The sequence below is a fragment of the Streptomyces sp. NPDC091377 genome (assembly GCF_044757045.1).
Classification (GTDB): Bacteria; Actinomycetota; Actinomycetes; order Streptomycetales; family Streptomycetaceae; genus Streptomyces.
In genome coordinates this window covers 57,672-252,817 of the sequence record NZ_JBIVUE010000013.1, presented here as the reverse complement: position 1 = coordinate 252,817, position 195,146 = coordinate 57,672, and the positions used below count along the sequence as shown (strand labels likewise).

Sequence of the window (195,146 nt, the reverse complement as noted above, 5' to 3'; positions counted from 1 at the left end):
GCCCTGTACCTCGCGGTCCCGCTGGGTCTGCTGTTCTACGCCCGTCACCGTATCGGCGCGAACACCTGGCGGCGGCTGCACCGGTTCGTCATCGTGGTGTATGTGCTGAGTGTGTGGCACACGCTGCTGTACGGGACGAACGTCTGGTACGGGGAGTGGCCGCGCACGGTGCTGTGGGTGCTTCAGCTGCCGGTGGCGGTGCTGTTGCTGGTGCGGTTGCTGAGTCCGGCCCGGCGCTCGGAGCGGCTCGCCTCACCGGGCGGGAGCGGGCGGGGGAGGAGCGCGTGGCCTGCGTGGGGGTTGCGGGCCGTGGGGCGGGTGGCCGCCGCGGCGGTGGTCGTGGGGCTGATCGTCGTCGTCGCCTCCGGGAACGACGGCGGACGCGAACGCCCCACCGAGCCGACCACGACCGGCCCGCACGCCGAGGAGACCGAGTGAAGGGCCCCGGACCCCGGGTGAGATGATGATCGGCAATCAGGCGACGGAGGTCCGAGGAAGCCGGTGCGAATCCGGCGCGGTCCCGCCACTGTGATCGGCGAGCGCGGCCCGACCGGCCCCCGCCCCGCGAGGGGCAGGAGGTCAGGAAGGCGGCACTCACCGAGAGCCAGATGACTCACTCCGTCGCCTCCTCGATGCGACACCGGGGCGGATCTCCCCGGGAGGGGAGGGGCGTGGCATGGCCACAACTCCGGCCGGAACGACCTCCGGCGAGCGGGCGGACACGGGTTCCGGGACGACGACCCGGCCGGCGACGACGGCGACCCGGACCGCGACGCCGGTACCTGGCGCGAGGGAACCGCGGGCGACGGAACTCCGGGCGAAGGAACCCCGCGCGACGGAAGCCCGAGCGACGGTACTCCGGGCGACGGAAGCCCGTGCGACGGAAGCCCGCGCGACGGAACTCCAGGCGACGGAACCCCGCGCGACGGAACTCCGGGAGCCCGAAGGCCGTACGGCCGAAGCGGTGCCGTGCCGGGTCGTCGTCTGCCGTGACTGCTGCTGCGGCAGCCCCAAGGTGACCGGCGTCGATCACGCGGACCAGACCGCCCGGTTGAGGGCCGGGGCGCCCGTGCGGATCTCCGCGTGCCTCGACGTCTGCGACCAGGCCAACGTCATCGTCGTACAACCCTCCGCGGCGGGACGGGCCGCGGGCGGTCGGCCGGTGTGGCTGGGGCTGGTCAACGACCCCGACGCCACCGAGGACATCCTCACCTGGGTCCGCGCCGGCGGCCCCGGCGTGGCCGCGCTCCCGGAGATCCTCGACCTCTACACCTTCACTCCACCACGCCGCACCACGCTCTGACTGACTGACTGACTGACTGACCCGACCCGACCCGACCCGACCCGATCTGACCGGACCGGATCTGATCCGGTTTGACCCGCGCCGGGCCGCGCCCCCGGCCGGACCCCAGAACCGCCCCGCCCCTCACGGACACCGAGAGGACCCCATGCCTGACTCGGTCATGTACGGCTCGGCCCGGGCCCCCGCCCCCGCCGTGGCCGCCGCGCTCGACTCCGTCGCGGCCCGGGGCGGCTTCTTCGCGCTGCGCGTCGGCGGCCCCGACGACGGGTGGCACCCCCTCGCCGACTCCTACGCCCGCGGTTTCACCGACCTGGCCCACCGGGTCGCCGCCCGCTACGACACCGGCGAACTCCGCATCGGTGTCTCCATCGCCCACCTCGGTCACGCGGCACGCCTCTGGTCACCCGTACTGGCCTGCACCCTGCTGCACGGCATCGTCCCGGACCTGACGGAGTTGCAGCGGGCGGACGACGGCCCCGCGCTCCGGCTGCCCCGCCCCGCGGGCTGGTACGCCGACCGACTCCCCGACGCCACCGCCGTCCTGGGCGACCAGGTGATGGGTCACCTGCACGCCCTCGCCGCCGGACTCGACATCAAGGTCGCCCCCCGGCTGCTCGACGGCAACGCCGGCTCCGCGCTCGCCGAGGCGGGCCGGGCCCTGCTCGATCTCGACCCGGCTCTGCGCGATCGGCTCACCGACCTCACGACCCGACTGCTCGCCACCGGACGCCTCGCCGGTACGGGGCGCCTCACCAGCCCGGACCTGGACTTCCGTCGCCGCAGCTGCTGTCTGTACTACCGCACGCCGACCGGCGCGAAGTGCGGAGACTGCTGTCTGGCCGACTGAGGCCGGAGCGGCGGCCGGGTCGCCGACCCCGAGGTCATGACTCCAGCCGCCCGAGCCACACCGTCAGCAGCCCTTCGAGCGCCTCGGCCTCCGTCGGTTCCAGCAGCCCCAGCAGTCGACGCTCGTTGCGCATGTGGTCGGTGAACGCCCGGTCGATCAACTGGCGGCCGGGTGTGGTCAGCGCGACGATCCGCCCGCGCTGGTCGTCGCCGGAACGCCGCCGGGTGACCAGTCCGGCCCGCTCCAACCGGTCGATCCGCTTGGTCATCGCCCCGGTGGTGACCATGGTGTGCGCGGCCAGTTCCCCGGGCGCCCGCTCATACGGCTCCCCGGCCCGCCGCAGCGCGCACAGCACGTCGAACTCGCCCTCGCCGAGGCCGTGACGACCGTAGACGAGGGTGAGTTCCTCGGTGAGCCGGTCGGCGAGCCGGTGCAGCCGGCCGATCACCCCCTGCGGGCCCACGTCGACATCCGGCCGCTCCCGACGCCAGTCGGCCTGGATGCGGGCCACATGGTCCGGCGGTCGCCCGGAACCGTCGTCCTTCGAGGTGTCTTCCATGGAAGGTACATTACCTTCCATGGAAGACAATGCGCAGGGTGCCGCGCGCTGGGTGGCGCTGACCGCGATCGCACCGGTGGCATGGGGGACCAACTACTACGTCACCCATGCCTACCTCCCGGCCGACAGCCCGCTCTACGGCGCCGCACTGCGGGCGCTGCCCGCCGGGCTGGTCCTGCTGGCGATAGCCCGCAAGCTCCCGCGGGGTGCCTGGTGGTGGCGGTCCGCCGTGCTCGGGCTGCTCAACATGAGCGTGTTCTTCGTCCTCGTGTACGCCGCCTCCCAACTCCTGCCGACGAGTGTCGCCTCGACCGTCATGGCGGTGTCCCCGCTGGCGATGATGCTGGTCGCCTGGCCTCTGGTGGCCGAACGGCCGCGCGGCGCCCATCTCGCCGGTGCCGCGATCGGTCTCGCCGGGGTGTGTCTGATGCTGCTCACCGGAGGGGAGGGGGTGAGTGTGCCGGGTGTCCTCGCCTCGGCCGCGGCCATGCTGGTGTCGTCCTTCGGGTACATCCTGGCCAAGCGCTGGAGCGCCGGTACGGACATACTCGCCTCCACGGCCTGGCAACTCACCGCCGGGGGAGTGTTCCTGCTGCCCGTCGCCGCGCTGGTGGAGGGGGCTCCGCCCCGACTCCCCGCCCCGACGCTCCTCGCCTTCGCCTATGTCGCGGTGATCGCCACCGCGCTGGCCTTCGTCGTCTGGTTCGCCGGGCTGCGCCGGCTCCCTTCGGGGACCGTCGGGCTCGTCGGACTCCTCAACCCCGTCACGGGTGTGCTGCTCGGCGTGGCGGTGGCGGGGGAGCCCTTCGCCGTTCAGCAGGTGTGCGGGCTGGCGCTGGTCCTGGCCGGGGTGGTGCTGGGGCGGCCCCGGAGTGCGGGCCGTGCCCGCCGGGAGGGCTGACCGGCCGCGTCGCCGCCGTCGGTCGCGGTGGCCGGCCGGTCGTATCCGCACCGTCACGCCTTCTCGCGGACCGTGCCCTCTCATCGTCATCAGCAAGATCGTCGCTGGAAGGCGGAAGTTTCTTCTGTCGCGGTCATTGACATCCACCGCTCCGCACCGCGAAGCTCCCTCCACGTCATGTTAACGATAACACGCCATGGAAGATCCCCGAGGGAGCCGCCCATGTCCGGTCGTCACCCACCCATCGGCACCACACCAGCCACATCTGGCACCTCTGCCACAGCAGCCACATCTGGCATTCCTGCCACATCAGCCATGTCTGCCGCTTCAGTCACACCAGACACAGGCACAGGCACATCAGTCACCTCAACCACCTCAGCCACACCGGACCCCGCGTCCGACCCCTTCCCTTCCTCCCGTCCCTCGCACCCTCTCCGCCCCTCCCCTCCCTCCCCTCCCTCCCCTCCCTCGCTCCTTCCCCGTCCCTCCCGTCCCTCCCGCCCCTCCCGCCGCTCCGTCCTCCGCATAGCCACCGGGGGAGCGGTCGCCGTCGCGACCGGCGGGTTCGCCACCGCCTGCGGGACCGCCGCAGGACAGCCCGCCGGGAAGGTCGGGGTGCACGGCGACAACCCGGCGTGGGCCGCGCCGATGAAGGCCGCGGGCCAGGCCATGCGCACGGTCGGGGGAGTGGAACTCGTCCCCGAGGTCATCCCGTCGCTGGAGTCGTTCGAGCAGATCGTCAAGTCGTCCCTGCGCACCAGCAAGACCCCGGACATGCTCAAGTACTGGTCCGGCTACCGTCTCCAGGACCTCGCCCGCACCGGCGGCATCATCGACCTGACCAGCCAGTGGGACACCGCCGAGGGCAAAGGGTGGGTCGACCCCTCGCTGCGCCCCGCCTTCACCTACCGGGGCCGGGTCTACGGACTGCCCATGAACCTGGCCTACTGGGTCTTCTACTACAACCCCGAGGTCTTCCGCGCCAACGGCCTGCGCAAGCCCGAGACCTGGGACGACTTCCTGACCGCCGCCGCCCGGCTCAAGAGCGCTGGGATCACCCCGCTGCACGGCACCACGGCCGGGCGCTGGCCGTCGTTCATCTGGTTCCAGGAGGTGCTCAGCCGTCAGGACCCGCAGTTCTACGAGGACCTGATGAACGGGCGTGAACGGTACACCGACCCCCGTACCGAACAGGCCATGCGCACCATCGCCTCCTTCTTCGACAAGGACTGGTTCACCTCCCTGGACATGGACCACACCATGGGAGCGAGCGCCCTCGTCCACGGCAAGCTGGGCATGATGCCGATCGGCACCTGGCTCGGCTCGACCCTGGCGGGCGCGGGCGGTGAACCCGGCAGTACGGTCGACGCGTTCGTACTGCCGATGCAGAGCGGCGGGGCCCGCCCCAGCACGATCTTCGAGTCCAGCGCCCTCGTCTCGACCGTCAAGGGCCCCGACCGCACCGAAGCCCTGCGCGCCGCCGGAGCCTGGACCCACCCCCGGGTCATGACGGCGTTCGCGCACTCCCTCCAGGACGGCAGCCCCAACCCCACCGTCCCCGCCGCCAACTCGATCATCGCCGGGATCGCCGGAACCGTACGCGACCGCAAGGTCCGGCTCCTCAACCGCTTCTGGGAACTCGGGCCGCCCGAACTGGTCGAGGCCACCGTCGACGATCTCGCCGGATTCATGCTCGACCCCTCCTCGTACCGCGGGGTGCTACGGACCATGCAGGACCGCGCGGACGAGGCGTGGAAGGTGTGGCGGGAGGCGGAACAGACATGAGCGACGCCGTGCACGCACCCGCCCCCGCGAGCCCCGCCCGAAGCGCACCACCGGCCACCGGCCGCCGCCGCGGCATCCCCACCCGCACCCCCCACCAGGTGCCCGGCCGGGGCCGCATGGGCGGACCGCTCACCGGGATCCCCTGGGCCCTGCCCGCCGTCCTCCTCGTCGGAGTGCTGCTGGTCTACCCCTTCTTCCGCAGCGTCTACGGCAGCCTCTTCGAGGACAACGGCTTCACCAGCTCCTTCACCGGCCTCGACAACTACACCCGGCTCGCCGACGACCCCATCTTCGGCCGGTCGCTGCTGAACACCGTGATGTGGGTGGCCGGCACCCTGCTGCTGCCCGTAGCCGCCGGACTCGCCATCGCCGTCGCCACCCACCGGATGCGCTTCGGCCGGCTCGCCCAACTCGTCATCGTGCTGCCCTACGCCATCTCCGGCGCCGCCACCGCCGTCCTGTGGAAGTTCATCCTCACCACCGACGGCGCCCTCAACGAGGTGCTGCGCGCGGTCGGCCTGGACTCCCTCGCCCAGGGCTGGCTGCTGGAGTGGCCGCAGAACACCCTCTCCATGATCGTGGCCAGCACCTGGCAGGCCACCGGACTCAACGTCGTGCTCTTCGCGATCGGCCTGAACGCCATCCCGCGCGACACCGTGGAAGCCGCCGAACTCGACGGCGCCGGCGGCTGGCGGATGTTCCGCCACATCACCCTGCCCCAACTGCGGGCCGTCAGCGTGGTCGTCGTCGGCATGGCCATCGTCAACAGCCTCAAGGCGTTCGACATGATCTGGGTCCTCACCCAGGGCGGCCCCGCCCGCTCCTCCGAGACCCTCGCCCTGACCATGTACCGCGAGGCGTTCCGCCTCTTCCACGTCGGCTACGGCTCCGCCATCGCCCTGGTGCTCTCCGTCATCGTCGTCGCCTCGTCCTGGATGTACCTGCGCCGGCAGATGCCCGGCACGTCCGCCCCCAAGAGCTGACCCACCGGCCATGGAAAGGAGCGACCGCCCATGGGACGGACCGTGCGCAACCTCTTCGTCAGCGCCTGCGTGGTGCTCTGGCTGATCCCCCTGTACCTGCTGACCGTCAACGCCCTCACCCCCGCCGGCGAGTACACCGGCACCCCCGACTGGAGCCCCCGCGGCTTCGCCCTCCTGGACAACCTCTCCACCGCCTGGAGCGAGGCGGGCATCGGCGACAGCTTCCTCAGCTCCCTGCTGTACGCCGTGGTGTGCGGCGCGTTCGCCGTGGTCGTCGCCGCGATGGCCGCCTTCGCCGTCGTCGTCCTGCCCCTCCCCAAGCCCACGTTCTGGTTCTGGCTCATCTACTCCGGGACCCTCTTCCCGCTCCAGATGTTCCTCGCCCCGCTGTTCGGGATGTACGCCGACGGCAACCTGTACGACACCCGGCTCGGCCTGATGCTCGTCTACGCGGCCTGGGCCGTCCCCTTCGCCTTCTTCCTCATCCGCAACCAGATGACCACCATGCCGCCGGAGGTCACCGAGGCGGCCATGCTGGACGGCGCCTCCTTCCGCCGGATCTTCTGGCGCATCCACGTCCCCCTGATGAGGGCCGGTCTGGGCGCCGCGTTCATCTTCCAGTTCACCGCCGTCTGGAACGACCTGCTGTTCGGCATCACCCTCAGCCGCAGCCCCGACATCCAGCCCGTCATGGCGGCCCTCACGACCCTCAACAACGCCTACGCCTCCTCCGGCCCGCCCGTCATCCTGGCCGGCGCGCTCATCGTGTCCCTGCCCACCCTGATCGTCTTCCTGGTGTTCCGCGGCCTGTTCCTGCGCGGCATCACCGCGGCCACCCGCTGAGCCCCAAGCGACTCTGGAGAGGAACCACATGACCACCCGGGCGCTCGTCCGCACCACCGACTGGGACAACAACCGCATCCGCGACAGCCTGCGGTCCTCCGTCGTCAGCGCCGAGGGCCCCCTCGGCTCCGCCGATCTCCGGCTGACCGTGGAACCACTGCTGCGCCGGGCCGAGGACGGCGGACTGCTCCAGTCGCTGCGCGTGGAGGCCGCCGACGGCTCCCCGCCGCCGGAGCGCCTCGCCGTACACACCGCCTCCGGCACGGCCCTGCCCGCCGAACGCGTGCCTGGGCCCGGGAACTCCGTCCGCCTGCTGCTGCCCGCCGTCGACACCGAACAGCGGATCGCCCTCACCCTGGCCGACAGCGGCAGTCAGGGTGCGGGCGGCGCTGCGGCGCTTGAGGTGACCCTCACGCCTCAGCGCCGGTGGACGCTCCACCTCGTCCACCACTCCCACCTGGACATCGGCTACACCGACCCCCAGGGCCGTGTCCTCGCCGAACACCTCTCCTTCCTGGACTCCTGCCTGGAGCTGACCGCCGCCACCGACGACTGGGAGCCCGAGTCCCGGTTCCGCTGGTGCGTCGAATCCCTGTGGTCCTTCCAGCAGTGGGCCGCCGCCCGCCCCGCCGAACAGGTCGAGGAGTTCGTACGACGGGTGCGCGAGGGCCGTATCGAGCTGACGGCCATGCCGTTCAACCTGCACACCGAGACCTGCTCCACCGACGAACTCCACGAACTGCTGCGCTCCGCCCACGAGGTCCGCGACCAGTACGGCGTCGACTTCACCTCCGCCATGCAGACCGACGTCCCCGGCTCCGTCGTCGGACTGGTCGACGCCCTCGCCGCCGCCGGGGTCAAGTACCTCTCCGTCGCCCACAACTGGGCCGGCCGCTCGGTGCCCCACCTCGTCGGCGGTGAGAAGCTGCCCCGCCTCTTCCGCTGGCGCGCGCCCAGCGGCAACAGCCTCCTCGTGTGGGTCACCGACACCCCGCACGGACTCGCCTACATGGAAGGCCCCCTGCTCGGCTTCGACACCGACTACGGCAGCGTCGACGATCTGCTCCCCGCCTACCTCACCTCACTCGCCAGCAACCCCTACCCCTACCGCGGCGGTGTCTTCGGCTGGGCCATGGACCAGGACGAGATCAAGCGCGAGCCCTACCCCTGGGACATCCTCCATCTGCGCGTCCAGGGCAAGTTCGGCGACAACGCCCCGCCCCGCCGGATCATCGCCGACACCGTGCGCCGCTGGAACGAGACCTGGGCCTACCCCCAGCTCAGGCTCTCCCGCAACGAGGACTTCTTCACCGACGCCGAAGCCCGGCTCGGCGACGCGATCCAGACCTTCGAGGGCGACTGGACCGACTGGTGGGTCGACGGCGTCGGCTCCGGCGCCCACCCCCTGTCCATGGCCCGCACCGCCCAGTCCGTCGTCGCCGACGCCCAGACCCTCGGCACCTTCGCCGGCATCCTCGGCGCGTCCGGCGCCGCCGACGACACCCGCGACGCGGCCGGTGTCTACGAGGCCGTCTCCCTCTTCGACGAGCACACCTGGGGCGCGGGCGACCCCTGGACCCACGGCGACCACGGTGGCCACTCCGGCGAACAGCAGTGGCACTGGAAGTACGGCCAGGCCCTGCGCGCCCACGACGACGGCCACTCCCTGCTCGACCGGGCCGCCGCCCGGCTCGGCCAGCGCCTGCCCCGCCCCACCGGGGCCCTCGCCGCCTTCCATGTCGTCAACACCTGCTCCTGGCCGCGTACCGACGTGGTGACCCTCTTCCTCCCGGAGTCCAGCGTCCCGCTGGAGCAGCCCGTCGCCGTCCACGACGCCCGTACCGGCGCCCGCCTCGACCACGAGGAACGCGCCCAGAGCAACGAGGAACACCGCGACGCGGGCCGCTTCCTGCTGGTCCGGGTGGCGGACGTCCCGGCGGCGGGCTCCGTCCGCCTCGACCTCCGGCACACCCCCACGACCGACGGCCACACCCACGAGGACACGGAGGGCGCGGAGGGTACGGAGGCCACGGAAGGCAGCGTGAGCACGGAGGGCAGCGTCGGCACGGAAGGCACGGAAGGCACCGAGGTCGCCGAGGCCGCGGAAGACACCCAGGCCACCCAGGCCGCGGAAGACACCCGGGCCACCCAGGCCACCTCCCTGAAGGCCGCCACCGGCTGGAACCCCACCGGCGGCACCGAACAGGAGGACCCCGCCGAGACCGCCGCCGCGGCCCACGCGCGCGCCGACCCGCTGCTCCTGGAGAACGAGCACCTCGCCGTCCGCGTCGACCTCGCCCGCGCCTGCATCGCCTCCGTCACCGACAAGGCCACCGGCCGTGAACTCGTCCGCGCCGACGCGATCGCCGGCTTCAACGCCTATGTCCACGACCGCTACACCACCGCCGGAGCCTTCAACCACAACTCCAGCCGCACCACCGCCTCCGACCGCCTCGAACACCTCGGCAGCCGTGCCGTGGCCCCGCCCGCCGCGCTCATCGCCCGCCGGACCACCGTCACCGCCGAGACCCTCACCTACGAGACCCGCCCGATCGGCGCCGAACGGGTGCGCACCACCCTCACCCTGCCGCACGGCGTGGCCCGGCTCGACATCGAGAACCGCGTCGACAAGGACCACACCCTCGGCAAGGAGAGCGCCTACTTCGCGTTCCCCTTCGCCTTCGACGCCCCGACCGTCCGCATGGAGGCATCCGGCGGCGCCACCGGCACCGGACTGCCCGTCGTCCCCGGCTCCGCCCTCCACATGCGCGCCGTACGGCGTTGGATCACCCTGGCCGACGACGGTCTCGCCGTCGCCTGGGCCACTCAGGACGCCCCGCTCGTGCAGTTCGGCAACATCGCCCTGCCGTACGCGCCGTTCCCCAAGACCCTCGGCCACGACGAACCCGCCACCGTCTTCTCCTGGATCCACAACAACCTCTGGGACACCAACTTCCCCAGCAGCCAGGCGTTCGAGTTCACCTTCCGCTACAGCCTGTCCTGCGCCGCCGACGCCACCGGCCTCGGCCCGCGCACCTCCGCCGGACTCGCCCGCCCGCTGCACGCCGTGCGCGCCCGCGGCCCCGAGTCCGCCGACGCCCCCGCCGGGCTCGCCTTCGCCGAGATCGGCGACCCGCGCGTCCGCCTCGTCGGCGCCACCACACCCGATGCCGACGGCACCGTCCTGCTGCGGCTCCAGTCCTTCGCCGAGGAACCCGTCCGCTGCCCGGTGCGCGCCCTCTTCCCCGTCACCGGCGCCCACACCGCCGACTACCTCGGCCGCACACGAGACACACTCGCCGTCCGGGACGGACAGGTCACCGTCGACCTCCCCGCCCACGGCACCACCGCGGTCCGCTTCGAGCGCCCCTGAAGAACCGCACACACCGCCCGCACACACCGCCCGCACAGACCGCCCGCACAGACCACCCAACACCGCCCCCCGCCCCCCCCACACGTACCGCCCACCCCCACGTCAAGCCCCCGTCCCGCAGAAGGAGAAAGCGTGTACCGGCTCGACCCCCGCTACGCCCCCGCCCCCCAGGCCGTCCTCCGCACGGGCTGGCGGGCGGTGGCCGCCGCGCTCCCCGACGGCCCGGTGGTGGTCGCCGTCGAGGGACCCCCGTCCGTCGACTGGGAGGAACTCGGGGACCGCCTCGGCCGCGAACTCACCGTCCGGGGCACCCCCGTCGCCCGTCTCGACGTACGCGGCCACTACGCCCCGCCCCACGAGGTACGCGACCGCACCGAGCACCCCGCGTCCCGTGACGACCCCTACTACAGCAAGCTCGCCACCAATCCCCTCGACGACCTCTTCGACCATCTCCCGCCCGTCACCCGGCCGCGGGAGGGACTCCTGCTCGTCCACGGTCCCGGCGCGGCCCTCCTCCCGCACGACGTCCTCTGGTACGCCGACACACCCAAGCGGTACGCCGAGGCGGCCGTCGCCGCCGGAACCCGGGGCATCAACCTCGGCCTGCCCGGGGAGGAGTCCGACCCGCGGCGGCTGTTCTACATCGACTGGCCGATGCTCGACCGGCACCGCGACGCGCTCGCCCCCCGGATCGACGGCTGGCTCGACGTCCAGGACCCCGACCGGCCGACCTGGATCGACGGCGACGGGCTGCGCGCCACCTACGCCGCCCTCGCCCGCCGGCCCGTGCGCACCCGCCCCTACTTCAACTCCACGCCCTGGGGCGGCCACTGGGCCCGGCGCGCACTCGGCTTCGACCCCGGCGGACGCAACACCGCCCTCGGCTACGAACTCATCGCCCCCGAAGCGGGCATCCTCATCGGCACCGGCCCGGACGCCCAGGCCGAGGTCCCCTTCCAACTCCTGTGCGTCCTGGAACCGCACAGCGTGCTCGGCCCCGAGGTGCACGCCCGGTACGGCACCTCCTTCCCGATCCGCTTCGACTACCTCGACACCGTCGGCGGCGGCAACCTCTCGGTGCACTGCCACCCCAAAGAGCCCTACATGAGGGAGCGGTTCGGCTGGCCCTACACCCAGCACGAGACCTACTACCTCACCCTCACCACCCCCGGCTCCCTGGTCTACCTCGGGCTGCGGGAGGACGCCGACCCCGACACCTTCCGCAAGGAGGTCCACCGAGCCGTCACCGAGGCCGTCCCCATGGACCCCGAGGACCATGTGCTCACCTTCCCCGCCGAACAGGGCAGGCTCTACCTGATCCCCGCGGGCACCCCGCACTCCAGCGGCGCCGGCAACCTCGTCCTGGAGATCAGCGCCACGCCGTACCTGTACAGCCTGCGGTTCTACGACTGGCTGCGCCCCGGCACCGACGGCAACCCCCGCCCCCTGCCCTACGAGCACGGCTTCGCCAACCTCGACACCGACCGGCGCGGCGACGCCGTCGCCCGCACCCTGGTCCAGGAACCCCGCACCCTGCGCGAGGGCACCGGCTGGCGCGAGGAGGTCATCGGCGCCCTCGACGAGATGTTCTACGAGGTCAGACGCTTCGTCCTGGACCCCGGGGCACGGGCCGACGACCACACCCGGGGACGGTTCCACGTCCTCAACGTCGCCCAGGGCGAGGGAGTGACCCTGGAGACGGAGGCCGGCCACATCCACGACCTCCACGGCGCGGAGACCCTCACCGTCCCCGCCGCCGCGGGCCGCTACACCCTGCGTGCCAAGGGCGACGCACCGGTCCTGGTGGTGAAGGCACTCGTACGATGACATCCCTCCCGGAGCTGCCATGCCCCCTGCCGCAGACGCAGACGCAGCCGATGCCCGTGCCGGAGACCCCCATGCCCCCCGCGCCGGAGACTCCCGTGACCCCCCTGCCGGAGACGCCGTGATCCCCGTGCTGGAGATCGGCGGCACCCATGTCACCGCCGCCCTCGTCACCCCCGACGCGAGCCGGGTGACGGGTCAGACGCGCCGACCGCTCGACGCGCAGGGCAGCGCCGCCGCCGTCCTCGGCACCGTCCTGCGCTGCGCCCGCGCACTCCACGTCCCCCCGGGAGCGCGGTGGGGCGTGGCGATACCCGGGCCGTTCGACTACTCCAAGGGCATCGCCCTGTTCGCGGACGTCGGCAAGTTCGACGCCCTCAACGGCCTCGACCTGCGTGCCGCCCTCCTGGACGGGCTGCCCGGTCACCCCGCCGACGTGGTGTTCCTCAACGACGCCCATGCCTTCCTGATCGGCGAGTGGACCGCGGGAGCCGCCCGCGGCCACCGCCGCGTCGTCGGGATCACCCTCGGCACCGGTGTCGGCTCCGCCTTCCTGGCCCGGGGCCGCGTCCGCACGTCGGGGCCCGGCGTCCCGCCCGAGGGCCGTATGGACCTCACCGAGGTCGACGGCAGACCCCTGGAGGAGACGGTCTCCCGCCGCGCCATCCGCGCCCGGTACGCGGACCCGGACGCCGATGTGCACCACATCGCGGAACGCGCCCGCGCGGGGGAGGAGCGGGCCCGGCGGGTGCTGACCCGGGCCTTCACCGCGCTGGGCGCCGAACTCGGCCCCCGCCTGCACGCCTTCGGCGCGAGCGCGCTGGTCGTGGGCGGGTCCATGGCCCACTCGTGGGACCTTGTCGCACCCGCCCTGCACACCGGCCTCACGGCCTGGAACCGGCCGCCCGGCCCGCCGGGCACACGGCATACTCGTGCGGTGGAACCGGCCGTCCTCGACGGGCACGCCGCGCTCATCGGCGCGGCCCGCGCGGCCGGCCCCCGCACCGGCACCATGGAGGCCGGCATCCGGAACGCAAGAGACTGAAGAAGGGCCCCGGCGACAGCATGGCGGAGACGAACGGGCCGAACACCCCGCAGCCGACCCTGCGGGACGTCGCGGAGCGCGCGGAGGTCAGCGCGATGACCGTCTCCCGCGTGCTGCGCGACGACCCCAAGGTGCTGCCCGCGACGGCGGCACGGGTCAGGGCGGCCGTCGCCGCACTCGGCTACCGCCGCAACGAGGTGGCCCGCAGCCTGCGGCTGGGCAGCGGCACCGGCTTGGTCGGCGTGGTCGTCACCAACCTCGCCAACCCCTTCTACTCACGGCTCGCCCTCGGCGTCGACTCGGTCCTCGCCGAGCACGGTCTGAAGACGGTGATCGGCAACACCGGCCAGGACCCCGACGCCGAACGGAGCCTGGTCGAGGACCTGGTCGCCCGCCGCGTGGACGGCATCATCGCGGTCCCCGCCGAGGCCGACCAGCGGCATCTGGCCGCCGCCGCGACCGAGGGCGTCCCCGTCGTCGTCGCCAGCCGCCCGCCCGGCGGCTTCCACGCCGACTGCGTCCTCGTGGACGACTACGGAGGCGCCCGCGCCGCTACCGAGCGCCTGCTCGACGCCGGCCACCGCCGGGTCGGCTTCCTCGGCTCACCACCCGCCGTCTACACCGGCACCGAGCGGCTGCGCGGCTTCACCGACGCCCTGAGTGCCGCAGGACTGCCCGTCGACGCCGCCCTCGTTCGCCTGGGCCAGCAGCAGGCCGACGAGGCGGCGGTCGCCGCCGCCGGGCTGCTCGCCCTGGCCGACCCTCCGACGGCCCTGTTCTGCTCCAACAACCGCAACACCATCGGGGCCTTCCGCGCCGTCCGGGACGCGGGCACCCCCACCGCCCTCGCCGGCTTCGACGACTTCGAACTCGCCGACGCCCTCGGCCTGCCCCTCACCCTGGTCGCCTACGACACCGACGAACTGGGCCGCGAGGCGGGCCGCCTGCTCATCTCCCGGATCCGCGAGGGCGGCACCCGGCGCAAGGCCCGCCGCACCGTCATCCCCACCCGGCTCGTGCACTACGGCCCGCCCACCCCCCGGGCACCCTGACAGACCCCGGGCCGAACGCGGCGGTCCTCCGGTCCGGCCCGGCCGGGCCGAGTCCCGGTGGGTTCCGCCTCGAACGGCGAACTCCAGGTGCGTACGTCGGGAGCGCCCTGCCGTGACTGATGCTCCGCTCCGGCGTGCCGAACTCCTCCTCGAACATCTCACGAACGAGATGGTCCCGCGCCGCCGGACCCGCGTGCGAACACGCCTCGTGGGCCTCCCGCGCCCCGCCCGTCCCCGTGCGGACGGCACGGTCGGCCAGACGCAGGCGTCATGTGCGAACCCCACCCATGAGACATGACATCGGGGACTGTGCCGCCCCGGAGATCACTGGAAACGTCATGCAGGTCGAGCCGCAGTGGCCATGACCATGGAGGAGGGCGAGTTGAATCCGGAGTACGGCGCGTACTGCCAGAGCGACGGTGACTTCTACGACGCACCGCAGCGCCTGGCCGACGCGGACCTCCCGGACGCCGCCCTGTACGCCCCGGCCCTCGAACCCGTCCCCGACGGCTGGACCACCAGCCGCTCCGGGGACTGGCTCTCCTACCTCCCGGCCGGGGCCGCACTGCCCGCCCAGGGCTGGAAGATCCATGTGTCCGCCGCCCTCGACAACGCCGAGTCGATCCTGCGCCGGGTGCACACCCACTGTCTGGAGCGGGGCGTCCCGCACAAGTTCGTCCCCGGACCGCGGCTGCTGAAGCTGCGCAACGCCAAGTACGCCGACCGGGCAGGCAGCGGCAAGTTCATCACGGTCTACCCGCCGGACGAGGAGTCCTTCCCCGGCCTGTGCCAGGACCTGTCCGCCCTGCTCGCCGGGGAGCACGGCCCGTACGTCCTGAGCGACCTGCGCATCGGGGACGGCCCGGTCCACGTACGCTACGGCGCCTTCGCCGCCCGCTACTGCCTCGGCACCGACGGCCGGCCCGTCCAGGCCGTCGAGGACCCCACCGGCACCCTCGTGCCCGACCCCCGGGGCCCGCGCTTCACCCTCCCCGACTGGGTCACCCCGCCCGCCTTCCTGCGCCCGCACCTGGACGCCAGGACCGCCGTCGGCGTCCACGACATGCCCTACGAGATCCAGGGCGCCCTGCACTTCTCCAACGGCGGCGGCGTCTATCTCGCCCACGACACCCGCACCGGCGAACGGGTCGTCCTGAAGGAGGCCCGGCCCTACGCCGGTCTCGGCACCGACGAGGCCGACGCCGTCACCCGGCTCGACCGCGAGCACAGCGCGCTCCAGCAACTCGGCGGACTGGACTGCGTGCCCCGTGTGCTGGACACCTTCGACATCGGCGAACACCGCTTCCTCGCGATGGAGCACATACCCGGCCGCACCCTGAACACCGTCATGGCCCGCCGCTACCCGCTCTCGCTGCCCGCCCCGACCCCCGAGGACCTCGCGGAGTACGCGGCCTGGGCGGAACGCATCCACGAGCGCGTGGAACGGGCCGTCGCCCAGGTCCACGCCCGCGGACTCGTCTTCAGCGACCTCCACATGAGCAACATCATGGTCGTCGAGAGCGACGAAGGCGACCACGCCGACCACGCCGACCACGGCGAAGGCGGCGAGCGCGTCGTGCTCCTCGACTTCGAGGCCGCGTTCCCGATCACCGAGGACGGACGCCACCAGGTCGTCGCCAACCCGGCCTTCGTCGCCCCCGCCGACCGCACCGGCGCCGCCGTCGACCGCTACGCCCTCGCCTGTCTGCGCCTGGCCCTGCTGCTCCCGCTGACCACCCTCTTCATGGTGGACCGCGACCGCGCACCCCGCCTGGCCCGCCACATCGCCGCGACCTTCCCGGTCCCGGAGACCGCGCTGCTCTCCGCCGTACGGGAGATCCTGCCCACCGCGCCCCCGCCCGCGGACCGGCCCCAGGCACCCGAGGCCGACGACTGGCCCCGCAGTCGCGACTCCATGGCCCGCGCCATCGCCGCCTCCCTCACACCCGACCGCACCGACCGCTGCTTCCCCGGTGACATCGCCCAGTTCGCCAACCCGGCGGGCGGCCAGTGCTTCGGCCACGGCGCGGCCGGAGTGCTCTACGCCCTCCACGAGACCGGCGCCCCCGCCTGCCCCGAAGCCCTGGAATGGCTCCTGGACCGGGTGAAGTCACCCGCCCCCGGCACCCCGCCCGGCTTCCACGACGGCCTCGCCGGAATCGCCTGGACCCTGGACCGACTCGGCCACCACGCCCAGGCGGCGGAACTGGCCCACCTGGTCGTCCGCCAGCCCCTGGAGCACCTCCCGCCCGACCTGCACGGCGGACTCGCCGGGATCGCCCTCGCCCTGTACGACCTCGCGGCCACCGCGAGCGGCTCCGAGGCCGCCGAACTGACCTCCGCCGCCGACCGCTGCGTCCGACGCGCCGCCCACGCCCTCACCGACGGCCCGCCGTCGTCCCGCACCGGCCTGCTGCACGGCGCCACCGGCCTCGCCCTGCTCTTCGTCCGCCGCTACGAGGCCACCGGCGACCCCGCCCTGCTCGACCTCGCGGCGACCGCCCTCCGCCGCGACCTGGACCGCTGCAAACACGCACCCGGCGGCGGACTCCACGTGATCGAGGGCAGACGGCTCATGCCGTACCTCGGGGCCGGAAGCGCCGGAGTGGCCCTCGTCCTCGACGACTACCTGACCCACCGCCCCGACGACGGCCTCACCGCCGCCCGCGAGGCCATCGAACCGGCACTGCGCTCCCGCTTCTACATCCAGCCCGCCCTGTACCGCGGGATCGGAGGACTCGTCCTCCATCTCGCCCGCACCCAGGTCGGCGACCCCGCCGAGCGCCGCCACGTCATCGACCGGCACATCGGGCTGATGAACCTCGAAGCCACCCCGTACGCCGGCGAACTCGCCTTCCCCGGCGAGCAGATGATGCGCCGCTCGATGGACCTGTCCACCGGCACCGCCGGCTGCCTGCTCGCCCTCGGCGCCGCGCTCGCCGACGACGGCCCGGTCTGCCTCCCGTTCCTCCCGCCGCTCGGAGGAACCCCCTAGACGCCCACTGCCTGGACCGGGCGTCACAGCCTGCCCCGGCGGAGGGTCGCACCACCCAGAAGAAACGTCCCCGCGAAAAAAGGAGCATGTCATGGCCCTTCTCGACCTGCAGACCCTGGACATCGCCGACTCCGCCGAAGAGGCGGTCGGCGACCTGGAGACCGTCAGCAGCGCGAGCCTGCTGATCTGTCAGGGCAGTTCCCTCAGCCTGATCCAGTGCGTCTGAGCCCAGCCGACCGCACATCGGTCCGCTGAGCATCTGAACCGCACAGCGGCCGAGCCGACGGGCCGCTGAGGCACCGTGGTAGAGACCGGCCCCGGACGCGCGCTCCGGGGCCGGTCCCCGCACCGGACGGGACCGCGTCGAGGAAGGCCCGTACCCATGCCCACCACCGGACGACGGCCCGGCGCCACGGCGCCGCACCCGGCCGCACGCGCCGGGCGCCGCTCCCTGGTCTGCCTCGTCCTGTGCACCACGGGCGGCGCCCTCGCCGCCCTCGCCCTGCCCGCCGCCCTCGGCACCGCGCTGGACCGGGCCTTGAGCGACGGCCGCGTCCCCTGGACCGCCCTGGCACTCTGCGCGACCCTGACGGCCGCCGAGGTCGGGTTCGACGCGCTCGTCACCCTTCTCGGCGGCACCAGCACCGCCGTCCGCGCGGGCCGGCTGCGCACCGCCCTGCTGGACCGGCTGCTGCGCACCGAACCCCGCCACGCCGCGGCCCACACCCCCGGCGACCTCACCACCCGCCTCACCGCCAACGTCGCCGAGGCGAGCATCGTGCCGGTCGCCCTCGCCCAGACCGTCGCCGGGATCCTCGTCCCGGTGGGCGCCACCGTCGCGCTCTTCGCCCTGGACCCCTGGACCGGCGTCGCCCTCCTCGTCGGCTTCCCCGCCTTCGTCGTGCTGCTGCGCGCCCTGATCCGCCGTACCTCCGCCGCGGCCACCGCCTACCAGCACGAACAGGCCCTGATCGCGACCCGCCTGACGGAGGCGCTGGACGGCGCCGCGACCCTGCGGGCGGCCCACACCGCCGACCGGGAACACGCCCGGATCACCGAACCCCTCACCCGGCTCGCCGCCCACGGCCGCCGCACCTGGGACGTCCACGGCCGGGCCGCCGCCGGAGCGGCCGTCCTGCTGCCGCTGCTCACCGTCCTGGTGCTGGCCGTGGCCGGACTGCGCACGGCGGCCGGCGCACTCGGCGTCGGGGAACTCCTCGCCGCCTCCCGCTACGCGGTCCTCGCGGTCGGACTCGGCGTCCTCACCGGCTCCCTGAGCGCCGCCGCCCGGGGCCGCAGCGCCGCCCGCCGCCTCGACACCCTCCTCACCCTGCCCGCCGTACCGCACCGCTCCCTGACCCTGCCGCCCGACGGACCCGGCACCCTGGAACTGCGCGACGTGGCCGTGCGGCGCGCCGGACAGCACCCCCTCACCGGCGTGTCCTTCACCGTGCCCGGAGGCACCTCGGCCGCCCTGGTCGGCCGCTCGGGCGCCGGGAAGTCCCTGGTGGCCGCCGTCGCCGGCCGGCTGACCGACCCCGACACGGGAACCGTGCGGCTCGACGGCGTCCCCCTCGACGGCGTGGCCCCCGAGCGGCTGCGCCACGCCGTCGCCTACGCCTTCGCCCGCCCCGCCCTGCTCGGCACGACCGTCCGGGACACCGTGACCATGGGCCCCGACCGCCCCACCGAGCGGGCCCTGGCCGACGCCCTGCGCGACGCCTCCGCGGACGGCTACATCGCCCTCCTGCCCCGGGGAGCGGACACCGCCCTCGCCGACGCGCCGCTCTCCGGCGGCGAGTACCAACGCCTCGGTCTGGCACGGGCCTTCGCGCGCGGCGGACGCCTGCTGATCCTGGACGACGCCACCTCCAGCCTCGACACCGTCACCGAACACCGCATCCAGCGCGCCCTGTCCCGCCACGCCGGGGTCCGCACCCGGCTCGTCGTCGCCCACCGCGCCACCACCGCCGCCGCGGCCGACCGGGTGATCTGGCTGGCCGACGGCACCGTACGGGCCGTCGGACGGCACACGGAACTGTGGCGGGACCCGGAGTACCGCACGCTGTTCACCGCCCCAGACGCGCCGTCGGGGCAGGCCCCGGCCCCGGCGGCGCCCACCGGCGAGGTCACCCGATGAAGGGAACACCGGGCGCGGCGGTCGGCAAGGAGACCGGGGCCCTGCGCCGGGTCGCGCGCGAGGGGCGACCGTTCCTGCGCGCCCGGCGCCGCGTCCTGCTGCGGCTCACCGGCTGGTCCCTCGTCGAGTCCGCGCAGACCTTCGTGGGCGGCCTCGCCGTCGCCCGCGCCCTGGACGACGGCTTCCTCTCCGACGCCCCCGCCACCGGACTGCTGTGGCTGGCCCTCGCCGCCGTCGCCCTGATCCCGGCCCTGTTCGCCACCCGGGGCGTGTTCCGTGAACTCGCCGAGCTGGTCGAGCCCCTGCGGGACGGCCTGGTACGACGAGCCGTCGCCCGGTCGCTGCACACCGGCTCGGCCGCCCCCGCCGCCACCGCGCGCGCGGTCTCCCAGGTCACCCACCAGAGCGAGATCGCCCGCGACGGCTGGGCCGGACTGGTCCTGGCCGCCCGGGGTTTCGCCTTCACCGCGGTCGGCGCCCTGGCCGGCCTGGCGACCCTGTCACCGCTGCTCCTGGCGGTCGTCCTGCCGCCGCTCCTGCTCGGCGCGGGACTGTTCCTGGCCACGCTGATCCCGATGGGGGCCCGCCAGCGCGTCTGTCTCGATCTGGACGAGGAGTACACCGCCCACGCGGGACAGGCCGCGGGAGCCCTGCGGGACATCGCGGCGGCGGGCGCGTACGGTCCCATGACCGAACGGGCCGCGACCCTGACGGCCCGGCAGACCCGCGCGGCCCGCTCCCTCGCCCGCTGGTCCGCCGCCCGGCTCGTCGCCCTCGCCACCGCCGAACGGCTCCCGCCGCTCCTCCTGCCGGCCGCGGCGCCCTGGCTGATGCGCTCAGGAGTCACCACCGGCGCCCTGGTCGGCGCCTTCACCTATCTGACGGTGTCCTTGGCCCCCGCGCTGAACGCCCTCCTGACCGCCGTGGGCACGGTGGGCGGCAGACTGGTGGTGGTGCTCGACCGCTTCACCGACGGCACGACGACAGCGGACGCCGCGACGACAGCGGACGCCGCGACGACAGGGCCCGCCGCGAAGGCGCCGGCGGAGCGGGGCACCCTCCCGACGGGCACGACCCCCCGACCCCGGCTCCCGAACGCGCCCCGCGCCGAACTGCGCGCGGTCTCCTTCGCCTACGGCCCCCACGCCCGCCCCGTCCTCGACCGGCTGGACCTGGTCCTGCGCCCCGGCGACCGACTGGCCGTGGTCGGCCCCAGCGGCAGCGGCAAGTCCACCCTGGCCTCGGTGCTCGCCGGAGTGGTGGCCCCCACGCGGGGCGAGGTGCGCTGGCTGGGGCGTCCGACGGCCGACTCCGACCCCACCGCCGTACGGACCCTGCTGCCGCAGCAGCCGTACGTCCACACCGGCACCCTGCGCGAGAACCTGCGCTATCTGCGCCCCGACGCGACAGCCGCCGAGGTGGCGGCGGCGGTGACAGCTGTCGGGCTCGACGCGCTGGTGGCCCGGCTCGGCGGCCTGGACGCGCCGCTCTGCCCGCAGCACCTCTCCCGTGGGGAGTGCCAGCTCGTCGCCCTCGCCCGCGCCCATGTGGCGACCGCGCCACTGCTCATCCTCGACGAGGCGACCAGCCATCTGGACCCGGCGGCGGAGGCCCGCGCCGAGAACGCGCTGGCCGCCCGCGCCGAGACCCTGGTGGTCATCGCCCATCGCCTCAGCTCGGCGGGGCGCGCCCGGCGGGTGCTGGTGATGGACGGCACCCGCACGGACCTCGGCACCCCGGCCGAACTGCTCCACCGGTCCGCGCTCTTCCGCGAGTTGTCGGGTCACTGGGGCGGGATCCCGGAACGGGTCGCTGACGGCAGGGCGTCCCACCCCGACGGCACCGAGGCCCGTGTGGGGGGCACCTGACGAACCCGTGGGCGGGGGAGGGGCTTGCGGCGGTCAGAGCCCGCTCACAGCCAGCCGAAATCCCGGGAGAGCCTTATGGCGTCCATCCGGTTGCGTCCGCCGGTCTTGCGTATCGCCGCCGCGAGATAGTTGCGCACGGTGCCGCTGGCGAGGTGCAGGGCACTCGCTATGGAACTGACCGACTCACCCTCGGCGGCCAGGGCGAGCACCCGTAACTCCCGTGGCGACAGCGGGACTTCGGTGGCCCGCAGCAGTCCGAAGGCGAGGGACTCGTCGATGTGCCGGCCGCCCGCCGCCACCTTCCGCACCACCTCGCCCAGATTGTCGACCGGGCCGAGCTTGTCGACGTACCCCGTGGCCCCGGCGTCACCGGCCCGCCGCAGATCCCCGGGTCGGTCCCCGCGCGCCAGCACCACCAGCGCCGGGGTGTGCTCGGCCGGCGCCCGCAGGGACTCCATGAAGGTCAGCACTTCCATGGAGTGGGGACACTCCAGGTCGGTCACGACAACATCGGGCGGACAGCCCTCCATGCAGGTGTGCACCCCACCCTTGTCCGTGGCCCGCACGTCGAGCAGCGGATCCGTGCGGAGCAGGCAGGACAGGGAGGCACGCCACAGGGACACCGCGTGGACCAGCAGAACGGTCGTCATGTGAAGCTCCTCAGCTCGGCTATGGCTCTACAGCCCGGGTTCGACCCTCGGCTCGGGGCCGGGTTCTTCGCTCACTCTCCGCGCGTCGCACACGCTCTGTGCGCATCTGCTCACCAGTTGAGCACGGCTGAAACGCAGGCCACTGACAAAATGCCTAATACGCCAGGTCCTGCGGAAGAGCTGGCCGGAAAGAGCGGCCACGGCGGTGCCGCGTCCGAACGGACCCACCGCTCAGCGGCCGGGACAGGCGACAGAACGTGACCGAAGATCGCCTCTTCGTGCGCGACGAGGGCTCAAAAACCTCTAAGTTGTGGGGTGACGAACGGTCAACTCGTGGAGCCTCCATGTCACTCAAGCGCTCGCGCATCAACAGCAACGTGCCGCACTCCGCCCGCATCTGGAACTACTGGCTCGGTGGCAAGGACTACTACGAGGTGGACCGGCGCGTCGGTGACCAGATCGCGGCGGCCAATCCGGCGATCCTGGAGATAGCCAGGGTGCAGCGGGCGTTCCTGGTCCGGGCCGTCGAGTACCTCGTCCGCGAGGCCGGCATCCGCCAGTTCCTGGACGTGGGCACCGGACTGCCCAGCGCGGACAACACCCACGAGGTGGCCCAGCGCCTGCTTCCCGAGGCGCGCATCGTCTACGTCGACCACGACCCGGTCGTCCTGGTCCACGCCGAGGCCCTGCTCACCAGCACCCCCGAGGGCGCGACGGACTACATCGACGCCGACCTGCGCGACCCCGAGGCGATCCTCCGAGAGGCGTCCAGGACACTGGACTTCGCGCAGCCCGTCGGCCTGATCATGCTGGGCATCGCCGCCCATGTCACCGACGACTCGGTCTACGACATCGTCGGCCGCCTGGTCGAGGCGCTGCCCTCCGGCAGCCATCTCGTCTTCTGCGACTCGACCGAGGTGTTCCACCCGGCCCGGATGCGCGCCATGGTCGAGCAGTGGAACGCGGCCAGCGAGAACCCGCGGGTCAACCGCAGCCCCGAGCAACTGGCCCGGTTCTTCGACGGCCTGGACCTCCTGGAGCCGGGCCTGGGTTCGACCTCCCGCTGGCGCCCGGCGGCCGACGGCTCAGGGCGACTCGCGGGGTCCGGGGCACCTTCGGGATCCCTTGAGCACCTGGAACCCCTTGAGCCCGTTGAGCCTCTTGAAGTGGACAACTTCGGCGGCGTGGCAGTGAAGCGCTGACCGCGGTACGCGATCCACGGCAGGCACCCCCCACCTCCACAGGAGAGACACTCATGACCGACCAGGACCAGTCGTTCTTACGGATCGACACCAGCAAGCCCCACCCCGCCCGCATGTACGACCTGCTCCTGGGGGGCAAGGACAACTACCCGGTCGATTCAGAGGCCGTCACCCAGGTCCTGTCCCTCTTCCCGCAGGCACCCGAGTTGGCACGGGCCAACCGGCGTTTCATGCACCGGGCCTCCCGCCTCGTCGCCGACCTGGGGATCCGCCAGTTCCTCGACATCGGAACCGGGATCCCCACCGTGCCCAACCTCCACCAGATCGTCCAGGAGGTCGCCCCCGAGTCCAGGGTCGTGTACGTCGACAACGACCCCATCGTCCTGCGCCACGCCCAGGCCCTTCTGAAGAGCACCGCGCAGGGGCGGACCGACTACATCCAGGCCGACGCCCGCCAGCCGGAGCGGATCATGGAGGTCGCGGGCAAGACGCTCTCCTTCGACGAGCCGATCGCCCTCTCCATGATCGCCCTGCTGCACTTCATCCCGGACGAGGACGACGCCCTCGACGTCGTACGCCGGCTGCTCGAACCGCTTCCGCCGGGAAGCTGTCTGGTGCTCTCGCACGGCACCGCCGACATCGATCCGGAGATCTGGCACGCCGTGGTGGATGTCTACCGCAAGAGCGGCACTCCCGTGCAGGTGAGGTCGAGAGCCGAGTTCGCGCGGTTCTTCAGCGGCCTCCATCTCCTCGACCCGGGCATCGAGTTCGTGACCGACTGGCGCCCGGAGTCCGCCGAGGAGATGCAGGGGGAGCGCCTGCCGCTGTACGCGGGGGTGGCCCGGAAGTAGAGAAGCCGAGGGGGAGCGGCCCCGGGGGAGCCGCTCGCCCTCGACACACGGCGTACGCCGCCGGCCGGACCCGCCTTGAGTCCTGAGCCCCCGCAGGACTAGGCGCAGGCGCCGAGGTCCTCCCAGACACCCCACTGGCCGGTGGTGCCGGGCTGCTCACCCGACACCCACCACTTGGCGCGCCAGGTGTGGTTGCCGAGTGAGACCGTGTCGCCGCCGTTGTAGACGGTGCCGGCGCTCCACGCCGGAGCGGCGCAGGTGGTCGGCTCGCCACCGCCGCCCCCGCCTCCTCCGGTGCCACCGATGTTGACGTCGACGCAGGCGTAGAAGGCGTTGCCGGTGTCCGACACGTTCCAGACGGCGAGCACCTTCTGACGGCCGGTGAAGCTGCCGAAGTTCACCTGGTGGCTGACGTCCGCCGGGGGCTGCGCGCTGTTGCCGGTGAACTCGGCGATCTTCGTGCCGCCGATGTAGTACTGCCAGTTGGCCGTCGCGTGGCGGGCCGTGTGGTGCCAGGTGAAGGTGTGGGTCGAGGCGACCGGTGTGACGCGCCAGCCCTTGCTGTCGTCGTCGAGTTCGGAGAACTGCGCGTTGCCGCCGCTACAGCTCCGCAGGCCCTTGGGCCCCTCGACGCTCTGCGGCTCGTACTTGATCTGGCCGCAGGAGACGGTGCCGTCGACGCACTGGTCCTGCCGGCTCCCCGGGTCGGTCACCCAGCCGTGGGCGCCGGCCGAGCCCGCCGGGAGGCTGATCGCGAGGACCGGGGCGAGCAGGGCCCCGATGGCACAGGCCACTCGTCTTTTCGTGTTCATGCCACGCCTTCTTTCGGACGCACGGACGATGAGCTATGGTCTAGACCTGCATCGGTCAGGTCTAGACCATAGCTCGAAATGCGCCACGGTCAAGAGGTTGCACCAAGCCAACTCCCTGTCCCCACAACAGAGTTACAGCCGAGTCACCACCGCGTCGCTCCGCGTCCGGTCCGCACCAAGTTCTTGGGCTATTGGTCTAGACAAGAGTGTCGAGCGTGGTGAACAGTTTTTGGAACGAGGCCGTCCGCCGGACCACGGCCGTGCCGCACCGTGCCGCGCATCCCCTCCTCAGAGCGCGGCGACCGCCGTGCGCCGCCGTCCGGGACCGGCGTGCCCGCAACCGGAGACCAGCCCCGCACCACCCCCCACCACGGCCCCCCGCTCGGGGCGTCGTGCGAGAGAGGAGTCCCACCGATGGAATCGCTGGAGAAGAGCAGAGAGTATGTGCTCGCGCTCTTCCGCATCGTCGTCGGCCTGATGTTCGCCTGCCACGGGGCCGCCACACTCTTCGATGTCCTGGGCGGTCCCCATGGAGCCAAGCCGGAGATCGCGGCCTGGCCCGGTTGGTGGGCCGCCGCCATCCAACTCGTCGGCGGGGGACTGGTGCTGTTCGGCGCCGCGACCCGCCCCGCGGCCCTGGTGTGCTCCGGATCCATGGCGTACGCCTACTTCGTCGAGCACCAGTCCGACGCGCTGTTCCCCATCGAGAACGGTGGCGAGGCCGCGGCCATGTTCTGCTGGTCGTTCCTCCTCATCGCCGCCCTCGGCCCGGGCCGTTGGAGCCTGGATCCCGTGGTCCGCCTCGGCCGCCGGACGGGCAACCGTCCGGTAGCGACCAGGTAGCGACCCGACCAAGTCGCCCCGGACGGCGCCCGGCCCCCACCCACCCTGCCGGTCGCCGTCCGGGGTCCGCCCGTACCGGGAGCCCACCGACCCGTTCAGAACGCGAGGCGAATTCCGGAGAACAGGGGCACGGGCCGTGCCTCCCGCCGCGTCGGGTCATGCAGGGGCGGGCTTCTCCCAGACGGACACATGCCGACGGCTCTCGCTCGTGAAGGCTTCCCGTGTCCAGCCCTCCCAGCGCTCCCGCAGCCGCAGCCCGGCGAGCCGGGCCATCAGGTCGAGTTCCGACGGCCACACGTACCGGAAGGGGATCGACCTGTACTCGCCCCGGCCGTCGACCAGATCGACGTAGTGCGAACTCGTCGCCTGGGTGGCGACGTCGTAGAGGTCGACGGCCCATCGGGTCGGACCCACCTCGTAGGGGACGGCGTTCTGCCCGGGCGGGAGCCTGCGCAGTTCGGGGACCATGACCTCGACGACGAAGCAGCCCCCCGGCGCGAGATGGGCCGCCGCGTTGCGGAAACAGTCCACCTGCTCGTCCTGCGTCGTCAGATTCATGATCGTGTTGAAGACGAGGTAGGCGACGGAGAACGTCCCCTCCACCCTGGTCGTGGCGAAGTCACCGATCGTGACGTCGATCGCGTCACCGCCCGGCTTGGCCCGCAGCCGGTCGACCATCGCCCGGGAGAGGTCGATGCCATCGACCGGGACCCCGCGCCGCGCCAGCGGCAGGGCGATACGCCCCGTCCCGATGCCCAGTTCGAGAGCCCGGCCGCCGTCGGCGAGAGCGGCCAGGAAGTCGGCCGTGGTGTCCACGACGCCGGGGACGAACATGTCCCCTTCCTCCTCGTCGTACGCCGCCGCGACCTGTGCGCCGAAGAATCCGTCCCGATCGTCCATGGCGGGACCGTACTGCGCGAGCCTGGGGCGGCGCCCACCGTTTTCTTTCGGCCGTGGCCCGATCAGACGCCGGCGGTCCTGCGTTCCCGGTCGGTGAGGGGCGCCGAGTCAAGACGTGGCTTGCGGGGTCCGAACACCATGGGGATGAGCATGTCCGGTGAGAACAGCCTGGTCGCCGGCTTCTCCATGCTCATCACGTCCAGCAGGGCGCCGAGGGCCCGCGGATTGCCGGCCCCGGTCTCCACGGCCCGGTCGATGAAACGGGCGAGGAACCGCTCGACGCCGTTCGGGGGAACCTCGGTGGCTCCCGGGTACAGCGCGTCCTGGCCGACGGCGAGGTCCCACGCCGCGGCGACGGGCCGGGTGGCCGCACGCTGGAGCCGGCGGGCCGTGCCCGGGGCGGTGAGCCCGCCGGAGCGAAGGACGGCACGCAGGGCGAGCGCGCTCTGGGCGGCGACGGTGAGGCCGTGGCCGTATACCGGGTTGTAGGTGGCGACGGCGTCGCCGAGCACGACGAAACCGTCCGGCCAGCGCTTCACGGACTCGTAGTGGCGGCGGCGGTTGGCCGTGGAGCGCGTGGTGACGACCGTGCCGATCGGGTCGGCGTTCTTGATCAGGATTCCGAGTACCGGGTCTGACAGACCGAGAGCGAACTCCGCGAACGCCTCCGCCTCACCGCTCGGTTCGCCGTTGCGGCTGCCGCTGAGGGTGACGATCCAACGATCGCCCTCGACGGGCAGGATGATCCCGCCCCGACCGGGCGCCCTGGCCGGGTTGGCCTGCACATTGACCAGCGGGAACGCGATGTCCGCGGTCGAACCGGGCGCGCGGAAGTGCCGGGTGGCGTACACGACACCCGCGTCGACCTCGCGTTCGGCGACCTTCGGGACGCCGAGATCCTGGAGCCACACCGGGGCGCGGGAGCCACGCCCGGACGCGTCCACGATCAGCTCCGCGGCCAGGGAGGACACCTCGCCGCCGGCCCGGACCCGGACACCGGTGACCCGGCGCCGGCTGCCGTCCAGAGTGAGGGCGGTCGCGTCCTGACGGAGCGTGATCCGCCGATCGGCCAGCACCCGCTCACGCAGGACCGAGTCGAGAAGGTCCCGGGAACAGACCAGGTTGCGGTGGTGAGTGGCGGCGAACCGGCGGAACCACACCTCGTTGGGGGCCCGGGAGACCATGTCCCGCATGATGTGCACCAGCCGTCCGCCCCGGGCCACGATGTCGCCGACCAGCCCCGGCAACAGCTCGTCGAAGGCGCGGACACCGCCGCTCCACACCAGATGGGCGTGGCGGGCCTGGGGCACCCCGCGACGGGGTTCGGGCCCCTTGGGCAGGACGTCCCGCTCGACCAGGGTGACATCGGCGAACTCGGCGAGGACGCCGGCCGCGAACAGACCGGCCGCGCTGGCCCCGATGACGACGGCTCTCGGTCTGCGGGGGGTGACGGGCTCAGACATCGGAGGTCACGCTCTCTGTGCTGGTCGCCAGCCGGTGGACGCTGTGGACGAGACGGGGGTGGTGCAGTGCCTGCGAGATGGCGTCGATCTGGTCGCTGATCTCCGGACCGACACGCGAGGGCCGCGCCCCGGCCGTGAGCGGGGTGCTGTCGCGGCACGCGCCGATCGCGCTCTGCAGGGCGACGGCACCCGCGACGGCCCGGGCCTTGGGATCGGGGTGCTCCTTGGCCGCCGCCCGGTGCGCCCGCTGATAGAGGGCCGTGTCGTAGTACGGCGCGAGGATGCGCAGCGCGTCGTGGATGCGCTGCCGACGCTGCAGGAGACGGAGGTCCACCGGCGCGAACGGCCCGATCCGGGCGTCGGCCGCGCCCGGCCCGAGGGGGCGGACCGCCCGCCACAGCGGACGCAGCCGCCGGTGGTCGCGCTGGTCGCGGGTCCAGCGCTGAAGGAACGGCCCTATCTGCGGGGCGATGAAGCCGACCGCGACGAGGACGGCTTCCGCCAGGGCGAAGGGCGGGGCCGCGACCGTGCTCAGCTCGTCCAGGTCGGCTCCGGCCCAGCGGGCGGTGACGGCGGTGAGCTTCGTGGCGTCGAAGACGAGCCCGGTGGCGAAGCCGAGCTGGAGGCAGATGACACTGCTCCGCAGCCAGCGGTTCTCGATCTCCGGGAACCACTTCCACAGCATCGCGGCGGCGACCAGGCACGACACCAGATGGGCGACCACGTACAGCAGGACGAGTTCGCGGATCCAGGGGGTGGTGGCGTAGTAGGTGTCGAAGTCGTAGATCCTCGGGGTGGGGGCGTCGCCCACCACGAAGGTCACCCAGATCGCCGCCACGATCCCCGTGTAGATGGCGTAGATGAGCCGGATCCGGCGTCGGCGGCGCGCGGAGGGCTCCTCCCGCCACCGCATGATCATGGTGAGGCTGGTGGCGCAGAACGCGGTCAGGAACGTGTACGCGAAGGGCGCCGCCAGATTGGGTACCCCCGTCACCCGGTTGATCAGGTCGATGTTGACCGGGACGAGGATGACCAGACACGCGGTGGCCCAGAACAGCATCAGCGTGATCGCCCGCACCTCGGGATCACGCCACGTCCGCACGGACGTCGGCAGCTTGAACGCGAGCGCGACCGCCAGCAGGACCGTCGGCAGGAGATACGGGATGTGGAACTGCGGACTGATCACAGGAACCGCCCCCCTCGGTGCAGGAGGGACAGATTGATCCGCCCTTCGAGCGTCGTCGGGGTCACGGGCCCCTGCGCGTAGCGCCCGGTCACCCAGGTACGGACCTCCCGGCCGAAGAGCAGGCCGAACGTCTCCGCCTCCACCTCGTGGGCGTCCCCCGATTCGGCCCGGGCCGCCACGGTCAGGATGACATCCAGCGAGACCTCGTCCGCGTCCAGAACCTGCCGTACGGCCCGGCGGAGCGCGTCCGGCGTCTGATCGGCGGGCAGCGCGCGGGCGGCGGCCGGCAGACCGGCGACATGATGACCGCAGTCGCCCTGCTCCTCGTGCCACAGCTCGTGCCCGAGGATCACCAACTGGGCCTCCGGTACGGTTCCCGCCTCGACCACGATGATGGAGCGGTCCCCCAGATCCAGACGCATCCCGGAGACGGGCAGGTCGGGCGGGAAGACCCGGAAGACGAGCTGGACCGGCCGGCCGGTGCGTACGCTCATCGCGCGGCAGAACTCCCGCATGATGACCGCCGGTTCCGCCGGCCGCTGCACCGACCGGGCCGCCTCGGCGGCCAATGCGGCCAGCAGGTCCTTCATCGCCCTGGCCGTCATCGCCCTGGCACTCATCGGCGGCAGTCCCTCTCGGGGGCGAGCACCGAACGCAGCACACCCTGCACCGTGCGACCGTCGCACACCTGCCGCGCCCCATGCTCCGAGACCCCGAGTGCGCGGCTGATCCGCGTCACGAGATCCGCCGTCGCCCGCCGGGGGCGTCGAGATGCCGCAGGGTGCCGGCGAGTCGAGTGGCGGCTGCCTCCACCGTGGTACTCCCGGAGGTGAGGGTGCGATAGCGGGTGGCAGCCGCAGCCTATGCCGCCCTCATTCGGTCGACAACGATCGTTTCGGCCAACGCAGTTGGGTCGTTGCCGCCTACAACCGACCCTTGCCGTACGGCTGCCGACCGCTCCTGCCTACTGCCGACCGACCCCTGTCGTACGGCTGCCGACCGCCCCTCGTCGGCCTGCCGTACGGCTGCTTCCGTCGGGAGCCTACGCCTCCACCACGAGCACCACATCGCGCTGGGTGACCTGAGGCCGGTCCGCCACCACGCTGAGCACCCATGTCCCCGGCCCGGCGACCAGTTCACCCCGCAGCTCACCCGGCTCGCCCGGTGCGAGGTCCGTCCACACCGCGGGCCCGGCGTCCCCGCTCCGGTGCAGCCCCATCCGTACCGTGCGCCCCCGTTCCACCCCGACCGCCGTCACCTCGAACGGCGCGCCCGACACGGCGAGTTCCGGTACGACGATGCCGAACTCGTCGTCGGCGGCCAGGGTCTCGCGCGCGGACTTCCCGTGCAGCACGGCGGTGAGCTGATGCCCGAACGCGTCGGCACTGGTGAGATTGGCGTGCCGGTGACCGTTCCACACCGCCTCGTCCATCCCCCGCAGCGCCCAGCGCGCGAACGCCGACTCCTCCGGGACCGTGCCGTCCCCCGTCCACGGCTCCTCGTCGTCCAGGGCCAGGGAGAACTCGATCTTCTCCGGTGCGACGACCACACCGTGCACGGTCGGATGGGACCGCCCGCCCAGACAGTGCACCCGGTACGGAAGCTCACCGTCGTCGCTGTTCCTGCGGTTCTTGCGGACCGCGTCCTCGAACTCGCCGTGGAAGTCGAACGCGTCCGCCACCAGCGCGGAAGGCAACCCCACGTCGATACTGGTCAGATGCTCGTGGTGCCCCTCGGGGAACTCGGGGCGGCGCACCGCCGCGTAGACCGGCAGCAGCTGACCCATCGACGGGAAGGTCCGGCACAGCTCCGCGAGTTGCTCATTGACCCGTCTCGCGGCGGCCCCCGCCAGGCTTCTCCGTACGGCCCCCCAGCCCTCGGTGGGCACGCCGTGACCGGTCAGGAAGCGGACCGCCTTGGCCGCGCCGCGGTGCGGGGTGCCCAGGGTGACCAGCGCACGCGTGATGTCCCGTCCACCGAGGCACTCCAGGTAGTACCGGCCGACGAGACCCCCCATCGAATGGCACAGGAGGATCACCCGGGGCGGGTCCTCGGCGCGCGGGTGGAAACGCTCCACCTGGCCGCGCCACCGGCTCAGCTCCCGCTCCACGAACGTCCGCAGGCTGTCGGCCGTGACCCGGTTGGACAGCCGCCAGTCGTAGGGGAAGAGCGCGTACTGCTCCGGCACCAGCCCGGTGAGCATGGTCCTGGCGTCCGGATATCCGAGGTGGGCCAGGAAGCCCGGCAGGGCCTCCGGCGACTTCACCAGTTCCGTCGCCTCGACCGCCCAGGGCTCCTCCGGCCGGTGGTCGCCGATGTCGTCGGGCAGCCGCAGACGCTCCACCGCCCTGCTGAACGGCAGCGCGCCGAGCAGCGCCTGCCGTGACTGGTGCCAGAGGTCCTTGCCGTCACGGGTGAGCCGGGTCCCCGTGATACCCGGGACGAAGACCACCAGGTCGTGCTTCAACCGACCGCTCCTTCACTGATGTGCCAGATCGGCAGGATGGTTCCTGCCGTACAACCGCTGGGGGCGCCGGGCGACGACCACCGCGGACCGCCGGAGGCCGCCGGAGGTCGCCGGGGGCCGCGAGGCGCCGCCCGTGCCGGCCCGCTCACAGCCGGGGGCCGCTCCGCCGGCCCTTCACGGGCCGCAGCGCCGACGCCTTCAGCAGGATCCGGTCGCAGCGCTGCCGGCCCTGGAGCGCCAGCGTGATGCCCGACGTCTCCTGGAACAGCGCGTCCGCCGCCTCCACGTCCAGACCCCGCCACGGCACGACCGCCTGCTCCAACGGACGCCAGTGCACCGCGTCCAGGACCGCCAGGGTGCGCCGCCCTCCGCACACCACCAGCAGCGGGCGCTCCGGACTGCCGCTGAACAGCAGCGCCGTGGGACGCCCGCCCGCGTACGGCACCTGCTCCCGGACCCAGCGCGACCCCTTGCAGCGGGCGACGGCCAGCCAGTCGCCCTCCGCCCAGGCCAGCAACGGCGTCGACTCACCCATCAGATGATGCTCGCCCAGAGCGACGGACACCGTCCGGCTGCCCCGCTCGTCGAGCGCGGGCAGCTCCCGCCAGTCCGGGCCGCCCGTCTCCCACATACGGAAGCCACGGCCGGTGTCGACCACCAGACGGGTACCGCCGTCGGCCATGGTCCGCGCCCGTACGGCGTGCGCCACCACCGGCACCCTCGACTCCACCCGCCACCGGCCGTCGCGCAGCGTGCGGCAGACCACCTGACGAAGATCCGGGAAGTACAGCCGGGGCACCCCGTCCGCGAGGACGAGTTCCAGACCCCGTACGAGATCGCCGTCGTCCCCTACGAGGGGGATGTCCTGATCGATCCGGTACCCGCCGAGATCCTCGGCCACCGACCAGACGCGCACGGTCCGGCCGAAGGCGGTCGCGACGAGCCAGCGGTCGCCGTACCGGAGCGCCCGGACCGCGGCCACCTGCCCATCGTGCCGCAGCACCAGGTGACCGCGCTCGGTGCCGTCCGCGGCGACCTGACTCACCAGCACCTCACCGCCCGCGGCCCGGCACAGCAGCGGCGCGGCGCCGGGAGCCCCGGCCGCCAGCGCCACCATGAGCCGCTCCGTGTGGCCCCGGCGCAGCGCGTCGCCGCGCGCCCGGACCGTGGACCCCACGTCCAGGATCCGCACGTCCGGGCCGTCGGCGACGGCGATCCTGCCGTCTCCGCGCGGATGACAGGCCAGCGCCTGTCCGTGCCGGTGCCCGTCCACCGGGAAGACACACAACGGATCCCGAACACCGGGCGCGCCCCCACCGACGCTCTCCGCCCCGCTCCCGCCGGCCTCCGGGGCGATCTCGTGCACGACGACCTGATGGTCCTCGTGCAGCGCCAGCAGGGGACCGTCCTTCCAGCGGCCGAGCGCCAGCCCCCGGGCCGGGGTGCGCAGCGCCAGGACGGGCTCGACCTTCACGCCCCGCCCGTCCGGCTCCAGCCGCCACACGGTACCGGTGCGCCCGTCGGTGCACGCGAGCCACGCGAGCGGGGCGGCCGGCCCGTCCGCCGGGGGTGCGGTGAGCGCGGCCACGGCCCGGGCGGGCAGCGTGTTCGCGCCGAGCGTCCAGGCGGCGCCCAGCAGGCCGTCCGTCTGCGGATGCACCTCGTGCAGCACCGTCTCGTGCCCCGCGGCCAGTAGGAAGTGACGGTTACCCAGCGAGAACAGGGCGATCCGGTCGGCCCGCAGCGGCAGTACGTCCGCCAGCACCGCGCGCCCCGCACTGCCCCCGGCGTCCCACTGCCAGGCCCACACCCGGCGACCGTCCGCCGCCATCAGCAGGGCCCGGTTGCCGCACTCCTCGACCGCGAGCGCGGCGGGCGCGCCGCCCCAGCCGAACACCCGGGCGGGATGCGCCGCGAGATCGTCCCAGAGCAGCACCTCCTGGCTGTCACTGGCGGCCGTGAGCCGCCGCCCGCCGACCAGCGCCCCCGTCACCTGGGTGAGGACCCGGTGCCGGTCCGGTGTCCTGCGGGTCAGCCGATGCTTGCCGGTCTCCGGCTCATGGACCACCACCCCGCCGGGCACCGCCGCCGAGAGGGCCTCCTGGTCCGCGTCGGCCGACCAGTGCAGGGCCCGGGCCCCGCCGGGCGCGGTGGGCCAGCGCAGATCGAGGGGGACCGGCCGGGCGTCCGTCCACTGCTCCGTCCACGGCAGCGCCGCGAAGCCGGGCGTGGTCATCGTCCGGTAGCTGCCCGTCCGATGGCTGACGAACGCGGCGCTGCGCAGCAGGGACCTGCGTTCCACGGGGTCACGCCGGACCCGGAACGCGTCCGCCACCCGCACGTACAGAGCAGCCCCCTCGCACCCCCGCAACTGGGCCGCGGCCAGCGGCGCCACCGCGTCGGGATCGGTGTGGACGAGGAACTCGGCGTCGTCCAGCAGCCGATGCAGCCGCTCCTCACCCGCCTGTGCCGCGTGCACCGCGAGAAACGCCTGGGTGTAGCCGTCCGCGCGGGCCCAGTCGGCGGCGCCGCGCCCGCGCAGGGCGTCGTGCAGCCGCCGGTGCCCCTCGGCCGGGGTCAGCCCCGCCCGTTCCAGCACATGCGCGCCGAACCCGGCGTGGGCCAGCCGGTAGGTGCCCGACTCCACGGTGATCAGGCCGCCTTCGGCCAGCGCGAGGACGTCCGCGACCTCGTCCCGGGTGAGCGGGGCGCCGGGGTCCTGCTCCCGGCCGTCGAGGGCGTTGGCCATGGACACCAGCAGTGTCAGGTCCCGCACACCACCGCCGTGCACCAGCGCCAGCGGCGCCAGCACCCTGACCGCCGGCCTCGCCCCGTCGCCCTCCAGATGGGTCAGCTCCCGGTCCACCCAGGGACGCAGCCCCGTGCCCGCCTCGGTGAGCCGCGCCGAGAGTTCCTCCTGGAGGAGCGGACGGGACCCGCGCACGAGCTGGCCGGAGATGAGCCGGGCGACCAGGAACAGCCGGCCGCTCTCCTGCGCGATCGTCTGCGCCGCGTCCCCGCGCAGCGCCGCCCGGCGGTCACCGGCGTACGGCCCCCGGGAGGCGAGGACCGCCTCCGCCATCACCGCGATGTCCCGCTCCGTGTCGTCGTCCTCGTCGAGGGCGAGCGGGGTGGCCGACCGGTTCAGCACGTCCAGCAGGCTCTCGCCCGGCGCCGATCGGGCGAGCTGTCTCCGGGGTCGCGGCCGGGTCGCGACGACGACCTTGACGCCGGGGGTCTCCGCCAGCCGGTTCAGCAACTGCCGGGCGATCTCGTGCGCCTGGCCCGGCATCGCCTCGTCCAGTCCGTCGAAGACCAGGTTGAGGGCGCCCTTCTCCCGGTGGGCGAGATCGCCGACGGCCCGGGCGCACTCGGCCGGGTCCGCCAGGGCGTCCGGTCGGGGGCGCATCCCGTCGAAGGAGCCCAGGGCGGACCAGAGCGCGCCCACGACCGCACCCAAGGACTTGTCCCGGCAGGTGATCAGGGCGTGCACGGTGCCGGGCCGGGGGCACACCTGCGGCGCCGGCTCCGGAGTCAGCCGCTGTCGGCGGCGGGCCACGGACAGCAACGTCAACATGCCCACCAGCGCCGTCTTGCCCGAGCCGCCGGGACCCGTGACGACCTGCATGCCGTGCGAGACGGTGTCCAGCCACCGCACGAGACGGCTCAGTACGGCCTGCCGTCCGGTGAAGTCCCGCTCCAGCGCGCCGCCCTCCTCCAGACCGAAGTGCTGTCCCTCGGTCCAGGGCAGCGGGGCGTCGTCGGCCAGCACCGCCTGGCGGGTCCAGCGGTCGTCCGCGTCCCGGTCCTCGTCGCTGAAGTACGGGTTGTGCAGGAAGCTGTTGGGCAGCGGGCGCACCACCTCGTGCCCGGGCCGCTCCTCACGGGTCTCCAGCCCCTCGGCCGCCGCCTGCTGGTCGACAGCTTGCACCAGATACGGCACCGGGACGTAGAGAGCGGAGCGGTCCAGCGGCCGGGAGTGGTCGGCGACCTCGATGTCCGGGTCGTCCAGCACCGCGGTCACCCAGCGCAGCCACAGCCCCTCGCGGATGGTCTCGCCCACCCCCGACGTGCCGATCACCTCGAACCCGCCGCCCCGCGTCTCGTACGCCTGGGCCACCGAGGCACGCTCCTTGCTCACCGCACGCCGCAGCGCCTGCGGCAGATGGCCGTGCGACGAACAGGCGTCCAGGACGAGCAGGGTGTGCGCCTGGCCCGGCGCGTCCAGGATCCGGTCCACGATCTCGCCCAGCGCGAACGCGCGCCCCGGGTCGAAGGGGCCGCGCGCCCAGCTGTCCCGGCAGGCCAGATGGAAGCCCTCGGCGGCGTCCACCCCGTGCCCCGTCCAGTACAGGATCTTACGTTCGGCCCGGCGCTCCAGAAAGGCGTCCAGCCAGGCCGCGATCCCCTCCCGCGTCCGGTCCTCGGGCGGCGACATGACCTCGCCGAACCCCAGCCTGCGCGAGGCGAGGGCGGCGAACCGCTCGCTCTCCTCCCCGATGTGCGAGAGGACCTCGCGTCCCCCGTGCCTGGCCTCGTTGTCGTAGGTGTCCACCGCCAGCACGGCGACCAGACCGGACCCACGCGCAGAGTCCCTTCCCCGTTCGCGGGACACCGCCCCACCCCCGCTTCCGAGCCCTGTCCGTCCCGATCCCCCATTATCGTTTTCAACTCATTCATATGTAAGGGGAGTTCATGGCACAGCGCGACAGGTTCACCCTTCTGGGACAGGTGACCGACTGTCATGTCTACGAAGGTGACGGGACCCGGCCGATCAAGGAGGAGAACGTCCGCGTCCTGTACGAGAACCGGCGCGTCCGGTTCCCCGACGAACTGGGCCTGTGGCGGCGCGAGATCGAGGACGAGGAGGCCCGCCGCCAGGCGGCGGGGGAGTCCTACCGGTGGAACAACCCCCGCTTCGCCGTGGAGAGCCTGGTCGTCTCCCGTACCCACACCGCGGAGGAGCCCCAGGTCACCCTGTCGTTCCTGGACGCCGATTATTACGACTACCTCACCACGTCCATCAACCTCGACCGCACCCTCGCCAACGGCTCGACCCTGCGCCGCCAGTACCTCCAGGACCGCGACCCGCTGGACGCACCCGCATGGATGTTCTGCAGCTTCGGCGTCAACGTCGCCGTGGAGACGGGCGTGGACCGCAAGATGCTGTTCTCCCGGCGCAGCGCCAAGGTCGCCGGCCCCAACGCCCGGCGCTGGAACTCCTCCGCCAACGAGGGCGCGGCGGCCCATCACGACCTGTCTCCCACCGGCGGCGTCAGTCTGCACGCCATCGCCCGCCGCGCGATGCGGGAGGAGTTGGCCGTGCAGGCGTCCGACCGGGTCGACCTGGAACTGCTGGGCTTCGGCCTCGACCTGCTGAACAACCAGTGGGCCGGGTTCTTCCGGGCCGTGCTGACCGACCTGGACGAGGACGAGCTGAGGTCCCGCTGGAGCCGGGGCATTGAGGACAAGTGGGAGCACGAGGAGTTCGCCTTCGTCCCCGCGGACCCGGCGTCGGTCCTGGACTTCATCCACCGCACCGACGCCTGGACCCCCTGCGCCCCCGCCCTCTTCTATCTCGCCCTCGTCCGGGGCGCCGTACGCGACCAGGGCGAGAACGCGGACGGACGCCTCCTGGTCGACGAGACCGCCCGCGCGATCCTGCGCCGGGGCACGGCGGACCTCCACTGACACCTGCACGGCAGGTTCTCAGGCCCCGGCTGACCGGCGGGGTCGGACCACCTCCCGGCGAGGTGCCGACCCTACCGGCGGTCCTCGTCCCCGGCGCCGGGCGCCTGCCGACGCGCCTGCCGGCCGAGCGCCTCCAGCGCGGGCAGCGCCGCCCGCAACCGCCCCCGCTCCTCCTCGTCCAGCCGCGCGATCTCCCGGCACAGCGCACTGGTGGTCTCGCTGCGCGCCGCCCCCAGCACCGAGCGCCCTTCGGTGCTCAGCGCGATCAGACTGGCGCGCTGGTCGCGGGGGTCGGGGCTACGGCTGATCCAGCCCGCCGCGGCGAGGAGGTCGACCATGCGGGACGTGGTGGACAGCGAGATCCCCATCCGTGCGGCCAGCTCACCGATCCGCACCGGACTGTGCTCGTCCAGGACACCGAGCGCGGTGAGTCTGCTGGGGGTCAGATCGCGGTGGGTGCGCTGATCGCCCCTCAGCAGCGGCGCCAGATGCTGGATCGCCATCCGCAGCCGCCCGGCGGTCTCGGCGTCGCCCGCCCCGGCCGTACCGCCGGCGGCCGGCCGGTCACCCTCACGGCCGCTCATCACGCACCTCCGGCCGCCGTGTCCGCGGCGACGGCCCGCCCTCGTCGCCGGGATCGTCGTGGACGTACTTGCCGCCCCGCATCAGCGACGCCAGCGCGGCGATCACACACGCGGCGATCGCGAAGCTGAACGCCACGGTCAGTCCGCTGTGGAACGGCCCCGAGATCAGCTGCGGGAAGAACTCCCGGCCCGACAGATACCCGGCCCGACCGGACGGAAGCCGGTCCAGGACCTGGGCGCCGAGCAGAGTCTGTACGGGGTTGTACCCCAGCAGCGAGGCGAACAGCACGCCCACCGGCGGCAGGGCGGCGACCCGGGCCGCGTCCGCCGCGGGCACCCCCTGGGCGGTGAGTCCATGGGTCAGCGCGGAGGGCAGCGCACCGGCCAGCCCCGTGATCATCAGTGAGAAGAACACCCCGATGGACAGCACGATCGCCGAGTTCTGGAACGTCGTGCTGATCCCGGCGCCCACACCTCGCTGGTCGGGCGGCAGACTGTTCATGATCGCGGCCCGGTTGGGCGCGGCGAACAGCCCCATCCCGATCCCGTTGAGCAGCAGGATCAGCGCGAAGTACGGGTAGGAGAAATCCACCGGCAGCGCCGCGAGCGCGGCGAAGGTGGCCGCCGCCAGCAGCATGCCGCCGGTGGCGAAGGTCCGCGCCCCGAACCGGTCGGAGGCCCAGCCGGAGACCGGCCCCGCGACCAGGAAGCCGAGGGTCAGCGGCAGCATGTAGATCCCGGCCCACAACGGGGTCTCGGCGAAGCTGTAGCCGTGCCGGGGCAGCCAGATGCCCTGCAGCCAGATGATCAGGATGAACATCAGCCCGCCCCGCCCCAGCGAGGCCAGCAGCCCCGCCACATTGCCCGCCGTGAAGGCCCGGATGCGGAAGAGACCGAGGTGGAACATCGGCGAGGCCACCTTCGTCTCGATCACACAGAACAGCACCAGGACGACGATCCCGCCGCCGATGGCCCCGAGGACCACCGGGTTGGTCCAGCCCATGGGATGGCCGCCGTAGGGCTGGATGCCGTAGGTGATTCCGGCCAGCACCGCTATCAGACCGATCGCGAACGTGGCGTTGCCCCACCAGTCGAGCCGGGCGGGGGCCCGTACCCCCTGGTCACGCAGCATGAGATAGGCCCACACCGTGCCGAAGACCCCGAAGGGCACGGACACCAGGAACACCAGCCGCCATTCGATCGGCCCCAGCAGTCCGCCCAGCAGCAGCCCGAGGAAGGACCCCGCGATGGCGGCCACCTGGTTGAGCCCCAGCGCGAGCCCGCGCCGCTGCGGCGGGAAGGCGTCGGTGAGGATGGCGCTGGAGTTGGCCATCAGCATGGCGCCGCCGACCCCCTGGAAGACCCGCATGGCGATCAGCCACAGGGCCCCGGCCGTGCCGTGCATCCAGGTCACCGAGAGCAGCACCGAGAAGAGCGTGAACACGGCGAACCCGGCGTTGTACATCCGGGTCCGGCCGTACATGTCCCCCAGCCGCCCGAAGGTGACCACCAGCACGGCGGTGACGACCAGATAGCTCATGATCAGCCAGAGCAGCAGCCCCGTGTTGCCCGGCTGGAGCGGGTCGACGCCGATCCCCCGGAAGATGTCCGGCAGGGCGATCAGCATGATCGACATGTTGATGGAGGCCATCAGAACGCCGAGCGTCGTGTTCGACAGGGCGATCCACGGATAACCGGGCCCCGGCGGTCGGCCCGCCCCTCGCCGGAACGGCACCGCGGTACGGACCTCGCTCGTCCCCATGGAGATCACTTCCAGCGGAACGTCTTGCTTGCTTGCCTACAACCAACCTAATACGCGGACGGCCGCCCGGCCACCGACGAAGCACGGCGTCGGGATGTGTCGGAACGTGCGCCCGAAGGCAACAAGTTCCGATAGTCCCACACGCTCACCGGGGCATTCGGGCGTGCCCCGTGTCGCCCCCCGGGCCCGCTGTATAGCTGGGTCCATGGCAGATGTCCGGGTGGCCTCCCCACAGGGCAAGTGGCTTCTGTGTACCACCGTCCTGGGCTCCAGCATGGCCCTGCTGGACTCCACCGTCGTCTATGTGGCCCTGCCACGGATAGGCGAGGACCTGGACACGGGGCTCGCGGCGCTCCAGTGGACCGTCAACGCCTACATGCTGACGCTGGCCGGGCTGATCCTGCTCGGCGGCTGCCTCGGCGACCACTACGGGCGCCGCAAGGTCTTCGTCACGGGTGTGGTGTGGTTCGCGGTGGCCTCCCTGCTGTGCGGGCTGGCGCCCACCGCCGAGGTCCTGATCGCGGCCCGGGCACTGCAAGGGGTCGGCGGCGCGCTGCTCACCCCGGGCTCGCTGGCGCTGATCCAGGCGTCCTTCCATCCCGACGACCGGGGCCGCGCGGTCGGCCTCTGGGCCGGGTTCGGCGGCGTCGGGGCGGCGGTCGGCCCCTTCCTGGGCGGCTGGCTGGTCGACGGCCCCGGCTGGCGCTGGGTGTTCCTGCTGAACGTCCCGTTCGCCCTGCTGTGCGTTCCGTGCGCGCTGCGCCACGTACCGGAGTCGGACGGCACGGGGCGGGCGGGGGCCGCGCCACAGGGCCGCTTCGACGTGCTCGGCGCCTGCCTCGGCGCGCTGGCGCTGGCGCTGGTGACCTTCGCGCTGATCGAGGCGCGCACCGGCACGGCGGTTGTCGCCGTCACCGCGGTCGCGGGCGTGGCGGCCGGGGTCGCGTTCGTCCTGGTGGAGCGGGCGCGGCCGGATCCGATGATGCCGCTGGACATCTTCGCCTCCCGCCGCTTCACGGCGGTCAACCTCGTCACGATCTGCTCGGACGGGGCACTGGCCGGCTTCTTCTTCCTCGCGGTCCTCCAACTCCAGGTGGTGGCGGGGTACTCGGCGCTCGCGGCCGGTACGGCGCTGCTGCCGACGACGGTGATGATGCTGCTGTTCTCGGCGCGCTCGGGCGAACTGGCGGAGCGGATCGGCCCCCGGGTCCCCCTGACGGTCGGGCCGCTGCTGTGCGCGGTGGGCATGCTGTTGATGCTGCGGGTCGGCCCGGACGCCTCGTACCCGGTGGACGTCCTGCCCGCGCTGCTGGTGCTGGGGCTGGGCATGGTCACCCTGGCCGCCCCGCTGACGGCGACCGTGCTGGCGTCGGTGGACACCGCGCGGGCGGGGCTGGCCAGCGGGGTCAACAACACCGCGGCCCGTGCCGCGGGCCTCATCGCGGTGGGCGCGCTGCCGCTGGTGTCGGGGATGAGCGAGACCGCCTATCGCTCGCCCGGTGCCTTCGACACCGCGTTCCGGCGGGCGATGCTGGTGTGCGCCGCGGTGCTGGTGGTCGGCGCGACCGTGGCCTTCACGGCGGTACGACACCTCGCGTCGGACGTCGCCCGGCCGACGGGCGGCCCACCCGGTGGGGCGATGGCACCCGCGCCGCCGGGAGCGGGGGAGAAGTCCACCACGGGGCGGCGGTGGACGGCGTAGGCATCCCGCTCAGGAAACCGCCTTGCGGGCGTGGAGCACATGGCCGTCCAAGGGGAGCGGCCCATGGGACACCAGGCTGAGGCCCACGGCGGACAGCAGGTCCGCGTAGTGGGACGCGGTGCGTTCACGGCCGCCGACATTGCACATCATGTGGAGGTCCCAGGAGACGGCGAGTGACGGGGAGCCGTCGGTGGGCAGGAGGCGTTCGACGATGAGCAGGTCCGCGTCGGCGGGCATCGCGCGGGCGCAATGGCGCAGGATCTCCCGGCAGCGGTCGTCGTCCCAGTCATGCAGGACCCGGGACAGGAGATAGACCGCGCCACCCCCGGGGACGTCCGCGAAGCCGCCGGCCAGACAGGTGCATCGGTCGCCGCAGCCGGCCGCGGCGAAGGTGCCGCGGGCGGCCTCCACGACATGGGGGCGTTCGAGGAGGACACCGTGGAGGCGCGGGTGCGCGGTCAGGATCCGGGCGAGCAACTCACCGTTGCCGCCCGCGATGTCGACAACGGTCGTGGGCCCCGGGGCCGCGCCCGCGGCGGTGATGACCGGGTGACGGGTGAGCGGCTCGAACATGCGGGCGCTCGCCGCCATGGACCGGTCGAAGAGGTCGGCGAGTGCGGGGTGGCGGGCGAAGTGGTCGAAGTGATGCGCGCCGAAGTGGTGGTCGAAGGCGGTCCCGCCGGTGCGTACCGTGTGACCGAGGGCCCCGAAGGACGCGTAGAACGGACCGCCGTACAGCAGCGCGAGGGGGCGCAGGGACCCCGGGGTGTCCGCGCGCAGCAGGGCGCCGAGCGACGTGAGCCGGAAACCGCCCCGCCCGTCGTGCGCCGCCACCCCCAGCATCACGAGGTACCGCAGGAGCCGGGCCAGGCTCTCCGCCTGCGCGCCGACCCGTTCCGCGAGCGGCCCGGCGGTGACACCCCGCTCCGTGCTCATGGCGTCGGGGATCCCGAGTTCGGCGAACACGGCGAGGGCCTGGGTCGTCCAGGCCCCGGTCAGCAGCCGCAGGAGCGTTTCGGCGGACTCCTCGTCGGACGCTTCCCCGAGGACAGCGAGATGGCTGCCGAGGACGGCTCGGTGGTCGCCCGGCGCGAACAGTTCCACCCTCCGGTATCCGGTCGCCGAGCCGTCAGGGACGAGGAAGTAGAACACCGTGCCGTCCTCGTGGGCGTTGTAGCCCCCGCCGTCCGGGACCGCGCCGCGACGGGTGAGGATCGCGCACATGCCGTGCAGCACCAGCGGCTCCGGCCGCCGCACCTCGAACGCCAGATGCGCCTCGTGTTCATGGGCGCGCTCGTGGGCGGCGAGGGGGGCGAGACGGGAGCCGGGCGGCACGGTCAGAGTGAACACCTCGACGGTGCGGTCGGTGCCGAGCGGCCCGTCGACCGACGGGCGCAGGATCCGGACGTCCAGCTCGGCGGGGTCACGTCCGTGCCGCGCGGCCAGCCGGTCCCGTACGACGGCACTCGGCACCGATTCGGCGGTCGGGTCCACCCTCAGGCCGTGGCCGGCCAGTTCGGTGTGGAGCGTGGGGAGATCGGGAGGGAAGACACTGAGCGCGGCGTGCGAGAAGTGACAGCGGTCCACCAGCGCCCGTGTCTCCGGACCGTCGAGACCCGGGAGCAGGGACGACAGCAGGGCGGCGGTGTCGTGGACCCGGACGAAGTAGATCGCGGCACGCAGGCGGGCCGAGTCGCTGGGATCCATGGTCGTCGAAGGCGTGGGCGTCATGGGGGTGTCCTGTGGGTTCGGTGGGCGGGGAGCGGCGGCCCGGGGAGGGAGGAGCGGGGGAACGCGACGGGGGCTCAGATCCCGACGTAGTTCTCGGCGAACCAGTCCTGTTCGGCGCGCGAGGTGCGCAGCGTCTCCAGGCAGGCGGGCTTGGTGAGGTCGTCGGGGAACGGCGAGGGTGAGCCTGCTCCGGTGCCGGGGATGTCCGGGGGCGAGCCCTCGTTCGTGCCGGGAACGTCCGGGGGCGAGTCCTCGCCCGCGCCGGGGATGTGGGGTAGTGGGCCTGCTCCCGTGCCGGGGATGTCCGGTAGTGGCCCTGCTCCCGTGCCGGGCATGTCCGACAGCGCGCCCGCTCCCGTGTCGGGGACGTCGTGCAGCAGCCGGATCATCCATCGGGAGAACCGCTGGGCCCGCCTGATGTGGGGCAAGCACCGCGCGGAGTAGGCATCGAGGCCCTCGTGGTCGCCGTGCGCGAGCGCCCGGATCAGCGCGTGGGCGAGCAGCTCGGCCTCCAGCACGGCGAGGTTGGCGCCCTTGGCGGCGGAGGGGCTGAGCAGGCCGGCGGCGTCGCCCGCGAGGAGCAGGGTGCCGTGACGCAGCGGTTCGAGCACATCGGACTCCAGGTCGAACACGGTGCGCTGGAGGAGCGGACCCCGGCGCAACGGGCCGTAGCGCTCCGCGCGCATCCGCAGGTCCAGCTCGGCCCAGACCTGGTCGTCGGACCAGGCGTCGGCCGGGGTGCCGCGCGGGCACTGGAGGTAGTAGCGCGTGACGTCGGCAGTACGGGCCATGTGCCCGGCGAACCCCCGGTCGTGCACCGCGTATCCCACGGCGTCCAGACTCGGCGGTGCCTCGGCGAGGAGACCGAGCCAGGACACCCCGTGGTCGCGATGCCGCCGCCGGACCGCGCCGGGCGGTAGGGAGCGCCGGGCGGCACCGTGGCGGCCGTCGCACCCGGCGACGTATCTGCCCTCCCAGCGCCCCGGCCGCCCGTCCGGGCCGCGCACCGTGACCGAGGGCCGTGCCCCGTCGGCGTCGAGCACGGCGAGGGCCTCGGTCCGGAACCGGATCCGGCCGCCCAAGGCCGTGTACCGCGTCACCAGGTCCGTGACCAACTCCTGCTGGGGGTAGACGGTGTGCCGTTCACCGCGCCCGAGGCTCCCGTAGTCCAGCCGGAACCGCCGCTCCTCGGTCCGGAACTCACAGACGGAGTGCGGGCGTCCGCGCCGGTGCAGTCCCTCGGCCAGACCGTGCCGGTCCAGGATCCGTACGGTGTTCGCGGCGAGGAACCCGGCCCGCGCCCGTGTCTGTACGTCCGCCCCGGCGGCCCGCTCCAGCACCACACAGTCGATCCCGGCCGCGGCCAGCAGATTCCCGAGCACCAGCCCCGCCGGGCCGGCGCCGAGAATGATCACGTCGGTCGATTCACGGAAGGCACCCGCCCCCTGACTTTCCCTCACAGAGACGGATCGTAGGGACCCGTGAACCCGCTGAAGCGCGACATTCATTCGTATGGGTTCAATAACGCGATACGCGTGGATGTACCCCTTGAGGGGGCGTACCGCGATATTCGGACGTCTCGGTGACGCGGAGGTGTCGTGACGGGTGTCAGTGACGGGGGCCGGTGACGGGTCGGCAGCGGCAGGGCGGGGGCGGGGGCGTCAGCGAGGGGGAGACGTCAGGCCGCGCGGGACCCGGGAGACGTCCCGAACGCCGACAGCAGGGCGTCGGCCTGGGCGGCCCCGCTCTCCGCCGCGACCTCGTCCACCGTCTGGGCCTCCCTGATCACCGCGAAGGACACCTCCCCGTCCCGCTCCAGGAATCCGTGGACGGCGGGCCTGGGCAGGCTGTTGTAGGCCCAGTGCGCCGAGAAGTAGTAGGCGCCGGTGTCGTGCAGGACGACCAGGTCGCCCTCGGCGAGTTCGGGAAGGGGCCGTTCGCTCGCCACCAGGTCCCCGGCGAAGCACAGCGGCCCGGCGATGTCCTGGGGCAGCACGGGCGCCGACTTGAGCGTTCCGTCCGGGCGGTGGGCGGTGATGCGCACGGGCCAGGCGTCCGGCATGAACACCGTCCGGACCGCCACCTGGGCCCCGGCGTGGGTGAGCGCGATCCGGCGGCCCCCCGCCTCCTTGACGTACTCGACGGCCGCCGCGGTGAAGCCGTTCTTGGCGAGCAGCGAGCGGCCGAACTCGGTGACCACCTGGTACCGGCCGTCCAGGAGGGCCGGTTCGGCCTCCGTCAGGGCGCTCACGTAGTCGGCGTAGGTCGGGGTCGTCGTGTCGTCGGTGAAGTTCACCGGCAGCCCGCCGCCCAGGTCGAGGCTGGTGATCTGGCGCCGCCCGGCCCGCTCGGCGATCTCCTCCGCGAGCCGGTGCACCGCCGCCAGCCCCTCGGCGATCAGCGACAGGGGGCACCCCTGGGAGCCGATGTGCGCGTGCAGCCGGGTCACCCAGGGGCGCTGTACGACCGCCTCGACCACCTGCTCGCGCACCCCGGGGTCGGCGAGGGCCACACCGAACTTGGAGTGGGCCGTCGCCGTGCTCATCGCGGCGATGGAGCCGCCGCCGATCTGCGGGTTGACGCGCAGTCCGACGACCGACCGGGACCCGGCCGGGCGGAGTCGGCCGACGCGGTCGAGTTCGGTGAGGTTGTCCGCGTTGACCGCGATCCCCCGTTCCAGTGCCTCGCGGATCTCGGTCCGGGTCTTGGCGGGCGAGTCCAGCACGATCCGCTCGGGCGCGAACCCGGCCGCCAGCGCCAGCCGGGTCTCCCCGGGGCTCGCCACCTCGCAGCCCATCCCGGCGTCCGCGAGCAGCCGCAGCACCGGGACCAGCGGACATGCCTTGGCCGCGAACGCATGGAGCACGTCGGGCACCCGGGCGAAGGCGTCGTGCAGTCCCGCGACGGTGTCACGGACTCCTCGCACATCGATGAAGCCGGCCACCGGCCGGTCCTCTCCCACCAGACCGTCCGTCACGGCTTGCCGGAGGGCGGCTTCCACGTTCTCGACGCGGAGCGGCATCGTGTACTCCTTCGTTCCCGGCACGCGGCGGCCTCGGCCCCGTGCGGATCGAGTGGGCGAGTACTCAACGTGCCGTGCGTACCCACCTGTCGTCTTCGGTGGCGGGGACAAGAACGACCGGGTTCTTCGTGCCGCCGCACAGCAGGGGTCGGCGCGGGCCGGCACGGGGCGCCAGGGATCAGCAGGGGGCGGCCCCGCGCTGTCCGGCGGCGACCCGCACGGCCAGGGCGATCAGCAGGGCCGTGTCGGGTTCGTCCAGGTCCACCCCGTACCGCTCCCGCACCCGGCGCAGCCGGTAGCGCAGGCTGTTCGGGTGCAGGGAGAGCCGACGCGCGGCCTCGGGGACGTCACCGGCGGAGTCGAAGTAGGCGGCCAGCGTCCGTACCAGTTCACCGCCCGCGGCACGGTCCGCGCGGATCATGTCGTGCACGGGGCTGTGCCCGGAGTCCCACACCGGCCGTACCGCGTCCAGCACGCGCAGCACCTCCACCGTCGCGCCCAGGGCGGTCGACTCCGCGCACCGATCCGGCCGCGGCGTCCCCGCCGCCGCCGCCCTGACCTCCCGGACACGCAGGGCCCGTACGGCGAGACAGGCCCGGTCGTACGACTCGTCCACCCGCTCGATCGGCACGGTGGGGCCGATGCCCACCCGGACGGTGACGGGGTCCGGCAGGGAGGCGACCGTCTCCCGGAGTCCGCGTACCGCCGCGTGCACGGCCCCGGCACCGGACGCCGTACGGCTCTCGCCCTTGAGGAGCATCGCCATCCGGTCGCCGTCCCGCAGGGTCACCGCGCCCGCCGGATGCGCGGACGCCTCCAACGCCAGCAGGTCGAAGGAGCGGTCGTCGTCCGGTCCGGACCGCTCCCGTTCGGCGACGGCCACCGCGTACGGGGCGTCCCCCGGCAGTCCCAGTGCCCAGGCGTGCGTACGTCGGTCGCCCAGCCCGTGGAGCAGCCCCCGCAGCGCCGCCTCCCGCTGCCGGGTCTCGCCGCTCTCCCTGAGCCGCTCGCGCACGAGCAGGGGAGCCGCCAGCGCGGCGGCGTGCCGCAGATGGCGGGCGGCGTCCGGGGCCATGGCGTCGGAGTCCGCGGCGGCCCAGATCGAGCCCAGCAGTTCACGCCCGTCGCGCACCGCGACGACGAGCCGCTCGGGATCCTGGTCGCTCGCGGGCCGGTGCAGAACCTCGGACGACGTCCAGAGCCGGCGCAGCAGCCCGCTGCGGCGTAGCTCCGCGACCCGCCACGCGGGCACCCGCCCCTGGAGGACGACGGACTGTCGCAGCGGGTCGGCCCCGGGCCGGGTGGGGGAGTGGGCCAGCACCCGCAGTCCGGTGTCCTCGATGGTGACGGCTCCCTGGACGGACGCGGCCACCCGCGCCGCGAGGGCGGTCAGCGACGAGGCCGTCCCGAGGTCCGGGAACGGGTCGCGGGCGGGCTCCCGGGCGGCGGCCCGGGCGTAGGTCAGGGCCGAGCGGAGCAGCGCGGCGATCTCGCCCCAGCCGGTGCCGTCGGCCCGGGCGAGCACCGCGACGCCCGTCTCCCGGGCGGCGTCGAGCAGTGCGGGCGGCACCTGGTCGTCGGGGTCTCCCGGCTCCCCGGGGACGTGGGAGAGCACCACCGCGCGGGCCCCGCGTCGGGCCGCCTCACGCACGGTCGCGGCGTCCGGGGCGGCTCCCACGGCCAGGAGCAGACTGCCGGAGCCCGCCGGCCCCGTGTCCAGGTCGTCGAGGCCGACGGTGACCGTGCGGACCCGGGCGCCGGGATCGGCGGGCGCGCACAGCGTCCTCAGCAGTCCGGTGTTCTCGAACGCGAGCAGGGACCGCAGGTCGGCGGCGCCGTCCTCGGCGGCCTCGTTCACCTCGTGCACGGCCACACCCTCCCGGCCCCGTACGGACCGACCTCGTACGGACCGACTTCCTACGGACCGATCTCCTACCGACCGACCTCATGCGGACCGATCTCCTACGGACCGACTTCCTACGGACCGACCTCATGCGGACCGATCTCCTACCGACCGACCTCGGACGGACCGATTCTCCTACGGACCGGCCTCGGACGGACCGGCCTCGGACGGGCGACCCTCGCCGTCCGAGTCTCGCCGAAGGCACGGCCGGCTCCGTGGGCCGGGGTGCGGTCCGGTTCACCTCAGCCGTTCAGGAGCGGCCGGATCACGGTATCCCCAGTTCGAACAGCGCGTAGCCCGCGTAGGAGCCGGACGCCAGGGCCGCGATGCCCAGCAGGGTGCACATCCGCGGCAGGCTCAACCGGCGCAGGGCGAACGCGAGCGGCAGGAACAGCGGGAAGCAGGGCAGCAGATAGCGGGAGATGTTGGCGACGATCTGCTGATTGGTGAGGACCATGACGAGCGTGATGACCGTGTACAGGACGAGCACCGCGGGCGGACGCATCCACAGCAGCGGCGGCAGCAGAGCGAAGGCGAGCAGGATCACGGCGACCGAGATGACATCGGCGAAGGGGTACGCGAAGAGGTAGTCGAACTTGCCCACCGGCACGGACGTCAGCACGTCCAGGGTCTGTCTGCCGAAGTCGAACTCGCGCGCCCAGGCACCGGACTGGAGCGCGAAGTAGCCGGTCAGTTGCCCCATGCGGTTGCCCACCCAGAGCAGATAGCCGAGTAGGCCGAGCGGGGCCAGTGCCGCGGCCAGCAGCGGACGCAGGACGCGCTCCTCGCGGCCACGCAGGGAGAGCAGGGCGGCGACGCCGAGCGCGGCGATCAGCGCGCCGGCCGTGGGCCGGTTGAGCCCGGCCGCGCAGGTGAGCAGACCGGCGGTCAGCCAGCGGTCGGCGAGGACGGCGTGGCACGCCCAGGCCGCCAGGGCCACGTACAGGGAGTCGGAGTACACCGCCCACTCCACGCCCGAGCCCGGCCACACCGCCCACAGCCCGGCCGCCGCCAGCCCGGCCCGCCGGCCGCCGAGCCGCTCCGCGATCGCGTGGATGCCGAGGGCGGCGGCGAAGGAGGCGACGATCGAGACGAGCAGCCCGGCCCCGTAGGAGCCGAGGCCGGTGACCTCGGAGGTCAGCCGTATCAGGGCGGGATACAGCGGGAAGAACGCCGCCGAGTTGCCCTCCAGGGTGATCAGACCGGTGGCGTCGGGGATCTCGACCAGCTTGGGGTCGTAGCCGTGCACCGCGATCTGCTGGTACCACCAGCCGTCCCAGGTGGCCAGCACGTCCCAGGGGCGCGCGCCTCCGCCGAACCGGGGGTGTTTCGCACGGTAGTCCCCGCTGGAGGACAGCAGGAACATGAAGGAGCAGAACCCGGCCAGCTTCAGGGTGCCGAAGACGGCGAGGACCGGTCCGTAGCGGCGGGCGGCGTCGCGGATCCGCACCATGCCGGGCGCGATGCGGGAGGCCGCCGTCTCCGTGGAGGTGCCCCCGCTGTCCGCCCCGTCCTCCCTTGTCGCCCTGGCCGTTCCGTCCGTGTCGTCCGCTCGGGGGTGGAGCGCGGTCACCGGGCCACCGGCCCCGGGCAGGGGCGGGTCAGGGTGCGGCGCATCCGGGCGATGCCGCGCAGGTCCGCGAGCGCGGTGGCGAGCAGGTCGACACTGCTGTCCGGGTCGTCGACCCAGTCCACCGGCACCTCATGGATCCGCAGCCCCGCCCGCTCGGCGAGCACCAGCAACTCCGTGTCGAAGAACCACTCCCCGTCGCGCACCAGCGGCAGCAGGCGCTTGGCGGTCTCCCGCCGGACCGCCTTGAATCCGCACTGCGCGTCGGAGAAGCCGACGGCGAGGGTGCAGCGCAGCAGGACGTTGTAGCAGCGGGAGATGACCTCCCGTTTGGCGCCGCGCACCACCCGTGCCCCCGGCGCGAGGCGGGTGCCGATGGCGAGATCGGAGTGGCCCGAGATGAGCGGGGCGACCAGCGGCAGCAGAGCGGTGAGCCCGGTGGACAGATCCACGTCCAGATACGCCAGCACGGGTGCCCGGGACTGCGACCAGGCGGCCCGCAGCGCCCGGCCGCGCCCCTTCTCGGGCAGCCGCAACGAGGTCACCTCGGTGAGTTCACCGGCGAGACGGGCGGCGATCACCGGGGTGCGATCGGTGCTCGCGTTGTCGGCGACGGTGATCCGGAACGGGTACGGGAAGCTCTCCCGCAGATGCGCGTGCAGCCGCCGGACGTTCGGCTCCAGGTCCTTCTCCTCGTTGAACACCGGCACGACCACATCCAGGACGGGCTCCCCCTCCTGGTCCGTCCGCGGGGAGGCGAGCCGGGGCGCCGGCACCCCGGCCGACGGCCGGCTCGATCGGATACGTGTCACTTTGATCCCGTTTGTCCTTGTTTCAAGGCATGCCAAGGGCATGCGGGGGCTGGGTGAGGCGGTGCGAGGTGAAAGCGGTGCGAGGTGAGGCGGTGCGAGGTGAGGCGGTGCGAGGTGAAAGCGGTACGAAGTGAAGGCGGTGCGAGGTGAAGGCGGTGCGAGGTGAGGACGGCGCGAGGTGATGGCGGTGCGAGCAGAAGACGGAGCGGCGTGGCGCGGGCGGTGCGCCCCGGGCCGACCGCCGGTGACGGGTCGTCCGCCCCCGCTCCGGACCCGACCGCCGCTACTGGGCCGGCTGTGTGCTGCCGCCGTCCTGGCCGGTCGCCGAGGCGGGTGGCGGCTCATGGGTGTCGGTGGCCGGGGGCCCGCCGGTCGTGCCGGGGGCGGAAGTGGTCGCGTCGCGGCTCGGCGTCGGCTGTTCCTCCGCAGTCGTGGACGGTCCGTCGGGTGTCCGGGACGGCGGCCGGGTGGACGTGGTCCCGGTCGGCCCGGGCTGACTCGTCCCTGTCCCGGTCGGTGCGCCCCGTGTCTCGGGCGGCAACTCGGACCGCGACGGTGTCGGCGTCGCACTCGGTGACGGGCCGGGGCTCGTCACCGGCCCCGGACGCGGTGTGGTCGGCGCGTCGTCGGTCTGGCCCTGCGGCCACAGGAACAGCCCCAGAGCCAGCCCGGCCGCCGCCAGGACGGACCCCGCCGACCGGCGGGCCGCCCGCACCCGGCGCCGGGTCCGGACACCCGCGCGCAGCGCGTCCCGGTGCCGTGCCTCGAAGGACACCGGCTGCCGGTCCTGGCGCATGAGCCGGGACAGCTGCCGCTCGAAGTGATCCCCGCCGTACGGCTGATCCGCGTCGTCCGGTCGTTCCTCGCGGTTCGTGTGATCCATGCGGTCCATCCCCCTCACCCCACCGGCTCGATGACGTCGGCCAGCAGCCGGCGCAGCCGGGCCACACCCCGCGAGGCATGGGACCGGGCCGTGCCCACTGGGCAACCCAGGGTCTCGGCGACCTGCCGGTCGGGCAGGTCCTGGTAGTAGCGCAGTACGACGGCGGCCCGCTGCTGCGGCGTCAGTTGCGCGAGCGCCGCCTCCAGCCGGGAGCGCTCGGCGACGGTCGCCGACAGATCACCGGCCGCCGCCGTCTCGGGCAACTCCTCGACCGGGCGCTCACCCCACCAGCGCCGACGGGCCGAACGAGCCGCGGCCCGCGCCAGCGACTTGCGCACATACGCCTCCGGCGCGCCGTCGGCGACCTTCGGCCACACGAACCACAGCTTGACCAAGGACTCCTGCAACAGATCCTCGGCGCGGTGCCGGTCGCCCCCGGTGAACAGACGGGCCAGATGGAACAACACCGACCAGCGGGCCGCCACGAAAGCGTCGTACTCATCGGCCCTGGCCTGCTCCATCCTCGCGGTCCCCGTTCTCTTCGGCTGCCTACACCAGGAGAAAGACCCTGGACCCCCGGCAACGCTGCACCCGTCAGGCGTGTTCTACGTCACACGAGCGCGCCGTGTCGACCGAGGCGCCCCACGGCCCCGTCGCGGATGTGACCAGCGACGGGGCCGTGGGGCGCGCACGGCGCCGACCAGGGGAGATTCCCTAGCGCGTGGCGCGCAGCTTGAGAATGTACATCGCCGTCAGCGCGACGCCCTGGTCCTCGTCCCGGGACAGATCCGCGAGGGCCCGTGACGCCGGCTCCCCGGGGATGTCCGCGAGGGCCTGGGTCAGCCGTCGGCGTGCCGACGATCCACCGGCGCCGTGGGCGAGGAGGTCGACCAGCCGGGCCGCGATCCGCTCCGCCAGCACCGGATCGTCCGCCAGCGCGCTGAGCGCGTCGGCCGCGTCGACGTCGTTCACCTCCTCGACGATCATGTCGATCAGCGTGGGGACCGCGTCGGCCGTTCCCCGCGCCCCGAGCGCCAGTGCCGCGTACCTGCGGACCACGACGTCCGGGTGGGTGAGGGCGCCTCGCAGCAGCGCGGTCGCCTCGTCGTGCGGCAGCTTGGCGAGGGACCGGACGGCACGTCTGCGCACCTCGGCCGAGGCGGAGTCGAGGCCCTCCGCCAGCAGCGCGGGACCCTCGTCGCCCGACTGTGCCAGAGCCCAGCGCAGGGCTCCGGCGACATTCTGGTCCGACTCGCCCAGCACGGCCTCGACCAGCGCTTCCACCGGCACCGGAACCCGCTCGACCGCGGACAGCGCCGCGCGCTGCCGGGCCCCCGGGCTCGGCGATCCCAACCCCCGCAGCAGCGCGACGACCTGGAGGACGTCCGCCCAGTCGGCGGGTTCCACGGCGCCGATCCGGCGGAGCCGGGTGAGCAGCTCCGTCTCCGCCGCGATCCGGTCGCGCGTCCGGCGGATCAGGTCGTCGACCAACTCGGCGGGCGCGAAACGGGGGTCGTCCAGCGCGCGCTTGATCTCCCGCAACGACAGCCCCAGGGAACGCAGGCTCTCGATGTGGAAGATCTGCCGGATGTCGTCACCGGAGTACTCCCGATAACCGGAGCCGGAACGCCCCGTCGGCCGCAACAGGCCCAGCGACTCGTAGTGCCTGAGCATGCGCGCGCTGACCCCGGACCATCGCGCGACCTCGCCGATCAGCACCGCCTACCGCTCCTTCTGCCCGGCCCCGCCGAGGGCCACGACGCGCTTCGCCTCCTCGATCGCGCTCGCGAATCCGCTGTCCGGGTCGCGCCACAGCCGCTCCGTGGCGATCGCGTGCGCACGTACGCGGGGGTCGGGATCCGTCTGCGCGGCGCCCACCATCGGCAGCATGACCTCCCCGAGCGCGACCAGCGCCCGGCTGAGGCTCAGCTGCGTCTCGCGTCCACCGCGCCCGAGCTGCGTCGCCAACCTTACGACCAGCTCGTGCTCCGCACCCTCGGGTACGAGCACCACCGCCGCCCGCCAGGCGGCGCGCGCCACCTCGTCGTCGACGTCGGACAGCAGCGCCGGTGTGATCGCGGGCCACGCCCGCCGGTCCGCGATCTTGGACAGGGTATGCAGCGCCTGACTCCGCGCCTGCGCCCGCCGCGAGCGGACCGCGTCGAGGAGCAACGGCACCGTCGCCGAGGCCGGGTGCCGGGTCAGCGCCCACGTCAGCATCTCCCGCACGGAGAAATCGGGTTCGACCCCGCATCGCTCGACGAGCCTGCCGACGCACCCGGGATCCGGGACCGTACCGACCGTCAGCGCCGCCCGCAGCCGGACCGAGGCACTGCCGTGCTCCAGCTCTCGAAGAGCGCGCACCGTGGCCGGATCTTCCTTCTTCCGCAGGGTCATGGGGACCACCACCTCCTCGGCCACAGTGAAGACCCTGTCACGGTGTGAAGGTCAAGCACGGCCGGGGGAGGAAGGCGGAGCCGTGTGCGGCGCCGGTACGGGATCGATGGCGTGGACGAGCCGCGCAGATCGAGTGCGAGGCGCCGCGCATGAATCGATCGCCGGAGCAGGCGATTCACGCGCAATCCCTTGATGCGTCGACATATTCAAACGTACGCTGCCCGCATTCCGTCGTCTCCCCGCCCGAGGTGCCCATGGACCGCTCCCGTCTGCCTCACCTCCTCGCCCGGGAGAGCGCCGAGGCCGAGCGCCGCAACCCCCGCTCCAGGGCCGCCTACGCGCGGGCCGACCACCTCTTCGGCCGGGTCCCGATGACCTGGATGAACAAGACCGCCGGATCCTTCCCCCGCTATCTGGCCACGGCCCGGGGCGCCCGGGTCACCGACATCGACGGACACGAGTACGTCGACTTCTGCCTCGGCGACACCGGCGCCATGGCCGGCCACTCGCCCGCTCCCGTGGCCGAGGCGGTACGGCGCCGGTTCACCGAGCAGGGCGGGGCCACGGCGATGCTGCCGACGGAGGACGCCGAGTGGGTCGGCGCCGAACTCACCCGCCGCTTCGGGCCGGCCCGCTGGAGCTTCTCGCTGACCGCCACCGACGCCAACCGGTGGGCGATCAGGCTGGCGCGGGCCGTGACCGGCCGTTCCAAGATCCTGGTGAACAGCTACAGCTACCACGGCAGTGTCGACGAGTCCCTCATCGTCGTCGGCCCGGACGGCCGCGGCACCGCACGGCCGGGCAACGTCGGCGCCCCCTGCGATGTGACGCTGACCAGCCGCGTCGCCGAGTTCAACGACCTCGCCCAGTTGGAGCGCAAACTCGCCCACGGTGATGTCGCCGCGGTCCTGATGGAGCCCGCGCTCACCAACATCGGCATCGTGCTGCCCGAACCCGGCTACCTGTCCGGCGTGCGTGCCCTCACCCGGCGGTACGGCACCCTGCTCATCAACGACGAGACACACACCTTCTCGGCGGGTCCGGGCGGCTGCACCGCGGCCTGGGAACTGGAACCCGACCTGCTCACCATCGGCAAGGCCATCGGCGGCGGCATCCCCGCGGGCGCCTACGGCCTCTCCGCCGACCTCGCCGACCGGCTGCTCGCCCGGGCCGACCTGGACCTGGTCGACATGGGAGGCGTCGGCGGCACCCTGGCGGGCAACGCGCTGTCGGTCGCCGCGACACGGGCCACGCTGGAACACGTGCTCACCGACGACGCGTTCGCCCGGATGACGCAGCTGTCCGAGCGCTTCGAGGCGGGCGTACGCGCCGGTGTCGAGGCCCACGCCCTGCCCTGGTCGGTCAGCCGCCTCGGCGCCCGCACCGAGTACCGGTTCGCGGACCCCGCGCCTCGCACGGGAACCGAGTCCGAGGCCGCCGGGGACGGGGAACTGGAGGACTTCCTCCACCTCTACCTCGCCAACCGCGGCATCCTGCTGACCCCGTTCCACAACATGGCCCTCATGTGCCCCGACACGACCGAGCAGGACGTGGACACCCACACGGAGATCTTCACCGCGGCCCTGGCCGAACTGACGGAGAGCCCGAAGTGAGGCGAGGGCCCGGACCGGCCGAAGGTCCGAGCTGACGGAAAGTCTGAGCTGACGGAAAGTCCGAGCCGACGGAGGGTACGACGTGGACGAGATCGACCGGGCCATCCTGCGCGAACTCCAGAGCGACGGCCGCGTCGCGTACGCCGACCTCGGCCCGAAGGTCGGTCTGTCCGCGTCCGCCGCCCGCCAGCGGCTCCAGCGGCTCCTGGACTCCCGGGTCGTGCAGGTCGTCGGCGTCACCGACCCGATGGCCATGGGCGGTCAGGCCATGGCCATGCTGGGCATCACGGTCGACGGCGACCCGCGCGCCGTCGCCGACACGTTGGCCGGGCATCCCGAGGTGATCTACTCCGTGTTCACCTCCGGGGGCTTCGACCTGTTCGCCGAGGTGGTCACCCCCGGCCCGAAGGACCTCCTCGACTTCGTCAACGACGTGGTCCGGCCGATCGAAGGCGTACAGGACGTCCGGTCGTTCCCGTACTTCGGCATCCACACCCACCGCTTCCTGTGGGACGTGGGCTGACCCGAGACGGGCGGAGCGGGGAGGCGGGCGGGACGTCAGCCGGGGCCGGCGGGCAGCGGGGTCAGGACGAGCATCGTGGCGTCGTCCCGAATCTCACCGCAGTACTCCAGCAGGTCCTCCCACACCCGGGAGGTCAGCCCGGCCGGATCCCCGCCGGCGAGCGCCCGCAGCCGCGTCGGCAGCGGGTAGTAGGCACCCGAACCGTCCCTGGCCTCCCACACCCCGTCCGAGGCCAGGAACAGCCGGTCGCCCGGCTCCAGCCCCAGGGTGATCTCCTTGGGCGGATCGACCCCGAAGGAACCGATGCCCAGGGGGGTGCCCGCGGGGACCCCGATCTCGCGGGCCTGTCCCTCGCGCAGCAGCACGGGCGGCGGATGGCCGCGCGCCATGATCCGCACCGAGCGGACATCGGCGGAGAACTCCATCAGTACGGCGGTGGCGAACATCTCGGAGGTGCGTACGTCCGAGGCGTCCACCGTCAGTCTTCGGTCCATACGGGCCGCCACCCGCTCCAGATCCGGTTGATCGAGCACCGCCTCCCGGAAGGCCCCGAGGAGTGACACCACGGTGGGGACGGTCGCCAGCCCGTGGCCCTGCACGTCGGCCATCACCGCCCGGGTCCCGTACGGGCCCTCGCGCACGTCGAAGAAGTCGCCGCCGACCAGCGTGCCGCGCTGGGCGGCCCGGTACAGCCCCGAGCAGCCGACGCGTGCGACGTGGTCGGGCAGCGGCGGTGCGACGGCCCGCTGCACCGCCTCCGCGACCGTCCGCTCGGTGACCAGCTGGGCGTCCCGGTGACTGCGCACGTACGACACGAACACACTCAGTAGTACGACGAAGACGAGGGCGAGCAGATCGGTGTTGCCGGGATGGTTCAGATGGGTCCTCGGCACGTTCAGCACGGTCACCACGAGTCCGCCCATGACCGCCGTCGCCAGCGGACCGTAGGTCAGGACGGTGAGTGGCGGTATGGCCCCCAGCACGAAGCCGATGTCGAGCGCGTTACGGCTGATCAGCGTCGCCGCCGCCACCCCCACGAACAGGGCGACGGGCAACACCCGCACCCAGCGCGGCGGCTCCGCTCCCCGCAGCCAGTCACGCTCGTCCCGGTGCCGACGCCAGGGCCGGCTCCGCACCGAACTCACATACCCAAGCTACGCCCGCCCCCACCGACCACGACCCACGGACCGAGCCGCTCCGGCCCCGACCCGACCGGGTACCGGGCCGGGTACCGGGCCGGGTACCGGGCCGGTCACCGAGAGTGCCGGACCCGCCGGACCACCCCGGAGCACCGCTGGGAGCGGAGGGCCCCCTCCGGCGGCGTCACCGTGTGACTGCTGTCGCGATGCCAACGCGGCGGAGCGAGGCCAGGCCGGGTCCCTCATCGCCGGTAGGCGTTCCGATTGTGGTGGGTCACCTTGCCCGCCGGGAGTGTGGTCGGCGCGAAGAGCTGATCGACGGTCACGAAGTGGAAACCGCGGTCCTTGAGCGCCGTGATGATGCCGGGCACCGCGTCGACCGTCGTCTTGTGTATGTCGTGCAGCAGGACGATGTCACCCGGCTTGGTCTGCGCCTTGACGGTCCGGATGATCCTGGCGGCGTCCCGGTATCTCCAGTCCAGGGTGTCGACACTCCAGTGGACCAGCGGCCGACCCGCGGCCTGGCGGACGGTCGCGTTGTGGGCGCCGTACGGGGCGCGCAGGGTGCTGGGCTTCTTGCCGGTGGCCTGCTTGACCACCGTGTCCGTACGGGAGAGCTGCGACTTGATCTTCGCCGCGCTGAGCCTGGTCAGGTCCGGGTGGTCCCAGCTGTGATTGCCTATCTGATGGCCGGCGCCCGCCGCGGTGCGCACGATCGACGGGTTCGCCTGGACGTTCTTGCCGACGACGTAGTAAGTCGCCTTGACGTCGCGGTCCTTGAGGATGCGCAGCAGTCGCTGGGTGTCGGAGACGGGCCCGTCGTCGAAGGTGAGCGCGACGCACTTCACCCTGCGGCAGTCGATCGCCCCGGGCGCGGCGGCGGGCGTGGCGGCGGAGGCGGGCACGGCGGTGCCGGCCAGCAGGGTGCCGTACAGGGCGGCGATGACGGCTGAGGCGACGAGGCGACGGTCCATCAGTTCCTCCAAGGGAAACGGAGCTTCCCTTGTGAGACCCGCTCCACGTGCCCTTGGATGTATGGATGTGCGCGGGAATCCGGACCGGAGCGGAGACAGGGGCGTACGACGGCCCGCCGTACGCCCCCGGACTCAGATCCCCTGTGAGGCCATCTCGATGATCGAGCGGTAGTAGGCCGCCGTCGAGACCACGCACGCCTTGTACTGCCGGTCCCCGCGTACGGCCAGGAAATAATCCCGGATGTTCTTCCAGTACGAGACCAGATAGCCGAGTCCGGGGCGGAAGCCCGGGGGCTTGGGCACCAGCGCGTAGGCCGCGGAACACTGGATGATGCGGTCGGTGGCCTCGGAGAGCACATCGGCGACCGCCGCGTTCATGTTCCAGCCCGCGGCCAGCTCCGGGGTCCAGATGGAGGCCGCGATCTCCCGCAGCTTCTCCTGCTCCTCCGCCGTGGGTTCGCTCTGCAACTCGACCTGCGCGGCCGGGGCGTGGCCACCGGACGGCGCGGCCTGCGCCTGGCCGACCGAGCCGACGGCGAGCAGCGCGCCCGACACCGCCAGCGCGACCGATGAGACGAGCGCGTGTCTGCGCATACGGGAACTCATGAGGACCCCTCCCTGTCGCCCGCCGTGTCGGCGGAACTCCGTACAGTCAGCTGTGCGCTGCACGCTGACACGTGCCCCATCCGCCGTCAACGGCGCCTTGTCGGCCGGTGGCGTGGAGGTGCCGGTGGGGCCGGACGCCTCCGGTGCGATGAGGCGGTCCGCCTGGGGCGAGGGCGTCTCAGTGGGACGCGCCCCCTGGGGACCTGCCCAGACGTGCGGCGGCGGGGTCCGGGACGCTGTGCCGCGTCCGTGCCCAGAGCGCGAACGCGAGGCAGCTGATCGCGGCGCCCAGTACGCATACGGCGCCCCAGCCGGCCGCGGTGTGCAGGGAGGTCGCGGCGATGGCGCCGGTGGCGCTGCCGACCGAGTAGAAGACCATGTATCCGCCGATCAGCCGGCTGCCCGCGTCGGGGTGCAGGGCGTATATCAGGGTCTGGTTGGTGACATGGACCGCCTGTACGGCGAGGTCGAGGAGGATCACGCCGACGACCAGGGCCCACAGGGAGGTGCGAGTGAGGGCCAGGGGGATCCAGGAGGCGGCGAGCAGCGCCAGCGCGATGCCGGTGGTGCGCTGGGAGAGCCCGCGGTCGTTGAGGCGGCCCGCCGTGGTCGCGGCCAGGGCGCCCACGACGCCGACCAGCCCCAGCGCCCCGATCGCCGTGTGGGAGAGGGAGTACGGCGGCTCGCTGAGCGGCAGCGCGATGCTGCTCCACAGGGTGCTGAAGGCCGCGAAGATCAGCAGGCCGAGCAGGGCCCGGAGCCGTACGAGCCGCTCCCGGGCGAAGAGGGTGATCGTGGAGCGCAGGAGCTGCCCGTACCGCAGGGAGGCAGGCGCGGCCTCGGCGCGGCGCGGCAGCACGCGGTGCAGGACCAGGGCGAACAGCGCGGTGAGCGACGCCGAGAGGAGATAGACGGAACGCCAGCCCGCGAGATCGGCCATGAGGCCGGACACGGTCCGGGCGAGCAGGATCCCGACGACCACGCCGCTGGTCACCAGGCCGACGACGTGTCCGCGCCGGGCGGGAGCGGCCAGGGACGCGGCGAAGGCCACCAGCGTCTGTGTGACCACCGCGAGAAGCCCCATCCCGGCCATGCTCACGAGCAGGACCAGCGCGGTGTGGGCGGTGGCGACCGCCAGCAACGCCCCCACCAGCAGGAGCAGTTGGGCCACGATCAGCCGTTTGGGGTCGGCCACGTCGCCGAGCGGTACGAGGAAGAAGAGCCCCAGCCCGTATCCGACGTGCGTGAGTGTGACGACGCTGCCGACCAGTGCCGGGCTCATGCCGAGGTCGTGGCCCACGGTCACCAGGAGCGGCTGGGCGAAGTAGACATTGGCCACCGCGGTTCCGCAGGCCACGGCCAGCAGCAGGACAAGACCGCGGGACAGGACGAACCCGGAACCCCCTCCGCTCCGGGCCGCGGCCGGTGATGTCACGGCCTCATGGTCGCCGAGCATGCAGTGCCCCCTCCACCAAAATGGTTTCAACTTGCCACCAGTCGGGACCGTAGCTTTTTTGGTAGCATCTTGCAACCAGCTTGAGAGTGGGGAACGACATGGTGACAAGGACACGCCTGGACGACAGCGACTGCCCCGTCGCGCGATCGGTGGACGCGATCGGCGACTGGTGGTCCCTTCTGATCGTGCGGGACGCCTTCGACGGGAGCCGCCGCTTCGGAGAGTTCCAACGCAGCCTCGGCGTCGCGAAGAACATCCTCACGGCACGCCTGCGCGCCCTGGTCGCCGGCGGTGTCCTCGCATCCGTCCCCGCCTCGGACGGCAGTGCCTACCGCGAGTACGTACTGACCCCGAAAGGCAGGGCCCTCTTCCCCGTCATCGTGGCGCTGCGCCAGTGGGGCGAACAGAACTTCTTCGCCCCCGGCGAACCACACTCACAACTGCTCGACAACCGACAGGGACTGCCCCTGCGCGCACTGGAAGTCCGCTCGGCGGACGGCCGACTGCTGCACCCCGACGACACCACCGTCCACCAGGTCCCCACCCACTGACCGGCGCCGCGTGCCCGAGCGGATCCACACAGCTCCCGAACTCGGCGACAGCGCGTCCGGCGCCGCAGCCGACGTCCACGACAGCCGCTCACTCCCTCGCCCCGCGGTGAGGGCCGCGCAGATTCGGCCCGGGACCCGACGGCTTTGTGCCATTGATCGGCAACCTGCCCTCAAGCGCCCTCGATCCACCGCTACACAGGAACCCCGGGGGCCGGTCCACTCCTGTCCCCGTGGGCCGGCGGTCGGTGGGGGAGGGCTGAAGGTTGCTGACCATCAATGTGGCGGTACTGCTCACGGTGAGCGTCGTTCTCCGACTGCGGCGGCGTACGCAGGCCGGCCGATGAGCCCCCGCAGGCGCGGGGGCCGGGCACCGGCGACGAGGCGCCCGCCCGCACGGAGGCGAAACCGCAGGCCGGTGAGGGCGGGCAGGCCGGTCGGGCGGCGGCAGCGCGCGGACGACCGGCTGACCGGCCTCCTGGTGGCCGCTGTCTTCGCCGTCACGTTGGCGGTGGCCGTCGTCGACTGGCTGCTGGCCCACTGGTGGATCCTGATCGTCACCGGCGTGCTCGCGGCGCTGGCCGGCTGCGCCTGGCTGTTCCACAAGAAGCGGCAGGCCCAGTGGGAAGCGGTCCGCACGCAGGGCCTGCGCTACGACCTCTCCCGACTGGACGCCCTCCACCACTCCCGGTTCGAGGAAGCGGTCCGCGATCTGATGCGCCGGGACGGCTGCCCGGACGCGGTCCGTGTCGGAGGCGGCGGCGATCTGGGCGCCGACGTGAAAGCCACCGACCCCTACGGGCGGCACTGGGTGATCCAGTGCAAACACCGGCGCAACGGCCTCGCCGGCTCCGCCGTGGGCACGCCGGACCTCCAGATCCTCAACGGCACCGCCCGCCAGGTCCACGGCGCCGACGTCGCGGTCATCGTGACCAACGGACGGGTCACCGCACCCGCCCTCACCTTCGCCGAACAGCAGCGCCTCCACGTCGTCGACCGCCACACCCTCGCCCTGTGGGCCGCCGGTGCGCGCCCTCTGTGGGAGCTGCTCCGCGCCGTCCCGCCACCCCGCAGGCCGACGACTCTCTCCTGACCGCACGTTCGGGCTCGGCCGGGCAGAACGGATGCCTTGCGCCGGCTCGCTCAGGACCACCGTGCGCTCGTCGGAGTGCCGGAGTGCCGGAGTGCCGGAGTGCCGGAGCACCGGTGTCCGGGGGCGAGGCCGGTGAGCTGACCGGGGAGACGGTGGACAGCGCGGGCCCGCGGCGGGGTGTCACGCAGCCGCGGGAGGGTCGACGGCCATGTTCTGCCCGGCCGCGATGGACCAGCCGTCCGCCTGCTCGGCGATCACGTAGAGGGTCGCTCCCCGCGGACCCTGGACGGGGTTGCCCGCGCTGTCGGTGGGTGTCTGTGCCACGTTCACCGCGATCACGCCGGGCGCGATCTCCAACATCTTGAGTACGTCGTACCGGGCGAACGCATCGCGAAGGAAGCCCTTCATCGCCGGAGCGCTGAACTCGACGATCGCCTCCCTGCCGTCAAGACGCGTGCCCTTCGCGTTGGTCCAAGAGGCAAGCCCGGCGAACTGCTCACCCAGCGCGACCGGGTCCTTCGCGTTGAAGGCGTTCTCCAGCCCCTTCACCACGCCGGCCACCGCGGCCTGCGTCTCCGGCGAGATCGCCCCTACCACCAGAATGTCGCTCGTCATGGGTGGTGCCCTTCATCCGTTACGGACTGCTGATGCGGTGGCGGCGACCGCCACCACGACCTACCCAACAACCTCAACAATGGTTGAGGTCAAGTCTGTTCGCGGTGCGGGACACCCGACCGAACTTGACGACGGGCAGCGCTTGCTGTCCGGAGCGCGGCGTCACGGTCCTCGCTGTGTGACAGATGGGGAACGGCTGTGCCACATGAACGTCAATCGGGTGTGGGGGCAGGCCCGTTGCTCTCTAGCATCGGTGCCGACACCTGACGAGCTGATGGTCGAGGGGGATCCGTGGTCCTGCGGGGTGGAACGGCACGCCTCGGCGGTGCTGTCGTGGCGGGCGGATTACTGCTGGTCGCCTGTACGTCCGGCGGCGGCGACCCCGACCCACCGGCGACGGACAGACGGGACCGCACCCAGGTGCCCCAGTCTCCGCCCCCGTCCCCGTCCCCGTCGCCGTCCCCTTCCCCGTCGCCGGGGCAGGTCGTGGACATCGACCCCGCCAAGGTCCCCCGCACTCCGGCCCAGGCCAACGCCCTGATCCGGGACATCATCGCGAAGCCCGCCGCCTTCGGTCCCGGCACCGAGCGCCGGAGCCCGTACGAGAGCGATCCCCAGCGCTGGCCCGTCCTCGGCGACGACTGCGCCTGGGCACAGCGCCCGCTCCCCGACGATATCCTCGCCACCCTCACTCGCTCCTACGAGATCCCGGCGGCCGACGGCAAAGGCCCGCTGCGGCTCAGCGCCGTCGTCACCGTGCACCGCACCGCCGAACAGGCCGACTGGGAGAACGCCGAGGTCCTGGAGGAGATGATGCGCTGCCCCACCCAGCGGCTGCGCTCCGACGAGACCGTCACCTCCCTCAACGACGTCCCCGCCGCCCTCGGCGATCTGGGCAACGGGTTCGCCGACGACTCCCTCACCGAGATCGGCGAGTACACCCGAGCCCAAGAGGGCGGCTCCCACCCCTACATCTGGCGGCAGACCCGCATCGGCCAGTTCACCCTCGCCGTCTCCGCCAAGGGCGCCGAGGGCTGGTCGCGGACCGAACTGCTCGACCGGGTGCGTGATCCGCACATCGACATGGGCACCGGTCTCCGGGCCGCCGTCGAACGCGACCCGTCATCACCCGGCGTGAGCACCCCGCGGAGCGGAGACAGGGGCGAGACCGACGGCACCGCGGAAAGCGGCGCCTCATGACCCAGAAGCTCACCCCCACCGACCCCACCCGCATCGGTGGTCACCGGCTGCTCGCCCGGCTCGGCGCCGGCGGCATGGGCGTGGTCTACCTCGGCCGCGCCGAGTCCGGCGAACTCGCCGCCGTCAAGGTGATCCTGCCCGAGTACGCCGATCAGCCCGAGTTCCGCGCCCGCTTCCGCCGGGAGGTCGCCGCCGCCCGCCGGGTCGACAGCCCGTGGGCCGTGCCGGTCACCGGCGCCGACCCGGACGCGCCCGCGCCCTGGCTGGCCACCGCGTTCGTGCCCGGCCCCGCACTCGCCGAGGCCGTCGCGAACTGCGGCCCGCTGCCCACCCACAGTGTGCGGGCGCTCGGCGGGATGCTGGCCCGCGCGCTCACCGCCGTCCACGACGCCGGGCTGATCCACCGCGACATCAAGCCCGGCAATGTCCTGCTCGCCGTGGACGGGCCCCGCCTCATCGACTTCGGGATCGCCCGCGCCGCCGAGGAGACCGCGCTCACCTCGGCCGACATGGTGGTCGGCACCCCCGGCTTCCTCGCCCCCGAGCAGGCCCGCGCCGAGCCCGCCACACCCGCCAGTGATCTCTTCGCTCTGGGCTGTCTCCTCTCCTACGCCCGCACCGGCCGCCCGCCCTTCGGCACCGGGGCCGTCGATGCCCTGCTCTACCGCACCGTCCACGACGCGCCCGACCTCGACGGTGTGCCCGACGACCTGCGCCCGCTCCTCGAACGCTGCCTCGCCAAGGACCCGACCGCCCGGCCCACCGCCCGGGAACTGGACGACGCCCTCGCCGACGAGACGCCCGAGGCCACCGGCGACTGGCTGCCCGACCCCGTCGTACGGCTGATCGCCGACCGCTCCGCCGCGATGCTCGACCTCCCCGACATCGAAGCGACGGCACTCGATTCCTCAACGGACGGGCAGAGGCAGGAAGTTCCCCCCATCGGCCCGCCCACCCCGCACGCCGCCCCGTCCACCGACCCCTCCACCGACCCGTCCACCGCCCCGTCCACCGAACCCTCCACCGACCGCCCCGACACCGCACCACCCCCCGACCACCCGCGGCCGTCCCGCCGCCGCTTCCTCCTCCTCGGCGGAGGAGCCACGCTGCTCGCCGCCGGTGGCGGGGCCGCCGCCTGGGCCGCCCTGCGCGACGACGACCCCGGACCGGCCGCGTCCGGCGCCCGCCGCTGGGTGCTCGGCGTCCAGGCCGACCTCACCGGCCCCCAGCGCACCGTCGGACAGGCCCAGGAACGCGGAGTGCGGCTGGCCGTCGACGAGTTCAACGCCCGCGACGACAAGCCCTTCACGCTCACCCTCGGCACCGCCGACGACCGGGGCGACCCGCAGCGCGCCGCCACCGTCGCCCGCGAACTCGCCGCCGACCGCGACCTCCTCGCCGTCATCGGCTCGACCGGTGACGCCACCACCGGCGCGAGCCTGGACAGCTACGACGAACGGCTCGTCCCCCAGCTCACCGCCTCCTCCGCGCAGTCCGTCTACGGCACCTCCGAACCCCGCCACTTCCTCCAGGCCGTCCCCGGCTACACCCACCTCCCCACCACGGCCGCCGTCTCCCTGCACACCCAGGGCGCCCGGAGCGTCGGCGTCCTCATCGACCGCAGTGGCGGGACCCCGGCCTGGGAGCTGGGCCACGCGCTGTTCCAGAGCCTGGGCCTGCTGAAAGTCACCACGGAGCCGAGAGTCGTCCCCCGACTGGCCCAGGATCTGCGGCCGGTCGTCACCGGACTGCTCGCCGCCCGTCCCGACGCCGTCGCCTACACCGGCACCCCCGAGCGCGCCGCCACCGTCGCCCGCGCCCTGGCGGAGGCGGACTACGACGGACTGCGCGTCCTCGGCCACCCCGCCGCCCAGCCGCAGTTCCTCACCGCCGCGGGCGCCGCGGCCGACGGCTGGCAGACCTTCACCCCGTACATCGACCCGGGCGCCGAGCCCGTACGCGCCTTCGCCGCCGCCTACCGCGAGCGCTACGACGCCGCGCCCCCGTACTGGGCGGCCGAGGCGTACGACGTGGCCCGGATGGTCATCGCCCGGATCACCGAGGCCGGCGGCCGACCGTCCCGGAACCGGCTCTACGACCTGCTCGTGGGCGGCACGTACCGGGGCCTCGTGCGGACGTACGCCTTCGACAAGACGTACCGCTGGCTCACCGGTTACGAGGTCTTCCGCTACGAGGTGAAGGGCGGCCGGTACTCCTACGCGGGCAAGGTCGACATCTGATGCGGCCCCTGGTCGCCGACGACGCCGAGGAGATCGGCGGGCACCGGCTGCTGGCCCGGCTCGGCGCGGGCGGCATGGGCGTGGTCTACCTCGCCCGTACGCCGGGCGGGAGGCTCGTCGCGCTCAAGACGATCCGGGCCGAGCACGCGGCGGACCCGGCGTTCCGGGTGCGGTTCCGGCGTGAGGTGAACGCGGTCCGCGGACTGCGGGAGGCCCACGGGCCGGGCGCGCGCTGGGTGGTGCCGGTGCTCGCCGCCGACCCGGAGGCCCGGGAGCCCTGGCTGACCACGGAGTTCGTGCCCGGACCCTCCCTGGTCGAAGCAGTCGAAGCAGTCGAAGCAGTCGAACCGGTTGAACCGGTTGAACCGGTTGAAGCAGTCGAACTAGTCAAAGCAGACGAAATGCACGGCGGCTTCGGCGCGCTGCCCCCCAAGGCCGTACGCGCCCTGGGCTCCCGGCTCGCCGACGCGCTGGCGGCCGTCCACGACGCGGGGCTCGTGCACCGGGACGTGAAACCCGCCAACGTCCTGCTCGCCCTCGACGGACCCCGGCTCATCGACTTCGGGATCGCCCACGCCTCGGGCGCCACCGCGCTCACCGCCCCCGACGCCGTCGTCGGCACGCCCGGCTTCCTCGCCCCGGAGCAGGCCCAGGCCCGCGCCGGGGCGGTCGGCCCGCCCAGCGACGTCTTCTCACTGGGTGGGGTCCTCGCCTACGCCGCCTCCGCCCGCCGTCCCTTCGGCACCGGACTCGCGGCGGGCGTCCTCTTCCGTACCGTGCACGAGGCACCGGACCTCACCCGGGTCCCCGCCGAACTACGGCCGGTGATCGCCGCCTGTCTCGCCAAGGACCCCGCCGAGCGGCCCACCGCACAGCAACTCGCGCGAGCCCTGCGTGACCCGCGTGTCCCGCTCGGCCAGGACGGCGACGACTGGCTCCCGCCCGCCCTGCTGCGGGCCGTCGCCACCCGCTCGGCCCAGGCGCTGGACATCCCCACGCCACGCCGGGCCCCCCGCCCCCCGGCCACCCGCGAGGCACCAGCGGCACCGGCCCCCGTCCCCCAGGAAGCCTCCCGGAACGCCCCCGCCCCCTCCCGGCGCCGCGTCCTGCTCCTGGCGGGCGCGGCGGCCTCCGTGCTGGCCACCGGCGGCGGGATCACCGCGTACCGCGCCGCCACCGGGAACGGCGGCGCGGGTTCCGGAGCCGGCCTGCCGGTGCACACCCTCGGCTTCCAGGCCGACCTGAGCGGAGCGGGCGAGACGGACGGCGTGGCACAGGAACGCGGTGCCCGGCTCGCCGTACAGGCGCACAACGCCCGCCCCGGCATCACCTTCCGGCTCGCCCTGGAGCCCGCCGACGACCGCGGCGACCCGGCCCGCGCCGAACAGGCGGCCCGGCGGCTCATCGACGCCGGGGCGAGCGCGGTCCTCGGTCTCGCCACCCCCGCCGCGGCCGTCGCCGCCGCCCCGCACTACCAGGACGCCCGCACGGCCATGGTCCTCATCTCGGCGGACGGCGCCGAACTCACCGCACGGGACGAGCGGCTGACCACCCTGTGCGTCACCCGGGCCCCGGAGTCCTACCTGGTGCTGCCCCTGGCGTCGTATCTGACCGCCGAGCGACCCGTCGACCGCACCGCCGTGATCGACGACCGCGCGGCGGGCGGGACGGGCGCGGCCCTCGCCGCCCGGCTCGACCGGACCCCACCCAACGAGGGCGCGACCGGCGTCCACCCCGTGGCCGCCGACAGCGACGACTTCGTACCCGCCGTCCGCGCGGCCCTCACCGCGGACGCGCAGGCCGTCGTCCTCACCAGCACCTCGCCCGAACGGGCCGCCCGCTGTGCCCGCGCCCTCGCCGACGCGGACTTCACCGGACCGCGGCTGGGCACCTGGCACCTCATGCGCCCGGCCTTCCTCGAACAGGCCGGGGCAGCGGCTGAGGGCTGGCTGTTCGGTACGCCCTTCACCGACCCCGCGAGTGTCGCCGCCGGCTTCCGCACCGCCCACCGCGAGGCGTACGGCACCGCACCCGCCCGCTGGTCCCCGGAGGCGTACGACGCCGTGGGCCTCGTCGCCCGCGCCTTGGAGGAGCTGGGCGCGGGCTCCGACGTCGATCCGGGGGCGGTGGCGCAGCGCCTGTTCTCCGTCTCCTACGACGGCCTCGCCAAGCCGCTCCGCTTCACCGGCGACGGCACCCGCACCCTGGAACAGCGGACGGGCTACTTCCTCTTCCAGGCGCGGGACGGCGCGTTCCGCTTCCTGGGCCGCTCCGACGAACTCGGCTGATCCGCACCCCGAATCCCGAATCCCGCATCCCACATCCTGCCCGGCTGCCCGGCTGCCCGGCTGCCCGGCTGTGGCGCGGTCTCAGTACAGACCGCTCGTGTCCTCCCGGTAGGTGTTGTCGAGGATGTCGCTGAGGAAGGTCCCGAACTCCGACCGGAGGTGAAGGCCGCCGCCGCCCGGCTCGTAGGCGAACAGCCCAGGGCAGACCCTGTCGTCGAGACTGCTGTCGACGAAGAGGGCGTACGAGAAGCGGTCGGGCTTGGCCCCGCCGCTCGGTGGCTGGCGCACCACACGGTGGGCCACCGCGGCCACCGGTGTGGCGGTCCGCCGGGTCAGGATCTCCATCGCGCAGCCGAAGTTCACGATGAAGGTGCCGGGGACCGGGTCGATGGGCTGCCACTCGCCGTCCCGGTCCACCTCCAGTCCGCGCTCGGTGGAGCGCAGAACCGTCACCCAGCCGGAGTCCTTGTGGATGTTCAGGCCGCGCGCGGCCACCTCCGGACGGAAGTGGTTGAAGGTCAGGGTGTGGGTGCCGTGCGCGGTCATGCTGTGTCCGGTGGCCCGGTCCCAGAGTTCACGTGGCAGGTCGAGACGGGCGAGCACCGCGCGCTGCACGTCGAGCGCGAAGTCACGCATGCGCTCGGCCTGCCGGGCGAGCGAGGCCGGATAGACCTGGTCCCACCAGGCGCTCTCCAGGAAGAACTGTTCGGTCTGGTCGGCGTCGCGGCAGAAGTAGCCCTGGTGGCGGCCGAGCTGCTCGGCCGTCCAGCGGCGGAAGCCCCGGTACGGGTCCGGGTGCTCCACGGCGGGGATCGCCGGGTCCTCGGCCGGGAGGTAGAAGGAGCGGGCGAAGCGGTCCCCCGCCGACAGGTCCGTGCCGGCGGGCTGCCGCACGTAGAAGAAGCCGTCCTTCAGCGCGCGCTGGAGTCCGTCCTCGACGGTGAAGTGCAGCTCACCGGCGCGCAGTTCGGCCAACTGCCAGCCCTGTAGCGCGAGGGGACGCGGGTGTCCCGCGGCCGTGCTCATACGCGGGAGTGGAAGTCGTAGCCGAGCCTGCCCGCCTTCTCCACCGAGAAGTCGCGGAAGCTCTGGTACTCCTGCAGTCTTCCCGCGGTGTCGTACTGGTAGAGCGGCATGTCGTAGCGGGGTCCCATGTAGACCGTGAACGAGGAGCGGTCCGGGATGCCCGCGTCCGGGCGCAGTTCCGGCACCCGGTGGTAGACGGCGGTCACCGGCCCGGGAAGTTTCCTGGTCAGCACCCGGAAGGCGTCGCCGAGGTTGACGGTGAAGTGGCCGGGGCGCTCGCGCACCGGCAGCCAGCGGCCTTCGTGGAGGATCTCGTAGCCGGGCTGGTCGGTGCAGATCGTGGTGATGAACCCGCTGTCGGAGTGCTCGACGATCCCGGCGCGGTCACTCAGACCCGCGCGGTAGTGGTTGACCGTCGTGTAGCACAGGCCGGTGTCCTGCGGGGCGCCACCGGTGATGACGTCCCGGTCGCCCTCGGGCACTCCGGCCGCGTCGAACACACCGTAGAGGATGTCCAGGGTCAGCCGCCGCATGCGGCGCAGCACCGCGGTGACCTCGTCCGGCAAGTACTCCTGCCACAGGAAGCTCTCCAGTTGGAGCTGTTCGACCTGGTCGGGCCGGTCCTCGTAGCCCAGCTTGGAGGCGGGGTGGCCGTGGTCGCGGTGGCCCCGGTGGCGGTCGGCCGGATCACCGGTCCCCGGCTGGTAGAAGGTGCGGCAGAAGCCGAGTCCGGCGCGCACGTCGAGATCCTCGGGGACGGCCACGTTGAACGCGCCGATGGAGAGCGCCCGTTCGGTGTCGTCCGCGGTGGCGAACCGCAGGGTGCCCGCGTCGACCTCGGCCGCGGGCAGGACGAGGTGTGCCTCCTCCCGCTCCTCCCGCCGCGCCTGTGCCGTGTCCGTCATGGTGCCACTCCCGTCCTGATCGGATTCCAGCGGTGCCGTGCCCGGGGCGTCCGGGTCGCCCGCGCTACAGCGCGCCGTCGTTGTCATAGGTCCGGCTCACCTCCTGGGCGGCGAAGTCCGCGACCGACTGCACGGGGTGTGCCGTGCCGTTGTCGAGCCGGTAGACGGTGCCGTCGAGGGCGGAGTCCAGGAACGTCACGTACGAGATGCGGTCGGCCCGGCCCGCCGGGCGCTCGGTGGAGACCACACCGTGCACGTTCGCCCGCACGGGCCGTGGCAGGCCGGAGGTGAGGACTTCGAGCGAGCTGCCGAAGTTCACGATGAAGTGGCCCGGCTCGGGGTTGATGGCGCCCAGCTCGCCGTCGATGAGCGCGAGGAGGCCCGGCTCGAAGGAGCGGAGCACGGTCACCCACCCGGAGTCCCGGTGGAACTTGCAGCCGCGGGTCTCCTTCCGCGAACGGAAGTGGTTGAAGGCGAGCATCTGGTGGCCACCGTTGTCGCACAGGCCGCCGGACACCTCGCTCCACAGGTTCCGCGGCACCTCCACGTGCCGCAGCACCGCGCGCAGGACGGCGACGCCGAGGCCGGTCATCCGATGGCCGAGCCCGGTGACCTCGGGCGGCAGCAGCGCCCAGTTCGCCCGCTCGATGTAGAAGTTCTCCCACTGGTCGTGCTCGCGGTCGAAGTAGCCCTGGTAGGTGCCGGGGACGTCGGTGTGGCGGTAGCCCCGGTAGGTGTCCAGGTCGTCGCCGGCCGGCTCCTCGTGGAAGTGCGCGGCGAACCGGTCCCCGGGGCCGGTGTCGAGACCGTCGGGGATGCGCAGCAGGAAGAAGCCCTGGGCCAGGGCGCGGTCGAAGCCTCCCTCGCGTTCGAAGAGCAACTCGTCCCCGTCGAACCAGGAGCGTTCGAGGTCCACCGGCGGATAGGTGGCCCGGGCCTGCCGCTCGCCGGGCATCGGCGGCAGCCGGACCGGGGCCCTTACGGTGGGGGAGTCGGCGGTGGTCATGGGGTGGGCTCCCTCGGGGTCGCGGGATCGTGTGGTGTGCCGGGACCGGGCAGCGCGCCTGGCTCGGGTGGTGTGGCTGACTCGGGTGGCGCGCCTGGCTTCGGTGGCGCGCCTGGCTTGGGTGGTGTGGCTGACTGGGGCAGCGTGCCTGGCTCGGGCCGGATCGTGATGCTTCCCGGTCGTGCCGGGCGTGGCATGGACGCGTGGTGCTTCAGCCGGAGATCGGTGTCCCGCGTGCTGACCGCGTAGCGGCCGTACAGCTCCGTGAGGACCACGGACTGCATCCGCACGGAGAAGATCCGGCCGGGACACTTGCGGGGGTTGCGGTCGGCGTTGACCATGCTGAACGAGTTGATCTCGTAACGGCCGCGGGAGAGCAACGAGGAGACCGTCTCCCGGTCGGAGCGGACGATGGCCTCGATGTTGGCCGGGGTGAAGCGCCGCGGCTCGGGGAAGACGGCGGGGTCGCGGTTGGCCTGCCGCCGGTCCAGCCACATCATGGTCCCCGCCGGCACGGTCACCGAGACGCCCCGGTGGCGCAGGGCGAACGGCTCGGTCGTACGGCGCCACAGGGCGCTGGGATTGCTGCCGCCGAGGCGTACGGCCTCCAGGACCGCGAGGTCGATCACGGACGGTGCGGCGCCCGCGCGCGGAAGCGGATCCGCGTACGGGCAACCCGCCCCGGCCGCCGCCGCCCCCGTGCCGCGCCGGGCCTCCGCCACGACGGCGTCCTTGACCCGGGGCGCGGCCTCCACATAGCCGATCGCCCACATCAGGCTGAGCGCCGTCGTGTCGTACGTGGCGACGATCACCGTGCCCAGCTCCTTGACCCGCGCCGCGTCGAGCGCGGCCACGGACCGCCGGGTGAAGGGCAGTTCCCACAGGTCGAAGTGGCGCCGGATCAGGTTGGACCCGGGCGCGTCGGCCAGGGCGTCGAAGTTGTCCGTCAGCAGGTCGCGCACGAACGGCACGATGACGTCGAACTCGCGCATCGCCGCCGGGTTGTCGTTGCTGATGACGTCGGAGGCGAGGTCGAAGAAGCCGCGCACCACACGGCCGTACTCGGCGGAGTCCAGGTACGCGGGCAGCGGTCGTTGGGTGAGATCGAGGACGCCGGGGATCATGCTGTCCACGTACGCCGTCAGGGACAGTGTGAAGTCGTCCAGCGGGACGGTCCGACCGGCAGCGCCGCGGAGGTGGTCGGCCGTGTACCGCCGGACGGCGGGTTCCAGGCGCTCGACGAACTTGGCGCTGCCGAGGGAGCGTTCGACCACGGCCCGCTTCCCCGGGCGGTCCGGGTGGTCGTGGGGCAAGGAGCCCATGAAGTCGCCGAACAGCTCGCGGTTGGCGTCGGTGGAGGGCGCGAGGGCGTCGTCACCGATGAGCGGCGCGTTGGTGATCTGGTAGACGGCGAGCTTCCGGCCCATCCAGAAGGTGCACAGACCGCCGTTCTCCTCGGCGCGGGCGCTGATGCCGGAGGCACGGAAGTAGTGCGAGGCGGGCTCCCCGCGCACCACGGTCGCCTCGTGGAACGCCGGGGCGTGGCCGTGCAACCGGCTGGGCCCGTCGTGGTGGGCGACGACCCCGGGGAAGGGTGGGCCGGGTGACTGCGGCAGGGCGATGGTCCCGCCCTGGCGCGGGGCGCCGCGGCGGTCCGCCGAGAGGCTCATGTCGTACCGCCTCCGCCCGCGTCGACGGCCTCGGCGATACCGAAGTCGGCGTGCCGGTCGGACCAGGTCCGCTCGTTGAACTCACGGAGGAAGTCCTCGGAGCTGCGCACCGGTGCGGCCGAGCCGTCCTCGCGCACCTGGTGGAGGTCACCTGTGGCGGGGGGATTGGCGAAGGCCGCGAAGGAGAAGCGGTCCGCGGCGCCCGGGACCGGGGCGCACTGCCGCACCTGGTGCAGAAGGGCCCGCACCGGGCGGTCCAGGGCGGCGGTGAGCAGTTCGAACGCGCCGCCGAAGTTCACCACGAAGTGGCCGGGCACCGGGTCGACGGGCACCCAGACGCCGTCGACGGACGCCTCCAGGCCGGGCTCCTCGTTGTAGAGCACGGTCACGAATCCGGTGTCCTTGTGCGGGGCGCAGCCCAGCTGGGCCCGCTCCGACCGGTAGTGGTTCGCCGCGAACCAGTGGGTGCCGAGGCCGTCGACGGCACCACCGGTGACCTCGCTCCACAGCTCGGGCGCGATACCCAGCTCGGTCATCGCCGCACGCAGCACCAGCAGCGTCAGCGCACTCATCCGCTCGGCCATGGCGTGCAGTTCCGGTGGGAAGTGCCGGGTCCGGCCGGGGCCGTCGATGAGCACGTGCTCGGTCTGGAAGTGCTCCCGGTCGAAGTAGACGCCCGGCACCTCCTTGAAACCGCGGTACGCCCGGGTGGCCGCGGGGCCGTCCTCGGGTGCCCGGTGGAACTCGCGGCACAGGGTGATGCCCGGCCCCGGATCGAACCCGGCGGGCAGGGCGAGCAGGAAGCACCCGTCCCGCAGGGCCCGGGACAGGCCGTCGGCGGCGTCGAAGCGCAGGCCGGTCCCCGACCCGGCGGCACGCTGGAGGGTCATCGTGTCTACGGTCATCGGCGGACGTCCTTCGCGATGGGGCGCCCCTCGGCGCGGCCCGGGGCGGTGGGGGTGCCCGACCCGCCCGGCGAGTCCGGAGCGTGCGGCGAGTCCGGTGCCCCCGGGGATTCCGGTGCGCCGGAGGAGTGCGGTGAGCCCGAGGAGTCCGGTGTGTGCGGTCGGTCCGGCGCGTCCGTGCCGGCGTAGATCTCGTAGTCGTTCTCGTCGATGAGTTCACGCGAGCCGCAGACGCGCTCAAGGCCACCGCTGTGTACGTAGCGGTAGATGCCCTCGTCCTCCCCGGGCAGGCAGCCGCTGGAGCTGAAGTGCCCGAAGCTGGAGCGGTCGTCCTGCTGGCGGGCGACCCGGTGCATGATGGCGGCCACGGGCATACGGCTGCCCGCGGTCAGGATCTCCATGGACAGGCCGAAGTTGACGATGAAGCAGTCCGGCTCGGCCGGGACGGTCTCCCAGTGGTCCTCGCGGCTGACTTCGAGGCCCGGGGCGGTCGTCCGCAGAATGGTGAGGAACCCGTCGTCCTTGTGAGAGCTGAGCCCGATGTCCTCATGCGCGGGCCGGTAATGATTGAACGTCAGATGGTACGAGCCGGCGCACTGTGAGCACCCGCCGGTCGCCCGCCGCCAGTCGCGCTCCGGTATGCCCACGGCGGAGAGCACGGAACGCAGAACCTGCCGCGACAACCGGGTGAGCGACTCACCCAGGTCGGTGATCTCCGGCGGATAGACGCCGGCCCAGAACCGGCGTTCGAGGAGGAACTGCTCGATCTGGTTGATCCGCTGGTGGAAGCCGAGCAGCGGATCCCCGAAGTGGTCGCTGCCGAGGTCGCGGAACCGGCCGTACGGCGCCGCCACCGGACCCTCGTAGAACTGACACGCGAACGCGTCGCCCGCCGACACATCGATCTCGGCCGGGATCTCCAGGAGGAACACGCCGTCCCGGAATGCCCGGCTGCGCGCCCCGGAACCACCGAAGTCCAGCACCCCGTCCACCGCACGGGCCCTTTCGAGGAATGCCTCTCCGAGCGCGGGTCGGTCGGGCGAGCGTTTCTCGTAGACGTCCCGGTATATCTTTCCCCGGCGTATTTCAGGGATCAGGTCATGAGCTTCGGCTGCCATGCTCACCGGCCTTTCAGATGGAGGGAGACCACGACGAGGTCACGCAGCTCTTCCGGGGCTCCCGGATGCTCGCCCTTGGCTATCTCGGACAGGGTGCTGAACGATCCCGGATACACCATGACCGGCAGCCCTTGTTCTTTGAGGCAGGCGAAGACGGCGAACTCTTCGAGAAAGTAGTCGCTGGACATCCGGATGCGTTTTTCCCATTCGGCCTCACTGATGCCGTCGGCCCGCTTCCGGTGATAGGCGTGACCGAACGACTCGACCGAGGAACGGAACGCGTCATCCTCGTCGAAGAACGCCCGCAACTTGCTGTGGAACTCGGCGTACCTCTCGCCGGCCTGTACTTCACCGCAGGTCAGGACGGTGAACTCGGTGCTCTCGCGGTACTCTTCGAAGACCTTCTCCGTGGCCTCCACGAAGCGCCGGCCAAGCTCCAGAGCCTGTTGACCGGCACGGTCGGGAGGAAGCCCCTGAGCCGACTCCAGAGTGAGCCGGTGAATGCTGTCGCCGATGAGAACGGTGCATCGCCCGAACCTTCGGGAGATCCACTTGACCATGCTCGTGAGTTTGGGGATGGTGAAGTTGCTGTTCTCCAGGCTGACACCCAGAAAACATGTTTCGTACTGCTCGAAGGTGTCCCTGCTCGAATCCGGGGAAACCGAGGCGATCTCCGCCTTGTAGCGCGTCCTGCGGGTGGGGGCTATCCGGCGTACCGGAGAAGCGGTCCGCTGCGCATCTAACGACATCACATCCGCCTGATCCATGGGGGGAGTGGTGCAGGAATGGAATTCGTCTGCCGCATGAAATTACTAACAGGAGGTCGAACCCAAAGCCAAGGCCCAGGGTGGCGATCAGGCCGCCCCGCCGAGCGGTCGAGTTTCTCGACCGATTTACGGTCACTGACCAGGTACTTGGTCGACGCGACGGCATGAACCCGACCGGGCGGTACGGACGGTGACCGCCTGGGCGTGCCAGGTGTGATCGGTGGGGCGGTGGTGAGAGTGCACTCGATCCCGCCGGACGGCCGGGGCGCGGCGCTCAACTGGGGTTTTCGTGGCGCGAAGGTCAGCAGAGCGACTCCGCGCGTTCGGGAGCGAGGAGCACCCCGAGGTGACCGGAAAGTCACAGTCCGCTGCGGGGGCGGAGATGGCCGATTACTTTCCTCCCGCCTGGCAGAAAGTCATATAGCGGCAGTTCGGCGCTGATTCATCACATCTACCGAATTCTGCCGAACTCCGGGTCCGCTCAGGGACGGGTTGGCAAGCGCCCGAGGGTCGGTTACGGTGATCTCGTCCCGACCGTCCGTCAGAGCACGGACCTGCGTAAGTGACCCATGCATCGGTCCCGTCGACGTGACACATCGGACTTCCCGTGGGCAGCCCCTTCATCCCGGCCCCACTTCTTCGCCCTCTCCCTCTCCCGCAGCGGCGCTCCGTGCCGAAGAGCGCACGTCAGCTGCGACCTCCCCCCCGCCTCACCAGCGTCCCCTGCCGCCGCACGGCCATGCGACGGCAGCAAGAACCACCCCCCCCGGAGGGGCCGACCATGAGGAGAAGTGGGCCATCGTGAGCAAGGGCGCGACCTTGAGAGACGGTGCCGGCGACGCGACGACGCCGTCCTTCGCCACCCGGCGCTGGGCACTCGTCGCCATGTCCGTGGGCGTGTTCTGCATCCAGCTCGACTCGTTCGGTCTCAACCTCGCCCTGCCGCAGATCGGCCGCGACCTACACGCGGGCGGAGACGGTCTCCAGTGGGTGATCAGCGCGTACCTGCTGTCCACCGGCACACTGATGCTGGGGGCGGGACGGCTCGGCGACCTGTTCGGCCGACGGCGGCTCCTGGTCGCGGGACTCGCCGTGTTCGGCGCCTCCTCGCTGGCCTGTGCCCTCGCCCCGACCCTGCCCGTCCTCGTCGGCGGCCGGGTGGCCCAGGGCGCCGGGGCCGCGATGATCATGCCGGTGGGGCTCTCCCTGCTCACCAACGTCTACCCGGCCGAACTACGCGGACGTGCCACCGGCTGGGCCCTCGGCATCGGCGGGATCGCCACCGCCTGCGGCCCGTTCATCGGCGCTGCCCTGACCGAGTCGGTGTCCTGGCGTGCCGTGTTCTGGCTCAACGTCCCGCTCGCCGTGGTCGGCGCGGTCTGCGCCTCACGTACCGCCGAGAGCTACGACACCAGCGCGCCCCGCAGCGTCGACTGGAGCGGCTTGGCCGGTGGCACCGCCGCGCTCGCCGCGCTCTGCGTCGTCATCGACCGCGGACCGCGCTGGCCCTGGCCCGCCGCGCTGGCGGGCGTGGCCGCCGCGGCGGCCCTGCTGCTCCTGTTCGTACGGCGTGAGCGGACCGCGACCCATCCGCTGGTGGAACTGAGCCTGTTCCGCAACGGGCCCTACATGGCACTCACCCTGGCCGGTGCCGCGGCCAACACCACCACCGTGATGTTCCTGTTCGTGGTACCCCTGACGCTCCAGGGGCAGTGGGACCTCTCGGTCGTCCTCGCGGGCACCGCGTTCCTCGCCCCCGCACTGGCCATGGCGCTCGCCGGACCACTGGCGGGCCGGGTGCCGCCACGGGCCGCGGTACGCCTGATGGCAGGCTGCCTGGGCGCGGGCGCGCTGGTGCTCGCCTGCCTCGCCGGAACCTCCTCCCTCACCTGGTACGTGGCCGTGGCCACCGTGGGCGGCGCGGTCCTCGGAGTGGCCAACTCACTGACCCTCATCGCCACCCAGGCCGTGATCCGGCCGGAGCGGGCCGGAGAGGCGTCAGGAGTCACCAAGACGGTCATCACCGTCGCCGCCGGCCTCGGCGTCGGACTGGCCGGGGCCGTCACCGACCCGAACCGCGGCGTGGGCGCGGAAGCAGCCGCCGACACGGCACTGCTGGTCACCGCGTCGGGCTGTCTCGCCGCGTGTGTGCTCCTCGCCGTGTGGAGCAGGCTGCGGGAGGGCGTGGCACGGGCCGGGTCGGGGGAGTCAGGGAGGTGATACAGGGCCACGGACGTCACGGAGGGGAGGCGTCGACCGGCCTCACCACGTGCCGTCCTGCCCCGGCCGTGCGACCTGCGCGGGACCCGTTACTCTGCCCGCGTGAACGGTACGGATGAGGTGCAAGGTACTCCCGACTGGCGTGTGCTCGTCGTCGGGGGCGCGTCAGGGATGGGGAAGACGGGTGTCGCCCGGGCACTGGCGCGACGGTACGACGTCCCCGTCGTGGAGGTCGACGACATCGTGGAGGCGCTCCTCGCGGTGACCCTGCCCGAGCACCTGCCGGAGGTCCACTTCTGGCGCACTCACCCGGAGGCCGCCCGTCAGGCGCCCGCGTCGGTGGTCGAGCGGCAGATCGCGATCGCCGAGGCGCTCGCTCCGGCGGTCGAGGCGGTGGTGGCCAACCATGTGGACACCGACACCCCGGTGATCCTGGAAGGGGACTACGTCCTGCCCGCCCTGGCGACGCCCGAAGGCCCGGTCCGTGCCGTCTTCCTCCATGAGGACGACGAGGCACAGGTGGTGGCCAACTACCTGCGCCGCGAGCCGGACGCGGGACCCCAGCATCACCGCGCACGCGTCAGCGTCCTGTATGGCCGATGGCTCGCCGCGCAGGCGAGGGCGATCGGCGTCCCGGTCATCGCTCCGCGCCCATGGGAAGACCTGGCCGTCCGCGCGGCCGAGACGGTAGCGGGTGCGGCACACCACCGGTAGCGGGGTGAGGGAGGGGGCCATGGCGGTGGCCCGGGCGCCCAGGGATGCCCGCCGCCTTCACGCGGACACAGGGGCTGACCCTGTTGGCGCACCGCCCAACTCATCGGCCCCTTCGCGGACCAGACCCTCGGAGTCACGCAGCAGCAGCGTTGCCCGCCCAGACCCGATGGCCCTTAACAGCGCGGAGCAGTACGGCTGCGAGGACCGCGGTGACCACCAGGACGATCGTCGCGATCACCGCAACGACGGCAAAGCCGTGGCCGTAAGCCTGCCGGGCCGCGTCCGTCACACCGTCCGCGATCGTCGGCGGCAGCCGGGATCCGAGATCCTCGGCGGCGGCGAACGACTCACCGGCGGTGACCTGTTCATCGGGTCCGAGGCCGGCGACCGACGGCATCGTGGTGCGGTGGACGAAGGCCATGACGGTCCCGAGGACGGCGACGCCGAGGCCCGCGCCGAGTTCGAAGGAGGTCTCCTGGATGGCCGCCGCCTCTCCGGAGCGTTCGGGGCGGGCCGCGCTCATGACGGCGTCGGCGCCCGGGGTCATGACGATCCCCGCGCCGTATCCGGCGGCGAGCAGCGCCGGGAGGAGCCGGTCGTAGTGATCGGTGTCGCCGGTGGCGGCGATGATGCCGTACGCGAGGGCGAAGAGCAGCGGTGCCGCGGTGGCATCAGGGAGAGACCCGCACGCAGCGCGGAGTCTCCGCCGACCTGCTGCAACCACTGGGTGAGGAAGAACAGCAGGGCTACGTAGCTGCCGAAGCAGCCGAGGTCCCAGCGTCGGGGGTCGGGATTCTTCGACTCGGGAATGACATGTGCTCCGACGATCAGGATGATGACAACGACGGGAACATTCACCAGGAAGACGGCGCCCCAGCCCCACCGCTCGGAGACCAGCCCACCGAGCAGCGGCCCGATCGTCGCTCCGACGCGGTGCGGAGGTCCACACGCCGATCGCGAAGGCCCGCTCACGGTCGTCGGTGAACACGACCCTGATGATCGCCACGGTCGAAGCCATGATCATCGCCGCGATCGAGTTCGCCATGGAGGTCCTCGGCGGCCGTTGGAAATTGGCGATCTGCCGCCGACCGGAGGCCAGGTGGGCGGCAGCCCACGGCGCTTCAGTCAGGTGTGGCTACGAGCGCCCCCCCACGACCACCTGCCATGCGCGGTGCTCCCCGCCACCAGGCAGGTTCGCTACCCCCGCCCCCGGTTCTGCCCGCCATGGCTACGCGCACCGTGATGGGGGAGGTATGCGCCTGATCCTGATTCCCGGGAGGTGCGGTTCTCCCTTGGAGCGGTGGGTTCCATCGAAGGGCCCCCAAGGTTGGCGGCCGATGCCACATGACTCTGCGAATAGCCGGGCTGCTCCTGCGTCGAGGAGGGTGTGTAAGGGACCGTCGGTCCCGTTTGCACCGGTTCCCCTTGGGGGTCGAACCCGAACGGCGTGGTGCTGTCGATGTATTGGTCTCGAACACCTTTGTAGAAGACGACCTCTGCCTGGTCCGGATAGGACTGCGTGCCGAGGGAGGCGGTCACGTCGTAACCGCCGGGCGCTGACATGTTGAAGCGATGGATAGGAGCGTCGGGACTCCGATCCGGGTCATACTCACGCGAGAGCGAGTCTGTCCGATCAAGCATTTCGCCCGAAGGGATCGGGTCGCGGGTGAAGCTGACGAACGCGGAGTGCTGGGTGGTGTTCTGGTACGACTGCAAGCTCACGGGCAACCTGTCGCTTGACGGTCGAAACCCACCGGCCGCTCTGATCTGATCCGGAGTGCGTCCGTCAAATCGGAAAAGCGGCTCGGAGTCCATCCGGGACACGGCTGACCGTCCGGCGGCCCCACCGGTCCGGGCTACGACGACATCGCTCGGGTGGGGTCCATAGGTGCTGGATCCGAAGCCGACAGCCGGAGGGGGATCGTGGCTGACAGTGCGGTTGAATCGCTCATAGTGTTCCCTGAATTCCTCCAGCGGGACATCCTGATCGAAAGAACCCTCACTGCCCTCCGGATCGGACGAGTACAGCGGGGGAGAGTAGTCCGGATTCTGCATGACCGCTCCTTCTGTTCTGTGATCGCATGTCAGATGGCGTACCACGTGATGTGAAGGTGCATCGTTCACCTGTCAAGCTCGGCCGATACCTCACACCGTCACAACGTCCAGAGCCTGGCTCCGGTTCACCTCATGCCTGCGGCTTCTCAGCGGCCCGAGGACAGGCAGGACGGTGCCTCAGACGTGAGGGGCATGCGGTTGCCGCCCGTGAGGACACAGCAGAGCGATGGTGTGCGGGCCGGTGCGTACGTGCTGCCGACGGTCAGCCGTCGAAGCGGGTCCAGTCGATGGGGTGGTCGGCCAGCGGGGCCAGCGCGCTTCGGTGAGTGGCCCCGGCCCAGACATCGTAGGCTCCGCTGTACCCGGCGCTGACGTGCAGGACGAGGCCGGGTGCCACATGGAAGCGGGTGGGGGCCCAGGGCCAGAACGCACGCAGCGGCACGGGATGCAGCGGCCGGACGAGCTGCTCGACCTGCGCCGCCGGGAGGTTCCCGGACATGGCTGTGTACTTGGCTCCGACAGCCGCTTCGAAAAGCGAGAACTGGATCAGGAAGCCGCTGAGGGGTTCCTGTTCCGTCACTGGTTCCTCGTCGGGTTCGAGGAACCAGACAGCCGGATCGGCCTCGGACCCATCGGGCGGCCACCGGAGACACCAGTCGAAGCCCCCCTGGTTCTCGGTGCCGAAGACGAGCATCTTCCCGAGCCGAGTGGTGCGCAGGTCCGGCCCGGGCAGGATCCCGTTCTGGACACCCAGTACCTGGGGACGTGCTTCCGCGAGCCGGTAGAACTGCCTCAGCCCGGCGGGCAGCGCGCCCGTCGGCGCGGACGGCGATCCAGCCGTGACCGGGCCGTCGGCGGGATACCACCCGATGACGAACCGCTCCAGCGCCGCCGCACGGTCCCCCTCGACCTCTCCGAGCCACTCCAGTCCGGGAAGGTCCGCCGACGGAAGCGGCGGACGGACCCGGTCGAGGACATCGGCTCGTAGCGGCGAGTCGAGGCGCAAAGCGCAGTCTGTCAGCACCTCACCGGTCAGACAGGCTCTCCCCACCCGCGCGGTGCCGAGGTACAGGATCCCTTCCCCGGACCGGACCGCGAGGTGAATCGGCAACGGGCTTCCCGTCCGGCCCCCGGGCTGCCCCACCAGCCGTTCCCGGACGGGATCGGGCGCCGGACCGATCAAACGAACCTCCCCGGCGCTCCACACCCCGCTCCGGTCGGGTACGTCCCACGCCTCCGCGATGATCACGGTTCCGGCCGATCCCATGACGACGTCGGCACCACCCACCGCGAAACGGCCCGTCACAGGGCCGCCGACGAGCCCGGGCACCCGCTCCCCGTCGAACACCGACGCCGGGATGGCGGGGGGAACCAGATGAGTCATCCACACATCATCCTCCACCCGCACGCCGCACCAGTACGTCGACCGCCTGAACCCGCACCGATGAGAGGGCGAAGGCGTCCTTCGAGCAACCGCGCGGTCCTGCCAAGGACTGAGTGCCCGGTGTCTATACCTTGCTCGCGACCACCATGTAGTTCTCGGCCTCAGGATCGAACGTGCTCATTTCCGTCCGGAGTCCGACCCGGTGCAGCTCGACTTCGAGTTCCTCGTACCGGTAGGGCCAGCAGGACAGCAGTTCCGAGCGGACAAGAACCAGCCCCGTCGCATCAACTTGGGCGATCGCAATCTCGATGTGGTGCTCATCCTCCCAATGCGGCGCAATCTCCCAGCGGTAGATTACGACGGCATCGCGACCGTTTCGTCGGACGAGTCGGTCCCTGATGTCCAGCCGGGAACCTCTGGCCCTCACGAGTTCCCAAGTGCGGGATGTGAGCACCAAGCGCCCGCCAGGGCGCAGAAGCCGTGACATCGACTCCAGAGCAGCACCCCTGCCCGTCGCGCCCGCGGCATGGTGAAGCGAGTTGCCGACGCAGAACACCATGTCGAACGTGGCGTCCTCGAAATGACCGGGCAACTCTTCCCAGTTCGCCCGCACGGCACGGAGGGAGGCCCCGAACTCCTCAGACAGCTCTGCGGTCCGGCGAACCATCGCTTCGCTGGCGTCGGTTGCGACAACCTGAATGCCTCGACCGGCGAGGCCAACCGCCAACTGTCCGGTTCCGCACGAACAGTCGAGGACGCGAGCGTTGGACGGCAGGAGACTGAGGACGTCATCGAACGACGCAGCGAACTCGGCAGGAGGCAACCTTGCATCCGAGATGAGCCATTCGTACACCTCGGCAAGGACGTCGTATTCCGTCACAGCCATTACCTCCGTCACCCCGCAGACTCACGGCGGGACGTCAGTCCACCAGAGGAGCAAGCCGGGCACCAATGGATTTCGCAAGGACAACCCGTATCGCGAGCGGGTCCCCCCCCGATGAGCCCTGGTATTACTGAAACTCGCCACAGCCTCAACGTCAGCGGTCGGTTGCCGGATTTTCGATCCTGTCCACACCGGCGCCGCTGGTCCTGCTGGGCCACCCTCCGCTCGGGCTGCGCACGAGGTACCCCCGGCTGGTGGCCCGCGCCCAGCACTCCGCGGCGGAAGGCTTCGCCACGGCCACCATCGAGCTACCCAGAAGCGGTGACCGGCCCCGTTGCCGTTGACCTCAGCCGGACTCCGGCCGCGCATGTGCTGCCGTTACCCCTGCTCCGACCACCGCGATTGGTAGGGCATCCCGCGATCACCGCGGCTCCACGCGTCGGCGGCGACGATGAGGCACGCGACGATCAGAATCACGTTCTTCACGACATACTGCCCCTCCATGGTCGGAATGAGCGAGCCGGGCTGCCACATGGTGTCGGGCAGTAGCACCAGTGTCGAGAAGACCCCGCCCATGTGGAGGAAGAAGGCGACCAGCGCGGCTCGCAGCATCCATCCGGTGATCAGACTGAACCCGATGGCCACCTCGAACACGGCCAGCCCAGGCAGGAGAACCGCCCGAGGCACAAGGTCCAGAGTCAGTATCGAGGCCGCCTCAACAGCCGTCCGCTCCGCCGGACTCACCGATGGAAACAGCTTCAGAGCCCCGAAACCGAGGAAGACGACACCCACCGCCACCCTCAGCAACAACGGGGTGCACGCGGTGATGCGCGCTGCCCACCACTGGATGCCCCCTCGGTTGTCGGTCGCCGTACCACCCCGCCGCAAACGGGGCCCGCGAAGTCTGCGGGGCACGGGCTCGGGATCACCCACCGACGTCAGGACCGGCATGGTGCTCTGGCTCCTCATAGGCGCTCTCCCGCTCTGTGTAGGAGGTGAAGGGGAGGGACAGACGACACGGGTCGCGTGCGCCGGTGAGTCCGGGGCGACAGCACCCCAGCTCACCGGCGCACGCGATCGGGACCTCCCGTTTGGATCCGCCTTCGCAGTGACTAGCGGATGTTGACGTCGATGCAGGCGTAGAAGGCATTGGCGGTGTCGGCGATGTTCCACACCGCCAGGACCTTCTGCTTGCCCGAGATCCCGCCGAAGTTCACCTGGTGGCTGACAGTCGCTCCGGGCTGCGCGCCGCCGTCGTTGAACTCGGCGATCTTTGTTCCGCCGACGTAGTACTGCCAGGTGCTGGTGGCGTGCCGGGCCGTCAGACGCCAGTTGAAGCTGGTGCTGCGGCTGACGGGGGTGACGGTCCAGCCCTTGGAGTCATTGTCCAGTTCGGAGAAGGACGCGTTGCCGCCACTGCAACTGCGCAGCCCCTTGGGACCCTCGACGCTCTGCGGTTCGTACTTGATCGCACCGCAGGAGACAGTGCCGGCGGCACACTGTGCCTGTCGGCTGGGCGGCGAGGAGATGTAGCCGTGGGCTTGCGCCGTGCCGGCGGACAAGCCGACCGTCAGGAGGGGGGCGACGCACGCGCCCAGGACTACAGCGAGTGTCCTTTTGCTCTTCATGCGTTCTCCTTGGTGGGGGGATACCGCTCTCGTACCTGGTGCACACCTCACGTCACGGGCGGGAGCAGACAGCACACCGTCGCGCACTGTCACCAGTTCAGGCACCAAGCCTTCCCGGCTGCGACTTGGTCTAGACCATACGGGAGGGGGGTGGGAGGTCAAGGGGGTAGTGGCACGGCAGGGCCGGGCGAGACGATTTCCCGCCAACCCTCACAAGCGCCCCCGGCCGGGGCAGCCTTGAGCCGTGCGGGGCCAACGGCCACCGCCGGGGTGAGTGGGACGGGGACGGCTCACCGGCCGATCCGATGTGGCCGACAGCTTCAGTGCTTCCCTGTGCCGACCAGGACTTTTCCCGTCCTCATACGCACCTTTGGCCCGGCCGAGGACCGGGCGGAAGCGCCGCAGGGCCAGCCGTAGGGCATCGCCGAGGGGTGCTCACTCCGAACGGCACGGCATGGCTGGCTCGGCAGGACAAGACCGCCGGTTCATCCGACTGGAATTCACCCGTCCACATCGCGTGGATGGGTACTCGATCCACCACCCGTCAGCCTGCCGACGCCGCGCGGCCCTACCTGAATCGAACGACACCCCCTCGGAACCGATGTCGACGCACGACATGACCGGAGACGCCAGGACCCAGGCTGCCTCCCGAAGCGTTGAGCGCTGCGGGGCTGCCCCGCGCCCGACCGCCTCAGCTGGACCGACCGGTCAGCGCCGATCGTAGGCGGCCAGATCGACCGGTCAGCGCCGACTGTAGGAGGCCAGACCAACCGGTCAGCGCCGACCGTAGGCGGCCAGACCGACCGGCACCTGGGCCCCCACTTCCTCGATCACGGCCTCGGCGACCTCCGGCCCTGGCGCTCCGTAGACCTCGATGAGGGCGAGCCCGGAGCGGAGTTCGGCGACGACCTCGACGGCCGCCTTCGCGTCAGGCACCGCGACGATCGTGACCGGACCGCCACTGGGCTTCTCGTGACGCACCCGGTGGCGCTCGGGGTCAGCGCCCTGGTGAACGACGAGGAAGACGTCGGTCAGCGTCTCGCCCGCACCGAAACGCTCCTTGTAGGCGGCGATCGTGGTCAGCGACTCGAAGCCGTAGTAGATCGCGCCGACCCGGGCCCGGGCCCCCACCGCGCGGGCCACCCGTGCGTGCCACACCGCGCCGAAGCTGCCGCACAACTCGATGAAGTCGGCTCCCTCCGCCACGAGTCGGACGGCAAGGTCGACGGCCTGCGCTGGGTCGCCCACGGCACGGACCCGTGTCCGCCCGTGCTCATTGGTGACCGTCAGGAGGTCCAGGGACGGATCGCCACCCTCCTCCTCGTAGATGACGACCCTGTCCTGTGCGCTCTCGGTCGCGGGCATGACGTTCCCCTCCGTTGGACGGCGCCGGATCGCGCCCTAGGAACCATCCTGAGACCCCAACCAAACTTGAGGTCAAGCCGGTTGGTGCGGACGTCCCCACCTGCCCGGTCAGTTCCGTCCGGCAAGTCCCTCCAGGGTGCGGGCGACGGGCCGCACCCCGTCCTCGGTGGCCAGCCGCTCGGCGACGCTCCGGGCCGCCACGCGGTACGGGGAGCCTTCGGCGGTGGCGCGGACGAGGGCCGCAGCCAGGCGCCCGGCGGTGAGATTCCGCAGCGGCACGACGGTGGGCGCCACGCCGAGAGCGCACTGTCGTGCCGCCCAGAACGCCGCGTCGAACTGCACGGGCACCGGCACCGAGGGCACGCCCGAACGCAGGGCCGCCGCCGTGGTTCCGGCACCCCCGTGGTGGACGATCGCCGCCATCCTCGGGAAGAGCAGCGCATGCGGCAGTTCGCCGACAGTCAGCATGTCGTCGCCGTCCGGTCGCCCGGCGGTGTCCAGGCCACTCCAGCCGCGTTGGACCACGCCGCGCAACCCCGCAGAGCGCAGGGCCCGCACCACCGTCGCGCTGAACCGTGCCGGATCGGGCACGGTGGCACTGCCGAGTCCGACGTAGACGGGTGGCGGCCCAGCGGCGAGGAAGGCGACGACCTCGTCGGGGAGGCGGGCGTCCGGCGGGTCGTGGGGCCACCAGTAGCCGTCGACGGTGAGAGCGGGCCGCCAGTCGCGGGGGCGGGGCACCACGAGTGGGCTGAAGCCGTGGTGCACGGGTGACCCGGCCCGCTCGCGGGCGCGACGGGCGGCGTGCATCCCGACAGGCGGGGCCCCGAGCCTGGCCCGTACGGTGCGGGCGGTGGCGGCGAAGAGGCGATCGAGCCCGATGTGCACCAGGTGCGCGGCGAGGCGGTTGCCGACCGGGCCGAAGGAGCCGGCGGACAGCATCGGCGGGGCGAACACCCGGGTGGGGGAGAGGGGTTGAAGGTGCACCTCCACTGCCGGTACCCCCAGGCCGGCCGCGATGGCGTGCCCGAGCGGGGCGACCGCCGGGGCCAGCAGGAGGACGTCACTGGTCTCGGCGGCACGCACCAGGTCGTCGGCGAGCACACCGACGCGGTCATGCAGCAGCGCGAACAGCCGGTTCAGCCGGCCGATTTCGTTTCGGGTGCGATGCAGCCCCTGACCGGCGGCGGAGGCGAGTTCGGCTCGGGGGTCGAGGGGCAGGGAGTGGAATCCGAGCCCGGCCTCGGAAGCGAGGGGCGCGAAGCGTTCGTGGGTCACGAGGGTGACGTCATGACCGGCCCGCGTCAGCCCGTGCCCGAGCCCGGTGAAGGGGGCTACGTCACCCCGGGAGCCCGCTGTCATCACTGCTACCCGCACTGTCCCATTATGGCGGAGCGGGCGCCCGGTGACCCAGTGGCTCACCGCGGCGACCTGGAGGGGACGCGCGCAACCCTTGGCAAACGATGGGCGTTCATTGATGATCTTCGTATGAGACCCACCAGCCGTCGTGCTGTCCTGACCTCCGTGGCGGCTGTTGCCGGCCTGCCCCTGTTGAACGACGTGGCGGGACGGGGCCATACCGCCATGGCGGCACCCGCGGCGCCCACTGCCGTGCCGCAGCCGTCCTACGCCTCGTACACCGACTTGTTCAACAGGAAGCTCCACACGGAGGGCAAGCACTGGGCACGGCGTTTCCGTCGGGTGCCGTTCGAGCTCATCGACAATGCGAGTGCCACCAGTGAGCCCATCCGCAGTACGGCGATCATCGCGCCGCACGGCGGTGGTATCGAGGACGGCACCAGCGAACTGTGCCTCGCGATAGCCGGCTACACGCTCACCGGGTCGGGAACCACCCCTCCGGCCCCGCTGCCGGGAGTTCCGCAGCGCGACTACTGGATGTTCGAAGGGCTGGAGGACTCCAAGAACCTCCATGTCACCTCCACCCTCTGCGATGACCCGGCCGCCCTCCACATCTGCGGCAGCAGCATGTACGCCGTGTCCGTGCACGGCTTCGACGACGGCGACGCGGCCAAGAAGATCATCATCGGGGGTGCCGCCGAAGACCCCGACAACCCCGACCTGAACCACCCCGTCCCCGGCAGACCCGACAAACCGCTACAGCTCAAGAAGAACCTGAGGGCCGCCCTCGCCAGGCACTACGCCGCCGGTGGAAGCGATCCCGCCCGGGCTGTGGAGATCGTCATCGCGAGCCCTGGCCACCGGCTGGACGGCGACGACCCGGACAACATCGTCAACCGCACCCGCACGGGATTCGGCGCTCAACTGGAAATCTCCCGGGGTCTGCGCACGGCGATGTTCGGAGACATCACCAGCGCCGCCGCCCGCAGAAGCACCGCAGGTGTGGGCACCCGCGACGAGAGCTACTTCTGGAACGGCCTCGTCAACGCCGTGCGCGAGGCCGTCGACGACTACGAACGCGGCATCGTCACCGCCTGACGGAGTCCTACTGAGGGCTGTTCCGTGAATGATCTTTGTGCTCCTCTTTGCAGTCCGGGGTTCGATCCGGGCGCGTTCGCGGTGATGCGGAATCCGGTGGTGCGGAACGGTTCTGGGGTCGAGAATCACCGGATGCGTGAGGTGAAGCTGTCCGACGGGACCATCACTCTGTCTCCGCTGCGCCTGGACGATGTCGAGGCGCACCTTGCCGGGGAGGACGAGCTGCTCGTTCGTTGGCTCAACGGCGGTCCGGGCACACGGGCGGGCGTCGAGGCGTATGTCCGGTACTGCCGTGAGCAGTGGGACACCGGCGGGCCGCTGCGCGCGTTCGGTATCCGGGTGGGTGCCGGTGAGGTACTCGTGGGCACGGTCGACCTGCGGTTCGCGGGGGAAGGTCTGGCACCCGGCCAGGTGAATGTCGCCTACGGCCTCTATCCGTCCTGGCGGGGGCGTGGCCTGGCCACCCGCGCGGTCCTGCTGGCGTGCCGGTACGCGGCGGGTGAGGGCGGGGCGGAGGCGGTGATCCAGGTGGAGCCGGAGAATCCCGCATCTGCCGCGGTCGCGCAGCGGGCAGGGTTCACCCCCTCCAAACCGATGCCCGGCACGGACGCCACCCGCCTCGACTGGTACATCCTGGACCTCCACACCACCGCCCGCTGAAACCAACAGGTGCCGGACAGCCCTTGGGTGATCATTCACTCCCTCCAGGTCCGTGTGCTCGTCCCGCCTCACGACGCGGACGGCGGTGACGCGTGCTGCCCAGCCTGCGCCACATGCTCCGACCTCGGCGTCGCCCACGAGATCGAGATGGACGAACCGTCCCTGCACCAGCAGCTCGTAGACCCGTGCCGCCTCAGACGCGGTGGCGGTGAGCCCGATGTCGGGCATCCGCCGCCCCACCAGACGGTCGGCCCCGGCTGCCGTCGGCGGATAGGCGATGCCGAGCGCGGAGACCTCGGCGGCGAGCCTGCGGTTGACCTCCTCCACGCGCAGAAGTTCGTGGAAGAGCTTGCGCAGCGCCGCGGCGGGACGCTGGTACTGCCGGACCAGCGTCAGTTCCGCGAGCAGTGTCTGCACCTCCGTGTTCTCGGTGACCGCCCGGCCGACCGGGCTGCGCTCCCGGGAAGCCGATTCCCGCGGCCTCCCGCACGGCGCTGCGCCCACCGTCACAGCCGACGCGTACCGGGCGCGCGCGGTTGCGACACCTGCGGGGCCCCGCACCTGCGCCTCGACGCCGTCGTCGTCCTGGCGCAGACCGGCGACCTCGTGCCCGCGCAGGATCCCCACACCCACCTCGTGGGCCCGCTCCGCGAGCAGCGCCTCGGTGCGTGCCTGGGGGAGGAAGAGCGTGTGGCCGTGCCGGGAGTCCAGGGGACGGAGAAGTCCAGGGGGTGGGGAGCTGGGCGAAGTGCCAGCCGGGCACGGTCCGGCCGAGCGGCAGGAAGCGGTCGAGCAGCCCGCGCTGGTCCATCAGCTCCAGGCAAAGCAGGACCTGCTGACGGCGATGGCCGAGCAGATGACGGAGGGCGTCGCGGATGCCACCGCCGAGGCGCGCGGCGGCGACTGGAGCGAGCGACTTGCCGTCCTCGCCCGTGCGATGCGCGCGGCCCTGCTCGCACGACGTGACGGGGCGCGGGTGTTCGCCTGTACGCACTCGACCGGGGCGAACATCCTGGGCCTCCCCGACACGATCGTGGGCGTCCTGCGTGAAGCGGGCTTCTCCGACGACGATGCGGCGCGCGCTCTACACCGTGGCCAACCTGACCGTGGGACACACCCTGGAAGAGCAGGCCGCCCTCCACCCGGCGGACGGCGGCCCGGCGGATCCGGGCGCCCTCGCCGACGCGGTGGAAGCCGGGGCGTACCCGCATCTCAAGCCCACCCTGCCCGCGCTCACCAGCACGGACTTCACCCGGCTCTTCGAGTTCGGACTGGACCTGCTCATCGAGGGACTGAAGGCACGCCGCTGAGCCGCGGCCGACATCTGTGAGCCGTCAGTCGCCTTGTCCGTCACGCTGGAACGTCTACGTCCGTCAGCCTGGCGACGCCCCTCGGGGACCGCGCCTCAGCTGTCGGATCACCGGGTTGCCGGTTCGGGTGGGACGTGTGCTCGGTCCAGGGAGCGTCATCCGAAAGGTGGGATTGGCGGTCGCGCCTGTTTCCCGGGTTCATGGCTGGCAAGCAATCAGCGTGGCCGTGGACCAGGCATTTCCACGGCCGCCCCGTCCCGCGATGCAGAGAAACTGAGGTGTCGTCATGCGTACACGTCACAAGGCGCTGACCGCTCTGGCCGTCATGGCCGCCGCCCTGGGGGTCGTCACGGGTGCGGGTGCCCAGGCCGCACCGGAGTCCGCGGTACAGGACGATCCGCCGGGCACCCAGGTCACGGTCGAGACCTTCGCCGCCAAATGCCTCGATGTGCGGACCCCGGACAGTGGTGCGCCGCTTGTCCAGGCCGACTGCGACCCCGCATCGCGCACGCAGCGGTTCTGGGTGAACACCGTGGCGGGCGGGGTGGAGTTCCGTACCGCCGACAACCTGTGTCTCGACCTGGAGGCCGCGAAGCGAGGCAACGGGACACGGATCATCCAGTACCCCTGCGGAACGCAGCCCAGGTTCAGCCAGACGTTCCTCACCTTCCCGGCCGGCGAGGGCCTGTCCACGATCCACACCATCGACCTCCGGTGCTTCGATGTCGAGAACGCCGACGACGCCGCTGGCGCGGGCATCATCCAGTACGGCTGCAGCGGCAACTCCAACCAGAGCTTCAGGCTCCGCGAGGTCTGACCTCACGACCGCGGTCTCTGAACCGCGGTAGGAATCGGCAACCCGCCTTCCCGGCCCGGGAGTCACTCCGGGCCGGACACGGGCCCGGATACGGAGTCGGCGCACCGGCCAGGTCCCGGGGTTCAGCCAAAGCCCGGCAGGGGCGTGCGCGGGGCGTGCCCGGGTCATGCCTCTGCTCCTTGCCGCAGGTGGACGGACTGCCATGACGGACAGCAGACACCGCCGGAACCGGACATGTCCCCTGTTGTGGGGTATTCGGGGTGGTGCGGCGCTGTCAGACTCCCGCCCTGACGGATTTCTTCCCCCGGGCCTCAGGGCCTTCGAGAGGAGAACACGCCATGGGTTTCCTGCGGTTCAAGACGACGGGCTACAACTGGGTCCACGCGTACCCGGCCGGTGGTGAGTGGCGGTTGCTGTTCGGACGGGGCGTGCAAGGGGCCCTGGTCAGCGAGCAGCGGCTGCTCAGCTCGGACCGGCTCAGCACCATCGCGCCGAAGCTGCACCACGTCCGCCGACTGGCTCACAGTGACTCGGCGCTGGTGCTGTCCCGTCCCGGAGAGCCCTTCCAGAGCCTGTTCTTCTGGGGTGACAGCGTCGAGCGATACGACTGGGAGCAGGGCCGCGCGCTGAGCGAGGGAGCGTGGACGGGGCTGGGGAACTGGGGGACCGCGCTCCCGGCGAGCTACCGCTCGCAGATCGACGCCCTGCTCCCGGCGCCCGACGCGGCGGACGGAGCGCGGCAGACGTACTTCTTCAAGGGCGGGCGGGTCCTCACCCTGAACTGGTCCACCGGCGTGGTGCGCGAGGCACTGATCACGGACGGCCCGGACGCGTCGGACAGCGGAGGCTGGGCACAGCTGCCGGAGGACTTCCGCCGGGATCTGGACCACGTGGCCGCGTACAAGGCGGCGTCCGACGGAACGCGACAGAGCCTGCTGATCAAGGGCACCCGGGGCGTCCTGCTGAACTGGAGGACCGGGGTCGTGGCCTCCGGTGGTCTGGACGAGCTCGGGGTGCCCGGGCTGGCGGCGCTCCCGGAGCCGTTCCGTACGCCCTACCGTCCGGTGACCGGCCGCTGGAGCGGAACCAGCGGCGACCAGCGGATCGAGCTGCGCGTCGACCTGGAGGGCGAGCGACCGCTGGGCATCGTCAGCGGTGACCTGTTCACCGGCGACACCTGCACCGACTCCTTCCGCAGCACCGCCGATCTGACCATCCTGCCGAGTTCCCACAGCTTCCTCCTGCACCAGACAGGTCTGGCGTGGGCGAACAACTCGCCCAGGACAGACCTGACGCTCACGCTTCCCCGGACCGCGGCGACCGGACCCGAGGGCAGCAACGCCGTCCTGCACCTGTCCAGCCCCGGCGGCGGCCAGTCACTGGCGTTCTCCTGCCTCCACACGGGGCCGGCGCTGCGGTCGGTCGAGATGGAGACCGACGCGGTGGCGGGAACCCAGGCGTTCCAGAGCTACGACACCTCACGGCACAACGGCCCGCGCGGCTACCGGAACCGGGTGCTGACCATCGCCTCCGTCTACGCCGAGGCAGGCATCGAGCTGAAGAACGCGGGCCAGGTCAACACCGTGGCCGACACCTCCGGCGACGACCTGGAATGGTCCGTCGCCGAGCTGCACGCCGCCATGACCGCCAACTTCAGCCTCCACCGGGACGCGGAGCAGTGGCGCATCTGGACCTTCGTCACCACCCGCAGCTCCGACTCGTACCACGCGGCCGGAATCATGTTCGACTTCTTCGGCAGTCAACGCCAGGGCATGGCCATCTTCAACAGCAACCTGCGGGACACGAACAGCATCGGCGACGCCTTCGAGCTGTTCACCTACGTCCACGAGATCGGACACGTCTTCAACCTGTACCACTCCTTCCACAAACACCTGAGCACACCCCCGGCCCCGCTGGGCCCGAACAACGGCTACGGCGACCTCTCCTGGATGAACTACCCCGGCAGCTACGCCGTCGGCGACCGTGCCGGGACGCGGCACTTCTGGCAGGACTTCCCCCTCTCCTTCACCGACGACGAACTACGCCACCTGCGCCACGGCTTCCACCGTCACATCGTCCCCGGCGGCGCCGAGTTCGGCGGCAACGCCGCCCTCATCAACACCGCAGCATCCGCCGACCCGTTCGCCCTCCCCGCCGCCCCTGAGGACCCCGGCCTGACGCTCTCGCTGGGCGGGAAACAGATCTTCGGCTACGGCGAACCGGTCATGGCCGAACTCAAGCTCTCCCGCACCGGGGTGCGCGGGGACGTCACCGTGGCCGGGGCGATCGGCCCCAAAGGTGAGCGCACCACGATCATCATCACCGACCCCTACGGCCGCACCCGCAGCTTCCGTCCCATCGCCCGCACCTGCGCCGGACACGGCCCGGAAGAGCGGACCGTCACCCTCACCGAGGCGACCCCGGCCGTCTACGAGACCGCCTACCTCGGCTACGGAAGCGACGGACTGTACTTCGCCGAACCCGGCACCTACCAGGTCACCGCCGTCCACACCGGACTCGACGGCGCCCGCACCGTTTCCCCCACCCGCACCCTCCGCATACGTACCCCCCTCGACCGCGCCGACCAGGAGGTCGGTGAACTCCTCACCGGCGACGACCAGGGCACCCTCCTCGCCTTCCTCGGCTCCGACGCCCCCCACCTCACCACCGGGAACGACGCCCTCCAGGAACTGATCGAACGCCACGGCGACCACCCGCTCGCCGCCTACGCCCGCCTCGCGCGCGGCGCGAACGCCGGTCGCCACTTCCAGAGCATCGCCGACGGGCACCTCCACGTCCGCCAACCCGACATCCCCGCATCCGTCACCCAGCTCACCGAGGCCATCACCACCTCCCGCGCCGACCAGGACACCGGCCTCGACAACCTCACCCTCAACGCCGCCCTACGCCGTCTCGCCACCGTCCACGCCAAGGCGGGCGACCTCGAACGCGCCGAAACCACCCTCGACACCCTCGTCACCCACTTCCACGACCAAGGCGTCCCCGCCCACGTCGAACAGCACATCCAACAGCAGGCCGACGAGACCCGCGCCCAGATCCGCGCAACCGCCGGCGAACAGCCCGCTCCCTGACCGGGACGTCGAAGTCACCGAGCAGTAACGGGGGAGGTGGCGCGCGGGGTGGCCCTGACCACGCCGCGCGGCCACCGACCGGCCGTCTCGCGCGCGGCCCCGCGCGCCGCGTTCTCAGCAGTCCGCGAAGACGGCACTCATGACGTCCTCGTCGGCGCTCGCGAGGTTGCCCTTGAACCAGGCGGGGACCGTTCCCAGGTACCCGCTGTAGTCGCTGTGCTTGTAGATGTGGATGCGGGTGGGCGTCCGGTTCCAGGCCGAGCTGGCCCGGTCCTCGAACCAGGCGGGCACCGCGTGGTGGCCGCAGCTGGGCACCACCCACAGCCAACCGCCGCCGTTGTCGTCCCGGAAGAAGCACGAGCCGCTTCCGCACTCCGACCAGGCACGGGTGCCGTAGTCGCCGCCGCTGAGCCAGTAAAGGCCCGCGACCCCCTGCACCTTGGTGACACGGGTCTCCTCGGCGCCCGCCGCTGTCGGCGCGGCGAGCGCGCAGACGGCCGCCGTGGCCGCGATGAACGCGGCGATCCTCTTGAACATGTCCCCTCCGGAAGTCGCTGGAACGCTGTGCGTTCACTGTGGCCCACGGCGGCATTCCGATCGTCGGCACCGAGCGCACACTTCCTAGGCATCCAGCGCACGCGCCCGTGCCCGAGCCACCGCCCGCACCTCGCTCGGCGGAACTCCGTACGCCTTGCGGAAAGCTCGGCTGAAATCCGCGGGGTGGCGGAAGCCCCAGCGCGTGGCCGTCGCCGCGATGGTGCGGTGGTACAGCGCCGGATCGGCCAGGTCTGTATGACAACGCTCCAGACGCAGGCGTCGGATCATGGCGCCCACGGTCTCCCGCTCGCGCTCGAAGAGCAGATGGAGGCTGCGCACGGAGATGTGGTGGTGGGCCGCGACAGCCGCTGGGAGCAGCCCCGGATCGCCCAGGTTGTGTTCGATGAAGAGCTTGATCCGGGCCCGTAGCGCTGCCTTACGGGTCTCCGTGGGCAGTATGTCCTGGGCCCCGAGCCGCCCCGCCAGCGCCGTTGCCGCCAGATCGACCCCGATCACACCGAGCCGGGCCAACTCCTGCGGGCCGCAGGCGCGGGCGGCGGTCGGCAGCCCGGACAGGTACGAGCCGAGCAACGCCGCCGACCCCGACCCGGTCCGGGTGGACAGCGGCTCGGCCAGCAGCCGGTCCGCCCGGCCCCCGGACAGCGGCAGCGCGGTGCGCGGGAGCCGCAGCAGCGTCAGGCGGGTCTGTCGACCTCGGTCGAGGAAGTCGCAGGTGAGTGGCGCCGAGGTGGAGAAGAGGGTCATGTCACCGGCCCCGAGGCAGGCCACGCCACGGGCCTGCTCCAGCCGGATGGGGCTCCCGTGGACCAGGACCAGGTAGTAGTCCTCGGGATCGTGGCGGCGGATGTACAAGGGTGAACGGCGGGCCGCCATCGGGGAGAAGTTGAAGGCGGCCACCTGGCTGTGCGGCATGCTCACGGCCTCCACGCTGCCCTTGAAACGGGCCGCGTGCGGGCTGTGGACCGCCACGGGCATGACCGTGTGGCCGACCATCTCGACCCACCAGTCGAACCGTTCGGCCGCCGGCACCCCGTCGGTGCTCGCGGACACCACCGGCCCGTCCGCGCCCTCGGTCTGCCGTGCCGCGTCATGGATGAGGGACATGCAACGATGCTCAGGCCCAGGAGCCCCGGCAGGAAAGCCGACAGCCGGTCAGTCGGCGGCGTCCTCCCAGCCGTCCGTGAGCAGGGCGACCGCCGTGCTGACAAGGAGGTCGTCCGTCTGCGGCGTCCGGTGGGCGGCCACTCCCGAACGGAACAGGGCCGCCCCCTCGATGAGCATCACGAACACCTCGGCACGGGCCCGGCACTCCGCTTCGGGCAGGGCCGGGTGGCGGCACCGGTTCGGTCAGGTCCCAGTGGATGAGACGGTCGCCGGTCTCCCGGGCCAGGTCTTCCCCGCGGGCACGGTCCGCCCGGCCAGAAGCAGGGGCCAACGGGATGTCGTAGTACGGGCCAGTTCCGCGCCGACGGTGCCATATCCGCCTACGAGGAGGACCGGGCCCTCGGGGACATGAGTCAGTTCGTCCTGGGGGTGATCGTTCATGAAACCCGCTATAGGTCATCCGACCCAAAAGCGGCCGTTGGCTGGACTCCACCCCTGCGACCAGGGAGAACGCACTGCGCGGGGCCGCCCTCCGACCTGCTTCGGAGAACGACCCCGCGCCCGCGCTACCGGCAAGGGTCAGATGCGCACCCACAGCACGTAGACGTCGGGCCTGGTCGGAAACGGCTCGCACTTGTACAGCAGACCCCACAGATCCTTGCCCGCCTTCCCCGCCGCGTCACACTCGGCGTACGAGGAATGGTGGGAGCGCGGAGTGAAGAAGGGGTCCGCGGAGGCGGACGGCGCGGTGGCGAACAAGAGCCCCGCAGTGGCGACAGCGGCTCCGACGAGCACGCTTAGGCGTCTCAGCATGAACACAACTCCCTTGTCTCACAACAGAAGTGATGTGCGATCAAACCCTACGACGCCAGGCACAGCCCTGACCAGGCCACATGCCAGCCCGAGTATGCGCGGCTACAACTCGGGCAACCGGTCAACGGGGGTGGGGGACTGCCGCGTCCAGCAAGTGTCGGTCTCCCCGCCATAGAAGGGCCCGGGGACGTTGAGCCACAGCCGGTCTTCCCAACGGCCCCGAAAGGCGTCGCGGTCATTGCCGATCATGGCCACGGGGTCGAAGTAGAGCGTCATCCGCCGAGAGTAGGTCATCCGTTCGCGCTGATCGGTCGGCTTCGGGCGGATCAGGGGCTCGCCAGGTCCGACCTCGCGGTTCACCGCGACCGGGAGACCCGGCTACCGTCCGGCTGGGCCCGCGGTGTTTCCGGAGGACCCGTGCGGGCTCCGCCTGAACCCACCCCACCCTGTCCCCCTCTCCTCGCCACAGGCATCCGTAGCCGCATCCGCATCCGCAGCAAAGGGCCCGCAGCGGTCACACCCGCTACGGGCCCAGCCTCCTGGATCAGGGACGCACGTCGACGTAGTCGCCGGCGGCCTTGGCCGGGCCGGTGGTGTGGGTGCCGGTGAAGTTCCACCGCCAGTAGCCGTCCTTGACGGCCTTGACCGTGGTGCGAAGGGATCCGGTGCCGTCGGTGTTCACCGTGGCCACCGTGGTGTAGGTGCTGCTGTCTTTCGGGCGGAACTGCAGCTGCACGGCTTGGCCCGTGTACCCCGCATACCGGTAGGTGTCCCAGTTGGCCCGCACGAGCTTGCCGGTGACGGTGATGCGAGCGCCCTTGGCCACCGGCTCCGGTGAGGCGTTGACCGTGACCCGCGCGGCACGCTTGAGGCCGAACGACGCCACGCCGGAGGCGAACTCGGAACCCTCGTCGTTGGCGTCGACCAAGGCATCCACCGACCATGTCCCCGCGTTGGCGTTCACCAGGTCCACCGGGTCGTCGCTGCCCGGAGCCGGGTGGGCGTTGACGGTGAACACCGTCGTGCATGCCGTCGCGGTCTCGCAGAACGCATCGGTGGTGTAGAAACCGCCGTGCGGTCCCTTCAGATCCACATCGACCAACGACAGACCGGAGTCATCCGATCCGGTGACCGTGACTGGGAACTGCACGTCGTGCGTAGTACCTACGATGACGTCCTGCCCAGAATTGACGGTGGCACCGCTGACCACCGGGTCGCTGGGCAGGGCGCCGGGCGCCGCACCGGCCGAGGTGCCGACCCCCGCCAGCAGAACGGCGACGGCACCCACCGCGACACCGCGGCTTGTGGCGCGACCGCCGGGTACGCGCCCTACGGTACGTGTGGCGGCGATGGAAGGGGCGATGTCGCACCCTCCGCCTTCTCTGTCGCCAGGTGGTGAGGCGAAGCGGGTCATGGGTAATCCTCTCAGGGGTGACAGGTCTCGCTGCCGGCCACACCGCGCGCGGGTAGTTGGTCACGACTGCGGAAGACCGACGTGTGTCACTCCCTACGACTGCCGAACCGACCCGATCGTTGCCCTGGCAGCGACGGGAAACAACTCCGCCTCCCGCACCAGGACATACGCCTCGACGCCCGCCCGCGTGCCCGGACCGCCCTTGAGCCAACGAACGAGCAGCTCGTCCTCACCGGCAAGGTGAGCCCCTGCGAGCTGGGGCCGGGGTCTCAGTCGTGTGCGGGGAGGGGGTTGTGGACGGTGCCGCGGCGGTACAGGACGGTGGGTTCGGGTGAGGTGTGGGGGATGGTCGGGGGCTGGGGCGTGTCGAAGTAGCGGCTGGTGCGGAGGTGGAAGGCGACGTTCCCGGCGATCATCTGGCCGAGTGCCCGTACGAACAGGCGGATGTCGTCACGGTGCCCGTGCGGCCCGGCGAGGATCTTGTCACGCATGGCGGTGAAGCGCTGTTCGGTCAGGGCGGCGCGGTCGGCGAGCCAGTCCAGGCTCTGCTGGAGGGACAGGCCCTCGTGGTGCATGAGGAACCACACCGTGTTCATCTGCTCGCCCGCCGCGAGTTCCTTGGGGAAGGAGTAGATGTCGTTCACCAGGGTGAAATGGTCCGTGGTCCAGGCGCAGATCTGCGCCAGATCCGGGTCGGTGGAGGCGAGGCCGTCCAGATCCACGCCAATGGTCCACTCGCACATGGCCATCATCCAGGGGCCGAAGACGTCGACGCGCCGCTCCTGCTGGAATGCCTCGAAGGTGGGGAACCTGGCACCGCCGCCGGTGTGGCGGTCCGGGTCCGCGTTGCTGATGATCGCGTCCTGGAGCGTCCGGATGACGCGTGCGAACAGGGGCTTGGGGCAGGTCTGGGCGATCAGTGCCTGACCATCGCGGCACATCCGGGTCGCCGCCGACAGCGCACGCTCGACATCGGCCGGCAGTTCCACCGCCGAATGTCGGCGGGGGCGGCACTCTGCGGCGTCGACCATCTCGTCGCGCACCGCGAGAAGGATCTCGGGGTCGTCGAGGGTGGCCGGGTGGGAGAGCATGTCGTCAGGACTCAGAGTGCCCCAGAACCCCCACACCATCATGGCGAACTGACGCTCGGGGATCACGTCCGGCCAGCACGCCGCAGTCCAGTAGCACATGCCCTGGCGCAGGAAGGAGTCGGTGCGACGCTGTTCCTCCTCGTTCTCACCGAAGTACTCCAGCAGATACCGCCGGGCCCACGCGTGGACCCGTGGCTTCATCTCCTCGTAGCCCGGGGCGACCCTGAGCGGCAGCCGCACGGAGATGTCCGGCAGCCGGTACTCCATGCCGTAGGTGAGAACGGCTCCAGGGTAGTCGGCGGGGTGATCGGTCGAGGTCATCGTGGTCTCCCGTGAGTGTGGGCAGTGCCAGGCACCGCGGCTGCCGGAGCTGCGTGCGGCCGGTTTCGCCGATTCCGCGGACGGAGATCCCGGTCATGAGTCAGTCCCTCAGAAGGGTCCGGGTCCCCCAGCACGGGTTGGTCGGGGGCACCCGTGAGGGCTCATGGGCCGCAGGTCATGCGGATCACTCGGTGACGCTGCGAGCCAGGCGTTGCAGGGCGTCGGTGGCCGCAGGCGGCAGGTGCGCGCCGAGGCAAGGACCAGTGCCACCCGGAAAGCCTCCGGCGGGCGGTCCGGTACCGCCCGCGCCACACCGGCCCACCGCGCACAGGCCCAGCCGCAGCCTCCTGCCGCCGCTGCCTCTACCGAGTACAGACCTCGTCAGTCCCGTGCCGGAAGAGGTATGGCACACCGAATCCGTTCACGCGTTGAACGCTTGCGCCCTTGTGAACGCGCCGGCCGTCACGGGCGCCGCGAACGGAGGTGGTCTCAGACAGAAGCCCCGGTGACTGAGCACGGCGCACCAGACGCCTGACCGGACGGGATCGGACGAGCGGCCAACTCGTGTGGCAGACGGTCGGGATCTCGCGACCCGGGACAGAGTCGCTCTGACTGGCCGGGGCACCCTGGCCACCTCCCTACGGCCACGTGCCGTGGAGACTCGATCCACGCCTCGCGGTGCCGCCGTATCAGTTCACCGAGAGGCACACCCCGCCCGCCTCGGACGGCTACCTCCAGGCCGCGTGACCCGTCCGGCCCTGATCACGTCGCCTTGCCCGGCACGGTCAACGTGACGGGACACCGCAGCGCGTACACTCGGCCGCGGTCCTGGGCGGCCGGGATGTCGGCCCGGTGCGCGACGTCCCCGACGAGCGTGACGCACACCTTGTGCCGACGAGCCGGGCGCCGCCACGCTCAGGTACATCGACGGCTGCCGAGGTAGGTGTCGACGGCCCCCACGATGTCTCTGTCGAATCGGCCAATCCAGCCCCCCGTGAACGCGCCACTTCCCCGTTGTCCCAAGTTGGCCCGGGCCTCAGGCTCACACCCAACCCGCAGTCTCGTGGGTGTGCAGAGATCCGTAGGAGATGTCATGGGCTCGTTGATCCGAGAGTTCCGGCGGCGCAAACCGATCGACCGAATGATCGCCGAGGCCGAGGGCGGCGGCCACGGTCCTGCACTGCGGCGCAGCATGGGCCTGTGGCAGCTCACCTTGCTCGGGATCAGCTCGGTGGTGGGTACGGGGATCTTCTTCGTCCTGGGGACCACCGTGCCCAAGGCGGGCCCCGGCGTCGTCCTGTCGTTCGGCCTCGCCGCGGTGGTGGCAGGGCTCGGCGCCCTCTGCTACGTCGAACTGGCCGGCGTGATTCCCGTCGCCGGCAGCACATACTCGTATGCCTACGCCTCCCTCGGTGAGGGCATCGCGTATCTCGTCGCCTGGTGCCTGATCCTCGAATACGGTGTCGCCGTCTCCACGGTGGCGGTCAGCTGGGGCCAGTACCTCAACGAAGTCACCAGCAGCCTCTTCGGCGTAGCACTCCCGGACGCCATCAGCCAACCACCGGGGGCGGGAGGTTACGTCAACATCCCGGCGCTCGTCGTGGTCTTGCTGTGCTCGCTGCTGCTGGCCCGGGGGACCCGGGAGTCCGCCGCCGTGAACGCGGTCATGGTCTGCGTCAAGATCGGTGTGCTCGTCTTCTTCGTCGCCGTGGCGCTGACGGCCTTCAGCACCGACAACTTCACGGACCTCACGCCGCACGGCATCGGAGGCGTGACCGTCGCCGCCTCGGGCGTGTTCTTCTCCTACGTGGGGTTCGACGCCGTATCCACCGCCAGCGAGGAAGTCCGCGACCCGCGCCGCACCATTCCCTTGGCGCTCCTGTTCACCCTGCTGGCCGTCACCACGCTCTACGTCGCGGTCGCGGTCGCGGCGGTCGGCGCCCAGCCGGCCGACAGGTTCGGTGAGCAGGCAGACGCGGGCCAAGCCGTACTGGCCGAGATCCTCCGCGAGGTCACGGGCACCGGATGGCCCGCGCTGCTCCTCTCCGCCGGAGCCGTCATCTCCATCTTCAGCGTCGTGCTGGTCACTTTGTTCGGCCAGACACGCATCCTGTTCTCGATGGCTCGCGACGGACTCGTGCCGGAGGTCTTCCGCCGAGTCGACCGGAAACGGCACACCCCGGTGGGCAACACCTGGATCGTCGGTGCAGGCGTCGGACTGCTCGCCGCCTTCGTCCCGCTCCAGCACCTGGCGGACCTCACCAGCATGGGCACGCTGATCGCCTTCCTGGCGGTCGCCGCGGCCGTCATCGCCCTGCGACGGATCGCACCGGATGCCCCGCGTCCGTTCCGGGTACCGCTCTATCCCGTGGTGCCCTTGCTTTCCATGGCATCCTGTCTGTACCTGGCTTATCTGCTGCCGGGACTCACCTGGACCCTCTTCGTGTTCTGGCTCCTCCTCGCAGCGGGCCTCTACCTCGGCTTCGGACGGCGCCATTCACGGCTGCGGCCCGGAGCTGACGAGTCCGAGGCGGAGGGCTCGGTCACCATCGCCGGCGAGGTCATGTCACCGACCGGTCCGAGCGATGCGGCTCCGCCGCACGCTTGAGTTCGAGCCAGGCGGCCAGGCGCACGTCGGCGTCATCGAGATCGATGCGGAAGAGTTCACGGATCCGCCGCAGCCTGTGACGCAAGGTGTTGGGGTGCACCTGGAGCCGTGCCGCAGCGGATGCGACGTCCCCCACCGCGTCGAGCCATGCCGTGGTCGTCGCCGCGTACTCCGTCCCGTGAGCCTTGTCATGGGCCACGAGGTCGTCCACTCCGGACAGCCGTAGCCACGGGTCCCGCTTGAGCTCGTCTCCCAGCCGGTCAAGAAGGATCTTGTGCCGTACGTCCTCCGCCGCGGCAGCCCGACGGTTCGGCCCGTCATGCGCGATGGCGCGGAGTACTCCGTCGGCCTCGCGGCGCAGAACGGCGGGATGGCCGAGGTCGGCGTAGGCCCCGGTGACCGCCGCACGGACGCCGCTCCCGACCGTCCGCCGGGCTGTGGCGAGCGCGGCATCGGCGAAGCGCCTGCTCGCAGTGGCCCCCATGCCGGGAAGCAGGACATAGGCGGCGTCGGCCGTGGCCGCGACGGTGGCCTCCGCGCGGTGAGCGGCGCAGTGGCGTACGAGTACCAGCTCAAGGTGGGTCAGAAGGGCAGACTGGGCGGCATCCCGGCGACCGTGCGATGAGCCGCTGTCCGGCCCCGTCGGCGGAGCGAAGGCGGCGAGGCAGAACTCCGTACCGGGGGACAGCCCCAGCAGCTGTGCCGCCTCCTCGGCCGGCGGGCCCGAGTTGTTCAGAACGGCCCGCAGCGTGTCGCGCCGCATGCGCCGCTCCGCCTCCGGAAGGTTGAGTGCGCGCAGCAGGTGGGGGGCGGCGAGCCTGGCCGCTTCCAGCAGGGCGTGCTCGGCGGCCGGTGCCAACCCCTCCTCCGGCTCGATCGCCCACAGCGTGCCGAGCGGCAGGGCCCCCGCCCGGATCGCCACCGCGGCCCGGGGCAACTCCTCACCCATGGCCGGGAAACGGACCGTGCCCTCGGCGGCCAGCACTTGGCGGTACTGCCGCCGCTGCTCCGGCAGGTCCGGTACCCGGCGCTGCAGAATGCCGCGTTCGCGGACCGCGTCGATACGTGATCCAAGGATCTTGGAGTACGCCACGACGTTCTGGTCGAGGTCCTCGATCGCCACCGAGCCGCCGACGACGACCGCGAGGCCGTCGGCGAGGGCGAACAGCTCCTCACCTCCGGCCGGGGCAGAACCGGTCAGCTCCCCGCCCCCGTGGGCCGCGATCAGGGAACTCAGCGCGGCGTCGGCATCACGCCACGGTGTCTCGTCCGCCACCGCGAGGACTGCGATGCCGCAGGCCCCCGCCTCCTGGAGGAACTCCGCCACGTCCCGACCGCGCTGCTTGACCACCACGCCGGCGAACCCCTGCTCTGCCGCACGGCGCAGAACGCCGACAGCCCGGACGTCCGAGACACTGACCCCGACCAGGAGGAGCAGAGCACCCGGCGAGGGCACCAGATCCTCCTCCGCGTCATGGATCACCGTGCCCCGCACTCGGACGTCAAGACCCGCGGGTGCCACCAGCACCCGCGCGGGCGAGTAGCCGAAGCTGCCCACCAGGCTCCTCAGAGTGCCCTTCTCCCCGAACTCCGAGGCGGCGCTCACCCTTGTCGACTTGGACAACACGGGCCTCGTTTCGTGAGCTGATCGGCCATCTCGGGCCCGGACGAACGGCTGCCAGGATAGCCGTGCAAGCGCAGCCGATGTCGATAGGAAGTTCCCTCATGACCGTGACCGAACCGTCGTCCTCGTCCGTCGCGGAACTCGTCGCGCTCTTCCCCAATGGCACTCACCTGGCTGAAGACGGCGAACTCATGATAGGTGGGTGCCGCGCGGGCGAACTGGCCGACCGCTTCGGCACGCCGGCCGTCGTGGTCGACGAGAACGCCCTGCGCCGACGGGCGCGACAGTACGTGGAGGCCCTTTCCGCACATTGGCCGAACAGCCAAGCGGTCTTTGCCTCGAAGTCGTTCCCGTGCACGGCTGTCGTTCGTACTCTCGTAGAGGAAGGTCTCGGGGTGGACGTGGCCGGAGGCGGCGAACTCGTCGCCGCGCTCGCGGCCGGCGCCGATCCCGCCCACCTCGTCGTCCATGGCAACGCGAAGACCGACGAGGAGCTGGCCATGGCGGTGGAGGCGGGCGCCGGGACCATCGTCGTGGACAACTTTCATGACATCGACCGCCTGGAGCGCCTCGTGGGCGCCGCAGGGCAGAGCGTCCTTCTCCGGGTCATCCCCGAGGTCGACGCGGATACGCACGCGGCTATGGTCACCGGCCAACGCGGGTCGAAATTCGGCCTGTCCCTTCCTGACGCCGTCCTCGCGGCCGACCGACTGCGGTCCAGTGACCGGCTCCGGTTCGACGGCCTTCACGTTCACATCGGGTCGCAGCTGCTCGACACCGAGCCGTTCCGGCGGGCCGTCGAAGCGGTGGCCCGGCTCGGTGAACTCGGCGAACACGCGGTGTACGACCTCGGCGGAGGGCTGGGTGCCCGCTACACCTACGACGACCGTCCGCCGACCGTCGAGGAGTACCTTCGCGCCCTGACCGACACCGCCCGCGAACATCTGCCGGCCACGGCCCGCCTGATCATCGAGCCGGGACGCTCGATCGTGGCAGAGGCCGCGACAACCCTCTATCGAGTAGTGACGGTCAAATCCGGACCGCGCACGCTGGTGGCGGTCGACGGCGGCATGGCGGACAACCTCGAACCCATGCTCTACGGCCAGCGCTTCGAGGCTGCCATCACCTCACGGGTGGGCGGCGGAGCACCCTGCGACCTCGTGGGCCGACACTGCGAGTCGGGCGACACCCTGATCCGCGACATCAACCTGCCGGACCCACAGGTCGGCGATGTCGTCGCGGTCCCGGTCACAGGGGCTTACTGCTACTCACTCTCCAACAACTACAACGGCGCCCGGCGCCCCCCGGTCATCTTCTGCCGGGACGGAGAGGCCCGCGAGGTGGTGCGCCGGGAAACCTTCCACGACCTGCTGCGTCGCGATGTGAGTTAGATCGCTGGACCGCGCCCCCCGGCGGCTGGCTGTTCCCTCAGCCATGGCTTTCCCGGTGGGGCGGACCTGTCCAGGTGACGTCAGCATCAACTGTCGTGGTTGCGAGGTATCAGACAGGTGATGCGAGCTGTCGTAGCCCGAGTCTGGTCGGTGTACCACCACAGTCGCGGCGAACCGGCAACCGTAGCGATGTGCGCAGCCAGTGGCGCACTCGGCTGATGTGAGAGGTCGCTGTCAACTGGTCTTGAGGCGGAGCCCGCCGGCGTCGTACACCTGGCCCGTGAGAGCGTTCACCCGATAGGTCTCAACAGGGGTCGGTTCCTGCGTGTTGTCGGTCTGTCCAGCGTGGGACGACGTCACGTGCACAAGCCAGTAGGGCTTCCACGTGCCGTCCAGGTCGTCCGCCTTGACGGTGAAGGCGGTGGTCTGGAACTCGGCGTCGGTGCTTCCGTTGGCCCGCAGCTGTGCCTCTACGGCCTTGCTCACCGCGTTCTCGGCCTGTCTGGCATCGAGTGTGGCCTGGGGAAGGTCTGTGCGGGTCGGGCCGAGGGTGACGTCGATCCGGGACACGCGTCCGGTCGTGTCGATCCGGACGTCCAGCATCCTGGGCATCAGGACGTCGTTGTGGGTCCACCGCCAGTTCGTCATCCAGCCCAGGCCGGCCTTGTCGCCGACGGGATCGGTCTCCTGCACGGTTGCGCTCTTCGCCCACGGGTACTGACGGCCGGCGTACGCCTGAGCGATCTCATGTGCCTCCCGGGCGGTGGAGGGTGGCTTCGCCCCCTCCACCGGGTATCCCATGCCGGTGGGCCGGTCGCCGTCCTCCAGGATCACGCTCAGATGCCTCTTGTCCGGCCAGGAGAGGCTGCCGTACCCGAACATCCCGGACCGGCCCTGCTCACGGCTGTACAGGTTGAAGATGATGTTCTTGCACGATGTGTCCAGGCAGGGCTGCTCGTTCAGCTGCCCGATCGTGTACCGATCACCGAATGCCTCCTTCACCGCCGCCCCGACGGCGCGCTTCTGTTCAGCGTCCGCTGCGGAGAGGCCGCTGCCGTCGATGTTGGTGAAGTCGAGCATCGGGCGGGCGACGCCCGAACCCAGCAGAAGAACGCGACGCAGGCGATCAGCGAGCCCTTCACGCCGCCTTGCCAGAGCAGCGACCTGCGCACCATGTGGACAGCCGTGGCGACACCGACTGGTGGTTGAGGACGCACATGCCACTGGCCGGGCCGGCGTCCATGAAGGTGACGCCGAGGACACCGGTGACAGTGAAGGCCAGTCCACACCACCACAGGCCCCGGGAGTTTCCTACTCGGCGTGCGAGCGCCCACGCCACGGAACCGAGGACCAGGGCGGTCACGGTGCACGCGACCAGATAGCCCACACGATGTTGGAAGATCGCGGAGAACACGACGCGGTCCTTGCGTAGTCGGAAGGGGGCGGCATGGATGCCACGGGCCCCGCCTGATGAGACGGGGCCCGTGGGGTGCTGGTTTCAGCAGTGCGTGGAGGGTGTCCGGAACCTACTGCCGCTGTGGTTCAGGACACCGGTCGTGCTCTTGCCGTGGGCACTGCCGCCCGGACTCCATGACTTCTCGACCGTGGAGCCCGAGCTGATCGAGAAGGAGGAGCCCCGCTCCGGACGGCCCGGCAGACATCCGGAGCGGGGAGAGACGGGGCACCGAGTGGAGAGTCGGTCATTCGATCGACCAGCTCTGGAGGGGCGAGCCGGTGTCCTCCTGCACGGTGACCGCGGCTCCGTTGGTGGCGGAGGCCCCGGTGAGCAGGAGGCCGCTGCTGGAGGTGATGGTGTAGTCGCCGTCGCCGCGTTCGGTGACCCTCCAGCGCTGCGCGGCGTCACTGTTGGGGGTCCGCTGCACGACGGCGGTACCGGCGCCGCCGGATGCCTGCGCGCACTTCCCGGAGGTCTTGTTGGTCAGGGTGTAGGTGCCGTCGGACTGCTTGGTGAACGTCCAGGTCTGGTTGCTGCCGCGGTTCGTTGCGTACAGGATCATGGCGGTGCCGTTGGAGGTGGAGCCCCGGTTGTCCAGCGCCTTGCCTCCGGTCACGACGCTGTGCGCGCCTTCGACGGTCTTCACGGTGCCGGGCCAGGGGATGCCCGGGGCGGGGTGGTAGCCGATTCCGGCGGCGGTCCAGCGCGGTCCGTGCTGGGCCAGGCGCTGCCGGAAGTTCTTCCAGTCACGGCCGGCCTGCGGCGTCCAGCCGACCTCGGCGAGGGCGGGCAGGCGGGGGAAGCTCATGTACTCGGCGTACTCGGTGGCGGAGGGCCAGCGGGTGGCCTCGGTCGGCAGCGCGTTGCTGCCTTCGTAGGCGCGGTCCGCCCACAGGGCGGCCTCGACGCCGGCGATCTGGTCGGCGGGGACGACGGAACCGGTGCCGTCCAGCTTGGCGGACGCTGTCGTCGGGTCCCACTCGTAGGAGCGCTGCACCGGAGTGTATTCGGACCACTCCAGGCCGTAGGGGGTGGACACGTCGTACTTCATGTCCAGGTAGGCGTGGTCGGACGGCGACATGACGAACTTGGCCTTCTGGGCGGCTCCGTCGCGGGCGAAGCGGATCTTCTCGCTCTCCTTGGAAGTGCCGATGGTCTTACGGTCGTCCTCCTCGCCCCAGTACTGCATGAGGCTGCCGGCGGGGAGTTCGGCCTGGCCGAGCTGGTGCCAGCCCATCACGGTCTTCTTCTGCGCGGTGGTCGTCTCCGAGGCCGCCTTGACGTAGGTGGCGTACTGCTCCGGGGTGGCCTGCGGGGTCTCGTCGCCGCCGACGTGGATGTAGGGGCCGGGGGTGAGGTCGGCCACCGCCTTGATGACGGTCTTCAGGAAGCTGCTCACGTTGGTGATGTGCCGCTCATCCTTCAGACAGTAGAGGCTGATACCGACTTCGAATCCGGTGTACAGATCCTTGGCCTTGTCGTCGCAGTTGAGTCCGGGCACGGATGCCAGCGCGGACTGGGTGTGGCCGGGGCCGTCGATCTCGGGGACCACGGTCATGAAGCGGGACTTGGCGTAGGAGACGATCTCCTTGTAGTCCTCCGCGGTGTAGTACCAGTCGGTGCCGTCGGTGTGGCCGCTCTGCGTGCTGGCACCGATCTTCGTGAGGTCGGGTATCTCATCGATGGCGATGCGCCAGCCCTGGTCGTCGGTCAGGTGCAGATGCAGCATGTTCATCTTGTACGAGGCGGCCTGGTCGATGTAGCGCTTGACCTGGGGGACGCTGAAGAAGCGGCGGGCGACGTCGAGCATCACGCCGCGGTACCCGTAGCGGGGCGCGTCGGAGATCTCCACGGGCGGGACGGTCCAGGCACGGGTCTGCGGGGTACGGGACTCCACGGCGGCGGGCAGGAGTTGGCGCAGGGTCTGCACACCGCGGAACAGCCCCTCCGCCCCGTGCGCCTTCACGACGACGCCCTGTTTGCCGGAGGTCAGGGTGTACCCCTCGGCGCCCAGCTCCTTGGACCCGTTGGGGTCCAGGACGATGGCGTTCTCCTGTGCCTCCGTGTCGCTGACAACCTGGACGGAGTAGCCGGTGGCAGGGGCGAGAAACTCCGACAGGTAGGTACCAACGCCGACGGTCGCCTGTTCCTCCGAAAGGACCACGATCCGGGTGCTGGAGGTCAGGGTGAACTCCTGTCCCTCCAGCGCCTTTTGGGAGACCGGCTGCGGTATCAGTGCGGGGGGTGGCTCCGGTGGGGCAGTCGCAGCCCGGGAGACGGCGGCCGTCACTGGCGAAGCGAGGGCTGTAGCGGCAACGGCGGCGATGGCCAGGTGCAGGCGGAGGTGCGACAAGCGCATGGTTGACTGACTCCTTCGGTCGGGAAAGGCGGGACCGCACATCGGGTGGGCGGTGAGGAGAACGCGATTCGTCGGTGACGGCGACAGGGGCACGCGGAACAGGTCCACCCGGCACCGGACTACTGAGGGGTCCGTCCGGGTGCACTGAACAATCCCGCACTGCCGCTGACGGTCTGCCGCGCTGCGAGCGACACGTGATGACAGAGGAACACGCGGCTCACAGGAACGCGACTGAGCGGACACCGTGTTTGAAGCTGCTTGCACTGAGCTGGTTGTGTGCAACTTCAACCAGAAGGTGTCAGGAGAGCGGGAAGAGCGTCAAGGTCCACCGGGGCGCAGTCTTGTTGTCGTGGACCACCTCTCGGCGGCGGCACGGCACAAGATTCCGCCCCGCGTGCGCTCGCAGTGACCACGCCTTCTGAGCGCGGCTTTTCCCCCGCTCCGTGACGACCTTCTCGGTGTCTTCGGCGATCCGACGGTGGTCACTGGCGGGAGGGACGGGACGATCTCCACGTACGGAATTGCAACTCTGCAATTTTTCGCATGACACGCTGCTGCCAGTGGGCCGCGGACGGGGCATGGGCCAGGCACAGACGGCTTCGATCAGGCCCCGGAGTCCCACCGCAGACATCAACCGCAAAGCAGGTCGCGGGGAGCCGGACGATCCCGGTTTCCCTCACCCGTGGCCTCGTCGTTCTGATCGAGGGATCGAGTGATCGAGGCCGAAGGGGCGGCGTGCGGCAAGAGGGGTCGTCAGAGGAGCTGTCGGCGAACTGGACGCTGGTGGACGGCGACTGGGACCTGGGGTGAACAAGAGCGGGGGCGATCCGGCTCCGAGCGGCCCCGGGGTCCGGCCGTCGACGGTTGCGGACGAGAAGGCGCTGGCCGAGTGGCCGGCCGTAGAGGTCTGTCCCGTAGTCACCTCGCCCCCGCACCCTCGCCGACGCCGCCGACCGATCGAGCACGGAGAACGCGTCGCGCGCCTGGGTTCGCTGTCGGATAACCGTTTGTCGAAGGCCCTCTTCCCGGTCGCGGTGAAGTGGTGTTCGCCCTTGCCTCCCGATCTCGAAGAAGTCGGCGGTCATGCCGCTGATCAGCGGTCTGCCGATGCCTCCGGAGCCGGTGACACCACCTCAGGTCATGCGCTCGGCAGGGGGACGCCATGCCAACTCCGTTGGCCGGGTGCCCGATTGCGGGGCCAGAAAAATGATAATGGGGGAGTGGGCGCCGGGCGCTGAGGGCGAAGCGCCGCAGGTGCCGTGTCAGATCTACAGATGATAATGATATACATTTACGATAGATCTCAGTTCATCGTGATTTTGGACATGAGCGGTGAGGTACGGGCCCGCTTCCCGGCGGTCCGGCGCTCACGGTCCGTGCTCGGCGGGCCGGTGCCTGCGGACACGTGGCCGACAGGCAGTGGACAAGATCGCTGAAATGCCGTACGGAGGCCCACGACGGTCCGAGTCGCCCCCCACCCCATCCAGCCCCGCCGCGCTGCGCGGCTTCTTCGCGTGGACCCGCGGGCCGAGCGCCGCCCCGTGGCACGGTCTCCTTCGACTTGATGTGAGTAGACGACATGACCGACGACACCCTCTGGAACGTGCTGCTGTCCGCCGCCCGGGAGGCCCCCGAGCAAGTGACAGTGCACGTGCGCGGTGACGGCAGCGAGCAGACCGTGACATACCGTCAGCTGCTGGCGGACGCGCTACGGGTCGCCGGGGGGTTGCGGGCTGCCGGGGTGGCGCCCGGCACCTGTGTTCCGCTGGTCGCCGACCGCAGTGAAGACTTCCAGGTGATGTTCTGGGGGCTGATCGGCGCTGGTCTGGTGCCGGTGCCGATCGCGGCGGACGCCCGCCGGGTGGTGCCCGTGTGGGAGCACCTGGGCCGGCCACCCCTGTTCGTGGACGCGGCAGGCGAAGAGGTGGCGCGGGACCTGCCCGCCGAGGCGGCCGTACTGCGGGTGGACGGGCTGCCGGACAGTGACACGCCGGACGCGGCCGTGCCGTGCGCCCCGGACGATCTGGCGTTCGTGCAGTTCTCCTCGGGCAGCACCGGGCAGCCCAAGGGCGTCGAACTCACCCACGCGGCGGTGACGGCCAACCTGCGCCAGATCTTGGCCGTGTCCGATCTCGGCGAAGCCGACGTGGCGGTCAGCTGGATGCCGTACTTCCACGACATGGGTCTGATCGGCACGCACCTCGCGCCGCTCGCCGCCCGTGCCAAGCAGGTCAAGATCGGGCCGCTGACGTTCGCCCGGCGGCCGGCGATCTGGTTCGAGACGGCCACCACGCACCGGGCCACCCACCTGGCAGCCGCCAACTTCGCGCTCGCGCTGGCCGTCCGGCGCATGTCCGACGCGGACCTGGCCCGCTTCGACCTGCGCAGCGTCCGCCGGGTGCTGGTCGGCGCCGAACCGATCTCCGCCGGCGTCTGGCGCGACTTCGTCACCCGTACGCGCCTCGCGGGGCTGGCGCCGCACGCCCTCCAGCCGGTCTACGGGCTGGCCGAGGCGACCCTCGCCGTAACGTTTCCGCCACCGGGCGAGGTGGCCGTGCCGCTGGCGGTGGAGCGGGACGCACTCAGCCGCGGCCGAGTGGTCGACGCCCCCGACGCGGGCGGCGGTGCCGTCGAACTCATGGACCTCGGCCACCCCGTGCCCGGCTGCTCCGTGCGGATCGTCGGTGACGCCGGACAGGTGCTCCCTGAGCGGCGCGTGGGGCATATCGAGGTGCGCGGGCCGCAACTCGCCCGCGGCTACCGGGGGCTGCCCGACGCCACCGCCGCCGCCTTCACCGCCGGGGGCTGGCTGCGCACCGGCGACCTGGGCTTCCTGCGGGACGGGCGGCTGTGCGTCAGCGGCCGGCACAAGGACGTGCTCTTCCTGAACGGGCTGAAGTACAACGCCGCCGACCTGGAGGAGGTTGCCGTCGGCACGCCCGGACTGCCGCCGGGACCGGCCGCGGTGGTCGGCTCCACCGACCCCGCCACCGGCCGCGAGCGCGTGGTGGTGTGCGTCGCCTGGGCTCGTCCGCCGCGCTCGGCCGACGAGGTGCTGCGCCGCGTCGCGGACCGGGTGGGCGAGGCCCTCTTCCACGACGACGTACGGATCGTCGCCCTGCCGCCCGGCCAGTTCCCCCGCACCACCAGCGGCAAGATACGCCGCCATGTGCTGCGCGACCGGTTCGAGGCGGGCCGCTTTCCTCGCGTTGTCGCCCGCGCACCCGGTGGACCCGGTGGACCCGGTGGACCTGGTGGACCTGGTGGGCCTGGTGGGCCCGGTGGTAAGCCGACCGCTCCCGGCGGGCACGGGACGGGCGAGCGCGGTGTGCCCCGGTCGCGGGCGGCGGCCGAGCGGGCGGTGCGTGAGGTGTGGGCCGGGGTGCTGGGGCTGCCCGTGGAGCGGATCGACTCACGTACGTCCTTCCGGGCCCTTGGCGGGACTTCGCTGAAGGCGATGGAGGTACTGGCCGCGCTGGAGGACGTCTTCGGCCGACGTCTGGAAGTGGCGGCGCTGCGCGCCGGGGCGGACACGGTGGCCGGGATCATCGACCACCTGCTCGACGGGGCGGAGACGGAGACGAAGTCGGAGGCGAGGCCGAGGGCAAAGTCTGAGTCTGAGTCGAAGTCTGAGCCGAAGTCGCAGGCGGAGTCGGAGTCTGAGCCGAAGTCGGAGTCGGAGTCGGAGGAGGGTGACCCCCCAACGGAAGGCCCCCGCGCCCCTGGTCGGCGGGCGGACGACACGCTCGCCGTCGTCGGTCTCGCGTGCCGTTTCCCCGGTGCCGACAGCCCCGAGGAGTACTGGCGGCTGCTCGCCGAAGGGCGGGACCTCGTCACCCCGGTGCCGCCGCACCGGTGGGACGGCGACCCGGTGCCCGAGGCCCGGTGGGGAGCGTTCCTGAAGGACCCTGCGGGCTTCGACGCCGCTCGTTTCGGGATCGGCGACGCGGAGGCCCGCGCCCTCGACCCGCAGGCCCGGCTGCTGCTGGAACTGGCGCACGAAGCCCTGGAGCGGGCCGGATACGCCGGACCGCGCCGCCGCGCCCACCGCATCAGCGTGTTCACGACGGCCGGGGACAGCGGCTACCGGGAACTGCTGGAGCGAGCGGCACATGCGGACGGCACGGAACTGCCGCCTGCGGCGCTCACCGGGAACCTGCCCAACCTCCTCGCCGCCCGCATCGCACAGAGCTTCGACCTGGACGGCCCGGCCCTGGCCGTGGACACCGCCTGCTCCTCCGCCCTGGTGGCCCTGCACCTGGCCCGGCGCAGCCTCGCGGACGGCGAGTGCGACCTCGCCCTGGTCGGCGGCGTCAACCTGCACCTCACCCCGACCGCGCACCGCATGCTGCACGCCGCGCAGGCCCTGTCGCCGACCGGCCGCGGCCGTGCGTTCGGCGCCGACGCGGACGGCTTCGTGCCCGGCGAGGGCGGTGCGGTGCTCGTCCTGCGGCGGACGGCGGACGCCCGGCGGGCCGGCGACGAACTGCTCGCCGTGGTCCGCGGCACCGCCGTCAACAACGACGGCACCTCGCTGAGCCTGCTGGCACCCAATCCCGCCCGCCAGCGCGAGGTCATCACCGCCGCCCTCGCCGCCGCGTCCGTCGACCCGGCCGAGGTGACGTACGTCGAGGCGCACGGCACCGGCACGGCCCTCGGCGACCCGGTCGAACTGATGTCGCTCGCCCACGCCTTCCCACCCCTGCCCGGTGGACGACCCCGGCTGCTGGGCTCGGCCAAGACCAACATCGGCCACCTGCTGAACGCCGCCGCGCTGCCCGGCCTGGTGAAGGTGGTGCTGGCGCTGCGCCACGGTCAGGTGCCGCCCTCGCTGCACGCCGATCCGCCCGCCGCGCCGGTCGCCGGGTCCGGGTTCGAGGTGCCCGGCCGGCTCGTCGACTGGCCCGCGCCGCCCTCGGGGGGACCACGCGTCGCCGGCGTCAACGCCTTCGGCTTCGGCGGCACCAACGCCCACGCCGTACTGGAGCGGGCTCCCGTACCCGCCGGTCGTACGGCCCGCGCGGAGCGGCAGGCTGACGGGCCCCACCTCCTCGCGCTCTCCGCCGCCACACCGCCCGCGCTGCGCGCCCTGGTCCGGGACCTGTCCAACCACCTGGCCGCCCACCCGGAGATCACCGAGGCCGACCTGTGCCTGACCACGGGGACGGCCCGCGACGCCGACCGCCACCGCCTCGCTCTCGTCTGCGACGGCGACGTACGCCCACGGCTGGCCGCCCTCGCCGCAGCGGGCGGTGCCGGGGACCACCCGGCCACGGCATCGGATGCATCGATTGACACCACAGGCCACCCGCCCGCCGCGCCGGGCGGCGGGTCCGCCGGCACCGTCCTGGCGCGCCCTCGTCTCGTCTTCGTCTTCCCCGGCCAGGGCACCGAGCGTCCGGGCATGGCGGCGGAACTGCACGCCACCGCGCCCGTGTTCCGGGACACCCTGGACGAGGCATCCGCGCACCTCGGCCCGCTGCACGGCCGCACCCTGACCGACTGGTGCACCGACCCCGGCGTCGACCCGGCCGACCTGGCCCGCACCGAGATCACCCAGCCCGTCCTGGTCGCCTTCGGTGTCGCGCTCGCCCGGCAGTTGGGCGCCTGGGGCGTCGTACCGGACGCCGTCACCGGCCACAGCGTCGGGGAACTGGCCGCCGCCTGCGCGGCGGGCCTGCTGCCGCTGTCCGACACCGTCCGCTTCGCCGCCGAACGCGGCCGACTCATCGCCGAGCTGACCGAGCGGGGCGCGATGGCCGCCGTGCGCGGTGCGGACGACGCCGTGGACGCCCTGGTCGCCGCGTCGGACGGCGCGCTCGCCGTCGCGGTCCGCAACGCCCCCGGCCGGCTGGTGCTGTCCGGGACCGTGCGCGCGGTCGAGGACGCGATGGCCGAGCTGACCGCCCGCGGTGTCGCCGCGCGCCGGCTCCAGGTCACGCGGGCCTTCCACTCACCGCTGATGGAACCGGCCGCGCGGGCGCTGTACGACGCCGCCGGCGCTCTGTCGCCGGGGACCGCCACGGTGTCGCTGATGAGCACCCTCACCGGCGACTGGGCACCGGCCCCCGACGCCTCCCACTGGCGGGAACACGCCTTGCGGCCGGTGGCGTTCGGGGCCGCCGCGCGGAGGCTCGGTGAGGACGGCTTCGACACGTTCGTGGAGATCGGGCCCGGCACCGATCTGCCGGGAGCCGTGCGCCTGGCCGCCGCGGACCGGCCCGGACCCGCGCCGGTCACGTTCTCCGCCCTGCCGGCCACGCGGGAGGAGGACGGCCGGGGCCGGGACGCGCTGCTGCGTACCGTCGCCCGGCTGTGGACGCGCGGTGTCGCCGTCGACCACGCCGCGCTCGCGCCGACGGGACGCCGGGTGCCGCTGCCCACCTATCCCTTCCAGCGGCGGCCCTACTGGCCCGGCCCCGACGCCGACCGGCTGCTGCACCGGGTCGCCTGGACGCCCGCTTCCCTCCCCGAGCCCTCAGGTCCGGTTCCGGTCACGCTGGTCGCCGGGCCCGACGGCGAGGCGGTGCGGGAGCTGTCCCTGCGGCTCGCCGAGCGCGGGGTACCGGTGGTCGGCGCGGGCTCGGAGTCCGCGCACACCGTCGTCCACCTCGCGGGACGGGCGGACGACGAGACCGGCTCGGCCGCCGCAGCCGCCTTCCGGGACACGCTGCGGCAGTTCGACCGGGCCGGGGCGCAGCGCCTGCTGCTGCTCACCGAGGACGCCCACCGCACCGGCGCGGAGGGTGCGGCGGTGCCGCGTCCCGGGCAGGCCCTGCTCACCGGTCTCGCGCTCGCGTTCCCGGAGGAGACCGAGGGCGCGGGGCTGAGCTGTGTCGACCTGTCCTCCGAGGACACGCCGGAGCAGAGAATCGCCGGCGTCGTGGCCGAGTTGTCCGCGCCGGGCGAGACGGTGTCCGTGGCCGCCTGGCGCGCCGCTGCGCGGCTGCTGCGGGGGGTCGAGCCCTTGCCCCGCGACGCGACGGCGGACGTGACGGACCGGGCGGACCCGCTGCCCGCCAACGGCGTCTACCTCATCACCGGTGGCGCGAGCGGCCTCGGCGCCACGCTCGCCCGGGACCTCGCCGGGCGTGGCCGTCCCACCCTCGTCCTCACCGGCCGTTCCCCCCGGCCCCCGGCCGCGCTGCTCGCGGAACTCGGCGCACTCGGCGCCGACGCCCGCTACCAGCAGGCCGACGTCACCGACGAACGGCAACTCGACGCCCTGCTCACCCAGGCCCCGGCGCCCGATGTCGTGCTCCATCTGGCCGGGGTGGCGGTACCGGGCTCGTTGCGCGGCACCGGCCGGGACGACACCGGCCGGTCCCTGGCCGCCAAGACCCTCGGCACCCGGCTGCTGGCCCGCGCCCTGCACCGCCACGGACACCGCCCGGCGCTGTGCGTGGCCTTCTCCTCGGTGGCCTCCGTCCTGCCGGGCGCCTCGGGCGCGCTCGGCGACTACGCCGCCGCCAACGCCTACCTCGACGCCTTCGCGGCAGCCGAACGTGCCGCCGGCCGCCGCTGGCTGGCGCTGAACCTCGGCGCCGTCGCCCGCACGGGGCTCGCCGCCACGGTGGCGGAGGGCGTGCCTCTGCGCGCCGGGGGCACGCCCCTCGCTCCGGCCGATGCGCTACGTGCGCTGCGCACGGCCTGCGCCATCGACACCGCGCAGTTGGTGCTCGCCGATCTCGCCGATGTCGCCGATCTCGCCGATCTCCGTGGTCCCGGTCGTCCCGGTGGTCCCGGCCGCAGCGGCGCCAGCGGCGACAGCGGTGACACGGCACCGGTAAGCCATCCTCAGCGCCCGGCCCCCACTCCCGCCCCAGCCGCCGCCACGTCCGCCACGTCCGGCACCCGCACCCTCGTACGCACCCTGCTGGCAGAGGCCCTGCACCTGCCCGCCGAGGCGGTCGATGAGGACGTCGCCTTCCTCTCCCTCGGCCTGGACTCGCTCGCCGCGGTCGACTTGGTCCGGCGGCTGGAACGCGCCCTGGGCCGGGACCTGCCGACGACGCTGTTCTTCGAGTACCGGACGGTGCGGGAACTCGCCGCACACCTCGACACCGCCCCACCCGGTCAGAACGGGGACACCGGCCGGGCGACCGTCACGGAGAGCACCGTCATGCGGAGCGCCGTCACGCCGAGCGCCGTCACGGAGGGCGTGCCGTTCCCCCTCACCCCCGTGCAACTGGCCCTGCACACCAGCAGCGTCCTCTACCCCCGGACTCCCGCCCGCGGCTGGGTACGACAGACCGTCCACGGACCCCTCGACCCCGGTCTGCTGCGCCGCGCCCTCGTCGCGCTCGCCGAGCGGCACGGCATGCTGCGCCTGCGGATCAGAGCGGGCCACGGCCCCTCCCTCGTACCGCACCAGACGGTGACGGCGGGCGCCGACCCCGCCGTGTGGTTCGAGACCCGGCCGTGCCCCGAGGGCGAAGAGGCCCTCGAAGCGCTGGAGACGGAGCTGTCCAACCGGCCGCTGGACCTCACCGGAGAGCCTCCTCTACGGGCGCTGCTGCTGACCGGGGGCGGCGGAGTGGCCCATCTGGTGCTGTCCGTGCACCACGTCGCCGCCGACGGCTACAGCCTCAACGTCCTCTGCACGGAACTGTGGACGCGGTACACCGACCTCGCCCTGGGCCGCGTCCCGGCCCCGCTTCCGCCCGCCGCGGACTTCGCCGCCCTCGCCACCGGCGGGCGGCCCGCCGCACGCGCCGAGGACACCGCGTACTGGACGGCCCGTCTGGCGGACCGTTCCCCGATGTCACTGCCCTACGACGGCCGTCCGGACTCCGACGAGGGCCCCGGACCGCTCGTCGCCGAGCAGCGCGTCCTGGGCGAGGACCTCGTCGCCGTACTGCGCGAACGGGCCGCCCGCTGGAACGTCTCCCTCTTCCACCTCCTGCTCGCCGCCTACGCCCGCTGCCTGGCCCGGTGGAGTGGACAGCGCGACATCGCGGTCAACATCGCCCGCGCGGGCCGCGACGCCCGGCTGCCGGGGCTCGACCGGCTGGTCGGCCCCCTCGCCGACACCCTGCCGCTGCTGCTGGAGGCGGATCCGGACGAGCCGCTCCCTCGGCTCGCCGAACGGGTGCGGCTGGCCTGGCTGGACAGCGAGCGGCATGCCACGGTCAGCAGCCTCGACCTCGCCCGGCTGCTGCCCGGCGACGCCTCGGGGCCGCGGACGACGAGCCCCGCGAGCTTCAGCTTCGCCCGCTTCCGCGCGCCCCTGGACCCGGACTGCCCGGTCGAGGTACGGCCCACCGCGGCGGGCACCGGCTCGGCCGCCACCCGGCTGAGCCTGCTGTGCTGGGAGGACGGGCCCGCGCTGCGGCTGTCCTGGAATTTTCCCGAGCGCCTCTTCGCCCCGGCGACGGTCGCCCGTCTCGCCACCGCCTTCGAGCGGGAACTGCGCGCCCCGGACGCCGGTCCCGCGCCGGAACCGGCGGGCGGAAACCCGTCGACCGTCGTCGGCCGGCTGCTGGAACGGTTCCGGGCCGCTCCCGACGCGGTCGCCGTCGACGACGGCCGGCTCACCCTGACGTACCGGGACCTGGACGCGGCCACCGGAGCCCTCGCCCGGCGGCTGCGGGAGAACGGCGTACGGCGGGGCGACCTGGTGGGCATGCTCACCACGCCCGGCCCCGGCACCGTGGTCGCCGTCGTCGGCATCCTCCGGGCGGGCGCCGGTTGGGTGCCGCTGGACGCCGAGCACCCGGGGGCCCGGCTGGCCGAGCAGACCGGGCGGTGCGGGGTGCGCGTGGTCGTGCACGACCACGGCACCCGGGCCGCCGCGCGGGCGCTCACCGCCCTGACCGCCGTGCCCGTCACCCAGCCGGGCGACGGGACAGACACCGAGCCGGGCGACGGGACAGACACCGAGCCGGCCGACGGGACAGACACCGAGCCGGCCGACGGGAAAGGCACCGCACCGGCCGAGGACGGCCCCGATGAGACGGCCGACGCCGACGCGACGGCGTACGTCATCTTCACCTCCGGCTCCACCGGCAGTCCCAAGGCCGTGCCCATCACCTTCCGCGCCATGGAGAACTACCTCGACTGGGCGGCGACCACCTTCGCCTTCGGCCCCGGCGACCGCCTCGCCAACACCTCCTCACCCTGCTTCGACGCCTCCGTACGGCAGTTGCTTGCCCCGTTGCTGACCGGTGCGACCGTGATGACCGTCGACCGCGACCTGGTACGCGATCCGGAGCTGCTGCTGCACCATGTGGCGCGGGCCCGGATCACCGTGTGGAGTTCGGTGCCGTCACTGTGGGAGCGACTGCTGACCGCCGCCGAGAACCTCGTCCGGCGCGGTGAACCCCGGCCGGACCTGTCCGCGCTGCGCCTCGTCCACGTCGGCGGGGAGGTGCTGTGGGCGGACTGGGTGCGCCGCTGGTACGACCTGTTCGGCCCGGGGCAGACGATCGTCAACCTCTACGGGCCCACCGAGACGTCCATCAACGCCACCTTCCATGTCGTCACCGAGCGCCCGGACGAGGGGGTCGCGGCCCTGCCCATCGGCCGGGCCGTCACCGGGACCGAGCTGCTCGTCGTCGGCCCCGACGGTGCGCCGTCCGGTCCGGGCGCGACCGGCGAACTGCTGATCGGGGGCGTCGGACTGTCCGCCGGCTACCTCGGCGAACCCCGGCTGACCCGGGCCGCGTTCGTCGAGCGGGACGGGCGCCGCTGGTACCGCAGCGGCGACCGGGTGGAGGCGCTGCCCGACGGAGCGCTGCGGTTCGTCGGCCGCCTCGACGACCAGGTGAAGATACGGGGCTACCGGGTGGAGCCGGGCGAGGTGGAGGCCGTGCTGCGCACCCGTGCGGACGTCGCGCAGGCGGTCGTACTGGCCGACGAAGGGCGGCTGTCCGCGTTCGTCGTGCTCAGGCACGCGGATGCCGGCGAGGACGTGGACGCGGTGGCGCTGCGGCGCCATCTGGCGGCGTCGCTGCCGCCGTACATGGTGCCGGCCCGCATCACCCTCCTGGATGCCCTGCCGCTGACCGGCACCGGCAAGGTCGACCGGCGGGCCCTGTCGGCGGCCCGGGGCGAGACCCCGACGGCGGACGTACGGCCGTCCACCGGTACCACCGAGGAGCGGCTGGGACGCATCTGGTGCGAACTGCTCGGCGTCGACCGGGTCGGACCGGACGACGACTTCTTCGAGCTGGGCGGCGATTCGCTGCTGGCGCTCCAGGTGTTCGACCGGCTCGCCCGGCACGGCGGCGGTCCGCTGCCCAGGCCCACCGCCGTGTACCGGCACCGCACCCTGGCCGCGCTGGCCGAGGCCGTGGACCGGATGGCCGCCGAGGGGAAATCGGATGCCACCGGGCAGCCCGCCTCCGACGGCGGTCCGGCGGACCCGGCGGACCCAGCGGGTCCGGAAGTCCCGGAAGGCCCGGCGGCCTTCCCCGTCACCCCGAGCCAGCGCGGATTCCTGCTGGCCGAGGCCCTCGCCCCCGGGACCGGGGCGTCCTGGCTGGCCCGGCTGCGGCTGACCGGCCCGCTCGACCGGGAGCTGTTCCAGCGGGCCGTGGACACCCTGGTGGCCCGGCATCCGATGCTGCGCACGGTCTTCCCCGCCGGGGTACGGCCACCGGTGCAGCAGGAACTGCCCGCGTCGCTGCGGCTGCCGGTCGACTTCGCGACCGTGTCCGGGCCGGAAGAACTGGCGGAACGGATCGAGGACGAGCAGCGCCGCCGCTTCGAGCCGTGGGCCTGGCCCCTGCTGCGGCTGCGGGTGCTCACCCTGGCCCCGCACGAGCACGTACTCGTCGTGCACGCCCATCACGTGATCGGCGACGGTTACAGCGCCGCTCTGCTGCTCGGTGAACTGACCGCCGTGCACGACGCCCTGAGCGGCGGTGCGGCACCCGCGCTGCCCCAACTGGAACTCACCTTCCGCGAGTTCGCGCAGCACGTCGCCGGGCGGGCCACGGCTCCGCGGGCGGAGGCGGAGGGCGCGCGGCGACGACGGGCGGCGTTGTCCGCGCCCTACGCCAAACCGGTCCTGCGCGTCGCCGACCGGGACGGGACGGCGTTGTCACCGTCACCGTCACTGCCACCGTCGCCGGAGTTCCACTCCCGCGGCTTCGTCCTGGACGCCCTCGTCACAGGCGCGCTCCGCAAGATCGCCGCCGACGCGGGCGCCACCCTGTACGCGCCGCTCCTCACCGCCTACCACGGGGCGCTCGCCGCCCGCACCGGCCAGGAGGACCTGATCATCGGCGTGGCCGTGTCCGGCCGGGACCATCCCCTGCCCGGCATCCACCGCGTGTTCGGGCCGTTCGCCACCGCCGTCGCCGTCCGCCCCTTCGGGCCCGGTGCCGAAGCCACGTCCGGCGACTTCGCGGGGCGGGTGCGCCGGGTCGTCGAGGAGACGGTCTCCGCCCGCGTCCACGAGGACGTCGTACCGCGTGACACCAGCGGGCTGCCGCTGACGTCGCAGTTCTTCTTCACCTTCCTCGACTTCGGCGCGCTCGGCCCGCAGGACGGGGGCGTCCTGGCCGTGCGCTGGGACGAGGAGGAGGAGAGCGGCTTCACACCGCCCGCGGCCGGGACGGACGTGTTCCTCGCGGTACGGCCCGACGGCGACCGGCTACGGGTCACCGTGCGCGGCGCGGCGGCGGCCTTCGACCCGGCCGCGCTCGCCGCGCTCGCCGACGGGCTGCGCGACCGGCTCGTCCGTACCGTGCCGGCCACCGGCCACCGGCCCGTGGAACCCCGGCCCGTACGACGGGTCCCGAACCCCGCCGGGCAGGACGTGGACGCCGCGCTCGTCGGCTATCTGCCCGCTCCCGCCCACCTGGCCCGGCTCGCGGGGCTGCCGGACACCTCCTCGGCCCGCGAGGACATCCGCCGTCTGCTGTTCCCGGGCGGCGAGCCCCGGCTGCTGGAGACGACCTCCACCCCGCTGGGCCGGTCCGGCTTCGTCGCGCTGCCGCTGTTCGCCGACGAACTCGCCGACGACCGGGGCCTGTCCGGTCACACCGTGCGGGCCGTGCGGACGGCTGCCGCGCTCGGCGCCCGCTGTGTCTCGCTGGCCGGCATGATTCCCTCACTGACCGGCTACGGCTTCGACGTACTGCGCGCCGACCCGGCCGCGGCGGCGTCCGTCACCACCGGGCACGCGGCCACCGTCGTCTCCGTGGTCCGCACGGTGCGTGCCGCCCTGGCCGCGACCGGCCGCGACCTGGCCGACCTGGAGGTGGCCGTGCTGGGGCTCGGCTCGATCGGCGCCTCGTCGCTGGAGTTGCTGCTCACCCTGGCCGAACGGCCGCCCGCCCGGCTCGTGCTGTGCGATGCGCCGGGCAGCGGTCCGCGCCTGGAGGAGCTGGCCCGGACGCTGCGGGAACGCGGGCTGGCCGGGGACGTCGCCGTCCGCGTCTCCTCCCCGGATCTGCCCGATGCCGTGTACGGGGCCGGGCTGGTCGTCGCGGCGGTCAGCGGGCACCGCGCCCTCATCGACGTGGATCGACTGCGGCCCGGTGCCGTCGTCGTGGACGACAGTTTCCCGCACTGCTTCGACACCGGCCGCGCGCTCGCCCGGATGCGCGAGCGCGGGGACGTCCTCGTCGTCGGCGGCGGGCTGCTCACGGTCGGCGCCACCCGGCGCGCCTTGGCGGACGGGCTGCCCGACGCCGTCGCCGCCGCCGAGACGGCGGCCCAGTACGGGATTTCCGGCACGCTGGCGTCCTGCCGCGCCGAGTCCCTGCTGCACGCCTCCGGCGCGGACGTGCCGCTGGTGCGGGGACTGGTCGACGTCTCCACGGCCCTGGCCTACTGGCGGGCCGTGGAGGGGGCCGGGGTCACCGCCGGGCCGCTTCATCTGCTCGGCCACGTCCTGGAACCGCTCGCGGTGAACCTGCCCGGTCACATGACCGCCGACACGAACGGTGCCACGTGACCTGGGCGGCGCCCGCGGCTTCGATCGACCGCGGCCTGCCCGCGGTGTGGTCGTCCGCCCGCGCTCTGCGCCGCGGGGCCGGCCGGACGCGACCGGCCCCTGGCGGTGCCGCAGGAGAGGTCAGCTCCGGTACGCCACCAGCGTCATCATTCCCACCTCTCCGTGGTAGGCGTTGTGGCAGTGCAGCATCCACTGGCCGGGGTTGTCAGCGTCGAAGACAACGGACAGCTTCTGTCCCGGGAGCACGATGGAGGTGTCCTTGCGCGGGCCGCCGTCGCCGTGCTGGTAGGTGTGGCCGTGCAGATGTACCGGGTGCCACATCTCCGTGGAGTTGTCGAAGTCCAGCTGGACCCGCTGCCCCTCCTCGATCGTCAATGCGTTGGCCGTCGGATCGTCCATGTCGAACGCCTTGCCGTTGATGGACCAGTCGTAGTTGTCCATGCATCCGGTGAGTTTGACGCGGTGCACCTGATCCACCTTCCTGGACGGCAGGCGGACGTCGTCGGTGGCGCGCAGCTCGGATGCCGTCAGGATCCTGCCGTTCAGTTCCTTCGGACGGACGGTCGCCGCGGGTGTGCCGCCGGAGCCTGTACGGACCAGTGCCATGCCCGCGGCGTCCTTGCCCTCGGCCACCGCGACCAGGGGGAAGACGCCGTCGGCGAGGGTGACCAGGACGTCGTACCGCTCGCCCATACCGAGGAGGAGGGCGTCGACCTGCTCCTGCTCGACGGGAAATCCGTCGGTGTGAGTGATGGTCAGCCGGTGGCCGCCGAGGGCCACCCGGTACGCCGTGTCGCCGCCGGCGTTGATGATGCGCAGCCGGACGCGTCGGCCGGGTTTGCCCTGGTAGACGTCGGGGTCGGCGGGAACACGGCCGTTGATCAGGTGGTGCGGGTACCTCACGTCGCCGGCGTCGCCGCCGAGCAGTTCACTGTCGGAGCCCATCAGCATGAACCCCATCGACGCGCCGCCGGGCGAGGAGGTGACGGAGGGGGACGGGGAGCCAACCTCCATGTCCATGCCCCCCATGTCCATGCCCTCCATGCCCCCCATGTCCATGTCCCCCATGTCATGGCCGCCGGAGTCGGATTCGTCGTCCGAGTCGGATTCGTCGTCCGTGCCCTGGCGGAGCTGGGCGAGGACCTCGTCCGGGGTTCCGGTGACCCCGTCGACCCAGTCGTCCAGGACGACGACCCATTCGTCGTCGTACGACAACGGTTCCTTGGGATCTTCGACAATCAGCGGCGCGTACAGGCCGCGGTCGATCTGGACGCCGACATGAGGGTGGAAGAAGTACGTGCCGGGGGCGTCGGTGATGAAACGGTAGGTGTAGTTGGCGCCCGCCCGTACCATCTGCTGGGTCACCGGGGGCACGCCGTCCATGTCGTTGCGCATGGCGATGCCGTGCCAGTGGATGGACGTACTGGTCCTGTTCGGCAGCTGGTTGGAGAGTTCGGCGGCCAGCGTGTCACCGACGGACAGGCGGATCTCCTTGCCCGGGGCCCGGCCGCTGAAGGCCCAGGTCCGTGCCATGACCCCGGCGCCGAGGTCGAGCGTGGCGGGCGCGGCGGTGAGATTCACCTGCTGAGTCCTGCCGGTCTTCTTCCGCTTCTTCTCGGTTGCGGCGATGGCCCCACCGGAGGGGTCGACCAGAGGGGGCGTCCCGCTGGAGCCACTGGTGCAGGCGGCCAGCGCGCCCGCGCCCGCGACGCCGAGTCCGGCGAGCAGGGCGGAACGGCGGTTGATGCTGTTCATGGATGTCCTCGATCTCAGTACACGTATGCGGAACCGGGCGGTGACGGCTCCTCGGCACGGTGAAGGGTGCGAGGAAGCCGCTGGGCACGGCCTAAATACGCAGCTGAGCGAGTACGGACAGGTCCGGGGGTGCCCGTTCCACCGTTCCGGCGGCCTGGGAGCCCGCGGTGACGGTTCCGTAGGGGGTGAGAGCCCACGAAGTCGGGGTCCGCTCCGGTACCGGGAGCTTCACCGTCTCGACGAGGCTCCCGGTCGAGCAGTGCTCCATGGTCGTGCCGGAGCAGGGCGCCGTGTCGACGCTGATCATTCTCCGGGCGACCACGGTCGTCGGCCTCGGGTCCTGCACGCTGGTGATCGTGGGCCGGTCCCCGGACATGGCCGGTGCCTGAGCATGTCCGGGCATCGCCGTGCCGGGCGCCATGAGATGGGGGGTGGTCCAAGAGGTCGGGCCGATGGTGGCGGCGGCCGTCTCGTGGTGAATGAGCACGGCGAGTACCGCGGACAGAGCGATGACGGCGGCCCGCGCCCAGCGGACGGCGCCGTGCGAGGCGCGGGTCCGTGGGGCCCGGGCTCCCCGTGCTGTCATCGCTTCCCTCTGCGTCTCGGTGCGTTCGGTGAGATGCCGCTCAATGTATCCGGCGGGCGTAAACGCGCGGTGAGTGCCATCCGCGACCTCACAGCTGAGGCACAGGCACCGCGTCCGGCGCGCTTCGACTCTGCCGCACGGTCGACGCTCACTGTCACCACCCGCAATTTTTCTACGTCGCGTAGTAGATTTAGTTCTACGCACCGTAGTAATTTGACGGGGTGGACGCCGACCTTCGCGCCGCTGCGCTGCCGAGCACTGTCCGAACCTCTTCCGAACTGGATCACCCCACCACCCAGCTACGTATCGTGGCCGCCCTCGGTGATACGCCACCGGGTACCGGGGCGCCGGACGGCGGAGTGGTCACCGTCCGGTTCATGGACACGCAGCATCTGCCGTACGTAGTGGGTGAGCACCTCCGGTACTTTCCCGGCGGCTTCTTCGCCCGCCTCGGGCGCGGATTCCTGACCGCGTACACCCGCACTCACCTCACCAGCCCGCACGCCACCGGGTTCATCGCCGAGTTGGACGGGAAGCCTGTCGGCTACCTCGTCGGCGTCATCGACCCGGTACTGCACCGCCGTCACCTTCTGCGCAGCCACGGGCTCGGTCTGGCGCTGCGGGGCCTGGCCGCACTCGCCGTGCGTCCCACGGTCGCGGCACGCTTCGTACGGACGCGGCTGGGCCGGTACATACGTAAGCTGTTGCCCGGTCCGGGAGTTGTCCCCGACCAGGCACCGGGGGGCGACGCCGGCCCCGACACCGGTCTCGGCTCCGCCCTCGTACGCACCCGCCCGGTCCGTGGGGCGGTCCTCTCTTATGTCGCCGTGGCCGAACAGGCCCGCTCGCTCGGTATCGGGGGTGTGCTGATCGAGCGGTTCACCCACTTCGCCGTACTGGCCGGATGCGACCGGATCTCGCTGGTCACCGCGGCCGGTGCCGCCGGCGCCGGGCCCTACTACGAACAGCGCGGCTGGCACTCCGACGGTGACACCCACACCCCGGACGGCACCCGCTTCCTCCTCTACTCCAAGAACCTGCCCGGGCCCACCCTGCCCCGGCCGCGTCGCAGCGGTTCCTGAGCCGCCACCCCGGGGTGAACGGCGAGACGGCCGGGGCGCGGCCGGGTGAGGACTGGGCTTCGGCGACGAGAGTCTGATCGCGGTCCATCGGGAGCACGACCAAGCCAGGCTGCTCACCGGGGTGCCCCTGTGGGCAGTTAGGTGGCGGGGGTGATCCTGTACATCACGGTGCCGTGTGAGGGGACCGAGGCGCTGATGGTCCCGGTCGACGTGCTGATGTTCTTGGTCCAGAGGTCCTTGACCGTGTAGGAGGCGGCTCCGGGGACACCGGCGGCGGTGGCCGTGGTGGTGAGGGTCTGGGTGGTGTCGGTCTCGTTGGTGAGGCTCACGGCCCGGCTGCCGTCGTGGAGCGGCTTGCTCATGACGACGAGGCCGCCGCTGTTGGAGATCACGGTTCCCTGCTTGCCGAGGGGGTCCTGGTCGACGGCGATGACGTCGGTGTTCCTGAGGGTCTCCAGGGTCGCTGGGCCGGCCTTGCTCAGGTCGGTGCTGAAGAGCAAGGGGGCGGCCATCATGGACCAGAGGCTGAACTGTGTGCGGTACTCGGTGTCCGTCATGCGCCCCCGGCCGACCATCAGCATGTCCGGGTCGTTCCAGGCACCCGGGCCGGCGTACTGTGCGAGGCGTTGGTTGAGGTGGGCCCTGTTGATGACCTTCTGCCAGTAGTCGCCGATGTCGGTGGTGGTCCGCCACAAGTTGCCGACTCTCGGCGTCCACTTCCAGGGCTTGTTGGCGCCCCACTCGCAGATGCTGTAGACGATCGGGCGCCCCGTGGCCTTGAGCGCGTCCTCCATGGCCTTGTAGCGCTGATAGGCGTCGACGCCCTGGTTGCCGCAGTTGTCGTACTTGAGGTAGTCCACCCCCCAGGAGGCGAACAGATCGGCGTCCTGCTGCTCTTTGTTGAGGGAGGCGGGGAGGCCGCCGCAGGTGACGGTTCCGGCACTGGAGTAGATGCCGAACTTCATGCCCTTGGAGTGGACGTAGTCGGCGAGCGCCTTCATCCCGTTGGGGAAGCGGACAGGGTCGGGGACCAGGTTTCCGGAGCTGTCCCGTTCCGGCGACTGCCAGCAGTCGTCGAGGTTGACGTACTTGTAGCCGGCAGCGGTGAGACCTTGGGACACCATCAGGTCGGCGGTCTGTTTGATGTGTGCCTCGGTCAGGGTGCCCTTGCACAAGGTGACGTAGTAGTTGTTGTAGCCCATGGGTGGGGTGAGGGCCGGGCTGCTCTCGGCAGCAGCGGCGGCGTCGGCCGGGGAGGCCGTGGCAACGTCCGCTGCCACGCCTGCGCTGGCGGCCAGGGCGGTGCCGTAGGCGAGGAGGGACAGCGAGGTGGCCAGCGCGGCCGTTCTCTTTCTCGCGGCGCGAAGTCTGCGGTTCATGAAGTGCCTCCTTGGGGGCGCGTGGGGCGGACCCGGGTGGGTGTGGGGGCACCGCGGGTGCCGTCGTGTGCGTGATGCCACGGTCGGCCGGATGTGAACTCGGGAGTCGCCCCCGGGGAGACCGCATGTCAGGCCGCCTTGTTGCCCGTTGGTGAGGTGGACCATCCAGGTGGCGGCACGTCATTCGTAATGACATGGACGGTTCTACCAGTCTCAACATTTTCCAACAAGACCCACACCGGTAACGCCAGCTTCATTTATGCCCGGAAGAAGCCTCAGTGTGCGGTCAGGCGCCCTGCCCCTCAGTAATCGCCATGTATGAATCTGTTGATACGTGGGCCTTTTTGGTCATGGTGGGCGCTGTGTGACTTCCCCCGGCGTCGAGAAGCCGTCAGCGGGTCACCCGGGCGGACGCTTCGGCGGGCTCCGCGACCATCACCCTGGCAAAGGCCCCTCCTCGGAAGATGAGTTGGTCCCAGGTCCCTTCCTCGGCGATGCGCCCGTCGGCGAGCACCGCGATGCGCTCGGCCCGGCGGATCGTGGCGGGCCGGTGGGCGATCCAGATCGTGGTGCGGGTGGCGGACGCTGCCGCCAGCGCCGCGGCGAGTTCAGCGTCGCCGGCGGTGTCGAGATGAGCGGTGCATTCGTCGAGCACCAGTACCCGCGGACTGCCCAGCAGGGCGCGGGCGAGGGAGATACGTGCGCGCTGTCCTCCGGACAGAGTCCCGCCGCGCTCACCGACATGGATGTCCAGGCTCGGGGCGAAGCGGTCGATGCCGCAGCCGCGGGCCACCGCGGCGAGTTCGCTGTCCGTCGCCTCGGGGGCCGCGAGGCGCAGATTGTCGGCGAGAGTGCCGTGGAAGAGCGGTGTCTCCTGTCCGACCACGGCCACCGCCCGGCGTAGCTCCGATTCAGGCAGGTGACGCAGGTCGACCGGTGCCGAGCCGTCAGCGGGCACGAGTTCGATCGCTCCGTGCGAGGGATCCCAGAAGCGGGCGAGCAGGTGGGCACAGGTGGACTTGCCCGCTCCGGATGTTCCGACGAGAGCGACCGTCTCACCGGCCTGAACCGTGAGGTCCAGTCCGTCCAGGACGGTGGTCCCGCCGTAGTCGAAGCGCACGTCGCGCAGTCGCACGCCGAGCGGGCCTGCCGGGACGGGCTGCGGTGCGGGTGACTCCACCGTGCCCGCAGGTGCGGTGATGGCCGCACGGACGCGGGCGGCGGCCGGTCGCAGCCCGCCGGCTCGGCCGAGTGCCGCCGCGGATTCGGCGGCCGGTGCGAGGATGCCGAGGCCGAGGGCCATCGCGGCCGGAGCCCAGGCCCCGTCGAGCTGCCCGGCGGTGACGGCTCGGGCGGCGATCGCGACAACCCCGAGGACGGCTGCGACCACCAGCGCCTCACGGACGGCGGCTGCGGCGGCCTCCCACGACTGCTCGGCCCGTTGCGCCGCGGCGAGGTCCTCACCGGCGGCGGCGAGCCGGGAGCGACTGCGCCGCAGAGCGCCGAAGGCCAGAAGCTCCCGCAGCCCGTCGACGGTCTGCACCGCTTCCGCGGACAGCTCGGCAGCCGCCGCACGCGTCCGGGCTCCCCGGGCCGTCCTGCCTCGGCCTTCCACCAGCGGTGCGAGAACGAGGAGCACCGCGACCGGCAGCACGACGAGCAGCATCTGTGGCTCGATGACTGCCAAACCGACCGTGCCGACTCCGAACACTGTGGTGGCGGCCAGCAGTTGGGCTATCGCGTGAGCGTAGAAGAACTCCAGTGCTTCCACGTCCCCCATGGCCGTCGCCGCGAGATCACCGCTGTGCCGGCCGCCGATCCGTGCCGGGGCGCTCCGGGCGAGCCCGTCGAAGACCCGCACGCGCAACTCGGCCAGGACGCGGTAGGCGAGATCGTGCGAGAGGTCCATCTCCCGCCAGGTGGCCAGTGCTCGGACGAGTACGAGCGCCATCAGCGCGCCCACGACGGTGGTGGAGGGCGGCGTCCGTTCCATGACGGCGGCGCCCACCGTGTGGGCGGCGAGGGTGACCAGCGTGACGAGCGCGGCCTGCTCGGTGAGTGCGGCCGCGAAGGTACGCGCCACCATGACCCGGTGGGCGCCGAGGGCGGGCAGCAGAGCCCGCAGCGAGCCGCGTTCCGGGGTGTCGAATGGCTTCATGCTGCTGGTCGTCCCGCTTCCTTCGTGTGGCCGGCCTTGACCAGCGAGGCGTAGAGCCCTCCACCGGCCATGAGGGTGTCGTGGTCGCCGACGGCCTGTACCCGGCCGCCGTCGAGGACCACGATCCGATCGGCGTGACGCACCGAGTCGAGGCGGTGGGCCACGACGATGCGGGTGCGTCCGTCTGCGGCCCGGTACAGCTCCTGGCCGATACGGGCTTCGGCCCGCTCGTCCACCGCGCTGGTCGCCTCGTCCAGGACGAGCACGGGTGCGTCGGCGAGCAGGGCCCGTGCGAGGGCCAGGCGTTGGCGCTGACCACCCGACAGGGTGGCGCCGCGCTCTCCCAGCAGGGTCAGGTACCCCTCGGGCATGGCGGCTATCTCGTCGTGGATGCCTGCGGCGCCCGCGGCGCGGCGCAGGTCGTCGTCGGTGGCGTCCGGACGGGCGAGTCGGAGGTTGTCCGCGATGGAGGCGTGGAAGAGGTAGGTCTCCTGGGAGACGACGGCGATGCCCCGGCGGAGGGAGTCCAAGGTGTAGCGCCTCGTACCGGTGCCATTCGTGAGGATCTCGCCGTGTTGCGGGTCGTGGTGGCGGAGCAGCAGCGCGAGGAGGGTCGTTTTCCCGGCGCCGGAGGGCCCGACGACGGCCGTCGTGCGACCGGCCGCGGCGGTGAAGGTGACGCCCGCCAGCGCGGCACGCTCGGCACCCGGATAGGTGAAGGTCACCTCGGCGAAGGTCACCTCGGGCGCGGTGGGCCAGTCCACACGCCGCTGTCCTTCGTCCGCCACCCCGCACTGGGCTGTGCGCAGCGCGGTGATGCTGTCCGCCCCGGAGACTCCGAGGTATCCGGCGTGCCACTCCCTGGAGAGGTCACGCACAGGGCGGAAGCATTCCGAGGCCAGCATCAGCAGCAGATAGGTGCCCGTCTCCGTGGTGTTCCCGGAGAGCGCTGAGCCGCAGGCCACCAGCGCCGCTGCAGCCGTACCGCCCTGGATGGCGAGGTCGGTGAGGCCGGTGTCGATCAGGGAGACGCGGAGTTTGGCGACGGTGGCCCGGTGGAGAGCGGTCGAACGGCGCTCCAGCCGCTCGCGGGTCCGCCCGACCGCGCCGGCGGCCCGCAGGGCGGGCATGCCCTGGAGGGCTTCGAGATAGTCGGCAGCCAGGTTCTCGTAGGTGTCCCAGTGCTCGCGTCCGCGGCGTTCCAGGACCCGGTCCCACCAGCGGGGCGCGAGCAGCGCGAGAACGAGGGCCGGGACCAGCGCGAGCAACGCAGGCGGCGCGATCGTGGCCACAGCGATCAGCAGCAACGGTGGGACCACGCAGGTGATCAGAAGCTGAGGCAGATAGCGGGAGACATACGCGTCGACGCCTTCGACGGCGTCGACGAGCGTGGCGCGTACGGCGCCGGCCCGCGCGCCGACGGCATGGGACGGTTGGAGCTGCCCGAGGTGTTCCAGCAGGGAGTCGCGCAGGTGGCCCCGTACGCGTGAGCCGGCCTTGACCGCGGTGCGTCGCTGCCACCAGGTCAGGCCCGCGCGGGCGACGACTGCGGCGAGTACCGCGCCCAGGAGCGCAGGCACGTGCTGCGTCGCCCCCCGGGCCGTGGCGGAGAGAGCCAGCGCGAGCAGCACGGCCTGCGCCAGGTGTGTCACTGCCACGGCGCCGAGCAGGGCCGTCGCGCCGAGCAGCGCGCCACGGGCCGTGCGGGCGGCCCGTGTGAGTTCCGGATGAAGCATCACCGTTCATCGCCCCTTCCCAGGGCAAGTCCGTGCACGATCCAGTCGCGGCCCGGTGCTTCGCCGATCGCGGCGCCGAGGTCGGCATGCTGCCAGGAGCCGATCGGGCGCGATGCCAGACCCAGCCGGGTGGCGGTCAGCTGCGCCCGGCCTCCCGCGTATCCGGCGGCGAGGTGTTCCTTTCGGATGCGTGCGGCATCCGCGTGGCCGGGACATCCGTGGGCAAGGAGTACGGCCCCGGCCTCGGCGATCCACGCCTGGCCGGCCGCCCAGGCGGCGAGGGTGGGCCGGGTCTCGCCGGACGCGAGGGGCCGGAGAGCCGGGTCGGGCGGATGGCTTGCGGGCGGGGTGAGTTCAAGGAGCGCGGGATGCGTGCCGCCGACGGCCGCGCACCACCGCGGTCCGTCGGGCGATGCCTCTGCCGCGCAGGCCAGTACTCGGGCGAGGTCCGCGGGCGCCACAGGGCCGCGCAGTGGTGGCTGGGCGCTTCTCCGGGAGAGCGGCACCTCCTCGGAACCGCACGCTGCCACCGCGGTCCAGACCCCCGGGTGTCCGTCGGAAACGGCCACGCAGTCCAAGGCACGCCAGGTCTGCCGCAGCACAGGGGAGGTGACCTCGACACCGGGCTCACCTTGTGGAGCAGCTGCGAGAGGGCACGCGGCCCAGCGTTCGAAGACGTCGTGCGGCGTTGCGTACGGTGTGCCGAGGGCGACGGCGGCAAGGGGGTGCTGGGGTTCGGTGCCGGGCCAGGTGTGTTGCCATCGCGCGGAGTGGGGCAGACCGGCTGCCGCTGACAACAGGGCACCGTCCGCATCGAGGCACAGCTCGGTGGCTCCCGCCTCCACGAGTGCCGCGACAGCGTGTCCGGCGTCCAGGAGGAGCAGGGGCAGCGCGCGGTGGCCGTAGTGCGACACGGTGGGCCGGGCCCGGACCGTGAGAACGATGACGGTGCCTTCGGGCGGGTCGTCGGGAGCGGGACCTCGACGGTGCACCCGGTGGGTCAGCGCGTCGTACGCGTAGCGCCCGGCGGGAAGTGTCTCGGCGCCGCCGACCAGGAGGTGCGCGTCGACGGGATGCAGCGCGCCGGCCGAGGGCACGCGCCTGAGCCGACCGGCGCCTGCCCGGTCCGCCGCCAGGGAGCGGCGGAGTACGGCGTCGAGGGTGAGCCCGGCCCGGGCGGTGAGCGGCTGGGCCGGCACGGTCCATAGGGGGGCGCTTCCTGGAGAGGCGTCGGGGCCGGGCGTCTCCTGGGACCGGGCCCGCGCCAGGGCGGCGCGGGCGATGTCGTCTGTGGTGTTCGGTGCGGGCACGTCGCTCCCTCTTACATGTGCGGCGGCGGTGCGAGCGTGAAGTCCTGGGGTCCGGCCGGTGCCGTCGACCGCCATCCCCGGGACAGCGCGGCCTGCCCGAATCGCGGGTTGCCGAAGTACCCGAAGGCAGCCGGGGCGTTGGGGACGAGTCCGGACACCAGGACCCGTGCCACCCGCAGGGGCGTCGCCGTCACGTCTTCCGTGGTCAGGTCGAAGGTGATCACTCGGTGCCCGCCGGCGGTGAGGCGGCGGTCGAGAGCCGCACGGCTTCCGGTCCCGACGTCCCCGATCGGTACGACGCCGTGGGCCGGGTCGGTGAAGCGGGTCGCCAGCGGGGTGATGCGTTCGTCGAGCCACACCTGCACATGCGCGCCCAGGTCACGCACGGCGCCGAAGTCGGCGCCGCAGTCGTCCAGATAGCGCCGGTCCGCCCGGTGCTCCAGGTACAGGCCGCGGGCGAACATGCCGGCGTCGACTGCTTGGAAGACCCAGCCGTCGCGCTCGACCGCGCCCTGGGTGAAGACCCAGGTGTGCACGGCCTCCAGCACGGCCTTGCGCGCCGCTTCGGCCGGGTCGTAGCGGCAGGCGAACCCTGCGGCGTAGATGCCCCGCCGGGGATCATGCGCCAGTGCCGCCATGCACGGAGCGAACTCGGACGGCATCTCCACGATCCGGATGTCGAGGGCGCAGCCCTCCAGGTCGGCGGTGAGCCCGGGGACGCTGGCCGGGTCGATACCCCGGGTGGGCCCGTCGAGGTGCCACCACAGCTCCAGGGCGTCTCGCTCCACGATCTCCAGCAGCCCGCGTTCCACAGCGTCGTCGAGCCCCTGGCCGGTGGCGATGCCCGCGTAGTTGAGGTGGTGGGTGCGGGGCAGGGAACGCAGCTCTCCCTGGCGCCAGTTGAGATGGGTGAGGGAGACCGGCGCCCAGCATTCCGCTCCGTTCTCCGTCCCCCGGGCCCACAGCGCCGGTGTGTCCGCCTCGAAGGGCCGATAGGGGAACGCCGGGCGGGCATGCTGCCAGGAGGCGTACCGGGGGAGGTCGTCGGGCCCGTACAGGCGCCTGCCCTCCTTGTGGAGTTCGGCAGCCGTCGCGTGCCTCGGCGCGTCGCGATGCCCAGGGGGCGGAACGCGGTTTCCGCAGTACCGTTCGATGGCCTCCGCGATCGCGGCGACGCGGGCGCCCTCGGGGTCACCGAACGTGGTCCCCAGGGCGACGCGGTCGGCCGGCCAGGCCCCGAAGCGCCGGGCGTCGGCGACCTCCGCGGTCATGGCCGTATAGCGCGGTGGCGCGCCGGTGGGGTGCTCGACCGGTGCGACTGCTCGGATCAGCCCGCAGACGGGGTCGACGAGGTCGTCGAGCGTCAGGTCGGTGACCGGGGCGCTGCGGGTGGTCAACGGCATAGCTCCTGTACGGGATGGACACGCGCGAAGCGGTGTGGGGCCGGGGCGGCGGGCAGGGCGAGCGCACTGCCTTCGAATGTGACGGATCGGTGTGAGCGGAGCAGCCGGGTCGCGGTGACCGGGTCTTCCCCGGAGTGAGGGTTGCGGGCGTGGGCGGGAAAGTGGTGCCCGCCGATTTCGAGGCGCAGCCGGGTCCCGGCGGGCAGCCGCCGGGACAGGAAGCCCAGCGGTACGGAGATCCGGGCGGCCGTGTTCGGCCGGTCGGTACGCCGTACGACGCCGGTCGCCAGGTGGTCCGCCGATCCTCGCGGGTCGAGGGCGACGACCCGGACCACCCAGTCGGCGCTCGGTGTGTCCGCCAGCGCCACCATCCGGACCTCCGCGCTGCCGAGCAGGTCCAGGGGCCGGGGGAGGGGAGGTGAGATCAGCAGGCATCGGTCCGCACGACCGGCCCTGGGCACGCTCAAGTCATCCGAGCGAAAAGGCCGTTCGGGATCGGCTTCGAAGTCCGGTCCCACGACCGGGCGCAGCAGGGTGCCGAACGGATAGAGGGTGGGCCGCCTGGAGTCGTCCACGGAAGCCCACCAGGCGCTGCCTCCCAGCGCGGTGACTCCGGTCCTGCCCTTGCCGAGTCCGCCGGTGAGCGCGGCTCGGGCCCAGCGGACGTAGAGCCGGCCGAGGTTCAGCTGGTGGCCAGGGTGCGCTTCCGGCCCGGGCGATGCGGTCAACGCATGCCCCCATGGCCCGAGGAGGAGGCGGGCGGGCCCGCCCCAGTGTCGCCACAGGTCGACTGTGGCGTCACGGAAGGGGTCGCGGCTACCGCCGACGGCCAGAAGCGGCGGGCCCGCGGTCGCGGCACGTGCCCAGGTGTGGCCGTCGGGTTGGGCCTTCCACAGCAGGGGCCAGGAAGGCATGACGCGCCGAAGTCTGTGCGGGAGGTCGGTCACCGGCAGGTGTTCCAGCAGGTGGGGGTCGCTCGCGAGGGCTTGCTCCAGGACGTTCTCGTCGGACACGCCGCGGTCTCCGTGTGCGGCCCACCACCCGGCGCGCGCCAGCAGCCGCTCAGGGCCGGTCGGCTCCCGCGCGGTCTCGGCGGCCCCGACAGCGGGCACGGCGGCTATGACGGCGTCCGGCCGGTCGGCCGCCGAGGCTTCGAGCACCGATGCCAGGGCGCAGTGGGCGCCGTACGAGCTTCCGTACGCCACGACCTGCCCGGTGCTCCAGTGCTGTTCGCGTATCCAGCGCACGGTGGCGACGCCGTCCTCGGCTTCGTTCCGGTAGGGATGCCACCGACCGCACGAGCCGTAGCGCCCGCGCACGTCCTGCGCCAGGGCGGCGAAGCCAGCGGCTGCCCAGGAGAGCAGTTCGGGGCGGTGCCGACGGCGGTCGTACGGTGTGCGGATCAGGACGGCAGGAAACGGCCCGTCGCCGCGGGGCAGGCACAGGTCCGCTGCCAGCCGCGTCCCGTCGTCCATGCCGAGGTGAAGGGCGGCCGTGGCGGCTGCCGGAATCGCGTTCACCGGCTTGTGCCTCCGGAGGAGATGCCCGCCGCCCGGTGGGTGCGGGGCGGCGGCAGCGGAGCCACCCGCGGTACAGGAAGGACGGGGTGCTCACTGACGCTCAGGTCACGCAGGTCGACGCGGCGCAGACGGCGACGTACGGGCAACCGGCCGGTCCGAAGTCGCCCGTCGGCCCAGGCAAGGAGGTCTGCGGTGAGCAGTTCAGCGATCAACGCCGCCGACGCAGCGGTACCGGGTGCACCGCTTTCTGCTGTGCGCCTCCCTTCCCAGTAGGCCGCGAGTTCGCGGTGCGCGGGGGAGACGGCGAGCCGCCGCAGGCGCACGTCGGCAGAGGTGACATCACCGGGCCCGGCGGCCAGGGGTTCGAGCCATGCCTGGAATCCTTCGCGGTGGCAGCGCAGCCATCCGACGCCCTTGGCCGGCAGCGTGTCCGCCGCGTCCCACAGCCCGGGAGTGGCGGGTGAGTCGAGGCACCACACCACCACGGTGGGCATCCCCTCGGGTCCGTGGGTGGCCTGCTCCGCCAGTGCGTCGACATCGGCAGGGCACAGACGGGTGACGTCAGCACCCTCGGCAGCCACCCGGCGCGCGAAGTCACCGGCCAAGGGTTCGTCACCCAGCACGAGGACGGCCCTCCCCGCGAGGGCCTGCCCAGCAGGGGAACCAGCGCATCCGGCGTATCCGGCGTCCTCGAACGCCCTCACGAGGCTCTCCAGTTCCTGACTTCCCTCCGGGCCGCCTTCGAGCCGGGCCAGCAGGTCCTTGGCCGCGACCCCTCCCGTGTCGACGCGCAGGAACTCGCCGTCCGGCGTGCGCACAGCGAGACCCAGTCCTGCCACATCGACGATCTCCACGCCTGGGGCGAGTCGGCTGACGGCCACGAGTTGACTCCTCGGTTCGGGGGCTGCGGTGACGACGGAGCGGGCCTGCCCAGCGACTGGGCAGGCCCGCCCCCTTCGTTCTACTTGTCGGCCGTCACGGCCATGTCGTCGGCGACGTCGTCGAAGGGGTTCTCGACGAGGGCGTTGGAGTGGGTCGCCGACAGGTGAGCCAGCTGGCTCGGGTCGGCGATCGGGGTGAACACCTTGTTCTGCTCCATGGAAGGACTCCATTCGTTTCTGGACTGCGGCGACCGGGACCGGCGCCGCGTGAACGACATTAATGAATATGATTATCGTTCCGCAATACCTCTCGCGGGGGGAGAGGGTGATCTGGGTAACACACAGGCCAGCCGCCGTGCGGGTCCGTACCCACCCGCCCTGACACGCCCAGCACTTCGGCGAGCAGTTCGGGGGTGACGACACGGTCGGGTGGGCCGTCCGCGGCCACCCGCCCTCCGCGCAGCGCGACGATGCGGTCCGCGAAACGTGCGGCATGTCCCAGGTCGTGCAGCACCATGACGACGGTCAGGGCACGTTCCTCGCGCAGACGCACCACCGTTTGCAGCACCTCCAGCTGATGCCGCAGATCGAGATAGGTGGTGGGCTCGTCGAGGAGCAGTACGCCCGTGTCCTGCGCGAGGGACATGGCCAGCCGCACGCGCTGGCGTTCGCCTCCCGAGAGGGAGTCGACCAACCGCTCCGACCAGTCCGCCACGCCGACATCGGCCAGTGCCCGGGCGCATACGTCGTCGTCACCCTCGCGCAGCATGCCGAGGGGCCCACGGGACGCGTACCGTCCCTGCTTGACGAGTTGGCGTACGGTCATGCCGGGCACGGCGGGTGAGGACTGGTGCAGCAGCGCGACGTGTCGCGCGGTCGCCCGCCGGGACAGACCGGCGAGATCGGCGCCGTTCAGCAGGACCCGGCCGGCCGACGGCCGCAGCAGACCGGCGATCAGGCGCAGCAGCGTGCTCTTGCCACAGCCGTTGAGGCCGATCAGGGCGACCAGTTCGCCCGCGGTCACCCGCAGATCGACGCCGGTGAGGACACTGCGCCCCGGGTAGCCGAAGCTGACACCGTTCACGGACACCACCTCGGGTGCCGGACTCCGGATGCCGTGGTCCCCTGCCTCGGCGGGCGAGGTGCGGGTGGTCATCTTTCCTCCTGGAGGGTCATCTCTCGGCACGGTTCACACCTGTCCTGATCCCTGGCGTCGCGCCACCACGAGCAGAAGCACAGCGCCGACACACGTCGTCAGCGCCCCCACAGGCACGACCAACCGAGCGGTGGCCAGTCCTTCCGCCAGCACACGCGAGAACAGCTGAGCCGCCGCGTCGGCTCCGCACACCACGACCGCGCCGACCAACGCGGCGCCCGGCAGGGTGACGCGCAGGTCGGCACCGAAGACCGCGAGCGCCAGATGGGGCACGAGAAGCCCTACGAAACCGAGCGCCCCCACGGCGGACACCGCGCCGGCGGTCAGCGCCACCGCGCACACCAGTGCCGCCGCGCGCGCCCGGCCGACCGTGAGCCCTGCCGCCGTCGCCTGTTCGTCGCCGCAGCGCAGCAACGTCAGGGGGGCGGCAAGCAAGCATGCGGCGGCCGTCCACACCAAGGCCCAGGGCCACAGCAGCGTCCAGTGCTCCCAGACCCGTCCTTCGGTCGAGCCGATCAGCCACTGCACGATGCTCCCGATCTGCCCCGGAGCGACCAGCAGGACGATCGAGGTGAGTCCGGCAAGTACGGCGGAGACGAGCACCCCGTACACCGCGGTCTGCTCGGAGTCCCCTGTGTGACGTCCGGCAAGCAGCCACAGCAGCCCGGCTCCGGCGAATCCGCCCAGGCAGGCCGCCACGACCACCGCTGCCGGGGAGTCCCACCCGGCCAGTCCGAGACCGGTTGCGGTCACCGCCCCGAGCACGGCCCCGGGAGTGACGCCCGTGACCTCCGGCCCCGCCAGGGGGTTCCGAAGCGCCGACTGGAGCAGAAGTCCCGCCAGGCCGAGGCTCGCGCCGGCTCCGAGGGCCACCAAGGTCCGGGGGACGCGCAGGTGCAGCACGACGTGCCGGGCTGTCGGATCGCCCTCCCCCGTGAACACCTCCCACACCTCGCCGGCGGTCGGACTCCGGCCCGCGACGAGGTCGGCGCACGCGGCGACAGCCACGAGCACCACCAGCAGACCGAGCTTCGCCCCCGGCCCGAAGGCGGTCGGCTTTCGCCCCTCCCGACGGGGGCGCGCAGACGTGGTGGCGCTGACGGTCATCGGCTGACTCCCGGCCCGGAGTCGCGGCTCGTCGTCACTGCCCCCGGATTCGCGGCCGAGCGGCCCGGCTTCCGCGTTCCGCGCCTCGTCCTCAAGAGAGCGACCCCCACCGGCACCCCAAGCAGCGCCGTCCACGCGCCGACCGGTGTTTCGACCGGTGCCAGCGCCAGCCGGGCGGGCTGGTCCGCGCAGAGCACGATCAGCGCACCCCACACCACGGACCACGGGAGCCAACTCAGCGCGTCCCCTCTCGGACACAGGCGGCGCGCGAGTTGCGGCGCGAGGAACCCGACCCAGGCGACCGGCCCGCAGACCGCTACGACGGGGGCTATCAGGACGACGGCGATGGTCAGTGCCCCGAGCCGGGCCTGCCGCACCCGCACCCCCAAGGCCCGGGCATCGTCGTCCCCGAGACGCAGCACGCCCAGGACCGGGGCGCCCAGGACGAGCGCGGGCAGGGCGACGAGCAGCCAGGGCCACAGCCCCGTCACGTCGTCCCAGGTGCGGGCGGACAGACTGCCCAGCAGATAGCGGTAGATCAGCTGGAGGTCGAGCTGGTCGGCGAGGACCATCAGCACCAGGAGCCCAGCCTGGAGAGCCGCTGATACGGCGGCTCCGGTCAGCAGTACGGCGGACGGGCTCCGCCCGAACCCCGCTGCCGCCAGCGTGAGCGCACCGCCGCAGATCGCGCCGCCGAGAGCCAGCAGCGGCTGCACCGCCGCGGGCACCGACAGAGCCAGCACAAGCGGCGCCGCGACGCCGAGGGCGGCGCCCGAGGAGACTCCGATCATCTCGGGCACCGCAAGCAGATTGCGCAGCGACTCCTGGAGGACCAGACCGGCGGCGCCCAGACACGCTCCGGCGGCCAGGGCGAGCACCATGCGCGGAAGCCGCAGTTCGGTGAGGATCACTGCCTCAAGACCGTCTCCGCTGAACACGGCGTACAGCCGGTACGGTGCCACGAACGGAGTGCCCAGGCACAGCGCTGCGCCGACGCCGACCACCAGGAGGACGCCGGCACCCACCAGTTGACGTGTCACTTCAGAGCAGCCAGTGCCTCGTCGAGCACGATGCCGAGCGAACGGGTTCCGCGTCCCTTGGCCCAGACCTCGGAGTTCACCTCGACGACCTTGTCGTTCCTCACCGCCGGGATCCGGGCCCAGAGAGGGTTCTTGGCCAGCTTCTCGGACAGCTCGCCGTCTGATCCGCCGAAGGACAGCGTCTCGACGAAGAGGACATCGACATCGCGGCTGAGGATCTCCTCAAGGCTGTAGCTTCCTTCGACACCGCGCCCCTTCCACGGGTACGAGGAGATCTTCGGGAAGAGCCCGGCCGCTACGTCGTTCTTCGGCGTCGCGACTCCGAAGTTCTCGTCACTGCCGAAGATGATCAGGGACGTCTTGTCGCTCCTGTTCCGCTCCGCCGCCGCGAGTCTGGTGCGCAAGCGCCGCTCCGCGGCCTCCGCCTGTTCCGTACGCCCGGTCAGCGCCGCGAGGTCCCGCAGGTATCCGACGCTGTCCTCCCAGGTGGAGGGCTGGACCGGCCAGAACGTCGTCGCGCCCTTGAGCGCGGGGGAGAGCTTGCCGTGCGTGTCCTCCAAGCCGATCACCAGATCCGGCTTGTGTGCGAGCACCGCCTCCACCTCGGGACTGAGGAAGCCCCCAGGGATGACCGGGATCTGCTCCGCGCGTTCCTTGCCGAAGAACTTCGGGTGCGCCAGCAGCGCGGAGTTGGTGGCCGTCGGCTCCATACCGAGTTCCGCGAGCATGTCGTCGCACAACGAGACGAGGCAGACCACGCGCTTCGGGGGCGCTTCGGCCGTGATGGTGACACCCCGAGCGTCAGTGATCTTGTGCGATGCCTTGACGGGCCGGACGTCCACCGAGGTCTTCGGACCCGCGTCGTCAGGTCCGGCCTTGTCGGACGCGGGCTCCTCGGCCCCGCCGCATCCCACCAGCACTGTCCCCACCACGACGGCCGCCGCCCACCGACGGATCCTTCTCACTGCGTGCGACATGACATGCCCTCTGTCCTTCTCGATGTCCGGGCGCGGCTGACGGTGTGGTGGAGGACCGTCCCGGACCTGGCCCCTCCACCACGATTTAGACATGATAATCATTATCAAAGCAACCTCCGTCCCAGTTCCCTCATACCGGGAGACCACCTCATGCCCCTCGGACCCCGCCTGATCGTCGCCGACCAAGTCGCCGGAACCATCCGGATCCTGGATCTGGGTGACGGGCACACGACCGCTCGGCTCGATGGGCGCCATCTCGCCGAACACGCCGGCTTCCTCGCGCTGCCCGGCAACCGCCTCGCGTTCGTCGACGACCGGGCAGGCGAACTGCTGGTCCTCGATCCCTACGGTCCGGAGTCCGGCCGCCCGGTGGTCGAGCACCGCGTGCCCGTGGCCGTACCGGCGGAGCATCTGGCCGCCGGACCGTCCGGTCGTCGTATCGCCGTCACCACCGGACTCGGCCGCAACCCGTCCGCCTGGTGCGACCAGTTGACCGCCGTGGACCTGGCCGCTGAAGGGGGCCCGGGCGCGGTACGGGTCCGCACGCGTACCGGTGAACCGGGCGTCGCTCTCTGCGGCTCCCCCGACGATCCGCTGGTGGTGTTGCGCCATCGCGAGCCCGGCCAACTGACCGCCTACCGGCACACGGCACTGATGGATGCCGCCCCGTCGTGCCCGCCCGCGGAACCGGCCTTCTCCACTCCGCTTCCGGACGACGACGGGCACGGCGACGCGTACGACCCTGTCACGGGGTGGGTGTTCGCGGCGGCGCGCTCAGGGGTCCACCGGGTGCGCCCGGACGGCGACGCCCTGGCCTTCGGAAGCCTTCTGCCCTGGGCTGCCGGCGGGCGGACCGGAGGCCGCGGGTTCTACCTGCGGCTCGACGCCCGGCACCGGACCCTCTGGTCCTGCGTGAGGGGCGGGCCGAGCACACCGGAGAGGTGGCCGGACTGGACCAACGACGCATGGTGGCACCACCTGGACTCCGGCGACGTCGGGCGGCTGCATCTCGGGCCCGGCCTGATCTTCCGCCTGGCCGTGGCCGCCGATCACGTGGCCTTCTCCCGCGTGCACCCCGAGGGTGACGAACTGATCCTCGTTGCCACCTCACAGGCGGCACCGGTCGTGACGGCCCGCCTGCCGCTCCTGCCCATGGCGGCGGGCCCACGCCCCGGACACACCCCCTGGGACGGCGTGGAGCGCCGCGCGATAGCGGCATCCCCCGCTGCCTCACTGGTTGCCGTCTCCAGGGGCGGTCACGGGGAGATACACGTCTTCGACGCCGAAATGGCCCAGCAGACGGACCTGCTCACCGTACCCACCCCGCTCTGCGAGGGTGGTCACCTCGCGTTGCTGACCCCGGACGACCGATCCCATCTGGACCCGATCGGCCGCTGACCGAGGGACACCGGCTTCGCCGCCCACCCTCCTCGACGTTTGCGTACGCGCTCGCGCTGTTCCTGCGCTGTGTCTGCGCACTGAGCGGGGCTGGCGAACCTCAGCCCGGGACCTGGGCTTGTTCATGACGTGGCTGCGGCACGCGCCGAAGGACATGTCGGGGATCGAGCCGTTGCCGGGGCGGCGCTGATCGTCGGTCCGGGGCGTATCAGCAGTGGCAGAACGACCTGGTGACCGCGCGCGGAGCCGAAGTACGGGTCCACGGATCTCCGCGATTCACCCGGTGAGAGCCGCATCGTGGCCCGGCCGCCTCATGGAAGGTGAGCTGGAAGGACGACGGAACAGGACTGATGTGGGATGGCTTCTGACCCCGCAGCTCCAGCCCCTGGAACACGGCCTCCAGGGGCAACTGCTGGTCCGGGGTCAGCGCGGGCACCAGATGCGACTCACCGACTACGGCCAGACGGTGTCGCGCCGCCCAGCCGTACACCGGCCAACTCGCCGCCGAGGAGACCGGCCAAGAGGCGTCGGCCGTGCGGTCTTCACCGGCGAAGCGTCTCGATACCCCGCCAGGCCAGGGGCAGTGCGCCCGCCGCGACGGCAATCTTGAGGGCGTCTGTGACAAGGAACGGGGTGACTCCCTCGGCGACGGCGGTCTGGAGGCCGAGGTGGAGGTTCAGGGCCAGCCAGGTGGTTCCGACCAGGTAGACGACTGCGTTGCCGAGTGCCATCAGACCGATGGTGCCGACGACGCTGCGGTCGTTGCCGCGGCGGGCGAGTTCACCGACGAGGGCGGCGGCAAGGACGAAGCCGACCACGTAGCCGAAGGTGGGGCCGCCCAGGCCACTGGAGTGGTTGGTGAACCAGGGGACTCCCGCCGCTCCGGCGGCCAGATAGAGCAGCATCGACGCGGCTCCGCGGGCGGTGCCCAGGGCGGCGCCGGTCAGCAGGACGGCGAGGGTCTGGAGAGTGAAGGGGACGGGGCTGAGCGGGGTGTGCAGGAAGACCTGGGCTGCGAGACCGGTGAGTCCCGCGCCGCCGGCGATGAGCAGTGTGTCGCGCAGGAGGGCTGTGCCAGGGATTCGGTCGGCGAGGACGCCGGGGCGGGTGGTGGCGGGCCGGAGGGTGGCTGTGGTCATGGTGGTCGAACTCCGTTCGGGGGCGAGGGTGTTCAGGAGATCTCGGCGATCAGGGCGCCCTCTTCGAGGATGTCCCCCTCGCTGATGGCGAGTCTGGTGACGGTGCCGGCCGTGTCCGCCTCCACGGGGATCTCCATCTTCATGGATTCGAGGATGGCGAGAGTGTCTCCGGCGGATACCTCGGTACCCTCACTGACCAGGACTTTCCATACGTTCGCGGCGAGGTCCGCAGTGATCTGCTGGGGCATCGGAGGTGCTCCTATCGCATCTTGGCGACGATGCTGGTGGTGTAGGTGCCGTCGGTGAAGGTGGGTTCGTCGAGGAGTTCGGTGAAGAACGGCAGGTTGTTCTTGGGGCCGCTGACGGCGAAGGCCGCCAGTGCCTCGCGGGCCCGGGTGAGGGCCTCCTCGCGGGTGTCGGCGTGGACGATGAGCTTGGCCATGAGGGAGTCGTACGCCGGAGTGACCTTGGTGCCCTCCACGTAGCCGGAGTCGACGCGGACGCCGGGCAGACCAACGGGTTCCTCCCATCGCGTCACCGCGCCGGGTCCGGGCAGGAAGCGGATGGGGTCCTCGGCGTTGACGCGGAACTCGACGGCGTGGCCGTGCGGTTGGAGCCCGGTGAGGTCCGTGGACGGGGGCAGGCCGGAGGCGACGCGGAGCTGTTCCTCGACCAGGTCGATGCCGTACACCGCTTCGGTGACGGGGTGTTCGACCTGGAGGCGGGTGTTCATCTCCAGGAAGACGAAGTCCTGGGCGCCCTGTTCGCCGTGGACGAGGCACTCGACGGTGCCCGCGTTGCGGTACCCGACGGCCTTGCCCGCCTCGACGGCGGCGGTGAGCATGCGTGCGCGCAGGCCGGGGTCGAGATCCGGGGAAGGGCTCTCCTCGACGAGCTTCTGGTTGCGGCGCTGGACCGAGCAGTTGCGTTCGCCCAGGGCGACGACCGTGCCGTCGGCGAGGCCGAGGATCTGGACCTCGATGTGCCGGGCGGCGGGGTAGTAGCGCTCCAGGAGGATGCCGGGGTCGCCGAACATACGGGCGGCGAAGCCGGAGACGGCCCCGTACTGCTTGCGCAGCTCTGCCTCGTCGTGCGCGATGCCCATGCCCATGCCGCCGCCGCCCGCCGACGCCTTGACCATCAGCGGGTAGCCGACGGTGTCCGCGGCCTCGACGGCGGCGGCCTCGTCGGTGACCGGTTCGAGGGTGCCGGGGGCGACGGGCATGCCGGTGGCGGCGACCGCGTTGCGGGCGTTGATCTTGTCGCCCATCAGGTCGATGACGTCCGGGTCGGGGCCGACCCAGACCAGTCCCGCTTCCCGCACTCGGCGGGCGAATGCGGCGTTCTCGGAGAGGAAGCCGTAGCCGGGGTGGATGGCCGCGGCACCGGTCCTGACAGCCGCCGCGAGGACCCGTTCGGCGTTGCGGTACGACTCGGCGGGCGCCGCCGGTCCGATCTCCACCGCCTCGTCGGCCTCGGTCACGAAGGGCAGTCCGGCGTCGATGTCGCTGTGCACGGCGATCGTGCGGACGCCGAGGCGGCGGGCGGTGCGGATGATCCGGCGGGCGATCTCGCCCCGGTTCGCCACGAGAAGGGACTCGATCACGGGGCCACCTCCAACTCGGCCAGCGGGACGGTCCCGATGCCGTGCGCGGTGAGGGCCCGGTGCACGGCCGCGGCCGTGTCGACCGCGTTGGGCGCGTCGCCGTGCAGGCACAACGACACCGCTTCGATGTCGAGTTGGGTGCCGTCCTCGGCCTCGACCTTCTTCTCCAGCACCATGCGTACGGCCCGTCGGGCGACCAGCTCCGGGTCCCAGGCGCGCTTGACCGGCTCGATGACGAGGTGGCCGGAGCCGTCGTAGTGCAGGTCGGGGAAGGCTTCGGGGACCAGGGTGACGCCCTCGGCGGCAACCGCTTCCGTCGTGGACCGGTTGAGGAGCATCAGCGGCAGGGCGGGGTCGGTCTTGGCCACGGCGCGGGCGACGGCGGCGGCGAGCGCCGGGTCCTCGGAGGCCATGACGTACAGGGCGCCATGCGGTTTGACGTGGGCCATACGGCCGCCGGCGGAGCGTACGAAGGCGTCCAGAGCGCCGAGTTGGTAGAGGCAGTAGTCCTCCAGGTCCTCGGGCGGCACGGTCATCCGGCGTCGCCCGAAGCCCATCAGGTCGGGGAAGGCGAGGTGGGCGCCGATGGCCAGGCCGTGTTCGACGGCGGCGGTGACGGTACGGCGGATGGTGGGCGGGTCGCCGGCGTGGTAGCCGGTGGCGACATTGACCGAGGTGAGGTACGGCATCATGCCGAGGTCGTCGCCGAGGTTCCAGCGGCCGAAGCTCTCGCCCATGTCGCAGTTCAGGTCGATACGGGGCATGGTCAGAGTTCCTCGTAGTGGTGCGGGTCGGTGGTGTAGTCGGCGCGGGCGGCGAGCGAGAGTGCCTCGTCGAGGGAGACCTCGCGGAAGCGGATGGTGTCGCGGCCCGGTCGCAGCTGGCCGGTCTTCCACAGGCCGGCCTGGACGACGGTGCCGATGACGGTGAAGCCGCCCGCTGTCGGGCCGTCCGGGCCGAGGATGACGGGGACGTCGCCGTTGGTGTTGATGCCGCCGACCGGGTAGCTGCCGTCGAGGACGTTGGAGGGATGGCCGCCCGCCACACCTCCCGAGGTCCGGGCCCACTGGAAGCGGTGGGACTGGAGGCGGGTGCCGACGCGGTTGGCGTTGAGGTCGACCTTCCACTCGCGGCCGAGCAGGTCCTTCCAGTCCTGCTCGGTGAGGAAGTCGGGGTCGGCGTGCGGGCCGCGCATCACCTCGACCTCCCAGTCGTTGGCCAGGGCGGGGCGCAGAGCGGCGGGCACCCGGAGCCGGGCGGGATCCGGCACCGGCCGGGCGTGCAGGACGTCGCCCTTGGCCAGCGCGCGGCCCTCGACGCCGCCGATGCCGCCCATGGTGTAGGTGGCCCGGGAGCCGAGGACGACCGGGACGTCGATGCCCCCTGCCACGGCGAGGTACAGCCGGAAGCCGGGCCCCTTGACGATCGCGCACTTGATCTCGTCACCGGGCACGACCCGGACGGTCTCCCACAGCGGCAGCGGCTCACCGTTGAGGGTGATCCCTGAGCCCTCGGCGCCGGTCACGGCCACCGAGGTCTTGGCGAGCACCTTCAGTGTCAGCCGTCCCATGGGGATCTCCAGGGCGGCGGCTCCGACGGCGTTGCCCACGAGGGAGTTGGCGACCCGGAAGGACAGATGGTCCATGGGTCCCGCCGGGAAGAAGCCTTTGGACTGCAGGCCCCGGCGGCCCGGGTAGTCCTGCACCAGGGTCTGCAGTCCGGGCGCGACCACGTCGAACACGGGCAGGCTCATCACGGCACCTCCGTCCCGGCGGCTGCCGCCTCGCGGGCGGTGCGCAGCGCGTCGGCCTCGTCGCGCACTCCGGCGGCGCGCTCCAGATAGTCGGCGACCGAGAACGGGTCGTCCTCGATCATGTACTCGTAGCGGTTTTCCAGCACGTCCCGGCGGGCGGAGAGCAGCTGATCCTCGCCGACCCGCAGGAACCGCACCCGGTCGCCGGGGCGGATCAGGATCGGGTCGTCGCGGAAGACGTCGTGGCGAGCGAGGATGTCGTACACCGGCACGGTCCGCCCGAACAGCTGGTACCCGCCCGGGGATTCGACCGGGTAGATGGCCACGCAGGGCCCGCCGATGCCGACGGCGCCCTCCGCGGTCCAGGTGCGGGTCGGGTTGTACTTCGGCACGGTGATGGCGCCCCGCGCGTCGAGCGGGAACATGAACGGCAGACCGGGGAAGAAGCCGGTGTAGGCGTTCCACCACTCGGTGCCGGTCACCGTCGCGTACAGGTCCTCGGGGTCCTCGAGGCCGTTGTACTCCAGGATGTAGCCGATGTTGGAGTTGTCGCGGACGTTGGGGGCGTCCCGGCGGATGGTGGTGGCGTAGCGCCGTACGGCCTCTCGGCTCTCGGAGTCGTCGAAGGCGATCGGCAGGGTGATCAGCCGGCTGGGGATCGTCAGCGCGCGCACCGACTGCTGCGCGTCGTGCACCTCTTCGAGGGCCGCCACGAGGTCCTTGCGGTCGAGGGCGGCGGGCTCGTAGTGCAGCAGCAGGGAGCGGAAGCCGGGGGCGGCCTCCACCAGGCCGGGCACCGGGTGCTCGGTGAGCTGGGCGGAGACGGCGGTGACGAAGAAGTTCAGCTCCAGGTCGAGCGCCATCTCGCCGTACTCGACAAGCACATACCGGTCGCCGGCGGCGCGGTAGGTGATGGCCGGCCGCTCCCCGTCGGCGGAGCGGCTGTGGATGATCGCGGTCATGGTCCCTCTCTTCTAACGGCCGTCGGACGCGCAGGCGGAGCAGACGACCTTGTCCTGCGCGGTCCGGTCCATCTCGACGGCGACGTACGACCTGTCGCAGGCGTGGCAGAGGACACGGGCCTGCCAGATGTCCTCGACCTCGTCGCGCGGGTCACCGGCCCGCTCCCGTACGGCGTCCGGGGCGAACCGCAGGGCGAGCCAGTACAGTCCGGCCGCCAGGGCGACGGTGATGACCGGGGCGAGCTGGGCGAGTACGGCGTTCGCCGTCTGCTCGGTGAGGGTGATACCGACGGCGGACGCGGCGAGCCAGGCACCCGCGCCGGCGGTGACCGGGACGAGTCGCAGCGGCCGGAACTCCGGCAGTCCGTCGCGGTCGGCGCCGCGTACGGCGATGTGGACGAGTGCGATGGCGACCCACGCGGTGACGAAGACGCCCTGCCAGGCCAGGGCGCGCAGCAGGTAGGTCAGTACGTCGGTGAGCATCAGCAGGTAGGCGATGGCTCCGGCGACCGCGACCCACACGGTGCGCGGCAGCCGGAGCCGCAGGACGCGGGTGGCGAAGGCGTCCAGGTTGGTGGAGGCCAGGTAGTAGTTGGCGGTGTTGATGCGGGTCTGCGACACGAAGATCACCAGGACTCCGGCGAAGCCGAGGGTGTCGATGAACGCGTCCACCACACCCGTCTCGGAGCCCGCGATGTCCCAGGCGCGCAACAGGTAGATGCCGATCAGCCCGTTGACGGCGAAGGTGAACAGGTAGAACACCCAGCCGAAGGTGACCGTGCCGTGGAACTTCTGGTCCTCGGGCCTGCCGAAGCGGGCGTAGTCGATCGTGTACATCATCATGATCCACACGCCCATGTAGATCAGGTACGAGGTGACCCAGCCCGGCAGTGTGCCGCCAGCGGCGGCCGAGTGCAGCCAGGTGTCCGGGTAGCCCTGCTTGACGGTGGCCGTGACGACGACGGCGACCAGCCCGACGACGTACAGCGGCAGGAGCACCCCGTTGAGCTTGTCCAGCCAGGTCCGCACCCCGCCGATGACCAGCGGCAGCGCGTAGAGCACCACGGCCAGGTACCAGATCTTGATGTCGCCGCCGAAGTACTTCTGGAAGGCGACCGCGATGATCGAGCCCTCGAAGACGCCGTAGTAGAGGGCGGTCGCGGCGAAGATCAGGGGGGCGAGCGCCGAGCCGAGCGTGCCGAACAGCCGTCTGGACAGCAGGGCGACGGTCAGTCCGGTGCGGGCGGCGTAGCGGGACAGGACGAGGTTGACCACGCCGTACGTGACGACGGTCAGGCCCATGCCGACCAGGGTCGCCGGGGTGCCGACCGCGTCGGCCGAGGCCACCGCGACGTACAGCCAGAACATGGCCGAGAACATGGCCCACCAGGCCATCGTCAGCGACCACCGGCCGGACCGCCAGGAGAGGGGGACAACGTGGGTGGAGTAGTCCTCGGTGGCGGCCTCCTTGACGACTCTGGGGTCGTCGGTGAAGGAGACCTCCAGCGCGGGGCGCTCTGAAGTCGTGGACATGAACGTCTCCTGACGGGAGCGAGCGGGGCGGGGGGTGGCTCAAAGGTGAGGGGCGGCACCCCCGCTCACCAATGCGCGATCCGCGCAATCGCGTATTACGTTTGCGCCATCCGCGTACTGGCCTGGCGGCCGGCGTGCCGACGCTGCCGTTCGGCGTCAGCGCTCCAGCACGGTGAACGCCATCCACAGCTCGGCCCGCAGCCCCGGGTCGGAGAACGGCCGGCCCAGGAGCGTCTCGGCCCTGCCCAGGCGGTAGGTGAGCGTGCGGCGGTGGATGCCGAGCGCGGCAGAGGCGGCCTCGGAGTTGCCGTTGTGCGCGAGATAGGCCCGAACGGTGCCGAGCAGGTCGATGCGCCGGGCCTCCTCGCTCTCCAGTGGAGCGAGCGTGGCGAACGCCCAGCCCTCGGCCTCCGCCGGACTCACGTAGGACAGCAGGCCGATGTCCGCCACGTCCCTGGTCGTCAGCAGCCGTCCCGCGGCGGTGGCGGGAACGGTGTCGGCGAGCGCCGCGATCTTGGGCCAGATCCGGGCGAGGTCGGTCATCTCGACGGGTTCCCCGATGACGCCGTGGCTGCCGTTCACCGTGCTGATCACGTTCTGCACGACGCCGACGTCACCCTCGACGGCGGGCATCGTCACCACGACCCGCCCTCTGTCGTCCCCTGCCACCAGCGCCGAGACGATCTGCAGGCTGTTCTCGTTCTCCAGCGCTTCCAGCAGATCGGCCCGTCGTTCCGCGGGGGCGGTGAGGGCCGCGATGCGCACCGGCCCGTCGGGGAGCGCGATACCCAGGGACTCGGCCGCTTCCGCGGCGGCCTCACATCGGCCCGCGAGGATCATGGACAGCACGGTCGAGCGTTCCCGTCGTTCGCTGCCCAGCAGTTCGGCGGCCTGCGCGACGCCGAGCGAGAGCAGGTCCACGGCGACCTCGACCACCCCGCGCTCATGGCCGCGCAGCGGCGCGGACCGTCCGACGGCCAGCACGCCCGCCGCCCGGGCCCGCTCGCCCACCGGTAGCAGAGTGACCCGGTCGCCACCGACGTCGAACACCGCCGAATGCCACGACCGGGTGCGGGCGACCTCCAGCCGGACCCGCTCGGCGTGGCTGCGGGCCTGCTCCGGGGCCCCGGCCAGCAGGTGTCCCTCCCGCGACAGCAGCAACACCCATGCGTCGAGCTGTCCGGCCAGCCGGGTGACCACAGACCGGTGCGGAGGAGGCGTCAGCGCCGCCCGCACCAGCCCCCGGTACCGCTCCATGGCGGCGGTCCGCTCGGCACGCTCCTCCGCCACCAGACCGTCGGCCACCGCCCGCACCACCGCGCTGAACCGCGTCGGCTTGGGCACCTCGACCACACTCAGCCCACGCCGGGCCGCCTCCGCGAGCAGCGGCGGCGGAACCTCGGCGTGGCGCAGTCCCACCCCGAACCCGAGGACGGGGACACCAGCTCGGACCAGCCGGTCGACGTACTCCGGCCAGCGACGGCTGGTACGTCCGAGGCCGAGCCCGGTGGTCAGCAGCAGGGTGTCCCGGTCGACGTACGGCGTCGGATCGACCAGATCGCTGACATGCGCCCACCGCACGACGGCATCGGCGCGACCGGCCAGGAGCTTCAGGCTGAGGTCCCGGTGAGCGAGGAGACCCGCCAGGGTGAGGGGCATGCGGTCAGGCTAAGCGAGACCGGAGACCGGGGCCGTGACTCCGTCGCCGGTGGGAGCCGAACGCAGAGGCGTGGGCTGCCCGGTGGTGAACCAGATCGGGTCACTCGGGGCGGCCATCGGGACGCCCATCTCCCCGATGTGCCCGCGTGGCAGTTCGTTCAGGACGACGTGGACGTGGCGCCGTTCGACGCCGAGCACGTCCTGGACGACATCGGTGAAACGCGCCGGAAGAAGTCCACACCCGCGGCCGAGGTGTGTGCCGATGCGCTGCGGATGCTGGGACGCGTGCGGATAGCCACGGTCCGGCAGATGGCACAGGTGATCACGGAGGAAGACGCAGACGGCCGGTCGTACGTGCGCGGGGCGATGAACAAGCTGGCGGAGCGCGGGCCGGCAGAGACGAACGGCAAGGACGGCAAGCACCAGATCTGGAACCTGACCCGGCGGGACAGAAGGCTCTGGCCGACGGCGACGAGCCGCCTCCCCGCCCGAAGGCCGGCACAGGAGCGAAGGCCGTTCGCGCCGGGCTCGGTCCGCACGGCGTCGCGGTGACGGACATGATCCTCGCCTACGGCGGCCGTAAGCATCTGACCGACTGGCAGGTGGAGGTTCGGCGACTCCTGGCAGCTTGTCGTCCCCGGCCCCCGCACCTGCGCGGACACCGAGGGCGACACCACGCGCTGAGCTGGTCGACCTGGCGCCGCCGACGCCAAGCAGTCGCCCGCCGCTGTCACTGCCTGCGGCCTTGTCGCACCTTCGAGGGGCGGTCTCCGTGCGACCGCCCTTGCACCTCCGGAGTCCGGCCACACTCCCGCCACCCGGTGAAAGCCCAGGTCAGACTGCGAAATTCTGCTGGAGTACCAGGCGTCCTAGGGAGCCGGTGCGGTGCCGTCTCCCGTCGTTGCCGACGGTGCGGCGCCGGGTCCGCCGTACGGCTTCGACGGGTACCCCGTGTCGAAGTGCATGTAGTCCGGCACATCGATGTTCTGCCAGATCCAGCCCTCGTCGATGAACGTCCGCCAGACCAGTCCGCCTTCGAGGATCTTGCCCTTGCCCTCGGTGCGCCCGCTATTCTCGGCGGTCGGCTGCCAGCACTTGCAGCGCAGGTCCTGCCAGGGGTTTTCGAGGGGGTTGATGTCGACGGACCGGCCGTTGGCGTGCGGGGACTCCATCGCGGGGGCGTTGATCTGGTCCGCACGGCGACAGTTGAAGGCAGCCGTGTTGTCGGCCGCCAGGCTGGCGGTGCTGTCACCGTCGTACGCCTCCAGAGGCTTCATCCGCCGGATGGGGAACTCGGCGTCGAAGAGTGCGGTGAAGATCCGGACGAAACTCTCGGCGGTGTCGGCATTGACGACGAGTTCCCCGCGCTGGATCTTCCCCTCGAAGTCGAAGTGGTTGATCTCCACGCGGCGCAACTGGTCCGGGGAGGTGACGGGGCAGCCCGCCCGGACCATCCCCGCCTTCCGTATCTCCCGCCACTGCTCGTCGGGGACGGTCCGCACGACGGCATCCGCCGAGGGCGTCGGCGGAGGCGTCGGGCTCTGGGCCCGGGTGAGGCTCTTGCTCTCGCTCGATGTCGAGCCGGTGTCCTCCGCGGCCGAGCAGGCCGTGACGAGCAGGAGCGCCGCCGTCACGAGCGACGGTCCTGTGCGGGCGAAACGGATCACTGCGCTGTTCCTCAAGGGTGAAGGGGCGGTCATCACCCATGAAACTACTACAGGCGATAGAATATCTATGGGGGGTAGAATTTTTACGAGAGGTGGAAGTCCGACGGAGGATAGAGTCTCCCGGCGGGAGCGGGAGCGGGAGCGGGAGCGGAAGAGGACGCGGACGCGAGAGCGCGGGCGCGGGCGGCGCACGAGAAGGGGCGGTAGGGGAAGATGCGGCCATTCGGCGAACTGGAAGCCGACATCATGCGGGTGCTGTGGGCGGCGGAGGCCGAAGAACCTCTCACGATCCACACCATCACAGACACCCTCAACGCCGAGGGACGCAACCTGGCGTACACCACCGTCATGACGGTGACCGAACGCCTGCGCACCAAAGGATGGCTGACCCGGGAGAAGGTCAGCCGCTCCTTCCGCTACAGCGCGATGCGGACCGCCGACGACTATTCCGCCCAACTCATGACGCAGGCCCTCGACTCCTCCGCGGATCGCACCGGCGCCCTGCTGCGGTTCGCGGGGCAGCTCGACGCCTCCGAGGCCACGGCGCTGCGCCAGGCCCTGGACGCACTGCCCGGGGACGACACCGCCACACGTCCGGAGTCGGAGCGCTGAGAGCCGTGCTCATCATCGCCGCACTGCTCGGCCACGCCCTGCTGCTCGGTGGCCCCGTCCCTCGCCGACTCGCCGGCGCCCGCTGGGCGAACCGCTTCCCGCAGGCGGCCCTGCACGCCTGGCACACCTGCGCGGCCGGACTGCTCATCGCGCTGACCGGCGCCCTCATCCTCACCGCCCACGACCTGTGGGAGCACATCATGGTGTGGGTCTTCCGCGCCGACCTGCACCAGGTCCACGCCGCCTACGGAGGCACCTGGCAGGCCACCGGCATCGCCGAGGCGGCCCTCCTCGTCCTCGCGCTCGGCACCGGCACCCTGTCCGCCCTCACCCTGCGCCGCTCCCTGCGCCTGCGGCACGACCGCGACCGCCACCGCCTGACCGCGGACGCCCAGCCGGGACACGGAGCGTACGGAGCCTACCCGGGACTCGGCGAGTCCCCGGTCCACCCTGCCCCGCACGACAGACGCGCGGCCGAGCCACCGGTCCGGGTGCTGCGCCACCACGCCCCGGCGGCCTTCTGCATCCCCGGCTCGCGCCGCGACTCGCGCATCGTCGTGACCAGCGCCGCCCTCGAACTGCTCTCCGGCGACGAACTCGACGCCACCCTCGAACACGAACGGGCCCATCTACGCCTGCGCCACCACCGCTCGATCCTCGCCGCCGACATCCTCACGGCCGCCCTCGGCTGGACGGGCCTGCTGCGCGGGTACGCGGACCAGGTGCGGCGGCTGGCCGAGATGGCCGCCGACGACCAGGCGGCCCACCGACACGGCAGCCGCACGGTCGCCAAGGCCCTGCTGGAGATGTCCTCGGTGTCAGATCCCGGCGGGAGCGCCGGTCGGGGCGGCAGCGGGATCGGCGAGGGTCTTCCCGCAATGACGGGCCCCGACCCGGCCGGCCGGATCCGGCGGTTGATCAGTGCGACGCCGCGCCGCACGAGCCGGCCGGTCGCCGTGCTGATCGTGTCCGCGGCCCTCGCCGCGACCGTGCTGCCGGTGGCGGTGGCGATAGCACCGGCGGCGCTGCTCGCGGACACCGCGCATCCCGTTTCCGTGGGGCACTGACGCTCCCGGACGCCTCTCATCACGAGAGGCACGCCCAAGAACACGACGACGTGCGGTGTCACCCTGTCCACCGGTGCTGTCCAAGTGACCGCCGAAGAAGGGCCCGTCCGGCGGCAACGACCATCGAGGAACGGGCGACGTCATGGTGGCGAGCGACGACGTTGTTCAAGACCATCCCCATCGGCGGATTGTGCGGATCGGTGACACCATCCGAAGGCCGGTCCAGCTCTGGACGACGACGGCCCTTTCGCTCCTTCGGCACCTGGAAAACGGTGGGCTTCCCTTATGCGCCCCGAGTGTTGGGGTTCGACGAGGGGGCCGCGAGGTTCTGACCTTCCTCGAAGGAGAGTCCGGGCCGTCGCCGGAGGTGGCGGACCCGTCGAGGGCGAGGTGATCTGCCACGGGGACCTCGGTCCTTGGCGCGTTGTGTGGCGGGGCCCGCCGGCCCGTGGGGACCATCGACTGGGACTTCGCCCGCCCGGCTACGACGCCCGCTCGGCTGCGCCGCCCGCCGCTTCGAGCACCAGGAGCAGGGCGCCGGCGCGCCCGCCTCCAGAAGATCGCGGCCGAAGCCTCCAAGGAACCGACACCAAGGGGCACGGTTCCTCTCACCCAGGTCCAGCAGTCGGCTGCCGGATGTGCGGAGCCGCGTACACACGACTGTCAAACAGCCGTCACACAAGAACGGGAATGCGTGTCCGACCGACGCTCGTTCTCGCTGACATGACTACAGGAGTAGCGCTCGACGCGACCGGTGCCGACAACCAGATCGATGCCTCCGTGCGGCTGGCCCACGAGGCCGCGGCTGCGGGGCTGCGGTCGGCCTGGTTCGGGCAGACCTTCGGCGCGGACTCGCCCCTGCTCGCTGCGGTCGTCGGGCGAGAAGTACCCGGCCTGCACGTCGGCACGTCGGCGATTCCGGTTTTCGGCCGCCACCCGCTGCTCGTCTCCAGCCAGGCCCAGACCGCCCAGGCGGCCACCCACGGCCGTTACCATCTCGGACTGGCGCTCGGCACCAAACTCCTGACCGAGGCTGGCTTCGGCATCCCCTTCGAACGGCCCATCGCGCGTCTGCGTGAATTCCTCACCGCGCTACGGCAGTTGACCGAAACCGGTACCGTCGACTTCCACGGCGAACTGCTCACCGCGACGACACCGATCCCCGCCCGTGTGCCGGGTGCCGAAAGCGGCGTGCCGTTGCTCGTCGCCGCGATGGGCCCCCAGGCGCTACGTGTCAGCGGTGAGTTGGCAGATGGGATCCTGCCCTATCTGGCGGGGCCGCGCGCACTGAGCGAGCACATCGTTCCGGCGGTCACCGCGGCGGCAGAGGACGCCGGTCGTCCCGCGCCCCGGATCGTCGCCTTGGTGCACGGCGTGGTCACCGACGATGTCGACTCCGTACGGGAGAAGGTCACCGAGCAGCTCGCGTTCTACGAGCAGTTCCCGTCCTACGCACGAGCCATCGAACTCTCCGGGGGCCGGCGAGCCGTGGATGTGGCTGTGATCGGCGACGAGCGGACGGTCGCCGCCGAGGTGCGACGCTACCGGGACGCCGGGGTGACGGAGGTGGTGTTCTCGGGGACGGAGATCGCCGGAGAATCCGACCGGAGCCGTACCTGGGCACTCCTCGGAGAGCTGGCCGACTGAGCACACCGCACGGCCACTTGCGCGCCACCCACCAGGAGGACCAGCCGATCGACGTGGTTCAGGGACTTAGTCAGGAAGCGCGAGCGGCGGGAAGCACGCCGGTGGACCACGACTGTTCGCATGAGCCCGGTCGTGATCCTGTTCGTGGTCGCCACCTTGGTCGCCACCTTGGTCGTCGCGACATCGACGGCGAACCAGGCACGCCGGTGCCATAGCCTCTCAGGTATGGGCCGAGGCCGGCTTCCCGGGCCGGCGGGACAGACTCCTGCGCCGCCCGAACCCCCGCCACGCGCACCATCAGCCCTGACGAAGGGGTGCAAGCAAGGAGTACGCGCTGTACATCGCGACGGAGTCCATGAGCGGCCCGTGAACAGAGCCGGCTCCCTGTGCGGACGACAACAAAGGGCTCCTCTGCCTCTTCTTTGCCACCGACATCACGTCGGTGTTTTCCGGCCAACCAACCGTTCTGATGCCTCTCCACCTGCGCTGAGGCTGTGCGATCCTCCGGAGGTTTTCGCCCCGAAGCGGGCCTCGACCCTCAGGAACGAGAGTGCACATGACCGACCCGACCCTGGGCCGCCGCCGACTGCTGAAGATGTTCGGAGTGAGCGCGACCGCGTCGACGGCCGCAGTCCTCCAGGCCGATCCGGTACTCGCCGCGACCCTCGGCCACGACGAGATGACCGGCGTGTACGCCGCCGAGTACCGCGCGCCGACTGGCTTGGCGGGCAACACCGACGCCAAGCGGACGGCGCTCGCCTGGATAGATACGAACCGGGCCGCCCTGACGGGGCTGAGCGACGCCGTATGGCGCCACGCCGAACTGTCGCTGCGCGAGTGGAGATCGTCCCTCGCGACGGCGGCGTTACTGAAGGCCAACGGCTTCACGATCGAATGGGGTGCAGCGGGCTTCCCCACCGCCTTCGTCGCCACCTACGGCAGCGGCGGCCCGGTCATCGGATTCAATGCCGAGTACGACGCGCTGCCCGGCTTGTCCCAGAGGAAGGGCGGCACCACACACGACCCACTCGTATACAACTACGACGCTTATGGGCCAACCTACGGGCCGGGACACGGCGATGCCCACAACGCGCTCGGCGCGGGCGGGGCGGGCGCGGCCATCGCCGTTGCCCGTGCCATCCGCGACCACCGGCTCAAGGCCACCGTCAAGCTCTTCGGCAGCGCGGGCGAGGAACAACTCGTCGGCAAGGCGTACGCGGTGAAGGCCGGGGTGTACGACGGACTGGACGCGTTCTTGGACTGGCACCCCTTCAACGTCACCGTCCCGTTCTGGAACACCACCAGTTCCCTGATATCGGCCACCTTCACCTTTCTCGGGGCCTCGGGCCACGGCGGCACCCCGCTCGGCAACAAGAGTGGTCTGGACGGCGCGCTGCTGATGGCGACGATGTCGGAGTACCTGCGGGAGAAGAACGTCGCCCCCTCCGGCCGTTTCCACTACGCGGTCATCAACGGCGGCGGCGCCCCCAATGTGACCCCGGACCTGTGCTCCATATGGTTCTTCGTACGGGAGGGCAGCCCGGCGCGCGCCAAGGTGCTCTACGACAAGATCGTGGAGTGCGCGAGGGCGGCGGCACAGGCCAGCCAGACCCGGCTGGTCCACAAACTCCATGCCGGTACCTGGAATCTGCTCGCCAGCAAGTCGGGCGCGGAACTCCTCAACGACAACATGCGTCAGATAGGCGCCCCGAGCTTCACCGAGGCGGACCACACTCTGGCGAAGGCCGTCCAGAAGGCCCTCGGCCGCCCGGAGACCGGAATGCCGACGGACCTCACCCCCCTCGCCCCGCCCGCCGCCACCTACACCGGGGGCCTGTCCACCGACACCGCCGACGTGAGCTGGCAGGCACCCACGGCGGTACTGCTGGCCGCGGCCTACCCGCCCGGTCTGCCCAATCACAACTGGGCGGTGACGTCCACCGCCGCGACCAACATCGGCCACCAGGCCCTGCTGTCCGCCGCGCGCTATCTGTCGGCCACTGCCATCGACCTCATCGAGCAACCCGACCGGCTGGCGGCGATGACGGACGAGTTCCATGCCCGTACCGAGGGCGTGACCTGGGCGTCGATGATCCCGGACGGCATCCAGCCCCCGCTCTACGAGCCCCCCGAGGACTTCCTGACCCGCACAGGCCAGACCTGGCCCCCGCAGGGCATCACCTGGCCGGTGCCGCCGATCCTGGCGACGGAGCAACTGGGGACGGCGGGGCCGGCGATGCCACCGGTGGAGTAGCGGGGGAGGGGGGGAACTCCGCGTACGGCCCGCCCCCTTGCTGCTGTCTGCCAGGTCCGCGCGGCGGCAGACCTCCGCGACCTGGTCGGGTTGGTGCGGCGTTCAGCCAGGCGTCGGGGCCGAGTCGGCCGGCAGGTCGCGTCGGTCGACCACCCGGCGCACCACGCACCCCGTCACGGTCACCTACTCGCCGCACACGGTCAGGCTCGGGCACCGAGTGCGTTGTCGACCCGGTCCGCCGCCGCGCCGCCGATGGATCAACGGGCGGACCAGAGGAAGGTGCCCGCGACCTGGAGTCCGACCAGGTAGACGGTCGCGGTCTCTTCGTAGGTGGTGGAGCGATGCCACGCCACTGCTGAGCACGAACGCCGACGGCCGGAACCGGCGGTCGCCGACAAGGCGGAACGTCGTGGTCGGTCCGCCGCGAGACCTGCCGATGGCGTGATCGTACGGCTCGCCGGCCGGTTTCCTTGTGACGGGACCCGGCAGCGTGCTGGTGGGGGCCGGCCTCGTTCGGCGACGGGTCAGAACGGCAACGGCACTGGTACGGCGAACCGGTGAAGGGGAGGCCCGTCGCGGACCCTCCCCTTCCTTCAAGCCGGCCCTCCCCTCCCTCGAACCGTGTGGTCAGACGGAGACTACGTGTCCGCCGTCCACCCGGACGACGGTTCCGTTGATGAAGTCCGCGAGTGAGCCCGCCAGATACGCGACCGCCCCGGCGACCTCCTCGACCGTGCCGAAACGGCCGATGTCATTGGGCGCCCAGCTCTCACTGGCCTTCGCCTCGATCTCGGACAGCTCGCTGCCCCACCCCTGGGCGGGCCCCACTTCGAGCAGCCACTCCCGGACGTGCTCCACCCGAATCGGCCCGGGTGACACCACGTTGGAGGTCACACCGGACCCCTTGAGATCACGCGCGAGCGACACCGCGAGGTTGTGCCTGGCCGCGAGCGTGGCGGAATACTGCGGCTGAACCGGCATGGGCTGCATGGCCAGACCACCGCCGATCTGAATGACACGCCCCCACCTCCGCTCCCGCATGCCGGGCACGAACGCCCGGATCATCCGGACCGCCGAGACCACATTGACCTGGTAAGCCTTCGACCACAGCTCCGGCGTGGTATCGCTCCACGGCACGAGATTGGTGCCACCGGCGTTGTTGACCAGGATGTCCACATCGCCGCCCGCCGTGGCCGCGCGGACGACCTCCGCCGCTCCGGCGTCGGTCGAGAGGTCACCGACGGCGATGTCGACCCGGCGGTTGTGGCCACGTATCTTGTCGGCCACGGCCTCGGCCCGGTCGCGGTCACGACCGTGGATGACGACATCAGCGCCCTCGGCGGCCAGCAGATCGGCCGCGGCCGATCCGATGCCCGAGGTGGAGCCCGTCACTAACGCTCGCTTGCCTGCAAGGTTCAAATCCACAGTAATCCTTAGGAAGTAGGGCCCCATAGTGGTCGATCGGCATGCCCCAGGAGGAGGGCGGGCCGCTCATCGGGCGGCAAAGGCCCGCAGAAAGGTCTCCACTCCGCTGGTCACGGTCGAGTCCACGACGGACTGCGACAGCGGGCGGGTTCCCATCGCTGCCAGCAAGGCCAGACGGTCGGAGATCAGCGCCATGAACTGACTCGCGGCGCGTGTCGGATCCGGGAGATCCAGCAGCCCACCGTTGGCCACCAGCGCCAGGCGCCCCGCGAGCGTGTCCAGCACCTCGGCGGAGCCGCGCAGCTGCACCTCTTCGTACAGCTCAGGGAAGCGTGCCACCTCGGAGTCGAGCAGTCGGCGCATCTTCCAGGCGTGCTCGCTGCGCATGCACTCCACCAACTGGTAGCCGATGCGCAGCAGTTCGGCCTGGAGGTCGCCCGGCTTCGCCGGCAGGGAGCGGACCGCCGCCAGTGGTTTGGTGTGCCAGTCGGCGGCTGCGTCGAGCATGACGGCGCGGAACAGGTTCTCCTTGCCGCCCAGATGGTTGTAGATCGTCGGTTTGGCGACACCCGCCTCGGCGGCAATCGCATCGATGGTCGCGCCGGCGTAGCCGACTTCGCCGAAGACGCGGAGGGCCGCGTCCAGGATGGCCCGACGTTTGTCGAGCCTGCCACGCGATGACGTGACCTGAGTCTCCGTGAAGGCCATGCCGTGATGCTACCAGTGCGATGCATAAAATGAACTCATGAGTTCAAGTCAGTTGATGAAGCAGGAAGCTAGGTGTGACCCTTCAGTCAGAACTTCTTGCGATGTGCCGGTTTGGCCTCAGCGGATGGATGACAGTGAGATGGCATGTCAGGTCGGGTTGGCGGCTGGTCGAGTACGGAGAGCTGAGGTAGAACGTGAGCAACGGCGATCAAGGAATCCGGTGCCTTCGCGCCGGCCGGCTCCGGCGCCACGTCAGGAACAGGGGGTGGAGGAGCGTTGGCGCAGAGTGCGGGCACCCGGGCGGACGTCGTTCTCAAGTGGGCGAGGGAAACCTGTGACCCGGAGATACGCAGATGGATCGCCGCCCTCGGCGGACACATGGGGGAGGTGGCCTCCTATCAGATCGGTTGGACCGGTGGCAGCGGCCCGAGTGAGCGGCACACCGGCAAGTACGTCCGCTCGGCCCTGACCCTGCTGTGTACGCGGGCTGTCGGAGGGGACGCCGCTCGGGCCGCGCCTGCTGCGGCTGCCATGGAGATGGTGCACAACCTGTCGCTCCTGTACGACGATGTACTCGACGGGGACACCGTCCGCCGTCACCGCGCCTCCGCCTGGCAGGTGTTCGGGCCGGCTTCCGCGACGCGAGCGGCTGACGCCCTGTTGGTCGTGGCCTTCGAGGAACTCTCCGGTGTCCGTGACGGGCCGCAGATCGCCGAAGATGCCTCAGCGGCCGTGCTCGACACGCTGATCCAGCTGGCCGTCGGAGAGAGTCTCGACGTGCTGTTCGAGGGGAGGTCTCGCGTCGAGCCGGCCGAGTGCCTGGAGATGGTCTCCGGCAAGACCGCGTCCCTCTTCGCCTGCGCCTGCCGCCTGGGCGCCCTGTACGGGCGGGCGGGTACGGCGGACACCGCCCGGTTCGCCGCCTTCGGCCATGACCTGGGCATGGCCTTTCAGCTGGTGGACGACCTGCTGGCCATCTGGGGAGACCCTCGCCTCACGGGCAAGCCGGTGTTCGGGGACCTTCACGCCCGCAAGTTGTCCGTACCCGTGGTGGCGGCACTGGCCTCCGACACCCCCGCCGCACGGGAACTGGCCATCCGCTACGCCCGCCCGCCCGGCAACGACCCGGACGGCGAGGGGGCGGGGCTCGCCCAACTCGTGGAGGAGGCCGGTGGCCGACAATGGACCCAGAAACGGGCGTCCGCGTATTGCGGCGCCGCCCACCAGTGGCTTGCGGAACTGCGCGGACGGACCGGCGCGACACACGGACCCCAGGCCCAGGCGGTCGCGGACCTCGAAGCCGTGTGCGACCTCATCGTGGCGCGCTCGCCGTGACCGCACTCCTCTCTGCCCAGGGCGCCGGAGTGTCGAGGATGTGGGCGCGTCCCTGCCGGTAGAGCTCGGCGTCGACCTCCTTGAGCCGGCGCAGTTCCTCCGGTTCGTACAGGGCGTGCACCACAGCCGGGTCGGCCGGATCCCCGGCCGCCGCGAGCAGCGCGTTCACCGCAGCGCGCGCGCTCTGGTTCGCGGCTTCCATGGTCGCCAGGTTCACCGGGCACCGCACGTAGTCGCCGGCCATGAACAGGTTCGCCGCGGCGGTGGCGGCCTGGGGCCGCAGCTTCCAGGAGTCCTTGGTATTGATCATGAGCGGCTCGTCGTTATGAGCGGGACCCGGCCCGTCCAGTCCCTTCACGGCCGGGTCCAGATGCCAGGAATGCAGCAGCCCGCGGTGCAGAAGCGGGGTGCGGCCGTCGTCGAGGGCGTCGCACAACTGCGCCCACACCTCCGCGGCGACCTCGGCGCGGGTGCACTCCCGGGCGGGCTTCCCGTAGAGGATGCCGGGAGTGTCCCATGCCGAGATGTCGACCGAGAGGCAGTCGGCCACCGTCCCGTCGCCGTAGGTGGCACGGAAGTCGACGTCCCAGAACTGTGCCTGGCTCACCGAGGTCAGCGCCCAGGGCGAGTCCAGGTAGATGACATGGCCGCAGGTGATCGCAGTGGGCTCGGTGAGATAGAACTGCATGCCGACCATCCAGTCCGTGTTCAACGACGCCACGCCGGCCAGTGCGGGGTCGGCGGCGGCCAGGCCACGGTCGAGCAGCGCACCGACACGGTCGACCGGCAACGCGCAGACGAACCAGTCGGCCGTCAGATCACTGCGCCGGCCGTCCGGTCCACGCAGGGACGCCGCCACGACGCGCCCGCCGCGGACCGACAGACGTTCGACCCGCCACCCCAGCTCCAACCGGACCCCACGAGCGCCCAGATGATCGACCCACGGATCGATCCACGCCGTGCTCGTCGGGGCGTTCAACACCCGGTCGGCCGCCTCGGACGCGCCTCGGCCCAGGAAGCCGTAGGCGAAAGCCTCCATGAAGCTCCCCACCGTGTGCGTGCTGCTCACCTCGGCCCGGGCCGCGACCACCGTACGGGTCGCCCCGACCACACAGACTTTCCGGTACTCCTCCGATGCCCCGGCCGCGCTGGTGAAGTCCCACCACGAGGTGCCCTCCCACTGCCCCAGCCGCCGCTCCTGACTGCTGGTCATGTACACCATCATGCGATTGGCGAAGTACAGCAGTTCCTCGCTCAGCTCCTGGCCGGTGCCGGGATCGAGCCCTCTGGCCCGCAGTATCTGCAACGGAGTCCGCGGGCCCGACAGCGACGACACATCCGTGACCCTCTCGTTCACCCGGCCGGACCGCGCCGAGAGCATCTGCGGCACCTCACGCAGATTGCCGTGGACTCCGTCGGGCTGCCGCCCGAACGGAATCCGGCGCATCGTGTCCGGGAGGCTGCGGTAGAACCCGGGGAAGAACCGGAACCCGTGCTCAGCGGGAAGATCGAGCCTGCCGGCCGTACCCGTCCCAGGAACCGAACTGCTGCGGGCCTTGCCTCCCCAGCCGGTCGGCTCGACCACGGTCACCTCGTAGCCACGCTCGGCCAGCTCCATCGCCGCGGTGAGACCGGCGACGCCCCCGCCCAGCACCGCCGCCGTCCCACCCGCGTTCTTCCGCCCACCCAAGACTGTCCCCACTCACGTGTCGAAAGTGCCGAGCGTCGGACCCCGGTTCGCGACCCCGACGTGATCGTCCCTGCCCGAGGAAGATCACCCCCGCCGACCACGATGTCGGCTCGGCGAACGACGCATCGAACTCCTGAACAAGGATGTCTCATGACTCCAGCCCCAGGTGAGGACTTTGATCAACTCGTCTGTCGCCCGGAGCTTGGAAGAGCGTCCGCCCGGTTCGGAGGGGCCTGGGGGCCGAGCGAGGTGACGCCTGGCCGACGGCCCGTCACGGAGTTCGTGGGCGTCGACCAGCGGCTCATCGGCCGACACCAGACTCGCCGCCGGCAGATCGGGGCAGCGGGGTCCGTCCACGAAGATGGGCAGGGACACCCGCCGGGGGAGCGGATCGCCTACCCGGGCGCCCTACCGAGGCCCAGCACGAGCAGCAGGTCTCCCGCCCGGTCCGGCCGTCACGGTGAGGGCGGCGTGATGCGCGGGAGCACGAGGGTGGCCGGCGCCCAGGCCGCCCCACCGAGCCTCCGGAATGACGGATGGCGTCAACCAGAACTCGAACGGTGTCGCGGCGGGCGAGTTGCAGCGGGAGATCATCTCCAAGAACCTCCCGGACGCCCAGCTCTTGCTCACCACGCGCTGCCCCTCGCGGGTGTCCGGTCCCCCCCCCACACACACCGGACACCCGCACTTCCTCGCCTCGCGAGCAGGGGGCGCAGCAGGAGAAGGGGGTCGGTTCGACGCGGAGCGGGAAGAGGTCCGGCTGCGTTGTCCTGACCGCCCCAGAGGCGAGTTGCCGCTGCTGCTGCACTGTGCGGGCGACCCCCTCTGATCGCTGCTCGCAGGACGGGTGAGTGCCCGGATGGCCGGTTCGCTGTCGGAGCACCGCCCGGTCCATGTCCGCGGAGGAGGCCGGGGGTTGTGGAGTACCGGGTTCCGGGGAGTTCGCGGTCCAATGCCGCTATGCCTTCTCTGCCTCCCTCGCGTCCGCGTCGATTAACCCGCACTCGTCGCACTGCCAGGGCCGTCACGTCCAGGCCCAGGTACGGCCGTTCCGGGGAGGCCGTCCGGACGGGCCGACGGGGCGACGCAGCCCGCCCGATCCCGCCCGGGCCGGGCGGGCTGGACTGGGCACGGCGGATCGAGCTGGTGTCGGTCCTGCTGGCCTCTGTCGCCGCAGTCGCGGGCCTGTGGTACTCGGCTGATCAGACGCGTGATGCGAACGAGCAGGCCCGGCAGGAGCGGGCACTGACGAAGGAAGGGCAGATCACCGACCGGTACACCGCCGCGGTGGAGAACCTCGGTGCTGACAAGATGGACCTACGCCTCGGCGGTATCTACGCCCTTCAGCGGATCATGAAGGACTCCCCACGCGACCATCCGACCATCTGCAACGTCCTGGCCGCCTACGTCCGCTCTCACGCCGCCGCGAAAGAGGGGGAACTCCCTGAGGTCCACGACCTCTCCTGGCCGATCGAGCTCCAGAACGTCCCGGCCGACGTCCACGCGGCCCTGACCGTCCTGGTCTTCCGTGACTCCGCACACGACGGAGATTTCCGTCTGGACCTGCGCGGCACCCGGCTCGACAGCGTCGAACTCGACGCTTCGGACCCGTCGCAGAGGGCCGTCCTGAGAGGAGCGAAGCTCTCCGGCATGACACTGATCCATGCGAACCTGCCCCGCGCGGATCTGTCTGGTGCGAACCTGCACGGTTCGACCCTGTCCGGAGCGGACCTGACCGGTGTGAAGCTGACCGGCGCGCGACTGTCCCACGCTGCCCTGCGATACACGGACATGGCCGGACTGACCCTGACCGATGTGAGCATGACCGGCACGCAACTGACTGGTGCCGACCTGACAGGCGTCACCTTCCACGACACGGACCTGAGGTTCGCGCTCCTGGATCGTACGGAGCTGGACGGCGCGACCCTACGCGGGACGGACTTGTCCCACGCGAACCTGAAGGGCGCGAGCCTGCGGGGCGCGGATCTGCGGGGTGCGGACCTGTCGGGTGTCACGAACCTGACGAGGGAGCAGATCGGCTCTGCTCGTATCGACGGAACGACGATTCTCCCCGCCGGGCTTTCCTGAAGCGGTATGCGGACGTGCACGCCCTCGGCGGAGCCAGAACGGGTCCCCGGCGGGCTCAAGCGGTTGCCGGGCCGGGGGGTTGTGCGGCGATGCCCCAATGCCACGAGTCAAGGGCCCTGAGGTGACGCCAAGAGGTCGTGAAATGCCGTGGGGCCTTTGCCGTCCAGGGGATCGAACAGGATCTCCCCCGAGAGGAGAGATCCTCTGGTGCGGTCCGTCATGAGCCCATGAACCGTCCGGGGAGCCGCTCGCGGGCATCGTGCCGGAAGCCGGGCGGCGAGGGCAAAGGCACCGGTCCTGCCGTGCGTGTCAGGCAACCAGGATCGGCCCGGTCCCTCGGTTGTCGACCGACGTGGCCGGGACCGGTCACCTCGGTTGACGACCGACCTGGCCGGGACCGGTCACTGCGGCGGCGGCAAACTCCCGGCCCGGGCCCGGCGGGTGGCTCGTACGAAGAGCGGCAGGGCCAGCAACAGCAGAACCCCTTCGACGGCCAGACTGACCAAGCCGAGCGTTTCGGTCCAGTTGCCGATGTCACCGGAGTAATAGGGCAGCCCAGGGCCCCTGGAGAGGACGTACCCCAGGATCGGACCGACGGCCACCCCCACCGCCAGCAGCCAGCCCGCCCGGATCACACCGAGGAGGAGCAGCAGGGCGGCCACCACGGCCGCGATCTCCAGGACGTGATACGCGATGCCGATGTAGTAGGGGTCCCGCGTCACCGTGATACCGCCCTGGTCCACCACATGGATGACCGCCACCGCCAGACAGAGCAGGATGCCCGACGATCTGGCCACCCAGTTGTACTCCGGCCCCGCCGTGTGGTGCGGCATCTGGATACACCCTGACCCTTCTGCGGCAGCGTGAAGCCGTCCGCCCGAGGGCTCCGGAGCGACGGCGCTCGTTCCGTGTGTCGCCACCAGCCTCACCGGGCGGTGCCTCCGCGTCGCCCCCGACAGGGCGGACGGGTGAAGGCCGGCTGTCCCCTCGGAGGTGCCCCCGCGACCAGCCCGATCAGCCTGCCGCACGCAGAGGAGGCCCCATGGACCCCCTGTGACTCCATGGCCTTGCGCTTCAGGGCCCGCGCCCGCCGTGGGGACGAGCGGGGGGCGGCTGCAGGACGCGGGCGAAGCCGGTCCGGTAGGCGAGGGCTACGAGCTGCGCTCGGTGGTGGGCACCGAGCTTGTGCATGATGCGCTGGACGAAGGTGCGGACGGTCAGCGGGCTGACATACAGGCGCTCGGCGATCTCGTCGTTGGTGAGCCCTTCTGCCACGCGGAGCAGGACTTCCTGTTCGCGGGGGGTGAGGTGGTCCATCTCGCGGGGGGTGGCGTGGGGCCGGTCGAGGCTGGAGGCGACGAGGTAGCGGCTGACCACGGCATGGGTGGCCAGCGGGGAGAGCACCATGTCGCCGGCCGCGACGGTACGGATGGCGGCGAGGAACTCGGCGGGCCCGACGCCCTTGCCGAGGAAGCCGCTGACGCCCGCGCGCAGGGCCCGGGTGATGGAGTCGTCGGTCTCGAAGGTGGTCAGGATGAGGACGCGGGTGCCGTGGAGCTGGGGATCGGCGGTGATCTGCGCGCTGGCGGACAGGCCGTCCCGGTGGGGCATGCGGATGTCCATGACCACGACGTCCGGTGCGGTGGAGCGGGTCAGCCGTACGGCCTGGTCGCCGTCGGCCGCCGTGGCGATGACCTCAAGGTCGTCGGTGGCATCGATGAGCACCTGGAAGGTCGCGGCGAGGAGAGCCTGGTCGTCGGCGAGGAGCACGCGAATGGTCATGAGGTGTCCTTGTCGTGGGCGGACGCGCGGCCGGCCGGCGTGTACGCGAGGGTGGGAAGCTCGGCCCTCACCTCGAATCCGGCGTCGTCGCGAGGACGGGCGTGCAGCTGTCCGCCGACTGCGTGGGCCCGCTCACGCATGCCGATGAGGCCGTATCCGGCGGCGTCGCGGACCGGTACGGGCGGGCCGTCGTCGGTGACCGTCAGGGTCAGCAGGCTGTCGGTGAAGCGAAGGCGGACGGCGGCGCTGGTGGTCAGCGCGTGCTTGGAGACATTGGTGAGTGCTTCCTGCGTGATGCGGTAGGCGGTGAGGTCGACGCCGGGTGACAGCGGCTGCGCGACGCCGTCCCGGGTGAGGGTGATGCTGAGGCCGACCTGGTCGAACGAGGCGATCAGCTCCGGTAGTTTCGCCAGCCCGGGGGAGGGCTCGCTCGAAGGGCCGTACGGTTCGTCGCGTTCACGCAACAGGCCCACGGTCGCCTTGAGTTCACCCAGCGCCGAGTTGAGGGTGGCGGTGAGGTTGTGCATGACCTGCTGCGCCCTGTCGGGCCGGCTGGCCATCAGGTAGTCGGCGGTGGCGGCCTGGGCGTGGGCGAGCGTGATGCCGTGGGCCACGACGTCGTGCAGTTCGCGGGCGATACGCATCCGTTCGGCGCCCACGCGTCGGTGGGCCTCTTCCTCGCGGGTGCGTTCGGCCATCTCCGCGCGCGCTTCCACCGCGGCGACATAGTCGCGACGGCTGCGCAGGGAGTCGGCCACGGCCGGGGCGACGAGGATGAAGGCGGCCAGTCCCACCTGTTCGGGCCGCAGCCGCGCGCCGCCCGGCTGCCACAGGGCCGAGGCGGCCAGCAGAGCCAGGGCCGCGGCGGCGGAGTAGCGGGCGGCGGTGCGGCTGTCGGTCCGCCAGGCCAGTGAGGCGAGCGCCGCCATCACGGGGCCGGTGAGGGTGGAGCCGAACTCGTAGCCGAAAGTGGGGCCCATGGCGCCGAGGACAGCGGTGCACGCGGTGGTGGTGACCACGGTCAGGCGCGGGCGGCTGCGACGCAGCAGCAGCGCCGCGCAGGCCAGGACGGCAACGCCGGCGACGGCCGGTGGCGGCCAGCGCACGATGCGGGGCGGCTGCGCCATGGTGGTGCAGAGCACCGCGAGGGCGCACAGGGAGGCCGCCGTCGCTGCGTCGAAGCCGCGGGGGTGGCGGCGGGCCCACGACCGGATGTCGGCGATCACGCGCTCCTCCTTCACGGGTGTGCGGGGTGGTTGTGGTCGGTGGACGATCAGGGCGGGCGGACCCCGCGTATGCGGGATCGCCCCGGAGGCCCGCGGGTCGGCGGGTCCCCGGGGCGGTGGTGGGTCAGGCGTTCACCGACTCCTCCCGTGACGAGGGTGCCGCCGGGGCGAGAAGCTCGGCCGCGAGTGTGCGGGTGAGCTTCTCGCCTTCGATGTCCAGATCGGGCAGCAGCCGGTCCAGCCACCTGGGCAGCCACCACGCCGCCTGCCCCAAGAGGGCGAGAGTGGCGGGGACGATGGTCATGCGGACGATGAACGCGTCGAAGAAGACGGCGGCGGCCAGCCCCAGACCGAGCATCTTGATCATGGAGTCGGTCATGCCGATGAATCCGGCGAAGACGGCGATCATGATGACGGCGGCTGCCACGACGACGCGGGCGCTGTGCCGGAAGCCGGTGACGATGGCCCGCGTGGGCGATTCGCCGTGGACGTGGGCTTCGCGGATGCGGGTCACGAGGAAGACTTCGTAGTCCATGGCCAGACCGAAGACCACGCCGATCAGGAAGATCGGCATCATGCTCATCACCGGTCCGGTCTGGGCGACGCCGAGCAGGTCGGCGAGCCAGCCCCACTGGAAGACCGCGACGATCGCGCCGAAGGCCCCGGCGACCGAGAGCAGAAAGCCGAGGGCCGCCTTGAGCGGGACGAGGACCGAACGGAAGACGATCATCAGGAGCAGGACGGCGAGTCCCACCACGACCGCGAGGTAGGGGATGAGGGCGGCGGTGACCTTGTTCGAGACGTCGATGTTCATCGCGGTCTGACCGGTCACCAGCAGGGAGGCGCCGGACGTGGCCTTGAGGTCGGCGGCCTCGGAGCGGATCGTCTTGACGAGGTCCTTGGTCGCGCCGGCGCTCGGGCCGGTGCTGGGCACAGCGGCGATGATCGCGGTGTCGCCGGCCTTGTTGAAGGTGGCCGGTGAGACGTCCACGACGCCGTCGGTGGCAGTCAAGGCCGTGCGGGCCCGCGCGGCGGCGGCCTTCGCGTCATCGGCGGCGCCGGCGTCGATGACGATGGTCAGGGGTCCGTTGAAGCCGGGGCCGAAGCCGTCGGCGAGCGCGTCGTAGGCGCGGCGCTGAGTGGTCGAGGTGGGCTGCGCCTCGTCACCGGGCAGGCTGAGCTGGAGATCCAGTGCCGGGATGGCGACGACGCCGAGGCCCGCCACACTCAGCAGCAGCGTCGCCAGAGGCCGGCGGACGACGAAGCGGGCCCACCGGCTGCCCGCGGGCTCCTTCGCGCGTACGGCGGTGGTGATGCCGCGGCGCTGGGCGCGCGGCAGGACGGCCCGAGGGAAGAAGCCGAGCAGGGCGGGCAGCAGCGTCAGGGCGACCAGCACGGCGATGACGACGGTTCCGGCGGCGGCAAGCCCCATGTCGGTGAGCATCGGCACACCCGCCACGGACAGCCCGGCCAGTGCGATGACGACGGTGGCGCCGGCGAAGACGACAGCGGATCCGGCGGTGCCCACCGCCCGGCCCACGGCCTCCTCCGGAGTGTGCCCCTCGGCCCGTTCCGCGCGGTAGCGGGAGACGATGAACAGGGCGTAGTCGATGCCCACGGCCAGGCCCAGCATCAGAGCCAGAGTGATCGTCGTGGTGGACATGCCCGCGGCGATGATGGCGCAGACTCCCGCGCCCAGGCCGATGAGGGCGGTGACCAGAGGAAGTCCGGCGGCGACCATCGCGCGGAAGGTGATGAACAGCACGAGCGCGGCGACGGCGATGCCGATCAGTTCGGTGATGCCGCCGAGTTCGGGACCGCCGTCGACGGCCGAGCCTCCGACTTCCACCGTCAGCCCCGCCGCGCGCCCGTCTTCGACAGCGTCCATGAGGGCGGCGGACGTGGACTCGCTCAGGTCGTCGCCGGCGACGGTGTAGGTGACGGTCGCGAACGCGGTCGTGGCGTCCTTGCTGACGGCCTCCGGCGCGAAGGGGTTCGAGGCGTCCTTCACCTGCGAGCCGCGCGCGACGGTGTCCACGACCTTCTCGACAGCCGCCCGGTTCTCGCGAGCGGTCACCTTCTGCCCGTCGGGCGCGGCGAAGACGATACGTGCGTCCGCGCCCTCCGCGTTGTCCCCGGGGAAGCGCTCGTCGAGCAGGTCGAACGCCTTCTGCGACTCGGTGCCCGGCATGGAGAACCCGTCCTCCTCCGCGGCCGGGGCACGGAGAGCGGCGAAGGAACACGCCGCCAGGATCGCCACCCACAGGAGAGCGAAAGAGCGGCGCTGCCGGAAGGACAACCGGCCGAGCCGATAGAGCAAGGAAGCCATGACGAGGCGCTCCAGTCGAAGAGGAGAGGGATGGTGCCGCGGCCCTGCCGTACGCACTGGACGCGCTGACGGTCCGCGGCTTCGTCCCCATGGTTGGCAACATCGGCCGCCGCGTCGTCCCGCGTCTGCGGACACCCGCCCGTACTGCAACTGCAGTACGGGCGCGGCGAGGACCGTCCCCGAGGGGCAGGACACCTGGTGGCCTCCCGCCCGCTGACCGGCCCGCGTCACACCTGCGGCCCGCGCCCCCCGGGCTGCGCGGTGCGGCTCAGACGGCGTGCGCGTCGGTGTAGGCCGGCAGCCGCCAGTCGCCGCCGCGGTCCTTCCTGGAGAACCTCGCGACCAGGTCGGGGATGTGGAAGAAGCAGGCCAGCGCGGTGGCGTTCTGGAAGGCACGGATGGCGTGCTTGTTCATGGGCATGCCCACGCGCAGGATGCGGGGATCGACCCCGCCCTGGATCTCCTCGACGAAGGGCCGCAGGACACGGTCGTAGTTCGCCAGGGCGGCCGGCAGGTCGTACGCGTGCCGGTTGACCTCCCCGGCCAGGACGTAAGCGCCGACCAGGCCGCCGGAGATCCCCATGCCGCTGTAGGGGGAGGCGCAGTGCGCGGCGTCCCCGGCCAGGACCACCCGGCCCTTGGACCAGCTGTCGATGCGTACTTGGGCGATCTCCTGGGAGTAGAAGAACGGGCTGTCCTTCATGCCCTCGATGAACCGGTCGGTCTGCCATCCGGCGTCCCGGAACCGGTCGGCCCAGAACTTCTGCTGCCGCTCGACGGGAGCGCGGTGGATCGCGGACGCTTCCGCCGACTCCTCACGCATCACGAAGTACACCTGGGTCTCGGTCGCGTTGTGGCTGCGCCGCATGATCTGCCGGCCGCGCGGGACCATGTAGGTGTCGCGGATGTTGCTGTCGGAGGCAATGCGCGGCACGAACCAGTAGGCCATGTGGATGCCCACGCGCCAGTACGGGTCGAAGCCCTCCGGCAGCAGCGCCCTACGGATGCGCGAGCCCTGCCCGTCGGCGCCGATCAGCAGGTCGTACTCGCCGGAGGTCCCGTCCGAGAAATGTGCGGTGACCCGGTCCGCGTCCTGGTCGAAGCCGTCGACGCTCTTGCCGAAGACGTACTCGGTGTCGTCCTTGGTCGCCTCGTGCAGGATGCGGACCAGGTCGCCACGCATGATCTCGTACTCCGAGGTCAGGGTCTGACGGCCCGTGCCGGAGGTGTTCGCCATGATCGTCGCCTTCGGCTTGCCCCGGGAGTCGACGAAGGCCACACCCGCCTCGTCCACCAGCCGGCTGCGCACCGTCTCCAGCAGGCCCATGCGCTCGACCGCCTCGATGCCCTGTCCACGCAGGTCGACCTGCGCACTCGACGCGCGCAACGTCGGGAAACGCTCGACGACTGTCACCTGGTGACCGCCGAGGGTGAGCCAGAAAGCCAGCGCGGGTCCGGTGACGCCGCCGCCGGCGACAAGGATCCGCAGCGAACGCTTCGCGATCCCGTCCGTCATGCCCGACCACCCCAAAATCTATCGGTGATTGATTTCTTCTCACCGTCCTCTATCAGCGATAGATTGTCAACGTGACCAAGATGAACCGTGAGTCCGTCGTCGCGGAGGCGCTGGACCTGCTGGACGATGTCGGCCTGGACACGGTCAGCACCCGTCGGCTGGCCAAGCGCCTGGGCGTCGAGCAGCCGTCGCTCTACTACCACTTCCGGACCAAGAGGGACCTCCTCGCCGCCATGGCGCAGGCAGCCATGGCCCCGCACGCCGACGCCCCGCTGCCCTCCTCCGAGGACGACTGGCGCGTGTGGTTCCTGGAGAACTCCCGCAGCTTCCGCCGCACGCTGCTGATGCGACGTGACGGCGCCCGGCTGCACGCCGGCAGCACTCCGACCGGCGACCTCGACCGGATCCGCCGCAAGATGGCCTTCCTGGTCACCTCAGGCGTGCCCGAGCGGGAGGCGCAGATGGCGATGCTGGCCGCCGGCCGCTACACGGTCGGCTGCGTGCTGGAGGAGCAGGCAGACGTAGCTCAGCCGGGGAGTGAGGACCTGCCCGACGACATCCCCACGCTCGATCACGAAGCGGCCTTCGAGGCGGGCCTCGCGCTCATCCTCGGCGGCCTCGAACAACGCATCACGGCATCCGGCCCGGCCACCGTCGCGCCGCCGGCGATCTGACCGGCTGCGGGCCGGGAGAACGCCCGCCGAGGACGTTCGCCGCTGGCCAGGCGTTCCGGACAGCCCCGACAGGCCGGTCGGCTACGAGCAGCCACACCACCCCGGCAGCGGGGGCAGCTTCCCGCTGGGGGAGCCGGTGAGCGGGGCTTCAGGCAGCGGGGGCAGTGAGTGCACGAGCAGGCCGCCCCAGCGCAGCGCCTCACCAGCGCCGACATACCGAAGGTGACCCCGTCACCGGATCACGGTGATCTCCGGAAGGATCCGAGGCCAAGCACCCAGTTCCGGGAGGAGAACCTGACGGGCCACACACCGGGCCCGGACCCACGCCTCGTCCGTGAACAACCCGTCCCTCGCCCATCGATCGGCATGCTCGCCCTCGCTCATACCGCTGAGAACTACGTCGATCTCCCGGAGGCCGGCCATGACCACACTGGCGAGCCGCCCCTCGGCCACCAGGGGTTCAGCCATGCGAAACGCGTGATCGAAGTCCAGGGCGATCTCGTCTGTCGCCACCCCGTGCCTGGCCAGCCAGGCCATCTGGACTTCGGCGTCGGCCGCCAGCACGATCAGCGACTCGATCAGCAGACGCCGCCGGAACGAAGCAGTAGGGACCCTCACACCGCGATCGTCCCATGCCCTGACTCTCGCGAGCACACAGAAATCACTCAGACTGAGCGGCCCCGAGCGGCAGCCCCGCGGCGTCGGTTGAGGCAGAGCCGAGGCTGTTCGGACACGACAGGAGGTTTTCAGCAGGGCGGAGCAGGCGGCGAACTCGCGGGTGGCGCAGGGAGACCCGCTCATGGATGTGGAGATCCCCCCGGACGTACGTGACACCGCTGTGCGGCTTGGATCGGGTGCTGCCCTCGCGTTGAGGGCGGTGGTCGGCCGGTCGGCCGACGATCCCGACATGGGGCGCCCCTCGTCCGTGCCTGGTGTGGTCAGCGTTGCTGTCGACGGCGACATGTTCGAGGACTGCCCGGATCTGACGGTCGGCTACATCCACGAGCCCGACCGGATCGAGATCCGCCTCCTGAATGTGCCCCGCCATCGAGCCCCCAGCGGCGCACACTGCCAGAAGGCGAAGGAGGGGAACTCGGGGCGCGGGCTTGGTCTGCCGGGCCGACCGCCGCAGTCGCGGTGCCTGAGATCGCCGACGCCTGGCACCGCATCACCGATTGGCTTCAGCATCGTGCCCCCGACTCCTACGCCGGCCTTCGCACGGGAGCCGGTCCAGCGGCCATCGCCACGGTGGAGGGCGCCCTCGGCCTGCGGATACTTGTCGAGCTGCACGTCCTCTGGCTGATGACCGCAGGCGACGACGGGGCCGACGGCTGGGGATGCCTGCCCGGCAGTGAGGCACTGATGCCGCTGGAGACCGTAGCCGACACTAACCAGCGCAAAATGAGATTCCAGGCCGAACAGGTCCTCCGGAACGCGGACCTGCCCGAGGAGGAGCGGATCCACACGTGGAAGCCGTCATGGATCCCGCTCGTCGGTCTCGGGCCGGACGACCGGACCTCGGGTCGGTACCTGGACACACAGACCGGCTATCCGGGCCGCTGGTCCCGCTACAACGAACCTTCTGGCGAGGAACTCGACACTCCGATCACTTACCTGGAGGCGGCGGCGGACATGCTGGAGTCGCCGGCCCTGGCCACGCGCGATAGGCCCGGCCTGCTGGGAGGGACGCCGGTGTGGTGGAGCAGTATCGACCTCGTGCGCGAGGATCGATGGCGACCGGTGACGGAATGACCGCAACCCATGAGGCGTCGGACCGCACGGAGCTGGCCCCTCCTGCTTCCTTGCGCCACCGCCCAGCTCACGTCAGCCGATGTCGCGCCAGGTGCAGGTGGTGGCGGCCGAGGTGCAGTGCTCGAACCTCGGCCCGGTCACGAAGAATCCGTCACCGTCCAGCATCCGCAACGACGGCACCGGAAACTTGCGGACGCGTTCTGGTTCGCGTTCCGAGGGGTCGCCGTCCGACCGCAACGCTCCGTGCCGCGCGACCCGTTCGCCACGGCGCGAGTGTCCGCCAAGAGGCCATAGGGCCCCGAGAGATCGCCCATCCGGTCCATGAACAACTGGGCGCACTTGGTTCCCGAAGTCACCAGGTTGACGCTCTTCGGGTAACCGCCGGACCCGTGCCGAGGCCCTCGCGAACTCGCGGCAGACGACCCGTCCGACGAGCGGATCGGTTCACCCTGACCGACGGCATCACCGCGCAGTGGCCGAACTTGGCGCCCGGATCGAAGCCCACCCCCGCCAGCACCCGGAGCCGAGGCGCATGGTGCCCACCACCGGCGCCGCGTCAACGTCTTCTGGGCCGGGCCTTAGCTTGTCGTTTATCCCGTAGAAGACTTCGGTTCTTGGCTCGCATACTGGTCAGATGAGTCCGATCTCCCCGCACCGTCGCTTCCGGGACCCGCGCTGCACGAAGTACGACTTCCTCGCGTCGGTCCTCGTGCGCTGTCCCGGCTGCGAAAAGGTCGCGCATGTTGTGGCAGGACCGGGGGCGGCCGGAGTGCACGGTCCGGATCTTTTTGCATTAAGGCGTCTCGTATGCCCGAATTGCGGGGTGGCAAAGGAACGCAGCCGTGCAGGTGTGGTCCTGCATCGGGATCGCCACGAGCCCGCCACGGACCCGTACTTCGGTGTCCGTCTGTGGCTGCAGAGCGAGACTCGGCACGGGTGGGTTTGGGCCTACAGCCTGGAACACCTGGACCTGATCAAGCGATTCGTGCAGGCGTCGCTGCGTGAAGGGATTCCCTGGCACGACCACGGTCGGAAGATGACCGTGGTGGCCCGCCTGCCCGCATGGATGCAGCAAGCCAAGAATCGCGACGAGGTGCTTCGGGCCATCGCCCGTATCCACGCTTCACCGCTCCGCACCTGATCCGGGAACCGTGCGCTTGCCAACGGTCATAGAGATGCCCAGGTGGGTGGCCGTTAGGTGTCCAGGCTGGTGGCCAGCAGAAACCCAGATGTGTGGCCAGTGGTGTTCCTGGGGGTGGGGGTCAGTTCAAGGGGACCACTCCCTTCCCGGCGAGTGCCTCGGCGAGGCGGTGCGAGTCGCCGGTGGTGGTGACGAGGTGAGCGTGGTGCATGAGGCGGTCGGTGCTGGCGCCCGCGAGGGTCTTCGGCATGATCGTGTCGAAGCCTGAAGGGCGGATGTTGCTGGTCACCGCGATGGAGCGACGCTCGTAGGCGGCATCGATGATGCGGTAGAACGCCTCGGCGGCGTCCTCGCCGACCCGCAGCAGGCCGATGTCATCAATGACGATCAAATCGGCCCGGCAGATCCGGGCGACGGTGCGGGCGGTGGATCCGTCGACCTTCGACTTCCCGATGGCGGCGCTGAGCGTCTCCAGGGTGAACCAGGCCACCCGCAGGTTCTTCTCGATCGCGGCCTGGGCGAGTCCCTCGGTGAAGTGACTTTTCCCTGTGCCCGACGGGCCGGCGATCACCAAGTTCTCGGCGCGGCCGATCCATTACAGGGTGATCAGGGAGTTCTGGGTGGGCTCGGGGATGGTGGAATCCTCGGCCCGCCAGGAGCCCAGGGTCTTGCCGGTGGGGAAGTTCGCCGAGTGCCGTCGCAGCCGCCGGGTGGCCGCGTCGCGGCCGGTGACCTCCTCGGCGATGAGCAGTCGCAGTACCTCGGCCGGGTCCCAGCGTTGCGCGCGGGCGCTGGCCAGCATGTCGGGGGCTGCTTTGCGCATATAGGGCAGGCGCATGCGGTGCATGAGCTTGTCGAGTTCCTCGGGGATGGCGGGCGGGTTGGGAAAGCTCATGGAGGCGCAGTTCTTGTGGGTGATGTGCAGTCAGAAGGTGTTGTGGGGCGGGGAGTTGGTCACTTCCCCCGAAGCCTGCCAGCCGATGGTTCGGTTCTGGACGGAGGGGGCCTCGTCGGCGCGGACGGGCTTGCTGTCCGCGATGTGTCCCAGAATCGAGAGCAGGTCTCCGTCGGCGAAGCGTCCGGCCGCGGCCGCAAGTCCCAGGGCCTGGTCGACTCGGTCGTTGCCCAGGACGGTGGCCAGCTCGACCGCGCGGGCCATCTTGGCGCGGATGCGGGTGGCGCCGGCGGGTCCGGCTTCCTTGAGCCAGCGTGCCGCGCCGGGGCCGATGCCCACGAACGCGATCTCGGCCTCCGAGCGCGGTTGCAGTCTGGGCTGGTGGACGCTGCTGCCGTCAGGGTGGTCGGGGTAGTGCTCGTGGATGATCTGCGGAACACCCGGGGTGGAGAGCTGATGGCGTCAAATCTCCGACAGGTCACCCGGAGTTGGTGCGGGCGGTGATGGACAGTTCCTCGCCGACCACCCGGCACCACACGCTCACGCCGGTGTAGCCGGGCGGGGTCGAGTAACGCACCGAGTTGAGCTGATGGTGCGATCGGAGCCGACCAGTCTCTCTTCGCCCAGCGCGGGCGCGAGCGGCTCGATGGGCAGGACGTGCAAGGTCGTGCGTTCGATGTCCAGGCGGTCGGCGGGTATCTGCCCCGTCGCCCGGTGGCGGCGGGAGTTCACCGTGTCGCACCAGGTCCGGCAGGCATCGGCGAGCTCGGCGAACGAGTCGTAGGCGGGAAGAAGATTCGCGTCCGTGGGCACCAGGTCGGCCTTCGCGATGCGGACCGTGGCTTCCGCGCCGCCCTTCGATTCGGGGTCGTAGGGCACGCAACTGACCACCTGGCAGCCGTAATGCCGACCGGCGGCGACCATCTGCGGGTGTCGCACCGGGATCCCGGCGATGTGCTCGACGGTGACCGTTTTCGCGTTGTCCGTCAGTACGTATGTCGGTGCCCCGCCGATCCGGCGCAACGGTGTGTCCAGGCAGGCCACCAGCGTGCCCAGGGTGCAGTCCCAGACCGGGATCACCACCCGGAACCGGGACCAGGACAGCCATGCACAGAACAGCCAGGTCCGCCGGCCGCCGATGCGCGGACCCTCGCCCCAGTCGAACTGCAGCCACCGACCCGGCTCGGGAATCCACGGTCGGTAGGTGCGGCGCTTGCCCGCCTTCCAGGCCGTCTTCGCCGCGTTCACCGCCCGCCTCGTCGAGCGCGCGCTGCCCCGGTAGCCCATCCTCACCAGCTTGTCGTGGACCACGTCGGCGCGGATCGTCGCCTTCGACTGCTCGACCCACTCCTCGACCTCCTCCAGGAACGCGTCGATCACCTTCGGCCGCGGCTCTCGTTCATAAGGATTTCGCCCGCCGGCGCGGGCCTCGACATACCGCTTGACCGTCTTCGGATCGTGTCCCGCCAAGGTCGCCGCCGACCAGACCGTCCCGGTCAGGTCGTACGCCTCAAGGATTTCCATGATCTCTCTGTCGGACTTCGTCACAGGACCTCTCCGACCGACTGCTGATGCTCGCAGACAACAGCAAACCGGACGGAGGGGTCTCCCTCAGATAAGGAAGCTCCCAGGGGCGGCGGAGATCAGTGACCAGGCCACGGACGAGGCAGAGTTGGGTGTGAGCGGCGATGGTCAGCCAGGCCCACCGGTCGGCGTCCTCGGGGTCGCGGAGCTTCCGTCGGGTCCAGTCAAGCGTCTGCTTGATCATTCTGAAGGTGTGCTCCAGGTCGAACCTGCGCAGGAACGCGTGCCATAGCCGGTCGACCGTCTCGCCCGCCCCGGTGCCCGACCACCACAGCCAGAGGGGCTTGGGGTCCGCGCCGTTGGGCAGGCGGTCGACCGCCTCGCGCAGGTTGCGTTCGCCGGCCCCCACGAGGGCGAGCACATGACGAACGACGCGTGCCGGTGCACGTCACGGAGATGACATAGACCGGCACTCGTCCGTGAGGCAGCCGGGAAGGGGCGGGGCGCTCGGGACTTCCCTCACTGTTCAGGCCGCTGCTGTTGAACGGGTCGCCCGGGTTGGGCGCAGCGAGTCAAGTCGCGGGGAGCTGGACGGCGGTTCGGCCGGCGATCGCGTCGACCTGCCGCTTGTACTTGTCGAGAAAGAGACGCTCTTCAGGGCTCAGCCCCGGGTCGAGGTCGAAGCCGAGCAGGTCGTCCGCGTGCTCCTCTTCGTACTTCCGTAAGATCTCCTTGCTCAGCGGCCACCGGTGAAGCCAATCCGCACGACGACTCGTTCCGGCGGCAATGCTCAAGACGTTCGCTGCTCTGCGAGAGCCCTTGGCGGGGTGGTGGCAAAGGTCAGGCTGCTTGGTCGTAGACGGGGCCGTTCTCCGGGGATGCGCCGTCGGCGCCCTCGGGCTGAGCGATCTGGCGGAGGCGTTGCTTCTGCGAGGTGCGCAGGATGGCCCAGACGATGAGCAGGGCCCCGGTCGTTGACCAGGCAGTGCTCCATGTGATGGGCCACCAGTCGGCTGATGGCCGGAGCAGGACCTCGGTGGCGGTGAGGAGCATGGCGGTCGCGTGTGTCCAGCAGAGCACGGTGCCGGCCCAGCGGGTGGCGCGGTTGATTCTGCGGAAGCCAGGTCTCGCCCGCGGTCCGTCCTGTTCCATGATCCCCCGTTTCATCGTGTGCTTCTTTGCCCGACTTTGACTGTTCATGCGTTCGATCGCGAGGAACGGTGGTTCGGGCGGTCGATTTTCAGCCCCGATTTGGTTGACGTCGAAAAGTTGTCACAAGGCAATAGAGGCTTCGGCAAGCCCTCTTAAGAGGCATATCGGTCGTTGAAGTCGGCTTGGTCTGCCACGTTTACGGATTTCCGGTCGAGAACCTGTTCGTGTTGCATGAAGAAGCCGTGGCAGCGTGTGGACCTCCGGTGGCCGCTTCAGCCGTCACCATGTCTACGTAGTCCCATGGGGGGATCGCATGGTTTTGCGTGCTTCCGGCACGCCGTCTCGGCGTGCCCGCTTACAGCGCAGAAGCGCTCTGACAGCGGCCTTGGTCGTGGGCGCCCTGGGCGCCTCCGCACTCCCGGCAGTGGCCGTGCCGGGCCAGGACCCTGTGCCGGTCTCGGCGTGGGGCCGGGTGGGCCGAGGGCGGAGATCCCGCCGGTGAAGGTCGGCTCCAACAAGCCGGTCGGCAATGAGGTCGAGGCGGCGCCCTCGGCGGAGAAGGCTGCCTGGCTGGAGGCCGAGAAGAGGCGCGCGACAACGGGCACGCCACCCGCACCGCTCGCCGGGAAGACGGCGCGTGGAGCGGCGGCGGCCTCGTATGTTCCGGAGGGGCAGGGGGCGGTGCCGTGGCATCAGATCTCCGATTTCCGAGTCACCGATTCGCTGGTGGCGCGGGTGAACTACTCCAACGGCAACCTGATGTTGGCGGGGACGGACTTCGAGGTCGCGGGGGTGGGGCAGAAGCTGCGCCTGGCCCGGACGTACAACTCGCTGGACACCCCCTGGGGCAAGGTGTCGCAGCGGTGGTGGCAGGAGTACGAGCGCTACCTGCACCTGTCGGACGCGGGCGAGGTAGTCCTGTACGACGCCACCGGAGCCGCGGTCCGCTTCACCAAGGAGGCCGGCGGGTCGCTCACGACGCCGAAGGGGTACTCCAAGGACCTCAAGAAAAACGCGGACGGCACGTACACGCTGACCGACCGCAAGTCCGGCTCGAAGGACACCTACAACGAGCACGGCACGCTTACCAAGGTCACGGACAAGAACAACGGCGCCATCACCGTCACCCAGCACACCGCGGGCGGGGAGCACAAGGGTTTCAAGCTCACCGAGACCCGCTCCGGGCGGTGGGTCGACCTTGTGAAGACCAACGCGTCGCAATGGCAGGCCAAGGACCACACCGGGCGCACCGCCGTGTTCGACCTCAACCCCGCCGGCGACCTGGCGAGGACGACAGACACCGAAGGTAAGCACACGGTCTTCGACTACGACTCCTCGCGCCGCCTCACGAAGATCACCACCCCCAAGGGCCGGGTGACGGTCTTCACCTACGACAACCAGAACCGTGTCACCTCCATGCTCAGGGCCACCGAGTTCAACGGCTCCGGCCACACCGGCCCGACCTGGACCTACACTTACTCCGCCACCTCGCCCTCGGCGGCCGGCCGGACGACGGGCACCGACCCGGAGCAGCAGTCCACGAAGTACGACCACGACGCCGACGGCCAGGTCACCAAGGTCACCGACGCGCTGGAGCAGAGTCGTTCACGGACCTTCGACGCGAACCGCAACATCGACACCGCGACCGACGCCATGGGCGTGGGCGGCGCGTCCGGAAACGTCACCAAGTACGGGTGGGACTCTCGCAACAACCCCACCTCGTCCGAGCTGCCCACCGGCGCGACGGCCACGATGGGCGGCTACCAGACGATCGCGGGCGCGGACTTGCCCGAGACGCTGACCACGGCGGACGACGAGAAGACGAAGTACACCTACGACACGGCGGGCAACACCAAGTCCGTCGCCGTCCAGGGCACCGGCGGTGGCAACCAGTCCTTCGACTACAACCCCGCCACCCCGACCTGGGGTGGCTTCGAAGGCCAGGTCTGCAAGGTCACCACAAAGATGACGGAGTCCAAGTCGGTCTCCACCACCTTCATCTACGACGCCCAAGGCAACCTCAAGACGGTCAAGGCCCCGGCGCCGCTCGGCACCACCACCTACACCTACGACAACCTGGGCCGTCCTGAGACCGTGAAGGACGCCCGCGGTGTCACAGTCGTCTACACCTACGACCACCGCGACCGTGTCAAGAAGGTCGACTCCACCAACGCCCTTGCCGTCACCTACGAATACGACGGTGACGGCAACCTCACCCAGCGCTCCGACGGTACAGGCGTCACCAAGTACGAGTTCGACCCGCTCTCCCGTGAGACGGTCCGCACCCTGCAAAACGGCTCCCAGACGGTCCTGGCCTACACTCCGGCAGGAAACGTCGACACGTACAAAGACCCGGCAGGTCTGACCGACTACACCTGGAACAAGGTCAACAAGCTCGCCGAGCTGAAGGACCCCCAGAGCAAGATCACGAAGTATGAGTACAACAGGAACGACGTCCGCACCAAGACCACCTACGCTGGCAATACCATCCAGGAAGTCACCCCGGACAAGTCCGGCCGCCCCGAGAAGATCAAGGCCACCAGCCCGAAGGGCACCCTGGTCGACCTCGCCTACACCTACGCACGCCCGGACGGTAAGGACGGCGGCAAGATCGGTACCACGACGGACGCGGTCGCCGGTACGAAGACCAGCTACGAGTACGACAAGGCGGGCCGGTTCGCGTACGCGGCGGAGAACAAGGGCGGCACGCTGAACGCGTCGTGGCAGTACTGCTACGACCTGGCCGGGAACCTCACCTCGCAGGGCGTGGACAAGGGCTGTCCGCGCGGCACCACCTATACGGTCAACGACGCCCAGCAGATCACCGCGAAGGACGGCTCGACCGCGAACTGGTCCTACGATCAGATCGGCAATGAGACCGTCGGCGCCTCCACTCCCGAGTCCACCCGTACCGGGGTCAAGTGGTCGGACTACTCGCAGATGACGTCGATCACCACCGGCGGTAAGACATACGCGGGACAGTACGGTTCCACCGACCAGTCCGAGCGCATCAAGCTCGGCGACACCTTCTTCCACAACGGGCCCCTGGGCCTCTCCGCCACCTCAACGGCCGGAGTGGACACGGGATTCAACCGCGAACCCGGGGGCACGTTGAACTCCATGACCCGCGGGGGGAAGAACCACTACTACCTGACCGACGCACTCGGCAGCGTCGTCGCCCTGGCCGACGAAGCCGGCACGAAGGTCAACACGTACTCCTACAGCCCGCGCGGCGTCCAGCGCGCCGGCACCACCGAGCAGATCCCCCAGCCCTACCGCTTCACCGGTGGCTACCAGGACCCCACCGGGCTCTACCACTTCGCGGCCCGCTACTACGACCCCAACATCGGCCGCTTCACCACCCCCGACCCTTCCGGCCAGGAGAAGAACCCCTACCTCTACGCCGAAGGCGACCCTGTCAACCGCATCGACCCCACTGGACTCCTCAGCCTGGGCGACATCGCGGAAGCGGTGACGCCCCTGGGAGACGTCAAGACCGCCCTTGAATTTGGAAGCGCAATAGGAAATGGGGAATATGGGCAGGCCGCATCCATTAATTTCGGGTGGGCGATAGGCGGAGCAGTCACCGGCGCCTGTACAGCAGGGGCGATGATGGCAGTTGGGCCCGCCGGAGCAGCCGCCGCGCCAGGATGCGCCCTCGTTGGTGATGCCGTAGGAAACTTCGCCGAGGATCAGACTACGCAAGCCTGGTCGTAAGAATTCGTTCGGAGTCGGTGGAGGTGGTGAAATTCCTTCACCGACCCCATGATATCGACATGCGGAGGTCCAGTGTTTCACATCGCAGAAAACCAGGGGAAAGGGTCCTGGATTCCTGACGGCATGGAACTTCCAGTTGCTTTGGTAGGTCTAATTTTCGTCGCGCTTGTCATCGCTTTCATCAAGTGGCGCCAAAAGTGACCCCTGCAGCAATTAAAGTGTGGGAGTGTTAAATGGATCGCGGTACAGCGAAAGCCGTCAAGGTTATCGGGCTAGTCATTCTCGGCCTGACCTTGATCATGGTTATGTCGGTGGCTGTAATGCTGGCCGCAGGGGCAAAGTTTGTTCCCATAATGACCGCTCCCGTCTTTTTTCTGGGTGCAGGAATTGCGGTATGCAAAGCTGGAAGTAAATCTGCAAGGAAAGGATAGGAACTGGCCAGCAGCTCAACACTCCGATCCGCGGACCGTCGGATGCCGAACAGCGCGGAGGCGTAGAGGGCACGCTGGAGCCTCCAGGTGCATCGCTGAGGGCGCCGCAGGTTGCCGCTGATCATTCCGGAGTCGGGCGGGACCAGTGCGGCGCCGCCGAAACCGGCGAGGTGGTCGGGGGTGCCGAAGACGGTCATGTCGCCGCCGGTGGCGGCCGGGCATCGGCTGGGCGCAACGGGGAAGCGCGACGCTCAGAGGTCGTTCTCGTCCGATGTTTCATCCCGAGATGGCATGTTCTGCGTTCGTCTTCGGGTCACGCTAGGAGATGGTGTTCTCACTGGTGAGGCGGCGGGCCATCAGGTCGGGCACGACAATGGGATGACAGCTTCGGAGCGGGTGGGCAGGGGTTCGTAGTCGCGGGCCAGACGGCGGTGGAGCATGAGTCAGGCGGTTGGGTCGGCCGCGCGGCGAGGTGCTCACCATGAGGGCGAGTCCTGTTCCGCGCGGCCGACCCAACCTCGTGGCTCACCGCCCACCGGTGCCTTGCCCGGGACTACGAACCAGCCCGACCCGCTCCGAGACCATGATTCGTTGGGCAATGATCGGAATCATGGTCCGCCGCCTGACTCGGACCGGGCCGACTGGGCGGGTCGACGCCCGTTGGCCCGAACTTCTGCCTGATAGTGAGGCGTGGGCAGCAACATCAGTCCGGCTCCCAAGCCCACGGCGGAGAACTCGGCCACCTCGACTTCCTCCAAGTTCTCTGCCAGGACGAAATCACCCTCCGAGAGACCGTCGCCTTCCAACGCCGCCTGCAGCAAGCCAAGTTCGGGCAGCAGATCACTCTGGAGGAGTTCGACTTCACCGCCTCCTCGAAACTGCCCGCCGCCCAGATCCGCGACCTGGGAGCCCTGCGCTGGCTCCACGCCGGCGAGTCGGTCATCGTCTTCGGCCCGGTCGGCGTCGGCAAGACCCACATCGCCCAAGCCCTCGGCCACCTCGTCCTCCGCCAGGGCGCCCACGTCCGCTTCGCCAAGACCAGCGGCGTCCTTGCTGACCTTGCCGGCGGACTCGCGGACCGCACCTGGGAGAACCGGATCCGCGAGCTCGTCCGCCCCGACGTCCTCATCCTCGCCGACTTCGCGATGCGGCAGCTATCCGCGGCTCAACCCGACGACTTCTACGAGCTGGTCTCCGAGCGGCAGGGCCGATCGCTGATCATCACGAGGGACCGGGCGCCCAGTGACTGGTATCCCCTCTTCCCTAATCCCGTTGTCGCCGAGTTTCTCCTTGACCGGCTCATCAACACCAGCCACCAGGTCATCATGAACGGCCCGAGCTATCGCCCCAACAAGCGAACCGAGGAACCCCACCGACAAGACCAAGTAGGGAAAACCGGTGGACGTCGTGGGGATACTGCCGTCACGGCCGTCACTCAGCAGTTTGCTCGCATCCCGGCGGAGTATCTCGACTCCTGCCGCCAGTCAGCCGAAGCATCACCGGATGGAGATCCCCACTGGGATCCACCGTCCGCGGACGTCCTCGACCTGGACTGGGCCCCGTTCTCATTCGAACTGGCCTGTGAGCTGGGAGGTCTCGATGACGTCCAGCGCAATGCTCTCCGACAGACTCTCGGCGGTGACACCGCCATCGACCTCGCCTTCCTCAACACGCATCCGCATGCCATTGGACCCTTCAGGTCAGACCCCACGGCCCTCTCCGCGGCTCAAGAGGCTTGCCGTCGCGGAACTGCTCGGGCAGATCGACTTTCCGGCTCTCCTGGCCGCCCGACGCTGGCCGCGAGTGTATAGAGGCGGAGGAGGTCGCGCCTGCGGAGGCGTGGAGGAAGGCGGTGCCGCTGCCGCTCGGACCGTCACTACCTCTCCTCTGCTCCTGTCTCTCAAGGAAATGAAGGGAATATCAGGGGAGGAACGCATCAGGTTCGGGGTCCGGTGCCCTTTGCGGACTGGGCCAGCGGGGGTTGGTCCGGAGGACGATATCGAGCAGCACTCCCGGATCACTCCACGCTTTTGAGTGTGTCTTCTTGTCCAAGAGGCATCGAAGGCGGAGGGGGTGAGGGGTTCTCTTCCAGCGGTTGCATGGGAGATGGCACGGCTGGTGGTGGCGTTGTGTGCAGGGACCTCTCGATGCGTTCGCTTCCCCGGATGATGGTGGCGCTATTCCCAACTGCCACCACTCCTGCACGAGGATTGAGGACTGAGGGTGTAGTGAGATGGTCTTGAGCCTGACACCAGGTGCTGTCGAGGGAGAAGCCTGGGCGCGGGCACATGAAGGTGCCAGCAGGAAGCGGGTACCTCCGGGCCGTCATGCGGGGGCCAGATGCGGCTTCTCGTACGTCGTGTCGGGTGTTGCCTGAAATGCCATCGGGGCCGTGGAAGACGGCGAGGCCAAGGCTGCACGAGACGATCTACCGGCGGGTGGATTTCATCCCTGACCAGTCGATGGCTAGTTCTGTTGATGCACACTTTCGGTCACCTTTTGATCACTGTATCTGCGCATCGCCAGCCCACTGTTCACCCGAGTGTCACAACGGGTTCCAGGGGTTGGCAGGCGAGCTGGGTGTTTGCGGTGGAGGGGGCGCGGTGGGCGGTTTCGAGTCATTCGCGGAAACCACTCTTGATCATCTTTGTTGACGTGTGTCTAACATGACAGCCATGCCGGGCCGGATTTGACCCATCCGCCCTCGGCACACGGCGACCAGGCCGGGGGACATCGTTGTCGTGGGGGGAGCGCCGCCACTTCCCGGGGTATCCGGCTGGGGCCGTCTGCGCACACTGACCTGTCTTCGGGTGTTCCCTAGCCGGTCGGACGTGCCGACTTCTGTCGTGGGGGCAGGAGTCTTGACCATGACGCAAAGGGGGACCACGCACGGAGGCACAGAGACCAGATACCCGTCGGAGTGCTTACCGCGGCGCTGACCGGCACCGTCGCTATCGCGAGCGCGGACGGTGCCGCGCCGGTGAGCGACGACGCGCACATCTTCAACCCCAACGAGGAGGGGCTGTTCGAGCTGCAGGCCCCGGACGAGGGCAACGGGGGAGCGTGGGCCCGTAACTTCACCAGTGAGCTGAAGGGCTGGGGGTCTGGCTCGCATGAGTCGCGTCACTGGGCGGACAACGACTACACCGAGATCCAGTTCACCACCTGCGAGATGATCGGCGCGGCGGGCAAGTCCGTCGGGGTGAAGCTGTGGCAGGCCATCCCGTTCAACCAGGACAAGGACATGGGAGTAAAGACGTTCACGAACTGCTTCACGGGCCCGGGCAAGACGTCGAAGGGCGAGTGGAACGCGCACTACAGCAGTGGTGACAACCGCTACTTCACCATCGATCACCTCAACGGATCCCAGACCGCCCGTCTCGTGATCAACGTGAAGAAGGTCTACGTGGACACCTCGAAGGCCGATTGACCGTCTTCATCAGCGCAACGTCGTTGAGGCCGGGAGGCACCGTGCGGTGCCCCCGGCTTGCCCTGTTTCCAGAATGGTGTTCCTGCCAGTGAATCTACGAGCCCGCCTGCGCACCACCCCAGCGGTGTGGACCGCACCACTATGGGTTGGAATCGTTGTCTTCTACTTCTTCCACGCCCTTCACCTCGAAGACCCCTATGAAGAGGTCATCGCCGGTCCCCTGTGGGCGCCGGAGCAGGTAGCGCAGTCCCTCTTCTACTTCTACGCCTTCGCCTACGCCATCACCTGCGGACTGGCGGTGTGGGAAGGCGGGCGCCTCAAACGGGACGGGGTGTGGGCCCTCGCTCCCGGGCGGTCCCGCTACCGGGTCGCTGCCGACACCCTCCTCCCGGTCGTGTGCGCCGGCTGGCTCATCCTGGGCCTGCCGGTCGTGATGCGCCTGATCGAGACCCGGCTGGTCCCGACGCCGCAGGCCCTCGCTCCACTCCTGCTCGGCATGGGCCTTGTGGTGGCGTGGGCCGTGATCGGCTGCGCGGTCGGCCAGTTCACCCCACGGCTGATCTCCGCACCCTTGTCTTCCGTCGCCGTCTACTACCTGATCACCAAAACCGGGCAGTCGGACCCGCTGTGGCTCCGTCATGTCTCAGGCGCCCCGGACACGTCGCTGGCCTTCGGCGAGCAGTACCGGGCACTGACACTGCTCGTCCCGTTCCTTTTCACGGCCGCCTTGGCCCTGGCCATGGCCGTGTGGTGGCTGCCCGCCGCCCCCGCTGTACGGCACAGCACCCGTGCCGCGACCGCAGTCGCCGCGGTCGTCGTCATGACCCTCTGTGCCGACGCCGCCTCCGGCTGGGGCTACGGCAACGGCCCGGTCAGCGCCGGCCACGCCCCCGCCCGATGCGCCGGGACCGCACCGAAGGTCTGCATCGCCGCCAGTGGCGGTGCCCAGGACAGGCTGGAGGAGGTCCGCAGCGAGATCACCCGGTCGATCACCACGCTCCACCGAGCCGGAGTAGAGGTCACCGTTCCCACGGCCGTCTCGGACAACCTGCTCAACGGCCGCCATAAGGTCCGTTCCACCCAGAGCGAGTGGTGGCTGCTGCTCTCCAGCCAGGCATCGGACAACGGCCCGGGAATGACCGGAATCCGCTACGGAGTCCTGCTCACCGCAGTGCGGTTCCCCTGCTCCTTCCCTCAGTCCTTCCAGGACGGCCAGTCCGCGGACTGGGTGGTCAACCGCGACGCGGCCATTCTGTGGGCCGCGCAGGTGATCGACGCCGACGAGCCCTACCTGGCCTGGCGGCGAGGTGAGTACGGCGGCACATTCCAGAACGCCGGCCAGGTACTGGAGAAGGTCGAACAGCGAGCGAGCGACGCCCGCAGGCTCCCCGCCCGCGAGCAGAGCGCCTGGTTCGACGCGGAGCAGCAGAAGGCCTGCGACCTCCTGGAAGAGGGCAGGCGATGACCCTCTGGCTCAAGGTCCGCCGCGCCCAGGCCGTCCTCGTACCGGCCCTGGTCACCTTCATCGTGATCGTTGCGGTGGCCCACGACCAGTACGTGCAGTTGCCGAGCCTGCTCTCCGCAGGCGGAAACCGGATATTCCTCCTGCAACTGGTGCCGCTGGTCGTGACCTCCGCGCTTGCCCACAGCCTCGCCCAGGCCGTGACTGACGTCGAGGCCACAGCACGCCGCAACATCCGCGCTCTGGACACGGCCTTGGTCGTCGCCGTCATCACGGCTGCGGTTCTGGCCTGTCTGATGGTCGGGGCACTCACCGGTTCGCAGGAGGCGACCATGGCGGGACGCAACGCCGCGTTCCTCACCGGTCTCATGCTCCTGGGACGAACGGTCCGGGAGCAGGCTGCCACCGCCCTACCGGTGGCCTGGGTGTTCGCAGTCATGTTCGTCGGCTACCGGGACTTCGACCGCCCCTGGCCCTGGGCTGTCACGCTCCACCCCGGCGACTTCCTGCCCACATCCGGCTTCTGCATTCTGATCCTTGCCGCCGGGCTCGCCCTTCACACACGCGCCCACCGCATCTGAAAGGCCATCACCATGCCGATCCGCCTGGAGTCCTGCACCTTCGGGTACGGACGCACCAACCGGCCGATCCTCAACGACCTCACCTACACTCTTCCCGACGGCTTCACCGTCCTGCTGGGCCCCAACGGTGCAGGCAAGTCCACCCTGCTGAAGCTTGCCAGCGGCCTTCATCAGCCCAGGACGGGCTCCGTCCGCATGGGCGACCTGACCTCCCGCGACTCCGCCTACCTCAAGCAGGTCGCGTGGATGCCGCAGACCATCACCCCCATGACCGGGCTCACCGCCCGCGAGCAAGTCGCCTACACCGGCTGGCTCAAGGGCATGGGCAAGTCGGCCGCCTGGGATGCCGCACTCACCGCGCTGAGCCGTGTCGACATGACAGAACGAGCCGACGTCAAAACGAAGCAGCTCTCCGGAGGCCAGCTCCGCCGCGTCGGGGTCGCCTCCGCTCTCGTCCACGGCGCAGGGGTCCTCCTCCTTGACGAACCGACCGCCGGCATGGACCCCACCCAACGGCGTGTGTTTCGCGACCTGATCGTCAGCCTCGCAACAGTCGAGGTCAGCGTACTGATGTCCACCCACGACATCGCAGACCTTGCCGAAGAAGCACACCAGGTCACCGTCCTGCAGAAGGGAACGATCGCCTTCACCGGCCCCACCCGGGAGTTCCTGGCCCATGCCCCGCACGACATCCCCCAGGCCCGCCGCGCCGAGACGGCGTACGCCGCCGTCTCCGACCCCGCCACCCTGCAGGAGCCTCGCTAACCGTGCGATCGATACTTTCCGACCGGCTGTCGAGCCCACCGGTCGCCGCCTGCCTGGCCATCGCCGGAGTCGTCGGCGGCGTCCTGGTAGGCGAGGGCGGCCTTGACACCGTGGTGGGCTGCGGGATGAACAGCGACTACTACCCGTCCCAGACCGCGAAGGACTGGGTCGACAACGCCGACCACGTCGTCGTGGCCACGCCGATCCGGGAGCAGGACACCAACCGACGCGACTTCACCGAAGGCCCCACCCACTACACCACCGATCGCCTTGTCACCTTCCGAGCCGACGACGTCCTCTGGTCCGCCGACCGCCCCAAGAGCCCCTTGGGTGACAACTTCGACATGGTGACTGACGGCTGGCGGGCCAAAAGGGACAGCGGCCGGCGCCTCAAGAGAACGACCCCAGAAGCCCCCCGTCTGGAGCCCGGCCACAGCTACATCCTCGCCCTGCGCTGGGCCGAGGACCAGTGGGTCGTCCTCGGAGAAGGTGCCGCGGTTCCTTACGACGACAACATCGCGGGCCAGGGCGAATGGTGCGGCCGCACGCTGAGCAAGGAGGACATAGCGAGCGCCGAACGTTTCTCCCGCCAAGACGACAACAGTCTCGAAAAGACCGTCCTTGGCCAGGACAAACAGGCCGTCATCCGTGAACTGAAGCAGGCTGGCGGATAGGCACCTGGTGTTCCCCTGATCCCAGGTCGGAGCCCGTTGAAAACGGTGTGAGCACCGATGCGGCGCCAGATGACGTGCGAGGGGGGCTTCTCTGCACTACGACTGCACGGGTACTCGCGGCAGGATGGGTTCCTGCGGGTCCAGTCACCGCGGTGGCCGGGCCCGTGGTCGTGTCGGGAGGGTGTCCCGGGCGGGTCTTGCCGGTCAGGGGTGTGCGCTGGGGCTGAGGGTGTGCCGTACCCAGATGTTGGGTTCGACGTAGACGGCGTATCCGTGTTCGGGTTCGCAGTGGACGGGGACGAGGGCGCCCGGGACTTCCACGGGACCCGGTGTGTCGAAGGGGAGTCCCGTCCAGGCACGCCATTGGTCCAGGGTTCCGGGGATGGTCATGGAGGCGGGAGCGACCGTTTCCACGGTGGCGCCGAGGCGGGCGTGGACCCTGAGCCAGGGGTCGTGCGGCAGGCCGTCCGGGCGGGTGCGGAAGGCGTACTCGTGCATGGAGCAGCCGGTCTCAAGGTGTTTCGCTGTGGGCCTGACCGGCGCGACGAGAGTCGTGATGCCGAGCCGGCGGACGTTCTCCCGCAGCGCGGTGACCATACGGCCGGAGATGCCCTGGTTCTGGCGGCCCGTCGCCACCGTGATGTCCAGCGCGCTGACCGTGTCCGGCTGCTCGCCGCTGCGCAGGTCGGCAAAGGCCCACAACAGGACCTGGTCCCAGCCCGAGCCCGGCAGCTTGCCGCGGCCCGGCGCGTGCAGACGGAAAGGGGCGCTGAACGCGTGCGCGACGACCTCGTCGCCGTCGGTGGCGATCAGTACGTGGTCAGGGAACTCCGCGGGGACATGGGCATAGCAGGCCCAGCCGACCGGGTCCTCGGCCATGAACGCGGGCCAGGTGTCGGGCATCTGCAGCATCGGCTCGTGAAGCTCGGGCCGCTCGCTGAGGGTGGTGATCGTGAGAGCCATGAGCCGAACGCTAGCTGCGGACATGCCCGAGACCACCCCATTTTTACGACGGGAGCAGCGGCTGGTCCACACGCGAGGAAGGTGCGGACTGGATGCGGAGGGTGCCGTAGGTTCTCTGAAAGGGGCAGGGAGAATGTATCTTCGTCGACAGTGATCGTCAGAGTCATCCTCACATCTCCTTTTCCGTCGGCGTATCCTCCTTCGAATATCATCACGATGAACCCGTCCGTGTGCGCTGCCACATGCTGAATACCGTAGCTGTCAAGTCCGTTGTGGATATCTCTCGGTTGCTGGAAGAGCGATACCGGCCCGGATACCCCTGTCAATCCGTCCACTGTGAGGTTCGTGAGTGAGGCAGGGGCAGCTGTCAGACTGAGCTTGGCTTTGAGATCGTCTGCTTCAAGTGTGCCGTTGATGGTGGCGCCGGACGCGGTCAGGCTGCCGGCGTTCACGGTTCCGGTGGCGCTGAGTGTGGCTGGGCGGCATTGATGGATGAGGTGGGGGTGGTGATGCGGTAATGGGTGCCGTTGCCTTCCCACTGGAGGGGGATGGCCTTGCCTTTGGCGAAGTCGGTGCGGGGGACTGTGGGGCTGTTCGGGTCGGTGGCGATGAAGTTTCGGACGTAGAAGTCGGCGGGGTGGGGAATGCGCACGATGGGTCGCTCCCGTCGGCGACTGCCACGCAGCGACCGATACTCACCTCCACTTGTCCGCCGCCGGGCTCGGCCAGTGGCGCAGCTATGAGGGACTGTTCATGGACGAGCCGCTGTGCCCGTCGCTTGCTGCCTGTCTGGGGAGCGCCAACCGGACACGTGCCGACATCCAGCACAGCGCCGTGCCAGCTCATTCGAAGAGAGCACGGGGCATCACACCGGACCGCGGAACGGGCCTGGGTGGCGCATCGCTCCCGAGACCGCCGGGAGAACCTCCACCGCAGTCCTCATGGAGGGACAGCGTGTCTCCTACTTCGCTGTACCCACGGGCAGCGGAACGCGCGCTCACGATGTCCGGCCCCAGGGCGAGTCCCAGGCCCGCCCCCACCTCCGTACCGGACCACGACAACACCTCTCATCGAGGCAGCTGAAACCACCGGTGTCGCTCCGCCGGAGAATCCCCGGCATGGCTTCCTGCCGGATGGGAAGCGGGGTGTGGCTGCCGTGTCCGGCGGTGAGAGGAGCGTACGGTGGCGGAACCGTTGCGGACCAGGATGGACGGGTGCGAGGCCGTTGTCCCCAACAGTGCCGCGTCGATCCGGGAGGCCCCTGCCGGAGGAACGCCGAGCCGACTTCGTTGGCGCCATCAACACTGCGGGCGGGCATGAGATCCGTGGCGTGCTGCGGCCTTGCGTGTTCGAGGCAGTCCCGGCTCCGCGCGGGGTCGATCACGGGCTGCTCGCACAGGAAGAGGCGGAGGGTCGGGTGAACTACCTGCCTGCGAGTCGGCGGTTCCAGAGATGCGTGCGGCATCGCCCCGCCGGGGAGGTCGGCTTGCGTTTCCGTCTGACGGGCATGGCCTTGGCCGGTCCGCCGGCGATACCTGTTCACGGGCACGAGGCATCGGGCTCTCCCGTCCTGTCCGTCTCCCGGGATACGGACAAGCCCTGTCGGGCAGTGGGCACGGTCTCTCCCCGATGCCGGCCGTCACGAATGGAGTTGCCATGTCCGCCGCTTCTTCCCCGTTGCTGTTCGTTCACGGCTACTGGCACGGTTCCTGGTGCTGGAGCGAAGTCATCGCGGGGGTGGCGGGTCTTGGCCGTCCGGCTGTCGCGGTGGACTTGGCCGGGCACGGGCTGCGCGCCCGTCGGCCCGACTGCCTGACCAGGATTCCGTTCGATCCTGAGGCGCTGGCCACCGAAGTGTCGCCGGTGGCGGACGTGGACCTCGATCAGGCAGGCGATCTGCTGGTCTCGCAGATCAGGCAGCTGGGGCGGGGTGGCCCGGTCACGGTGGTGGCCCACAGCATGGGCGGCACCGTGCTGACGCGGGTGGTGCAGCAGGCGCCCGCCCTGGTGGCTCACGCGGTGTACCTGGCCGCTCTGATGCCTGCCTCGGATGTGACGGCGATCGACTGTGTCCGGATGCCCGAGAACGCGGGCGAGCTCGTCGGGCCGTCCGTCCGGGCGGATCCTGCCGTGATCGGCGCGTTGCGGCTCGACCTTACCTCCCACGATGCCGCCTACCGGTGCCAGTTGCGGAACGCGTTCTTCGGTGACGTCGCGCCGGCCGTCGCCGATGCTGCCCTCGGACTGCTGACGCCCGACGCCCCAGCCGGTATCGCGCTCGGTGCCACCACTCTTACCCGCGACGGCTGGGGCTCCGTTCCCCGTACCTCCATCACCTGCACACGAGACATGGTCATCCGCCCGGCCCTCCAGCAGAAGTTCATCACCGACGCCGATACCACCTTCCCGGACAATCCGACCTCCGTCGTGGCCCTGGACTCCTCCCACTCGCCGTTCCTGTCGATGCCCGGCCGGGTAGCCGACATCGTCGCGGAGCGGGGCTGACCTGCGCCGAAGCACCTGACAGGACAGCATTTTGCTCCGCACCGGGGCCACTTCCGCGAACGCTCCGACACCAGGCGCCTCACTCCGTCCGCCGCGCAATCGGCGCAACAGCAGACAGAGCCGATTCCCCCACTCAGGCGCCCAGTACTCCCGCAGGAGACCGGCATACCCGAGGCGCAGGGAGGGGAGCTTCAGGACCGCGCCGTGTCCGATTCTGGGGGACAGCTCCGTGCCGGTCCGGGGCGACGGCCTCAACAGGGTGGTGGCGATCTCAGCCGGCCTCAACCACAGCATCGCGCTCCGCGAGGACGGCACCGTCCGGGCCTGAGGCCACAACATAAGGGGCCGGCTCGGCGACGGAATCTCGGCCAGCCGCAAGGTGCCGGCCTTCGTCGGCGGTCTGACCGGGGTGACTCGGATCGCCGCCTGCGGGGACCACAACGTCGCTCTCGTCGGAGAGCCCGGCGCAAGCGGCAATACGGTGAGGGCCTGCGGCTACAACGCCTCAGGCCAGCTCAGTAACGGCACCACCACCGACAGCACCACCCCGGTCACCCCGCTCACCGCCTTGACGGGCATCGACAAGATCGCCGCCCCCGTGGGCGGCGACTTCAGCATGGCCAACTGAGCCACCCTCAGCCTGGCCCCGACAGCAGGCCGCTGCCAGACACCCGGTGAGACGGACCGCGCGACAGAGGGCTCGGGCACCCCGCCGTGCCTCGGCGGCACTCCGCGAGACGATCCCTGAACTGCATCTCTGCGTCGGCCCCGATGCTCTCGCGGTCCTCGGCCAGGGTCTCCACGATCGCGCCGGGGAGACCCTCCCGCCTTTCGCCCTGCTGACTCGCCGTCTCCTCCGCACAGCCGTCCACCCCGACGACTCCTTCCTTCGGCACCTTGCCGGTGCCCCGCGGCTTGCGTCCCGGGCGGGGACGGTGCCGGTGCGGGAGGGGTCAGAGGGCGGCGAGGACCGCTGCCGCGATGAAGAGCAGTTGAAGTGCGGTGCGGGGGAGGAGCGGATCGCCCTGGGCAGCCTTACGCCGGGCGGCGGAGACATTCGCCGGGTACATCGCGACCATCAGCAGGGCGAGACAGAGCGCGGCCCAGGGTGCGGTGGCCG

Annotated in this window: 149 protein-coding genes, 9 pseudogenes and 1 riboswitch (1 of these 159 only partly in view); of the genes and pseudogenes, 62 read left to right on the top strand and 96 right to left on the bottom strand. The window is 71.2% G+C overall.

Features of this window, described 5'->3' with window-relative positions; translation table 11 throughout:
- The 3 genes and pseudogenes from ACIQNG_RS26995 to ACIQNG_RS26985 form a co-directional block, all read left to right on the top strand.
- Positions 1 to 438 (top strand): annotated as a pseudogene (locus tag ACIQNG_RS26995) (hypothetical protein); the annotation flags it as partial.
- Positions 439 to 491: 53 nt separating this feature from the next.
- A riboswitch (cobalamin riboswitch) is annotated at positions 492 to 615 on the top strand.
- 349 nt (positions 616 to 964) lie between these two features.
- Positions 965 to 1,303 (top strand): (2Fe-2S) ferredoxin domain-containing protein, encoded by a 339-nt coding sequence (locus tag ACIQNG_RS26990; protein ID WP_401435556.1) that lies wholly within the window; start codon positions 965 to 967, stop codon positions 1,301 to 1,303.
- Positions 1,304 to 1,448: 145 nt separating this feature from the next.
- A complete protein-coding gene (locus tag ACIQNG_RS26985) occupies positions 1,449 to 2,150 on the top strand; it encodes a (2Fe-2S)-binding protein (protein ID WP_401488538.1) in 702 nt (233 codons plus the stop codon).
- Between the two features lie 34 nt (positions 2,151 to 2,184).
- On the opposite strand, the gene ACIQNG_RS26980 is transcribed toward ACIQNG_RS26985, so the two are convergent.
- Positions 2,185 to 2,709, bottom strand: a complete 525-nt coding sequence (locus tag ACIQNG_RS26980) for a MarR family winged helix-turn-helix transcriptional regulator (RefSeq protein WP_401488536.1) — start codon at positions 2,707 to 2,709, stop codon at positions 2,185 to 2,187.
- 19 nt (positions 2,710 to 2,728) lie between these two features.
- On the opposite strand from ACIQNG_RS26980, the gene ACIQNG_RS26975 reads away from it, so the two are divergent.
- From ACIQNG_RS26975 to ACIQNG_RS26920, 12 genes are all read left to right on the top strand, one after another.
- Positions 2,729 to 3,610: a DMT family transporter gene (locus tag ACIQNG_RS26975; RefSeq protein WP_401435565.1), complete on the top strand. Its 882-nt coding sequence runs from the start codon at positions 2,729 to 2,731 to the stop codon at positions 3,608 to 3,610.
- A gap of 615 nt (positions 3,611 to 4,225) precedes the next feature.
- On the top strand, positions 4,226 to 5,395 hold the full coding sequence (locus ACIQNG_RS26970; RefSeq protein ID WP_401435568.1) for an ABC transporter substrate-binding protein: 1,170 nt from the start codon (positions 4,226 to 4,228) through the stop codon (positions 5,393 to 5,395).
- Complete coding sequence (locus tag ACIQNG_RS26965; RefSeq protein WP_401488534.1) at positions 5,392 to 6,378, top strand: carbohydrate ABC transporter permease; 987 nt, start codon at positions 5,392 to 5,394, stop codon at positions 6,376 to 6,378. The genes ACIQNG_RS26970 and ACIQNG_RS26965 overlap by 4 nt, the downstream gene beginning before the upstream one ends.
- A gap of 30 nt (positions 6,379 to 6,408) precedes the next feature.
- Complete coding sequence (locus ACIQNG_RS26960) at positions 6,409 to 7,221, top strand: carbohydrate ABC transporter permease (protein WP_401435573.1); 813 nt, start codon at positions 6,409 to 6,411, stop codon at positions 7,219 to 7,221.
- 28 nt (positions 7,222 to 7,249) lie between these two features.
- The gene (locus ACIQNG_RS26955) at positions 7,250 to 10,594 is read left to right on the top strand and encodes a glycoside hydrolase family 38 C-terminal domain-containing protein (RefSeq protein ID WP_401488532.1); all 3,345 of its coding nucleotides are present in this window, start codon (positions 7,250 to 7,252) and stop codon (positions 10,592 to 10,594) included.
- A 132-nt stretch (positions 10,595 to 10,726) separates the two neighbouring features.
- Complete coding sequence (locus tag ACIQNG_RS26950; RefSeq protein WP_401488530.1) at positions 10,727 to 12,421, top strand: class I mannose-6-phosphate isomerase; 1,695 nt, start codon at positions 10,727 to 10,729, stop codon at positions 12,419 to 12,421.
- Positions 12,422 to 12,539: 118 nt separating this feature from the next.
- Positions 12,540 to 13,463, top strand: coding sequence for an ROK family protein (locus tag ACIQNG_RS26945; protein ID WP_401488528.1), 924 nt, complete (start codon positions 12,540 to 12,542; stop codon positions 13,461 to 13,463).
- A gap of 20 nt (positions 13,464 to 13,483) precedes the next feature.
- Complete coding sequence (locus tag ACIQNG_RS26940; protein WP_401488526.1) at positions 13,484 to 14,515, top strand: LacI family DNA-binding transcriptional regulator; 1,032 nt, start codon at positions 13,484 to 13,486, stop codon at positions 14,513 to 14,515.
- A gap of 382 nt (positions 14,516 to 14,897) precedes the next feature.
- Complete coding sequence (gene lanKC, locus ACIQNG_RS26935; protein WP_401488560.1) at positions 14,898 to 17,510, top strand: class III lanthionine synthetase LanKC; 2,613 nt, start codon at positions 14,898 to 14,900, stop codon at positions 17,508 to 17,510.
- A gap of 91 nt (positions 17,511 to 17,601) precedes the next feature.
- Positions 17,602 to 17,736, top strand: a complete 135-nt coding sequence (locus ACIQNG_RS26930) for a SapB/AmfS family lanthipeptide (protein ID WP_401435586.1) — start codon at positions 17,602 to 17,604, stop codon at positions 17,734 to 17,736.
- 156 nt (positions 17,737 to 17,892) lie between these two features.
- Positions 17,893 to 19,650, top strand: coding sequence for an ABC transporter ATP-binding protein (locus ACIQNG_RS26925; protein ID WP_401488523.1), 1,758 nt, complete (start codon positions 17,893 to 17,895; stop codon positions 19,648 to 19,650).
- Complete coding sequence (locus tag ACIQNG_RS26920; RefSeq protein ID WP_401488521.1) at positions 19,647 to 21,518, top strand: ATP-binding cassette domain-containing protein; 1,872 nt, start codon at positions 19,647 to 19,649, stop codon at positions 21,516 to 21,518. The genes ACIQNG_RS26925 and ACIQNG_RS26920 overlap by 4 nt, the downstream gene beginning before the upstream one ends.
- A gap of 44 nt (positions 21,519 to 21,562) precedes the next feature.
- Here ACIQNG_RS26920 and ACIQNG_RS26915 read toward each other — a convergent pair whose 3' ends face one another.
- The gene (locus ACIQNG_RS26915; RefSeq protein WP_401435594.1) at positions 21,563 to 22,168 is read right to left on the bottom strand and encodes a DNA-binding response regulator; all 606 of its coding nucleotides are present in this window, start codon (positions 22,166 to 22,168) and stop codon (positions 21,563 to 21,565) included.
- Positions 22,169 to 22,512: 344 nt separating this feature from the next.
- Here ACIQNG_RS26915 and ACIQNG_RS26910 point away from each other — a divergent pair, with 344 nt between their 5' ends.
- Together ACIQNG_RS26910 and ACIQNG_RS26905 are read left to right on the top strand one after the other, a co-directional pair.
- A complete protein-coding gene (locus ACIQNG_RS26910; RefSeq protein WP_401488519.1) occupies positions 22,513 to 23,370 on the top strand; it encodes an SAM-dependent methyltransferase in 858 nt (285 codons plus the stop codon).
- Between the two features lie 53 nt (positions 23,371 to 23,423).
- Positions 23,424 to 24,221: an SAM-dependent methyltransferase gene (locus tag ACIQNG_RS26905; RefSeq protein ID WP_401435600.1), complete on the top strand. Its 798-nt coding sequence runs from the start codon at positions 23,424 to 23,426 to the stop codon at positions 24,219 to 24,221.
- A 98-nt stretch (positions 24,222 to 24,319) separates the two neighbouring features.
- Here the strand turns inward: ACIQNG_RS26905 and ACIQNG_RS26900 are convergent, their stop codons facing one another.
- Entirely contained in the window at positions 24,320 to 25,033 is a 714-nt protein-coding gene (locus ACIQNG_RS26900; protein WP_401488517.1) for a lytic polysaccharide monooxygenase, read from the bottom strand.
- A 414-nt stretch (positions 25,034 to 25,447) separates the two neighbouring features.
- On the opposite strand from ACIQNG_RS26900, the gene ACIQNG_RS26895 reads away from it, so the two are divergent.
- Positions 25,448 to 25,876 (top strand): DoxX family protein, encoded by a 429-nt coding sequence (locus ACIQNG_RS26895; protein WP_401488515.1) that lies wholly within the window; start codon positions 25,448 to 25,450, stop codon positions 25,874 to 25,876.
- A gap of 156 nt (positions 25,877 to 26,032) precedes the next feature.
- Here the strand turns inward: ACIQNG_RS26895 and ACIQNG_RS26890 are convergent, their stop codons facing one another.
- The 6 genes from ACIQNG_RS26890 to ACIQNG_RS26865 all read right to left on the bottom strand — a co-directional run bounded on the left by ACIQNG_RS26890 (position 26,033) and on the right by ACIQNG_RS26865 (position 36,507).
- Positions 26,033 to 26,776, bottom strand: a complete 744-nt coding sequence (locus tag ACIQNG_RS26890) for a class I SAM-dependent DNA methyltransferase (RefSeq protein ID WP_401488513.1) — start codon at positions 26,774 to 26,776, stop codon at positions 26,033 to 26,035.
- 62 nt (positions 26,777 to 26,838) lie between these two features.
- Complete coding sequence (locus tag ACIQNG_RS26885) at positions 26,839 to 28,239, bottom strand: FAD-dependent monooxygenase (protein ID WP_401488511.1); 1,401 nt, start codon at positions 28,237 to 28,239, stop codon at positions 26,839 to 26,841.
- On the bottom strand, positions 28,232 to 29,425 hold the full coding sequence (locus tag ACIQNG_RS26880; protein WP_401488509.1) for an MAB_1171c family putative transporter: 1,194 nt from the start codon (positions 29,423 to 29,425) through the stop codon (positions 28,232 to 28,234). The genes ACIQNG_RS26885 and ACIQNG_RS26880 overlap by 8 nt, the downstream gene beginning before the upstream one ends.
- Positions 29,422 to 30,030, bottom strand: a complete 609-nt coding sequence (locus ACIQNG_RS26875) for a toxin (protein WP_401488558.1) — start codon at positions 30,028 to 30,030, stop codon at positions 29,422 to 29,424. The genes ACIQNG_RS26880 and ACIQNG_RS26875 overlap by 4 nt, the downstream gene beginning before the upstream one ends.
- A 437-nt stretch (positions 30,031 to 30,467) precedes the next feature.
- A complete protein-coding gene (locus ACIQNG_RS26870; RefSeq protein WP_401488507.1) occupies positions 30,468 to 31,892 on the bottom strand; it encodes a hypothetical protein in 1,425 nt (474 codons plus the stop codon).
- Positions 31,893 to 32,037: 145 nt separating this feature from the next.
- Complete coding sequence (locus ACIQNG_RS26865; protein WP_401488505.1) at positions 32,038 to 36,507, bottom strand: peptidase C14 caspase catalytic subunit p20; 4,470 nt, start codon at positions 36,505 to 36,507, stop codon at positions 32,038 to 32,040.
- An 80-nt stretch (positions 36,508 to 36,587) separates the two neighbouring features.
- On the opposite strand from ACIQNG_RS26865, the gene ACIQNG_RS26860 reads away from it, so the two are divergent.
- Complete coding sequence (locus tag ACIQNG_RS26860) at positions 36,588 to 37,583, top strand: translation initiation factor 2 (RefSeq protein ID WP_401435619.1); 996 nt, start codon at positions 36,588 to 36,590, stop codon at positions 37,581 to 37,583.
- Between the two features lie 71 nt (positions 37,584 to 37,654).
- Here the strand turns inward: ACIQNG_RS26860 and ACIQNG_RS26855 are convergent, their stop codons facing one another.
- Positions 37,655 to 38,167 (bottom strand): MarR family winged helix-turn-helix transcriptional regulator, encoded by a 513-nt coding sequence (locus tag ACIQNG_RS26855; RefSeq protein WP_401435622.1) that lies wholly within the window; start codon positions 38,165 to 38,167, stop codon positions 37,655 to 37,657.
- Entirely contained in the window at positions 38,154 to 39,929 is a 1,776-nt protein-coding gene (locus ACIQNG_RS26850; protein WP_401488502.1) for an MFS transporter, read from the bottom strand. Before ACIQNG_RS26850 ends, ACIQNG_RS26855 begins: the two co-directional genes overlap by 14 nt.
- A 205-nt stretch (positions 39,930 to 40,134) precedes the next feature.
- Here ACIQNG_RS26850 and ACIQNG_RS26845 point away from each other — a divergent pair, with 205 nt between their 5' ends.
- Complete coding sequence (locus tag ACIQNG_RS26845; RefSeq protein ID WP_401488500.1) at positions 40,135 to 41,631, top strand: MFS transporter; 1,497 nt, start codon at positions 40,135 to 40,137, stop codon at positions 41,629 to 41,631.
- A gap of 9 nt (positions 41,632 to 41,640) precedes the next feature.
- Here the strand turns inward: ACIQNG_RS26845 and ACIQNG_RS26840 are convergent, their stop codons facing one another.
- From ACIQNG_RS26840 to ACIQNG_RS26795, 10 genes and pseudogenes are all read right to left on the bottom strand, one after another.
- Positions 41,641 to 43,362, bottom strand: a complete 1,722-nt coding sequence (locus tag ACIQNG_RS26840) for a methyltransferase (protein ID WP_401488498.1) — start codon at positions 43,360 to 43,362, stop codon at positions 41,641 to 41,643.
- A 74-nt stretch (positions 43,363 to 43,436) separates the two neighbouring features.
- Positions 43,437 to 44,777: a 4-hydroxybenzoate 3-monooxygenase gene (locus ACIQNG_RS26835; RefSeq protein ID WP_401488556.1), complete on the bottom strand. Its 1,341-nt coding sequence runs from the start codon at positions 44,775 to 44,777 to the stop codon at positions 43,437 to 43,439.
- Between the two features lie 263 nt (positions 44,778 to 45,040).
- Complete coding sequence (locus ACIQNG_RS26830; RefSeq protein ID WP_401488496.1) at positions 45,041 to 46,384, bottom strand: diaminopimelate decarboxylase; 1,344 nt, start codon at positions 46,382 to 46,384, stop codon at positions 45,041 to 45,043.
- A 178-nt stretch (positions 46,385 to 46,562) separates the two neighbouring features.
- A complete protein-coding gene (locus ACIQNG_RS26825) occupies positions 46,563 to 48,251 on the bottom strand; it encodes a PucR family transcriptional regulator (RefSeq protein ID WP_401488494.1) in 1,689 nt (562 codons plus the stop codon).
- Positions 48,252 to 48,552: 301 nt separating this feature from the next.
- Positions 48,553 to 49,740 carry a glycosyltransferase family 39 protein gene (locus ACIQNG_RS26820; RefSeq protein ID WP_401488554.1) on the bottom strand — a complete coding sequence of 396 codons (1,188 nt, stop codon included), beginning with the start codon at positions 49,738 to 49,740 and terminating at the stop codon, positions 48,553 to 48,555.
- A gap of 143 nt (positions 49,741 to 49,883) precedes the next feature.
- A pseudogene (locus tag ACIQNG_RS26815) lies at positions 49,884 to 50,660 on the bottom strand (dolichyl-phosphate beta-glucosyltransferase); the annotation flags it as partial.
- A 292-nt stretch (positions 50,661 to 50,952) separates the two neighbouring features.
- Complete coding sequence (locus ACIQNG_RS26810) at positions 50,953 to 51,552, bottom strand: hypothetical protein (RefSeq protein ID WP_401488492.1); 600 nt, start codon at positions 51,550 to 51,552, stop codon at positions 50,953 to 50,955.
- A gap of 14 nt (positions 51,553 to 51,566) precedes the next feature.
- Entirely contained in the window at positions 51,567 to 52,073 is a 507-nt protein-coding gene (locus ACIQNG_RS26805; RefSeq protein ID WP_401435639.1) for a SigE family RNA polymerase sigma factor, read from the bottom strand.
- 193 nt (positions 52,074 to 52,266) lie between these two features.
- Entirely contained in the window at positions 52,267 to 53,271 is a 1,005-nt protein-coding gene (locus tag ACIQNG_RS26800) for a HEAT repeat domain-containing protein (protein ID WP_401488490.1), read from the bottom strand.
- 3 nt (positions 53,272 to 53,274) lie between these two features.
- Positions 53,275 to 53,949, bottom strand: coding sequence for a HEAT repeat domain-containing protein (locus ACIQNG_RS26795; RefSeq protein WP_401488488.1), 675 nt, complete (start codon positions 53,947 to 53,949; stop codon positions 53,275 to 53,277).
- A 254-nt stretch (positions 53,950 to 54,203) separates the two neighbouring features.
- Here ACIQNG_RS26795 and ACIQNG_RS26790 point away from each other — a divergent pair, with 254 nt between their 5' ends.
- Both ACIQNG_RS26790 and ACIQNG_RS26785 read left to right on the top strand, forming a co-directional pair.
- On the top strand, positions 54,204 to 55,562 hold the full coding sequence (locus tag ACIQNG_RS26790; protein WP_401488486.1) for a transaminase: 1,359 nt from the start codon (positions 54,204 to 54,206) through the stop codon (positions 55,560 to 55,562).
- Between the two features lie 82 nt (positions 55,563 to 55,644).
- Positions 55,645 to 56,085: an Lrp/AsnC family transcriptional regulator gene (locus ACIQNG_RS26785; protein ID WP_401488485.1), complete on the top strand. Its 441-nt coding sequence runs from the start codon at positions 55,645 to 55,647 to the stop codon at positions 56,083 to 56,085.
- Between the two features lie 35 nt (positions 56,086 to 56,120).
- Here ACIQNG_RS26785 and ACIQNG_RS26780 read toward each other — a convergent pair whose 3' ends face one another.
- From ACIQNG_RS26780 to ACIQNG_RS26765, 4 genes are all read right to left on the bottom strand, one after another.
- On the bottom strand, positions 56,121 to 57,230 hold the full coding sequence (locus ACIQNG_RS26780; RefSeq protein ID WP_401435652.1) for a PP2C family protein-serine/threonine phosphatase: 1,110 nt from the start codon (positions 57,228 to 57,230) through the stop codon (positions 56,121 to 56,123).
- A 236-nt stretch (positions 57,231 to 57,466) separates the two neighbouring features.
- On the bottom strand, positions 57,467 to 58,198 hold the full coding sequence (locus tag ACIQNG_RS26775; protein WP_401488482.1) for a polysaccharide deacetylase family protein: 732 nt from the start codon (positions 58,196 to 58,198) through the stop codon (positions 57,467 to 57,469).
- 132 nt (positions 58,199 to 58,330) lie between these two features.
- Complete coding sequence (locus tag ACIQNG_RS26770; RefSeq protein ID WP_401435657.1) at positions 58,331 to 58,804, bottom strand: hypothetical protein; 474 nt, start codon at positions 58,802 to 58,804, stop codon at positions 58,331 to 58,333.
- Positions 58,805 to 58,982: 178 nt separating this feature from the next.
- Positions 58,983 to 60,260 carry an MFS transporter gene (locus ACIQNG_RS26765; protein ID WP_401488480.1) on the bottom strand — a complete coding sequence of 426 codons (1,278 nt, stop codon included), beginning with the start codon at positions 60,258 to 60,260 and terminating at the stop codon, positions 58,983 to 58,985.
- Positions 60,261 to 60,358: 98 nt separating this feature from the next.
- On the opposite strand from ACIQNG_RS26765, the gene ACIQNG_RS26760 reads away from it, so the two are divergent.
- Positions 60,359 to 60,811 (top strand): winged helix-turn-helix transcriptional regulator, encoded by a 453-nt coding sequence (locus tag ACIQNG_RS26760; protein ID WP_401435663.1) that lies wholly within the window; start codon positions 60,359 to 60,361, stop codon positions 60,809 to 60,811.
- A 340-nt stretch (positions 60,812 to 61,151) separates the two neighbouring features.
- Positions 61,152 to 61,901 (top strand): restriction endonuclease, encoded by a 750-nt coding sequence (locus ACIQNG_RS26755; RefSeq protein ID WP_401488478.1) that lies wholly within the window; start codon positions 61,152 to 61,154, stop codon positions 61,899 to 61,901.
- 180 nt (positions 61,902 to 62,081) lie between these two features.
- On the opposite strand, the gene ACIQNG_RS26750 is transcribed toward ACIQNG_RS26755, so the two are convergent.
- On the bottom strand, positions 62,082 to 62,516 hold the full coding sequence (locus ACIQNG_RS26750; protein ID WP_401488477.1) for an SgcJ/EcaC family oxidoreductase: 435 nt from the start codon (positions 62,514 to 62,516) through the stop codon (positions 62,082 to 62,084).
- 486 nt (positions 62,517 to 63,002) lie between these two features.
- Here ACIQNG_RS26750 and ACIQNG_RS26745 point away from each other — a divergent pair, with 486 nt between their 5' ends.
- The 3 genes from ACIQNG_RS26745 to ACIQNG_RS26735 are packed head-to-tail and all read left to right on the top strand — an operon-like array spanning position 63,003 to position 68,244.
- Entirely contained in the window at positions 63,003 to 63,716 is a 714-nt protein-coding gene (locus ACIQNG_RS26745; protein ID WP_401488475.1) for a hypothetical protein, read from the top strand.
- Positions 63,713 to 65,956 carry an ABC transporter substrate-binding protein gene (locus tag ACIQNG_RS26740; RefSeq protein WP_401488473.1) on the top strand — a complete coding sequence of 748 codons (2,244 nt, stop codon included), beginning with the start codon at positions 63,713 to 63,715 and terminating at the stop codon, positions 65,954 to 65,956. The genes ACIQNG_RS26745 and ACIQNG_RS26740 overlap by 4 nt, the downstream gene beginning before the upstream one ends.
- Positions 65,956 to 68,244: a bifunctional serine/threonine-protein kinase/ABC transporter substrate-binding protein gene (locus ACIQNG_RS26735; protein ID WP_401488471.1), complete on the top strand. Its 2,289-nt coding sequence runs from the start codon at positions 65,956 to 65,958 to the stop codon at positions 68,242 to 68,244. The genes ACIQNG_RS26740 and ACIQNG_RS26735 overlap by 1 nt, the downstream gene beginning before the upstream one ends.
- 81 nt (positions 68,245 to 68,325) lie before the next feature.
- Here ACIQNG_RS26735 and ACIQNG_RS26730 read toward each other — a convergent pair whose 3' ends face one another.
- The 7 genes from ACIQNG_RS26730 to ACIQNG_RS26700 form a co-directional block, all read right to left on the bottom strand.
- A complete protein-coding gene (locus tag ACIQNG_RS26730; RefSeq protein ID WP_401488469.1) occupies positions 68,326 to 69,270 on the bottom strand; it encodes a 2OG-Fe(II) oxygenase family protein in 945 nt (314 codons plus the stop codon).
- Positions 69,267 to 70,175, bottom strand: coding sequence for a 2OG-Fe(II) oxygenase family protein (locus ACIQNG_RS26725; RefSeq protein ID WP_401488468.1), 909 nt, complete (start codon positions 70,173 to 70,175; stop codon positions 69,267 to 69,269). The genes ACIQNG_RS26730 and ACIQNG_RS26725 overlap by 4 nt, the downstream gene beginning before the upstream one ends.
- Before the next feature lie 64 nt (positions 70,176 to 70,239).
- Positions 70,240 to 71,181: a 2OG-Fe(II) oxygenase family protein gene (locus tag ACIQNG_RS26720; protein ID WP_401488467.1), complete on the bottom strand. Its 942-nt coding sequence runs from the start codon at positions 71,179 to 71,181 to the stop codon at positions 70,240 to 70,242.
- Positions 71,178 to 72,851 carry a cytochrome P450 gene (locus ACIQNG_RS26715; RefSeq protein ID WP_401488465.1) on the bottom strand — a complete coding sequence of 558 codons (1,674 nt, stop codon included), beginning with the start codon at positions 72,849 to 72,851 and terminating at the stop codon, positions 71,178 to 71,180. Before ACIQNG_RS26715 ends, ACIQNG_RS26720 begins: the two co-directional genes overlap by 4 nt.
- Positions 72,848 to 73,756, bottom strand: a complete 909-nt coding sequence (locus ACIQNG_RS26710) for a 2OG-Fe(II) oxygenase family protein (RefSeq protein ID WP_401488463.1) — start codon at positions 73,754 to 73,756, stop codon at positions 72,848 to 72,850. The genes ACIQNG_RS26715 and ACIQNG_RS26710 overlap by 4 nt, the downstream gene beginning before the upstream one ends.
- Entirely contained in the window at positions 73,753 to 74,874 is a 1,122-nt protein-coding gene (locus ACIQNG_RS26705; RefSeq protein WP_401488461.1) for a 2OG-Fe(II) oxygenase family protein, read from the bottom strand. Before ACIQNG_RS26705 ends, ACIQNG_RS26710 begins: the two co-directional genes overlap by 4 nt.
- 2 nt (positions 74,875 to 74,876) lie before the next feature.
- The gene (locus ACIQNG_RS26700; protein WP_401488459.1) at positions 74,877 to 75,641 is read right to left on the bottom strand and encodes a tRNA-dependent cyclodipeptide synthase; all 765 of its coding nucleotides are present in this window, start codon (positions 75,639 to 75,641) and stop codon (positions 74,877 to 74,879) included.
- 801 nt (positions 75,642 to 76,442) lie between these two features.
- On the opposite strand from ACIQNG_RS26700, the gene ACIQNG_RS26695 reads away from it, so the two are divergent.
- Both ACIQNG_RS26695 and ACIQNG_RS26690 read left to right on the top strand, forming a co-directional pair.
- Positions 76,443 to 77,861 carry an MFS transporter gene (locus ACIQNG_RS26695; RefSeq protein WP_401488457.1) on the top strand — a complete coding sequence of 473 codons (1,419 nt, stop codon included), beginning with the start codon at positions 76,443 to 76,445 and terminating at the stop codon, positions 77,859 to 77,861.
- Between the two features lie 102 nt (positions 77,862 to 77,963).
- The gene (locus tag ACIQNG_RS26690; RefSeq protein ID WP_401488455.1) at positions 77,964 to 78,575 is read left to right on the top strand and encodes a hypothetical protein; all 612 of its coding nucleotides are present in this window, start codon (positions 77,964 to 77,966) and stop codon (positions 78,573 to 78,575) included.
- A gap of 133 nt (positions 78,576 to 78,708) precedes the next feature.
- On the opposite strand, the gene ACIQNG_RS26685 is transcribed toward ACIQNG_RS26690, so the two are convergent.
- The 4 genes from ACIQNG_RS26685 to ACIQNG_RS26670 form a co-directional block, all read right to left on the bottom strand.
- Positions 78,709 to 79,299 carry a hypothetical protein gene (locus ACIQNG_RS26685; protein ID WP_401488453.1) on the bottom strand — a complete coding sequence of 197 codons (591 nt, stop codon included), beginning with the start codon at positions 79,297 to 79,299 and terminating at the stop codon, positions 78,709 to 78,711.
- A gap of 473 nt (positions 79,300 to 79,772) precedes the next feature.
- Complete coding sequence (locus ACIQNG_RS26680) at positions 79,773 to 80,390, bottom strand: hypothetical protein (protein ID WP_401488552.1); 618 nt, start codon at positions 80,388 to 80,390, stop codon at positions 79,773 to 79,775.
- 502 nt (positions 80,391 to 80,892) lie between these two features.
- Entirely contained in the window at positions 80,893 to 82,014 is a 1,122-nt protein-coding gene (locus ACIQNG_RS26675; protein WP_401488452.1) for a hypothetical protein, read from the bottom strand.
- 124 nt (positions 82,015 to 82,138) lie between these two features.
- Positions 82,139 to 82,894: a class I SAM-dependent methyltransferase gene (locus tag ACIQNG_RS26670; protein WP_401488450.1), complete on the bottom strand. Its 756-nt coding sequence runs from the start codon at positions 82,892 to 82,894 to the stop codon at positions 82,139 to 82,141.
- Positions 82,895 to 83,082: 188 nt separating this feature from the next.
- On the opposite strand from ACIQNG_RS26670, the pseudogene ACIQNG_RS26665 reads away from it, so the two are divergent.
- Positions 83,083 to 83,232 (top strand): annotated as a pseudogene (locus tag ACIQNG_RS26665) (alpha/beta hydrolase); the annotation flags it as partial.
- A gap of 43 nt (positions 83,233 to 83,275) precedes the next feature.
- On the opposite strand, the gene ACIQNG_RS26660 reads toward ACIQNG_RS26665, so the two are convergent.
- From ACIQNG_RS26660 to ACIQNG_RS26645, 4 genes are all read right to left on the bottom strand, one after another.
- The gene (locus ACIQNG_RS26660) at positions 83,276 to 83,848 is read right to left on the bottom strand and encodes a DoxX family membrane protein (RefSeq protein WP_401488448.1); all 573 of its coding nucleotides are present in this window, start codon (positions 83,846 to 83,848) and stop codon (positions 83,276 to 83,278) included.
- A 161-nt stretch (positions 83,849 to 84,009) separates the two neighbouring features.
- Positions 84,010 to 84,525, bottom strand: a complete 516-nt coding sequence (locus tag ACIQNG_RS26655; RefSeq protein ID WP_401435722.1) for a lytic polysaccharide monooxygenase auxiliary activity family 9 protein — start codon at positions 84,523 to 84,525, stop codon at positions 84,010 to 84,012.
- 774 nt (positions 84,526 to 85,299) lie between these two features.
- Positions 85,300 to 85,890, bottom strand: a complete 591-nt coding sequence (locus tag ACIQNG_RS26650) for a DUF6506 family protein (RefSeq protein WP_401488446.1) — start codon at positions 85,888 to 85,890, stop codon at positions 85,300 to 85,302.
- Positions 85,891 to 85,998: 108 nt separating this feature from the next.
- Positions 85,999 to 87,267 carry a glycosyltransferase gene (locus ACIQNG_RS26645; protein ID WP_401488444.1) on the bottom strand — a complete coding sequence of 423 codons (1,269 nt, stop codon included), beginning with the start codon at positions 87,265 to 87,267 and terminating at the stop codon, positions 85,999 to 86,001.
- 111 nt (positions 87,268 to 87,378) lie between these two features.
- Here ACIQNG_RS26645 and ACIQNG_RS26640 point away from each other — a divergent pair, with 111 nt between their 5' ends.
- Together ACIQNG_RS26640 and ACIQNG_RS26635 are read left to right on the top strand one after the other, a co-directional pair.
- Positions 87,379 to 88,347, top strand: coding sequence for a poly-gamma-glutamate hydrolase family protein (locus tag ACIQNG_RS26640; RefSeq protein WP_401488442.1), 969 nt, complete (start codon positions 87,379 to 87,381; stop codon positions 88,345 to 88,347).
- A 132-nt stretch (positions 88,348 to 88,479) separates the two neighbouring features.
- Positions 88,480 to 89,007, top strand: coding sequence for a GNAT family N-acetyltransferase (locus ACIQNG_RS26635; RefSeq protein WP_401488440.1), 528 nt, complete (start codon positions 88,480 to 88,482; stop codon positions 89,005 to 89,007).
- 30 nt (positions 89,008 to 89,037) lie between these two features.
- Here the strand turns inward: ACIQNG_RS26635 and ACIQNG_RS26630 are convergent.
- Positions 89,038 to 89,827, bottom strand: a pseudogene (locus tag ACIQNG_RS26630) (FAD-dependent monooxygenase); the annotation flags it as partial.
- A gap of 24 nt (positions 89,828 to 89,851) precedes the next feature.
- On the opposite strand from ACIQNG_RS26630, the pseudogene ACIQNG_RS26625 reads away from it, so the two are divergent.
- The 3 genes and pseudogenes from ACIQNG_RS26625 to ACIQNG_RS26615 all read left to right on the top strand — a co-directional run bounded on the left by ACIQNG_RS26625 (position 89,852) and on the right by ACIQNG_RS26615 (position 94,226).
- A pseudogene (locus tag ACIQNG_RS26625) lies at positions 89,852 to 90,317 on the top strand (TetR/AcrR family transcriptional regulator C-terminal domain-containing protein).
- Between the two features lie 286 nt (positions 90,318 to 90,603).
- Positions 90,604 to 91,134, top strand: coding sequence for an RICIN domain-containing protein (locus ACIQNG_RS26620; protein WP_401435731.1), 531 nt, complete (start codon positions 90,604 to 90,606; stop codon positions 91,132 to 91,134).
- 338 nt (positions 91,135 to 91,472) lie between these two features.
- A complete protein-coding gene (locus tag ACIQNG_RS26615; RefSeq protein ID WP_401488438.1) occupies positions 91,473 to 94,226 on the top strand; it encodes a hypothetical protein in 2,754 nt (917 codons plus the stop codon).
- 114 nt (positions 94,227 to 94,340) lie between these two features.
- Here ACIQNG_RS26615 and ACIQNG_RS26610 read toward each other — a convergent pair whose 3' ends face one another.
- The 7 genes from ACIQNG_RS26610 to ACIQNG_RS26580 all read right to left on the bottom strand — a co-directional run bounded on the left by ACIQNG_RS26610 (position 94,341) and on the right by ACIQNG_RS26580 (position 99,527).
- On the bottom strand, positions 94,341 to 94,763 hold the full coding sequence (locus ACIQNG_RS26610; RefSeq protein WP_401435736.1) for a peptidase inhibitor family I36 protein: 423 nt from the start codon (positions 94,761 to 94,763) through the stop codon (positions 94,341 to 94,343).
- Between the two features lie 84 nt (positions 94,764 to 94,847).
- The gene (locus ACIQNG_RS26605) at positions 94,848 to 95,888 is read right to left on the bottom strand and encodes a helix-turn-helix domain-containing protein (protein WP_401488436.1); all 1,041 of its coding nucleotides are present in this window, start codon (positions 95,886 to 95,888) and stop codon (positions 94,848 to 94,850) included.
- 48 nt (positions 95,889 to 95,936) lie between these two features.
- Entirely contained in the window at positions 95,937 to 96,065 is a 129-nt protein-coding gene (locus tag ACIQNG_RS26600) for a hypothetical protein (protein WP_401488434.1), read from the bottom strand.
- A gap of 402 nt (positions 96,066 to 96,467) precedes the next feature.
- Positions 96,468 to 96,701, bottom strand: coding sequence for a hypothetical protein (locus tag ACIQNG_RS26595; protein WP_401435745.1), 234 nt, complete (start codon positions 96,699 to 96,701; stop codon positions 96,468 to 96,470).
- A gap of 102 nt (positions 96,702 to 96,803) precedes the next feature.
- Positions 96,804 to 96,977, bottom strand: coding sequence for a hypothetical protein (locus tag ACIQNG_RS26590; RefSeq protein ID WP_401435747.1), 174 nt, complete (start codon positions 96,975 to 96,977; stop codon positions 96,804 to 96,806).
- Positions 96,978 to 97,245: 268 nt separating this feature from the next.
- Positions 97,246 to 97,989 (bottom strand): calcium-binding protein, encoded by a 744-nt coding sequence (locus tag ACIQNG_RS26585; RefSeq protein ID WP_401488432.1) that lies wholly within the window; start codon positions 97,987 to 97,989, stop codon positions 97,246 to 97,248.
- 395 nt (positions 97,990 to 98,384) lie between these two features.
- Positions 98,385 to 99,527: a terpene synthase family protein gene (locus ACIQNG_RS26580; protein ID WP_401488431.1), complete on the bottom strand. Its 1,143-nt coding sequence runs from the start codon at positions 99,525 to 99,527 to the stop codon at positions 98,385 to 98,387.
- Between the two features lie 1,093 nt (positions 99,528 to 100,620).
- Between ACIQNG_RS26580 and ACIQNG_RS26575 the strand changes: the two genes are divergently transcribed.
- On the top strand, positions 100,621 to 102,135 hold the full coding sequence (locus ACIQNG_RS26575) for an APC family permease (RefSeq protein WP_401488430.1): 1,515 nt from the start codon (positions 100,621 to 100,623) through the stop codon (positions 102,133 to 102,135).
- Here the strand turns inward: ACIQNG_RS26575 and ACIQNG_RS26570 are convergent.
- Positions 102,089 to 103,759 (bottom strand): PucR family transcriptional regulator, encoded by a 1,671-nt coding sequence (locus ACIQNG_RS26570; RefSeq protein WP_401488429.1) that lies wholly within the window; start codon positions 103,757 to 103,759, stop codon positions 102,089 to 102,091. The genes ACIQNG_RS26575 and ACIQNG_RS26570 overlap by 47 nt on opposite strands.
- Positions 103,760 to 103,860: 101 nt before the next feature.
- Between ACIQNG_RS26570 and lysA the strand changes: the two genes are divergently transcribed.
- The gene (lysA, locus tag ACIQNG_RS26565; protein WP_401488427.1) at positions 103,861 to 105,150 is read left to right on the top strand and encodes a diaminopimelate decarboxylase; all 1,290 of its coding nucleotides are present in this window, start codon (positions 103,861 to 103,863) and stop codon (positions 105,148 to 105,150) included.
- Positions 105,151 to 105,384: 234 nt separating this feature from the next.
- Here the strand turns inward: lysA and ACIQNG_RS26560 are convergent, their stop codons facing one another.
- The 3 genes from ACIQNG_RS26560 to ACIQNG_RS26550 form a co-directional block, all read right to left on the bottom strand.
- Entirely contained in the window at positions 105,385 to 106,230 is an 846-nt protein-coding gene (locus ACIQNG_RS26560) for a hypothetical protein (RefSeq protein ID WP_401488425.1), read from the bottom strand.
- Positions 106,231 to 106,288: 58 nt separating this feature from the next.
- A complete protein-coding gene (locus ACIQNG_RS26555) occupies positions 106,289 to 106,564 on the bottom strand; it encodes a hypothetical protein (RefSeq protein ID WP_401488423.1) in 276 nt (91 codons plus the stop codon).
- A 286-nt stretch (positions 106,565 to 106,850) separates the two neighbouring features.
- Positions 106,851 to 108,965 carry a family 20 glycosylhydrolase gene (locus ACIQNG_RS26550; RefSeq protein WP_401488421.1) on the bottom strand — a complete coding sequence of 705 codons (2,115 nt, stop codon included), beginning with the start codon at positions 108,963 to 108,965 and terminating at the stop codon, positions 106,851 to 106,853.
- 1,579 nt (positions 108,966 to 110,544) lie between these two features.
- Here ACIQNG_RS26550 and ACIQNG_RS26545 point away from each other — a divergent pair.
- A complete protein-coding gene (locus ACIQNG_RS26545; protein ID WP_401488419.1) occupies positions 110,545 to 122,874 on the top strand; it encodes an amino acid adenylation domain-containing protein in 12,330 nt (4,109 codons plus the stop codon).
- A 120-nt stretch (positions 122,875 to 122,994) separates the two neighbouring features.
- Here the strand turns inward: ACIQNG_RS26545 and ACIQNG_RS26540 are convergent, their stop codons facing one another.
- Positions 122,995 to 124,629: a multicopper oxidase family protein gene (locus ACIQNG_RS26540; RefSeq protein ID WP_401488417.1), complete on the bottom strand. Its 1,635-nt coding sequence runs from the start codon at positions 124,627 to 124,629 to the stop codon at positions 122,995 to 122,997.
- A 91-nt stretch (positions 124,630 to 124,720) separates the two neighbouring features.
- Positions 124,721 to 125,215, bottom strand: coding sequence for a hypothetical protein (locus ACIQNG_RS26535; protein WP_401488416.1), 495 nt, complete (start codon positions 125,213 to 125,215; stop codon positions 124,721 to 124,723).
- Between the two features lie 377 nt (positions 125,216 to 125,592).
- On the opposite strand from ACIQNG_RS26535, the gene ACIQNG_RS26530 reads away from it, so the two are divergent.
- Positions 125,593 to 126,297: a GNAT family N-acetyltransferase gene (locus tag ACIQNG_RS26530; protein WP_401488414.1), complete on the top strand. Its 705-nt coding sequence runs from the start codon at positions 125,593 to 125,595 to the stop codon at positions 126,295 to 126,297.
- Between the two features lie 137 nt (positions 126,298 to 126,434).
- Here the strand turns inward: ACIQNG_RS26530 and ACIQNG_RS26525 are convergent, their stop codons facing one another.
- The 12 genes from ACIQNG_RS26525 to ACIQNG_RS26470 form a co-directional block, all read right to left on the bottom strand.
- Complete coding sequence (locus ACIQNG_RS26525) at positions 126,435 to 127,676, bottom strand: glycoside hydrolase family 27 protein (protein WP_401488412.1); 1,242 nt, start codon at positions 127,674 to 127,676, stop codon at positions 126,435 to 126,437.
- A gap of 391 nt (positions 127,677 to 128,067) precedes the next feature.
- Positions 128,068 to 129,834 carry an ABC transporter ATP-binding protein gene (locus ACIQNG_RS26520; RefSeq protein WP_401488411.1) on the bottom strand — a complete coding sequence of 589 codons (1,767 nt, stop codon included), beginning with the start codon at positions 129,832 to 129,834 and terminating at the stop codon, positions 128,068 to 128,070.
- Positions 129,831 to 131,573: an ABC transporter ATP-binding protein/permease gene (locus ACIQNG_RS26515; RefSeq protein WP_401488409.1), complete on the bottom strand. Its 1,743-nt coding sequence runs from the start codon at positions 131,571 to 131,573 to the stop codon at positions 129,831 to 129,833. Before ACIQNG_RS26515 ends, ACIQNG_RS26520 begins: the two co-directional genes overlap by 4 nt.
- Positions 131,570 to 132,880, bottom strand: coding sequence for a nitroreductase (locus tag ACIQNG_RS26510; protein ID WP_401488407.1), 1,311 nt, complete (start codon positions 132,878 to 132,880; stop codon positions 131,570 to 131,572). The genes ACIQNG_RS26515 and ACIQNG_RS26510 overlap by 4 nt, the downstream gene beginning before the upstream one ends.
- Positions 132,881 to 132,891: 11 nt before the next feature.
- Positions 132,892 to 134,283, bottom strand: a complete 1,392-nt coding sequence (locus ACIQNG_RS26505; RefSeq protein WP_401488405.1) for a YcaO-like family protein — start codon at positions 134,281 to 134,283, stop codon at positions 132,892 to 132,894.
- On the bottom strand, positions 134,274 to 135,758 hold the full coding sequence (locus tag ACIQNG_RS26500; protein ID WP_401488550.1) for a CocE/NonD family hydrolase: 1,485 nt from the start codon (positions 135,756 to 135,758) through the stop codon (positions 134,274 to 134,276). The genes ACIQNG_RS26505 and ACIQNG_RS26500 overlap by 10 nt, the downstream gene beginning before the upstream one ends.
- Before the next feature lie 41 nt (positions 135,759 to 135,799).
- Positions 135,800 to 136,684, bottom strand: coding sequence for a hypothetical protein (locus tag ACIQNG_RS26495; RefSeq protein ID WP_401488403.1), 885 nt, complete (start codon positions 136,682 to 136,684; stop codon positions 135,800 to 135,802).
- Between the two features lie 80 nt (positions 136,685 to 136,764).
- On the bottom strand, positions 136,765 to 136,902 hold the full coding sequence (gene amiA / locus ACIQNG_RS26490; RefSeq protein ID WP_401435794.1) for a streptamidine family RiPP: 138 nt from the start codon (positions 136,900 to 136,902) through the stop codon (positions 136,765 to 136,767).
- Between the two features lie 59 nt (positions 136,903 to 136,961).
- Positions 136,962 to 137,840 carry an ABC transporter ATP-binding protein gene (locus ACIQNG_RS26485; protein ID WP_401488401.1) on the bottom strand — a complete coding sequence of 293 codons (879 nt, stop codon included), beginning with the start codon at positions 137,838 to 137,840 and terminating at the stop codon, positions 136,962 to 136,964.
- A 33-nt stretch (positions 137,841 to 137,873) separates the two neighbouring features.
- The gene (locus ACIQNG_RS26480) at positions 137,874 to 138,947 is read right to left on the bottom strand and encodes a FecCD family ABC transporter permease (protein WP_401488400.1); all 1,074 of its coding nucleotides are present in this window, start codon (positions 138,945 to 138,947) and stop codon (positions 137,874 to 137,876) included.
- A complete protein-coding gene (locus ACIQNG_RS26475) occupies positions 138,944 to 139,972 on the bottom strand; it encodes a FecCD family ABC transporter permease (protein ID WP_401488398.1) in 1,029 nt (342 codons plus the stop codon). The genes ACIQNG_RS26480 and ACIQNG_RS26475 overlap by 4 nt, the downstream gene beginning before the upstream one ends.
- A gap of 11 nt (positions 139,973 to 139,983) precedes the next feature.
- Positions 139,984 to 140,964: an ABC transporter substrate-binding protein gene (locus ACIQNG_RS26470; protein WP_401488396.1), complete on the bottom strand. Its 981-nt coding sequence runs from the start codon at positions 140,962 to 140,964 to the stop codon at positions 139,984 to 139,986.
- Positions 140,965 to 141,114: 150 nt separating this feature from the next.
- Here ACIQNG_RS26470 and ACIQNG_RS26465 point away from each other — a divergent pair, with 150 nt between their 5' ends.
- Positions 141,115 to 142,362 carry a hypothetical protein gene (locus tag ACIQNG_RS26465; RefSeq protein WP_401488394.1) on the top strand — a complete coding sequence of 416 codons (1,248 nt, stop codon included), beginning with the start codon at positions 141,115 to 141,117 and terminating at the stop codon, positions 142,360 to 142,362.
- Positions 142,363 to 142,904: 542 nt separating this feature from the next.
- On the opposite strand, the gene ACIQNG_RS26460 is transcribed toward ACIQNG_RS26465, so the two are convergent.
- From ACIQNG_RS26460 to ACIQNG_RS26425, 8 genes are all read right to left on the bottom strand, one after another.
- Complete coding sequence (locus ACIQNG_RS26460; protein ID WP_401488392.1) at positions 142,905 to 143,501, bottom strand: biotin transporter BioY; 597 nt, start codon at positions 143,499 to 143,501, stop codon at positions 142,905 to 142,907.
- Between the two features lie 32 nt (positions 143,502 to 143,533).
- Positions 143,534 to 143,749: a biotin/lipoyl-binding carrier protein gene (locus tag ACIQNG_RS26455; protein WP_401488391.1), complete on the bottom strand. Its 216-nt coding sequence runs from the start codon at positions 143,747 to 143,749 to the stop codon at positions 143,534 to 143,536.
- A gap of 11 nt (positions 143,750 to 143,760) precedes the next feature.
- Entirely contained in the window at positions 143,761 to 145,107 is a 1,347-nt protein-coding gene (locus ACIQNG_RS26450; protein WP_401488389.1) for an acetyl/propionyl/methylcrotonyl-CoA carboxylase subunit alpha, read from the bottom strand.
- The gene (locus tag ACIQNG_RS26445; protein WP_401435819.1) at positions 145,104 to 145,871 is read right to left on the bottom strand and encodes a LamB/YcsF family protein; all 768 of its coding nucleotides are present in this window, start codon (positions 145,869 to 145,871) and stop codon (positions 145,104 to 145,106) included. The genes ACIQNG_RS26450 and ACIQNG_RS26445 overlap by 4 nt, the downstream gene beginning before the upstream one ends.
- Before the next feature lie 2 nt (positions 145,872 to 145,873).
- A complete protein-coding gene (locus tag ACIQNG_RS26440; RefSeq protein ID WP_401435822.1) occupies positions 145,874 to 146,860 on the bottom strand; it encodes a 5-oxoprolinase/urea amidolyase family protein in 987 nt (328 codons plus the stop codon).
- The gene (locus ACIQNG_RS26435) at positions 146,860 to 147,822 is read right to left on the bottom strand and encodes a carboxyltransferase domain-containing protein (protein ID WP_401488386.1); all 963 of its coding nucleotides are present in this window, start codon (positions 147,820 to 147,822) and stop codon (positions 146,860 to 146,862) included. The genes ACIQNG_RS26440 and ACIQNG_RS26435 overlap by 1 nt, the downstream gene beginning before the upstream one ends.
- Positions 147,823 to 147,834: 12 nt before the next feature.
- Positions 147,835 to 149,355, bottom strand: coding sequence for a purine-cytosine permease family protein (locus ACIQNG_RS26430; protein ID WP_401435826.1), 1,521 nt, complete (start codon positions 149,353 to 149,355; stop codon positions 147,835 to 147,837).
- Between the two features lie 156 nt (positions 149,356 to 149,511).
- On the bottom strand, positions 149,512 to 151,014 hold the full coding sequence (locus ACIQNG_RS26425) for a PucR family transcriptional regulator ligand-binding domain-containing protein (protein ID WP_401488384.1): 1,503 nt from the start codon (positions 151,012 to 151,014) through the stop codon (positions 149,512 to 149,514).
- Positions 151,015 to 151,152: 138 nt separating this feature from the next.
- On the opposite strand from ACIQNG_RS26425, the gene ACIQNG_RS26420 reads away from it, so the two are divergent.
- Positions 151,153 to 151,566 (top strand): replication-relaxation family protein, encoded by a 414-nt coding sequence (locus ACIQNG_RS26420; protein ID WP_401488382.1) that lies wholly within the window; start codon positions 151,153 to 151,155, stop codon positions 151,564 to 151,566.
- Between the two features lie 317 nt (positions 151,567 to 151,883).
- Here the strand turns inward: ACIQNG_RS26420 and ACIQNG_RS26415 are convergent, their stop codons facing one another.
- Entirely contained in the window at positions 151,884 to 152,648 is a 765-nt protein-coding gene (locus ACIQNG_RS26415; RefSeq protein ID WP_401488380.1) for a M15 family metallopeptidase, read from the bottom strand.
- A 246-nt stretch (positions 152,649 to 152,894) separates the two neighbouring features.
- Here ACIQNG_RS26415 and ACIQNG_RS26410 point away from each other — a divergent pair, with 246 nt between their 5' ends.
- The 4 genes from ACIQNG_RS26410 to ACIQNG_RS26395 all read left to right on the top strand — a co-directional run bounded on the left by ACIQNG_RS26410 (position 152,895) and on the right by ACIQNG_RS26395 (position 158,261).
- Positions 152,895 to 153,293: a BlaI/MecI/CopY family transcriptional regulator gene (locus ACIQNG_RS26410; protein WP_401435836.1), complete on the top strand. Its 399-nt coding sequence runs from the start codon at positions 152,895 to 152,897 to the stop codon at positions 153,291 to 153,293.
- A 5-nt stretch (positions 153,294 to 153,298) separates the two neighbouring features.
- Entirely contained in the window at positions 153,299 to 154,360 is a 1,062-nt protein-coding gene (locus ACIQNG_RS26405; protein WP_401488378.1) for a M56 family metallopeptidase, read from the top strand.
- Between the two features lie 723 nt (positions 154,361 to 155,083).
- Positions 155,084 to 156,007: an LLM class F420-dependent oxidoreductase gene (locus ACIQNG_RS26400; RefSeq protein WP_401488377.1), complete on the top strand. Its 924-nt coding sequence runs from the start codon at positions 155,084 to 155,086 to the stop codon at positions 156,005 to 156,007.
- A gap of 556 nt (positions 156,008 to 156,563) precedes the next feature.
- Complete coding sequence (locus ACIQNG_RS26395; RefSeq protein WP_401488375.1) at positions 156,564 to 158,261, top strand: peptidase dimerization domain-containing protein; 1,698 nt, start codon at positions 156,564 to 156,566, stop codon at positions 158,259 to 158,261.
- A gap of 627 nt (positions 158,262 to 158,888) precedes the next feature.
- On the opposite strand, the gene ACIQNG_RS26390 is transcribed toward ACIQNG_RS26395, so the two are convergent.
- Positions 158,889 to 159,713, bottom strand: a complete 825-nt coding sequence (locus ACIQNG_RS26390; protein WP_401488374.1) for an SDR family NAD(P)-dependent oxidoreductase — start codon at positions 159,711 to 159,713, stop codon at positions 158,889 to 158,891.
- A gap of 39 nt (positions 159,714 to 159,752) precedes the next feature.
- The gene (locus ACIQNG_RS26385) at positions 159,753 to 160,394 is read right to left on the bottom strand and encodes a TetR/AcrR family transcriptional regulator (protein ID WP_401488373.1); all 642 of its coding nucleotides are present in this window, start codon (positions 160,392 to 160,394) and stop codon (positions 159,753 to 159,755) included.
- Positions 160,395 to 160,670: 276 nt separating this feature from the next.
- On the opposite strand from ACIQNG_RS26385, the gene ACIQNG_RS26380 reads away from it, so the two are divergent.
- Positions 160,671 to 161,729, top strand: a complete 1,059-nt coding sequence (locus tag ACIQNG_RS26380) for a polyprenyl synthetase family protein (protein WP_401488371.1) — start codon at positions 160,671 to 160,673, stop codon at positions 161,727 to 161,729.
- Here the strand turns inward: ACIQNG_RS26380 and ACIQNG_RS26375 are convergent.
- Positions 161,707 to 163,419 carry an FAD-dependent oxidoreductase gene (locus tag ACIQNG_RS26375; RefSeq protein WP_401488369.1) on the bottom strand — a complete coding sequence of 571 codons (1,713 nt, stop codon included), beginning with the start codon at positions 163,417 to 163,419 and terminating at the stop codon, positions 161,707 to 161,709. The genes ACIQNG_RS26380 and ACIQNG_RS26375 overlap by 23 nt on opposite strands.
- Before the next feature lie 529 nt (positions 163,420 to 163,948).
- Between ACIQNG_RS26375 and ACIQNG_RS26370 the strand changes: the two genes are divergently transcribed.
- Together ACIQNG_RS26370 and ACIQNG_RS26365 are read left to right on the top strand one after the other, a co-directional pair.
- A complete protein-coding gene (locus ACIQNG_RS26370; protein ID WP_401488367.1) occupies positions 163,949 to 164,248 on the top strand; it encodes a hypothetical protein in 300 nt (99 codons plus the stop codon).
- A 131-nt stretch (positions 164,249 to 164,379) separates the two neighbouring features.
- Entirely contained in the window at positions 164,380 to 165,507 is a 1,128-nt protein-coding gene (locus ACIQNG_RS26365) for a pentapeptide repeat-containing protein (RefSeq protein ID WP_401488365.1), read from the top strand.
- A 401-nt stretch (positions 165,508 to 165,908) separates the two neighbouring features.
- On the opposite strand, the gene ACIQNG_RS26360 is transcribed toward ACIQNG_RS26365, so the two are convergent.
- From ACIQNG_RS26360 to ACIQNG_RS26340, 5 genes are all read right to left on the bottom strand, one after another.
- Complete coding sequence (locus tag ACIQNG_RS26360) at positions 165,909 to 166,340, bottom strand: hypothetical protein (protein WP_401488363.1); 432 nt, start codon at positions 166,338 to 166,340, stop codon at positions 165,909 to 165,911.
- A gap of 241 nt (positions 166,341 to 166,581) precedes the next feature.
- Complete coding sequence (locus ACIQNG_RS26355) at positions 166,582 to 167,289, bottom strand: response regulator (protein ID WP_401488361.1); 708 nt, start codon at positions 167,287 to 167,289, stop codon at positions 166,582 to 166,584.
- Positions 167,286 to 168,515: a sensor histidine kinase gene (locus ACIQNG_RS26350; RefSeq protein WP_401488359.1), complete on the bottom strand. Its 1,230-nt coding sequence runs from the start codon at positions 168,513 to 168,515 to the stop codon at positions 167,286 to 167,288. The genes ACIQNG_RS26355 and ACIQNG_RS26350 overlap by 4 nt, the downstream gene beginning before the upstream one ends.
- A 124-nt stretch (positions 168,516 to 168,639) precedes the next feature.
- Entirely contained in the window at positions 168,640 to 170,844 is a 2,205-nt protein-coding gene (locus ACIQNG_RS26345) for an MMPL family transporter (protein ID WP_401488357.1), read from the bottom strand.
- A gap of 268 nt (positions 170,845 to 171,112) precedes the next feature.
- The gene (locus ACIQNG_RS26340; protein WP_401488355.1) at positions 171,113 to 172,360 is read right to left on the bottom strand and encodes an FAD-dependent monooxygenase; all 1,248 of its coding nucleotides are present in this window, start codon (positions 172,358 to 172,360) and stop codon (positions 171,113 to 171,115) included.
- 80 nt (positions 172,361 to 172,440) lie between these two features.
- Here ACIQNG_RS26340 and ACIQNG_RS26335 point away from each other — a divergent pair, with 80 nt between their 5' ends.
- Positions 172,441 to 173,034 carry a TetR/AcrR family transcriptional regulator C-terminal domain-containing protein gene (locus tag ACIQNG_RS26335; protein ID WP_401488548.1) on the top strand — a complete coding sequence of 198 codons (594 nt, stop codon included), beginning with the start codon at positions 172,441 to 172,443 and terminating at the stop codon, positions 173,032 to 173,034.
- A gap of 231 nt (positions 173,035 to 173,265) precedes the next feature.
- Here the strand turns inward: ACIQNG_RS26335 and ACIQNG_RS26330 are convergent, their stop codons facing one another.
- Complete coding sequence (locus ACIQNG_RS26330; protein WP_401488353.1) at positions 173,266 to 173,652, bottom strand: hypothetical protein; 387 nt, start codon at positions 173,650 to 173,652, stop codon at positions 173,266 to 173,268.
- Positions 173,653 to 174,171: 519 nt separating this feature from the next.
- On the opposite strand from ACIQNG_RS26330, the gene ACIQNG_RS26325 reads away from it, so the two are divergent.
- A complete protein-coding gene (locus ACIQNG_RS26325) occupies positions 174,172 to 174,786 on the top strand; it encodes a hypothetical protein (protein WP_401488352.1) in 615 nt (204 codons plus the stop codon).
- Between the two features lie 634 nt (positions 174,787 to 175,420).
- Positions 175,421 to 175,927 carry a hypothetical protein gene (locus tag ACIQNG_RS26320; RefSeq protein WP_401488350.1) on the top strand — a complete coding sequence of 169 codons (507 nt, stop codon included), beginning with the start codon at positions 175,421 to 175,423 and terminating at the stop codon, positions 175,925 to 175,927.
- A 121-nt stretch (positions 175,928 to 176,048) separates the two neighbouring features.
- On the opposite strand, the gene ACIQNG_RS26315 is transcribed toward ACIQNG_RS26320, so the two are convergent.
- The 6 genes and pseudogenes from ACIQNG_RS26315 to ACIQNG_RS26290 all read right to left on the bottom strand — a co-directional run bounded on the left by ACIQNG_RS26315 (position 176,049) and on the right by ACIQNG_RS26290 (position 179,513).
- Complete coding sequence (locus ACIQNG_RS26315; RefSeq protein WP_401488546.1) at positions 176,049 to 176,519, bottom strand: ATP-binding protein; 471 nt, start codon at positions 176,517 to 176,519, stop codon at positions 176,049 to 176,051.
- A 3-nt stretch (positions 176,520 to 176,522) separates the two neighbouring features.
- On the bottom strand, positions 176,523 to 176,822 hold the full coding sequence (locus ACIQNG_RS26310; protein ID WP_401488348.1) for a hypothetical protein: 300 nt from the start codon (positions 176,820 to 176,822) through the stop codon (positions 176,523 to 176,525).
- A gap of 30 nt (positions 176,823 to 176,852) precedes the next feature.
- A pseudogene (gene istA / locus ACIQNG_RS26305) lies at positions 176,853 to 178,346 on the bottom strand (IS21 family transposase).
- 64 nt (positions 178,347 to 178,410) lie between these two features.
- A pseudogene (locus tag ACIQNG_RS26300) lies at positions 178,411 to 178,734 on the bottom strand (transposase); the annotation flags it as partial.
- 184 nt (positions 178,735 to 178,918) lie between these two features.
- On the bottom strand, positions 178,919 to 179,140 hold the full coding sequence (locus ACIQNG_RS26295) for a hypothetical protein (RefSeq protein ID WP_401488346.1): 222 nt from the start codon (positions 179,138 to 179,140) through the stop codon (positions 178,919 to 178,921).
- Between the two features lie 46 nt (positions 179,141 to 179,186).
- Entirely contained in the window at positions 179,187 to 179,513 is a 327-nt protein-coding gene (locus ACIQNG_RS26290; protein WP_401488344.1) for a hypothetical protein, read from the bottom strand.
- 483 nt (positions 179,514 to 179,996) lie between these two features.
- Here ACIQNG_RS26290 and ACIQNG_RS26285 point away from each other — a divergent pair, with 483 nt between their 5' ends.
- Both ACIQNG_RS26285 and ACIQNG_RS26280 read left to right on the top strand, forming a co-directional pair.
- Positions 179,997 to 183,215: an RHS repeat-associated core domain-containing protein gene (locus ACIQNG_RS26285; RefSeq protein WP_401488343.1), complete on the top strand. Its 3,219-nt coding sequence runs from the start codon at positions 179,997 to 179,999 to the stop codon at positions 183,213 to 183,215.
- Between the two features lie 233 nt (positions 183,216 to 183,448).
- Complete coding sequence (locus ACIQNG_RS26280; protein ID WP_401488341.1) at positions 183,449 to 183,646, top strand: hypothetical protein; 198 nt, start codon at positions 183,449 to 183,451, stop codon at positions 183,644 to 183,646.
- Between the two features lie 44 nt (positions 183,647 to 183,690).
- Here the strand turns inward: ACIQNG_RS26280 and ACIQNG_RS26275 are convergent.
- Together ACIQNG_RS26275 and ACIQNG_RS26270 are read right to left on the bottom strand one after the other, a co-directional pair.
- Positions 183,691 to 183,849 (bottom strand): annotated as a pseudogene (locus tag ACIQNG_RS26275) (transposase); the annotation flags it as partial.
- Between the two features lie 115 nt (positions 183,850 to 183,964).
- Positions 183,965 to 184,089, bottom strand: a pseudogene (locus tag ACIQNG_RS26270) (IS5/IS1182 family transposase); the annotation flags it as partial.
- A 240-nt stretch (positions 184,090 to 184,329) separates the two neighbouring features.
- Between ACIQNG_RS26270 and ACIQNG_RS26265 the strand changes: the two are divergent.
- The 6 genes from ACIQNG_RS26265 (at position 184,330) to ACIQNG_RS26240 (ending at position 190,558) form a co-directional block, all read left to right on the top strand.
- Positions 184,330 to 185,457 (top strand): ATP-binding protein, encoded by a 1,128-nt coding sequence (locus tag ACIQNG_RS26265; protein ID WP_401488339.1) that lies wholly within the window; start codon positions 184,330 to 184,332, stop codon positions 185,455 to 185,457.
- Positions 185,458 to 186,566: 1,109 nt separating this feature from the next.
- Positions 186,567 to 187,076 carry a hypothetical protein gene (locus ACIQNG_RS26260; RefSeq protein WP_401488337.1) on the top strand — a complete coding sequence of 170 codons (510 nt, stop codon included), beginning with the start codon at positions 186,567 to 186,569 and terminating at the stop codon, positions 187,074 to 187,076.
- An 88-nt stretch (positions 187,077 to 187,164) separates the two neighbouring features.
- Entirely contained in the window at positions 187,165 to 188,541 is a 1,377-nt protein-coding gene (locus tag ACIQNG_RS26255) for a hypothetical protein (RefSeq protein WP_401488335.1), read from the top strand.
- The gene (locus ACIQNG_RS26250; RefSeq protein WP_401488333.1) at positions 188,538 to 189,119 is read left to right on the top strand and encodes a hypothetical protein; all 582 of its coding nucleotides are present in this window, start codon (positions 188,538 to 188,540) and stop codon (positions 189,117 to 189,119) included. The genes ACIQNG_RS26255 and ACIQNG_RS26250 overlap by 4 nt, the downstream gene beginning before the upstream one ends.
- 12 nt (positions 189,120 to 189,131) lie before the next feature.
- Entirely contained in the window at positions 189,132 to 189,884 is a 753-nt protein-coding gene (locus ACIQNG_RS26245) for an ABC transporter ATP-binding protein (protein WP_401488331.1), read from the top strand.
- Positions 189,885 to 189,886: 2 nt separating this feature from the next.
- Positions 189,887 to 190,558, top strand: a complete 672-nt coding sequence (locus tag ACIQNG_RS26240) for a hypothetical protein (protein ID WP_401488329.1) — start codon at positions 189,887 to 189,889, stop codon at positions 190,556 to 190,558.
- Between the two features lie 204 nt (positions 190,559 to 190,762).
- Here ACIQNG_RS26240 and ACIQNG_RS26235 read toward each other — a convergent pair whose 3' ends face one another.
- Both ACIQNG_RS26235 and ACIQNG_RS26230 read right to left on the bottom strand, forming a co-directional pair.
- Positions 190,763 to 191,521: an N-acetyltransferase gene (locus ACIQNG_RS26235; RefSeq protein WP_401488327.1), complete on the bottom strand. Its 759-nt coding sequence runs from the start codon at positions 191,519 to 191,521 to the stop codon at positions 190,763 to 190,765.
- A 448-nt stretch (positions 191,522 to 191,969) separates the two neighbouring features.
- Complete coding sequence (locus tag ACIQNG_RS26230; RefSeq protein ID WP_401488325.1) at positions 191,970 to 192,173, bottom strand: hypothetical protein; 204 nt, start codon at positions 192,171 to 192,173, stop codon at positions 191,970 to 191,972.
- A gap of 977 nt (positions 192,174 to 193,150) precedes the next feature.
- On the opposite strand from ACIQNG_RS26230, the gene ACIQNG_RS26225 reads away from it, so the two are divergent.
- The 3 genes from ACIQNG_RS26225 (at position 193,151) to ACIQNG_RS26215 (ending at position 194,654) form a co-directional block, all read left to right on the top strand.
- Positions 193,151 to 194,026 (top strand): alpha/beta fold hydrolase, encoded by an 876-nt coding sequence (locus ACIQNG_RS26225; RefSeq protein WP_401488323.1) that lies wholly within the window; start codon positions 193,151 to 193,153, stop codon positions 194,024 to 194,026.
- A 229-nt stretch (positions 194,027 to 194,255) separates the two neighbouring features.
- Positions 194,256 to 194,354, top strand: a complete 99-nt coding sequence (locus ACIQNG_RS26220; RefSeq protein ID WP_401488321.1) for a hypothetical protein — start codon at positions 194,256 to 194,258, stop codon at positions 194,352 to 194,354.
- Between the two features lie 51 nt (positions 194,355 to 194,405).
- Positions 194,406 to 194,654: a hypothetical protein gene (locus ACIQNG_RS26215; RefSeq protein ID WP_401488319.1), complete on the top strand. Its 249-nt coding sequence runs from the start codon at positions 194,406 to 194,408 to the stop codon at positions 194,652 to 194,654.
- A gap of 325 nt (positions 194,655 to 194,979) precedes the next feature.
- Here the strand turns inward: ACIQNG_RS26215 and ACIQNG_RS26210 are convergent, their stop codons facing one another.
- Positions 194,980 to 195,146 carry the 3' portion of a DoxX family protein gene (locus tag ACIQNG_RS26210; RefSeq protein WP_401488317.1) on the bottom strand. 262 nt of this gene lie beyond the right edge of the window, so the window shows 167 of its 429 coding nt (coding positions 263–429); its start codon lies beyond the right edge, outside the window; its stop codon occupies positions 194,980 to 194,982.

Coding starts and splice junctions, on each gene's coding strand:
- ACIQNG_RS26505 (WP_401488405.1), bottom strand. CDS start 134,283: ATGCCGTTGACCACCCGCAGCGCCCCGGTCACCGACCTGACGCTCGAC.
- ACIQNG_RS26915 (WP_401435594.1), bottom strand. CDS start 22,168: ATGACGACCGTTCTGCTGGTCCACGCGGTGTCCCTGTGGCGTGCCTCC.
- ACIQNG_RS26225 (WP_401488323.1), top strand. CDS start 193,151: ATGCCGGCCGTCACGAATGGAGTTGCCATGTCCGCCGCTTCTTCCCCG.
- ACIQNG_RS26765 (WP_401488480.1), bottom strand. CDS start 60,260: ATGCTCGGCGACCATGAGGCCGTGACATCACCGGCCGCGGCCCGGAGC.
- ACIQNG_RS26335 (WP_401488548.1), top strand. CDS start 172,441: ATGAACCGTGAGTCCGTCGTCGCGGAGGCGCTGGACCTGCTGGACGAT.
- amiA (WP_401435794.1), bottom strand. CDS start 136,902: ATGGAGCAGAACAAGGTGTTCACCCCGATCGCCGACCCGAGCCAGCTG.
- ACIQNG_RS26725 (WP_401488468.1), bottom strand. CDS start 70,175: ATGACGGACACGGCACAGGCGCGGCGGGAGGAGCGGGAGGAGGCACAC.
- ACIQNG_RS26735 (WP_401488471.1), top strand. CDS start 65,956: ATGCGGCCCCTGGTCGCCGACGACGCCGAGGAGATCGGCGGGCACCGG.
- ACIQNG_RS26360 (WP_401488363.1), bottom strand. CDS start 166,340: ATGCCGCACCACACGGCGGGGCCGGAGTACAACTGGGTGGCCAGATCG.
- ACIQNG_RS26980 (WP_401488536.1), bottom strand. CDS start 2,709: ATGGAAGACACCTCGAAGGACGACGGTTCCGGGCGACCGCCGGACCAT.
- ACIQNG_RS26740 (WP_401488473.1), top strand. CDS start 63,713: ATGACCCAGAAGCTCACCCCCACCGACCCCACCCGCATCGGTGGTCAC.
- ACIQNG_RS26435 (WP_401488386.1), bottom strand. CDS start 147,822: ATGACCGCGATCATCCACAGCCGCTCCGCCGACGGGGAGCGGCCGGCC.
- ACIQNG_RS26755 (WP_401488478.1), top strand. CDS start 61,152: ATGAGCCCCCGCAGGCGCGGGGGCCGGGCACCGGCGACGAGGCGCCCG.
- ACIQNG_RS26245 (WP_401488331.1), top strand. CDS start 189,132: ATGCCGATCCGCCTGGAGTCCTGCACCTTCGGGTACGGACGCACCAAC.
- ACIQNG_RS26400 (WP_401488377.1), top strand. CDS start 155,084: ATGACTACAGGAGTAGCGCTCGACGCGACCGGTGCCGACAACCAGATC.
- ACIQNG_RS26770 (WP_401435657.1), bottom strand. CDS start 58,804: ATGAGTTCCCGTATGCGCAGACACGCGCTCGTCTCATCGGTCGCGCTG.
- ACIQNG_RS26875 (WP_401488558.1), bottom strand. CDS start 30,030: ATGACGGCCAGGGCGATGAAGGACCTGCTGGCCGCATTGGCCGCCGAG.
- ACIQNG_RS26650 (WP_401488446.1), bottom strand. CDS start 85,890: ATGCCCGCGACCGAGAGCGCACAGGACAGGGTCGTCATCTACGAGGAG.
- ACIQNG_RS26550 (WP_401488421.1), bottom strand. CDS start 108,965: ATGCGCTTGTCGCACCTCCGCCTGCACCTGGCCATCGCCGCCGTTGCC.
- ACIQNG_RS26860 (WP_401435619.1), top strand. CDS start 36,588: ATGGCACAGCGCGACAGGTTCACCCTTCTGGGACAGGTGACCGACTGT.
- ACIQNG_RS26615 (WP_401488438.1), top strand. CDS start 91,473: ATGGGTTTCCTGCGGTTCAAGACGACGGGCTACAACTGGGTCCACGCG.
- ACIQNG_RS26820 (WP_401488554.1), bottom strand. CDS start 49,740: ATGGTGCGGATCCGCGACGCCGCCCGCCGCTACGGACCGGTCCTCGCC.
- ACIQNG_RS26640 (WP_401488442.1), top strand. CDS start 87,379: ATGAGACCCACCAGCCGTCGTGCTGTCCTGACCTCCGTGGCGGCTGTT.
- ACIQNG_RS26485 (WP_401488401.1), bottom strand. CDS start 137,840: ATGACCACCCGCACCTCGCCCGCCGAGGCAGGGGACCACGGCATCCGG.
- ACIQNG_RS26345 (WP_401488357.1), bottom strand. CDS start 170,844: ATGGCTTCCTTGCTCTATCGGCTCGGCCGGTTGTCCTTCCGGCAGCGC.
- ACIQNG_RS26235 (WP_401488327.1), bottom strand. CDS start 191,521: ATGGCTCTCACGATCACCACCCTCAGCGAGCGGCCCGAGCTTCACGAG.
- ACIQNG_RS26955 (WP_401488532.1), top strand. CDS start 7,250: ATGACCACCCGGGCGCTCGTCCGCACCACCGACTGGGACAACAACCGC.
- ACIQNG_RS26905 (WP_401435600.1), top strand. CDS start 23,424: ATGACCGACCAGGACCAGTCGTTCTTACGGATCGACACCAGCAAGCCC.
- ACIQNG_RS26840 (WP_401488498.1), bottom strand. CDS start 43,362: ATGACGCCCACGCCTTCGACGACCATGGATCCCAGCGACTCGGCCCGC.
- ACIQNG_RS26605 (WP_401488436.1), bottom strand. CDS start 95,888: ATGTCCCTCATCCATGACGCGGCACGGCAGACCGAGGGCGCGGACGGG.
- ACIQNG_RS26855 (WP_401435622.1), bottom strand. CDS start 38,167: ATGAGCGGCCGTGAGGGTGACCGGCCGGCCGCCGGCGGTACGGCCGGG.
- ACIQNG_RS26280 (WP_401488341.1), top strand. CDS start 183,449: ATGGATCGCGGTACAGCGAAAGCCGTCAAGGTTATCGGGCTAGTCATT.
- ACIQNG_RS26355 (WP_401488361.1), bottom strand. CDS start 167,289: ATGACCATTCGCGTGCTCCTCGCCGACGACCAGGCTCTCCTCGCCGCG.
- ACIQNG_RS26430 (WP_401435826.1), bottom strand. CDS start 149,355: ATGTCCACGACTTCAGAGCGCCCCGCGCTGGAGGTCTCCTTCACCGAC.
- ACIQNG_RS26910 (WP_401488519.1), top strand. CDS start 22,513: ATGTCACTCAAGCGCTCGCGCATCAACAGCAACGTGCCGCACTCCGCC.
- ACIQNG_RS26540 (WP_401488417.1), bottom strand. CDS start 124,629: ATGAACAGCATCAACCGCCGTTCCGCCCTGCTCGCCGGACTCGGCGTC.
- ACIQNG_RS26390 (WP_401488374.1), bottom strand. CDS start 159,713: ATGGGGCCCTACTTCCTAAGGATTACTGTGGATTTGAACCTTGCAGGC.
- ACIQNG_RS26370 (WP_401488367.1), top strand. CDS start 163,949: ATGACGGATGGCGTCAACCAGAACTCGAACGGTGTCGCGGCGGGCGAG.
- ACIQNG_RS26965 (WP_401488534.1), top strand. CDS start 5,392: ATGAGCGACGCCGTGCACGCACCCGCCCCCGCGAGCCCCGCCCGAAGC.
- ACIQNG_RS26885 (WP_401488511.1), bottom strand. CDS start 28,239: ATGTCTGAGCCCGTCACCCCCCGCAGACCGAGAGCCGTCGTCATCGGG.
- ACIQNG_RS26600 (WP_401488434.1), bottom strand. CDS start 96,065: ATGCTCATCGAGGGGGCGGCCCTGTTCCGTTCGGGAGTGGCCGCCCAC.
- ACIQNG_RS26790 (WP_401488486.1), top strand. CDS start 54,204: ATGGACCGCTCCCGTCTGCCTCACCTCCTCGCCCGGGAGAGCGCCGAG.
- ACIQNG_RS26480 (WP_401488400.1), bottom strand. CDS start 138,947: ATGACCGTCAGCGCCACCACGTCTGCGCGCCCCCGTCGGGAGGGGCGA.
- ACIQNG_RS26535 (WP_401488416.1), bottom strand. CDS start 125,215: ATGACAGCACGGGGAGCCCGGGCCCCACGGACCCGCGCCTCGCACGGC.
- ACIQNG_RS26715 (WP_401488465.1), bottom strand. CDS start 72,851: ATGAGCCTCTCGGCGGACCGCCGCGGCGCCCCGCGCCAGGGCGGGACC.
- ACIQNG_RS26595 (WP_401435745.1), bottom strand. CDS start 96,701: ATGCTGAGACGCCTAAGCGTGCTCGTCGGAGCCGCTGTCGCCACTGCG.
- ACIQNG_RS26795 (WP_401488488.1), bottom strand. CDS start 53,949: ATGACCCTGCGGAAGAAGGAAGATCCGGCCACGGTGCGCGCTCTTCGA.
- ACIQNG_RS26805 (WP_401435639.1), bottom strand. CDS start 52,073: ATGGAGCAGGCCAGGGCCGATGAGTACGACGCTTTCGTGGCGGCCCGC.
- ACIQNG_RS26310 (WP_401488348.1), bottom strand. CDS start 176,822: ATGAGCTTTCCCAACCCGCCCGCCATCCCCGAGGAACTCGACAAGCTC.
- ACIQNG_RS26705 (WP_401488461.1), bottom strand. CDS start 74,874: ATGGCAGCCGAAGCTCATGACCTGATCCCTGAAATACGCCGGGGAAAG.
- ACIQNG_RS26930 (WP_401435586.1), top strand. CDS start 17,602: ATGGCCCTTCTCGACCTGCAGACCCTGGACATCGCCGACTCCGCCGAA.
- ACIQNG_RS26455 (WP_401488391.1), bottom strand. CDS start 143,749: ATGCCCCAGCAGATCACTGCGGACCTCGCCGCGAACGTATGGAAAGTC.
- ACIQNG_RS26680 (WP_401488552.1), bottom strand. CDS start 80,390: ATGGACTCCGAGCCGCTTTTCCGATTTGACGGACGCACTCCGGATCAG.
- ACIQNG_RS26925 (WP_401488523.1), top strand. CDS start 17,893: ATGCCCACCACCGGACGACGGCCCGGCGCCACGGCGCCGCACCCGGCC.
- ACIQNG_RS26975 (WP_401435565.1), top strand. CDS start 2,729: ATGGAAGACAATGCGCAGGGTGCCGCGCGCTGGGTGGCGCTGACCGCG.
- ACIQNG_RS26500 (WP_401488550.1), bottom strand. CDS start 135,758: ATGGACGACGGGACGCGGCTGGCAGCGGACCTGTGCCTGCCCCGCGGC.
- ACIQNG_RS26775 (WP_401488482.1), bottom strand. CDS start 58,198: ATGGACCGTCGCCTCGTCGCCTCAGCCGTCATCGCCGCCCTGTACGGC.
- ACIQNG_RS26710 (WP_401488463.1), bottom strand. CDS start 73,756: ATGACCGTAGACACGATGACCCTCCAGCGTGCCGCCGGGTCGGGGACC.
- ACIQNG_RS26410 (WP_401435836.1), top strand. CDS start 152,895: ATGCGGCCATTCGGCGAACTGGAAGCCGACATCATGCGGGTGCTGTGG.
- ACIQNG_RS26890 (WP_401488513.1), bottom strand. CDS start 26,776: ATGGACGATCGGGACGGATTCTTCGGCGCACAGGTCGCGGCGGCGTAC.
- ACIQNG_RS26810 (WP_401488492.1), bottom strand. CDS start 51,552: ATGGATCACACGAACCGCGAGGAACGACCGGACGACGCGGATCAGCCG.
- ACIQNG_RS26700 (WP_401488459.1), bottom strand. CDS start 75,641: ATGGATCAGGCGGATGTGATGTCGTTAGATGCGCAGCGGACCGCTTCT.
- ACIQNG_RS26320 (WP_401488350.1), top strand. CDS start 175,421: ATGAGTCCGATCTCCCCGCACCGTCGCTTCCGGGACCCGCGCTGCACG.
- ACIQNG_RS26850 (WP_401488502.1), bottom strand. CDS start 39,929: ATGGGGACGAGCGAGGTCCGTACCGCGGTGCCGTTCCGGCGAGGGGCG.
- ACIQNG_RS26560 (WP_401488425.1), bottom strand. CDS start 106,230: ATGCTCGACTTCACCAACATCGACGGCAGCGGCCTCTCCGCAGCGGAC.
- ACIQNG_RS26460 (WP_401488392.1), bottom strand. CDS start 143,501: ATGACCACAGCCACCCTCCGGCCCGCCACCACCCGCCCCGGCGTCCTC.
- ACIQNG_RS26425 (WP_401488384.1), bottom strand. CDS start 151,014: ATGCCCCTCACCCTGGCGGGTCTCCTCGCTCACCGGGACCTCAGCCTG.
- ACIQNG_RS26465 (WP_401488394.1), top strand. CDS start 141,115: ATGCCCCTCGGACCCCGCCTGATCGTCGCCGACCAAGTCGCCGGAACC.
- ACIQNG_RS26440 (WP_401435822.1), bottom strand. CDS start 146,860: ATGAGCCTGCCCGTGTTCGACGTGGTCGCGCCCGGACTGCAGACCCTG.
- ACIQNG_RS26385 (WP_401488373.1), bottom strand. CDS start 160,394: ATGGCCTTCACGGAGACTCAGGTCACGTCATCGCGTGGCAGGCTCGAC.
- ACIQNG_RS26985 (WP_401488538.1), top strand. CDS start 1,449: ATGCCTGACTCGGTCATGTACGGCTCGGCCCGGGCCCCCGCCCCCGCC.
- ACIQNG_RS26635 (WP_401488440.1), top strand. CDS start 88,480: ATGCGTGAGGTGAAGCTGTCCGACGGGACCATCACTCTGTCTCCGCTG.
- ACIQNG_RS26720 (WP_401488467.1), bottom strand. CDS start 71,181: ATGACCACCGCCGACTCCCCCACCGTAAGGGCCCCGGTCCGGCTGCCG.
- ACIQNG_RS26830 (WP_401488496.1), bottom strand. CDS start 46,384: ATGCCGCTCCGCGTCGAGAACGTGGAAGCCGCCCTCCGGCAAGCCGTG.
- ACIQNG_RS26545 (WP_401488419.1), top strand. CDS start 110,545: ATGACCGACGACACCCTCTGGAACGTGCTGCTGTCCGCCGCCCGGGAG.
- ACIQNG_RS26675 (WP_401488452.1), bottom strand. CDS start 82,014: ATGACTCATCTGGTTCCCCCCGCCATCCCGGCGTCGGTGTTCGACGGG.
- ACIQNG_RS26895 (WP_401488515.1), top strand. CDS start 25,448: ATGGAATCGCTGGAGAAGAGCAGAGAGTATGTGCTCGCGCTCTTCCGC.
- lysA (WP_401488427.1), top strand. CDS start 103,861: ATGACCGTGACCGAACCGTCGTCCTCGTCCGTCGCGGAACTCGTCGCG.
- ACIQNG_RS26620 (WP_401435731.1), top strand. CDS start 90,604: ATGCGTACACGTCACAAGGCGCTGACCGCTCTGGCCGTCATGGCCGCC.
- ACIQNG_RS26520 (WP_401488411.1), bottom strand. CDS start 129,834: ATGAAGCCATTCGACACCCCGGAACGCGGCTCGCTGCGGGCTCTGCTG.
- ACIQNG_RS26960 (WP_401435573.1), top strand. CDS start 6,409: ATGGGACGGACCGTGCGCAACCTCTTCGTCAGCGCCTGCGTGGTGCTC.
- ACIQNG_RS26590 (WP_401435747.1), bottom strand. CDS start 96,977: ATGACGCTCTACTTCGACCCCGTGGCCATGATCGGCAATGACCGCGAC.
- ACIQNG_RS26525 (WP_401488412.1), bottom strand. CDS start 127,676: ATGAACCGCAGACTTCGCGCCGCGAGAAAGAGAACGGCCGCGCTGGCC.
- ACIQNG_RS26655 (WP_401435722.1), bottom strand. CDS start 84,525: ATGAAGAGCAAAAGGACACTCGCTGTAGTCCTGGGCGCGTGCGTCGCC.
- ACIQNG_RS26920 (WP_401488521.1), top strand. CDS start 19,647: ATGAAGGGAACACCGGGCGCGGCGGTCGGCAAGGAGACCGGGGCCCTG.
- ACIQNG_RS26340 (WP_401488355.1), bottom strand. CDS start 172,360: ATGACGGACGGGATCGCGAAGCGTTCGCTGCGGATCCTTGTCGCCGGC.
- ACIQNG_RS26290 (WP_401488344.1), bottom strand. CDS start 179,513: ATGAAACGGGGGATCATGGAACAGGACGGACCGCGGGCGAGACCTGGC.
- ACIQNG_RS26660 (WP_401488448.1), bottom strand. CDS start 83,848: ATGCCGGTCCTGACGTCGGTGGGTGATCCCGAGCCCGTGCCCCGCAGA.
- ACIQNG_RS26750 (WP_401488477.1), bottom strand. CDS start 62,516: ATGACGAGCGACATTCTGGTGGTAGGGGCGATCTCGCCGGAGACGCAG.
- ACIQNG_RS26470 (WP_401488396.1), bottom strand. CDS start 140,964: ATGTCGCACGCAGTGAGAAGGATCCGTCGGTGGGCGGCGGCCGTCGTG.
- ACIQNG_RS26575 (WP_401488430.1), top strand. CDS start 100,621: ATGGGCTCGTTGATCCGAGAGTTCCGGCGGCGCAAACCGATCGACCGA.
- ACIQNG_RS26610 (WP_401435736.1), bottom strand. CDS start 94,763: ATGTTCAAGAGGATCGCCGCGTTCATCGCGGCCACGGCGGCCGTCTGC.
- ACIQNG_RS26530 (WP_401488414.1), top strand. CDS start 125,593: ATGGACACGCAGCATCTGCCGTACGTAGTGGGTGAGCACCTCCGGTAC.
- ACIQNG_RS26445 (WP_401435819.1), bottom strand. CDS start 145,871: ATGCCCCGTATCGACCTGAACTGCGACATGGGCGAGAGCTTCGGCCGC.
- ACIQNG_RS26760 (WP_401435663.1), top strand. CDS start 60,359: ATGGTGACAAGGACACGCCTGGACGACAGCGACTGCCCCGTCGCGCGA.
- ACIQNG_RS26365 (WP_401488365.1), top strand. CDS start 164,380: ATGCCTTCTCTGCCTCCCTCGCGTCCGCGTCGATTAACCCGCACTCGT.
- ACIQNG_RS26395 (WP_401488375.1), top strand. CDS start 156,564: ATGACCGACCCGACCCTGGGCCGCCGCCGACTGCTGAAGATGTTCGGA.
- ACIQNG_RS26250 (WP_401488333.1), top strand. CDS start 188,538: ATGACCCTCTGGCTCAAGGTCCGCCGCGCCCAGGCCGTCCTCGTACCG.
- ACIQNG_RS26940 (WP_401488526.1), top strand. CDS start 13,484: ATGGCGGAGACGAACGGGCCGAACACCCCGCAGCCGACCCTGCGGGAC.
- ACIQNG_RS26845 (WP_401488500.1), top strand. CDS start 40,135: ATGGCAGATGTCCGGGTGGCCTCCCCACAGGGCAAGTGGCTTCTGTGT.
- ACIQNG_RS26900 (WP_401488517.1), bottom strand. CDS start 25,033: ATGAACACGAAAAGACGAGTGGCCTGTGCCATCGGGGCCCTGCTCGCC.
- ACIQNG_RS26730 (WP_401488469.1), bottom strand. CDS start 69,270: ATGAGCACGGCCGCGGGACACCCGCGTCCCCTCGCGCTACAGGGCTGG.
- ACIQNG_RS26580 (WP_401488431.1), bottom strand. CDS start 99,527: ATGACCTCGACCGATCACCCCGCCGACTACCCTGGAGCCGTTCTCACC.